This window comes from Fusibacter fontis (assembly GCF_055378735.1).
Genome location: NZ_AP042445.1, coordinates 1,787,817 through 2,018,502, shown reverse-complemented (window position 1 = coordinate 2,018,502; position 230,686 = coordinate 1,787,817). Strand labels below are relative to the sequence as shown.

General features: G+C 37.9%; 211 protein-coding genes, 17 tRNA genes, 7 rRNA genes and 2 other annotated features (2 of these 237 only partly in view). Of the genes, 210 read left to right on the top strand and 25 right to left on the bottom strand.

Annotated features, from left to right (window positions below):
• From aroC to ACZ41W_RS09180, 4 genes are all read left to right on the top strand, one after another.
• Positions 1–845, top strand: partial view of a chorismate synthase gene (gene aroC / locus ACZ41W_RS09195; RefSeq protein ID WP_464311680.1) — the 3' portion only. The gene continues 256 nt to the left of window position 1, outside the view; only the last 845 of its 1,101 coding nucleotides appear in the window; its start codon lies beyond the left edge, outside the window; it ends in the stop codon at positions 843–845.
• Complete coding sequence (locus tag ACZ41W_RS09190) at positions 838–1,686, top strand: shikimate dehydrogenase family protein (RefSeq protein WP_464311679.1); 849 nt, start codon at positions 838–840, stop codon at positions 1,684–1,686. The genes aroC and ACZ41W_RS09190 overlap by 8 nt, the downstream gene beginning before the upstream one ends.
• 54 nt (positions 1,687–1,740) lie before the next feature.
• Positions 1,741–2,805 (top strand): endonuclease/exonuclease/phosphatase family protein, encoded by a 1,065-nt coding sequence (locus tag ACZ41W_RS09185; protein ID WP_464311678.1) that lies wholly within the window; start codon positions 1,741–1,743, stop codon positions 2,803–2,805.
• Positions 2,806–2,987: 182 nt separating this feature from the next.
• Positions 2,988–4,520: an oligosaccharide flippase family protein gene (locus tag ACZ41W_RS09180; RefSeq protein WP_464311677.1), complete on the top strand. Its 1,533-nt coding sequence runs from the start codon at positions 2,988–2,990 to the stop codon at positions 4,518–4,520.
• A gap of 150 nt (positions 4,521–4,670) precedes the next feature.
• Here ACZ41W_RS09180 and ACZ41W_RS09175 read toward each other — a convergent pair whose 3' ends face one another.
• From ACZ41W_RS09175 to ACZ41W_RS09145, 7 genes are all read right to left on the bottom strand, one after another.
• Positions 4,671–5,087 (bottom strand): hypothetical protein, encoded by a 417-nt coding sequence (locus tag ACZ41W_RS09175; RefSeq protein ID WP_464311676.1) that lies wholly within the window; start codon positions 5,085–5,087, stop codon positions 4,671–4,673.
• A gap of 154 nt (positions 5,088–5,241) precedes the next feature.
• Positions 5,242–6,090, bottom strand: a complete 849-nt coding sequence (gene speB / locus ACZ41W_RS09170; RefSeq protein WP_464311675.1) for an agmatinase — start codon at positions 6,088–6,090, stop codon at positions 5,242–5,244.
• A 3-nt stretch (positions 6,091–6,093) separates the two neighbouring features.
• Entirely contained in the window at positions 6,094–6,939 is an 846-nt protein-coding gene (gene speE, locus ACZ41W_RS09165; protein WP_464311674.1) for a polyamine aminopropyltransferase, read from the bottom strand.
• Positions 6,940–7,090: 151 nt separating this feature from the next.
• The gene (locus ACZ41W_RS09160) at positions 7,091–8,503 is read right to left on the bottom strand and encodes an aminotransferase class I/II-fold pyridoxal phosphate-dependent enzyme (RefSeq protein WP_464314284.1); all 1,413 of its coding nucleotides are present in this window, start codon (positions 8,501–8,503) and stop codon (positions 7,091–7,093) included.
• A gap of 86 nt (positions 8,504–8,589) precedes the next feature.
• Positions 8,590–9,402, bottom strand: coding sequence for an adenosylmethionine decarboxylase (speD, locus tag ACZ41W_RS09155; protein WP_464311673.1), 813 nt, complete (start codon positions 9,400–9,402; stop codon positions 8,590–8,592).
• Positions 9,403–9,864: 462 nt separating this feature from the next.
• Complete coding sequence (locus ACZ41W_RS09150) at positions 9,865–12,000, bottom strand: heavy metal translocating P-type ATPase (protein WP_464311672.1); 2,136 nt, start codon at positions 11,998–12,000, stop codon at positions 9,865–9,867.
• A gap of 145 nt (positions 12,001–12,145) precedes the next feature.
• On the bottom strand, positions 12,146–12,619 hold the full coding sequence (locus ACZ41W_RS09145) for a MarR family winged helix-turn-helix transcriptional regulator (RefSeq protein ID WP_464311671.1): 474 nt from the start codon (positions 12,617–12,619) through the stop codon (positions 12,146–12,148).
• Positions 12,620–12,995: 376 nt separating this feature from the next.
• On the opposite strand from ACZ41W_RS09145, the gene ACZ41W_RS09140 reads away from it, so the two are divergent.
• From ACZ41W_RS09140 to ACZ41W_RS09090, 11 genes are all read left to right on the top strand, one after another.
• Complete coding sequence (locus ACZ41W_RS09140) at positions 12,996–14,195, top strand: sensor histidine kinase (protein WP_464311670.1); 1,200 nt, start codon at positions 12,996–12,998, stop codon at positions 14,193–14,195.
• Positions 14,192–14,851 carry a response regulator gene (locus tag ACZ41W_RS09135; RefSeq protein ID WP_464311669.1) on the top strand — a complete coding sequence of 220 codons (660 nt, stop codon included), beginning with the start codon at positions 14,192–14,194 and terminating at the stop codon, positions 14,849–14,851. Before ACZ41W_RS09140 ends, ACZ41W_RS09135 begins: the two co-directional genes overlap by 4 nt.
• 253 nt (positions 14,852–15,104) lie before the next feature.
• Positions 15,105–16,169 (top strand): hypothetical protein, encoded by a 1,065-nt coding sequence (locus ACZ41W_RS09130; RefSeq protein ID WP_464311668.1) that lies wholly within the window; start codon positions 15,105–15,107, stop codon positions 16,167–16,169.
• Positions 16,166–17,101, top strand: a complete 936-nt coding sequence (locus ACZ41W_RS09125) for an ABC transporter ATP-binding protein (RefSeq protein ID WP_464311667.1) — start codon at positions 16,166–16,168, stop codon at positions 17,099–17,101. The genes ACZ41W_RS09130 and ACZ41W_RS09125 overlap by 4 nt, the downstream gene beginning before the upstream one ends.
• Positions 17,102–17,112: 11 nt before the next feature.
• The gene (locus ACZ41W_RS09120; protein ID WP_464311666.1) at positions 17,113–18,465 is read left to right on the top strand and encodes an ABC transporter permease; all 1,353 of its coding nucleotides are present in this window, start codon (positions 17,113–17,115) and stop codon (positions 18,463–18,465) included.
• The gene (locus ACZ41W_RS09115) at positions 18,443–19,618 is read left to right on the top strand and encodes an ABC transporter permease (protein ID WP_464311665.1); all 1,176 of its coding nucleotides are present in this window, start codon (positions 18,443–18,445) and stop codon (positions 19,616–19,618) included. Before ACZ41W_RS09120 ends, ACZ41W_RS09115 begins: the two co-directional genes overlap by 23 nt.
• Before the next feature lie 64 nt (positions 19,619–19,682).
• Positions 19,683–20,084, top strand: a complete 402-nt coding sequence (locus ACZ41W_RS09110; protein ID WP_464311664.1) for a secondary thiamine-phosphate synthase enzyme YjbQ — start codon at positions 19,683–19,685, stop codon at positions 20,082–20,084.
• Between the two features lie 1,198 nt (positions 20,085–21,282).
• Positions 21,283–22,434 (top strand): MFS transporter, encoded by a 1,152-nt coding sequence (locus tag ACZ41W_RS09105; RefSeq protein ID WP_464311663.1) that lies wholly within the window; start codon positions 21,283–21,285, stop codon positions 22,432–22,434.
• Positions 22,435–22,554: 120 nt separating this feature from the next.
• Positions 22,555–22,793 (top strand) — a binding site (T-box leader).
• A 54-nt stretch (positions 22,794–22,847) separates the two neighbouring features.
• On the top strand, positions 22,848–23,756 hold the full coding sequence (gene cysK / locus ACZ41W_RS09100) for a cysteine synthase A (protein ID WP_464311662.1): 909 nt from the start codon (positions 22,848–22,850) through the stop codon (positions 23,754–23,756).
• 64 nt (positions 23,757–23,820) lie between these two features.
• Positions 23,821–24,402 carry a serine O-acetyltransferase EpsC gene (gene epsC, locus ACZ41W_RS09095; RefSeq protein ID WP_464311661.1) on the top strand — a complete coding sequence of 194 codons (582 nt, stop codon included), beginning with the start codon at positions 23,821–23,823 and terminating at the stop codon, positions 24,400–24,402.
• An 89-nt stretch (positions 24,403–24,491) separates the two neighbouring features.
• Complete coding sequence (locus ACZ41W_RS09090; protein ID WP_464311660.1) at positions 24,492–25,295, top strand: 4Fe-4S binding protein; 804 nt, start codon at positions 24,492–24,494, stop codon at positions 25,293–25,295.
• On the opposite strand, the gene ACZ41W_RS09085 is transcribed toward ACZ41W_RS09090, so the two are convergent.
• Complete coding sequence (locus ACZ41W_RS09085; RefSeq protein WP_464311659.1) at positions 25,269–26,183, bottom strand: PhzF family phenazine biosynthesis protein; 915 nt, start codon at positions 26,181–26,183, stop codon at positions 25,269–25,271. The two genes, ACZ41W_RS09090 and ACZ41W_RS09085, sit on opposite strands and share 27 nt — an antisense overlap.
• Positions 26,176–26,736 (bottom strand): Holliday junction resolvase RecU, encoded by a 561-nt coding sequence (locus ACZ41W_RS09080; protein ID WP_464311658.1) that lies wholly within the window; start codon positions 26,734–26,736, stop codon positions 26,176–26,178. The genes ACZ41W_RS09085 and ACZ41W_RS09080 overlap by 8 nt, the downstream gene beginning before the upstream one ends.
• A 542-nt stretch (positions 26,737–27,278) precedes the next feature.
• Between ACZ41W_RS09080 and ACZ41W_RS09075 the strand changes: the two genes are divergently transcribed.
• From ACZ41W_RS09075 to ACZ41W_RS09060, 4 genes are all read left to right on the top strand, one after another.
• Positions 27,279–27,512: a glutaredoxin family protein gene (locus ACZ41W_RS09075; protein WP_464311657.1), complete on the top strand. Its 234-nt coding sequence runs from the start codon at positions 27,279–27,281 to the stop codon at positions 27,510–27,512.
• 52 nt (positions 27,513–27,564) lie between these two features.
• A complete protein-coding gene (locus tag ACZ41W_RS09070; RefSeq protein ID WP_464311656.1) occupies positions 27,565–30,051 on the top strand; it encodes a DsrE/DsrF/DrsH-like family protein in 2,487 nt (828 codons plus the stop codon).
• 16 nt (positions 30,052–30,067) lie between these two features.
• Positions 30,068–30,343, top strand: a complete 276-nt coding sequence (locus ACZ41W_RS09065) for a metal-sensitive transcriptional regulator (protein ID WP_464311655.1) — start codon at positions 30,068–30,070, stop codon at positions 30,341–30,343.
• A 165-nt stretch (positions 30,344–30,508) separates the two neighbouring features.
• Positions 30,509–31,927, top strand: a complete 1,419-nt coding sequence (locus ACZ41W_RS09060; RefSeq protein ID WP_464311654.1) for an alpha/beta fold hydrolase — start codon at positions 30,509–30,511, stop codon at positions 31,925–31,927.
• 126 nt (positions 31,928–32,053) lie between these two features.
• Here ACZ41W_RS09060 and ACZ41W_RS09055 read toward each other — a convergent pair whose 3' ends face one another.
• Positions 32,054–33,235 (bottom strand): NAD(P)/FAD-dependent oxidoreductase, encoded by a 1,182-nt coding sequence (locus ACZ41W_RS09055; protein WP_464311653.1) that lies wholly within the window; start codon positions 33,233–33,235, stop codon positions 32,054–32,056.
• Positions 33,236–33,565: 330 nt separating this feature from the next.
• Here ACZ41W_RS09055 and rd point away from each other — a divergent pair, with 330 nt between their 5' ends.
• The 7 genes from rd to pcp all read left to right on the top strand — a co-directional run bounded on the left by rd (position 33,566) and on the right by pcp (position 37,195).
• Positions 33,566–33,724 (top strand): rubredoxin, encoded by a 159-nt coding sequence (gene rd / locus ACZ41W_RS09050; RefSeq protein WP_464311652.1) that lies wholly within the window; start codon positions 33,566–33,568, stop codon positions 33,722–33,724.
• 36 nt (positions 33,725–33,760) lie between these two features.
• Complete coding sequence (locus ACZ41W_RS09045) at positions 33,761–34,171, top strand: Fur family transcriptional regulator (protein ID WP_464311651.1); 411 nt, start codon at positions 33,761–33,763, stop codon at positions 34,169–34,171.
• Positions 34,172–34,183: 12 nt separating this feature from the next.
• On the top strand, positions 34,184–34,561 hold the full coding sequence (locus tag ACZ41W_RS09040) for a desulfoferrodoxin (RefSeq protein WP_464311650.1): 378 nt from the start codon (positions 34,184–34,186) through the stop codon (positions 34,559–34,561).
• A gap of 66 nt (positions 34,562–34,627) precedes the next feature.
• Entirely contained in the window at positions 34,628–35,137 is a 510-nt protein-coding gene (locus tag ACZ41W_RS09035; protein ID WP_464311649.1) for a ferritin, read from the top strand.
• A gap of 38 nt (positions 35,138–35,175) precedes the next feature.
• On the top strand, positions 35,176–35,751 hold the full coding sequence (gene rbr, locus ACZ41W_RS09030) for a rubrerythrin (protein WP_464311648.1): 576 nt from the start codon (positions 35,176–35,178) through the stop codon (positions 35,749–35,751).
• A 245-nt stretch (positions 35,752–35,996) separates the two neighbouring features.
• Positions 35,997–36,557, top strand: a complete 561-nt coding sequence (locus ACZ41W_RS09025) for an HD domain-containing protein (protein WP_464311647.1) — start codon at positions 35,997–35,999, stop codon at positions 36,555–36,557.
• Positions 36,554–37,195: a pyroglutamyl-peptidase I gene (pcp, locus tag ACZ41W_RS09020; RefSeq protein ID WP_464311646.1), complete on the top strand. Its 642-nt coding sequence runs from the start codon at positions 36,554–36,556 to the stop codon at positions 37,193–37,195. Before ACZ41W_RS09025 ends, pcp begins: the two co-directional genes overlap by 4 nt.
• 32 nt (positions 37,196–37,227) lie before the next feature.
• Here pcp and ACZ41W_RS09015 read toward each other — a convergent pair whose 3' ends face one another.
• Positions 37,228–37,773, bottom strand: coding sequence for a ribonuclease H family protein (locus tag ACZ41W_RS09015; protein ID WP_464311645.1), 546 nt, complete (start codon positions 37,771–37,773; stop codon positions 37,228–37,230).
• Positions 37,774–37,955: 182 nt separating this feature from the next.
• Between ACZ41W_RS09015 and glnA the strand changes: the two genes are divergently transcribed.
• Positions 37,956–39,383 (top strand): type I glutamate--ammonia ligase, encoded by a 1,428-nt coding sequence (gene glnA / locus ACZ41W_RS09010; protein ID WP_464311644.1) that lies wholly within the window; start codon positions 37,956–37,958, stop codon positions 39,381–39,383.
• Positions 39,384–39,525: 142 nt separating this feature from the next.
• Entirely contained in the window at positions 39,526–41,133 is a 1,608-nt protein-coding gene (locus ACZ41W_RS09005) for a M20/M25/M40 family metallo-hydrolase (protein WP_464311643.1), read from the top strand.
• Between the two features lie 211 nt (positions 41,134–41,344).
• Here the strand turns inward: ACZ41W_RS09005 and ACZ41W_RS09000 are convergent, their stop codons facing one another.
• The 3 genes from ACZ41W_RS09000 to ACZ41W_RS08990 all read right to left on the bottom strand — a co-directional run bounded on the left by ACZ41W_RS09000 (position 41,345) and on the right by ACZ41W_RS08990 (position 46,278).
• Positions 41,345–43,120 carry a M3 family oligoendopeptidase gene (locus ACZ41W_RS09000; RefSeq protein ID WP_464311642.1) on the bottom strand — a complete coding sequence of 592 codons (1,776 nt, stop codon included), beginning with the start codon at positions 43,118–43,120 and terminating at the stop codon, positions 41,345–41,347.
• Positions 43,117–44,883 (bottom strand): M3 family oligoendopeptidase, encoded by a 1,767-nt coding sequence (locus ACZ41W_RS08995; protein ID WP_464311641.1) that lies wholly within the window; start codon positions 44,881–44,883, stop codon positions 43,117–43,119. The genes ACZ41W_RS09000 and ACZ41W_RS08995 overlap by 4 nt, the downstream gene beginning before the upstream one ends.
• A gap of 108 nt (positions 44,884–44,991) precedes the next feature.
• The gene (locus tag ACZ41W_RS08990; RefSeq protein ID WP_464311640.1) at positions 44,992–46,278 is read right to left on the bottom strand and encodes a sensor domain-containing diguanylate cyclase; all 1,287 of its coding nucleotides are present in this window, start codon (positions 46,276–46,278) and stop codon (positions 44,992–44,994) included.
• A 229-nt stretch (positions 46,279–46,507) separates the two neighbouring features.
• Here ACZ41W_RS08990 and ACZ41W_RS08985 point away from each other — a divergent pair, with 229 nt between their 5' ends.
• From ACZ41W_RS08985 to ACZ41W_RS08945, 9 genes are all read left to right on the top strand, one after another.
• Complete coding sequence (locus ACZ41W_RS08985; protein WP_464311639.1) at positions 46,508–46,948, top strand: NfeD family protein; 441 nt, start codon at positions 46,508–46,510, stop codon at positions 46,946–46,948.
• Positions 46,949–47,071: 123 nt separating this feature from the next.
• Entirely contained in the window at positions 47,072–48,004 is a 933-nt protein-coding gene (locus ACZ41W_RS08980) for an SPFH domain-containing protein (protein WP_464311638.1), read from the top strand.
• Between the two features lie 315 nt (positions 48,005–48,319).
• Complete coding sequence (locus ACZ41W_RS08975; protein ID WP_464311637.1) at positions 48,320–48,688, top strand: DUF2089 family protein; 369 nt, start codon at positions 48,320–48,322, stop codon at positions 48,686–48,688.
• A 78-nt stretch (positions 48,689–48,766) separates the two neighbouring features.
• A complete protein-coding gene (locus ACZ41W_RS08970) occupies positions 48,767–49,141 on the top strand; it encodes an SHOCT-like domain-containing protein (RefSeq protein WP_464311636.1) in 375 nt (124 codons plus the stop codon).
• A 9-nt stretch (positions 49,142–49,150) separates the two neighbouring features.
• The gene (locus tag ACZ41W_RS08965; RefSeq protein WP_464311635.1) at positions 49,151–50,167 is read left to right on the top strand and encodes a DUF4097 family beta strand repeat-containing protein; all 1,017 of its coding nucleotides are present in this window, start codon (positions 49,151–49,153) and stop codon (positions 50,165–50,167) included.
• A 32-nt stretch (positions 50,168–50,199) separates the two neighbouring features.
• On the top strand, positions 50,200–51,165 hold the full coding sequence (locus tag ACZ41W_RS08960; RefSeq protein WP_464311634.1) for a hypothetical protein: 966 nt from the start codon (positions 50,200–50,202) through the stop codon (positions 51,163–51,165).
• A 64-nt stretch (positions 51,166–51,229) separates the two neighbouring features.
• Entirely contained in the window at positions 51,230–52,876 is a 1,647-nt protein-coding gene (locus tag ACZ41W_RS08955; RefSeq protein ID WP_464311633.1) for an ABC transporter ATP-binding protein, read from the top strand.
• Positions 52,873–54,489, top strand: coding sequence for an ABC transporter ATP-binding protein (locus ACZ41W_RS08950; RefSeq protein ID WP_464311632.1), 1,617 nt, complete (start codon positions 52,873–52,875; stop codon positions 54,487–54,489). Before ACZ41W_RS08955 ends, ACZ41W_RS08950 begins: the two co-directional genes overlap by 4 nt.
• Before the next feature lie 23 nt (positions 54,490–54,512).
• Positions 54,513–55,664 carry an FAD:protein FMN transferase gene (locus ACZ41W_RS08945; RefSeq protein ID WP_464311631.1) on the top strand — a complete coding sequence of 384 codons (1,152 nt, stop codon included), beginning with the start codon at positions 54,513–54,515 and terminating at the stop codon, positions 55,662–55,664.
• A gap of 117 nt (positions 55,665–55,781) precedes the next feature.
• On the opposite strand, the gene ACZ41W_RS08940 is transcribed toward ACZ41W_RS08945, so the two are convergent.
• Entirely contained in the window at positions 55,782–56,099 is a 318-nt protein-coding gene (locus ACZ41W_RS08940; protein WP_464311630.1) for a YbjQ family protein, read from the bottom strand.
• 16 nt (positions 56,100–56,115) lie between these two features.
• Positions 56,116–56,334 carry a hypothetical protein gene (locus ACZ41W_RS08935; protein WP_464311629.1) on the bottom strand — a complete coding sequence of 73 codons (219 nt, stop codon included), beginning with the start codon at positions 56,332–56,334 and terminating at the stop codon, positions 56,116–56,118.
• A gap of 446 nt (positions 56,335–56,780) precedes the next feature.
• On the opposite strand from ACZ41W_RS08935, the gene arcA reads away from it, so the two are divergent.
• The 3 genes from arcA to arcC all read left to right on the top strand — a co-directional run bounded on the left by arcA (position 56,781) and on the right by arcC (position 60,052).
• Positions 56,781–58,019 carry an arginine deiminase gene (gene arcA, locus ACZ41W_RS08930; protein WP_464311628.1) on the top strand — a complete coding sequence of 413 codons (1,239 nt, stop codon included), beginning with the start codon at positions 56,781–56,783 and terminating at the stop codon, positions 58,017–58,019.
• A gap of 63 nt (positions 58,020–58,082) precedes the next feature.
• Positions 58,083–59,075, top strand: coding sequence for an ornithine carbamoyltransferase (gene argF, locus ACZ41W_RS08925; RefSeq protein WP_464311627.1), 993 nt, complete (start codon positions 58,083–58,085; stop codon positions 59,073–59,075).
• A 38-nt stretch (positions 59,076–59,113) separates the two neighbouring features.
• On the top strand, positions 59,114–60,052 hold the full coding sequence (gene arcC, locus ACZ41W_RS08920; RefSeq protein WP_464314283.1) for a carbamate kinase: 939 nt from the start codon (positions 59,114–59,116) through the stop codon (positions 60,050–60,052).
• Positions 60,053–60,183: 131 nt separating this feature from the next.
• Here the strand turns inward: arcC and ACZ41W_RS08915 are convergent, their stop codons facing one another.
• The gene (locus ACZ41W_RS08915; RefSeq protein WP_464311626.1) at positions 60,184–61,386 is read right to left on the bottom strand and encodes an FprA family A-type flavoprotein; all 1,203 of its coding nucleotides are present in this window, start codon (positions 61,384–61,386) and stop codon (positions 60,184–60,186) included.
• A gap of 365 nt (positions 61,387–61,751) precedes the next feature.
• Between ACZ41W_RS08915 and nifJ the strand changes: the two genes are divergently transcribed.
• The 4 genes from nifJ to ACZ41W_RS08895 all read left to right on the top strand — a co-directional run bounded on the left by nifJ (position 61,752) and on the right by ACZ41W_RS08895 (position 67,872).
• Positions 61,752–65,291, top strand: a complete 3,540-nt coding sequence (gene nifJ / locus ACZ41W_RS08910; protein WP_464311625.1) for a pyruvate:ferredoxin (flavodoxin) oxidoreductase — start codon at positions 61,752–61,754, stop codon at positions 65,289–65,291.
• A gap of 181 nt (positions 65,292–65,472) precedes the next feature.
• Positions 65,473–65,877, top strand: a complete 405-nt coding sequence (locus ACZ41W_RS08905) for a hypothetical protein (protein ID WP_464311624.1) — start codon at positions 65,473–65,475, stop codon at positions 65,875–65,877.
• A 62-nt stretch (positions 65,878–65,939) separates the two neighbouring features.
• Positions 65,940–67,061, top strand: a complete 1,122-nt coding sequence (locus ACZ41W_RS08900) for an aldo/keto reductase (protein WP_464311623.1) — start codon at positions 65,940–65,942, stop codon at positions 67,059–67,061.
• Between the two features lie 157 nt (positions 67,062–67,218).
• A complete protein-coding gene (locus ACZ41W_RS08895) occupies positions 67,219–67,872 on the top strand; it encodes a hypothetical protein (RefSeq protein WP_464311622.1) in 654 nt (217 codons plus the stop codon).
• A 160-nt stretch (positions 67,873–68,032) separates the two neighbouring features.
• On the opposite strand, the gene ACZ41W_RS08890 is transcribed toward ACZ41W_RS08895, so the two are convergent.
• On the bottom strand, positions 68,033–69,433 hold the full coding sequence (locus ACZ41W_RS08890; RefSeq protein WP_464311621.1) for an MBL fold metallo-hydrolase RNA specificity domain-containing protein: 1,401 nt from the start codon (positions 69,431–69,433) through the stop codon (positions 68,033–68,035).
• Positions 69,434–69,570: 137 nt separating this feature from the next.
• Here ACZ41W_RS08890 and ACZ41W_RS08885 point away from each other — a divergent pair, with 137 nt between their 5' ends.
• From ACZ41W_RS08885 to ACZ41W_RS08860, 6 genes are all read left to right on the top strand, one after another.
• Positions 69,571–71,148, top strand: coding sequence for a putative glycoside hydrolase (locus ACZ41W_RS08885; protein ID WP_464311620.1), 1,578 nt, complete (start codon positions 69,571–69,573; stop codon positions 71,146–71,148).
• Positions 71,149–71,160: 12 nt separating this feature from the next.
• Positions 71,161–71,790 carry an orotate phosphoribosyltransferase gene (pyrE, locus tag ACZ41W_RS08880; protein ID WP_464311619.1) on the top strand — a complete coding sequence of 210 codons (630 nt, stop codon included), beginning with the start codon at positions 71,161–71,163 and terminating at the stop codon, positions 71,788–71,790.
• Between the two features lie 134 nt (positions 71,791–71,924).
• The gene (trmB, locus tag ACZ41W_RS08875) at positions 71,925–72,566 is read left to right on the top strand and encodes a tRNA (guanosine(46)-N7)-methyltransferase TrmB (RefSeq protein WP_464311618.1); all 642 of its coding nucleotides are present in this window, start codon (positions 71,925–71,927) and stop codon (positions 72,564–72,566) included.
• 56 nt (positions 72,567–72,622) lie between these two features.
• The gene (gene cls, locus ACZ41W_RS08870) at positions 72,623–74,167 is read left to right on the top strand and encodes a cardiolipin synthase (protein ID WP_464311617.1); all 1,545 of its coding nucleotides are present in this window, start codon (positions 72,623–72,625) and stop codon (positions 74,165–74,167) included.
• Between the two features lie 12 nt (positions 74,168–74,179).
• Positions 74,180–74,632 (top strand): signal peptidase II, encoded by a 453-nt coding sequence (gene lspA / locus ACZ41W_RS08865; protein WP_464311616.1) that lies wholly within the window; start codon positions 74,180–74,182, stop codon positions 74,630–74,632.
• Between the two features lie 164 nt (positions 74,633–74,796).
• Positions 74,797–75,840 (top strand): LCP family protein, encoded by a 1,044-nt coding sequence (locus ACZ41W_RS08860; protein ID WP_464311615.1) that lies wholly within the window; start codon positions 74,797–74,799, stop codon positions 75,838–75,840.
• A 101-nt stretch (positions 75,841–75,941) separates the two neighbouring features.
• Here ACZ41W_RS08860 and murC read toward each other — a convergent pair whose 3' ends face one another.
• Positions 75,942–77,318 carry a UDP-N-acetylmuramate--L-alanine ligase gene (gene murC, locus ACZ41W_RS08855; protein ID WP_464311614.1) on the bottom strand — a complete coding sequence of 459 codons (1,377 nt, stop codon included), beginning with the start codon at positions 77,316–77,318 and terminating at the stop codon, positions 75,942–75,944.
• A 197-nt stretch (positions 77,319–77,515) separates the two neighbouring features.
• On the opposite strand from murC, the gene purR reads away from it, so the two are divergent.
• From purR to rrf (ACZ41W_RS08665), 38 genes are all read left to right on the top strand, one after another.
• Positions 77,516–78,337 (top strand): pur operon repressor, encoded by an 822-nt coding sequence (gene purR, locus ACZ41W_RS08850; protein ID WP_464311613.1) that lies wholly within the window; start codon positions 77,516–77,518, stop codon positions 78,335–78,337.
• Between the two features lie 124 nt (positions 78,338–78,461).
• Entirely contained in the window at positions 78,462–78,746 is a 285-nt protein-coding gene (gene spoVG, locus ACZ41W_RS08845) for a septation regulator SpoVG (protein ID WP_464311612.1), read from the top strand.
• Between the two features lie 196 nt (positions 78,747–78,942).
• Positions 78,943–80,313: a bifunctional UDP-N-acetylglucosamine diphosphorylase/glucosamine-1-phosphate N-acetyltransferase GlmU gene (glmU, locus tag ACZ41W_RS08840; protein ID WP_464311611.1), complete on the top strand. Its 1,371-nt coding sequence runs from the start codon at positions 78,943–78,945 to the stop codon at positions 80,311–80,313.
• Positions 80,314–80,322: 9 nt separating this feature from the next.
• Positions 80,323–81,279: a ribose-phosphate diphosphokinase gene (locus ACZ41W_RS08835; protein WP_464311610.1), complete on the top strand. Its 957-nt coding sequence runs from the start codon at positions 80,323–80,325 to the stop codon at positions 81,277–81,279.
• A gap of 276 nt (positions 81,280–81,555) precedes the next feature.
• Positions 81,556–82,113 (top strand): aminoacyl-tRNA hydrolase, encoded by a 558-nt coding sequence (pth, locus tag ACZ41W_RS08830; RefSeq protein WP_464311609.1) that lies wholly within the window; start codon positions 81,556–81,558, stop codon positions 82,111–82,113.
• Positions 82,114–82,125: 12 nt separating this feature from the next.
• A complete protein-coding gene (gene mfd, locus ACZ41W_RS08825) occupies positions 82,126–85,596 on the top strand; it encodes a transcription-repair coupling factor (RefSeq protein ID WP_464311608.1) in 3,471 nt (1,156 codons plus the stop codon).
• A 70-nt stretch (positions 85,597–85,666) separates the two neighbouring features.
• Positions 85,667–86,647: a peptidylprolyl isomerase gene (locus tag ACZ41W_RS08820; protein WP_464311607.1), complete on the top strand. Its 981-nt coding sequence runs from the start codon at positions 85,667–85,669 to the stop codon at positions 86,645–86,647.
• 74 nt (positions 86,648–86,721) lie between these two features.
• Positions 86,722–88,338, top strand: a complete 1,617-nt coding sequence (locus ACZ41W_RS08815) for a putative polysaccharide biosynthesis protein (RefSeq protein ID WP_464311606.1) — start codon at positions 86,722–86,724, stop codon at positions 88,336–88,338.
• 15 nt (positions 88,339–88,353) lie between these two features.
• On the top strand, positions 88,354–89,817 hold the full coding sequence (yabN, locus tag ACZ41W_RS08810; protein ID WP_464311605.1) for a bifunctional methyltransferase/pyrophosphohydrolase YabN: 1,464 nt from the start codon (positions 88,354–88,356) through the stop codon (positions 89,815–89,817).
• Between the two features lie 95 nt (positions 89,818–89,912).
• Positions 89,913–90,191: an HU family DNA-binding protein gene (locus tag ACZ41W_RS08805; RefSeq protein WP_464311604.1), complete on the top strand. Its 279-nt coding sequence runs from the start codon at positions 89,913–89,915 to the stop codon at positions 90,189–90,191.
• A gap of 53 nt (positions 90,192–90,244) precedes the next feature.
• A complete protein-coding gene (locus ACZ41W_RS08800; RefSeq protein ID WP_464311603.1) occupies positions 90,245–90,496 on the top strand; it encodes an RNA-binding S4 domain-containing protein in 252 nt (83 codons plus the stop codon).
• A gap of 17 nt (positions 90,497–90,513) precedes the next feature.
• On the top strand, positions 90,514–90,825 hold the full coding sequence (locus ACZ41W_RS08795) for an FtsB family cell division protein (protein ID WP_464311602.1): 312 nt from the start codon (positions 90,514–90,516) through the stop codon (positions 90,823–90,825).
• A 10-nt stretch (positions 90,826–90,835) separates the two neighbouring features.
• Positions 90,836–91,750 carry a Ppx/GppA phosphatase family protein gene (locus ACZ41W_RS08790; protein ID WP_464311601.1) on the top strand — a complete coding sequence of 305 codons (915 nt, stop codon included), beginning with the start codon at positions 90,836–90,838 and terminating at the stop codon, positions 91,748–91,750.
• A 55-nt stretch (positions 91,751–91,805) separates the two neighbouring features.
• Positions 91,806–91,882, top strand: a tRNA-Asp gene (locus ACZ41W_RS08785).
• 126 nt (positions 91,883–92,008) lie between these two features.
• Positions 92,009–92,084: transfer RNA gene (locus ACZ41W_RS08780), tRNA-Thr, on the top strand.
• Positions 92,085–92,309: 225 nt separating this feature from the next.
• Entirely contained in the window at positions 92,310–93,698 is a 1,389-nt protein-coding gene (locus ACZ41W_RS08775; RefSeq protein WP_464311600.1) for a TldD/PmbA family protein, read from the top strand.
• Positions 93,698–95,047 carry a TldD/PmbA family protein gene (locus ACZ41W_RS08770; protein ID WP_464311599.1) on the top strand — a complete coding sequence of 450 codons (1,350 nt, stop codon included), beginning with the start codon at positions 93,698–93,700 and terminating at the stop codon, positions 95,045–95,047. The genes ACZ41W_RS08775 and ACZ41W_RS08770 overlap by 1 nt, the downstream gene beginning before the upstream one ends.
• Positions 95,048–95,049: 2 nt before the next feature.
• Positions 95,050–96,429 carry a tRNA lysidine(34) synthetase TilS gene (tilS, locus tag ACZ41W_RS08765; protein WP_464311598.1) on the top strand — a complete coding sequence of 460 codons (1,380 nt, stop codon included), beginning with the start codon at positions 95,050–95,052 and terminating at the stop codon, positions 96,427–96,429.
• 44 nt (positions 96,430–96,473) lie between these two features.
• Positions 96,474–98,459 carry an ATP-dependent zinc metalloprotease FtsH gene (gene ftsH / locus ACZ41W_RS08760; RefSeq protein ID WP_464311597.1) on the top strand — a complete coding sequence of 662 codons (1,986 nt, stop codon included), beginning with the start codon at positions 96,474–96,476 and terminating at the stop codon, positions 98,457–98,459.
• 182 nt (positions 98,460–98,641) lie between these two features.
• On the top strand, positions 98,642–99,037 hold the full coding sequence (locus tag ACZ41W_RS08755; protein WP_464311596.1) for a thioesterase family protein: 396 nt from the start codon (positions 98,642–98,644) through the stop codon (positions 99,035–99,037).
• A gap of 27 nt (positions 99,038–99,064) precedes the next feature.
• The gene (locus tag ACZ41W_RS08750) at positions 99,065–99,907 is read left to right on the top strand and encodes a fumarate hydratase (RefSeq protein WP_464311595.1); all 843 of its coding nucleotides are present in this window, start codon (positions 99,065–99,067) and stop codon (positions 99,905–99,907) included.
• Between the two features lie 8 nt (positions 99,908–99,915).
• On the top strand, positions 99,916–100,464 hold the full coding sequence (locus tag ACZ41W_RS08745; protein WP_464311594.1) for a Fe-S-containing hydro-lyase: 549 nt from the start codon (positions 99,916–99,918) through the stop codon (positions 100,462–100,464).
• A gap of 78 nt (positions 100,465–100,542) precedes the next feature.
• Positions 100,543–101,121 (top strand): class I SAM-dependent methyltransferase, encoded by a 579-nt coding sequence (locus ACZ41W_RS08740; protein ID WP_464311593.1) that lies wholly within the window; start codon positions 100,543–100,545, stop codon positions 101,119–101,121.
• Positions 101,122–101,395: 274 nt separating this feature from the next.
• A complete protein-coding gene (locus ACZ41W_RS08735) occupies positions 101,396–103,072 on the top strand; it encodes an acyl-CoA mutase large subunit family protein (RefSeq protein WP_464314282.1) in 1,677 nt (558 codons plus the stop codon).
• Positions 103,073–103,096: 24 nt separating this feature from the next.
• The gene (locus ACZ41W_RS08730) at positions 103,097–103,492 is read left to right on the top strand and encodes a cobalamin B12-binding domain-containing protein (protein WP_464311592.1); all 396 of its coding nucleotides are present in this window, start codon (positions 103,097–103,099) and stop codon (positions 103,490–103,492) included.
• Positions 103,493–103,574: 82 nt separating this feature from the next.
• Entirely contained in the window at positions 103,575–104,519 is a 945-nt protein-coding gene (meaB, locus tag ACZ41W_RS08725; RefSeq protein ID WP_464311591.1) for a methylmalonyl Co-A mutase-associated GTPase MeaB, read from the top strand.
• 178 nt (positions 104,520–104,697) lie between these two features.
• Positions 104,698–105,099: a methylmalonyl-CoA epimerase gene (gene mce, locus ACZ41W_RS08720; RefSeq protein WP_464311590.1), complete on the top strand. Its 402-nt coding sequence runs from the start codon at positions 104,698–104,700 to the stop codon at positions 105,097–105,099.
• Positions 105,100–105,120: 21 nt separating this feature from the next.
• Positions 105,121–106,668, top strand: a complete 1,548-nt coding sequence (gene mmdA / locus ACZ41W_RS08715; RefSeq protein ID WP_464311589.1) for a methylmalonyl-CoA decarboxylase subunit alpha — start codon at positions 105,121–105,123, stop codon at positions 106,666–106,668.
• Between the two features lie 15 nt (positions 106,669–106,683).
• Positions 106,684–107,100 (top strand): OadG family protein, encoded by a 417-nt coding sequence (locus ACZ41W_RS08710; RefSeq protein ID WP_464311588.1) that lies wholly within the window; start codon positions 106,684–106,686, stop codon positions 107,098–107,100.
• A gap of 29 nt (positions 107,101–107,129) precedes the next feature.
• Entirely contained in the window at positions 107,130–107,546 is a 417-nt protein-coding gene (locus ACZ41W_RS08705; protein WP_464311587.1) for a biotin/lipoyl-containing protein, read from the top strand.
• 33 nt (positions 107,547–107,579) lie between these two features.
• Positions 107,580–108,737, top strand: a complete 1,158-nt coding sequence (locus ACZ41W_RS08700) for a sodium ion-translocating decarboxylase subunit beta (RefSeq protein ID WP_464311586.1) — start codon at positions 107,580–107,582, stop codon at positions 108,735–108,737.
• 347 nt (positions 108,738–109,084) lie between these two features.
• A complete protein-coding gene (locus tag ACZ41W_RS08695) occupies positions 109,085–110,062 on the top strand; it encodes a biotin--[acetyl-CoA-carboxylase] ligase (protein WP_464311585.1) in 978 nt (325 codons plus the stop codon).
• A gap of 8 nt (positions 110,063–110,070) precedes the next feature.
• The gene (locus tag ACZ41W_RS08690) at positions 110,071–110,865 is read left to right on the top strand and encodes a type III pantothenate kinase (RefSeq protein ID WP_464311584.1); all 795 of its coding nucleotides are present in this window, start codon (positions 110,071–110,073) and stop codon (positions 110,863–110,865) included.
• Between the two features lie 6 nt (positions 110,866–110,871).
• On the top strand, positions 110,872–111,828 hold the full coding sequence (dusB, locus tag ACZ41W_RS08685; protein WP_464311583.1) for a tRNA dihydrouridine synthase DusB: 957 nt from the start codon (positions 110,872–110,874) through the stop codon (positions 111,826–111,828).
• A gap of 555 nt (positions 111,829–112,383) precedes the next feature.
• Positions 112,384–113,917 (top strand): 16S ribosomal RNA (locus ACZ41W_RS08680).
• A 346-nt stretch (positions 113,918–114,263) separates the two neighbouring features.
• A 23S ribosomal RNA gene (locus tag ACZ41W_RS08675) occupies positions 114,264–117,179 on the top strand.
• Positions 117,180–117,362: 183 nt separating this feature from the next.
• Positions 117,363–117,479: ribosomal RNA gene (gene rrf, locus ACZ41W_RS08670) — 5S ribosomal RNA — on the top strand.
• A gap of 26 nt (positions 117,480–117,505) precedes the next feature.
• A 5S ribosomal RNA gene (gene rrf / locus ACZ41W_RS08665) occupies positions 117,506–117,622 on the top strand.
• The 16S, 23S and 5S rRNA genes sit together here, the layout of an rRNA operon.
• 273 nt (positions 117,623–117,895) lie before the next feature.
• On the opposite strand, the gene ACZ41W_RS08660 is transcribed toward rrf (ACZ41W_RS08665), so the two are convergent.
• Positions 117,896–118,978, bottom strand: coding sequence for a DNA polymerase IV (locus ACZ41W_RS08660; protein WP_464311582.1), 1,083 nt, complete (start codon positions 118,976–118,978; stop codon positions 117,896–117,898).
• 189 nt (positions 118,979–119,167) lie between these two features.
• On the opposite strand from ACZ41W_RS08660, the gene ACZ41W_RS08655 reads away from it, so the two are divergent.
• The 9 genes from ACZ41W_RS08655 (at position 119,168) to radA (ending at position 136,281) form a co-directional block, all read left to right on the top strand.
• Positions 119,168–120,190: a LacI family DNA-binding transcriptional regulator gene (locus ACZ41W_RS08655; protein WP_464311581.1), complete on the top strand. Its 1,023-nt coding sequence runs from the start codon at positions 119,168–119,170 to the stop codon at positions 120,188–120,190.
• 136 nt (positions 120,191–120,326) lie between these two features.
• The gene (locus ACZ41W_RS08650; RefSeq protein ID WP_464311580.1) at positions 120,327–122,603 is read left to right on the top strand and encodes a TIM-barrel domain-containing protein; all 2,277 of its coding nucleotides are present in this window, start codon (positions 120,327–120,329) and stop codon (positions 122,601–122,603) included.
• A 154-nt stretch (positions 122,604–122,757) separates the two neighbouring features.
• On the top strand, positions 122,758–125,124 hold the full coding sequence (locus tag ACZ41W_RS08645) for a glycogen/starch/alpha-glucan phosphorylase (protein ID WP_464311579.1): 2,367 nt from the start codon (positions 122,758–122,760) through the stop codon (positions 125,122–125,124).
• 30 nt (positions 125,125–125,154) lie between these two features.
• Complete coding sequence (locus ACZ41W_RS08640) at positions 125,155–126,111, top strand: ROK family protein (protein ID WP_464311578.1); 957 nt, start codon at positions 125,155–125,157, stop codon at positions 126,109–126,111.
• Between the two features lie 3 nt (positions 126,112–126,114).
• Positions 126,115–127,422, top strand: a complete 1,308-nt coding sequence (locus ACZ41W_RS08635; RefSeq protein WP_464311577.1) for a glucose-6-phosphate isomerase — start codon at positions 126,115–126,117, stop codon at positions 127,420–127,422.
• A 220-nt stretch (positions 127,423–127,642) separates the two neighbouring features.
• Entirely contained in the window at positions 127,643–129,994 is a 2,352-nt protein-coding gene (gene nrdJ / locus ACZ41W_RS08630; RefSeq protein WP_464311576.1) for a ribonucleoside-triphosphate reductase, adenosylcobalamin-dependent, read from the top strand.
• 250 nt (positions 129,995–130,244) lie between these two features.
• Positions 130,245–132,329: an elongation factor G gene (gene fusA, locus ACZ41W_RS08625; protein WP_464311575.1), complete on the top strand. Its 2,085-nt coding sequence runs from the start codon at positions 130,245–130,247 to the stop codon at positions 132,327–132,329.
• Between the two features lie 150 nt (positions 132,330–132,479).
• Complete coding sequence (locus ACZ41W_RS08620) at positions 132,480–134,933, top strand: ATP-dependent Clp protease ATP-binding subunit (RefSeq protein WP_464311574.1); 2,454 nt, start codon at positions 132,480–132,482, stop codon at positions 134,931–134,933.
• Positions 134,920–136,281: a DNA repair protein RadA gene (gene radA, locus ACZ41W_RS08615; RefSeq protein ID WP_464311573.1), complete on the top strand. Its 1,362-nt coding sequence runs from the start codon at positions 134,920–134,922 to the stop codon at positions 136,279–136,281. The genes ACZ41W_RS08620 and radA overlap by 14 nt, the downstream gene beginning before the upstream one ends.
• A 124-nt stretch (positions 136,282–136,405) precedes the next feature.
• Here the strand turns inward: radA and ACZ41W_RS08610 are convergent, their stop codons facing one another.
• Positions 136,406–136,801 (bottom strand): nucleoside triphosphate pyrophosphohydrolase family protein, encoded by a 396-nt coding sequence (locus ACZ41W_RS08610; protein WP_464311572.1) that lies wholly within the window; start codon positions 136,799–136,801, stop codon positions 136,406–136,408.
• Positions 136,802–137,006: 205 nt separating this feature from the next.
• On the opposite strand from ACZ41W_RS08610, the gene ACZ41W_RS08605 reads away from it, so the two are divergent.
• From ACZ41W_RS08605 to ACZ41W_RS08260, 70 genes are all read left to right on the top strand, one after another.
• Positions 137,007–137,489, top strand: a complete 483-nt coding sequence (locus ACZ41W_RS08605; RefSeq protein ID WP_464311571.1) for a CarD family transcriptional regulator — start codon at positions 137,007–137,009, stop codon at positions 137,487–137,489.
• Positions 137,490–137,609: 120 nt separating this feature from the next.
• Complete coding sequence (locus ACZ41W_RS08600; protein WP_464311570.1) at positions 137,610–138,713, top strand: PIN/TRAM domain-containing protein; 1,104 nt, start codon at positions 137,610–137,612, stop codon at positions 138,711–138,713.
• 135 nt (positions 138,714–138,848) lie between these two features.
• A complete protein-coding gene (gene ispD, locus ACZ41W_RS08595; protein ID WP_464311569.1) occupies positions 138,849–139,580 on the top strand; it encodes a 2-C-methyl-D-erythritol 4-phosphate cytidylyltransferase in 732 nt (243 codons plus the stop codon).
• 10 nt (positions 139,581–139,590) lie between these two features.
• Positions 139,591–140,067 (top strand): 2-C-methyl-D-erythritol 2,4-cyclodiphosphate synthase, encoded by a 477-nt coding sequence (gene ispF / locus ACZ41W_RS08590; protein WP_464311568.1) that lies wholly within the window; start codon positions 139,591–139,593, stop codon positions 140,065–140,067.
• A 13-nt stretch (positions 140,068–140,080) separates the two neighbouring features.
• Complete coding sequence (locus ACZ41W_RS08585; RefSeq protein ID WP_464311567.1) at positions 140,081–140,338, top strand: cysteine-rich small domain-containing protein; 258 nt, start codon at positions 140,081–140,083, stop codon at positions 140,336–140,338.
• A 28-nt stretch (positions 140,339–140,366) separates the two neighbouring features.
• Complete coding sequence (gene gltX / locus ACZ41W_RS08580; protein ID WP_464311566.1) at positions 140,367–141,854, top strand: glutamate--tRNA ligase; 1,488 nt, start codon at positions 140,367–140,369, stop codon at positions 141,852–141,854.
• 132 nt (positions 141,855–141,986) lie between these two features.
• Positions 141,987–142,421: a Mini-ribonuclease 3 gene (locus tag ACZ41W_RS08575; protein WP_464311565.1), complete on the top strand. Its 435-nt coding sequence runs from the start codon at positions 141,987–141,989 to the stop codon at positions 142,419–142,421.
• A gap of 37 nt (positions 142,422–142,458) precedes the next feature.
• Complete coding sequence (locus ACZ41W_RS08570; protein ID WP_464311564.1) at positions 142,459–142,827, top strand: hypothetical protein; 369 nt, start codon at positions 142,459–142,461, stop codon at positions 142,825–142,827.
• A gap of 69 nt (positions 142,828–142,896) precedes the next feature.
• Positions 142,897–143,658 carry an FAD-dependent thymidylate synthase gene (gene thyX, locus ACZ41W_RS08565; RefSeq protein WP_464311563.1) on the top strand — a complete coding sequence of 254 codons (762 nt, stop codon included), beginning with the start codon at positions 142,897–142,899 and terminating at the stop codon, positions 143,656–143,658.
• A gap of 15 nt (positions 143,659–143,673) precedes the next feature.
• Entirely contained in the window at positions 143,674–144,414 is a 741-nt protein-coding gene (gene rlmB / locus ACZ41W_RS08560) for a 23S rRNA (guanosine(2251)-2'-O)-methyltransferase RlmB (RefSeq protein ID WP_464311562.1), read from the top strand.
• Positions 144,398–144,937: an NYN domain-containing protein gene (locus ACZ41W_RS08555; RefSeq protein WP_464311561.1), complete on the top strand. Its 540-nt coding sequence runs from the start codon at positions 144,398–144,400 to the stop codon at positions 144,935–144,937. The genes rlmB and ACZ41W_RS08555 overlap by 17 nt, the downstream gene beginning before the upstream one ends.
• Positions 144,938–145,140: 203 nt before the next feature.
• Positions 145,141–145,776 (top strand): RNA polymerase sporulation sigma factor SigH, encoded by a 636-nt coding sequence (gene sigH, locus ACZ41W_RS08550; protein WP_464311560.1) that lies wholly within the window; start codon positions 145,141–145,143, stop codon positions 145,774–145,776.
• 69 nt (positions 145,777–145,845) lie between these two features.
• On the top strand, positions 145,846–147,036 hold the full coding sequence (gene tuf, locus ACZ41W_RS08545; protein ID WP_464311559.1) for an elongation factor Tu: 1,191 nt from the start codon (positions 145,846–145,848) through the stop codon (positions 147,034–147,036).
• 311 nt (positions 147,037–147,347) lie between these two features.
• Positions 147,348–147,497, top strand: a complete 150-nt coding sequence (gene rpmG, locus ACZ41W_RS08540; RefSeq protein WP_464311558.1) for a 50S ribosomal protein L33 — start codon at positions 147,348–147,350, stop codon at positions 147,495–147,497.
• Positions 147,498–147,529: 32 nt separating this feature from the next.
• The gene (secE, locus tag ACZ41W_RS08535; RefSeq protein WP_464311557.1) at positions 147,530–147,736 is read left to right on the top strand and encodes a preprotein translocase subunit SecE; all 207 of its coding nucleotides are present in this window, start codon (positions 147,530–147,532) and stop codon (positions 147,734–147,736) included.
• 40 nt (positions 147,737–147,776) lie between these two features.
• Positions 147,777–148,304: a transcription termination/antitermination protein NusG gene (gene nusG, locus ACZ41W_RS08530; protein ID WP_464311556.1), complete on the top strand. Its 528-nt coding sequence runs from the start codon at positions 147,777–147,779 to the stop codon at positions 148,302–148,304.
• A gap of 14 nt (positions 148,305–148,318) precedes the next feature.
• Positions 148,319–148,744, top strand: coding sequence for a 50S ribosomal protein L11 (rplK, locus tag ACZ41W_RS08525; RefSeq protein WP_464311555.1), 426 nt, complete (start codon positions 148,319–148,321; stop codon positions 148,742–148,744).
• A gap of 63 nt (positions 148,745–148,807) precedes the next feature.
• A complete protein-coding gene (rplA, locus tag ACZ41W_RS08520) occupies positions 148,808–149,500 on the top strand; it encodes a 50S ribosomal protein L1 (protein ID WP_464311554.1) in 693 nt (230 codons plus the stop codon).
• Between the two features lie 37 nt (positions 149,501–149,537).
• Positions 149,538–149,668, top strand: a sequence feature (ribosomal protein L10 leader region).
• Positions 149,669–149,678: 10 nt separating this feature from the next.
• Positions 149,679–150,182: a 50S ribosomal protein L10 gene (gene rplJ / locus ACZ41W_RS08515; RefSeq protein WP_464311553.1), complete on the top strand. Its 504-nt coding sequence runs from the start codon at positions 149,679–149,681 to the stop codon at positions 150,180–150,182.
• A gap of 40 nt (positions 150,183–150,222) precedes the next feature.
• Positions 150,223–150,591 (top strand): 50S ribosomal protein L7/L12, encoded by a 369-nt coding sequence (gene rplL / locus ACZ41W_RS08510; RefSeq protein ID WP_464311552.1) that lies wholly within the window; start codon positions 150,223–150,225, stop codon positions 150,589–150,591.
• 252 nt (positions 150,592–150,843) lie between these two features.
• Positions 150,844–154,539, top strand: a complete 3,696-nt coding sequence (rpoB, locus tag ACZ41W_RS08505; RefSeq protein WP_464311551.1) for a DNA-directed RNA polymerase subunit beta — start codon at positions 150,844–150,846, stop codon at positions 154,537–154,539.
• Between the two features lie 33 nt (positions 154,540–154,572).
• Positions 154,573–158,097: a DNA-directed RNA polymerase subunit beta' gene (gene rpoC / locus ACZ41W_RS08500; protein WP_464311550.1), complete on the top strand. Its 3,525-nt coding sequence runs from the start codon at positions 154,573–154,575 to the stop codon at positions 158,095–158,097.
• A 79-nt stretch (positions 158,098–158,176) separates the two neighbouring features.
• Positions 158,177–158,428 carry a ribosomal L7Ae/L30e/S12e/Gadd45 family protein gene (locus ACZ41W_RS08495; RefSeq protein WP_464311549.1) on the top strand — a complete coding sequence of 84 codons (252 nt, stop codon included), beginning with the start codon at positions 158,177–158,179 and terminating at the stop codon, positions 158,426–158,428.
• A gap of 27 nt (positions 158,429–158,455) precedes the next feature.
• Positions 158,456–158,872, top strand: coding sequence for a 30S ribosomal protein S12 (gene rpsL / locus ACZ41W_RS08490; protein ID WP_464311548.1), 417 nt, complete (start codon positions 158,456–158,458; stop codon positions 158,870–158,872).
• Positions 158,873–159,002: 130 nt separating this feature from the next.
• Positions 159,003–159,473: a 30S ribosomal protein S7 gene (gene rpsG / locus ACZ41W_RS08485; RefSeq protein WP_464311547.1), complete on the top strand. Its 471-nt coding sequence runs from the start codon at positions 159,003–159,005 to the stop codon at positions 159,471–159,473.
• 63 nt (positions 159,474–159,536) lie between these two features.
• A complete protein-coding gene (fusA, locus tag ACZ41W_RS08480) occupies positions 159,537–161,603 on the top strand; it encodes an elongation factor G (protein ID WP_464311546.1) in 2,067 nt (688 codons plus the stop codon).
• 20 nt (positions 161,604–161,623) lie between these two features.
• Positions 161,624–162,814, top strand: coding sequence for an elongation factor Tu (tuf, locus tag ACZ41W_RS08475; protein WP_464311545.1), 1,191 nt, complete (start codon positions 161,624–161,626; stop codon positions 162,812–162,814).
• Positions 162,815–163,085: 271 nt separating this feature from the next.
• Positions 163,086–163,397: a 30S ribosomal protein S10 gene (gene rpsJ, locus ACZ41W_RS08470; protein ID WP_464311544.1), complete on the top strand. Its 312-nt coding sequence runs from the start codon at positions 163,086–163,088 to the stop codon at positions 163,395–163,397.
• Between the two features lie 104 nt (positions 163,398–163,501).
• Entirely contained in the window at positions 163,502–164,134 is a 633-nt protein-coding gene (gene rplC, locus ACZ41W_RS08465; protein WP_464311543.1) for a 50S ribosomal protein L3, read from the top strand.
• 24 nt (positions 164,135–164,158) lie between these two features.
• Positions 164,159–164,785: a 50S ribosomal protein L4 gene (gene rplD / locus ACZ41W_RS08460; RefSeq protein WP_464311542.1), complete on the top strand. Its 627-nt coding sequence runs from the start codon at positions 164,159–164,161 to the stop codon at positions 164,783–164,785.
• Positions 164,785–165,075 carry a 50S ribosomal protein L23 gene (gene rplW, locus ACZ41W_RS08455; protein WP_464311541.1) on the top strand — a complete coding sequence of 97 codons (291 nt, stop codon included), beginning with the start codon at positions 164,785–164,787 and terminating at the stop codon, positions 165,073–165,075. The genes rplD and rplW overlap by 1 nt, the downstream gene beginning before the upstream one ends.
• A 29-nt stretch (positions 165,076–165,104) precedes the next feature.
• The gene (gene rplB / locus ACZ41W_RS08450; RefSeq protein WP_464311540.1) at positions 165,105–165,935 is read left to right on the top strand and encodes a 50S ribosomal protein L2; all 831 of its coding nucleotides are present in this window, start codon (positions 165,105–165,107) and stop codon (positions 165,933–165,935) included.
• A 28-nt stretch (positions 165,936–165,963) separates the two neighbouring features.
• Entirely contained in the window at positions 165,964–166,236 is a 273-nt protein-coding gene (gene rpsS, locus ACZ41W_RS08445; RefSeq protein ID WP_464311539.1) for a 30S ribosomal protein S19, read from the top strand.
• 29 nt (positions 166,237–166,265) lie between these two features.
• The gene (gene rplV, locus ACZ41W_RS08440; RefSeq protein WP_464311538.1) at positions 166,266–166,601 is read left to right on the top strand and encodes a 50S ribosomal protein L22; all 336 of its coding nucleotides are present in this window, start codon (positions 166,266–166,268) and stop codon (positions 166,599–166,601) included.
• Positions 166,602–166,617: 16 nt separating this feature from the next.
• The gene (gene rpsC, locus ACZ41W_RS08435) at positions 166,618–167,379 is read left to right on the top strand and encodes a 30S ribosomal protein S3 (RefSeq protein ID WP_464311537.1); all 762 of its coding nucleotides are present in this window, start codon (positions 166,618–166,620) and stop codon (positions 167,377–167,379) included.
• 30 nt (positions 167,380–167,409) lie between these two features.
• Positions 167,410–167,841, top strand: a complete 432-nt coding sequence (rplP, locus tag ACZ41W_RS08430) for a 50S ribosomal protein L16 (RefSeq protein ID WP_464311536.1) — start codon at positions 167,410–167,412, stop codon at positions 167,839–167,841.
• A gap of 2 nt (positions 167,842–167,843) precedes the next feature.
• Positions 167,844–168,038 carry a 50S ribosomal protein L29 gene (gene rpmC / locus ACZ41W_RS08425; protein WP_464311535.1) on the top strand — a complete coding sequence of 65 codons (195 nt, stop codon included), beginning with the start codon at positions 167,844–167,846 and terminating at the stop codon, positions 168,036–168,038.
• A 17-nt stretch (positions 168,039–168,055) separates the two neighbouring features.
• Positions 168,056–168,310, top strand: a complete 255-nt coding sequence (gene rpsQ / locus ACZ41W_RS08420) for a 30S ribosomal protein S17 (RefSeq protein WP_464311534.1) — start codon at positions 168,056–168,058, stop codon at positions 168,308–168,310.
• Between the two features lie 23 nt (positions 168,311–168,333).
• Positions 168,334–168,702, top strand: coding sequence for a 50S ribosomal protein L14 (gene rplN, locus ACZ41W_RS08415; RefSeq protein ID WP_464311533.1), 369 nt, complete (start codon positions 168,334–168,336; stop codon positions 168,700–168,702).
• 18 nt (positions 168,703–168,720) lie between these two features.
• Complete coding sequence (rplX, locus tag ACZ41W_RS08410) at positions 168,721–169,032, top strand: 50S ribosomal protein L24 (protein ID WP_464311532.1); 312 nt, start codon at positions 168,721–168,723, stop codon at positions 169,030–169,032.
• Between the two features lie 26 nt (positions 169,033–169,058).
• Positions 169,059–169,598: a 50S ribosomal protein L5 gene (gene rplE / locus ACZ41W_RS08405; RefSeq protein WP_464311531.1), complete on the top strand. Its 540-nt coding sequence runs from the start codon at positions 169,059–169,061 to the stop codon at positions 169,596–169,598.
• Between the two features lie 13 nt (positions 169,599–169,611).
• On the top strand, positions 169,612–169,797 hold the full coding sequence (locus ACZ41W_RS08400) for a type Z 30S ribosomal protein S14 (protein ID WP_464311530.1): 186 nt from the start codon (positions 169,612–169,614) through the stop codon (positions 169,795–169,797).
• A gap of 24 nt (positions 169,798–169,821) precedes the next feature.
• Positions 169,822–170,220, top strand: coding sequence for a 30S ribosomal protein S8 (gene rpsH, locus ACZ41W_RS08395; RefSeq protein WP_464311529.1), 399 nt, complete (start codon positions 169,822–169,824; stop codon positions 170,218–170,220).
• A 25-nt stretch (positions 170,221–170,245) separates the two neighbouring features.
• The gene (rplF, locus tag ACZ41W_RS08390; RefSeq protein WP_464311528.1) at positions 170,246–170,791 is read left to right on the top strand and encodes a 50S ribosomal protein L6; all 546 of its coding nucleotides are present in this window, start codon (positions 170,246–170,248) and stop codon (positions 170,789–170,791) included.
• Positions 170,792–170,808: 17 nt separating this feature from the next.
• On the top strand, positions 170,809–171,177 hold the full coding sequence (gene rplR, locus ACZ41W_RS08385; RefSeq protein WP_464311527.1) for a 50S ribosomal protein L18: 369 nt from the start codon (positions 170,809–170,811) through the stop codon (positions 171,175–171,177).
• A 17-nt stretch (positions 171,178–171,194) separates the two neighbouring features.
• Positions 171,195–171,701 carry a 30S ribosomal protein S5 gene (rpsE, locus tag ACZ41W_RS08380; RefSeq protein WP_464311526.1) on the top strand — a complete coding sequence of 169 codons (507 nt, stop codon included), beginning with the start codon at positions 171,195–171,197 and terminating at the stop codon, positions 171,699–171,701.
• Between the two features lie 12 nt (positions 171,702–171,713).
• The gene (rpmD, locus tag ACZ41W_RS08375) at positions 171,714–171,890 is read left to right on the top strand and encodes a 50S ribosomal protein L30 (RefSeq protein ID WP_464311525.1); all 177 of its coding nucleotides are present in this window, start codon (positions 171,714–171,716) and stop codon (positions 171,888–171,890) included.
• Between the two features lie 22 nt (positions 171,891–171,912).
• Entirely contained in the window at positions 171,913–172,353 is a 441-nt protein-coding gene (rplO, locus tag ACZ41W_RS08370) for a 50S ribosomal protein L15 (RefSeq protein ID WP_464311524.1), read from the top strand.
• Positions 172,354–173,619 carry a preprotein translocase subunit SecY gene (secY, locus tag ACZ41W_RS08365; protein ID WP_464311523.1) on the top strand — a complete coding sequence of 422 codons (1,266 nt, stop codon included), beginning with the start codon at positions 172,354–172,356 and terminating at the stop codon, positions 173,617–173,619. It begins immediately after the preceding gene.
• Between the two features lie 9 nt (positions 173,620–173,628).
• Positions 173,629–174,273, top strand: coding sequence for an adenylate kinase (locus ACZ41W_RS08360; protein WP_464311522.1), 645 nt, complete (start codon positions 173,629–173,631; stop codon positions 174,271–174,273).
• Between the two features lie 3 nt (positions 174,274–174,276).
• Complete coding sequence (map, locus tag ACZ41W_RS08355) at positions 174,277–175,038, top strand: type I methionyl aminopeptidase (RefSeq protein ID WP_464311521.1); 762 nt, start codon at positions 174,277–174,279, stop codon at positions 175,036–175,038.
• A complete protein-coding gene (locus tag ACZ41W_RS08350) occupies positions 175,038–175,352 on the top strand; it encodes an RNA-binding protein (protein ID WP_464311520.1) in 315 nt (104 codons plus the stop codon). The genes map and ACZ41W_RS08350 overlap by 1 nt, the downstream gene beginning before the upstream one ends.
• Positions 175,339–175,560: a translation initiation factor IF-1 gene (infA, locus tag ACZ41W_RS08345; RefSeq protein ID WP_464311519.1), complete on the top strand. Its 222-nt coding sequence runs from the start codon at positions 175,339–175,341 to the stop codon at positions 175,558–175,560. Before ACZ41W_RS08350 ends, infA begins: the two co-directional genes overlap by 14 nt.
• Positions 175,561–175,572: 12 nt before the next feature.
• The gene (rpmJ, locus tag ACZ41W_RS08340) at positions 175,573–175,686 is read left to right on the top strand and encodes a 50S ribosomal protein L36 (RefSeq protein ID WP_373471683.1); all 114 of its coding nucleotides are present in this window, start codon (positions 175,573–175,575) and stop codon (positions 175,684–175,686) included.
• Between the two features lie 112 nt (positions 175,687–175,798).
• The gene (rpsM, locus tag ACZ41W_RS08335) at positions 175,799–176,170 is read left to right on the top strand and encodes a 30S ribosomal protein S13 (RefSeq protein ID WP_464311518.1); all 372 of its coding nucleotides are present in this window, start codon (positions 175,799–175,801) and stop codon (positions 176,168–176,170) included.
• Between the two features lie 21 nt (positions 176,171–176,191).
• A complete protein-coding gene (gene rpsK, locus ACZ41W_RS08330) occupies positions 176,192–176,590 on the top strand; it encodes a 30S ribosomal protein S11 (protein WP_464311517.1) in 399 nt (132 codons plus the stop codon).
• A gap of 27 nt (positions 176,591–176,617) precedes the next feature.
• On the top strand, positions 176,618–177,238 hold the full coding sequence (rpsD, locus tag ACZ41W_RS08325) for a 30S ribosomal protein S4 (RefSeq protein WP_464311516.1): 621 nt from the start codon (positions 176,618–176,620) through the stop codon (positions 177,236–177,238).
• A 64-nt stretch (positions 177,239–177,302) separates the two neighbouring features.
• On the top strand, positions 177,303–178,253 hold the full coding sequence (locus ACZ41W_RS08320) for a DNA-directed RNA polymerase subunit alpha (protein ID WP_464311515.1): 951 nt from the start codon (positions 177,303–177,305) through the stop codon (positions 178,251–178,253).
• Positions 178,254–178,266: 13 nt separating this feature from the next.
• The gene (gene rplQ, locus ACZ41W_RS08315; RefSeq protein WP_464311514.1) at positions 178,267–178,608 is read left to right on the top strand and encodes a 50S ribosomal protein L17; all 342 of its coding nucleotides are present in this window, start codon (positions 178,267–178,269) and stop codon (positions 178,606–178,608) included.
• Between the two features lie 160 nt (positions 178,609–178,768).
• Positions 178,769–179,611 (top strand): energy-coupling factor transporter ATPase, encoded by an 843-nt coding sequence (locus ACZ41W_RS08310; protein ID WP_464311513.1) that lies wholly within the window; start codon positions 178,769–178,771, stop codon positions 179,609–179,611.
• The gene (locus tag ACZ41W_RS08305; protein ID WP_464311512.1) at positions 179,596–180,510 is read left to right on the top strand and encodes an energy-coupling factor transporter ATPase; all 915 of its coding nucleotides are present in this window, start codon (positions 179,596–179,598) and stop codon (positions 180,508–180,510) included. The genes ACZ41W_RS08310 and ACZ41W_RS08305 overlap by 16 nt, the downstream gene beginning before the upstream one ends.
• Positions 180,511–180,548: 38 nt before the next feature.
• Positions 180,549–181,343 (top strand): energy-coupling factor transporter transmembrane component T family protein, encoded by a 795-nt coding sequence (locus ACZ41W_RS08300; RefSeq protein ID WP_464311511.1) that lies wholly within the window; start codon positions 180,549–180,551, stop codon positions 181,341–181,343.
• Positions 181,344–181,365: 22 nt separating this feature from the next.
• The gene (truA, locus tag ACZ41W_RS08295) at positions 181,366–182,187 is read left to right on the top strand and encodes a tRNA pseudouridine(38-40) synthase TruA (protein ID WP_464311510.1); all 822 of its coding nucleotides are present in this window, start codon (positions 181,366–181,368) and stop codon (positions 182,185–182,187) included.
• 155 nt (positions 182,188–182,342) lie between these two features.
• Complete coding sequence (gene rplM / locus ACZ41W_RS08290) at positions 182,343–182,777, top strand: 50S ribosomal protein L13 (RefSeq protein WP_464311509.1); 435 nt, start codon at positions 182,343–182,345, stop codon at positions 182,775–182,777.
• A 14-nt stretch (positions 182,778–182,791) separates the two neighbouring features.
• Complete coding sequence (rpsI, locus tag ACZ41W_RS08285; RefSeq protein WP_464311508.1) at positions 182,792–183,187, top strand: 30S ribosomal protein S9; 396 nt, start codon at positions 182,792–182,794, stop codon at positions 183,185–183,187.
• A 340-nt stretch (positions 183,188–183,527) separates the two neighbouring features.
• Positions 183,528–185,228, top strand: coding sequence for an ABC transporter ATP-binding protein (locus ACZ41W_RS08280; protein WP_464311507.1), 1,701 nt, complete (start codon positions 183,528–183,530; stop codon positions 185,226–185,228).
• A 172-nt stretch (positions 185,229–185,400) separates the two neighbouring features.
• Complete coding sequence (gene amrA / locus ACZ41W_RS08275; RefSeq protein WP_464311506.1) at positions 185,401–186,861, top strand: AmmeMemoRadiSam system protein A; 1,461 nt, start codon at positions 185,401–185,403, stop codon at positions 186,859–186,861.
• Between the two features lie 108 nt (positions 186,862–186,969).
• Positions 186,970–188,772 (top strand): glycosyl hydrolase family 18 protein, encoded by a 1,803-nt coding sequence (locus ACZ41W_RS08270; RefSeq protein ID WP_464311505.1) that lies wholly within the window; start codon positions 186,970–186,972, stop codon positions 188,770–188,772.
• Between the two features lie 12 nt (positions 188,773–188,784).
• A complete protein-coding gene (locus ACZ41W_RS08265) occupies positions 188,785–189,024 on the top strand; it encodes a hypothetical protein (RefSeq protein WP_464311504.1) in 240 nt (79 codons plus the stop codon).
• Between the two features lie 47 nt (positions 189,025–189,071).
• On the top strand, positions 189,072–190,748 hold the full coding sequence (locus ACZ41W_RS08260; protein WP_464311503.1) for an NAD(P)/FAD-dependent oxidoreductase: 1,677 nt from the start codon (positions 189,072–189,074) through the stop codon (positions 190,746–190,748).
• Positions 190,749–190,789: 41 nt separating this feature from the next.
• Here the strand turns inward: ACZ41W_RS08260 and ACZ41W_RS08255 are convergent, their stop codons facing one another.
• The gene (locus ACZ41W_RS08255) at positions 190,790–191,218 is read right to left on the bottom strand and encodes an aspartate carbamoyltransferase regulatory subunit (protein WP_464311502.1); all 429 of its coding nucleotides are present in this window, start codon (positions 191,216–191,218) and stop codon (positions 190,790–190,792) included.
• Entirely contained in the window at positions 191,205–192,134 is a 930-nt protein-coding gene (gene pyrB / locus ACZ41W_RS08250; RefSeq protein WP_464311501.1) for an aspartate carbamoyltransferase, read from the bottom strand. The genes ACZ41W_RS08255 and pyrB overlap by 14 nt, the downstream gene beginning before the upstream one ends.
• A 388-nt stretch (positions 192,135–192,522) precedes the next feature.
• Between pyrB and ACZ41W_RS08245 the strand changes: the two genes are divergently transcribed.
• The 4 genes from ACZ41W_RS08245 (at position 192,523) to ACZ41W_RS08230 (ending at position 196,607) form a co-directional block, all read left to right on the top strand.
• Positions 192,523–193,788: a dihydroorotase gene (locus ACZ41W_RS08245; protein WP_464311500.1), complete on the top strand. Its 1,266-nt coding sequence runs from the start codon at positions 192,523–192,525 to the stop codon at positions 193,786–193,788.
• A 73-nt stretch (positions 193,789–193,861) separates the two neighbouring features.
• Positions 193,862–194,809, top strand: coding sequence for an orotidine-5'-phosphate decarboxylase (gene pyrF / locus ACZ41W_RS08240; RefSeq protein ID WP_464311499.1), 948 nt, complete (start codon positions 193,862–193,864; stop codon positions 194,807–194,809).
• A gap of 18 nt (positions 194,810–194,827) precedes the next feature.
• Complete coding sequence (locus ACZ41W_RS08235) at positions 194,828–195,607, top strand: dihydroorotate dehydrogenase electron transfer subunit (protein ID WP_464311498.1); 780 nt, start codon at positions 194,828–194,830, stop codon at positions 195,605–195,607.
• Positions 195,600–196,607 (top strand): dihydroorotate dehydrogenase, encoded by a 1,008-nt coding sequence (locus ACZ41W_RS08230; RefSeq protein WP_464311497.1) that lies wholly within the window; start codon positions 195,600–195,602, stop codon positions 196,605–196,607. The genes ACZ41W_RS08235 and ACZ41W_RS08230 overlap by 8 nt, the downstream gene beginning before the upstream one ends.
• A gap of 190 nt (positions 196,608–196,797) precedes the next feature.
• Here the strand turns inward: ACZ41W_RS08230 and ACZ41W_RS08225 are convergent, their stop codons facing one another.
• The gene (locus ACZ41W_RS08225) at positions 196,798–197,457 is read right to left on the bottom strand and encodes a YczE/YyaS/YitT family protein (RefSeq protein ID WP_464311496.1); all 660 of its coding nucleotides are present in this window, start codon (positions 197,455–197,457) and stop codon (positions 196,798–196,800) included.
• 1,004 nt (positions 197,458–198,461) lie between these two features.
• On the opposite strand from ACZ41W_RS08225, the gene ACZ41W_RS08220 reads away from it, so the two are divergent.
• The 32 genes from ACZ41W_RS08220 (at position 198,462) to glmM (ending at position 220,341) form a co-directional block, all read left to right on the top strand.
• Positions 198,462–199,995: ribosomal RNA gene (locus ACZ41W_RS08220) — 16S ribosomal RNA — on the top strand.
• A 210-nt stretch (positions 199,996–200,205) separates the two neighbouring features.
• Positions 200,206–200,281: transfer RNA gene (locus ACZ41W_RS08215), tRNA-Ala, on the top strand.
• Between the two features lie 172 nt (positions 200,282–200,453).
• A 23S ribosomal RNA gene (locus tag ACZ41W_RS08210) occupies positions 200,454–203,369 on the top strand.
• Between the two features lie 183 nt (positions 203,370–203,552).
• Positions 203,553–203,669, top strand: a 5S ribosomal RNA gene (gene rrf, locus ACZ41W_RS08205).
• Positions 203,670–203,785: 116 nt separating this feature from the next.
• A tRNA-Asn gene (locus tag ACZ41W_RS08200) sits at positions 203,786–203,860 on the top strand.
• Between the two features lie 10 nt (positions 203,861–203,870).
• Positions 203,871–203,957 (top strand) — tRNA-Leu (locus ACZ41W_RS08195).
• Between the two features lie 16 nt (positions 203,958–203,973).
• Positions 203,974–204,048 (top strand) — tRNA-Met (locus ACZ41W_RS08190).
• A gap of 10 nt (positions 204,049–204,058) precedes the next feature.
• Positions 204,059–204,135, top strand: a tRNA-Met gene (locus tag ACZ41W_RS08185).
• A gap of 10 nt (positions 204,136–204,145) precedes the next feature.
• Positions 204,146–204,220: transfer RNA gene (locus tag ACZ41W_RS08180), tRNA-Glu, on the top strand.
• Positions 204,221–204,338: 118 nt separating this feature from the next.
• Positions 204,339–204,414: transfer RNA gene (locus ACZ41W_RS08175), tRNA-Val, on the top strand.
• A gap of 94 nt (positions 204,415–204,508) precedes the next feature.
• Positions 204,509–204,585 (top strand) — tRNA-Asp (locus tag ACZ41W_RS08170).
• A gap of 5 nt (positions 204,586–204,590) precedes the next feature.
• Positions 204,591–204,666: transfer RNA gene (locus tag ACZ41W_RS08165), tRNA-Thr, on the top strand.
• A 10-nt stretch (positions 204,667–204,676) separates the two neighbouring features.
• A tRNA-Tyr gene (locus ACZ41W_RS08160) sits at positions 204,677–204,761 on the top strand.
• Positions 204,762–204,777: 16 nt separating this feature from the next.
• Positions 204,778–204,852, top strand: a tRNA-Gly gene (locus tag ACZ41W_RS08155).
• A gap of 9 nt (positions 204,853–204,861) precedes the next feature.
• Positions 204,862–204,938 (top strand) — tRNA-Arg (locus ACZ41W_RS08150).
• A 3-nt stretch (positions 204,939–204,941) separates the two neighbouring features.
• Positions 204,942–205,030 (top strand) — tRNA-Ser (locus ACZ41W_RS08145).
• Between the two features lie 10 nt (positions 205,031–205,040).
• A tRNA-Ile gene (locus ACZ41W_RS08140) sits at positions 205,041–205,117 on the top strand.
• A gap of 29 nt (positions 205,118–205,146) precedes the next feature.
• Positions 205,147–205,222, top strand: a tRNA-Phe gene (locus ACZ41W_RS08135).
• A 192-nt stretch (positions 205,223–205,414) separates the two neighbouring features.
• On the top strand, positions 205,415–206,029 hold the full coding sequence (locus ACZ41W_RS08130; protein WP_464311495.1) for a chorismate mutase: 615 nt from the start codon (positions 205,415–205,417) through the stop codon (positions 206,027–206,029).
• A gap of 396 nt (positions 206,030–206,425) precedes the next feature.
• A complete protein-coding gene (gene cdaA / locus ACZ41W_RS08125) occupies positions 206,426–207,721 on the top strand; it encodes a diadenylate cyclase CdaA (protein ID WP_464311494.1) in 1,296 nt (431 codons plus the stop codon).
• Positions 207,708–209,027: a CdaR family protein gene (locus tag ACZ41W_RS08120; protein ID WP_464311493.1), complete on the top strand. Its 1,320-nt coding sequence runs from the start codon at positions 207,708–207,710 to the stop codon at positions 209,025–209,027. Before cdaA ends, ACZ41W_RS08120 begins: the two co-directional genes overlap by 14 nt.
• A gap of 25 nt (positions 209,028–209,052) precedes the next feature.
• Entirely contained in the window at positions 209,053–210,762 is a 1,710-nt protein-coding gene (locus ACZ41W_RS08115) for a sigma-54 interaction domain-containing protein (protein ID WP_464311492.1), read from the top strand.
• A gap of 299 nt (positions 210,763–211,061) precedes the next feature.
• Positions 211,062–212,153: a butyrate kinase gene (buk, locus tag ACZ41W_RS08110; protein ID WP_464311491.1), complete on the top strand. Its 1,092-nt coding sequence runs from the start codon at positions 211,062–211,064 to the stop codon at positions 212,151–212,153.
• Complete coding sequence (locus ACZ41W_RS08105; RefSeq protein WP_464311490.1) at positions 212,146–213,051, top strand: phosphate butyryltransferase; 906 nt, start codon at positions 212,146–212,148, stop codon at positions 213,049–213,051. The genes buk (ACZ41W_RS08110) and ACZ41W_RS08105 overlap by 8 nt, the downstream gene beginning before the upstream one ends.
• 40 nt (positions 213,052–213,091) lie before the next feature.
• Positions 213,092–214,165, top strand: a complete 1,074-nt coding sequence (buk, locus tag ACZ41W_RS08100; protein ID WP_464311489.1) for a butyrate kinase — start codon at positions 213,092–213,094, stop codon at positions 214,163–214,165.
• Between the two features lie 213 nt (positions 214,166–214,378).
• Positions 214,379–215,065 (top strand): ATP-binding protein, encoded by a 687-nt coding sequence (locus tag ACZ41W_RS08095; protein ID WP_464311488.1) that lies wholly within the window; start codon positions 214,379–214,381, stop codon positions 215,063–215,065.
• A gap of 51 nt (positions 215,066–215,116) precedes the next feature.
• Positions 215,117–215,332 carry a 4Fe-4S dicluster domain-containing protein gene (locus ACZ41W_RS08090; RefSeq protein ID WP_464311487.1) on the top strand — a complete coding sequence of 72 codons (216 nt, stop codon included), beginning with the start codon at positions 215,117–215,119 and terminating at the stop codon, positions 215,330–215,332.
• A gap of 11 nt (positions 215,333–215,343) precedes the next feature.
• Complete coding sequence (locus ACZ41W_RS08085) at positions 215,344–216,408, top strand: 3-methyl-2-oxobutanoate dehydrogenase subunit VorB (RefSeq protein WP_464311486.1); 1,065 nt, start codon at positions 215,344–215,346, stop codon at positions 216,406–216,408.
• The gene (locus ACZ41W_RS08080) at positions 216,408–217,154 is read left to right on the top strand and encodes a thiamine pyrophosphate-dependent enzyme (RefSeq protein WP_464311485.1); all 747 of its coding nucleotides are present in this window, start codon (positions 216,408–216,410) and stop codon (positions 217,152–217,154) included. Before ACZ41W_RS08085 ends, ACZ41W_RS08080 begins: the two co-directional genes overlap by 1 nt.
• Before the next feature lies 1 nt (position 217,155).
• Positions 217,156–217,698: a 2-oxoacid:acceptor oxidoreductase family protein gene (locus ACZ41W_RS08075; RefSeq protein WP_464311484.1), complete on the top strand. Its 543-nt coding sequence runs from the start codon at positions 217,156–217,158 to the stop codon at positions 217,696–217,698.
• Positions 217,699–217,845: 147 nt separating this feature from the next.
• On the top strand, positions 217,846–218,841 hold the full coding sequence (locus ACZ41W_RS08070; protein ID WP_464311483.1) for a TMEM165/GDT1 family protein: 996 nt from the start codon (positions 217,846–217,848) through the stop codon (positions 218,839–218,841).
• Between the two features lie 153 nt (positions 218,842–218,994).
• Positions 218,995–220,341 (top strand): phosphoglucosamine mutase, encoded by a 1,347-nt coding sequence (gene glmM / locus ACZ41W_RS08065; protein WP_464311482.1) that lies wholly within the window; start codon positions 218,995–218,997, stop codon positions 220,339–220,341.
• Here the strand turns inward: glmM and mnmH are convergent.
• A complete protein-coding gene (mnmH, locus tag ACZ41W_RS08060) occupies positions 220,319–221,359 on the bottom strand; it encodes a tRNA 2-selenouridine(34) synthase MnmH (RefSeq protein ID WP_464311481.1) in 1,041 nt (346 codons plus the stop codon). The genes glmM and mnmH overlap by 23 nt on opposite strands.
• A 192-nt stretch (positions 221,360–221,551) precedes the next feature.
• Between mnmH and glpK the strand changes: the two genes are divergently transcribed.
• The 7 genes from glpK to ACZ41W_RS08025 form a co-directional block, all read left to right on the top strand.
• Positions 221,552–223,072: a glycerol kinase GlpK gene (gene glpK, locus ACZ41W_RS08055; RefSeq protein WP_464311480.1), complete on the top strand. Its 1,521-nt coding sequence runs from the start codon at positions 221,552–221,554 to the stop codon at positions 223,070–223,072.
• A gap of 431 nt (positions 223,073–223,503) precedes the next feature.
• A complete protein-coding gene (glmS, locus tag ACZ41W_RS08050) occupies positions 223,504–225,330 on the top strand; it encodes a glutamine--fructose-6-phosphate transaminase (isomerizing) (protein ID WP_464311479.1) in 1,827 nt (608 codons plus the stop codon).
• 36 nt (positions 225,331–225,366) lie between these two features.
• Positions 225,367–225,552 (top strand): DUF6199 family natural product biosynthesis protein, encoded by a 186-nt coding sequence (locus ACZ41W_RS08045; RefSeq protein WP_464311478.1) that lies wholly within the window; start codon positions 225,367–225,369, stop codon positions 225,550–225,552.
• A gap of 665 nt (positions 225,553–226,217) precedes the next feature.
• Positions 226,218–227,951 (top strand): ABC transporter substrate-binding protein, encoded by a 1,734-nt coding sequence (locus tag ACZ41W_RS08040; protein WP_464311477.1) that lies wholly within the window; start codon positions 226,218–226,220, stop codon positions 227,949–227,951.
• Positions 227,952–228,054: 103 nt separating this feature from the next.
• Positions 228,055–229,035 carry an ABC transporter permease gene (locus tag ACZ41W_RS08035; RefSeq protein ID WP_464311476.1) on the top strand — a complete coding sequence of 327 codons (981 nt, stop codon included), beginning with the start codon at positions 228,055–228,057 and terminating at the stop codon, positions 229,033–229,035.
• Between the two features lie 38 nt (positions 229,036–229,073).
• Entirely contained in the window at positions 229,074–229,994 is a 921-nt protein-coding gene (gene opp4C / locus ACZ41W_RS08030) for an oligopeptide ABC transporter permease (protein WP_464311475.1), read from the top strand.
• Between the two features lie 8 nt (positions 229,995–230,002).
• A protein-coding gene (locus ACZ41W_RS08025; protein ID WP_464311474.1) for an ABC transporter ATP-binding protein crosses the window boundary here: on the top strand, positions 230,003–230,686 show its 5' portion. 294 nt of this gene lie beyond the right edge of the window; only the first 684 of its 978 coding nucleotides appear in the window; it begins with the start codon at positions 230,003–230,005; its stop codon lies beyond the right edge, outside the window.

Below are 230,686 nucleotides of genomic sequence, written 5' to 3'. Positions count from 1 at the left end.
ATCGCGATGAAAAATCAAGTGATTATGAACAACACAAGCACATTTGGAGGCCAGGCCATGCAGACTATACAGGGTATGTTAAGTCGCATGGAGCAAACGATCCAAGAGGTGGAGGACATTTTTCTGCGCGTTTAACTGCGCCTTTGGTATTTGCAGGCGCTATTGCAGAATTTCTCTTATATAAACGCAATATTCATCTAGTGGGGCATATTAAAAAAGTGGGTGATGTCCATGCGCCTTCGCTCCATCATTTTGCATTATATGATGAAACTTTAGAGGTTTTGAATCAAATGCACATTCCGATGTTTGATTCTGTGAAAGAGCAGATGCTTCAAATTGTCTCAGAGGCACGAGATGCGAGCGATTCTGTGGGAGCTCAGATAGAAATGGGCGTTTATAATATCCCCGTTGGATTGGGAGCTCCATTTTTTGACACGGTTGAAAGTCGATTGTCCTATGGCCTTTTTGCCATTCCAGCTCTTAAAGGGGTCAGTTTTGGCGATGGCTTTGACTTTGCTTCTAAAAAGGGCAGTGAAGTCGTGGATGCATTTATATTGGATCATCAAGGAAGCGTCAAGACCAATGCCAATCACAATGGCGGCATCAATGGCGGTATTACCAATGGTATGCCCATACTCTTTGACTGTGTGTTTAAACCTACAGCATCTATTGGCATTGAACAAGAGACCTTAGATGCGGAAACGGATGAGATGACTTGTCTTAAAATTACAGGTCGACATGATCCATGTGTAGCGCTTCGTGCGGTGCCCATTGTCAAAGCAGTAACGGCACTTGTGTTATTAGATTTATTGATAGAAGAAGAGGGATTGAAAGCGTATGAATAAGAAATTTGCGTTGATTGGTGAACATATTGCGTATTCAAAATCGCCTCTCATCCATCAAGCCGTTTATCAGCAGTTACGTGAGCGATGCACATCCAATGTGGACTCTCCAGAGGGGATTTCAGCGACTTATGAACTGATTGAAATCCCACGAGAGGATTTCGAAACGCAATTTAAGGGTATTACTAAAGCGTTAGATGGCATGAACGTAACCATTCCTTATAAAGAACGCGTGATACAACTTCTAGACAGTGTGGATGAGAAAGCCCTTCGAATTGGAGCAGTGAATACGGTTAAAAAGGAAGGCGAACGTTGGATTGGCTATAATACGGATTACGATGGCTTTGTATCCTGTTTGAACTACCATCGATTACACGATTTAAAGCGTGTCGTTGTACTGGGGACGGGTGGAGCAGCCAAGATGGTGACGGTAGCTCTGAAAGATTTAAAAGCCGAAGAAATTGTCGTCGTTTCAAGAACGCCTGAAAAGGCTGCGCATCAGTTTGACGGCTGTCAATGTCTCTCTTATGAAGATTTTATAAATGAAAAGGCATCCTATAGTTTAATGGTTAACTGCACGCCTATGGGACAATCTGTCGATGTGAATGATACTTGGATCAATGCGTCACTCATAAAGCAAATGGCGTTTGTTTTGGATTTGAATTATACGCCCTCCATCACGCCGATGATGACCATGGCATTAGAAGCAAATATCAAATGTGCAAATGGCTTGATGATGCTGGTTATGCAAGCGATTAAAGCGGATCGTATCTGGCTTTCAGAGGCCCTATTCGAAGGTTCGGACGACAACAAAATGACCGAAGAAATTCTCACTTATTTATGATATAATATTTTTGAAATGAACACGGCGTTGATCGTGAGTGAGAAGGAGGATATTGTGTTGAAAAAGCTACTCAAGATTATAGTAGCCATTATTCTAATAGCAGCATTGCTATTTGGGGGATATTTGGGGGTACTAACAATTACAGATGTGAATCACGACCCGATTGAAGCGCTTGAGCTTGAAAACAATCAAGATGAGAAGATGAGCGTTGCGGGAACTTACCAAGTGACGACGTTTAACATCGGTTATGCGGGAAATGATGCAAAGCAAGATTTCTTTATGGATGGCGGCAAAATGGGGAGAGCGTCAAGTAAAGAACAAACAGAAACCAACATGGAAGCGATTACATCGTTTTTAGTGTCGAATCAAGCAGATTTTATGTTTTTACAAGAAGTGGATTTAAAAGCACTTAGAACATACAAAGTGGATGAATATCAATTGTTAAAAGATAGCTTGCCTGAATATGGCTCGGTATTTGCTAACAACTATCATGCACAGTGGGTACCGGTTCCGGTGTTTGAGCCAATTGGCTACGTGGATGCAGGTATGGTGTCTATGTCGAAATACAAAATGGAGATGGCGAACCGTCACCAGTTAGAGGGTCAAGAATCGTGGCCAATGAAGTTGATGGAGCTTGATAGATGTTTTGTAGAGACAGAAGTAAAACTGGATAATGGAAAGTCACTCTTCTTGGTGAACTTACATCTTTCAGCATATGATGAAGGTGGCGTGTTGAGAAATAAGCAAGTGAAACACCTCATTCGTTATATGGAAGGCAAGTATAATGAAGGCAAATATGTCGTTCTCGGTGGAGACTGGAACCAACTCTTGTCGGATGTTCAAACAAAAGATCCTGAGTTTATTAAGAACTGGCCAGAGTGGTTAGTTGAAGTTTCAGATGAAATGACAGCAACAGGCTTTAAGTTCGCAGCGGACTCTACGAAGATGTCAGTTCGTGACTTGGCAAAACCTTACGTTGAAGGTGAAACGTTTGTGACGATTATCGATGGATTTTTAGTATCTCCAAATGTTGAAATTGTCGAAGTCAACACAACGGATTTAAACTTTGCAAACAGCGACCATAATCCTGTAACGTTAACGTTTAAGTTGACTGAATAAAACAAACATAACCCGTGTAAAATGAGCGCATGAAATTATTTGAGCTCAATTTGCACGGGTATTGTATTTTTTGCCCGGAATCGTTTATAATAGATAATGTCGTAACTAAAAAGTATCAGATTGGCGTGTATGGATTACATCGGTAAGACGGACACGAAATCTTCACTAAAAAAAGAGGGATTATGAAAAATAAATTTGCTAAGAATTTAGGCATACTCGGATTAACCGGGATTATCATCAAGATTATCGGAGCCATTTACCGCGTACCACTGGCGATTTTTATGTCGGAAGATGCAGTAGCATATTATGCGCTTGCATATCCGTGGTACAATATTTTGATTGTGTTTTCGTGCACGGCGATACCAGCTGTTATCGCTAAAATGGTGGCAGAAGCCAGTGCCAATGACAATCAGACCTTACAAAGTGACATATTAAATGTTTCTAGGCAATTGCTTCACATCTTTGGCGTTGGAACGTTGATACTTCTCGTTGGTTTTTCAGGTGTCATATCCAGTGCGCTTGGCTATCCAGATAGCCAGTATTCATTTATCGTTTTGGGATTTGCCTCATATTTTGTAGCCATCAATGCGGCTTATCGAGGATTTTTCCAAGGAACCCAGCACATGGAAGTCTATGGCATCTCGCAACTTCTTGAACAACTCGGCAGAGTGATCTTAGGTTTGGGCGTTGTTGCAGCACTCTCAGGATTTGGCATGAACGATGGCTATATCGCTGCTGCGGGAACGTCGGGTGCAGCATTTGGTGCGATTATCAGCTGGCTCTATTCCATTAATCGATATAAAAAGTATTACAAAAATCATCAAAAGACTAAGGGTCAGTTTAAACAGATCACGAGTCAAATTCTTAAACTGGTGGTACCAATTGCACTTGGCGCATCGATTATGCCACTTTTATCCATGATTGATGGAACGCTTGTCGTTTGGAGACTTCGTGATATCGGATTAGGCAGTACCGCCGCGGTTCTTTATTCATATGTTTCGTTTTATTCAGCTCCAATCATCAACATTTCTCAGGTAATCTTTGGCGCTTTACAGGTAACGTTATTGCCGATGATTACGAAGAGCTTTACACAAAAAAATCCAAATATGAAATACCAAATTAACTTTGGCGTATTGTTATCCCTTGTATTGGGATTGCCTTTGGGATTGGGAATTGCGATTTTCTCTAAACAAATCCTTTTATTCTTATATCCGTCAAAAGCTGCAATTGCAGGAGATGCAGCATCGGTACTTGCCATCTTAGGTATTTCAATCGTATTCTTGTCGATTTATTTAGCGACGACTAGTATCTTACAGGGCATCAATCAATATAGAAAACCGGTGATTCACTTGGCAATTGGTGCAATCATTAAAGTTGTTTCTGCGTATGCGTTAATCGGTATTGAAAGTATCAACGTAGATGGCGCAGCGTATTCAACGCTCTTAGCGTATGCTGTGGCAGCTATTCTCAATGCGATTGAAGTGTACAAACACTGTAAACCGACAAAGGCTATCATCGTAAAAGGTATACAGACTCTTTTTGCAAATGCCCTTATGGTTGCATCAGCTCTTGGAACGTATCGTTTATTCGAGAAAAAATTATCATTGACGGTGGACTTGCTTCTATCGGTATTCGTCGCAGTCGTGGTATACGGTGTGGTATTCTTAGCACTTAAAATTGTGACAAAAGAAGATTTTGAGCAAATTGAAAAGTAATTTAACAAGTAACTTAACAAGTAACTCAATCTGTCATTCAATCAGTCATTCAGTATCATGAGAAATAAAAGACTCTATCCACTTCCAATTTCAGTTTGAAATTTGGAAAGTGATAGAGTCTTTTTTATTGGCATTTAGCTGTTCGTATATCTAATGCGATGTTTTTTCGACAAGGGTGTCATATATAGCTTTTGCAGCATCTGACGATTTGAAACTCACAAAGATGAACTTGTTTTGATACTTAAAACTAACAAATGCAGGATGATTTTGATTGATTTGCAAGAGTGAATCGCCATACTCTTTGACTTGAAAGTGACCTCTTAATACAGGTCCTAAATCCATACCGTTTGTTCGTGTGCCGATTACAGGCATTTGAGATAATAACGATACCTCACTTATATCCGCCCACTGATACAAATCGCCGTATAGTCCGCTGATTTTGAGACCTGTTTCTTCGGTTGAAATTCGAGGCGGCATAAGTCCAATGATGATGAGAATCACCACTCCAATGAGTATGATAGCCTTGAAAATTGTTAACTTGTTGAATTTTTTTTGATTGTCTTCCATAATCCCTCCTTGTACTTCGTCAATATAACACGAAATGCTTTAGAAGGACTTTAAAAAGAGTTAAAGAAAGATTAAATTGCCAAAAAGATTCAATTGCAAAAAAAGACTACGAACATCACCTTATGTGGATGTGCACGCAGTCTTTAAATTTGTACTATAAAATTGCCAATAAGAGTTCGCGGATTACTTTACAAGCAGTAGCAGTACTCACGCCAGTTGTATCGTAGTGTGGCGAAAGTTCAACGACATCCGCTCCAATCACATTGAGGCCTGTAAATGATCGAATGATCTCAATCATGTCTCTAAATGTGATGCCACCTGGTTCTGGAGTTCCGGTACCAGGAAATATCGATGGATCTAAGATGTCTAAATCGATTGTGATGTAGACTGGCGTTTCAGGACCAATCTTATTAACCACATCTTCTAAGGTGCTATAGTCGAACTTTTCAAGGTGTGTATGTGATTTCGCCCATTCAAACTCCTGTTTTTCGCCTGAGCGTATGCCAAATTGAAAAATCGTCCCATCTCCCATGAAATCCCACGCACGTCTGATAACAGCAGCATGAGAAAGGGGTTCTCCCATATAATGCTCTCTGAGATCGGTGTGTGCGTCGAAATGAAGCAGTTTCATATCTGGATATTTTTCGTAAGCGGCCTTGATAGAACCAAGTGATACGAGGTGCTCGCCACCAATTAAAAATGGTATTTTCCCAGCATTTAAAATGGTGCGAGTGGTTTCTTCGATTGACTCAAGAGCGCGAGTAGCGCTGCCAAATGGAAGATCCAAATTGCCAATATCCGTCAACGCATAATCTGCTAAATCTTTATCAAGGTAGGGGCTATATGTTTCGAGTCCAAATGAGTCTAAGCGAATATAGTCAGCCGCAAATCGAGTACCAGGTCTAAAAGAGGTTGTCGAATCAAAAGGTGCACCAAAAATCACCACTTGTGCGTCGTCAAATTCTGAATCACAGCCAATAAATGTATGAATGTTTGATTGCATGACTTACTCCTCAAGTAATTTCTTCACAAATGTTGGAAGCGCAAAACATCCTTTGTGAAGTTCTGTATTGTAGTATTTTGTTTCTAATCCAAATGCTTCCCATGCTTCTGGTTTGAAGTCTGCAATTGGATCAAAGTGTTTAGAAGCAAATCCAAATAACCAGTGTCCTGATGGGTAGGTAGGCATATGGAATTGATATACTCTGCTCACTGGGAAGATTTTTTTGATTTTTGAATGTGAACGTTTCATTTCACGTGCATAGTTTGGATAATAAGGGCTTTCGTGTTGGTTGATCAAGATGCCTTTATCAGAAAGTGCTTTGAAACAATCGTTGTAAAACGCTTCTGAGAATAAACCTTCACCAGGTCCAATTGGATCGGTGCTGTCTACTAAAATGAGGTCGTATTCATCCACTTTTCCGTGAATGAACGCAAGACCATCTTCAAAATATAGCGTAACTCTTGGGTCGTTGAGTTTTCCTGCCGTGATAGGAAGGAATTTTTCACAAGCACGAACCACCATTTCGTCGATCTCTACCATGTCGATTTTTTCGATGTGTTCATAACGAGTGAGTTCTCTTACCGTACCGCCATCGCCACCGCCGATAACGAGAACGCGTTTGATCTCTGGGTTTGTTGCCATAGCAACGTGTGTGATCATATCGTGATAGACAAATTCGTCTTTTTCGTTGACCATCATAAGACCATCAAGTGTAAAAAATGTTCCGAACTCGTCTGATTCAAAGAAATCAATCGCTTGAAATGGGCTTGTTTCAGAATAGATGTGTTTATTGACTTTAATGGAAAAATCCACTGTATCTGTATGTTTTTCGGTGTACCAAAGTTCCATATAAAACCTCCTGAATAATGAATAGTGATTATTAAATACTGATTATTAAATACTGAATATTAAATACTGATTATTAAATACTGATTATTAAATACTGATTATTAAATACTGATTACTGATTATTAAATACTGAATATTGAATATTGAATGCTTACTCTTTAATGACCTTGATGAAATCCGCCTCTGGATCTTCCATGCCTGTGATAATTCCGTGAGAGGACTTGAACAATTTGAGCTGCGCGAGAACGGATTCATTGATGCGCTCGCCATAGCTAACGACCGGTATACCCGGTGGGTAACTCATAATGGATTCGCCACTGATGCGTCCAAGTGTTTCATCGAGAGGGACCATTTCCTTTTCAGCATAAAATGCATCTCTTGGTGTAATGACCACTTCTGGATAATGGAGGTCAATTTTCTTATAGTCGATACGCTCGCTCATAAAACGCTTGCTAATGTCTTTCAGTGCATCGATGAGTTTGTTCACATTGTCATAATCATCGCCAACACTTAAAATTGCAAGTGAGTTGTACACGTCGCCAGTTTCCATTTGAATATTGTACTCATCTCTTAAAATGTCATAGAGCTCCATGCCGTTAAGTCCCATGTCACGAGTTGTGACGCTGAGTTTTGTGGGGTCGAAACCATAAATACCAGGTCTTCCAATGGATTCAGAACCGATAGAGTAGCAACCAGGGATTTGATTGATCTGCTTGCGTGCGTACTCTGCAACCTCGATGACGTGATTTAGGATTTTTTCACCTTCTGTAGCGAGCATTTTTCGAGCGACATCTAGCGAGCCCATAAGTAAATATGAAGGACTTGTCGTTTGCATCATGTTGATGACTTTTCGCACGTATTGACCGTCGATGCGATCAGTTTTTATTAAAAGTGCTGAACTTTGAGTGAGGGAACCGCCCGTTTTGTGGAGACTCACAGAAGACATATCCGCACCAGCTTGCATACCGCTTAATGGGAATTTGTCGTTAAAATGAAAGTGTGTCCCATGTGCTTCATCTATCAGCACTAAAAGGCCTTTACTATGACAGTAATCGACAATGGTCTTCAAGTCACAAGTTGCACCATAGTAAGTTGGGTTGATGATGAAGATCGCCTTTGCATCAGGGTGGTCTTCGCATGCTTTTTGAACAGAATCAAGGGTGACGTTGTGTGAAACGCCCATCTCACTATCGATTTCAGGACTCATATAAACAGGTGCTGCGCCACATAAAATCAAGGAGTTAATGGCAGATTTATGAACATTTCTCGGTAAAATAATCTTATCGCCTTCGCTAAGTGCAGTCATAATCATGACCTGTACGGCAAATGAAGTTCCATTGACGATAAAGTAGGCGCGATCTGCTCCAAATGCTTCTGCCATAAGATCTTCGGATTCTTTAATCACGCTGATTGGATTTCCTAAAAAATCCAGTGGTTTCATTGAATTGACGTCGAGTTCTAGCATGGTATCGCCAAAATACGCAGCATATTCTCTTAGTCCACGTCCGTGTTTATGCCCTGGAACGTCGAAGGGAGTGACATTTTTTGCGTGATATGCTTTCATCGCAGTAAAAACAGGTGTTTTATGCTGATCCAATATCGTCGCCTCCTATCTTCTAACAATTTGATTCGTAGTACGAATGAGTAAATTTATGCTTTGCCGATATTTCGACCATAGTAGATCTCAGTCATTTCTCGTTTGAGTTTTAGCATGATGTCGCGTTGTTCTTTTGGTGTTAAATCGTCCTTGCTCACTTCGAATAAGTAGTTATTGAGCTCGAAATCTTTTAAGAGCATTTTAGTGTGAAAAATGTTTTCTTGATACACGTTGACATCAATGAGTTGATATTTGTTCAACGTTCTTTTTGCTACGTAATTTTGAATGGAGTTGATGTTGTGGTCGATAAATAATTTTTGACCTGAAGCATCTCTTGTAAATCCGCGCACGCGGTAATCGATTGTGATGATATCCGAATCAAAGCTATCAATGAGGTAGTTCAAGGCTTTTAGTGGAGAGATCTGGCCACAAGTTGATACGTCGATGTCCACTCTAAATGTACTTAGACCATTATCCGGATGATATTCTGGATACGTATGAACCGTCAAGTGACTTTTGTCGAGATGCCCTACAACGTGTTGTGGGACATTGACAAGCACGCCTTTATTGCAGGATTGATCGAGGCAACCATCTGGTACTTCTTCCTCAGAGATGAGAATCGTTACGCTAGCTCCTTGAGGATCATAATCTTGCTTAGCGACATTTAAAACGTGAGCGCCGATCATTTTAGTGACATCTTGTAAAATGTTGGTAAGACGTTCTGAGTTATATTGCTCGTCAATATACTCGATATATTTTTGTCTGTCTTCAGCAGTACGGGTATAACAAATATCATAGATGTTAAAACTCAATGTCTTTGTTAGGTTATTAAACCCGTGTAGTTTAATTTTCTTATAACCTTTCAAGGCAGGCCCTCCTCATAAAATGGATATTGGGAATCGTCTGTCGTCTCCCTTATTGTTGAATGAACGAATTTTTAGAATGATTGAAAATGCTAGTTTTTCATCTTATAATACTTAAAATATTAACTAATAAGTATACTAATACTGTTTTAAACACAAGTACAATTATAGCAGAAAATCATAGAAATACTAGTGTCTAATTGATTTTTTTTACAAAGTTTTTTGACGCGATTTTTAAGCTGTTTTGTGTTTAATATATTAAACTATTTTCCTTATAAATGAAACAAAAAAATAAAAAAGCCAAGGGCCAAGAAATCTCGACCGTGGCTTTTTTCAAATAATTGAGAACCCTACAAAAAAATGAGTAGTTGATAAAAAAGGTTAAAAATGATTGAACTGTAAAAAGCTTCAAATTTTCATCATTTTAGAAATGCATCAACATTTTAATAAATGAAGGGATTGTTTCTAACTATGAATGTTCAATGAGTTGTTTAAATGGGGCGGATGATAAGCAAGGATGCGTGTTGAATTTAATACGGCGATTAAGGCAACTCCGACGTCTGCAAAAATGGCCATCCACATGGTGCTTAATCCAAATGCGCCGAGTAACATGATCAATAATTTTGTACCAAGTGCAAAGTAGATATTTTGTGTGACGATGCGTTTGGTTTTTTTTGAAATCTCAATGGCAGCTGGGATGTTTGATGGTTCATCTGTCATTAAAACCACATCGGATGCTTCTATTGCCACATCGCTACCGATTGCACCCATGGAGATGCCAACTGTTGATAGAGCTAGAACTGGCGCATCGTTGATGCCATCGCCTACAAAGGCCACTTTATTGCCTTTTGAAAGTTCAGTTTGTACCAAATTGTACTTATCTTGTGGAAGGAGTTCGCTATAAACTTCATCCATTCCGAGCTGTACTGCAACTTCTGATGCAACTTGTTCTTTATCGCCTGTGAGCATAAGAAGTCGATACCCAAGTTGTTTCAAATGTGCGATGGTCTGTGGTGCATCCGCCTTAATCTTATCTCTGACTTCTAATGATCCAAGATATTGATGATCAAGTGCGATGTGAATTTGTGTGTGAATCGAAGGGTGTTCGGTATAATGAATCTTTTGACGGTTCATGAGTTTGTTATTTCCAGCGCTGATGGTTCCGTAAGGCGTTTCGACGATTAATCCGTGACCGCTGACCTCTTCCACTTTTAAGATGTCTTTTGGATCAATGCTTGCATGTGCATAAGCCAAAATGGATTTCGCAATTGGGTGATTTGAGTTGTATTCAGCAAGAGCAGCGTATTTTATGAGATTCGATTTTGAAGTTTCAGTATCTTCTACGACGTGAATTTTAAAGACTTCAAATTTTCCTTCAGTTAAAGTTCCTGTTTTATCAAATACAATGGTATCCACTTCAGTTAACGCTTCGAGGTAATTGCCCCCCTTTACTAAGATGCCACGCTTGGAGGCGTTTCCGATGCCGCTAAAAAATCCAAGAGGTACAGATACCACAAGAGCACAAGGACAAGAAATGACAAGGAAAATCAAACTTCTGTAGAGCCATTCATTAAATACTTCGGTGCCCAACAGGAGTGTCGGAACTGCAACTAAAGCTGCTGCGATACCTACTACTGCTGGCGTGTAGTATTTTGCAAATTTCGTGATAAAATTTTCAGTAGGTGATTTATGTGCTGTGGCATTTTCCACGAGTGATAGAATTCTTGAAACGGTAGATTCAGAGAAAATGGAAGTTGTTTTAACTTGTAAAGAGCCGTTTAATACAACGCTTCCACTCAAAACTTCGCCTCCAAATGAAACATAATCAGGAACGGATTCACCAGTTAAGGCTGAAACATCTATACTAGAAGAACCATCAGTGACGATACCATCTAGTGGCATGCGTTCACCTGGTTTAACGAGAATCACTTCTCCAACTTGCACATCTTCTGGGGAAACAGTCATCCAAAAACCATTTCGATTAACAGTCGCTGAATCAGGACGAATATCCATTAAAGCGGTAATCGCATGTTTGGATTTGTTGACTGCTAAATCTTGGAAATACTCTCCAATTTCATAGAACACCATAACTGCAACCGCTTCTGGGTATTCTCCAATTGCAAGTGCTCCAAAAGTTGCAAGAGACATGAGGAAGTTTTCATCAAAAATGTCTCCGCGCGTGATATTCTTAAATGAAGTCCATAGAACATGATATCCTGACAATAGGTAAGCTGAAAGCAAAAGTCCGATCTGTACAGATGGAAATTGAGCTGTAAGAAGACCTGAGAAAAAGAGCATAAGACTCACTGCAAGTCGAATCAGCTCGGGAATATTGTGAGCAGACTGTTTTTGACTATTTTTTTGAGCTTTTAACTGTTCTTCTGAGAGAACGGTCACATCGGGTTCAAGTGTTTTAACAATTTTTTCTATTTCTTTTATTAAAACGTCCTTGTGTTGGCGCTCATGTTCAAAGGAGAGCTTAGACCGAGAAAAATCCAATGTGAGATTGTTCACACCTGATAATTTCTTAGAGCGGTCCTCAATTTTAGCTGCGCAACTGGCACAGCCGAGTCCGTTGAGTATCAAAACTGTTTTTTCCATTAGTGTCACCTCATTTAATTTCATATGAACGATTGCTCATATGTTCAATTATATAATACGACTTTACTCGGATTTTGTCAATAAAAAAACTACCATTTAAAGAAGTCTCTTTAAGGTAGTTTTTGTAGTTTAAATGATTCTCATTTTAGTGATTCTTATTCGGTGCTGTAAATAGCGTTTCAGAGAGCAAATTGTTGAGATTTGAGAACGTTTGATCAAGTTTATCTAACGTTTTATGATCCAAATCAACAAGCTGATGCGTCATCTCGTCGCTAAAATTTCCAAGCGTAGATTCTACGATGTTTTTACCTTTTTCAGTTAATGAAATGTAGTAAATTCTTTTATCGTCTAAGTCGATTTGCTTATTGATATATCCGTCCTCAATAGCAGTTTTAACATAACGGCTGCAATTTGGTAAGGAGATATTTAAAATTTCTGATACCTCAGAGATCATGAGCCTTTCGTGACGATATACGGTGTGAAGTAGTCTAAATTCTAATTTGCTTACAGCATTATCTTGATTTTTAACGAGGCTAGATTGAATCACTTCTTCGTAGAAGTTGTTAAAAATCATAACTTGTTTCAAAATGCTTTTAATCTTATGATTGTTATCTTTCATTTCAAAATCACGCTCCTTAAGAGTATTATAAATTGACCTCTCAATAATTGCAATGTATTTATATCGGGAAAATAGTACTAGGCTATGTATGATGAGAATGGGTCATTCCTATTATATAATTGCAATTGATATCGTCGTCGCATTGTATACCCAGAACAATCTGTTAATAAATAATTATTTTATAAAATTGTTTAAATACAATGCTTAGATACCCAATAGCAATCGGGTTCAATCATACAATAATTGTTGGAATTTCAACACGTACGGAACCATAAAGTAGTCACAAAAAAGTTTTCTTGCAATTTTGTAAGAAAAATATCACGGACTAATGGTACAATAAAGACAGAAATCCGTTTGATGAATAGGGGGTGGTGCCATGCGATACAATTTGGTGCGTTTAATCGTTTCATTATTAATGTTGATGATTGCTTTTTTATTTGAGTCTGCGACGGGGGTACGCGCACAAATGATCATGGCTTTATCCGTTGCATATGCAGTGGTACCTTTTTTACGTGGTATAACGCATCAAAAACGCCAATGGACACTGGCGCTGGATTGCATCATCCTTATTTTGCTCAATTACTATTCGCGGTATAATATCAATCACTTATACATTTTACTATATTTCTTTAATATTTGCGAAACAATCTTGTGGCTTGATCGTGAAAAATCAGTTGTTTGGACGATTTTTAATGCAGTGAGTATTACCATTTGTTTTAAGTTTCTCTTTGATTATGGCGTGAATTACCAGATTGCATCTCAAACGGTGTTTTTAGGGATCATATTTTCACTTTATGTCGGCATTTTATTTGTTTACAAAAGTTACTTAAAAAGCAAGCAAGAAGCTGAAAAGCTTAATAATCGCTTAAAAGAACAAAACGAACATCTCACCCAGAGTAATCAAGCGCTTGAAACTACAAATGATATGCTGGAATCTGCAAACTTTGAAATTGCAAGGTTAACAAGACTTAAAGAACGATCTGAACTGGCGAAATCATTGCATGATTCTGTCGGTCATGAAGTAACCGGTCACATCATGGCTTTAGAGATGCTGAAAATGAAGTATCAAAATCAAATGGATGGTGCAATTGTCTCAGAACTACAAGAGGCAATTGATCGTTCGCGAGAGATATTAAGGGCGTTAAGGACGTTGGTATCAGAGCATCGTGAGATTATTTCACATGAGACTTTTTATGATCAATTATCTAAAAAAACAACACAATTTCAGTTAGATACGGGGATTGCTATTTATTTTGAATATCAGCTTTATGATGAAAAAATATCGGATGAATTAAGCGTTGATTTGTATCATATAGTACTTGAATCTATTGCAAATAGTGCAAAACATGGACGTGCAAAGAAAATCTGGATTTCATTTCAAATGTTGGACACACAAGATCTTTTATTGAAAATCATGGATAATGGAAAGGTGGAACATTTGATAAAAGAAGGCAATGGCATGTCCTTTATCAAGGCACGCATGGCAAAATATAATGGAATAGTGACATTTGAAGGAGATGAGTTCGGGTTTCGAACGACGATTCGGGTACCGTTATCTCAGCAGGAGGGTGTATGATTAAAGTGGCAATTGTCGACGATCAACCATTGATGGTTCAAGGTCTTAGCATGATTGTAAGTCAACAAGAGGATATGGAAGTGATTTGGTGTGCAAACGAGGGAGAAGAAGCGGTTTACAAATGTGAGCAACAGTCCCCTCATGCGATTTTAATGGATATACGCATGCCAAATATGAATGGCGTAGAGGCAACTAAAAGAATAAAACAAGAGCATCCAGAAGTTCAAGTGTTGATTTTGACGACTTTTATGGAAGATGAGGACATCTTAGAATCTTTAAGATACGGCGCAAGTGGATACTTGCTCAAAGATGCAACGCCTGAGCGAATTGTTGAAGCAATTCGCACTGCCATCGTCGGTGGAACCATCATCGAACCCCTTGTGGCTTCAAAGCTGTTGAAACATTTAAAACCACTCACAAAAGAGGCATCAAAAGATGAATCCGCAGTGGCATCTTTGGAGCATTTGTTGACAGAACGAGAAAAACTCATCTCTTTAGCAGTTGCTGAAGGGTTTAGTAATAAGGAAATTGCACAAAAACTCTTTGTATCAGAAGGCACCATTAAAAATCATCTCACGAGTATTTTAGACAAGTTAGAACTACGAGATCGGACGCAATTGGCCATCTATATGCTCAAACATTCACCCACCGAATAAAGATAGTCAACTGCTCAAGGAGACCAAACTAATCCGCAACGTCTACTACTATTATAAATAAAAATCGAAAACATAGCATTAAACTACGTGTTCATTATTCAAGGAGACCAAACACTCATGACAAAAGTCATGGGTGTTTTTTATTTATTGTGAAAAAAGTCAGATGTGAAAGTGGCATGAAGCTGATAAAGTATACACTATAAGATGATAACGTATACATTATAATAAAAAAACTCGTATTGGAGGTGTTCATTTGATAAAACGAATGAAGTGGTGGGGGAAATTAAGTGCTCTTATCGTGCTTGGTGTGGCACTTACAGGATGTATGGCAGGTGAAGGATTCGATGACTACATGAAAGCCGTCAATCAAACGGAGGAAATGACTCACGGCGCAAGTAAAATTGAAGTGGAGATCAATAGTGAGTTTAATCAAGCGTTTTTAAGTGAGTTAAATCAAGAGGAACAATATGAAATTCAACAAATGAACCATTTTGAATTTGAGATTGAGAAGCATTTCAATCGTTCGAAACATCAATCCATTATAGATGCATATATTTATATGGGACGCTTGGGAATGGACTTTAAGGCTTACCAGACTTCCGCAGAACAGTGGTATGTAAAAGCCCCTTTTTCAGCTTCTTTATATCAGCTAGATGTGAATGATTTTTTAAAAGACAATGCATCAAAAATATCTGAGAATACATCTAAAGTAACAGAGAATACATCTAAAGTAACAGAGAATACATCTAAAGTAACGGAGAATGCATCTGAAGAAGTGGATTATCAATCATTTTTTACATCTTTAGGTGATGACTGGAATGACTTGCTTGTAGCGGATAACATCTTTGTAGGCGAGAAAACTTTGATTCAAAATAAAGACGGAGACGTCAAAGCAACTCGATTCTCAGTTAAACCGACAAAAGAGCAGCTATCGATTTTTTTAAAGCAGATTCGCGAAGCGCTTTTAAAAAACCCCGAGGTTTTTCAATCGTTTGTTAAAGGATTTAATCAAGAAAGTGAGTTGTCAGAATCTGATTACAAAGAGTTGATCAATACGCTGCTGAATGCAATGACCATTGAAAAATATAAAGAAGTCGCTTATGTAGATGTGGATGGGTACTTAATAGAAGAAACAGTGAACATCACTTTGAATTTTAGCGAAATTGAATCCGGTGTCATTGCACTCGACCGTCAAATCATTACATTTAAAACAACGCATTGGGATATTGAGAAAGAGCAAGATTTGAGTTTTGATGTGATTTCAAAGAGTACAATTGAACCAATAGAAAATTTAGAAGACTGGAGTGTGAACAAATGATACTGGTAGCTGAGAACTTAAAAAAGGAATTTGGTCAAATTAAAGCGGTTGATGGTGTAAATTTAGAGTTTAGAAAAGGTGAAATCGTGGGATTGCTCGGTCCAAATGGAGCGGGAAAATCGACGACGATTTCCATGATTTCTACGCTCTACAAGCCAACTTCAGGCAAATTATTTTACAATGGCGTAGATATTATCAAAAATCCTAAGGCAATTCAACCTGATCTGGGGTATGTGCCACAGGAAATTGCCCTTTATGAGGCGTTGTCGGGTTATGAAAACCTCAAGTATTTTGGGGGACTTTATGGACTGCATGGCGCAGAACTTAAAAAGCGAATTGAAGCAGTTTCTGAGATCATTGGTATTGACGATCGTTTAAAAGATCGCGTGCAAAATTATTCAGGAGGAATGAAACGCCGTATAAATATCGGGGTAGCACTCCTACACAATCCAAAACTTATCATCATGGATGAACCAACTGTTGGGATTGATCCTCAATCGAGAAATCATATTTTAGAAACCGTGAAACTACTCAACCAACAGGGAATGACCGTGATTTATACCAGTCACTATATGGAAGAAGTTGAGGCAATTTGTCAAAATGTCTACATCATGGATCACGGAAAAGTGATTGCATCTGGGACACAAGAAGAACTTATCGATCAGTCGGAAAGTCATACGTCGATTCGCATTAAGTTTGAAGATTTGGCAAAACCACATTTAGATACGTTTAAGCAAATGAATCACGTCATCGCCACACAATTAGTAGATGAGAATGAGATTTCATTACTTGTCAGTGGCAATGGCAGCAATCAAAAAGAAATCTTTAAAAACTTGATGAATTTGGATTTGGGGATCATGTCGTACGATGTTACAAAACCGAACTTAGAGCAAGTATTCTTAAAATTAACAGGGAGAGGTCTAAGAGATTAGGGGGCAGAGTTATGTTGTTAAAGCTTTATATAAAAGATATTAAAGTGCTCTTATCAGATAAAAAGGCACTTCTCATCTTTATATTGATGCCGATTGTGCTCACGACGATTTTAAGTTTTGCACTGAAGGGGTCGTTTGGAGAATCGGGTACAATGGATCCCATCAAAGTGGGAATTGTAAAAGAGTATGATGCACAGCTGGAACAAAAGGCATTTTACGAAATGGCAAAAGAATTCATGGGTGATCAAGCAGAGAATTTAGAGTCGATGGGTGAATTTCCAGATTTTGAAGCAGTGTTCTTTAATGAGTTTCTTGGAAATGAACAGGTAAAGTCCATTATGTCGACAACGGTCATGACACTAGACGATGCGAAAGCGGCGTTAAAGGATGAAAAAATCAGTGCAATTGTGATTTTACCGAAAGACTTTATTTATAATCAGTATGTAAATTTTATTTTACCAAATCGCAATGTGATCGACGTTCAGTTTATTGAACATCCTGATAAAAAGTATTCAGCTCAAATAGTTGAGAGTGTTTTCAATAGTTATTTTGATGAAATCAATAAGAAAATTGTCAGTAAAAATGTCTTCTTAGAAGTTGGTTCAGAGTATGTGCCAATGGAGACTCTTTATGAAAATATGAATTCTGTCTATGAAGTGGATGGAGATGCCATGGCACTAAGTGATTCAGGCATTTCGCATGTGTTATCTAAATCGTTACCTGGAAAACGAATGATCAGCAGTTTTACGTATTATGCGATTGCTATGATGGCGATGTTTATTCTCTATTCGTCCAGTTACATGGGGAGAGAATTATTAAAAGAAAAACAGATGCTCACTTTAGACCGCGGAACGGTATCCGGATTAAGCTATGGGAAAATTCTGACGGCGAAGTTTTTAATGACGATGACACTGTGCTTTATTCAGATGTGTGCACTTGTACTATTTTCAAAATTGGCACTTGGAGTAGAATGGGAAACGCCAATCAAAGTAATCGTTGGAATAGTATTTTCTTCTATGGCAGTGAGCGGAGTCGGTGTCTTTATCGGTGCCATCACGTTATCTGCGGAAAATTATAAGGTAGCGAACTTGTTTGAAAGTTTATTGGTACATGTATTTGCACTTATTGGTGGGAGTTACGTTCCACTTGAAGTGTTCCCGGACATTTTTCAAAAGATTAAATACCTCGCTTTAAATGGAGTGGTTTTAGATTTGTTTATCAAAACATATCAAAATTCTGTATGGCGTGATCTTGTATTTTATTATGGCATTCTCGTCGGGATAACGGCTGTATTCACAGTAATTGCAGCGATTATCATCAAAAGAAAGGAGGTTGCTTCATATGAAGGCACTCATACAGCTTAAGTTGAGGTTAATGAAAGAAAGCAAATGGCTTTACATCATCATGATTGCCATGAGTTTTGTGCTCGCAGGTGTATTTGGTGGGTCAATGAATGGCAATTACACGGCGACAATCGCCGTCGTAGACCAAGATATGAGCATGGAAGCATCCAATATCATTAGTAAACTCACATCGGATTATCACTATAAAGTGGAGTTGGTGTCAGAGTCTGAAGCAACAGATCTAGTGGTCAATCGAGGTGTTGTTGCTGCAGTGATCCTCAATGAAAATTTTTATCAAATAGAAAACGGCATTGAGATCCTACAGATAAAAGAATCCGTTGAAAGCTCACAGTTATCTCGTGTTTTAGAAGCGGAAATAGCCCTCGTTGAGCAAACACAATTATTAAGTGAAAAGGTATTGGCACAAGTTTCTGAAAGCAATCCTTCTGTTGATAAAACAGAGCTTTATCAAAAAGTACAGACAACTTTTATCGAGCAGTGGGCAGATAAAAAACCCATTCAGAATTCAGCTCAAATTCTCGATGAAGTCGATGCGCTTTCCAAAGGCATGAATATTCACTATGTTGTGGGAATGACGATTTTCTTTGTGACGTATTCTTTGATGTTTACGGTAGGGGATATTTTAGACGACAAACGCCTCCATACACTGGATCGTATCCTCGTTTCTCCAGCCACTAGACGCGATTTACTTGCAGCGCATCTTATCGGTGCAATGCTCATCGGAGTGATTCAGATTATCGTCATGATTTTGGCGGGTAAGTTTGTGTTTAATATCGAATGGGGGAATAATTTGCTCCTCGTTATTGGAATCGGCGCGCTTTACATTTTTACCATGACTGCGCTTAGTTTGTTTGTAGTAAGCTTAATGAAAACAACTGCACAGCTGAGTTCATTTTCACCAATTGTGTTAACCGGCATGGGTATGATTGGTGGTTGCATGTGGCCACTCGAGATCATCACCTCAAAGCCACTATTGTTTTTAGCGAATTTGACCCCTCATAAATGGGCATTTGGTGCCATAAAAGGGGCTGTAGTCTATGGAAGAGTGGATCAAACGACGATAACGGCAGTTTGTGTACTACTTGGTATGGGGATTCTCTATCTCGTTCTAGGTGAACGCGTGATGTATCTTAAGGCAAAACGCGAAAATTAATGTTTATATGACACTAAAAATCGTATAAATACAGTAGAGTATAAATGCGATTGGAGGGGAGATTATGTTTCAAACGCTGGAAATTAAAACAAGTGAAAAGTTTCAAATGTTTGAAATACTAGATTTGTTGAAAGAATTAGTTGCGAAGGAAGATATGCGTCATGGAATTGTGGTGATTCACGTACCACATACGACAGCAGCACTCACTCTAAACAAAAATTACGACCCAGAAGTTCAAAGTGATATTATCGAAAGCATGCGCACGATTGTACCGAAAGATGGGAATTACAAACACATTGAAGGGAATAGCGATGCGCACATTAAAGCTTCCTTGTTTGGCAATACGGAGACGCTCATTGTGGACAATGGACGTATTGAACTTGGTATGTTTCAGTCCGTTTTCCTCTGTGAGTTTGATGGTCCAAGAAAGAGAAAGATTAATGTGAAATTGATTAAAGATGTGTAGTTTTAGATGTAAATTGGCCCCTATGTAGGTGGCATCTATAAAAAATGGCAAGAGTCCTCGCCCGTTGGTCTGCGGATTGCCATTTTTCATAGATGCCACCTACGTAGGGGCCTTGTTTATATGGGGGTAAAACTGATGGTGGTGGAGAAAAATGGCAAGAGTCCTCGCCCTACGGTCTGCGGATTGCCATTTTTCACAGATGCCACCTACATAGGGGCCTTGTTTATATGGGAGTAAAACTGGTGGAGGTGAAGAAAAATGGCAAGAGTCCTCGCCCGTTGGTCTGCGGATTGCCATTTTTCATAGATGCCACCTACATAGGGGCCTTGTTTATATGAGGGTAAAACTGATGGAGGTGAAGAAAAATGGCAAGAGTCCTCGCCCTACGGTCTGCGGATTGCCATTTTTCACAGATGCCACCTACATAGGGGCCTTGTTTATATGGGGGTAAAACAGGTGGAGGTGAAGAAAAATGGCAAGAGTCCTCGCCCTACGGTCTGCGGATTGCCATTTTTCATAGATGCCACCCACATAGGGGCCTTGTTTATATGGGGGTAAAACAGGTGGAGGTGAAGAAAAATGGCAAGAGTCCTCGCCCTACGGTCTGCGGATTGCCATTTTTCACAGATGCCACCCACATAGGGGCCTTGTTTATATGGGGGTAAAACTGATGGAGGTGAAGAAAAATGGCAAGAGTCCTCGCCCGTTGGTCTGCGGATTGCCATTTTTCACAGATGCCACCTACATAGGGGCCTTGTTTATATGGGGGTAAAACAGGTGGAGGTGAAGAAAAATGGCAAGAGTCCTCGCCCGTTGGTCTGCGGATTGCCATTTTTCACAGATGCCACCCACATAGGGGCCTTGTTTATATGGGAGTAAAACTGGTGGGAGTGGAGAAAAATGGCAAGAGTCCTCGCCCGTTTCATCATCATAATGCTCTTCCTCCTTCCCACACAAAATTTCAGAAGTAAGCGCATTCAGTCAAATAACCCCAGAGCAGGTGATTATAGCACAAAATGACAATCCGCAGACCGCAGGGCGAGGACTCTTGTCATTTTGTGCTATAATCACCTGCTCTGGGGCATTGCACTAATCACTAACGATGAAATTTCTGTAATCTCACACTTATAACATGGTATTTGTGCTATACTGAAAACGACATGATGCAATTATTACTGAGATCAACGTGTGAGGTTTTATGAAAAAATTCAATATATTCTATTTTGTTCTGTATTTAGCCTGGGCATCTGTAACAACGCTTATAACGGTTTATATGAATGAAGAGGTGGGGTTATCCCTTCCAACTGTTGGCGTGATTATGTCTATTTTGCCACTGATCGCCCTTTTTATTCAACCTGTTTGGGGCGCACTTTCGGATTATACAGGTAGAAGGAAAATCGTCCTTCAGATATCCATTGTTATGAGTGCTGTCGTGGTTATTTTCATTACAGTATTTACCAAAAGTCTTGCAGTGGTTTCGTTTTACTTGATGTATCAATTTTTTATGTGTGCGCAAGGTCCACTCATGGACTCCATGGCAATCGAATATGTCAATCAAAATTCCAATAAATCATTTGGATTTATCCGCGTTTGGGGATCTGTTGGATATGCAGTCGGAGCCTTTTTAGCGGGTCGAGTGGCGAACTCATTTGGTCTAGGTTCTGTTTTCTATGTTTCTGCTGCGGCTTTTACTTTCGGATGGGTGATTTTGATGACGATGCAAGATCGACCGGTTCAGGTTAAGAGAAGTCACTTCAAAAAGGATTTAAAAAAATTACTTAAACAAAAGAATTATATCTTTGTTTTAATCTATAGCTTTTTACTTGTGGGATCGTTCTTTGGTGCAGATCAATATCTTGGACTTTATATTAGAAGCAGAGGCATTGATATGTCCATGATCGGAATTTTGATGTTCATCTCGGTGTGTGTAGAAATTCCGTTTGTCTTTAACTCAAAGAAACTACTGAATCACTTTGGAGCATTTAAATTGTTAATCGTGATGAATCTTATAGCAGTACTGCGTATGGTGATATTGGGAACAAGTGACGTTGTGAGTCTTTTCCTCATGGCAGGTGTTCTAAGAGGCATTGTTGCTGGAATTTTCATTCCGTTATTTGTTGAAGTCATCTGTGATATTACACCGAGCAGTGTGGTAACTTCTGCAGTTGCCATTTATTCTGCGGTATCATCTGGAATTGCGACATTTGTATTTACGTTTGCAGGTGGCATCATTGCAGATCAAATCAACTACGAAGTTTTATTTTTCGCTTATGGCGCAGTGATGGTATTGCCGCTTATATTGTTATTTACCCCTATGGCAGCTGATATTAGACGAAAAACAACGGAATAGACGAGGCGTTTTATTCACAAATTGTTCAAATATTATTTTGATGAAAAAGGATTGACAGGTTTATAAATCGGTTGTATTATACATCTAAGATATCTTAGTAAAACACTTGGAATTAAAAATGAGAAAGCGACGAAAAAGGAAAGTAAGTTAAACAGGATCTTCTAGAGAGAAAACGGTTGGTGGAAGTTTTCAGATGCGTTTTACTGAAGTGCCCTTTGGAGCAGTGTACCGAAATGAAGTAGGCTACACCGGGTTCTCCCGATACAGAGAAAGTCCATGTTAAGTGTGACTGTAAGGTGGATTTTCAGTTGTAGTGAAAATCAAAAGGGTGGAACCGCGGAGTATACTTCGTCTCTTATGATAGAGGCGGAGTTTTTTTATACCAAAATTTGAGAAAATGAGAGGCAAATGACATGAAAAATGAGAAAACTATTTGGAATTTAATAGGAAATACCCCAGTTGTTAAGTTAAATCGAATCGTAACGGATGAGATGGCAGACATATATGTCAAGTTAGAGGGCATGAATTTAACTGGAAGTGTAAAAGTAAGGGCTGCACTAGGCATGATTGAAGCTGCTGAAGCATCAGGGGCATTAAAATCGGGAATGACGATCGTCGAGCCGACAAGTGGCAATACTGGAATTGCCCTAGCTTATATCGGAAAATTAAAAGGGTATCGCGTGATCATCGTGATGCCGGATACGATGAGTGTGGAAAGACGAAATATCATTAAGGCATATGGCGCAGAGCTTTTATTAACGGATGGAAGTAAGGGCATGTCGGGAGCTATAAGTGAAGCGCATCAATTGGTTAAGGAAAATCAGTACTTTATGCCAAATCAATTTAACAATGTTGCTAATCGTGAGATGCATTATCAAACAACAGGCGCTGAAATTATCGATGAGTTTGAATCTTTAGATGCATTTGTGTCAAGTGTTGGAACGGGTGGAACGATCTCTGGTGCAGGAAGACGTCTAAAAGAACACTTTGAAGGCATTGACATTGTAGCCGTTGAACCAAAAGAATCATCTGTTTTATCTGGTAGTTTACCTGGACCTCATAAAATTCAGGGAATTGGCGCTGGTTTTATACCGGATATTTACGATGCTTCTGTGGTGGATGAAATTATCACAGTATCCAGCCAAGAGGCATATGAAATGACTCAAAGAATTTTGCACGAAGAAGGTCTTTTCTTAGGAATTTCAAGTGGTGCGGCTATCGTAGGCGCTATTGAAAAAGCGAAACAACTGGGAAAAGGAAAAAAACTATTGGTGATTTCCCCAGATGGTGGCGATAAGTACATTTCTAATCAAGTATTTTAAATCAAGTATGTTAAACGGAGCGTTTTAATCGAAAGATAAAGATGGATAGAGAAAGTAGGTTTATATGTTTAAACGAATTCGAGATTATTTGAAGTTTATCAAGGAAACAGATCCGGCGGCAAAATCCTATTTGGAAATTCTCCTATTATACCCTTCTGTGCATGCCATGGGGCTATTTAGAATGTCACATGTTTTCTACAAACATCGATTCTTTTTCCTAGCGAGATTATTGTCTCAATTGAGTCGATTCTTTACTGGAATTGAGATTCATCCAGGTGCAACAATTGGAAAGTCATTGTTCATCGACCACGGAACAGGTGTGGTCATTGGTGAAACGACGATTATCGGTGATTTTGTGACGATTTATCAAGGCGTGACCCTTGGAGGAACTGGAAAAGATACAGGCAAACGCCATCCAACTATTGGAGATCGCGTCACTATTGGCGCAGGCGCAAAAATTCTAGGCCCGATTCACATCGCTGCGGGGACAAAAATCGGTGCGGGATCGGTTGTGTTAAAAGATACGATAACTGAATCAACGGCTGTAGGCGTTCCTGCGAGAATTGTGGGTGGAATTGATCGGTCTGTGATTTCCATTGAATCATATAAAGGCAAACATGCGATTTACAACGATATGGTCATTTGATAAAAGTAACAATTGTTACGGACACCACCGTTCGTGGTCACTATAATAAGGGTATAAGATGAAACGTGAGTCGACCAGGGAGGTAAATGATGAAAAGAAATGTGATTGAGATAAATGAAGAGAAGTGTGTTGGATGTGGTCTTTGTGCAAGTGCTTGTATGCAAGGTGCCATTGAGATTATTGATGGAAAAGCGAAACTTGTGAGTGAATCGTACTGTGATGGACTGGGGATGTGTTTACCAAAATGTCCGGTGGATGCGATTCATATCGTCGAGAAAGAAGTAGATGCATTCAATCCAGAACGCAAGAATATTAAAGCGAAGAGTCAAGAAAGTACTCAGACAGCTTCTGCATGTGGCTGTTCTGGGACTGCTGCGAAAACCTTTGAAAGAAAAGCAGTTTCATTTGCGGTGGATATGGGATCAGTGTCGAGCACGCCAGTGTCGAGTGCACCAGCATCTAGCACGCCAGTGTCGAGTGCACCAGCATCTAGCACGCCAGTGTCGAGTGCACCAGCGTTTATTGCTTCTGAATTACAACAATGGCCAGTGCAGTTAAAATTGGTAAACGCTCAAGCGCCTTATTTTGAAAATGCACATCTGTTAATCGCAGCGGATTGTACGGCGTTTGCCTATGGGGATTTTCATAGGGATTTTATCAAGGGAAAAATTACGGTGATTGGATGTCCAAAGCTGGATGACAATCAATACAATACGGATAAAATCGCAGAAATTCTCAGCAAAAACACCATCAAAAGTATTACAGTTGTTCGCATGGAAGTGCCTTGCTGTGGTGGAATGATTCAAGCAGTTAAAGGTGCTATGTTAAAAGCACAATGCATCGTTCCGTATACTGAAGTGACCATTTCAACTGACGGAAGAATCATTGGATAATGGATTTAAAACACACAGACCGCCTACCCAGACGGTCTGTTTTTCATTTGACCATATGGATTCTGTTATAATCTGACTGGTTTCTCCCATCGTTTCTCCCTGCAAAATCGATAGGGAGATTTTTTCGTTTTTTGACCATAAATAATGATGCAAATACGCAGTCAATGCGCCATTAGAGGTACCTGTTGCAGCTTCTTCATCAATTCCGTAGAGGGGAGCAAAATTACGCGTATGCAACTGGCCTAATGTGTCAAATGCAAAAGCATGAGCACCAATGATGTCGAGAGATTTTGAAAGTTGTGCCAATGCCTCCATGTTGATGGAGAGGTTCTTGAGTGTATCGTATGACGCAAGCGGCAACAATAAATCTTCAAGTCCGGTACTCCAAATTTCTGGAAGCAATGTATCATGTAGTTGAATTTGAGGAAAACAGTTTAAAATGGACGCGTTTGAAACTGCTTTATGTGCGATCTGAAGGGGCTTTGATTGCTCCATGGTGACGAGTGTTCTTGGTCTTTCACCGATAACCTCAGTTCGGACGCGTACTTTTAAAATGCCAGCACCGGTTTTTTGAAGAAATTCACCATCATTAATGAAGTTGTGCATCTTTAATAGCCAAAAACTTGCAATTGTTGCATGTCCACATAACGGCACTTCATCTGTTGGGGTAAAAAATCGAATGTGAAAATCAGCTTCTCCAGAAGTCGATTGAATAAATGCGGTTTCAGATACCCCTACCTCCCGGGCTATACGTTGCATATCCGCATCACTTAAAGTGCAATCCAAATCAAAACAAACACCAGCGGGATTACCGCCCCTATCTTGATAAGTGAAACTATTGACGAGATAAACCGAATTTTGACGAGGGGATAACGATGGATTATTCATGCTTTCCTCCATAGTTTTTTTTAAGTTCTTCCTTATAATGAACGTATTCGTTCAATGTTGCTAAATAATTGATAATGCTTCCAGAACGCTCTTTCTTGATTAAAAAACGATCCTCCATTGCTTTAAAAGGAATGGATTTTCGATTTGACGTTTCGTTCGCTTGATAATAATACTTAAGAACTTCAAGTGGCACTAAGTAAAAGGCATCGTTAAATTTAAAATGAAGAATGATAAATGCTAGTCCACCTTGCCGATCGATATCCTCCATATAAGTGATTTGATGGGGGTGAATATTTTGAAGTGGGAGACTTTTTAAATTCGTCTCTTTCGCATCAAATGCAATGCACACGCCTTGAGCGACGCCGATGAAATCCACTGTAGATTTCTTTTCAAAAAATCCCTTTGTAATCATGCCGCTCGAATCGATATCAATTACTTTGATCGGTGTACTTACTTTATCGATTCGGCATAATCCGAGTTGATGATAGTATTGATTGGTATACGTAATGAGTTCTTCCAATGCATCTCCGCGATGCCCACGTTTGCTCCACATAATTGCCTCCGTAACCTTAGTGTAGCAGAAAATGGTTGACCTGTGAATAATGGAGATAAGAGTGTGGATAAAACTGTGGATAATGTGCATAACCGAACAATAATTTTGTTATTTTTCTGATTTTTTGATGTTTATACACATGCACTCATGGTAATCGTGAATAAAACGACGTCTTTGTTACTGAATGTTCGATATTTAATTAAAGATATTTAACAATTGCAGAAAAATACAGAAAATTAAGAAGTGTTTTTGTTTACATAATAATTCCAAAGTTGTGGAAAACATGTGCATGGTTTTGGGATAATTTGTTTACAATTCATTTTTGATTTTTTATTTAAAAACAATTGACATTCAAAAAACATTGCAGTATCATGAAGTTGACCCCCCACCTTAGGGGGTGAACTGAAGAATAACTGGTTTTGATTAATTCATATCAATATGGGTAATTAGATATCAAAGATTTATAAAGATTTATAAAGATTTATAAAGATTTACAAAGATATACAATGATGTACAAAAATACAAAGTGGAGGTAATTTAATATGTCTAAAAATGTAGTGGTTTATTCAAGCAATACATGTGGTTATTGTGCAATGGTAAAAGAATATTTAGATGACAATCACGTACAATACACAGAGAAAAATGTATCGACAGATATTGAAGCGAGAAAAGAACTCATGTCAAAAGGTTTTATGGGCGTTCCTGTGATTTATATCGAAGATGAAATTATTCAAGGCTTTGATAAAGATCGAATGGATGCTTTATTAGGATTATAGGTCATAAGCCCCAAGGGGCTTTTTTTTTAACAACAATACGTTGGAGGCTATTATGGGTAAGAAAGTAATTATTGTCGGAGGAGTTGCAGGAGGCGCAAGTACAGCTGCAAGACTCAGAAGAATGGACGAGCAAGCAGAAATCATCATGATGGAAAGAGGTCCCTACATTTCTTTTGCAAACTGTGGTTTGCCGTACTATATAGGCGGTACTATAGCAGAGAGAAGTGCGCTACTTGTTCAAACACCTGAAGGGATGAATAAGCGTTTTAACATCGATGTTCGAGTTGAAAATGAAGTGTTATCCATTGATAAAGAAAATAAAACAATTGAAGTAAAAGACATAAAAAACAATCGCGTTTACCAAGAAAATTATGACGTGTTGGTGCTTTCGCCAGGATCAACACCTTTGAAACCACATATTTCAGGGATTGACGCACCAAATATTTTTTCGCTTTGGAATATTCCGGATGTAGACAGAATTAAAAGTCACGTAGATCATGTGAAACCTAAAACTGCAGCTGTAATCGGCGGTGGATTTATCGGTCTTGAGATGGCAGAAAATTTACATGATCTCGGTATGGAAGTTTCCGTTGTTGAAATGGCGGATCAAGTCATGGCACCTGTGGATTTTGAAATGGCGCAGATTGTCCATAAACATATGAATATGAAAAAAGTGAATTTATATCTTAGTGATGGCGTGAAGTCATTTGAATATCATAATGGTGTCACAAAAATCACCCTTCAAAGCGGCAAACAAGTTGAAGCGGATATGGTGATCCTATCCATTGGAATTCGTCCGCAAAGTGAACTTGCAAAACTCGCAGGTTTGACTATTAATGAGAGAAATGGCATTGTCGTAGATGAATTTATGAAGACATCGGACCCGAACATCTATGCCATCGGTGATGCAGTAGAGGTGACCGAGTTCATTCGCAAGACAAAAACCATGATTCCTCTTGCGGGTCCAGCAAATAAGCAAGGGCGAATTTGTGCAGATAATATCGCCGGAAGACACACGCCGTTTAAAGGTTCAATGGGAACTTCTGTAGCAAAAGTATTTGACATGACAGTTGCTGCAACTGGACTAAATGAAAAGGCTTTAAAGCGTGAAGGGAAAGTCTATGGAAAGGATTACTATACTGTAATCGTGCATCCAAATTCACATGCAGGATATTATCCAGGGGCATTACCAATGTCGCTGAAAATGATCTTCGATAAAGATGGTAAAGTTTTAGGTGCACAAAATGTTGGTTATGAAGGCGTTGAAAAGAGAATTGATGTCATTGCAACGGCTATTCGTTTTAACGCGACAGTTTATGATCTCAATGAACTTGAGTTGGCATATGCACCTCCATATTCATCGGCGAAAGATCCTGTAAATATGGCTGGATTCGTTGGAGAAAACATTTTAAAAGGCATCACTAAGCCATTCCAGTGGCATGAATTTGCTCAGCTTGATGCAAATGCAGTCGTATTAGATGTCAGAGAGCCAATGGAAAGGGAAATGGGATACATTACAAATTCCATCAATATTCCGGTAGATCAGTTGAGAGATAGACTTTCTGAACTCGATCGTTCAAAGACTTATATTGTATATTGTGCAGTGGGAATTCGAGGTCATGCAGCTTCTAGAATTCTCATGCAAAATGGATTTGAAAATGTTTATAACTTAATTGGTGGATACTCAACTTACGCAACCGTATTATGTCAAAATGAGGGCAATGACAATTGTTCAGGCAACGCGCCTATGGCTGATGCGCACGTTTCTGAAACAGGTGATGTTGAAGATGAAACGTTTGTTGAAGATGCCAATGCAGAAGTGATTAAAGTAAATGCTTGTGGCCTCCAGTGTCCAGGTCCTATTATGCAAGTGCATAAGGCTATTGAACTGATGAAAGTAGGCGACATACTGGAAATTAAAGCAACTGATCCTGGGTTTATGAACGACATCGGCGTTTGGTGTGACAAGACGGGAAATACACTTTTGGATTCAGGTAAGGAAGATAAAGCGTTCTATGCGAGAATTCGCAAAGGTAAGAAAAAATCAACACCGACACCTGCAGTGGTAAAGGACGACAAAACCATGGTGGTATTTAGCGGAGATATGGATAAAGCCATTGCTTCATTGATAATCGCAAATGGTGCCGCTTCTATGGGCAAAAAAGTGACGTTATTCTTTACTTTCTGGGGACTTAATATTTTAAGAAAACCAGAAAAAGTCTCTGTAAAAAAAGATTTCATTAGCAGAATGTTCAGTGGGATGATGCCTAGGGGAACGAAGAAACTCAAACTTTCTAATATGAACATGTTTGGCATGGGTCCTAAGATGATTCGCATGGTGATGAAAAAACATAATGTAGATTCTTTAGAAGATATGCTAAAAATGGCAATTGATAATGGGGTTCGCATGGTGGCATGTAATATGTCCATGGATTTAATGGGAATCACTCAAGAAGAGCTCATTGATGGTGTGGAACTTGGCGGTGTGGCTTCTATGCTCGGCGCGGCTGAAGATTCAAACATGAGTCTATTTATATAGAAGCGCGGTGAATCTTATGGCAGAAAATGAGGAAAAAAAGAAAATCATCAATCGCTTGAGAACGATTAAGGGTCATATTCAAGGGGTTGAAGATATGATTGATTCAGGTAGGGGTTGCGACGAAGTGCTTGTCCAAATCGCTGCAATCAAGCAATCCGTTCATAAAGTTGGATTGGCAATTATGGAATCTCATGCATCAACATGCATGATGGATTATGAAGAACTGGATCAAGAAAAAATGCAAGAAAAAATGCACGAACTCATCAAGATGATGTTTAACTATTCGAAATAGCAGTCGTTCATAAGAATAGACGGTAAAAGCAACTGAACCGTAAGAGAGTCCGGAAAAATTCCCAAGGAGTTTACAATTCCGGACTTTTTTTATTTTCAGAATTAATGTATCATATAGGTATTGTTTAAATGCAAAATGACAGTAAAAAAAGAGGAGACGTGCATTATGAAATTTAGAAACGCTGTATTGGCTATGTTTCTCGCTGCCACTTTAGTGATAGTGCCTGGATGTAGTGCGAAGGACAAAAAAGATGCAAATTCCAATAATACAAGTACTTCAAGTACGAACTCAAGTGTTCAAAAAGAAACACTTAAAGAAATTGATTTCGATGCTGAAGGCATGGCGCAAACGTTCGTCGATATGTTTACAACTGAGAAATACGATGATCTATTGACGGAATTCACTTATATTCCCGATATGAAAGATGTATTTACAAAAGAAGCAATGACAGAGATTACGAATCAACTCGTTAAGTCTTATGGCGCATTTGAAAGCACTTCTGGTGTGATGAGTCAACAAACAGAAGAGTTTCATATCGTGAGCATTGGTGTCGTGCACTTGGAAAAAGACCTCGTATATAATGTCGTATTTAACTATGAAGGTGAAATTGCCGGATTTAACTATAAAGAAATTTCTTCGGTAGAGGATTATTTTAATGCGGGCATTGCCAATGCAAAAGAATATGAAGTGACATTTGGCTCAGGTGAGTTTATCATGAATGGTACACTCAGTGTTCCAGATACGGGAAAAGAAAAATATCCTGTGGTAGTCTTGGTACACGGTTCTGGTCCGAATGATCGAGATGAAACGATTTATGGTAATAAACCATTTAAAGATATTGCAGCTGGATTGTTAAAACAAGATATTGCAGTATTAAGATATGATAAACGAACTTTTACGTATAAAGAGGCATTTGCTGCTGCAGAAGCTGCTAAAGAATTTACGATATATGATGAAGTGGTAGAAGATGCACAATACGCGGTGGATTTTTTATCCGAGCGTGATGATATTGATGCAGATAAAATCTATGTTTTAGGTCATTCTCTTGGTGGAAATCAAGCACCTAGAATTGCAAAAGACAATGATTCAGTTGCAGGGTTAATCGTGATGGCAGGGAATGTTACGACGCTTCAAAACTTAATTGTTGAACAATATAAGTACATTATGAACTTAGATGGTTCAATTAGCGAAGAAGATCAACAAAAAATTGATTATGTACAAAAAGCAGCGGATCTTATATCGTCTGATAAGTTAAAAGAAGATACCAATATCAATGATTTGATGGGTATCGGAGCGAAATATTGGATGGATATTCGCGATTACAATCCAGCAAAAGAAGCAGCAAAATTAGATATTCCGATGTTGATTTTACAAGGCGAAAGAGATTACCAAGTGCCAGCAGCTGAACTTGAGTTATGGAAAGAAGCACTGGGTGATCAAGCGACATATAAACTCTACAGCGATTTAAATCATTTATTTATGAAGGGTGAAGGCATGTCGACACCAGATGAGTACATTAAAGGAAACAATGTGTCAGAACAGGTGATTGAAGATATTGCAAATTGGATTCTTGATCAAAAATAGAAGTCTTGATTGAAATGATGAGGCTTGAATAAAAATAAGTGACTTGAATAAAAATAATTGACTTGAATTAAAATAAGGGTCGATTCGCATAGCATGATATGTGAATCAACCCTTTTCTATTTTGAATTAAAGCATGGCCTCGAATGCTTGTTTGGAAAGTTGAGCAGCCACTGCTTTTTTCAATTTCCCCGATTTAGAAATATTGCCCATGAGGATGCCGCCTACAATCTTATCGTCAACATAATAGTATTTTTCAAAATTTTCTTGATCGCCGCGGTGCGTGATTTCGTATTGATTCTCTGGATTACTGCCAACATCCCCAATTGAAAAAAGACGCATATTCATACCGTGATAAATGTTAAATGGAACGATGGGTTCATATACAGAAACGATTCCTGCAGCATTTAATCCTGCAATTTTACCTTGCTCGACAGCTTCTGGCCAAATTGCATAGTTGATGCCGTTGTATTCTGCACAATCGCCTGCAGCATAGATGAATGGGTCGCTTGTTTGCATAAAATCATTGACGATGACGCCTCTGTTAGTTGCAAGGCCGGCTTCTTTTGCCAAAGCAATATTGGCACGGATTCCGATTGAAATAATCACTAAGTCAGCTTCGATTACAGTACCATTCGACAATAGAACGCCTGTGGCAACTTCGCCGCCGACGATTTCCTGAGTCTGAACGGCTTTAATGACCTGAATTCCAGCATCTAGAACTTTCTTTTCAAAAATGATTGAAGATTCCACATCAAGTTGTCTTGGCAGGAGTCGATCCATCATTTCCAGTACGGTGATATCTATCGTTGCCCGACTGCGTTTAAGTTGCCAACCGAGTTCAAGTCCAAGTAATCCGCCTCCAATGATGACCACTTTTTTTAGTGTTGGAATCAAAGTTTTGATTTGATCTGCATCTGCTTTTGTTCTTAAATTTAAGACATTTGGGAAATGTATGCCAGGTAGTGGTGGGATGAAGTTGTTGCTACCAGTAGTTAGAATCAGCCTGTCGTAATTCAATTTTTCACCAGAAGCTAATTGAATGTATTTTTCGTTTGTGAATATCTCTGTGACCTTAGAGTTGTATCGAACAGAGATAGAACGTTCTTTGTACCATGCGTCATCATGTAAAAAAAAGCGATTCGGTAAGGATGGTTCACTTATGTACTCGGATAGCATGGGGCGATAATAGGTTGGGATAGATTCCTCTGTAATGATTGTGAATTGAGCGTCTGGAATACGTTCAAGCATTTCCTCAAGTGCTGCATAACTTGCGCCACCATTTCCTATGAGGATGATTTTACTTTTCATATGATTACCACCTTTCTTGATTTCATCAACAGATGCTAGTATGTATATACCTTTTTGGGCCAAGATTAAGCAAGTTATCGTTATAAATAATGAAATAGTTTTCTGTAAATTAGCGCTCTTTTTTGGTCGGATTGAATTAAAAATTGTTTTAGATAAGTCCTAAATGGGGTATAGATACCATGGATATGCGTACTTGTAATGAATTCATTATTTTTTCAAATTGTCGTTGACAGATTGAATAAAGGGTGGTATTATAAATTTGTAATCATTACAAATTAAAAATCGTTACACCTACGCAACAAAAAATCAAACTATAAGGAGAGTAAAAGTATGAAATACGAATGTGTAGCATGTGGTTATGTGTATGATCCAGAATTAGGCGATCCAGATAGTGGAATTGAGCCAGGTACAGCTTTTGAAGACATCCCAGAAGATTGGGTATGCCCACTTTGCGGAGTTGGCAAAGACATGTTTGAGCCGTTAAAGTAAACTTAAGTAAATCTGTAAGGAAAGAAAGGGATTTGTATGGTAAATAATGTAGGTGAATTTTTAAAAGAGAATGGCATAAAGCCTTCTTTTCAGAGAATTAAAATTTATGAGTTTTTAATGAACAGTAAGGAACATCCCACTGTTGAAAACATCTATAATGCCCTTTTTGATCAAATCCCTACTCTTTCAAAAACAACTGTGTATAATACGTTGAAAATTTTCATGGAGAAGGGCATTGCAATGGCAATTACCATTGATGAAAGTGAAGTGCATTATGACGCGTTTACCAGTCTTCATGGACATTTTAAATGTCAAAGATGTAACAAAATATATGATTTTGACGTATCGATTGATGATATCGTCAGTGAGACGTTAGAGGATTTTGAAGTATTAGAGCAACAAATGTTCTTATATGGCATTTGTAGTGCTTGTAAAAATAAGTCATAGGAGGAACTAAAGGTGAAAAGAAGCGATGTCTATAAATGTAGTTTATGTGGAAATATTGTGGAAGTCAATCACGTAGGTGGTGGAACTTTAGTATGTTGTGGACAAGAGATGGGTTTGTTGGAAGAAAAAACAGCTGATTCTGCAACTGAGAAACACGTGCCTGTGATTGAACCAATTGAAGGCGGATACAAAGTAACTGTTGGTTCAACTTTACACCCGATGAAAGACGAACATTTTATTGAGTGGATTGAACTCGTTACTGAATCTGAAACACTTATTACGTATTTAAATCCTGGTGACGAACCGGTTGCAATTTTTAAAACAGATGAAAAGGCCATTAAAGCGAGAGAGTATTGCAACCTTCATGGTCTTTGGAAAAACGAATTATAAATCACATATTGAAATGATGGATAGAGTTTAGAGAAATCTAAGCTCTATTCTTAAAAGGAGCGTATTATGATTAATCAGAGATTAGAAGATGTTATTAACAAACAAATCAATGCTGAACTCTATTCAGCGTATCTCTATTTAGCGATGGCAGCATACTATGAGAGTATTAATTTACCGGGATTTGCTAATTGGATGCGCGTTCAATTCCAAGAAGAACAATTCCATGGACTTAAATTTTATGATTACTTAGTAAGTCGTGGTGGTAGAGTGAAACTTGAAGCGATTGAAATGCCTAAATTCGAATGGAATTCACCACTTGAAGTTTATGAGCATACACTTGAGCATGAAAAACACGTAACTGCACTTCTCAATAATATTGCAGAAATTGCAGAGGAAGAAAAGGATCGTCCGACACGTAATTTGATGATTTGGTTCATTGATGAGCAAGTAGAAGAAGAAGGTTCGGCTGAAAAAATTATCAGTGATTTAAAATTCATTGGTGAAAATGGTCAAGGTCTCTTAATGTTAGATCGAGAATTGGCAACAAGGGTATTTATACCACCAACAACAGCATAATTTATAGGATCAAATGTTTAGGATAAAAGGAGAAGAACATGGCGAGCATTAAAGGGACTAAAACGGAGCAAAACTTATTAAAATCATTTGCAGGAGAGTCGCAAGCGAGATCGAGATACAATCTTTTTGCAGAGCAAGCTGAAAAAGAAGGCTTTAGACAAATCGCGGCTATTTTTAGAGAAACAGCAGATAACGAGCGCATTCATGGCGCGAGATTTTTTAGCTTTTTAGAAGGCGGCGAACTTGAAATTACAGCGACTTATCCAGCTGGAAAAGTGGGATCGACATTAGAAAACTTAAAGGCTTCAGCAATGGGCGAAAATGAAGAGTGGTCTCTTTTGTATCCTGAGTTTGCTAAAGTTGCAAGAGAAGAAGGTTTCCCGAAAGTAGCGGCGGCATTTGAATTTGTGGCAAAAGCTGAAGTAGAACACGAAATGAGATTTAACAAACTCGCTGAAAATGTTGAGAACGGAAAAGTATTCAAACGCGATGAAGTGGTTAGATGGAAATGCAGCGTATGTGGTTATGTATATGAAGGAACAGAAGCACCTGCAGTTTGTCCAACGTGTCAATATCCTCAAGAATACTATGAAATTAAGGAAACAAATTACTAAAAACAATTAAAAACAATTTATTAAGAAACAAATTATTAACAAGGGTTAGAATAGAATGAATCAATTGTTCGATTTGGAGAGATGATGAAAGATCATCTCTTTTTATTTCGCGCAATTGTTGTATCATCATGCGCTCTTACTAAATCGTGCACTCTTACTTGTAAGAAAAATATGCTGTGTTTTAATTTGTGAATGGTAAGAATATTGTGTATGATAGAGATATAGACTAAGTTGAGAGGTGGAGCATGAATCGACAAGAAGCGTATAATCTGTTAAGAACGTATGTGAGTAGTGAAAGTTTGTTGAAACATTCCTTTGCAGTTGAAGCATCTATGTGTGGATATGCTAAAATTTTTGGCGAAGACGTAGAAAGATGGGGCATGTGTGGTCTTTTACATGATATTGATTTTGAACAGTTTCCCGATGAACATCCATTAAAAGGGGTGATGTGGTTAACTGAACTTGGGTTTGACGATGAATTTGTTCAGGCGATTAAAGGTCATTCTAATGCAACTCAAACGCCTAGAACAACTCGACTTGCAAAAACGCTCTATGCAGTAGATGAGTTATCTGGATTTGTTGTGGCTGTTGCACTTGTTCGTCCAGAACGCTTAGAAAATCTTGGTGCAAAATCTGTCAGGAAAAAAATGAAGGATAAGGCATTTGCACGTGCAGTGGATCGTGAGGAAATCATCTCAGGTGCTGAAGATCTTGAAATAGCGCTAGATGAGCATATTGAAAATGTTATAACAGCATTACAAGTAAGGGATGCAGAATTAAAAGATCTGGGGGTAACGTTATTATGAAGATACTGATAACAGGGTTTAGACCCTTTGGGGGCGATACAATGAATCCATCGCTTGCTTCTGTAGAGCGTTTGAAAAGTCATTATGGTCAAATTGAAGTGATTGCCACCTCTCTTCTAGTGGTATTTCATCAATCGATAGCCGAATTAGATCTTTTAATGGAGCAACATCAACCAGATATTGTCATCTGCACAGGCCAAGCGACGGGACGCGCACAAATCACCGTTGAACGCGTGGGAATTAACATAGATGATGCGAGAATTGAAGATAATGCAGGTAATGCGCCCATTGATGCGCCTATTGTCAAGGGCGGTCCTGCTGCCTATTTTTCAAATCTACCGATTAAGGCCATGGTACATGCGATGCGTGAATCCGGCGTTCCGGCAGCAGTATCCAATACAGCTGGTACTTATGTATGCAATCATATCTTGTACGGTGTCATGCATCTTATCCATACGAAATATCCTCATGTAAGAGGTGGTTTTATTCATGTCCCAAGTGCACCTGAACAAGTGGTGGATAAGGCCAATATCCCTTCAATGAGTATTGAAATGATGGTATATGGACTTGAAGCAGCTTTGATTGCAGCTGCAAATTATACAGAAGATTTACAAAAAAGCGAAGGTGTGACTTGTTAGTCGCACCTTTTTTTATGGTGTATTTTTGATGATTAGACTCGGACGGAGTTAATCCCATCGTTAGCAAGTTGATCTGCTAAGTGATTGAGTTTAATAAGGTCCAAAAATGTCGCTTCATCAAGCTGTTGGTTATTGTCTTGATTAAATTTTGCAAGCCATTTCTGTACGTCGGCTTTTTTATTGGCATCGAGATGGCCTTTGATTTTATAAAATGTAACGCGTTCAAATGATTCGACTAATTCGAGTAATATTTCCCAAAGATCACGATTTTCAACGGGTTCCTTCTTTGAGTTGCGCCATCCATTGAGTCTCCATTTGTGATACCATCCGTTGGTAAAACAATTGACCACATAGGCACTATCTGAGTACACTTCTACGTGAACATTTTTAGAGGTAATCGCTTTTAATCCTTCGATTGCCGCAGTTAATTCCATCACGTTATTGGTCGTCATCAAAGCGCCACCGAATAGTTCTTTTGTTTGATCTTTATATTTTAATACTGCGCCCCAGCCGCCAACATTGCCCTCTTGTCCGTTTCCTGAGCATGCGCCATCGCAAAAAATGATGATTGTTTTCATAAGTCACCTCTGTAAACATTATAACAAGAGAACGAGAAGTTGACAAATAGCTCCTTTTAACGACTTAAAATAAAATTGTAAGAATTCAAAAAAATTGACAGAACATTGATGCAATTCTGAAAAAATCTGCTATGATGAAAATGGAGCGTTTAATAAAGACAAAATCATTAGGAGGCAGGACCATGTTTAGAGACCATCTGGAAGTACTTGAGTTTTGTAAAAGAAATGACATTGAATTTATTGATTTTAAAATGTTAGATTTAGCCGGGAGATGGCATCATTTAACCATTACGCCAAGACGTTTTAATGCAGAAACGATTGAAAATGGAATTGGTTTTGATGGATCAAGTTATGGTTTTCTAAGTGTTGAAAAATCAGATATGGTATTTAAACCGGATCTTAATGCTTACTTTATTGATCCGTTCAATGAAGCAAAAACCCTCGTATTTATGACGAGAATTTATAGAGTAGGCGAGCAACATACGCGTTTTGAAAGTGATCCAAGATTCATTTGTGAGAAAGTAGAAGATTACATGACGAAGCTTGGCATTGCCAATAAGGCATTGCTTGGACCAGAATTTGAGTACTATACATTTGATAGTTGTCATTATATGGCCGAAGGAAGACAATCGGGATTTGAAATCGACACTGAGCAAGCTGGTTGGAATGGCAATAAACCACAAAATAATTTTGGATACTTAGTTCACCACAAAGGTGGCTATCACGTCGATCGTCCAAAAGATGTAAATTTTGACATGAGAAATGACATGGTGCGCATCTTAGAATCCATCAATGTTCCTGTAAAATACCATCATCCAGAAGTAGGCGGACCAGGCCAACAAGAGATTGAGCTGGATTTTGAAAGACCCGTCGTAATGGGAGACCGATCCATGATGGTCAAATACGTGGTGAAAAATACGGCGATGCTCTACAATCGAACAGCAACCTTTATGCCAAAACCCATCTTCGGCGAAGCGGGAAGTGGTATGCACGTGCACATGCAGTTGTTCATGGATGATGAACCGTTATTCTATGAAAAGGGCGGATATTCTGACCTCAGTCAAATGGGACTTTACGCAATTGGGGGGATATTAAAACACGCTGCGTCGGTTATGGCATTTACAAACCCTAGTACAAACTCATTTAAACGATTGGTTCCTGGTTACGAAGCGCCTGTCAGTGTGTGTTTCGGAACTGCCAATAGAAGTTCAGTTATCCGAATTCCAGGGTATGCGACACAACCGACTAAAAAGCGTTTCGAGTTTAGACCAGCTGACGCAACTGCGAACCCTTATCTTGCATTTTCAGCTTTGATGATGGCGATGTTTGATGGAATCAAAAATAAAATTGATCCAATGGCACATAAATTTGGACCGTATGATATCAATATATTCAATTTATCAGAAGCAGAACGCAAAGACATTGGTGCATTGCCTAAAAATTTAAATGAAGTAATAGAAGCGCTTGAAAATGACTGTGACTATTTACTTGAAGGAGATGTCTTTACAAAATCAATCCTAAAAGATCAAATTGATTACCTTAGAAAAGAAGCGCATGCTGAGACGCTCATGCCAACACCGAGAGAATATAAAATGTATTATGATTTATAAAATCAAAAGCGACACTTCCTACAGATTTATGTGGGGTGTCGCTTTCTTACTATTTTAAAACTTAGGCAACATTAATCATTGTCAACACCTAAATATAATGAGATAATACAATATAAGAAAGTTTGACAAAGGACGAAAATGTATGGTTGCAAACGATAAACGAGACGTTTTATTATTATTAGATAAATTAATTAAACATAGAAGTGATAGTTTTACTGTCCATGAAAAAGCATTTGAAGCAGTCTTGCTCGATGAGATTAAAAATTTGGACTATTTTGTGGCGCATCCAGATCATTTTGGTGCATCTTCCATTGCTGGAGATGACCTCGGACGCTCTGTCATTTGGGCGCTTCATCATGAAAAGGCTGAGAAAACAGTGATTCTATTTGGTCACCATGATACAGTGGATGCAAGTGCATATGGAACGCTTGAACCATATGATTCCAATAGCCTCAAACTCCAACTTTCACAGTGTTCGGATCTTCCTGAGGATTTACAGTTGGATTTGGACTCAGATGAGTGGATTTGGGGAAGAGGCGCTTGTGATATGAAAGCCGGATTGGCGATTCACTTACAGCAATTGAAAGAGGCAACTCAACATCCAAAAGGTGTCAATCTATTGTGGATTTCAGTACCGGATGAAGAGTACCAATCACTTGGCATGCGCCATGCAACACACGTGCTACTAGAACTCAAAAAACAGTTTTCATTGAATTATGAACTTGCGCTACTTTCAGAACCACATCAGCGAGAAATGGATTGTTCATTGACGGTTTCAACAGGCTCTGTCGGAAAGATGATGCCGATGATCGTTTCTAAAGGCATTGCAGGTCATTCTGGAATCGCATATAGTGGCTTGAGCTCTGTAAGTATTGCAATGGAAGTGATTAAGGCAATCGAACTCAATACGGAGATGGGGGACACATTATATAAAAAAATGACGCCACCTCCTGCATTTTTGGGATTTAAGACCATAAAGACGACATACGATGTAACGACGCCTGAATTCACAGTGGGTTATTTTAATTGGTTATTTTTGAAAGAAAATTTGAAAGGTAAGTTTGAACAGTTAAAAGAACTCTGTAAATGGTCTATGGAAGACGCCATTAATCAGTTTAATTATTCTTATAATGAGTACTTACGCAAACAAGGTCTACCATCTTATGAAGATTGTATGTGCTTTGATTTTGAAATTTTGCTCTATGACGAACTCGTTGAAAAGGTTGTGGAGTTAAAAGGTTTAGACGTGAAAATCGAGTTTAAACAGTTTAAAGAACAGCACTTTGGTCTTGACGAAGCGGATTTGACGGCTGCCTGGATTATGTATTTGATGAATCTTTTAAATCGTAACCATCCGATGATTGTGATTGGATTATTGCCACCTTTTTATCCAGTGGTGGATAGCGGTGCTTATTTTGAAACACATTTGAGAGAACCTTTAGAAAAAAGTCTTCAAGAACGAGGAAATTCACTTATCACGGATCGCTATTTTATGGGAATTTCCGATATGAGTTATATGAAAAAGATGAAGCATGACCCAAGTGACATGATGAAACAAATGCCATTGTATCAAAATCCATATCATATTGATTTTGAAGCAATTGAAAGGTTAGATGTGGAAGTTCTTCATCTAGGACCATGGGGAAAGGATTTGCATAAAAAGACAGAACGCGTGTATCGTGAGGATGTTGTGGAGACTATTCCTCGGTTGATGAATGTCGTTTTTAATCAGATTAAAAACCGGACTTAAGTGAATATATAAATTAACCATAAGGAAAAGCTCAAAAAAAGATCACAGGAAAGTTCTCGAAATATCGGAGATACTTTCCTGTTTTTTATTGAGGGGGATTGACTTTTTGTTTTCCACTGACAACTCACATGCTTTCAACAGGTTTTTAGTAAAATTGTGGATAAGTCTGTGGATAGTGTGGGCAAACGCATGTTTGAGTGCCTAAACGCAGTTAGATTTCAAGCATTTTTTCAAAAAGATCGATATCCGCTTGAATCATTTTAAGAGATTCTCGCCAAAATTCTACTGAAGATGGATCAACAGACATGAGTTTGCATAGATCTTGTATGGAGCGTTTACCTGTTTCACTTAACATCTGCACATAGCGTGTTGGAAAATGATCTGGATCTTTGAGATACTGAGCATATAAGCCTCGTGAAAATAACAAGCCGAAGGCATAAGGAAAATTATAAAAATTTTGCTGAGCATAGTAATAGTGCGGTTTATTGAGCCACATAAACGGATGTAAGGTAGAAGCATCAAGTGCATCTCCGTACGATTTTTTCTGAGCATCGGACATCATAGTCTTGAGTTCGCCAACGGATAGGGGATGATCTTGTCTTCTAGAAAAAACTTCTGATTCAAAATAAAAACGAGAGAGAATATCCACAGTGACTTGAGTTGCACTTTGTAAGCTATTTTCTAAAATAGTGATCGCTAAATCGCGATCAGCCTCTTTGAGTACCGCATTTCTTACAATTGTTTCGCAAAATATAGATGCGGTTTCTGCTATTGGCATAGGGTAAGTCGTGTTGAGAATACTTTCTGTTTTAAGGCAATGACCGTGAAATCCATGACCGAGCTCGTGTGCAAGCGTCAAAACATTCTTAAGTTTACCGTTAAAATTCACGAGAATCCGACTCTCTCCAATACTCGGTAAATTGGAACAAAATGCACCACCGCGTTTTCCTTCTCGAGGTTCAAAATCCACCCACTCTTGTTCAAAAGCACGCTCGGCATACCTAGAAAGTTCTGGACTAAAATCCCCGTAGTACTTGACAATAAAAGCTTTTGCTTCTTCGATGGAGTAGGTTTGATCTGCTTGCGTCAGTGGCGCAAATAGATCGTAGAATGGCAGTCCGTTCTTATGTCCCAGTGCTTTTGCTTTTATTTGAAGATACCGTCTAAACTGCGGTAAAAACTCTTCGATTGCCGATAGCATGGCAGATAAAACTTCAGGCGTCATGCGAGCGTTAAACAAAGCTTCAGAAAGTGGGGATTCAAACCCGCGAAGTTTAGCGAGGGTAATGACCTCACCTTTGATGCTATTAAGTGCTGCAGCTGAGATTTCTGCATGTTTTTCATAGGCGCGCATCTCTGCTTCATATCCTGCTCTGCGAACAGATGGATCGGTGTGAAATGCTAAATTTCGGATGGCCATTATGGGAAGCGCTTGATCGATGCCATCTATGCTGACGATTTCTGTGACTTGTGATGTTGTTTTACTTTGTAACATTTCCCAAGCGGATGAACCGGTGGTAGATAATTGAGCAATCAATAATTCTTCTTCTTGAGATAATAAATGTTGTGCCGAACGCTTTAACTGAGATAGATAGAACAAGTGCGACGCAATAAAAGGTGACTGACTCGCAAGTGCATCTAAGTCAGAGACGTCTTTTAACCAGTATTTAAAGGCGACCATTGAAGGTGTCAGTTGATTCCAAAAAGTGTGTACTTTGCTTTTTAATACGATGGCTTCTTGGCATTTAGTATCCGCTGCAAATTTTAAATGCCCAAACGCTTGAAGCTTTTGAAGGCGTTTTGTATCGGCTATACGATGGTTCAGAAAATGTTCTATCGCCTGAATTTCCTCATTATGATGAGAAAGGTACTCGCAAGCGAGTACCTCATATTTATTGGCAAGTGTTGAGGCGATTTGAAGATCTGAAAGGTAAGCCGCATCTGTAAAACTTAAGTAGAGTGCGTCTAATGACCATTCATTTTTCATTTTTGACCTCTTGCTAGTTCTATGAATTTATGGATATCAGATTGGATCATACCGAGAGAAGCATCCCAGAAAGCTTCGTTTTCAACATCGATGTCCATGATTTTACATACGTCAACGACGCTTAAACGTCCTGAAGCTGCTAAAAGATCATCGTACTTGCTTTTAAAGAATTCAGGATTTTCAAGGTATTTTGCATACAATCCTTTTGCAAATAACAATCCAAATGCATAAGGGAAGTTATAGAAGTTTAATCCTGCTGAATAATAATGTGGTTTAATGAGCCACATATACGGATGGAGTTTCGTTGCATCTAATCCTTTTCCGTAGGCTTGTTTTTGAGCATTTAGCATCAGCGTATTGAGTTCTTCTACTGAAAGCGGATGATCTGCACGTGTTTCAAAAACCGCTGTTTCAAATAAGTAACGAGAGTAGATATCACAAATAACTTGTGTTGCGTCTTGTAGTGAATTTTCTAAAATCGTCATTGATTCTTCAGGCGTTGCAATTTTAATCGCTGCATTGTTGACGATGGTTTCGCAGAAAGTTGAAGCAGTTTCAGCTAATGGCATTGGATAGTCAATGTTCAAAGCGCTTTCATCATTGGTACAGATTGCATGATAGCCATGACCGAGCTCATGTGCCATCGTGATAACATCTCCTAAATTACCAGTGTAGTTAAGCAATACTCTAAATTCGCCAATGGTGTGAAGGGATGCACAGAATGCCCCACTTACTTTACCTTCTCTTGGCTCAACATCGATCCACTCTTTTGAAATCGCATTTTCAGCGATATCAGCGAGTTTATCTGAAAATGCTCTGAAGTTGTCCACTACAAATTTTGAACCTTCTTCATAAGTAAACTTCTTAGTTGAAGATCCTACTGGTGCAAAGAGATCATAAAATGGCAAGCCATCTTTATTGCCTAACAGCTCCGCTTTTGTTAACAAATATTGTTCAAAAGTAGGGATGGTTCTTTTGATGCTGTTCATCATGGCATCGAGAGTTTTTTTCGTCATTCTTGAATTTTCAAGCGTCATATGAAGAGGGGACTCATAGCCTCTGATGGCTGCCATGGTAATCACTTCGCCTTTGATGCTATTCAGTGACATGGCAACAGCTTCTGCTACTTTGCTATAAGCATCAAGTTCGGATTCGTAAGCAGTTTTGCGAATCTCAGCGGAAGCATCGTGCGCTAGATTTCGAACCACTGTAATTGGAAGTGATTGTGCTTTACCATCAAGGGTAATATCACATTTTAATGTCGAAACGAGCTTGCTCTGCAATGTGCTCCAAGCAGTAGATCCAGTAATCGCGAGTTTAGAAGCGAGAATTTCTTCTTTTTCTGAAAGCATATGTGATGCCGATTGTTTGAACTCATTTAAAATAAAGATAAACGACTTCAAATACTCATTTGAATCAATGAAGTGTTCTATATTGTCAACGGTGTTTAAAAATTTTGCTAATTTAGATTGCGCCAACGAAATGCCCGTATATAAAGTACTGAACTTATTCATGGATGCAAGTGCTTCTTCGCTAGATGTATTAGTTGTAAATGTCAAATTCGCATAATTACCTAGTTTTGAAGCGGTTTTGTAAAGCGATTCACTAAGTCTTAAAAAGGATTCAAGTGATGCGACATCACTCAGTTCATTGGCAACGCTATTGAGTTTATCGATTTCTTGTTCAAATTGAAAAAAATCATTTTTGAATTCTGCAGAATCAAATCCAGAATACAATTCATTAAGTGACCATTTTAATGTCATAGATGCCTCCCATATATTTAGATAAACTAAGTATTCAAAATTATTATAACATACGTCCCAAAAATTACATTAAAATCAGATAAAAAAAAGGACGCATTGCGTCCCGTTTTAATTTGAAGAGTGATCAGGTGATTTTTCTAAAATAATGGAATCGTGTGTGAGTTTATAGTGATTTTTAAACTCGTACATGCGAATGTCAGCAATTTTCATAAGAATATCATAAATCATTGAATCATCAGGAGAAACGGCAATTCCGTAACTAAAACTTACGGGTAAATCGTGTCCGTTATATCGAATAGCAGATGATTCACACTTTTGGTAAATTTGCTCCATTTTTTCTAGCGCACGGTCCATGGAGATGCTTCTTAACAGAATAACGAACTCGTCCCCACCGATTCTTGAAACTATATCGGTCTCACGGATAGAATCATATATGATATCGGTAAATTTTTTTAAGATAATGTCACCAGCACCGTGCCCAAAGGAGTCGTTAATTTTTTTCAAGTGATTTAAGTCGCATAACACCAGTGCGTAATTTTCTGCCTCTTCAAGTTGATGATCTTCTCTGAGCGAAGTGATTTTTTCAAAATAATTACGATTTAATGCACCCGTGAGTTTGTCAAATTTGGAGAGATTGATGGTTTCTTCAACAAGGTATTTGCTCTTTAAAGCAATGGCAATTTGCGTAGAAAAGTAATGCAAGAGCTGTTTGTCCACTTCATCAAAAGCATTGCGTTTGACGCTATCAATATTGATGATAGCCACGATTTGACCATCGATGATAATAGGTGAACAAAGTGCTTCTTCAATGGCAAGTCCCCCTGCCTTTTCTAAGTGTGCATTTTCCTCTTTATTGAGATATTTTTCATCATATTCACGGATATTTTTCACAATAATGGGTTCTTCGTAGTTGCCGTGAGAGTTCATAAAAAGAAAGGTATCTTCAAGTGCCATGGTCACGTTCTTTAATTCGTTTAAATCGTAGCCAATACAAGTTTGGAACTCATATTTGCCCGATTTAGAATTGTAGAGCAGAATGCTTCCCTTTGAAGCATTTTCAATGACGTCAATGGCAGAGTTTAGAATCACAGAATAATAATCTTTTGAATCGTTTAGGTCCATAAACAGATGATTCACTTTTAAAAGAGTGTCTAGAGTACGACTTTTAAAGTGATTAATCCTCTCTAAAACGGGCATCTTAATCTCATACTCACGTAGCAAACGCTTATAATTCTGATAAGCGACATAAGCAAAAATACTGATGATTATTACGAGTAAAGACCATTTTAAGTAAAAGGGAATACGTTCAAGTACCCATGCAATTGGAAAGGAAATTAGGATGTTCATGAGCAAGTAAATTGGAAGTTTAAATGTCGTTCTCGTTTTACGTTTCATAGCGCGCCCCTTTGACTCTATTCACCGATTTGTCGGATTTTTAAGTTGCATTTAATAGTTTTTTAAGACTTTTGGGTTATAACTAAATATAACAGATGAATGATTCTACAGAAAATAGAAGAATGATTCAATATGAGCTAAATAAAATGATATTTAAAATATAAGGTCAATGTCCTATTATTATATAGGAAAAATGAACGCAAATAAATAGATTAATATGGAGGTCAATATGAGTGGAGAGACATTATCAATTATTTGGGCAGGTTTGATTGTATTTTTTGTTTTGGTCGAGGCTTTTACGATGGGATTGACATCCATTTGGTTTGCGGTTGGCGCTTTAGCGGCTCTCATTGCTTCGGCACTTGGTCTAAATATTATTGTACAAGTGATTTCGTTTATTGTACTAGCAACGATCATGATCGTATATACAAGACCACTTGCGAGAAAAGTGTTTAAAGTAGGACAAACGAAAACAAATGTAGATGCTTTAATTGGAAAGCGTGGAATTGTTATTAAAACGATTAGTAGTTTTGAACTTGGTCAGGTCAAGTTAAACGGTCAAATTTGGACTTCAAAAGCAATGGATGAGATGTCACACGAAGTGGGTGAAGAGGTGGAAGTAATTGCAATTGAAGGTGTCAAATTGATTGTAAAAAGAGCAGAAGAATAATCTATAAAAATCTATTGAATCGGTTATATTTGAAAATATAATAAAGATAGAGGCATTTGCAATTATTTATGAAAATTTATATAAATAATGTGGGTTTAAAACAATTTAATTAGGAGGCTGTATATGGGTTACATTATTTTCTTTTCATTATTAATCTTGTTGCTACTTTTGATTGCATCCAATATCAGAGTAGTACCACAATCAAATGGATATGTCATTGAAAGACTCGGCGCTTATTTGACAACTTGGGAAACAGGATTACACTTCAAAATTCCGTTAATCGACAGAATTTCTAAAAAGGTATCTTTAAAAGAGATGGTAGCGGATTTTCCACCACAACCAGTTATTACAAGAGATAACGTTACGATGAAAATTGACACCGTTGTTTATTACCAAATCACTGATCCAAAACTCTATACGTATGGGGTTGCAATGCCGATTTTAGCAATTGAAAATTTAACGGCAACGACATTACGTAATATTATCGGTAATTTAGAATTAGATGAAACTTTGTCATCTAGAGATTTAATCAATACTCAAATGAGAGCAATCTTAGATGAAGCAACAGATCCATGGGGCATTAAAGTGAATCGTGTAGAACTTAAAAACATTTTACCACCTAAAGATATTCAAGAAGCAATGGAAAAACAAATGCGTGCAGAACGTGAAAGAAGAGAATCGATCTTAAGAGCAGAAGGTGAAAAACGCTCGGCAATTTTAGTTGCAGAGGGTCAAAAAGAAGCTGTTATTTTAAGCGCAGAAGCTGAAAAGACAAGCGCAATTTTAAGAGCTGAAGCGAAGAAAGAAGCACAAGTTAGAGAAGCAGAAGGGGAAGCAGAAGCAATCCTCAAAATTCAAAAAGCGACTGCTCAAGGTTTAGAGATGATCAAATCAGCTGGTGCAGACCAAGCTGTATTAACACTCAAAAGTTTTGAAGCCCTTACTAAAGTAGCGGATGGCAAAGCGACAAAACTCATTATTCCATCAGAATTAACAAGTGTTGCAAACTTAGTTGCAACAATTGGAGAAGTGGCTGGAATTAAAAAAGAGGTATAATGGATCCCGTAAATTAACACACGTTATTCGCGATTCATACAGAGAGACACGAGTCAAATCAGACTCGTGTTTTTTTATTCTAAAAAAGATCTCCTTAAAGTGCAAATGAAACACTTTTGAGGGTGGATTAAACACTACCATCGGAAATGCATATCGGCAAATGAAAGTATAGCAAATTAATAAATTTAATTTCACAATTAAATAAATTAACTTTAAAGTTAGAATTTGGTTAAAATATTGATTTTCGATTGACTGATGATTGAGATAGGCGTATTTTAGAATTAGAAGAACAAGTACGAAAGAAAGAGGTGTGAAATGAAGCGAATTGTTTTAGGGAAATGCCCGGTGTGTGACGCGAATTTAAAGGTCGTCAAACTTCACTGTAATCAGTGTAAAACCAGCATTGAAGGGGATTTTGTATTAGATAAGTTTAACTATTTAACCAGTGAACAAAAGCTATTCATTGAGATATTTATTAAAAATCGAGGCAATATCAAAGAAATTGAGAAAGATTTAGGCATTTCCTATCCAACGGTTAGACGTAACTTGGATCAGGTCATTGAAGCGTTGGGATATACCGTAAAACCATCTGAGGAAGAAATCAGTCGGAAAGATGTTCTAGAAAAACTCAGCAAAGGAGAACTAACGGCTGAAGAAGCATTAAAGAAAATCAAAGGAGAATAACGCATAAAAAAAGAATAGCTCATAAAAAGTAGAATAGCTCATAAAAAGTAGAATAACACATTTAAAGGAGGGTAACACATGAATGAAGATGTCATGAAAATTTTGAAAATGATTGAAAGTGGAACTATATCTGCAGAAGATGGTATGCGTCTCATCGATGCAGTAAGTAGTGGAACAACGACTAAAAAGCAAAGCGACTCTTTAAAATCACCAAAGACGATTCGCGTGTATATTGAAGATATGAATAAAAAAGAAAATTTGGACATTAAATTGCCATTTGCCATTTTCAAAGCAGGACTTAAAATTGGCGGAAAGTTTTCTCCAGAAGTGGCAAAATTGTTAGATGAATTAGATCAGGGTGAAATTTTAAAATCAGTAGAAGACGGCAATCGTGGTGAAATCACACGCGTTACAACGAGTGATGGACATGTCATTAAAATTTATGCGGAGTAGGTGAAAAATATGAGTGATAAATTAGAAATTTTAAAAATGATTGAAAATGGTGAAATTACCGTTGAACAAGGACTTGAGATGATTGAAGCGGTTGAAATGACAGAGAAAACAGAAGATCAACAGCGCGCTGAGATTTATCGCAAACCAAACAATGAAATGGATAAAATGCCAAAGACAACTGAAAAGGAAATGGAGCAAATTGAGGGCGAAATCTATCCGACAAAGGGCGAAAAAATGTTGAACTTCGATGTATCGCTTGTTTCTTGTAAGATCAATATCGAAAAATCCATGGTAGATGATGTTACAGTAGAGTTGATGGATTCGAAAACACGTGAATTCATCAACCAGCCAGATTGGCTCGAGATTACCGAAAAAGGGGATACCATCACCATCAAAGAAAATAGAATGACGGATATAACGAGCATTTTTAATATTTTTAGAAATGGTTTTTCTGCAACAACCCCTATCATGATCAATGTAAAACTTCCAAAATCTGCATCGATTGATCGTGCGAGCTTTAGAAATGTGTCGGGGTCGACGTCACTTATTGGACTCAAAGCAATTGACATTGAAGTAAAATCTGTAAGTGGAAAAGTGCACATTGCAGATGTTGTGGCTAAGAACTTTCAGGTAAAAGAAACGTCTGGTTCTATTATTGCTGATAATGTAAGGACGGCCAATGGTGTGCTTAAATCCACATCGGGTAAAATTAAATTCATCGGAAATGCCATTCGTTTAGAAGGTAAAAATGTCTCAGGTTCAATTGAAATTGAATGTGGAGATTCAAACGAAAATTTAAATTTATCCACAGTTTCGGGAAAAATCATCGTGAATGTATCGCAACCTGAATCTTATAATTTAAGTTTGACAACGGTATCTGGATCAATAGAGACCAATGGATTTGCCATCGTGGATAAATCACAGCCAGCTAAACGAAAAGTGTTTGTCGATAATCGTTCGGAGTATAGACAAATTCAAGGTTCATCTGTATCAGGAGGCATTATACTCGATAAAATTGAACGGTAAGAGAGTGGAGTGAGGGTTTTGGGGAGGTAAACATGAATCAATCATTATTAGAAAATTATTATGATAAAAGAGGATTTGAAAACTGGCAAAAAGAAGAAGCTGTGCGCACAATCGTCCATTTAGAGGCGGCCCTAATGCGCGATGGATTGTCATTTGAGTCAGTGGATGTCCATTGGATCAAAAACTATGTGAGAGTTTTAGTGGATACTCAGGTAAGTGAGCTTGAGATGATACTCGCTCAGGCTCGATACTTCTATTTAATAGGCCGCAACGAAATATACATTTACTATACGTCATTACTTGGTGGCGTGGGCGTGATGGAATCTATCGAGAAACATGTGGAAGAGTTGGTGGGGGCAGACAGAGCAAAAGATATTTTTAATGTGGTGTCTAAACCGAGAATTGGCTCTTCTCCAGAAGTATTTCCACAGTATACAGCTGAAATAATGAAGTCGGCGGAAGCTAAAATGACGCCGAGAGAAATTCAGTTGTCCTTTGCTCATAATAATCATGGGATTTCTGCAGAACCTTTTATTAAAGAACGTGAAAGATTACATGAACTCGGTGACTTAGATGCGTATTTAGCAGATTATCAGAAAAGAAAAATAGAGGAATTACAGCAGTATTGTGACGAAAATCGCGTGTGGTTTGAACAGAAAATCACTCAAGCCGTTGTGGATTATGCAGCGTCTAATCAAGAAATCATGTCTGCAGTAAGAGTTGGCAATGTCCTTTACGCCACGAAGATTCCTTATGATCCAGATAACTATTTAAAAGCGACCGATGATAAAATGAAACGCTATTATGCATGCCACTGCCCTTTTGTAAGAGAGGCTATCTTAAATGATCAAGAAATCTCGGAAAATTGGTGCTATTGTAGTGGGGGATTTTCTAAATTTCCGTATGAAGTTATATTAGAGCGACCTCTTGAAGTTGAACTCTTAGCGTGCGCATTGAGAGGCGATCATGTGTGTCGATTTGCAATAAAATTAGATTAAGCGTCGAGGTTCTTACGAGATCTTCTACGACAGATTGAGAGAAGCAATTTATAAGGGGGTCAACATGAAAGAACTGTTGATGAAGAGAAAAAAGGCATTTACAACCTATATCATTGCCTGTTTTTTTCCAGTAGTGAATCAACTGCTTGGAAGTTTGGGTATTGCATTGTTCTTTGGCGTAATAACAAAGAACAGCATGACGGCACTATATCAGACAATTGGCATTATGTTGGGATTGATTGTGTTTGTCTCTGGATTTCAATTCTTGTCACGTATGCTAAGAATTCGATTTATGAGAGATACCATTTTAGATATACGATTGGCGGCATTTGATAAAATCATCCATATGGATTACGAAAGATTTGGAAAACAAACCAAAGAGGTGTATTTATCTAATTTGATTAATGATATCAATATCTTTGAACAAAACTTCTTTGTTAAACTGCTAAACGTGATCTTTAGAGGTGGCGTTTATGTGATTTCATTGATAATATTAGCTGTCATGGATTGGAAGTTTGCTCTCATTCTTGGGATATTGTCGGTGATTGTTCTAAAAATTTCTCAAAAGTTTGAAGCAAAGACGGTTTCTCTTCAAGAACAGGTTTCGACTTTGAATGAAGAGTTTTCAGTGAAAGCATCGAATACATTTAACGGGCTTGAAATCTTAAAGCTCAACGGAATTGAAGACAAGTTTTTAGATCAAACGGTACACTCCATACAAAAAGTGGAACGCAAACGGTTTCATTTTACTTTGTTTACTGAGAGTCAGAAAAGTCTAATCGGAATTATGACGTATATTATTTTCATTGGTATTTTGGTCTATTTGATGGAAATGGCCTTCAATGGAGCTTCAATTATGAAAATCACATTTATGCTTCAGATCGCCAATGGATGCATTTGGCCGATTAGTCAAGTATTACCACTCTGGAATGATGTGAAAGCATCTGCAAATATTTATGAAAAAATCACAAAAGATCAGAATGAGGATGTTCAAGTGGTTCAAGGACGTCTGCCGTTCTCGTTCTCCGAGAAGATTCAAGTGTCTCAATTGAATTTTTCCTATGAGAATCAAAATGTGATTAAAAATGCAAATTTTACAATCGAAAAAGGCAAAAAATACTTAATCAAAGGTGCTAGTGGAAGCGGTAAGACGACGCTTATGAAAATTCTTTCTAAAATATATGAAGGGTATTCAGGTAAAATTCAGGTAGACGATGTAGACTTAAAAGACATTTCCACGAAGTATTTTAATGATAATATTTCCTATGTCTTTCAAGAGGTATTTTTATTTGAAGATACATTGAGAAATAATATCACTTTGTTTAAAGACTATTCAGAAGACGCGATCCTTCATGCCGTTAAACTTTCAGGGTTGTCGGATTTTATAGACGATTCTCGGGGTGGTTTGGATATGAAGATTGAAGAAAATGGCAAAAATTTGTCAGGTGGTCAGCGTCAAAGAATTTCCATTGCAAGGGCGATTCTCAAACAATCCGATTTGCTATTTGCGGATGAAGCGACTTCTAGTTTAAATGAAGCGTTGGGCAGCGAGATTGAAGCAACTATTCTTGGACTGGATCAAACGGTTTTAGCGATTTCTCACAGATTCTACCCAGGAATTACCAATCGATACGACTATGTTCTCGAGATTAAAAATGGTTCAATTATACAATATGAGAGTGAATTGTATTTCGAGGAGGTAGTCGCATGAAAAAAGCATTATTGAAAGTTCTACCAGCGCTGTTATTTGCATTAATCATTGCAACCGCCAACCAAGTGTTAGATGGACTCGTGTCCATTCGTATTATGAAAGTGGTGGACTGTGTTACAACTCAGAATCACACGATTTTTCGTCAAGAGATTGGGAAACTTCTTATATATGCGGCAATTTTAGTGCCTCTTGGATTCCTCATGGCATATGGGAAAGGACTTTATAAAAAACAAGCGATTGTGACGCTAAAAAAACATTACATTCAAAAGATATTTAATAAGGATATCAATCAATTTCAGTCTGAAAATACAGCGGTTTACTATAGTACATTAACGAATGATCTTTCGAATATTGAGATGAATTATATCGATGGCATTTATGAAGTGCTTATGAATATTTCAAGTTTTATTGTCGGAATTGCGATCATCACATATGTCAGTCCATGGGCTTTGTTGGCAGGTGTCATCGTAGGATTGGTAGGGGCTTTGGCGACAATTGTCGTGAATAAACCTTTACAGAAGCATCAAATGAAACGAAGTGAACTTTACAAAGATTACACAGCCTATATCAAAGAATTTCTCAGTGCTTTCCACATCATCAAATCCAATAACATTGAGAGCAAGGTAAAGGAAGAATTTGAGCGAAAATCGGAATCCATTCAAGACAAAGGGTATCATATTGATAAAATTGTTAGCTACATCGGTATCATTCAGAATTTTGTGATGTATACGACGATGTATGGCATGGTAGCAATGTCTGTATTCTTAGTTCTTAGAGGTGAGCTGACACTCGGTGGGGTCGTCCTGATGTTAACAGCTCTTGAAAAAATCATGAATCCAATCATGATGATCGGCGAATGGCTTCCAAAAATTTTGTCTACTAAAGGTTTGTTTGCTAAGATTGATACATTGTTGCTCAATGTAGAAAACAGTACTGAAACCACTCAGATTCAGTCGTTTGAAGAACAAATAGAATTTGAAAAAGTAGGATTTTCTTATGGTGAGAATTCAGTTCTTAATAACGTCTCTCTAAACATTAAAAAAGGTGAAAAATATTTGATTATCGGACCAAGTGGGGGAGGAAAATCGACTCTTCTTAAGTTAATCCGCAAGTATTTTGAACCGTCCAGTGGTATAATAAAGATGGACCATCAAGATTTAAATGAGATTACTAAACAATCGTATTTTAAGCAGTTGGCCAATATTGAACAACAGGTGTTCGTTTTTGAGGATACCATTCGAAACAATCTGTGTTTATATAAGCCTTATTCTGAGAAAGAAATCAATGAAGCCATTGAAAGGGCTGGATTGAAAGATTTCATAAAATCTCATCCTGATGGATTAGATCGGATGATTTACGACAATGGTAAAAATATTTCAGGTGGAGAACGGAGTCGTCTAGCAATTGCGAGAGGCTTGCTTCAACAATCGAGTATCATCATCTTAGATGAAGCATTTTCAAGCCTGGATCATACGGTTGCAAAGGCTATTGAAAAAACACTTCTTTCATTAAAAGATGTAACTGTGATTAACGTCAGTCACGTTGTATTTGATGAAACAAAACATCACTATGACGGCGTCTTTGTTGTTAGAAATCAGACGGTGTATGAATAGAAAAATTAGCTATGGAGGTTTCGTTGACACAAAAGTTATTCAAGAAGTTTCAAAAAAATATAAGCCTTGTGCTGGTTATAAGCACTGTTTTATGGATCAGCGGATGTCAAAACATGAAAACTGAAGCTGAATCTGAGTCTGGTTCTCAGACAGGTTCTGAGTCAGAATCTGCAACGCTGTATCAGTCAAATGTGAGAGTGGATGAAGCCACTGGCGCTACGGTCACATCGCAACAAAGATTGCTCATGAGCACTGTGGTTTCGGTTGCTATTTACGATGAAAAAAAAGTGCCAGATGAAGATTTCGAGACGATTTTTAATGTGATCAGTCAATGGGAATCCATGCTATCAAAAAATATTGAAACCTCAGAAATTAGTCAAATCAATCAGCAAGCGGGTCTCAAAAGCGTTCAAGTTGACGAGTCAGTTGTCGAATTGATACAAATTGCCAATCGGTATTCAGAGTCCTCGGAGGGCCTTTTTGATATCACCATTGGACCACTTGTTGATTTATGGGGAATTGGGACAGATGAGGCGCATGTACCAACCGAAGATCAGATTGAAAGTGTTCGTGCTTTAATGGATTATCGTGCCATTGAGTTAGATGAGCAAAATCAAACTGTTTATTTACCGACTGCAGGCATGTCAATTGATTTGGGAGGCATTGCCAAAGGGTATATTGCAGATCGCGTGAAAGAGACAATCCTCGAACTCGGATACGAAAGTGCCCTAATTAACTTAGGTGGAAACGTCTTAACGGTGGGCAGTAAGACCGACGGTTCATCTTGGAAAATTGGCATACGAAACCCTCAAGCAGAAGATGGCTCGGAGCTCGGTTACGTGGAGGTGAATAATCAATCGGTGGTATCTTCGGGTACCTATGAACGTTTTTTTACTGAGAACGGACAAGTGTATCATCATATTCTAAACCCATTTTCAGGTTATCCTGAAGACAATTCACTAGAGGCAGTAGTGATTGTCTCTGATCAATCTGTCGATGGGGATGCGCTTTCAACGACAGTATTTTTATTGGGTCTTGAAAAAGGAGAGACATTTATTGACTCGTTGGACGGTGTCGAGGCAATCTTTATCACATCAGATCAAACAATCACCGTAACAGGTGGGTTGAAAAATCAATTTAAACTCACTGAGGAATCTTATCAACTCATGCCATAAATAATCGTAAAGAAAATAAATAATCACAAAGAAAAATAACTAACTACAAAGAAAAGAACAGCTAATGCTCACTTATATGAGAATTAGCTGTTCTTTTTGAGTAGGAATGTTAAATATTTATTCTTCATAGATGACCGCTGTTCCGCATACGAGAATTTCAGCAGCACCTTGAATGACACTGGATGAGGAGTAGCGAATGTTGATGACGGCATTTGCCCCTAAGGCAACGGCTTCATCCACCATCAATTTTGTAGCGATCTGCCTTGCTTCATTGAGCATTTCGCTGTATTCTTTCATTTCACCTCCCACTAAATGTCTAAAAGCAGAAGCGATGTCTTTTCCGACATGTTTTGCACGAATGGTACTACCTGAAACCATTCGAATGGTTCGAACAATTTTTTTGCCTGGAATATCAGGCGTATTGACTAATAACATGTTCATGCCTCCTGAATTAGTATTTTTTATAGTCGTCACCCTCATTTTTTATGTCTTGAAATCGGTCTATTATGAGGGAAATAATCAGCCAAATGCCACTTAAAAGAAGTGCAATTGCAATCGCAGAAACAACAGTTTCAATCATTGTTGAAGTAGGTATAAATGATAACGCAATTCCCATGATCAATAAAAGTGTTAAGCAAACTGTAAAGCATATGCTGGATATTTTAACCATACCATCATCTCCTATTTTGAAATGCTTTCTTAGCTACATCATACAAGTGAAGTCTTGAAAAAAGGTTAAGCAAATATTAAATTTCAAGAAAATATCCGAAAGGAATAAAATGGGTATAATAAGGCGATAAAGCTTGTAAAAATGCAACATCCTGGATTTTTTTTTATAAAATTAAATCGATTTTTATACATGGGACAAATATCGTCGGCAGGACACAATTTGACCATGTGACTTAAACACTTCTAAAATCTACAAATGGTAAAAACTGGAATAGTATACAATGCATGAATATGCACATTTTTTTGACAATTAACACAATAGGCGTGAAGTGTTGAAAAAACTGCACTTGATAAAGGTAAGAGCACAGTGATATACTATACTTGTTTGAAAGAGATTGTGAATAAATTTCCAATTTATTACAACCCAAAACTGAAAGAGGTGCAAGAATGAATCTTAACGGATTACAAGTCTATTCAGAAATAGGGAAATTAAAAAAGGTCTTGCTGCATCGTCCAGGAGAAGAAATTGAGAATTTGACACCTGATTTAATGGGACGATTGTTGTTTGATGATATTCCTTATTTGAAGGTTGCTCGTGAAGAGCATGATGCGTTTGCAAAAGTTTTTACAGATAATGGCGTAGAAGTGCTTTATTTAGAAAATCTTGTGGCAGAAACACTTGAAGATAAAACACTCAAGCAAATTTTTATCAATGAATTTGTATCAGAAGCAGGAATTAAAAACAAATACCAAGCGGATCTAGTGAAGGAATTTTATTTGTCCTATTCAAGCAATAAAGACATGGTGGATAAAATGATGGCGGGTATTCGTAGAGAAGAGATTCGCTCTGTAGCGACTAAATCTCTGGCGGAAATGGTAGAAAGTGATTATCCTTTTATCGTTGACCCACTTCCAAACCTGTATTTTACAAGAGATCCATTTTCTTCTATGGGGAATGGAATTGCACTTAATAAAATGAGAACAGTAACAAGATGTCGTGAGACAATTTTCTCAAAATATATTTTCAAATATCATAAAAATTATAAAGATTTAGACATCCCGTTTTGGTATGATAGGGATGAAACCTTTTCAATAGAAGGCGGCGATTGTCTTGTTTTAAGCGACAAAGTGATTGCCATCGGAATTTCAGAAAGAACAGATGCAGATGCCATTGAAACATTGGCGAAAAACATCTTTTCAGATGGTCAGCCTTTTCAAACTATTTTGGCGTTTGACATTCCAAAGACACGTGCGTTTATGCATTTAGATACGGTGTTTACAATGGTGGACCACAATGTGTTCACGATTCATCCAGAAATTGAAGGTCCACTTACGGTATATTCTCTCATGAGAGGAGAAAAACCAGGATCATTTAAAATTGAAAAAGAATGTGAAACACTAGAACATATTTTAAGTAAGTACTTAGAAGTGGATTCAGTTAAGCTCATACGTTGTGGTGGAAAAAAAGGCATCGACGCAGGAAGAGAACAATGGAACGACGGTTCTAACACGCTTGCAATCGCACCGGGTGAAGTGGTGGTATACTCAAGAAACCACGTGACCAACCGATTGTTACGCGAAGAAGGCATTACACTACATGAAATTCCATCATCTGAACTCTCTAGAGGTAGAGGCGGTCCAAGATGTATGTCTATGCCAATCTACAGAGAACTTATTAAGAAATAACAGACGGTTATAAAGCGAAAGCTCAAAAATAACGATATTCAATCTTTAAGGAGGATTATTAAAATGCCAGTTAATTTAAGAGGAAGACATTTATTAACATTAAAGGATTTTACACCTGAAGAAATTAGATATTTATTAGACTTATCAAGAGATTTAAAAGCTAAAAAACGTGCAGGAATCAAAGGAAACTTGCTTGAAAGAAAAAACATTTGCTTGATTTTCGAAAAAGCATCTACAAGAACTCGTTGTGCTTTTGAAGTTGCAGCGTTTGATGAAGGCGCATGTGTAACGTTTTTAACAAATAGCCAAATGGGCAAAAAAGAAAGTATCGAAGATACTGCTAAAGTATTAGGCCGTTTCTATGATGGTATTGAATTTAGAGGATTTGAGCAAAAAACAGTTGCAGAACTTGCGAAATATGCTGGCGTTCCAGTTTGGAATGGTTTAACAGATATGTACCACCCAACACAAATTTTAGCAGACTTCTTAACGATAATGGAACATGTTGACAAACCACTTCACAAAGTTAAATTTGTGTATGCAGGTGATGCGAGAAACAACATGGGTAACTCACTCATGATCGGCGCTGCAAAAATGGGTATGCACTTCGTAGCTCTTGCGCCAAAATCATTATGGCCATCAGAAGATTTAGTGAATGAAATGAAAGAAGTTGCGAAAGAAACTGGCGCAATCTTAGAATTCTCTGAAGATGTTGCTGCAGTTGAAGGCGCTGATGTCATCTATACAGACGTATGGGTATCAATGGGCGAAGAGCACATGTTTGCAGAAAGAATTAAAATGTTAAAACCATACCAAGTAAACATGGATATGTTAAAGAGAACAAACAATAAAAACGTGATCTTTATGCACTGTTTACCTGCTTTCCACGATCAAATGACAGAAGTAGGCGTTCAAGTATGTAAAGAGCACGGCATTGAAGAAATGGAAGTTACTGACGAAGTATTTAGAAGCAAACACTCAGTTGTATTTGATGAAGCTGAAAACAGAATGCATACAATCAAAGCAATTATGGTTGCGACTATCGGTAACATCTAGACTGAATAAACGCTCGTTGGAGGCTATTGAATATGAAAATGAAAGACAAAATCGTTGTTGCACTTGGTGGAAATGCACTTGGCAACTCTCCAGAAGAACAACTTGAACTGGTTAAAAATACTGCTAAACCAATCGTGGACTTGATTGAAGCTGGACATGAAGTGATTCTTGCTCATGGAAATGGACCTCAAGTGGGCATGATTAACTTAGCAATGTCAACATCTGCATTATCTGCTGCAAAAACACCAGAAATGCCATTTCCTGAGTGTGGTGCAATGAGCCAAGGTTATATTGGTTTTCATTTACAAAATGCCATCAGAGAAGAATTGTTAAATAGAAAAATGGAAGTACCTGTTGCAACTGTTGTAACTCAAGTGATTGTTGATAAGAACGATCCTGCATTTAGCAAACCGACAAAACCAATTGGCGCATTTTATTCTAAAGAAGAAGCTGATAAACTCATCGAAGAAAAAGGCTATTCAATGGTAGAAGACGCTGGTAGAGGTTGGAGACGCGTTGTGGCTTCTCCGCTTCCTGTTGATGTTGCTGAAAAAGAAACTGTAAAAGCTTTAGTTGATCACGGGCACGTTGTCATCACTGTTGGCGGCGGTGGAATCCCAGTATATCAAGAAGGCAACCGTTTAATCGGTATTCCTGCTGTTATTGATAAAGATTTTGCTTCTGCTAAAATTGCTGAGATCTTAGACGCCGATTATTTGATCATTTTAACAGCGGTAGAAAAAGTTGCTATCAACTTTGGAAAACCAGATATTAAATGGTTAGATGAAATCACATTATCAGAAGTGGATCAATATATTTCTGAAGGTCATTTTGCACCGGGTAGTATGTTGCCAAAAGTGCAGGCAGCTGTTAAGTTTGCGAAATCAAAACCTGGCCGTAAGGCACTGATTACTTCGCTTGAAAAAGCTAAAGAAGGTATCGAAGGTAGAACAGGTACTGTGATCGTAGATAAATAGTCATTAAAAATAGTCTAGATAAAAAAATGGGAGTGTCGGTTATCTTGAAGAATTTCAAGACAGCCATCACTCCCTTTTAATTGCAATTTTCTAATTAAATAATGTTTACATGATTTTCAAAAGTCATGTCGTTATACGTTATAATCGCTGTTCAAGCGATCGGCTATTTCTTTTCCTAATTTTTGTAGGGCTTCAAATTCAGCATCTTTAGGCGAGTATGTTGCTTCGATGGAGTCGCCGATTTTTTCCCAGCCGATTTCTTTGACAAAAGCATCGATGCCTGAAACACCACCACCAGACCAAGCTTTATTGCCAAAAACAGATACATATCGGTCTTTAAGGCCTGAATTGCTGAGTTTGCTTAAGAGTGTCTCAACAGAACTAAACACTTTTGTGTTGTAAGCACATGAACCAATTACCACGGCCTTGTATTTCCAAATTTCACTTAAGATGTAAGAATTGTGAGTTTTAGATGCATCAAACACTTTTACGTGTTTCACGCCATTGATGGCAATATAACGCGCGAGATAATCTGCCATTTTAGCAGTGTTTCCATACATGGAACCATAGACGATAACCACGCCGTGCTCTGCTTCAAATCGGCTCCATTTGTCATATAATTCCACGATTTTGCCTGGGTTTGTTCTCCAAACTGGACCATGAGTTGGAGCGATCATCTTAATATCAAGTCCACCTAATTTTTTTAAGCTTCTTTGTACCATTGGGCTATATTTTGCAACGATATTACTGTAATAGCGACGCGTTTCATCTTCGTAAAAATCATAATTGAGTTCATCGTCAAAAATACCGCCATCAAGTGCGCCAAATCCACCAAATGCATCCATTGAAAATAGGACGCCAGTTGTCTCGTCAAATGTCATCATCGTTTCTGGCCAATGCACCATTGGTGTTAAATAAAAACGCAATTTGTGTTTTCCAAGATTGATTAAATCATTGTCATCTACTTCGAAATAATTCTCAGTGATGCCATAAAATCCCTCTATAAAAGGAAAGGTTTTTTTATTGCCGACGATTTTCATCTCTGGATAAGCCGCTAATAATGCAAGCATAGAACCAGAATGATCGGGCTCCATATGATTGACAATTAAGTAGTCGACTTTTTTATCGCCGATGATGTCTTTGATTTTTTCTAGATACTCAGTTGTTTTATTAAATTTAACAGTATCTAAAATTGCAACTTTCTCATCGTTAATGAGATATGAGTTATATGCCACGCCTTTATCAATTGGCCAATAGTTTTCAAACAGCGCCGTTTCGCGGTCATTTACGCCAATCCAGTGGATGTCTTCTTTAATATCTAACTTGCAGTTCATTATGTCACCTCGTATTTATTATATTTCTTAACTTGAATGATTTATACGACCATTATATAGGAAAAATCTCGTGTTTTATAGAGAAATTTTGGTAAAAATATTTAAGAAATTGCACCACTTTCTGGATTGTATACAAAATACAACTATGCTATAATACTATCTGTACTGGTAAATTGCTATTACGGTTTACATTAAAGACATTCTTCTATATAATGGATGTGAACCGATTCACCCTGTCGCTAATTCGCAGTGACAAATAATTAACAAATTGTAGGAAATACTTGATTTTACGTTAATTGACAGGATTGTATTTTGTATACTATACTGTTTTTGTAATCAACGATGATTAAAGGAGGCTATTTTTAATGGGTAAAAAAGTTATGAAAACCATGGATGGTAACACAGCTGCTGCGTATGTTGCATATGCATTTACAGATGTTGCTGCTATCTTCCCAATCACACCATCTTCAAACATGGCAGAAGCGGTTGATGAATGGGCTGCTCAAGGCAAAAAGAACATTTTTGGTCAACCTGTATTAGTTTCTGAACTTCAATCAGAAGCTGGTGCTGCTGGTGCGGTTCACGGATCTTTACAAGCGGGTGCATTAACTACGACATTTACTGCATCACAAGGTTTACTTTTAATGATTCCTAACATGTACAAAATTGCTGGTGAGTTGTTACCAGGTGTATTCCACGTAAGTGCGAGAGCAATTGCTGGACATGCGCTTTCAATTTTCGGTGATCATTCAGACGTTATGTCTGCAAAACAAACGGGTTTTGCGTTATTAGCATCTGGTTCTGTACAAGAAGTTATGGATTTAGCAGGTGTTGCGCATTTATCTGCAATCAAAGGTAGAGTGCCATTCCTTCATTTCTTTGATGGTTTCAGAACATCACACGAAGTTCAAAAAATCGAAGTAATTGATTATGCTGAGTTTGACAGATTAGTGGATCATGAAGCAATCAATACATTTAGAAATAATTCATTAAGTCCTGAGCGTCCTGTTACAAGAGGTACTGCTCAAAACCCAGATATTTTCTTCCAAGCTAAAGAAGCATCTAATAACTTCTACAAAGCTGTTCCAGAAATCGTAGTTAATTACATGAACGAAATCAACAAAATTACAGGAAGAGATTACAAACCGTTTAACTACTATGGTGCTCCAGATGCGGATAGAATCATCGTTTCTATGGGTTCAGTAGTTGAAGCGATCGAAGAGACAATTGACTACTTAACAGCTAAAGGCGAAAAAGTAGGTTTATTAAAAGTTAGATTATACAGACCTTGGGTATCTGAGTACTTCTTTGATGTAATGCCAAAAACAGTTAAAAAAATCGCTGTTCTTGACAGAAGCAAAGAGCCAGGCGCTGAAGGCGAACCAATGTACAAAGACGTTAAAACTGCTTTCTACGGAAAAGCGGAAGCACCAATCATCGTTGGTGGACGTTTTGGTCTTGGATCTAAAGATACTACACCATCACACATCAAACGCGTATTTGATGAACTTAAAAAAGACGCACCTGCAAATGATTTTACAATCGGTATCGTTGATGACGTGACAAACTTATCATTAAATATTGAAGAAAATATCGTTGCTGAAACAGAAGGCACAATTCGTTGCAAATTCTGGGGTTTAGGTTCAGATGGTACTGTAGGCGCTAACAAAAATGCCATCAAAATCATCGGCGATAAAACAGATATGTATGCTCAAGGCTACTTCTCATATGACTCTAAAAAATCAGGTGGTATCACTGTATCTCACTTAAGATTTGGTCACAATCCAATTCGTTCAACTTATTTAATTGACGAAGCGGATTATGTAGCTTGTCACAATCAATCTTATGTATACCAATATGACTTATTAAAAGGTCTTAGAAAAGGTGGTACTTTTGTACTTAACTGTAAATGGAATGCAGAAGAAGTTGAAGCATTATTACCTGGTTCAATGAAACGTTATATTGCTAAAAACAACATCGAATTCTACACAATCGACGCAACAGGTATTGCTGAAGAAATCGGGTTAGGAAATAGAATTAACATGATTATGCAATCTGCATTCTTTAAACTTGCTAAAGTTATTGACCTCAATGACGCTGTGAAGTACTTAAAAGAAGCAATTGTAAAATCATATGGTAACAAAGGCGAGAAAATCGTTGACTTAAACAACAAAGCAGTAGATTTAGGAATCGAAAAAGTTCAAAAATTTGTTGTTCCAGCTGAGTGGGCAACTGCTGCTGATTCACATGTTGTTGAAGCTAAAGGTGAACCTACATTTATTACAGATATCGTGAAACCAATCAATGCTCAAAAAGGTGATGATTTACCGGTTAGTACATTTGTTGGATACGAAGATGGTACGTTTGAAGCAGGTACTTCTGCATACGAAAAACGTGGTATCGCTGTAAATGTTCCAGAATGGCAAATTGAAAACTGTATTCAATGTAACCAATGTGCTTATGTTTGTCCACATGCTGCTATCAGACCATTCTTAATGACTGAAGCTGAAATGGCAAACGCTCCAGCTGCATTTGAAGCGAAAGATGCAATGGGTAAAGGCCTTGAGGGATTAAAATACAGAATCCAAGTGTCTCCATACGATTGTACGGGTTGTGGAAACTGTGCAGATATCTGCCCAGCTAAAACAAAAGCACTTGTGATGAAACCAATTGAAACACAAACAGAAGTTCATTCTCCAAACTGGGAATATGCAGCATCATTACCAGTTAAATCAGATAAAATGCCTTTAAATACAATCAAAGGTTCACAATTTGCTCAACCATTATTTGAGTTCTCAGGTGCTTGTGCAGGTTGTGGTGAAACACCATATATCAAAGCAGTTACACAATTATTTGGTGATAGAATGATGATTGCAAATGCAACTGGATGTTCTTCAATCTGGGGTGCATCTGCTCCAGCTACACCTTATACTAAAAATGCTAAAGGACAAGGTCCAGCATGGGCGAACTCATTATTCGAAGACAATGCTGAATTTGGATACGGTATGGGTCTTGGTGTTAAAGCTATCAGAGCAAATATGGTGGATAAATTCCAAGCACTTGTAAACATGAATGTTGCTCCAGAAGTAACTGAAGCATTCCAATTATGGTTAGATTCTAGAGACGATGCAGAAGCTTCAAAAGTTGCTGCTGCAAAAGTATTAGAAGTTGTTGCAAACGCAAAAGTGACAGATCCAGCTGCTAAAGAAATCTTAACTTATGCTGAAAACAACAAAGATTACCTTGTAAAACGTTCAATCTGGATCCTTGGTGGAGACGGTTGGGCATACGATATCGGATTCGGCGGTCTTGACCATGTACTTGCAAGCGGCGAAAACGTAAACGTATTGGTATTTGATACAGAAGTTTACTCTAACACAGGTGGACAAGCTTCTAAAGCGACTCCAGTTGCTGCTATTGCTAAATTCGCTGCTTCAGGTATGAAAGTGAAGAAAAAAGACCTTGGTATGATTGCTGCAACTTACGGCTATGTATACGTGGCTCAAATTGCTATGGGTGCTAACCAAAATCAAACTCTTAAAGCAATTCAAGAAGCTGAATCTTATGATGGTCCATCATTAATTATCTGTTATGCACCATGTATCAACCACGGTATCAAAACAGGTATGGGAACAACTCAAAGAAGAGAAAAAGAAGCAGTAGATGCTGGTTACTGGCATTTATGGAGATTTGACCCAAGACTCAAAGAAGCGGGCAAAAATCCATTTATCCTTGACTCTAAAGAGCCAACTACAAGCTTCAGAGAGTTTATCTTAGGAGAAACTCGTTATACAACACTTCAAAAACAATTCCCAGAAGAAGCAAGCGTATTATTTGACTTAGCTGAAGAGCAAGCAAAAGATCGTTATGCAGGTTATGTAAGAATGGCAAATATGCAATTCTAGAAACCATTTTGATTAAAGTGTCTATTAAACTAACAGCCTTAGAACTTGATTCTAAGGCTGTTTTTACATATGTATGATTGGACATTCAAACAATTCGAAACAAGCGCCGAAAGGGTTGTAATCTAGAGAAAACTGGTCTAAAATATATTTAGAGTCACGAATTATCAAATGAGGTGAGAGGATGTTATATTTAAGAAATACCACGCGATTGAGTTGTGACGTGTATGGTGCCTACCGACAACTGATTCATCCAGATAAAATTGCAAACTGGTTAAATGGTGTTGAGCTTTCAATTAATAAGATTGAAGGAACCATGTATTCAGAAGTTAAATGGTCTGTCGTTTTAGCCTCAGGTGAATCTTGTGATTTAGCCTTTCATATGATGAAATGTACACAAAAATCTGAGTATTGTACGGAAGTCCATTTAGTGACAACGACTCAAGAAACTCGACAGTGTGAACTCACGGTAGATTCGATTTATAATGAGTGCTCTTTGGCAATTCTAGATGCTCTGAGGGTTCATTTTAACAAGGATTGGGTAATTGAAGATAAAGACATACACTCAAGTCTTTTTTCGAATCGTTAAGCGTTATAGTATCGTTAAACATGATATGAATCATTAAACGTTATATTATAGGAGGTAGTGTTTTGAAGTACAGAGAAATTGGCAAGACAAACTTATCTGCATCAATATTAGGACTCGGGTGCATGAGATTTCCGATGATAGAATCTCAAATCGACATTCCACAGTCTGTTGAAATGATTCGATATGCAATTGATCATGGCGTCAATTACATCGATACAGCGTATCCATATCACGACGGTCAAAGCGAAACCATTGTTGGTGAGGCGTTAAAAGATGGGTATCGAGAAAAGGCGATTCTCGTGACCAAATCTCCAAGCTGGTTGATTCAGACTGAAGATGATTTTGAAAAATATTTGGATGAACAATTAAAAAAACTACAAACGTCGTATGTAGATATCTATTTGCTACATGCTCTTGATCAAAGTAGATGGGATAATTACAAGAGAACAAATGTCTTTAGAGCCATTGAAAAAGCAAAATCGGATGGAAAAATTAAGCATATTGGATTTTCGTTTCATGATGAGTATCCTGTGTTCGAAAGCATTGTCAATGAGTATTCTTGGGATGTTTGCATGCTCCAACTCAATTATATGGATATGGAAGAACAAGCGGGATATAAAGGGCTTAAGTATGCAGAATCAAAGGGTATACCAGTTATCGTCATGGAACCGCTTAAGGGTGGCATGCTTTCGTCGCCTTCTGAAGATATAAAGGCGATTTGGGATACGTATACAGATTTGCGTTCGCCAGTGGAATGGGCCTTTAGATATCTTGCAAATGAAGAAAATGTAAAAGTCATCTTAAGCGGTATGTCGTCGATGGAACAGCTGATGATGAATATAGAAATGACGGATTGCTTGACTGTTAAGAATATGGATGATGAGGCACTTGCAATAGTGGACAAAGTGAAAGCTGCTTATCAAGAAAAGATTCAGGTGCCATGTACTCAATGTAAATACTGTATTCCATGCCCACAAGGTGTGGAAATCCCTAGAGTGTTTACGATGTACAACAGAGCACATGTATTTAATACACATGAACTGATTAAAAATCAATATCAAAGTATGTTGACAAAGGAAGCGAAGGCTTCGAACTGCATTGCTTGTGGTATTTGTGAGACGAAGTGTCCTCAAAAAATTCAAATTATTAAACACTTAAGTGAAATTGTACGTGTATTTGAGTAGAACGTACAACAGGATTTATAAAAAGATTCACATCAAAACTTACAACAAAATTCACAACAAATTTACAACAAAATTTTAAACCTTCAATAAAATGTTGAATCCCTTTTCCAAATCTACTATAATAAATGAGACTGTTAAATGAGAAAGAGGTGGCAATTTGAAAAAAGGTGATTTTATTTGGGGTGCAATTCTACTTGCATTCATTGGATTTGTCGTTTATCCGACAACACATGAGATTTTTGTGAACTTCACAACCGCACATCCTTATGTAAGTGGTTTTATTAAGTTTGGATTATTGGCAACAATGGGAGAAATGCTCGTTGTTCGTCTTTCAACGAAACAATGGAAAAAAGCTCCTGGATTTATATGGCGAGTTGTTGTTTGGGGATTCTTAGGAATGGTGATTACACTTATTTTCTCGATTTTCAGCGGGGGAGTAATGAGTGCGCTGGATAAAGGATTGTTAATTGGCAAGGGAAATACATTTGCCTTTGCGTTTTTTACCAGTTTGTTGATGAACATGACATTTGCACCAACGATGATGGCTTTCCATCGCTATACAGACACTTATTTGGATTTGAAATTCGGCGATCGCATCGCTTCACCTAGTGCAAAACAGGTGATTCAAAAAATTGATTGGCATGGATTTATCTCGTTTGCAATTTTTAAAACGATTCCTTTATTTTGGGTGCCTGCACATACGATTACGTTCTTATTACCACCTGAATACAGAGTGTTGGTTGCAGCGTTCTTAAGTATGGCACTCGGGTTGCTATTGACGGTGTCAAAACGCCAAAAAAGCAAAGCATAGTGAGATGTGATTAATAAGATGAAATGATGAAATGATTAAAGGAGTTATCGCAAATCTAACATGAGATTGCAATAACTCCTTTTTTAGGTGCGCAAAGCATAGGTGTACGTTGATTGCGCAGCGCTATATTTATAAAATTCACTCCAGAATTACTCTAGATTCACTCTAGAACCACTATTTCGTTTAACTCAGGTATTTCAACAGGAATATCCAAACGCTCTTTAATCAGTTGAGCAAAACTGAGCCTTGACTCATATTCGCCATGGTTGACAATCACTTTCTTCATACCAGAAATCGCCTGCAGCCATGCCAATAAATGCGTTTGATCCGCGTGACCGGAAAATCCTTGAAGGGTATGCAGTTTTGCATTTACAACAACATCAGAATCCATGATGGTGACTTTTTTTTCGCCATCGAGTAAACGTCGACCCAGTGTTCCATCTGCCTGATAACCAACAAAGATGATGTGTGTGTCGTGTTTCCAAAGGTTGTGTTTGAGGTGGTGCGTAATTCTTCCAGCTTCGCACATACCACTTGCTGAAATAATCACTTTAGGCATTTGATTATGATTGAGGGCAATGGAGCCTTCGATGGACGATACGAGGTGCAAATTGCTGAGCTTAAAAGCGTTGACATCGTATGATTGAACCAATGGACTCATATCAAGGAGATGATTCTCATATACTTTTAGCGCATCAAGAGCCATTGGAGAATCTACATAAATGGGAATGTCTTTCAAAATGAGTTCTCTTCCGTCGTGGCATTGATGAGTAAAGTGATTGAGTTCAAAGATGAGTTCTTGTGTTCGACCGACAGCAAATGAAGGAATAATCACCGTGCCCTTTTTCTGAGTAGCATCAATGAGGATATTCACAAGTTCATCGGTTCGTGTTTGAATATGTTCGTGTTGACGATTACCGTAAGTGGATTCAATGACGACATAATCTGCATTTGATACATACTCAGGTGGATTTTCAAGCAGACTGGTGCTGTTTCCCAAATCTCCCGAAAACACGAGTGTTTTCTCTAAATTGTTTTCAAAATAGGAGAGAATCAATGTGGATGATCCCAGTAAATGGCCAGCGCGGATCAATTTGAAAGAGAGAGAGTCATCAATTGCCACAGAGGTGTTATATTCTACGGGATACAGATATTGTAAGGATTCGATTGCATCTTCTTCTGTGAAAAGAGGCTGAATGATATCGAGTCCAGCGCGTTTACGCTTTTTATTTTCCCAAGCAGTTTCAGTTTCGTGAATTTTACCGGAGTCTCTAAGTAAAATTTCACTTAAATGACTAGTGGGTTTTGAACAGAAGATTTTTCCGTTAAAGCCGTTTTTGACCAGCAATGGAATTCTCCCAGTGTGATCGATATGTGCATGCGTTAAAATCACAAAGTCAACTTCATGAATATCAAATGAAAAAGGCTGTAAATTTAAGGCTTCTTCTTTAGGCGTGCCTTGAAATTGCCCGCAGTCGACGAGAAATTTATAAGGTGGTATTTCCACGAGTGTCATAGAGCCGGTTACTTGACCAGCAGCACCTAGAAATTGTAGTTTCATTTCGTCCTCCTTGTTTGGGTGAGTTTTTCAATGTCTGACTTAAATAGTATATACCCATTAGAATATAATATAAAATTAATATGTTTTCATAGCGATGTTTGTTAAAATATAAAGGGTAACATTTTAGGAGGCATCACGTGAAAAAAATAAGTGTGAAAAAAATAAGTGTGAAAACAGTTTTTATTATAATGATGTCTATTTTGGCAGTATATAGTCTCGTAACCATTGGATTTTCTCGAATGAAGATTACGGATGATGAAAATAAACGCGCTCAAGAGCTCATTGATCGCGAACTGGAAGCGGTGAAAGTTGAAAAAGAGCAAAATAAACAGCTCATTGAAGCGAGAAGAAGAGAAGCGGAAGAGAAAAAACGCCTTGAGGCTGAACAGGCTGAAATGAAAGAAAAGCAGCAAAAAAAAGAATTGGCAACATATTATGTACAACCTGGTGGTGCCACAATTTATGATTTGAACAAAGTGGCTATCGGTCAAATAAATGGAAAAGAAAAGATCTTTATCAAAGATATGAAAAAAGACGCGTCCGGTCAGTTGAGTTCAGTTGGATTTGTCAGACAATATGAGACTGAGACGATTGAGGGGTATTTAAATAGCGGTGACGTCACGCAGAACAAACTGGACTGGATAGAAAATCCGGTAATGGATGCGCTGTACACAGCTTACGAACCCAAACAAATGATTTTGGATGATAAACATACAAAAGAGACAGATCAAGAACGCGAACCTGTACGCGGAGTATTTGTCACTGGAAATACAGCGAGTGGGTCGAGAATGGATGAAATCATCGCCCTTATAGATGAAACTGAATTAAACGCAGTTGTCATCGATGTAAAGGACGATAATGGATATTTATTATTTCATTCAAAATCTGCTGAAACATATAATCCCACCGCAAATGAGCACGTATACATGGAAGATGTAAAGCCTCTCATTGAAAAATTGAAAGCTCATAACGTCTATATTATTGCTCGAATTGTTACGTTTAAATCCCCTTTATATGCAAAAGCGCATCCAGAACGTGCGATTGTCTATAAAGATTCTCAAGCGTTGTATAGCGACGCAGACGGCTTGATATGGGCATCGCCTTTTGATTTATCCCTTTGGGAATATAACATCGGAGTTGCCAAAGAAGCAGCTAAACTTGGATTTGATGAGATTCAGTTTGACTACGTAAGATTTCCTGCCATTGCCAATAAAAATGCGATGGATTATCGAAATAAATCGGGATTGTCCCATACAGCTGCGATTCAAAAATTTCTGATGAAGGCATATGAGACTTTACATTCAGAGGGGGTTGTCGTTTCGGCAGACGTGTTTGGATGGGTTGCAACGGCAAAAGATGACGTAGGCATTGGTCAACATTGGGAAGCCCTTTCAAATGTTGTAGACACTATGTGTCCGATGATGTATCCTAGTCATTATGGAGCTAATAATTTTGGACTTTCTGTTCCGGATGCGTATCCATATGAAACGATTGACCGGTCCATTAAAGATGCGATTGATCGCGATAAAAACTTATACACTCCAGCCACATTAAGGCCGTGGATTCAAGATTTTACAGCGAGTTGGGTGAAAGGTCATATACGATATGGCGCAAAAGAAGTTAAAGCACAAATTGATGCATTAAGAGCAAATGGTGTAAATGAATATCTTGTTTGGAACGCGGGTAATTATTACTCAAAAGAAGCGTTTAAATAAATAGGAGGTAGTATGTTAGCGAGAGAGATTGCAGAATCTTTATTGAAGATTAAAGCTGTAACAATCGTGGATGAAAACAATTTATTTACATGGGTATCAGGAATTAAGTCACCTGTTTATTGTGACAACAGAATGACCATTAGTTACCCAGAGGTGCGAAACAAAATCGCCAATGGATTTGCGGCATTGATTAAACATCAATTTCCAGATACTGAGATTATTGCAGGTACTGCAACAGCAGGTATTCCTCATGCAGCGTGGGTTGCGCAAATTCTGGATTTGCCGATGGTTTATGTGAGAAGTAGTGCCAAAGAACACGGAAAAGGTCGCCAAACAGAAGGTGTATTGCCAGAAGGGGCAAAAGTGGTATTAATTGAAGATTTGCTGTCAACTGGCGGTAGTTCAATGAAGGCTTGTGAAGCACTTATCGAAGAAGGCGCAAATGTTCTGGGAGCACTGGCTATTTTCAGTTACAACTTCCCGGTTGTATCGGAACTCTTTCAGGATAAAGGCATCCCGTTTTCGACATTGACAGATTATGAAACACTCCTACCGATTGCAGTTGAGATGGGCTATGTAGAAGCTTCGTCGCTGGAGACGCTTTTAAAGTGGAGTAAGAATCCGAAAATATTCACTGAATAGTTTGACCAATCCATGGAAAAAAGATAAGATTTGCATAATATGAACAGTGAGTTGTACGAAATATACAGGCGATGTAAGAAATGCGTCATCGCCTGCTTTATTTAATTATAATGGAAGTATTTGAGGTGTAAAGTTTGAGAGTTAGAAAAAAACCAGGCGCAGATGAAGCGCTTCTAGCAAAAAAAAGATATTTTGTATCGCATCCCGAATCAATGAAGGGAAAATGGAACCAACTATTCGGAAATGACCATCCCGTTCATGCTGAATTTGGAGGTGGTAAGGGCAAGTTTATCATCGAGATGGCAGAAAAATACCCAGAAATCAACTTTATTATGGTGGATGCCGTGACTGAAGTGATGCTTAAGGCTGTTGAACGTGCTGAGCAACATGATATTCCAAATTTGAGGATGATTAAAATTGATTTGCGTTTTGCGCTCAATTATTTTGAAAAGGGCGAGCTTGATCGCATTTATTTGAATTTTAGTGATCCATGGCCTAAAAAAAGACATTATAAACGCAGATTAACCTACAGAGATTTTCTTTCGATGTATCAACAGATCTTGTCACACGATGGTTGGATTCATTTTAAAACAGATAATAGAAGTTTATTTGAATTTTCGTTAAATGAATTTGCTGAAACGGATATGATCATGCGCAATATTTCACTTGATCTACATGCCAACAAAGAGATTGACAACGTCAGAACGGAGTATGAAGAAAAATTTTCTTCTTTAGGATTTCCGATATTTAGAGTAGAAACGACCTTTAGAGGGTAAAACTCCTTAGAAATACTGTAATGGATCTATTATGTCGTGGTCGCTTGGAGGCAAAGATGCTAAGAAAAACCGCATATCTATTCATCGCATTTATGGTGCTGATTTTAACGATTGTCTACATGTTCGGTGGCTATGATCAATTGCATTTTGATACGCCTGTGCTCCAATCAGTCTATGAGGTGTTACGCGTACTTTTCAGAGTCAATATTGTGTGGATTGGATTGGTGATATTTTTAGAAAATAAAAATCCTTCTAGAACGGTCGCGTGGCTACTTGTTTTGGTGCTACTCCCTGTGTTGGGATTTTTCTTATATATCCTTTTTGGTCGAAGTTATCGAAAACAGAGAAAAGCGGAAGCTAAAATTCTCAGTGATTCCGATCGAATGGAAAAAGCGGCAGATATCCAATCGAATCTATTGGAATTAATTGAACTGCCTGCCAATCAGACGGATGCCAATCGTAGACTGGTGCAATTATTATTAAAGAATGCGAAAGCGCCTTTTTCAATGAAAAATAAAGTAACAGTGCTCACCAATGGATTTAGTAAGTTTAATCGATTGTTTACAGCAATTGAACGTGCCACAGACCACGTTCACTTAGAATATTTCATCATTAAAAACGATCGCGTTGGAAATGAATTGAGAGAATTGCTCATAAAAAAAGCGCGCGAAGGCGTAAAAGTTCGTGTCATTATTGACGATGTAGGCTCTATGAGTCTTGGAAATAAATACATCAAGAGCCTGACGAGCGCAGGGATTGAGGTGTACTCATTCTTCAAAGTCGCTTTACCGATTTTTTCAAGAGATCTCAACTACCGCAATCATCGAAAAATTGTGGTGATAGATGGCGTCATCGGATTTGTTGGCGGTTTAAATGTAGGTGATGAGTACATTGGTTATTCAAGTAAATTTGAATTTTGGCGAGATACACATTTGGAAATAAAGGGTGAAGCAGTCTATGCGCTGCAAACGATATTCCTAAATGACTGGAATTATGTGTCAAAACAAGTGGTGCAAGGCGAAAGGTATTATCCTCATGTGGAGGTTAAAGAAACCTCTATGGTTCAAATTGCTGCCTCTGGACCGGATTCGGAATGGAAGTGTATTTTGCAAGCCTTTTATAAAATGATTGCCAGCGCCACGGACAAAGTATGGATCACAACGCCCTATTTGGTTCCTGAAGAAAGTATCCTTATGGGTCTTAAAACTGCAGCATTAAGCGGCGTAGACGTTCGGATCATCATTCCTTCACAACCCGATCACTTTTTCGTGTACTGGGCTTCTCAAGCGAATATACAGCAGTTGTTAGAAGCAGGTGTTAAAATTTACCGATATAAAACGGGTTTTATCCATTCGAAAATCATGATCATCGATGAATCTGTGGCAACTGTAGGTACAGCAAATTTAGATATTCGTTCGATGGAAATCAATTTTGAAGTCAATGCATTTATTTATGATGAAAATGTCATTGCGCGGTTAGATGATGATTTTATTAAAGATTTAGAAGATAGTATTGCATATGATATAGAAACATACAGAAAAAGAGGGGTAGTGCGAAAAATTTTAGAAGCCGCTGGAAGGTTGGTTTCCCCTTTACAATAATCAGGAGGCAACATGTTATATTTTATTGGCATTATCATTATGATTGGACTCGATCAATTGAGTAAATATTGGGCGATATCGACATTGATAGGTAAAGGTGCACTGGGTTTTATTCCAGGTCTTCTAGGGTTTAGATACGTTGAAAATACGGGAGCTGCATTTAGTATTTTGAGAGACAAACAACTTTTATTAATCTTATTGACGACTGTGATGATTGCAGGACTCATTGGATTTTTAATTAAATCCATCCGAACTGAGACGACCATTGTCGTAAAAATGGCTTATACGCTTCTGATAGCAGGTGCAATTGGCAATTTAATTGATCGTATACGACTGGATTATGTAGTGGATTTTTTAGAGTTTCGATTCATACAGTTTCCAATTTTTAATATGGCAGATGTGTTTGTAACCGTGGGGGTTTCGCTATTGATTTTTGCAACTTTATTTTTAAAATATGATTTTTAAACGCAGTTTAAATGCGTTGTGTGGGAAAACGGTATTCGTAGACAAATATTAGAGTTTTTTAATAAAAAAAGCAATGAAAGAAAAAATGGTTTGTGTTAAAATATAGTGTAAATTGTCTAATGTTTGAAAAACACATAGGTTGGATATATGAGGATGGTTAAAAGATGAAATTTTATTTAAAGGTATTTGCAATTGCATTTATAGGATTTGTATTGGTGTTTACAGGCGTGCTGTTTGCGTTTGATAGCATTTCAAAAACAGATGAACAGGAAACGACAGAAAAAACAGAAAAGACATCGGAAGTTGTTACCACTGATGAGACAGAGTATCCGTTTGACGATGATCGAACTGAGCTTCAGAAGATCGCCGACGGATCAGATCGAATCAATATAATTGCATTTGGTTTAAATGATAATCTTGCAGATACCATGATGCTGTTTAGCTATGATCCAGAAGAAAACCTCATAGATGTTCTTTCGATACCTAGAGATACGTATCACTATATGCCAGGTTTTGAAGGCGCAGCACAGAAAAAAATGAATGCGACATATGGATTCCCAGAAGTGGGTGGTGTCAATGGAATGAAGAAAGTTCTATCAGAATTCTTAGGCATTCCCATTCACTATTATTTAAAAGTGGATTTCGAAGCAGTTGAAGCAGTTGTCGACACGCTGGGTGGATATGAAGTAGAAGTGCCGTTTGATATGGATTATGATGACTTTTACGCAGATCCTCAGCTTCACATCCATTTTAAAGCAGGATATCAAGAACTCAATGGTGCCGATACGGTTAAATATCTTCGTTTTAGAAAAAACAACTCTGGAACTATAAGCGAAGGCGATGTACAAAGAATACCAAGACAACAACATTTTGTTAATTCGATGATTAATAAAGCATTGAGCAGTAAGTTGCCGTCTGTAATCAACACCGTTATCGGTGGAAACTATGTCAAAACGGATATGACACTCGAAGAAGCGATGGACTTTGCAATTAAAGGTGCTACGATGGATCCGAATAATATCAAGTTCTATATGCTGGAAGGTGAAGCTCAAATGATTAATGGCGCTTCGTATTGGATACACGATCCGGCGGCTCTTGAGACATTACTTTATGGTTTTTACGGTTTTGATATTGGTGGAGAATCTGAAGTCCCTAATGAAGAAGGTGCAACAGATGAAAATACCACAGAAGAAGATGCAAATAATTAGAGTCTATCTCGCTTAATATCCTCAATAAATAATAAAAAGGGTCAATCAAAAGATTGACCCTTTATTTTTGTTGTAGTTTTGATGAACGACTTGATAACGTCCTATAATGCGTCTCTAATAATTCGGCTCAGTTTAGTGACGTCGCCAGCCCCCATGGTGATGATTAAATCCTTAGGGAGTGCATTAGCCAAAATATAGTTCTTGATGGATTCAAAATCACCAAAATGCTGAACTTTCACGCCTTCTGCCATCATCAGTCGCATTAAGTCTGCTGAGCTGATTTCGCCTGTGTCTACTTCGCGCGCGGCGTAAATATCGCATAAAATAACTTCTGAAGCATTCTTAAACGCATGCGCAAATTCATTCATCAACTCTTTGGTTCTTGAAAATGTATGCGGTTGAAATATTACGAGAATGCGGTTGATATCAGCCATGCGAAGTGCTGCATCCAATGTTGCCTTAATTTCATTTGGATGATGGGCATAATCGTCAACAATGGTGATATCTTGAACTTTTCCAATCGTTTCAAAGCGTCTGTCAGCATTTTTAAATGTACTGAGGCGTGATTTTAACTGTTCAATATCTTTATTGTAAATTGTTCCTACTACAAAGGCTGCAAGAGCATTGTAAATATTGTGTTGTCCAGGAATATTTAACGATAAATTGCAAAGTTTCTGATCTTTATGATAAATATCAAAATTTGGACACCCAGATTCGTTATAAACAACATTTTTTGCAATATAGTCACAATGATCTGCAAGACCAAAAGTGAGAAGTTTTCCTTTATAATATGGAATGATCTTACGAGAATTGTAGTCGTCTCCATTGAGAACAAGCATGCCACCTGTTTGGATATTCGCGGTGAACTTAACAAATGCGCTGACAATATGATCAAGGTTGTCATAATAATCGAGATGATCTTCATCTATATTGAGAATTACAGCCACTTTCGGTTTAAATGCAAGAAAGTTTTCTTTGTATTCACAAGCTTCTGTGATAAATAGGTCGCTTTTCCCAATTCGGACATTGCTCTTGATATCGGCAAAATACCCACCTACAAGTGCTGTAGGATCAAAATGCGCATCGTTGAATAAACGCGTCACCATAGAAGTGGTCGTTGTTTTTCCGTGTGTGCCTGCAATTGCAATACTTTTGTCATAGCTAGACATGATGTAACCAAGCATTTCTGCTCGACTGATACAAGGAATATGATGCGTTTGAGTATATTGAATTTCTGCATTGTCCTCTGCAACAGCAGACGTGTATACAACGAGGTCGGCTTGATGGACATTTTGAGCATCGTGGTGATAGAAAATAGTTGCCCCTTTCTGTACCAATGCTTCGGTAATGTCAGATTTATGTAGATCAGATCCGCTTATTGTATGACCTTGTAACATGAGAATTTCAGCGATTGCACTATTGCTAACGCCGCCGATGCCGACAATGTGAATACGCTTAGATGATGATAAATCAATCATATAGACTCCTAAAAATAAATTGATCTAACTGCACGAGCGTGCATGTTGAAATCATTAATGATTATACCCTATTTTCGGATGACTTAAAAGACCAACATTTTTAAAAACCTGAAAGAATTCATTTAAAAAGTATTGAAGTCCTATCAGAAAACGAATAAAATTAAGATATTATAAAACGAATATTCGGAGTGTGACTTGTGAGTAAACTAAAAAGAAATGAAAGAATTGGCGCAATTGTAAAGATTTTATGTGATTCACCGAATAAAGTATTTACTCTAAACTATTTTACAAGTATTTTCGATTCGGCAAAATCGACAATTAGTGAAGATTTGGTTATTGTAAAAAAAATGATGGAAGATTTATCATTAGGAAAAGTTGTGACGATTGCTGGAGCGGCAGGTGGTGCTAAATATGTACCCATGTTAGGACATCAAGAAAAACATGCTTTAATCGAAAAAATCTGTGAAGATATAAAAAAACCAGAACGCGTGATGCCTGGGAAATATCTATATATGGCGGACATTTTGTATAATCCAACCTATACGAAGGGAATTGGCGATATTTTTGCAGAAAAATTCTCAGACGATCACGCTAAAATTGATTATGTACTGACCATTGAAACAAAAGGCATCCCAATTGCCATGATGACAGCACGAGGATTAAATGTACCACTCGTCATTGCACGTCATGAAAATAAGGTGACAGAAGGTTCAAAGATAAGCATTAACTATATTTCGGGAAGTACAGGTCACCTTCAAACGATGTATATTGCTAAAAATGCCATTAAAAAAGATTCTAATGTGCTGATCGTCGACGATTTCATGAAGGCAGGAGGTTCTGCAAAGGGAATGACACAATTGGTACGTGAACTCGATTGTAATGTCGCAGGAATCTGTGTGTTGTTTGATACGACGCTCCCATCGCAAAAATTGGTAGATGAGTATATTGCTTTAATTAAATATGAAGGCATAGATTCGAACGATCAAATTATGGTACACCCAAACTATGAAAATTTGTAAAAATGACAGTTCAAACGAGAAAAATGTTATTTTTCAAAAAAATTAAAAAAATTTAACAAAAAAAGAAGGAATAATTTCATCTTTATAGAATAATAATATAACAGCATATGTTAGGGGGATAAAGATGAATATTACAGACGTTAGAATTAGAAAGTTACGTGAAGATGGTAAGATGAAAGCAGTTGTTTCTTTGACATTTGACGATGCTTTTGTAGTACACGATATCAAAGTAATTGAAGGTCAAAATGGTTTATTCGTAGCAATGCCAAGCAGAAAAGTTGGAGAAGCAGATTATAGAGATATCGCTCATCCAATTAACCAAGAAACACGCGATATGATTCAAAATATTATTTTTGAAGAATATGAAAAAGCGAAGAATTCTACTGGGGAAGAATATTTTGAGGAATAATGATAAAAAATGGATTCGCATGTGCGAATTCTTTTTTTTTGCGCACTTAGAGTGATTTGTCACAATGAGACGTGTTCTAAAAAGAGGGTAATTGGTAAAATCACGAACTTTTATCAATTTTTCTTAATACTTGTTTCGTTTTAAATTGAAAAGTGGTATAATTTGCGTGGTGAAAGTCATAGTGATGAGGTAAAACATGAGAAATTTATGTACGATAATCTTGGCTGCCGGATACGGCAAGCGAATGAAGTCAAAATTACCAAAAGTCCTTCACAAAGTCAGTGGAACGCCGATGATTCAACATGTTGTGGATCTTTCTAAACAAGTAGGAAGTCACGAAGTGGTATGTGTCGTTGGGCATGGACGCGATTTGGTAGAAAAAGCACTTGAAAATCAACATCTAAAATTTGTAGTGCAAGAAGTACAACTTGGAACTGGACATGCTGTAAAAGTTGCAGAAGACTATATAAATGAAGGCGATGTTTTGGTATTGTTCGGTGATGCACCACTCCTGAGTGAAGCAACACTTGAAGCATTTATCAAACATCATCGTGACGGTGGCTATGATGCGAGTTTAATCTCGACAATTTTCGACGATCCAACTGGATATGGACGCATTGTAAGAGATGCTTCAGGTGCATTTGATAAAATTGTTGAACACAAAGACGCCGATAGCGAAATTCGATCCATTCGAGAGATAAATTCTGGAATTGGACTATTTGAAGCAAACCGCCTAAAATGGGCGCTTTCAGAACTTAGAAATAACAATCAACAAGGTGAATATTACCTGACAGACGTGTTTGAAGTCATCAAACTTGCTGGTGGTAAAATAAGTGCATTTATTACTGATGACCCAACAGAAGTGATGGGCGTCAATGATCGTTTAGCACTTGCTGAAGCAGAAAAATATCACCAAGATCACATTAAAAAGAAATTAATGTTAGCAGGTGTTACACTCGTATCTCCTGAAACCATATACGTAGAAAAAAATGTCGTAGTTGGACAAGATACAATTATCAAACCAGGTACTCAGTTAATTGGAAAAACTGTTATTGGTGAAGATTGTATCATCGGTCCCTATGCTGAGATTGTCGATTCGACCATCAGTCGTGGTGTCAAAGTCAAGCACTCAACTGTGTTAGAATCGTCAATTGATGAAAATTCAAATATTGGACCTTATGCCTACTTAAGACCAAAATCAATTGTTGGAAAACATGTTAAAATTGGGGATTTCGTTGAAGTGAAAAACAGTACAATTGGCGATGAAACAAAAATATCGCATTTAACATATGTTGGAGACGGAAAAATCGGTAAAAATGTCAATTTAGGTTGTGGTGTTGTCTTTGTGAATTATAATGGCAAAGATAAGAACCTCACTGAAGTTGGTGATGATGTATTTGTTGGATGTAATAGCAATCTAATTGCGCCAGTGAAAATTGGCGACAAAGCTTATATTGCAGCAGGTTCAACAATTACCGAGGATGTACCTGAAAACGCTTTGGCCATTGCCAGAGAACGACAAGTCAACAAGACCGATTGGTCGAACAAATATCAAAAAAATAAGTAGGAGGAACAAATGCAATCGAGTGATAGGAAAATAAAAGTTTTTACTGGAAATGCCAATCAAGATTTAGCGAGATCAATTTGTAAAGAACTTGGTTTACCGCTAGGAGACAGTATTGTAAAGACTTTTAGTGACGGAGAGATTTCAGTCAATATCAACGAAACAGTAAGAGGAATTGATGTGTATGTTGTTCAGTCATTTTCATTACCTAAGGTAAATGACTATTTGATGGAATTGTTAATCATGATTGATGCGCTTAAACGTGCTTCAGCCGGTAGAATCACAGCGGTGATTCCGTATTATGGTTATGCAAGACAAGACAGAAAAGCTAAAGCTAGAGATCCGATTTCAGCGAAATTAGTTGCCAATTTAATTGTAGCAGCAGGCGCAGATCGCGTTTTGACAATGGACTTACATGCAGCACAAATCCAAGGATATTTCGATATTCCACTCGATCATTTAAAAGGAGTTCCAATTCTTGCACAGTATTTTAAAGACAAGAATATCAAAGATTTAGTTGTCGTTTCACCAGATTTAGGAAGTGTGACGAGAACGCGAGACCTATCTAATAAACTCGATGCACCAATCGCAATTGTCGATAAAAGAAGACCTGAACCGAATGTATCAGAGATCATGAACATCATCGGTGATGTAAAAGGTAAAAACGTGATCTTGATTGACGATATGATTGATACGGCTGGAACTATTGTCAATGCAGCGAAAGCTTTAAAAGACATGGGCGCTAAAGACGTTTATGCATGTTGTACACATGGCGTGTTCTCCGGACCGGCCGTTTCTCGTATTAAGGACTCAGCGATTACAGAACTCGTCGTGCTAGATACGATCAATGTTTCTCCAGAAATGAGAGCGCTTGATAATGTCACAATGTTATCAGTAGCACCTGCATTTTCGGAGGCGATTCGCAGAATCTTTAATAATGATTCAGTGAGTACAATGTTTGAAGAGTAAGGAATGATAAAAATAAATCACAAGACGTTAGAGTTTGTAAATAGAAAGATATACGCTTGACACATTGTTGTTAAGCGTTTTTTTTGATATAATCGTAAAGATAATTCATGATGGAATTTGAAGAATTCTCTTTTGAAATTGGAGAATACTCTATTGATAATGCAGAATTCCTATTGAAGTTGAAGATTTTTCTTTTGAATGTAAAATGAGAATCATGTTATTACAAAATAAGAATCGTGAATTTTGCGATAGAATAGACTGAAGGTGGAAAGACACATGTACGTAATAGTAGGATTAGGAAATCCAGGAAAAAAATATGATTTAACACGTCATAATGTTGGTTTTGAAACAATTGATCGATTGAGCGAAAAATATAACATTAACGTCAACAAAATCAAATATAAGGCACTTATTGGAGAAGGAACCATTGGCGGTGAAAAAGTCGTTTTGGTAAAACCACAAACTTATATGAATTTAAGTGGCGAAACGGTACAGAGTATTTGTCATTTTTATCAGCTACCGATGGAAAATTTAATCGTCATTTACGACGATGTCGATACGGATTTTGCAAAATTGAGAATCCGAAAAAAAGGAAGCGCAGGCACACATAATGGCATGCGCCACATCATTTACCTACTTCAAAAAGATGACTTTCCAAGGGTAAGAATTGGGATTGGAAAATCGAATACATTGGCACTTAAGGATTATGTCTTGCAGAAGTTTAGCAAAGATGAAATGATTCAAATGAATGAAACTTTCGATAAAGCAGCTCAATCTGTTGTGGAAATCATCACGTCAGGCATTGAAATTGCAATGAATCGATTTAACGGATAAAGTGAGGCGCATATGCTGAATTTGTTACTGAACGTATTTGAGCATTCAGTTGAAGTGAAGACGCTGAAAAAGAGTATTGAAGAAGCCATCAGTCCCATTTTACTACATGGTTCTGAAGCGCACGTAACGAAATGGATTGCCAAGTGCGTATCCGTTGATTTGTCACGTCCAACCATTCTATTTTTTGAAGATGATCATAAAGCGCGGATTGCGTCTGAAGATGTGGATGGCGCGATCTATTTGCCGAGCCGAGAACTCGTATGGTTTGATTCGTTTGCGCACTCAAATCAAGTGGGAATTGAGCGTATGGAAGCGTTGCTTTCTGCCAAACAAGAAAAGGCACCTGTGATCTTCACTTCTGTCAATAATCTGATGTACAAATACCCAAAAGTAACGGATCGACATCTTGTGCTGGATTTGCAAACTGAAATTACGTTACAGACATTACTTGAAACGCTATTTACATTTGGATATGAACGCGTGGATATCGTTGAATCTAAAGGACAATATAGTATTCGAGGTGGTATTCTCGACGTGTTTTCGACGATGCACGACGCACCGTTTCGAATTGAATTTTTTGGTGATGAAGTAGACTCAATTCGTTCATTTGACTTAGAAACGCAAAAGTCGCTACTCAAATACGAGCGAATAGAAATCTATCCATGTCAAGAAATTACAATTGAACCCGATCAAATAGAGCGAGCGGTTGAACGACTTGAAGCGCTTAAAACACATTATAAGGCTGAAAAAAGAGAAAAACTCATTGAAATAATTTCAAGCTTAAGAGAACGTTTATTTATTGATTGTATAGATAAGTATTTTTCGTTAATCATCGATGAAACGTCTACCTTGTTAGACTTTTTTCATCAACCCATTGTGTTTTTCATGGGAAGCAATCAATGTGTCAATCGCATGAGCCAGTATTACGAAGAATACAAGCGTCAATTTACGGATTATTTAGAGAGAGAAGAAGTCATCGCAGAACAGTTTGACCGCATTTATAGCCGTGAAGCGATTCTAGCTGAACTTAAAAATCATCAAATGGTGCTTTCAGAACTATTAATGAAGCAAACGGAGGGATTTTCTCCGAGTCAAGTGATCAAACTCTCTTCTAGAGAGATGGATAAATACTATGGCAAGTTGGATCAAATTGCACTGGATCTTCAAAAGTTAAAACTAAAAGGATACCATATCTTGGTTGCTTTTAGTAATGAAGAACGCATGAAACGTTTTCTCGATACCATGGTCGAACTCGATGTGGTCATCAATACAGCGGAAGGATTTAATCGCGTGATGAGCAGTCAAGCGATCGCGGTTTACTTGCCTTTACAACAAGGGTTTTATTTTGATACCTTTAAAACGGTCGTTTTGACTGAAAATGAACTCTATGGTGAAGGGAAAAAAATCTCAAGAAAAAAACCTGCTCAAGGAAAAGTCATTAAAGCATTTTCGGAGCTCGCTGTAGGCGATTATGTCGTTCATGAAAGTCATGGCGTTGGCCAATACATGGGCATTGAACAGATGCGAATTGATCAGACGCGAAAAGATTTTTTGAAACTGCGTTATGCTCAAGATGATTATTTATATATTCCCGTGGAAAGTGCTGGAGCGGTTCAAAAGTACATTGGAACAGATAAAGAAAAGCTAAAGTTAAATCGACTTGGCGGCAATGAATGGAAGAAGACGACCTCGCGCGCTAAAAAAGCCATTGACGATATGACAGATGAGTTAATCGAACTCTATGCCATTCGTAAAGAAAAAAGAGGGTATGCATTTTCTGGAGATAATGAGTGGCAAAGGGAGTTTGAGGCATTATTTCCCTATCAAGAGACGAGAGATCAACTCAGATGTATCGATGAAATCAAATCAGATATGGAAAGTCCTATGCCGATGGAACGACTGCTCTGTGGAGATGTTGGATATGGAAAGACAGAAGTGGCCATTCGTGCAGCTTTTAAAGCGGTTTTGGATTCCAAGCAAGTTGCCATTTTGGTGCCGACGACCATTTTAGCACAGCAACACTATAACAATATGGTAGAAAGATTCTCTAAGTACCCTGCAAATATTCAGATGATTTCAAGATTTCGGACGAAGAAAGAGCAGGCGAAGATCATTGAGGATTGTAAAAAGGGCATTGTAGATGTTGTTGTAGGGACACATCGAATTTTATCTGAAGATGTACAATTTAAGGATTTAGGCCTTTTAATTATCGATGAAGAACAGCGGTTTGGTGTAAGGCATAAAGAACGCATCAAGCAATTAAAAGAAAACATCGATGTTCTTACCTTGACGGCGACTCCTATCCCTAGAACGCTTCATATGTCGATGATTGGAATTCGGGACATGAGTGTGATCGAAGATCCACCTGAAGATCGTTATCCGATTCAAACTTATGTCGTAGAATATGATGAAAATCTCATGAGAGAAGCAATCGCAAGAGAAATCGAACGTGGTGGTCAAGTGTATTTTGTTCATAATCGAATTGTCGATATTGATCGTGTAGCTGCAAAAATTCAAGAACTTGTGCCAGATGCAATCGTACATTATGCTCATGGTCAGATGAATGAGCATCAACTAGAAAAGTTGATGATGGATTTTATGAATAATGCGTTCAATGTTTTGGTATCAACGACGATTATTGAAACTGGACTCGATATCTCAAATGTCAATACAATTATAATAAATGATGGTGATAAATTCGGGCTTTCGCAGCTCTATCAATTGCGCGGGCGCGTTGGAAGAAGCAATCGTCTGGCGTATTGTTATATTTTTTATCAAGAAAATAAAGTTCTAAATGAAGTTGCCGAGAAACGATTGAAGGCCATTAAAGAATTTACAGAACTAGGAGCAGGCTTTAAAATTGCCATGCGAGATTTGGAAATTCGCGGTGCAGGCAACGTTCTTGGAACTGAACAACATGGCTATATGGAAGCGATTGGCTATGATATGTATTGTAAATTACTCGAAGAAAGTATGCGTACGAAAAAAGGAGAAGTTGTCAGAGAAAAATTACAAGCAAAAATCGACTTTGCAATTAATGCCTTTATTCCTGAAACGTATATTAGCAATCATCAAATGAAAATTGAGATTTACAAAAAAATTGCTGCAATTGATTCAAGATCTGAATTTGATCGCGTATATGAAGAAATTGAAGATCGATTTGGGACGGTTCCCACATCTGTTAGCAATTTAATGTCCGTTGCGTATGTAAAATCTCTTTGTGAATGGATGAATATCATCGAAATCAACGAAGATGGCAAAGATTTCACTCTCAAGTTTAGTCCAGATCACCCGATTAGCCCGATCTTTGTAAGTCGAATTATGGCGGAAGATTCTAAAAATGTGACATTTGTAGCATCGTCTCCTCCACTATTAAAACTTAAAATTACAAACAGATTAAGAAAAAAAGAAGAACAATTAACAATGCTTGAAAATTTTGTTGAAAAAATATATAGTTTTCATAGTGAATATTTAAATGTATAATGAGAGATGGTTATGAAATAGGATACATGCCATCTGATATCAATATAACGAGGAGAAGAGGATGTCTAATATGAAAAAGATAATTGCCGGATTATTAGTGATAATGATGGTGGCATTAACAGGGTGTTCAGGAAAAGGAAGCTCAAATGAGACAAGCACAGGAGTGGATACTAAAAACGCAGTGGCAGTAGTTAACGACGCAGTCATTGACTTAGATACATTCAATACAATGTACGGCCTTTACTTAGCTCAGTACGGAGAAGAATATATGGAAACTGAAGTAGATGGTGTGAAAAATTCTGAAAGTGTAAAAGAATACATCGTCAACAGCACAGTGATTAACAAAGTGATTGAACAGTACGTGGTATCAACTGGATATAAAATCGATGAAGTTGCGCTTCAAGAAAACATTGATAAGTTTAACACATCCCTTGAAGAAGACAGTGTTAAAAAAGGATATTTTGAAACAGCTGGTGCAACAGAGGCATTTATTAAAGATCAAATTCAAATTAATATGTACATCAAAGCATTTCAAGATATCGTATATAAAGAAGCTTCAGAAAATAAGACAAAGTTAGATGAGCTTTATGCTTCAGAAAGAGTGTTAGTAAAAGCGCGTCATATTTTATTAGAAGATCAAGCAACTGCACAAGCAATTAAAGCTAAACTAGATGCAGGTGAAGATTTTAATACGTTGGCAATTGAAAATTCAAAAGATCCTGGTTCGTCCTCTGAAGGTGGAGACTTAGGTTATTTTGGCCGAAATGCAATGGTTTCTGAGTTTAGCAAAGTTGCATTTTCGTTAGAGATTGGAGCTGTAAGCGATCCAGTTCAGACTGAGCATGGATTTCATATCATTAAAGTTGAAGATGCTTTAACAGTGAATCAAATGATAGAAGCTGGAAAGACAGAATCAGAAATTAATGAGCAAAAAGAACAGATTATCGTTGCTTTAGCACAACAACTATACGTTGAAAAAATTGATGCTTTAAAAGCTGAAGCAAAAATAGAAACATTTATGGAAAAAGTTAAAGAAGAAAAAGAAAAATAAATCAAAGAATAATGGTTCAAAAGTAAAGCAAAGGTCAGTCCAGTACTGACCTTTTTATAATAGGAGATTTAATTATGTCAGAAAATAAAGCAAAGCACCAAGCAGATTCATTTGTCAAAGGTGCGTTTATCTTGGGTATTGCAGGCGTTTTTGTAAAAATTATTGGTGCCTTTTTTAAAATCCCTTTAGCAAATCTATTAGGGCCAGAAGGGATAAGTTACTACACAAGTGCGTATCCAATTTACAATTTTTTTATAGTCCTTGCAACGGCAGGGTTGCCAACCGCACTTGCAAAAATTATCTCTGAGCAACGTGCGATGGGAGACTATGCCAATTTAGATCGTACATTTAGATCAGGGATGGTCTTGATGACCAGCGTGGGGATTTTGGGATCCTTGTTTATGTTTTTTGGCGCTGAAGCGATCTCAGATAAAATTAATAATCCGAAAGCAATACTTTCGTTTCAAGCACTAGCGCCTGCCGTGTTCTTAGTGTCGCTCATGGCAGTATTTAGAGGGTTCTTCCAAGGGTTTCAACAAATGAAACCCTTTGCGGCTTCACAGATTTATGAACAGTTCGCCCGTGTTATTATTGGATATGGACTCGCAGTGATCTTGATTAAAAAAAGTTTAGAGTATGCTGCTGCAGGTGCCACGTTTGGTGCAACAGCAGGTGCTCTTGCGGGGTTAGTGGTTATTTACATGATGTATAAGCGGTTCCGAAAGAAAAATCAGGAAGAGTTTACACAACAAGTAGCGAGTGAAAAAGCAAGTATTCCAGACATGATGAAGCGAATTGTCCTCATTGCAGTGCCGATTACACTTGGAGCAGCTGTGATGCCACTTATGAATTCAATCGATGTCCTGGTTGTAATGAATCGACTTGCGGATATCGGCATGGGAGATCAAGCCAATGACCTTTATGGTATGCTGAGTGGATATGCTGCAACACTTGTAAATTTACCTCAAGTAATTACTTCTGCAATCCAAATAAGCATCGTGCCTGCAATTGCGGTTTTGTTTGTTCAAAAAGGCACAAAGCAGCTAGAACGAACAATCCAAAATGGGATTCGCATGACGTTGATTATTAGCCTTCCAGCAACAGCGGGGTTGGTATTATTAGCACAACCTATTATGGAACTTCTATATCCGAATCAAGTACAACATGCAGTAACCACGGGAAATATTTTAGCGATTCTAGGCTTTAGCGTGATTTTCTTGGGAATGTTTCAAGTAACGACGGGAATTTTACAAGGACTCAGTTTACAAAATAGACCGGCAATTAACCTGTTGATTGGAGCCGCAATCAAGATACTTTTAACATATATATTAGTAGGAATTCCTCAAATCAATATTTATGGAGCGGCGATTTCAACTCTTGCAGCTTATGGAACGGCGACTGTGCTCAATCTCATTACGATGAAAAAACGTGCAGATATTTCCTTTGGATTTAAAGAAGTGTTGCTAAAACCGCTGACATCAGTTTTGGTGATGAGTGTGGCCGTTGTGGGATCATATCAACTCAGTTTGTTCGTAATCTCTCCAAAACTTGCAACTGTTTTTGCGATTGGAGTTGGGATGTTGGTTTATTTAGTGATGCTCTTTAAAACAAAGACGTTGACAGAGGATGACTATATTATGATGCCAGGTGGTTCAAAACTCAAAAAAATAAATGATAGATTTTTCAAATAGATAGGAGGTCATGAGGTGATTACAATTGTAGGTATGGGACCTGGTAGTGAATCTTTTTTGACGATGGATGCCTTTAAAACTTTAACAAGTGGACAAACTGTTTATTTAAGAACAGATCGACACCCCGTTGTTCCATATTTAGTTGAACAAGGTATGTGCTATCAGTCTTTTGATGACTACTATCATCAATTTGAGTCGTTTGATGAGGTGTATGAAGCTATTGCCAATGAGATTATTGCACTAGCAGAACATGATGATATTTTGTATGCGGTTCCAGGTAATCCGTTTGTTGCAGAAAAAACGGTGTCAATCATCTTAGAACGTTATAAAATAGAAGAAAATTTAAGCGAATCCGATAAATTTCGCATCGTACATGGAACGAGTTTTATTGATGCCATTGTAACGGCGCTTAAATATGATCCCGTAAATGGTTTTGTGATATTAGATGCTCTTAATGTAGAACATGAGTGGATGAATGCAACCAAGGATCATTTGTTTATTCAAGTTTATGATCAAATGTCAGCATCTCATCTTAAATTAGCGCTTATGGATGTTTGGGAGGATGAACATTTGGTGACCATTATCAGAGGGGCTGGTATTCCTTGTCAAGAAATGATTAAAACAGTGCCGCTTTGCGAACTCGATCACACACCAGATGATTTTAATCATTTGACAAGTTTGTTTGTGCCAGGTGGCAAATCTATTCGCCATGAGCTCAGAGAACTCGAAGATGTTATTGCCATTTTACGAGGTGAAAATGGATGTCCGTGGGATAGAGAGCAAACACATGAGTCGTTAGCAAGTAATTTGATTGAAGAAGCCTATGAAGTTAAAGATGCCATTGTGAAAGGTCATGAGGAAAATTTAATTGAGGAACTTGGAGATGTACTTTTACAAGTGGTTTTTCATGCTTCGATTGCATCGGATGACGGCTACTTTGACATGAATGATGTCATTCGTGGAATTTGTGAAAAAATGATTCGTAGACATCCTCATGTATTTGGTTCTGTAGATGTGAAAGATTCAGAGGAAGTTTTGGCAAATTGGCAAATGATTAAGGATGAAGAAAAAGCCTTAACTTCAATAGCAGAAAGTATGAAGTCGGTGACTTATAGCTTGCCAAGTTTGATGCGTGCTCAAAAAGTACAAAAGAAGGCGGCTGCTGTGGGCTTTGATTGGGATTCGCCTCTTGATGCAGTTGAGAAAATTCACGAAGAACTGAAAGAGTGGGAAATTGCGATTCAAGAAAACCGTGAGGATGAAATAAAAGAAGAACTGGGAGATTTGCTGCTCATTATCAGCAATGTCGCACGTCTTTTGAAAATTGATGCCGAACAAGCGCTTGTGGATGCAATTGAAAAATTTGTGAACAGATTTTCATATATTGAAGAAAACTTGAAAAAAATGAATAAGACCCCCAACATATTGATACGTGAGGAAATGAACGTTTTGTGGAGTGAATCTAAAAAGTCAAAATAATTATGAAAAAATTTATAAAAACTCTTGTAAAAGTTGAAATTTCAACGTATACTTATAATAGTTAAAACAACTTAATAATTTGAGGAGGTTATATTGTGAATAAAGCTGAATTAGTAGCTAGTATGGCTGAAAAATCTGGTTTAACTAAAAAAGATGCTGAGTTAGCATTAAATGCTTTCATGAAAAGCGTAGAGGAAGAACTTGCTAAAAGTGGTAAAGTTCAATTAGTAGGTTTCGGTACTTTTGATGTTAGAGAAAGAAAACAAAGAACTGGAAGAAACCCTAGAAATCCTAAAGAAACAATTAATATTCCAGCTTCAAAAGCTCCTGTTTTCAAAGCAGGTAAAGCTTTAAAAGAAACAGTAAATGCATAATGATATCAGAAAAAGCAGCCTAGCTGCTTTTTCTTGATTTATGGAGGTACAAAATGAGAATTGATAAATATTTAAAAAATGCTAGACTAATAAAAAGAAGAACTATTGCGAAAGAAGCTTGTGATCAAGGCAGAATTCTTGTTAATGGCAAAGTAGCAAAACCAGGTACAGAAGTTGCAATTGGAGATGAGCTCAGTATTCGCCTAGGGAGCAAACAAATGCAAGTGAAGATTTGTGCGCTTGATGAACACGTCACAAAAGAGAGTTCAAAGTTATTATATGAGGTCATTTCTGAAAGTGAATAGGAGATGGTGTTGTTCCAATGAAAACCAAAAGGAAATTTTTTAAGCGAAATAAAGTAACCTTTCTCATCGTGTTGATGCTTCTGGGATATTACGGATTTTTGATGTACCAAACTGAGACAAAGCTTGATGAGTTAAAAGGGGTACAGAAGGAATTGAAAACGGAAATTGCGATGATTGATCGCGATATTGATAAACTTGAAGATGAGTACATTTATTCTCTGTCGACAGAAGCGGTCGAGCAAATTGCTAGAAAGCGATTAAAAATGGTAAAACCCAATGAAATCATTTTCTTGATAAAAGGATTGCAAGATGAAGGCGATGGTGAATAAGGAGGTTCTTTTGAAAGTAGCGTGTATAGATGTAGGGACGAATTCAATCCGTCTTTTGTTGGCAAATTACCACGAAGGGCGATTTGATGATGCGTGTAAAAAATTGAGGATGACTCGATTGGGAAAAGGTGTCAATGAAACTAAAATGCTGGATATCGAACGAATGAAAGACTCGGTAGATGCGATTGATAGCTTTAAGCGGGAAGCAATCTCGTTTGGCGCAGAACATATTTTTATCATGGCGACAAGTGCCGTTCGAGATTCTAAGAATTCAGACATCTTTAAACAAATGATTTTTAATCAAACGGGAATGCAACTTGAAGTTATCAGTGGTAAGAAGGAAGCGGAGATTGGTTTCAAAGGCGTTTTGATGGGCGCACATCTAACAGATGAAAATCTACTTATTATAGATATTGGCGGTGGTTCAACGGAATTAATCGTGGGTAACCAGCAGGGAATCATCTTCTCGCATAGCTTGGACATCGGTGCAGTTAGATTGACGGGTGCGTTTATATCGCACGATCCAGCGACTTCAGATGAGAAAAGTACAATAGATGCTTATATCAAAGACGCACTTGAGACAGTGATCCATGAAATTTCTCGTTATAAAATATCAGAAGCAATTGGAATTGGAGGAACAGCAACGACTTTTGCTACAATGGTACATCAAGTTTCTGTTTACTCGCGTCAAGCCGTCCATGGACTTTGCGTAACAAAAGAACAAATAAGCAATTACAATCAAAAACTCTTGCATCTATCTGTAGAAGAAAGAAAAGGAATTGTTGGACTTGAGGAGAAAAGAGCGGATATTATTTATGCCGGGGGATTGATATTACAACAAGTTTTAGATCAATTGGCGATAGAAAAGTATTTTGCTAGCGACTATGATAATTTAGAAGGATTTATCGTCGAAAAATTGGGCTAAAAGTGTTGACAAAACTGCCTCAATCGTGTAATATAAATCTTGTTCGTAACAACGCGGTCCAGTAGTTCAGTTGGTTAGAACGCTAGCCTGTCACGCTAGAGGTCGAGGGTTCGAGTCCCTTCTGGATCGCCATTTATAATTTTGCGCAGCAAAATTACCCGACATGAGAAACGAAGTTTCTAGGAGGGGCGCAGCAAAATTACCCGACATGAGAAACGAAGTTTCTAGGAGGGTGCGCAGCAAAATTATATATATTATGCCGGTGTAGCTCAATTGGTAGAGCAACTGACTTGTAATCAGTAGGTCGCGGGTTCGAGTCCCATCACCGGCTCCATTTTAACCTTCAGAGAAATCTGAAGGTTTTTTTGCGTGTGGGGATAGAGATTTCATTAAAATAAGTTGTTGGAAAATATGTAATGGGTTAAAATAAATAGGTGTAGGGTCGGTTTGCGTTATTAACAGTTTTCAATTCTTAATAAAATGTTAACACACTCACCATACATCGTTTATTATTTAGTGTTACGATATGTTTTATTAATATTCATTTGGAGGTAGCGGCATGTTAAATAAGCAAGTTGTAAGCGACGTATTACAAGCGGCTTTATCAACTGGTGGTGACTTTGCTGAGATTTTTGTCGAAGATCGTTTTAACAATTCGATGGAATTGGTAAAAGGCAAAATTGAAAAATCATTATCAGGTAGAGATTATGGCATTGGCATTAGAATTTTTCAAGGGTTAAACAGTGTTTATACATACACTTGTGAAAATAGCCGAGATCACTTAGTGGAAGTGGCTAAAAAAGCGGCAGCAGCGATAAAAGGGATTCCTCAAAATGCTAAAATAGATTTTGTCATGACATCCCCTGTTCAAGCACATCCGGTTAAGGTTATGCCTTCAAGTGTTTCGAAACAATCAAAGGTAGATTTGATGAAACGCGGATTTGAAGCAGCATCAAAATATGACGCTTCAATCAACCAAGTTATTGTCACATATTTAGATTATAAGCAGAATGTTTTAATTGCCAATTCTGAAGGAAAATTCGTTGAAGATGAACGTGTTCGTACACGCTATTTAATAGACACGGTCGCACAAAAAGATGGAAAAATGCAAAGAGGGTTTATTGGAAAAGGTTCAGGCAAAGGGTTTGAACTGTATGATGAAATTGACGTCGAGTGGATTGGAAGAGAATCTGCACGTATTGCGAAGACGATGCTAGATGCACAATCGTCACCTAGTGGAAAATTCCCGGTTATTCTCGACAATAAATTTGGTGGGGTTATTTTTCACGAGGCATGTGGTCATGGATTGGAAGCAACATCTGTTGCTAAAGGCAATAGTGTCTACGCGGATAAAATGGGACAAAAAATCGCTTCAGACATTGTTAATGCAGTAGATGACGGAACCATAGCGAATGAATGGGGCTCATCAAATTATGATGATGAAGGAACGCCAACTCAAAGAAATGTTTTAATTAAAGACGGCGTTTTGACTGGATATATGATTGATAAACTCAATGCAAGAAGAATGAATGCGGATATCACAGGTTCTTCTAGACGACAATCTTATAAATTTGCGCCAACCTCACGTATGACCAATACGTATATCTTAAATGGACAATCCAAGTTTGAGGACATGATTGGGTCTATTGAGTATGGACTCTATGCGAAGTACTTAGGTGGAGGTTCTGTCAACACAGCGACAGGCGAATTCAATTTTTCTGTACAAGAAGGCTATTTAATTGAAAATGGAAAAATTACAGCACCGGTAAAAGGCGCAACTCTAATTGGAACTGGACTTGAAGTGCTTCAAAAAATCGAGATGATTAGTGATAATTTTGGTTCTGGAGAAGGGATGTGTGGTTCTGTAAGTGGCTCGATTCCTGCGGGACTTGGACAACCTGCGCTAAAAGTATCTGAAATAACAGTAGGCGGAAGGGAGGAAGCGTAATGGATTCGAGATTATTAGAACTTTTATTTGAAAAGGGAAAACAAAAGGGATTTCAAGAGCAAGAAATCTATTATGTTCGAAATAAATCAACTGATATCTCAGTATATGATGGTGCGATTGATAAGTACAATTTAAGTGAAAATAGTGGTTTATCCTACCGCGCGATGTTAGATGGTAAACTCGGATATGCGTATTCAGAAATTATTGATGAAAAAGCCATCGAAATGCTCGTTTTAGAAGCATATGACAATGCAAGAGTCATTGAATCGGACGATGAAGTGTTCTTATTTAAAGGCTCAGAGTCTTATCCGGAAATCAATCATTATAATGAGCAGTTAAGTCAATCTCCAATCAGTGAAAAAATAGAATTTATGTTGTCGTTAGAACGCGAACTAAAAGCATATGATCCTCGAATCAAAAGTATTTCATATAATCAATACAATGAATCTGAGTCGTTTAGACGTATTAAAAACACCAAAGGTCTTGATGTCACTGAACTATCCAATATTTGTTATGCATATGCGATGATTGTGGTTTCTGACGGAGTAGATACAAGGACGGGTCTTGGATACGACATATCCAATGATTTTTATCAGCTATCACAAGCTAAAATTATCAAACAAGCTGCTGAAGAAGCGCTCAGTATGTTGGGTGCAAAGACCGTTAAGTCAAAAACATGTCCAGTTGTCATTAAAAATGGGACGTTTGCAGAATTCTTTAGTGCATTTATCGACGTTTACAATGCAGAGCACGTTCAGAAAGACCTTTCTCAAATGGCGGGTCGATTAGGTGATCAAGTGTCGACTTCGGTTTTAACAGTTGTTGATGATCCGCATTTAGAGATGGGATTAGCTTCTTCAAGTTTTGATGCAGAAGGCGTTGCGACACAGAAGAACACACTTATTGAAGAAGGTGTACTAAAAACATTTTTCCATAATCTTAAAACAGCCAATAAAGACGGGGTTGAATCTACTGGAAATGCCAGTAAGGCGTCTTATAAAGGAACGGTTGGCATCTCACCATCTAATTTGATCGTTAAACCGGGTACCATCTCGTTTGATGAGATGATTTCAGATATTGGTGAGGGCGTTTATGTGACGAGTTTACAAGGAATGCATGCCGGACTTGACCCAATTTCAGGTGATTTTTCACTTCAGTGCCATGGTTATGAGATTTCAGGTGGAAAACTTGGAAAGCCGGTATCGCAAATTACAGTTGCTGGAAACTATTTCGAACTTTTAAATGATATCGAAGCGTTTTCTTCAGACTTTGAATTTTCAATTATGGCGGAACCTTACACAGGTTCTGCATCTGTAAAAATTAAAAAACTTGCCATTTCAGGAGAATAAAAATGCTATGTGATGTGATGTGTCAAATTCGAAAAACAATCAAAGAGAATCAATTGTTGACGACCGGTGATAAGGTAGTCGTTGGATTTTCAGGTGGACCTGATTCTTTGACGTTATTACATGCCTTGAATGCCATAAAAGACGAATGGCCAATATCTTTAGTGGCAGTACACATCAATCACATGTTGCGTGGAGAGTTTGCAGACGCGGACGAACAGTTCTGTCAATCATTTTGTGCGCAGAATCACATTCCGTGTTATACCTTTAAAGTAGATGTGTCATCGCTTTCTCAGATAAATAATATTTCATTTGAGGAAGCGGGGCGCATTGTGCGATATGAGAAATTTGAAGAAGTTAGACATATTGAACAGGCAACAAAAATTGCAGTTGCTCAGAATAAAAATGACGTAACGGAAACGTTCTTAATGAATTTATTGAGAGGTTCAGGTATTGATGGTCTCGCATCGATTGAATATATGCGAGATCAACAAATTATTCGACCACTTTTGGATGTTGATCGTCAATCAATTGAAAGTTATTGTTTGGAAAATGGTTTAGAACCACGACGGGATCATACCAATGATGAAAATGACTACTTGAGAAATAGAATTCGCAATGAATTAATACCGCATCTGTCAACCCATTACAATCCATCATTTCAAGACGCGATACAGCGTACGGTACAGATTATGAAAGAAGAAAAAGCATTTTGGAGCGATTACCAGAAGGAACTTTTTCAGACGTATTGCCGTCAAACACAGGTTGGAATACAGCTTGATTATGATAAAATGAAGACCAAGTCAAAAGCTGAACAGCGTCAACTCATTCGACATTGCATAGAGATACTTCGAGGGGACTTGAAAAATATATCGTTTGACATCATCGAGCAAATTATGTTGTTAAATCGGTCGGGAGCGTATTGTCAGTTAGACAGTCGTCATCGAGTTATCCGTACGTATGGTGCGTTAATTTTCCAAGAATATCCATCTACAGATTCATCGAATGCTTGTACGATGATGGGAGATCCATGCGATGAGAGAATTTATACAAAAGTCATTCCTATAGAAGAAAGAAATCGATATCAATATAGTGCAACTTGTGTTGCAATAGATGCAGACTGCATTTTAGGAAATCTTGAAGTGAGATATCGGCGACAAGGAGATGCCTTTGTTCCGCTTGGAATGAAGGGAAATAAGAAAATTAAAGCATTTTTTATCGATGAAAAAATACCCAATGTTGAAAGAGATAAAATCCCTTTAGTTTGTGATGAAGAAAAGATAATTTGGGTAAAAGATATGAGAATCAGTGAACAATGCAAAATTACAGAAAAAACGAAAAACATCATGATTATTAGTTTTCGAGAACTTGTTGAAAGTAGATAATTGTGCTAAAATAATATGATGTACACTCACCAAAGGAGGAAGCTATGAAGAAAGGTCAGAAGCAAGCCTTGATGTATTTGCTAATATTTATTGGCATCGTAATTTTTGTGAAAATGGCTGGTGTTGACGGCACAAAAACACAAGAATTGAGTTATGATCAATTTATTAGTAAAATGGCTAATGATCAAATAAAAGAAGTTAAGATAGAAGGGAATAAAGTCTCGGGGACATTAGTAAATGAAGATGCATTTACGAGTTATGTTCCGACGATGCTTGCCACTCAAACAGGTGATATGATCCTGGCGTATCAACAATCTCAAAAGGATTTTTCACTCAATGGTGTTCAACCGAGTAGTACGCCGTTTTTACTAGAAATATTACCTACGCTGATCATGTTTATTCTGCTAGGTGTGTTTTGGTTTATTTTTATGCAGAACTCACAAGGTGGCGGTTCGAAAGTCATGTCGTTTGGTAAAAGTAGAGCAAAAATCGTAAAAGATACTGCGAGAAAAATTACGTTTGCAGATGTGGCTGGCTTAAAAGAAGAAAAAGAGGAAATGCAAGAAATCGTTGATTTCTTAAAATTCCCAAGAAAATATTTATCATTAGGCGCGAGAATACCAAAGGGGATTCTAATGGTTGGCCCTCCAGGTACCGGTAAAACTTATTTATCTAGAGCTTGTGCAGGAGAAGCTGGTGTTCCGTTTTATACAATATCAGGATCTGACTTCGTTGAAATGTTTGTAGGGGTCGGAGCTTCAAGGGTAAGAGATTTATTTGAAGAAGCTAAGAAAAATTCACCTTGTATTGTATTTATTGATGAAATCGATGCAGTTGGTAGAAGACGTGGAGCAGGTTTAGGTGGCGGTCACGACGAACGTGAACAAACACTGAATCAATTACTTGTTGAAATGGACGGCTTTGCAGATAATCAAGGTGTCATCGTCATCGCTGCAACCAACAGACCGGATATTTTAGATCCAGCGCTATTGAGACCAGGACGTTTTGATAGAGAAGTAACTGTGGGTGTTCCGGATATTCGTGAGCGTGAACAAATTATTAAAATTCACGCTAAAAATAAACCGATATCAACCGATGTGGATTATGCGAAATTAGCGCAAAGTACTCCTGGTTTTACACCGGCGGATTTAGAAAATGTCATGAATGAAGCTGCATTACTATCTGCTAGAAAAGATGATAAAGTGATTCGTATGGAATCTATCAAAGAAGCGATTACAAAAGTAATTGCAGGCGTTGAGAAGAAAAGTCGAATTGTCAGTGAAAAAGAACGTAGATTAACGGCTTACCATGAAGCTGGGCATGCAGTGCTAGCAAATGTATTGCCGGATTCAGATCCAGTTCATCAAGTGACGATTATTCCAAGAGGTCGTGCAGGTGGTTTCACAATGCAATTACCTGAAGAGGATAGAAGTTACGCAACTAAAAAGGGAATGGAACGTGAACTCATTATCTTATTAGGTGGACGAGTAGCGGAAAGTCTCGTATTAGGAGATATCAGCACAGGTGCTCAAAATGACTTAAGTCGAGTAACGAAAATTGCCAAAGCAATGGTGATGAAATATGCCATGAGTGATAATTTAGGCGCAATGAGTTATGAAACAGAAGATGAAGTCTTTTTAGGTAGAGATTTTACTTCGATGAAAAACTACTCAGAGCATGTTGCTGCAGAAATTGATCGCGAAGTTAGAAATATTGTCGATAGTGCATACGATAAGGCTAAAACTTTATTAGAAGATCATTTAGACAAACTTCACACAATTGCAGAAGCGCTTCTTAAATTTGAAACCATTAGTGGTGATGAATTTAAAATGGCATTTGAAAATGGTTTAGAAGCATTGGCATCTCATATAGAAGAAAATCGTGAAAAAATTGAAAGCGAGCGAAAAGCGGTTCGAGAGAAAGAAGAAAAAGAACGACTTGAAGCAGAAGTGGTGAATGCTCAAAACATTCAAAACAATCAATCGCAAGAAAAAGAACAACCGAATCATCCGTTTGGAAAAAGTGTTTAAAGCGAAGACCGCTAATCACTGAAGCAAAGAATAATCAATCGCCGACTGTCCTAAGATCTACTAGGACAGTCGGTTTTTCTTTTATATTTTTGTGGAAAATGGTATTATAGAAATATATGTTTAGAAAATAATACATTTGTCGTTAACGACTTAAATTTAATTTGACTAGATAGGAGACAACTATGATGAAATTAACGGTTGGAGATCAATTTCGCTCAGAACTCATCGTCGAGGAAAAACATACCGCAGCAGCATTTGGAAGTGGCAATATTTTGGTTTTTTCAACACCTATGATGATTGGATTAATGGAAAATGCAGCATTAAACTGTGCGCAACAAAATTTAGATGAAGGGTTGAGTACAGTAGGTACTTATGTGAACATTAAGCATATTGCAGCTACGCCAGTTGGTCAAAAAGTATATGCGATTGCAACGTTGACTTCAATTGAAGGCAAAAAATTAGAATTCGATGTTGAAGCCTTTGATGAAAACGAAAAAATTGGTGAAGGATCACACGGAAGATATATTATTGAAGCACAAAAATTTCTAAATCGAGTTAATCAAAAATCTCAAAAGTAAGAGAAATATATTCATTCGAGGGATGCTATGCGAAAGGTTTCAGCGCATGAAATAACAAAGTTGGTCAAAGAAGCTTGTATTGAGATGAATTATAAAATAGACTCAAACATTAAAAATGCATTTATTCATTCATCTTTAAAGGAATCTTCTGAAGTTGGAAGACAGATTCTCATGGATCTTGTTGAAAATGCGCGCTTGGCTGAGACATTAGTTGCACCAATATGCCAAGATACTGGAATGGTGGTTGCTTTTGTCAAAATTGGTCAAGAGGTTCAAGTCGTAGATGGCGGATTAGCATCTGCAATTCAACTTGGTATTCAACAGGGCTATGAAGAGGGTTATTTAAGAAAATCAGTTGTGAGAGATCCTTTGATAAGGGAGAATACAGGTGACAATACCCCGGGAATTGTATATTACGACATCGTAGAAGGCGATGCATTTGAAATAGAAATTGCTTCTAAGGGATTTGGAAGTGAGAATATGTCTGCAGTGAAAATGTTAAAGCCTTCTGATGGAGTGGAAGGGGTTGTGAAATTTGTTGTAGAGACGGTTAGAGCAGCCGGCTCCAATCCGTGTCCGCCAATCATCCTCGGTATTGGAATTGGTGGTACCATTGACAAAGCGGCTCAAATCGCCAAGCACGCACTTTTAAGAGAATTAGGATGTCCAAATGAAATGCCACATTTAGCTTTATTGGAGCAGCGAATACTGGATGAAATCAATCGAACAGGAATCGGACCGCAAGGATTAGGTGGTGAAACTACTGCTTTAGCTGTTCATATTGAAACGTTCCCCACTCATATCGCTGGTCTTCCGGTCGTGGTGAATATCAACTGTCACGCTTCGCGGCATCTTAAAATTGTTTTGTAGAGGGTATTATGAAGAGAATCATTAACTTACCACTGACAGACGAAGTCATTCAAACGTTACATTCTGGAGATAAGGTTTATCTTACTGGGAAAATATACACCGCGCGAGACGCAGCCCATTTAAAACTGATTCAACTGATCAAAAATGGTGAAGCCCTTCCGTTAGAAATTCAAGGGCAGGTGATATACTATGCAGGCCCGTCACCAGCTCGACCTGGGCAAGTTATCGGCGCTTGTGGTCCCACAACGAGTTATAGAATGGACGATTTAACCTTGCCACTCTTGGAACTTGGATTAAAAGGAATGATTGGTAAAGGTGATCGATCTCCTCAAATAAAAGAGGGTATCGTGAAACATCAAGCAGTTTATTTCGCGGCAATTGGAGGGGCAGGCGCACTCATTGCGAGTTCTATTCAAAGGTGTGAGATTTTAGCATTTGAAGAACTTGGGCCTGAAGCGCTTAGATGTTTGGAAGTTGTTGAGATGCCAGTATACGTAGTAATGGATTCAAATGGCAATAATTTGTATGAAACGGAACCAGCACGCTTTAGTCGGTAAAACTGAATGATCATTTGAGTAGTGTAAAGTACTTTATGAAAAAGTAAAATAAGCAAGTAGTTGAAATGAGGTGAAATCATGATAAAAGAATATTACAATAAAAATGCATCAGATATGATAGAAAATACACTTAAACTAGATTTGCAACCTATTTACGAGCACTTTGAAAAATCGTTAAAGCCAGGAGCGAAAATATTAGACGTGGGTTTTGGCTCGGGGAGAGATAGTTTGCATTTTGAAGCAAAGGGATATGATGTCGTATCCATCGATTTTGCAGAAGAAGTCTATAATAGAGGAAAAAATTTGCTCAATACAGAAGTTCTTATGGTGGACGTGAGAGAAATGAGATATCACGATGAATTTGATGCAATCTGGGCAAGTGCAGTGTTGTTTCACTATACGACCCCTGAAATTATTCAAATACTCAATCGATTTAGTGCAGCGCTTAAAGAAAAAGGCGTTGTATACGTGTCGTTCAAATATGGAGTAAGCGAGCAATTACGACATGGCCGCCATTTCAATGATTTCAATGAAGAAAAATTTCAGCAGCTCATGGAAACAGTAGGTGATCTTAAAATTATAGAAATGTGGAAAACACAAGATGCAAGAATCACACATTCCGATCACTATTGGTTGAATGTCATGTTGGCAAAATAAAATTAAACCCCGATCGATCGCTAAAGCGATGAATCAGTTTATAGGACGACACAAAGGGAAATCTTTTTTGAGATTTCTCTTTTTTAATATTTCGTAAAAGATAATATGCAAGTTTTCTTGCAATCGCACAATAACTTAAGTGCGTAAAAACATTAACAAAAATACATAAAGTATACAATTATACTTTGTTAAAATCACTGTAATTTATATGGAATTGTGGTATTCTAATTAGAGTAAACCGGATGCGGTCAAAAAAGGTGAAGGAGGATTTATGATGTTTGATAAAAATCAAATTTCAATTCTTAAAGAAGCTGTAGATAAAGAGAATGCTAAAACGCAAGAAAAATTGCAAAAACGTCCTGAAAGAAAAGTTAATTTCACTACAGGGTCAGGTGCGCCTGTTAACAGATATTATTCGCCTGTTGATATTGCAGATTTAGACTATATGAATGATTTAGGCTTGCCTGGACAATTTCCATACACACGTGGTGTACAACCGACGATGTATCGTGGACAGTTTTGGACAATGAGAATGTATGCGGGTTTTGCAACAGCTGAAGAATCAAACAAACGTTATAAATACTTAGTTGAGCAAGGTTCAAGTGGACTTTCTGTCGCATTTGACTTACCAACACAAATTGGATATGATTCAGATCACCCATTGTCAGAAGGTGAAGTAGGTAAAGTAGGCGTTGCCATCGACTCTCTTGCTGATATGGAAATCTTATTTGATGGAATTCCCCTCGATAAAGTAAGTACTTCAATGACCATCAATGCACCGGCATCAGTATTGCTTGCAATGTACATTGCGGTAGCAGAAAAACAAGGCGTATCATCTGAAAAACTCAGAGGTACGATTCAAAATGATATTTTAAAAGAATACATCGCTAGAGGAACGTATATTTTTCCAACAGAACCTTCTATGCGTTTAATTACAGATATATTTGAGTATTGTTCACAAGAAGTTCCGCAATGGAATACAATTTCCATATCGGGTTATCACATTCGTGAAGCAGGTTCAACCGCAGCTCAAGAAGTTGGTTTTACATTAGCGGATGGTATCGCTTACGTTGAAGCAGCGATTAAAGCAGGAATGGATGTTGACGCATTTGCACCAAGATTGTCTTTCTTCTTTAATGCACACAATGACCTTTTAGAAGAAGTTTCAAAATATAGAGCAGCACGTCGTCTTTGGGCGAGAATTATGAAAGATCGTTTCGGAGCAAAAGATCCAAAATCCATGCAACTTAAATTCCATACTCAGACAGGTGGTTCAACTTTAACTGCGCAACAACCTGAGAATAACATCGTAAGAGTTGCAATTCAGACATTAGCTGCTGTTTTAGGCGGTACGCAAAGTTTACACACGAACTCTAAAGATGAAGCACTTGCGCTTCCAACTGAAGATTCTGTAAGAGTTGCGCTTAGAACACAACAGATTGTAGCTCATGAAAGTGGCGTAACCGAAGTGGTGGATCCACTCGCAGGCTCGTACTATGTTGAAGCAAAAACGAAAGAAATTGAAGATGCGGCATATGAGTATATCAAACGCATTGATGAAATCGGCGGCGCGACAAAAGCAATTGATAAAGGATACATTCAACAAGAAATTATGGACGCTTCATATGACTATCAGAAAAAAGTGGAATCTGGTGAAATTGTCGTAGTTGGTATGAACAAATATCAAATTGAAGAAGAGTCTCCAAAAGGCTTACTACGCGTAGATCCAGTAGTTGGTGAAATGCAAAAAGCACGTTTGGCAGAACTTCGTTCAAAACGAGACAATCAAGCGGTACAGACAACACTAGAAGCTTTGAAAAAAGCTTGTGAAGGAACAGAAAACGTCATGCCATTTATCCTTGACGCAGTTAAAACATATGCGACACTTGGAGAAGTGTGTGGTGTTATGAGAGAAGTGTTTGGAGAATACCAACAATCTGTAAACTTATAGAGGATAGGATATAGGAGGACTATAATGGAAAGACCAATTCGTGTATTAGTGGCTAAACCGGGTTTAGATGGACATGATAGAGGTGCAAAAGTTATCGCAAGAGCATTGAGAGATGCTGGTATGGAAGTAATTTACACAGGTCTTAGACAAACTGCTGAGCAAATTGTAAATGCAGCCATTCAAGAAGATGTGGACTGTGTTGCAATGAGCATTTTATCAGGGGCACACAACACACTTTTGCCAAAAGTAGTAGAGTTATTAAAAGCTGAAAACGCTGAAGATATTTTGGTTATTGGTGGAGGCGTTATTCCAGATGAAGATATTCCTTATTTAAAAGAAAGAGGAATCAAAGAAATTTTTACACCAGGAACACCAACTCAAGTGACAATTGAGTATATTCGCTCAAACGTTAAAGCGTAATAAAGTGAACCGTCAAAAGCGTTATGTGCGATTGGCACGAAGTATTTGACGATATTGAAAATCTAGGGTTAAAGAGGCTGCCATGGATATCGAGAAAAAAATATTGGAGAAAGATAAACGTGCTGCTGCACGTTTAATTTCGCTAGTAGAAAATAAAGATGAAGAAGGGTTGAGAATCCTAAAAAAGTTATATTCTCATACCGGAAATGCATATGTCATTGGTATAACAGGACCTCCGGGAGCTGGAAAAAGTACATTGACGGACAAATTGACCAAACTTCTAAGAAAACAAAATAAAAAGGTGGCCATCATTGCAGTTGATCCAACGTCTCCATTTACAGGCGGTGCCATCTTAGGCGATCGCGTCCGAATGAACGATCTCAGTACGGATAAGGATGTTTTTATTAGAAGTATGGGAGCACGAGGCCATTTGGGTGGTATTTCTGAGGCTACATCTGCTGCAATTAAAATTCTTGATATCTATGGTGTTGACGTCATTTTTGTTGAAACTGTTGGAGTCGGTCAATCTGAAATCGACATCGTTAAAAACTGTGACACAACCTTAATGGTGATGGTTCCGGGGTTGGGAGATGATATACAGGCCATTAAGGCGGGTGTCATGGAAATTGGAGATGTGTTTGCTGTAAATAAATCGGATCGAGATGGTGCAACACGTACAGCTCGTGAAATTGATATGATGTTAGATTTTAATAAAAATCTAGATTGGCGTCCTCCTGTTAAAATGGTAATCGCTTCAGAGAATCAGGGCGTGGATGAACTCTTGAAATCACTTGAGGCACATCGAGCACATCTTGAAACAACCGGTCAGTTACAAATCAGAAGGAAACGCAATATTAAAAGTGAATTGGTGGAAATGATTAAAGAAAAAATCGAACATTCCATTTTGGATAACTCTCATAATGAAGAAATGCTCGAAAAGTTTTCAAACGAAGTTTTAGAAAGGCAATCAGATCCTTTCTCGGCAGTAGATTATCTCTTCGAACAATATAAATTAAGTCGAGGATAACTAGCTGAGTACTCAAATTATTTAAAGAGCACTCAAATTATTTCAAGAGCACTCAAATTATTTTAAGGCACAAATCAATATCCTTAATTAATGAAAGCAAAAGATAATTTATAGTTTATAAGTTGTGTTTACAGTGATTTTTCAGACTGTTAAAATCTATTTAGGATGGGAGAGACTCATGAAAGCTTTAAAAGTAGACCACATAGGAATCGCAGTGAAGAATTTAGAAGAGACACTAGGATTTTATCGAGATGTTTTAGGACTTGAACTGCAAGGAACAGAAGTTGTTGAAGATCAAAAAGTAAAAGTTGCATTTTTACCAGTTGGAGATACTGAAATTGAACTTCTAGAATCAACCTCTGAAGACGGTCCTATCGCGAAATTCATCGAGAAAAATGGCGAAGGGATTCAACACATTGCTTTTCGAGTAGACAATATTCAAGAAGCAATTGAATACATGCAATCAAAAGGTATGAAAATGATTGATGAGACAGCAAGATATGGTGCTGGCGGCGCAAAAATTGCCTTTGTTCATCCAAAAAGCTCAAACCGCGTTTTAGTTGAGCTCAGCGAAAGATAAAATGGGATTTGGAGGTTAAAAATGTCTGTAAACAAGCTTGAAGATTTAAGACAGAGAAAAGCAAAAATCCTTGCTGGTGGTGGTACTAGCCGAATTGAAAAACAACACAAAAGCGGCAAACTTACAGCTAGAGAGAGATTAGATTTATTGTTCGATGAAGGAACCTTCGTGGAAATGGATGCATTTGTTAAACACAGATGTACTAATTTTGGAATGGAATCTGTAGATGCACCTGCTGAAGGTGTTGTAATTGGCTATGGTAAAGTAGATGGCAGATTGGTATATGCATATTCACAGGATTTTACAGTAGTTGGTGGATCGCTTGGAGAAATGCATGCTGCAAAAATTTGCAAGGCAATGGATAACGCAATGAAGATGGGTGCGCCAATTGTTGGCTTAAACGATTCAGGTGGTGCGAGAATTCAAGAAGCGGTTGATGCATTATCAGGCTATGGAAAAATCTTTTATAAAAATACCATTGCATCGGGCGTGATTCCACAAATTACAGCTATAATGGGACCTTGCGCAGGCGGAGCAGTATATTCACCAGCTTTAACAGATTTTATCTTTATGGTGGATCAAACATCACAAATGTTTATCACTGGACCACAAGTTATCAAAACTGTAACGGGTGAAGAAGTAACAGCTGAAGCATTAGGTGGAGCGATGACTCACAACTCAGTTAGTGGTGTTGCGCAGTTTATTGCAAATAATGATGAAGCATGTATCGAAGAAATCAGAAGATTATTGAGCTTTTTACCATCCAATAATCTCGAAACTGCACCTGAATATTTATGTGATGAAGACTTAAATGCTGTTGATGAAACGTTAAATAGCATTATTCCAGATAGTTCAAATAAACCATATGATATGTTTGATATCATCCGTGCAATTGTTGATGAAGGCGATTATATGGAATATCAACCATACTTTGCAAAAAATATCATCACATGTCTTGCAAGATTAAATGGAAAAACCGTGGGAATTATTGCAAATCAACCAAAAGTGCAAGCTGGTTGTTTAGATGTGAATGCTTCTGATAAATCGGCTAGATTTATTAGAACATGTGATTCGTTTAATATTCCTTTATTGAATATTGTGGATGTACCAGGATTTTTGCCAGGAACACAACAAGAACTTGGTGGAATCATTCGCCATGGAGCTAAAATGCTTTATGCGTATAGTGAAGCAACTGTTCCTAAATTGACATTAATCGTTCGTAAAGCATATGGTGGAGCTTACTTGGCAATGTGTTCAAAAGATTTGGGCGCAGACGTTGTATATGCATGGCCATCAGCTGAAATTGCAGTTATGGGACCACAAGGTGCTGCTAATATTATCTTTAAAAATGAAATTAGCGAATCTTCAGACCCAGTAGCGACTCGTGAACGCGTTATTGCAGAATATACAGATGAGTTTGCAACACCATATAAAGCAGCAGAGCGTGGATTTGTTGATGATGTTATTGAACCAGCAGTGACTCGCCCTAGATTAATTGATGCGTTTGATATGTTGTCGTCAAAACGAGAAGTGAGACCTTCTAAAAAACATGGAAACATCCCATTATAGAAACGAGGTGAAATAATGAATGTATTAGAGAATTTTAAACATGCAGATACATTTGCACAAATGGGCATGGCAGATAAATTGCTCGCTACAGGATATGTTATTTTGCTCGGTATGGGGATAACGTTTGTGGCACTTATTTTAATCTGGTTTATTACTGCGATGATGTCTAAGATTATTCAATCAATTGAAAAGTCAAAGAATCCATCAAAAACGATGCCAGAACCAGCCAAGATGATCAATACTGCTCCAGTACAACCTGTATATGAAACAGAAGATGATGGAGAACTCATTGCAGTCATTACTGCGGCAATTGCTGCTTCCATGAATACGTCGATGCATCAAATTCGAGTATCAAACATCAGACGTATTCAAGATACAACGCCTGTATGGGGAAAAACGGGACGTAATGATGTTATGGGATCTAGAATGTAATTATATGAATAACACTTGTGGAGGATATCATGAAGAAGTTTAATATAACTGTTAATGGAAAATCATATGAAGTAGATGTAGAAGAAATTGGCGGCGTTGCACAAGCACCTGCAAGAAGAGCAGAAGCGCCAAAAGCTGCACCAACTGCGACTCCAGCACCTGCTGCAGCTCCAGCACCTGCTGCAGCACCGACGCCAGCTCCAGCTGCTGCACCAGCTCCATCTGTATCTGGTGGAGAAAGCATTAATTCGCCAATGCCTGGAACAATTTTAGATATTAAAGTGAATGTTGGTGACTCGGTGAATAGCGGAGATGTATTGGTAATTTTAGAAGCGATGAAAATGGAAAATGAAATTATGGCACCAAAAGCTGGTAAAGTACTTTCAGTCAATGTAAGCAAAGGTGCATCAGTAAATTCAGGGGATGTATTAGTAGTTATCGGTTAATCTGAAACTACAAAATACGAAAGGAGATGCAAAATGCTTCAAACGATTAAGGATTTTTATTTATCCACTGGATTTGCAGCAATCACACCTGAACAAGTGCTTATGATTGGTATTTCGTTTTTACTCCTTTTCTTAGCGATCAAAAAAGGATTTGAACCGTTACTTTTAATACCAATTGCATTTGGTATGTTTTTAGCGAATTTGCCTGTTGCAGGTCTAATGGCACATCCGGAATATGCAGCAGACGGATCTTTAAAAAACATGGGTGGATTATTGTATTATATCTATCAAGGAAATAAATTAGGGATTTTTCCGCCGTTAATATTTTTAGGTGTTGGTGCTATGACAGATTTCGGACCGTTGATTGCGAATCCAAAATCACTTTTACTTGGTGCAGCGGCACAATTAGGTATCTTTATAACATTCTTCGGAGCGATTGCGTCGGGACTGTTTGATCCAACTGAAGCTGCTTCAATTGGTATTATTGGTGGTGCTGATGGTCCGACTGCGATTTTCTTATCTTCAAGATTAGCACCTCATTTATTGGGATCAATAGCAGTCGCTGCATATTCATACATGGCACTTGTACCTGTAATTCAACCGCCAATAATGAAACTTCTGACGACAAAAGAAGAACGAAAAATTGTGATGAAACAATTGCGTCCCGTTTCTAAACTTGAAAAAATTATATTTCCGATTTTGACAACTTTAATTGTATCATTAATCGTACCGCCAGCTGCGGCATTGATTGGTATGTTAATGCTTGGTAACTTATTTAGAGAATCAGGTATGGTAAGTAGATTAACGGATACTGCTCAGAATAATATGATGAACATGATTACGATTTTCTTAGGAACAACAGTTGGTGCGACAGCATCCGCTGAAGCATTTTTAAATGTTAAAACACTAGCTATTCTAGGTCTAGGTGTTGTTGCCTTTGGATTTGGAACAGCAGGTGGTGTATTGCTCGCAAAAGTTATGAACAAATTCTCAAAAGATCCAATCAATCCACTGATTGGTTCAGCTGGTGTTTCTGCAGTTCCAATGGCAGCAAGGGTTTCTCAAGTTGTTGGACAAAAGGAAAACCCAGGTAACTTTTTGCTGATGCATGCAATGGGACCAAATGTCGCAGGCGTTATCGGATCGGCAGTAGCAGCAGGTGTTCTGCTCTCGTTGTTTAGTGGTTTCTAAAAACAAGGTAATTTTCACAGAAATTGTTGATATGTATATAAGTGATAATAAAAAACGCCGAGAGGCGTTTTTTATTATTCAATCCACGGACTCAATCCCGGACTCAATCAACAGACTCAATCAGCAGACTCAATCAACAGACTCAATCCACGGACTCAATCCACGGACTCAATCCACGGACTCAATCCACGGACTCAATCATGCCATTTAAAAAACGGAGAGTCTCGCAAATTAGAAATATGCAATTTTTTTAACTTTTGGATAGAACACTTTATTTTATGTCAAAACTTATGGTATGCTATAAAGGAGGCCACAATTCAATTTTTCAGGAAAGGACTGATAATTTGATGAAAAATAAAATACTCAATATGCTTTTGGATCACCAAGATCAGTACTTATCTGGAGAAGAGATTAGCGCACGATTAGGAGTATCCAGAACGGCTATTTGGAAACATATAAAATCGTTGAAAACAGAAGGTTATGAGATTCATTCAGTTACCAACAAAGGGTACAGACTCATATCCTCGACTAAAGAAATCAATTCAACATCTCTAAAATCAATGGTAGAACCTTTTAAAAAACTTCAGTTTTCTGAGTATTACCAAGAAATTGATTCAACTAATCAAGAAGCGAAGCGAATCGCTTTAACGAATAGTATAATAGAGGGTATTGTCGTTTCGGCTGAACAAACGGCTGGCAAAGGAAGACTTGGACGCAATTGGACATCTGAAAAAAATGCAGGCTTGTGGATGAGTTTGCTTTTAAGACCCGCTATTTTACCAGAACAAGCTTCGGGAATAACATTGGTAGCTGCTGCAGCGATGTGTCAAGCGATTGAAAAAACAACCGGATTATTAGTCGGTATAAAATGGCCAAATGACTTAATCATAAACCAAAAGAAGATTTGTGGTATTTTGACTGAGATGAGTGCAGAAATCAACCATTTGCACTATGTCATTCTTGGAATTGGCGTCAATTTAAGGCAACGTGAGTTTAATGAAGAATTGGCGGACAAAGCAACATCACTCTTGTTGGAAGGTGTAAATATTGATATCAATCAGTTATTGCCTGCTTTTTTAGATAGTTTTTTTGACTATTACGAGTCATTTGAGCAAGGTGTCATGGATCCGGTGATTGAATACCATAAAACACATTCATTGACATTGAATAGAGAAGTCGTCATTCTTCAAAAGAACGATATTCGTCACGTGTATGCGGTTGATTTAAATCAAAATGGCAGTTTGGTCATTGTTAATGAGAATAATATGAAAGAATCCATTATTTCAGGAGAAGTATCTGTTCGTGGAATAAATGGTTATATATAGGAGGCAATATGCTATTAACAGTAGATGTTGGGAATTCAAATATTGTAATGGGAGTCTATAAAGAAGACCAATTAATCACAAATTGGAGAATGGCAACGGATTATTCGAAGTCTGCAGATGAAATTGGTATATTTATTTTGCAACTTTTCAAGCATGAGCAGTTAGATTATACCGAAGTGAAAGACATCATCATATCGTCAGTAGTACCGCACGTCATGTTTTCGCTTCAACATATGACTCAAAAATACTTCAATCGAGAAGCAATTATCATTGGTCCTGGAATTAAAACAGGAATGAATATAAAATATGATAATCCTAGACAAGTCGGAGCAGATAGAATTGTTAATGCAGTAGCTGGATTGAAAAAATATGGTGGTCCTCTGATCATTGTTGATTTTGGAACTGCTACTACATTTTGTGCGATTACTGATAAGGCTGAATATCTCGGAGGGGCTATTTTACCGGGCATCAAAATTTCTTCAGATGCATTGTACGAACGTGCTGCTAAATTAACGCGAGTAGAGCTCGTGAAACCAGACCATGTTATTTGTAAAAATACATCTTCGAGTATTCAAGCGGGGATTATCTACGGATATGTGGGCAGTGTAGATTATATCGTCAAAAAAATGAAGGCTGAACTCAACTCTGAAAATGTAAAAGTCATTGCAACAGGAGGGTTTTCAAGCTTAATTTCTTCTGAATCTGAAGAAATTGACACAGTTGATAAATTCTTAACTTTAGATGGTCTTAATATTATTTATCAAATGAATCGACCTAAGAAAGCTATAAATGAAGGTGAATAGTTTAAAATGAATATTGGAAGTTTACAAATAAAAAGCCCTGTAGTTGTTGCACCTATGGCAGGTGTAACGGATTTACCATTTCGACTCATCTGTCGTCAATTTCATAAAGGATTAATTGTGAGCGAAATGGTAAGTGTTAGCGCTCTTTACTATAATGATAAAAAAACAATGCAATTGATGCACATTGAAGAAGTTGAAAAACCTATGGCGCTTCAAGTTTTTACAGCTGATCCTAATAAATTAGAAGCAGTTTTTGATCGCCTGAACGCGCATAATAACGATATACTCGATTTTAATATGGGATGTCCAGCGCCTAAAATAGTCAATAACGGAGAAGGATCTGCATTGATGAAAAACATTAAGTTGGCTGAAAAGATTTTAACGCTTGCAGTAAAAAAGTCAACAAAGCCCGTAACAGTTAAGTTCCGAAAGGGTTGGGATGATCAATCTGTTAACGCAGTTGAGTTTGCTAAAATGGCCGAAAGCGCAGGCGTTTCAGCTATCGCAGTTCACGGAAGAACCAGAGAGCAAATGTATATGGGACATGCGGATTGGGATATTATCAGACAAGTCAAGCAAGCTGTATCGATTCCAGTGATTGGAAATGGAGATGTCTTTTCGCTTGAAGATGCGATTCGAATGAAAACCATGACTGATTGTGACGGCATCATGATTGGAAGGGGATTACAAGGAAATCCGTGGTTATTAGCTGAAATAGAGTCGTACTTAGAAGGCAATGAACTGTATCAATCGCCTACACCTCAAGAAAAGCTTAAGGTGGCATTAGAACATTTTCAGAATCTCATTGAATATAAAAGCATGCATATCGCAGTACTAGAAATGAGAAAACATGCTGCATGGTATTTTAAGGGAATTCAACATGCTGCTGAGTATAAAAACAAAATTAACAAGGCAACAACACCTCAAGAAGTCATGATGTTATTGACCGAAGCATTTTGTTAATGGGTCTCTCACTGCTTTTAAGGGACTGAAAATTATTTATCAAGAAATTGACTAAGTGAGTGATTAAGAATTTATCATACGGGTATATAAACGATTGTCACTAAAAAATAGCAAAAAAATCATGTGTAAGTGTTTGTGAAATGTTGCTATAATGTAACAATCAAAACGCAATAATATGTTGACTTGCCACTATTATATAGTGTATTATGAACAAGTCGTCTTTTGACGAGTTAAGTGCTAAGTAAATATTAAAAAGTATTTTAAAAAAGTAGTTGACTTAGATGATGCGACATGATAGACTATAAAAGTTGTCGGCGGTAATGACGAAACAAATAGAACCAATGACATCAACCAGGACCTTGAAAATTGAATAGCGCAAATGAAAAAAACCAAAAACGCAATTCTTTTGAAGAGTCGAGTTAAAGCAATTTAATGAGACACTCCAAAGAAAAGTATAAAAACAACTAAACAGTTGTTTCCGGATAAACTTTGCAAAAAGTTTATACAAAAAAGCAAGTTAGCTCATTTATGAGATAACAGGCAAACTTTAAAATTAATTTTAAGAGTTTGATCCTGGCTCAGGATGAACGCTGGCGGCGTGCCTAACACATGCAAGTCGAGCGAGATTAAGTGGAGTGAGGACTTCGGTCTAAGTGAAGCTTATGAAAGCGGCGGACGGGTGAGTAACGCGTGGGCAACCTGCCCCATACAAAGGGATAGCCACTGGAAACGGTGATTAATACCTTATAAGTCGGTAGCATCGCATGATGTAGTCGACAAAGATTTATCGGTATGGGATGGGCCCGCGTCTGATTAGCTAGTTGGTGAGGTAACGGCTCACCAAGGCGACGATCAGTAGCCGACCTGAGAGGGTGATCGGCCACACTGGAACTGAGACACGGTCCAGACTCCTACGGGAGGCAGCAGTGGGGAATATTGCACAATGGGCGCAAGCCTGATGCAGCAACGCCGCGTGAGTGAAGAAGGCCTTCGGGTTGTAAAACTCTGTCCTATGGGAAGAAACAAATGACGGTACCATAGGAGGAAGCCCCGGCTAACTACGTGCCAGCAGCCGCGGTAATACGTAGGGGGCAAGCGTTATCCGGAATCACTGGGCGTAAAGGGTGCGTAGGTGGCTTATCAAGCCAGAGGTGAAAGGCATTGGCTCAACCAATGTAAGCCTTTGGAACTGATTAGCTTGAGTGCAGGAGAGGTAAGTGGAATTCCTAGTGTAGAGGTGAAATTCGTAGATATTAGGAGGAACACCAGTGGCGAAGGCGACTTACTGGACTGTAACTGACACTGAGGCACGAAAGCGTGGGTAGCGAACAGGATTAGATACCCTGGTAGTCCACGCCGTAAACGATGAATACTAGGTGTCGGGTGTCAAAGCTCGGTGCCGCAGCAAACGCATTAAGTATTCCGCCTGGGGAGTACGCACGCAAGTGTGAAACTCAAAGGAATTGACGGGGACCCGCACAAGCAGCGGAGCATGTGGTTTAATTCGAAGCAACGCGAAGAACCTTACCAGATCTTGACATCTCTCTGACCGATCCTTAGCCGGATCTTTCCTTCGGGACAGAGAAGACAGGTGGTGCATGGTTGTCGTCAGCTCGTGTCGTGAGATGTTGGGTTAAGTCCCGCAACGAGCGCAACCCTTGTGTTTAGTTGCAAACAGGTTAAGCTGTGCACTCTAAACAGACTGCCGTGGATAACACGGAGGAAGGTGGGGATGACGTCAAATCATCATGCCCCTTATGATCTGGGCTACACACGTGCTACAATGGTCGGTACAACGGGCAGCGAAAGAGCAATCTGGAGCGAATCCTAAAAAGCCGATCCCAGTTCGGATTGTGGGCTGAAACTCGCCCACATGAAGTTGGAGTTGCTAGTAATCGCGAATCAGAATGTCGCGGTGAATGCGTTCCCGGGTCTTGTACACACCGCCCGTCACACCATGGAAGTTGGGGGCGCCCGAAGCCAGTGGTCCAACCCGTAAGGGAGGAAGCTGTCGAAGGTGAAATCAATGACTGGGGTGAAGTCGTAACAAGGTAGCCGTATCGGAAGGTGCGGCTGGATCACCTCCTTTCTAAGGAGAAATAGACATTTGCGCTGTTCAATTTTGAGGGTCTTGTAGAGATACAGGAACTTCAAAAGAAGAAAGCAAAGTAAGTAACTGCTAGATGGAAACATCAAGCAAGTAACCACCCAAATTTTCCTTGAAAATTCGTTCGTTACAAGTTACGGCGATTTCATCGCTAAAAGCTTCGCTTTTTAAAACTTAACTTCGTTAAGTTTAATCGTACCTTGAAAATTGCATATAGAGAAGACATGAAAAAAGTGTAAAAAAAGATCGAATGATGACACAGTAAGTCACAACGCTCTAGAAACTAACGTTTCTCACGAGCGCATGATGACACTACGTGCCACATGTAGGTCAAGTTAATAAGAGCATAGGGCGAATGCCTTGGCACTAGGAGCCGAAGAAGGACGTGGTAAGCTGCGAAAAGCTACGGGGAGCTGCAAGCAAGTGTAGATCCGTAGATGTCCGAATGGGGAAACCCGGCTGGAGTAATGTCCAGTCATCCATAGCTGAATACATAGGCTATAGGAAGGGAACTCGGGGAACTGAAACATCTAAGTACCCGAAGGAAGAGAAAACAAAAGTGATTTCCAGAGTAGTGGCGAGCGAAATGGAAAGAGCCCAAACCTGAGTCTTCGGACGAAGGGGTGTGGACAGTCAATAAAGCAAAGCTGTATCTTAGCAGAACTACTTGGGAAAGTAGGCCGAAGAGTGTGAGAGCCACGTAAGCGAAAAGAGAAGGTATGCGAGACTGATCCGGAGTACCACGAAACACGAGAAATTTTGTGGGAAGCAGGCAGGACCATCTGCCAAGGCTAAATACTACCTAGTGACCGATAGAGAATAGTACCGTGAGGGAAAGGTGAAAAGAACCCCGAGAGGGGAGTGAAAAGAACCTGAAACCCTATGTTTACAAGCAATGGAAGTTCGTTAAAGAACGACCATGTACTTTTTGTAGAACGGGCCAACGAGTTACGTTATGCAGCAAGGTTAAGTTCTTCAGGAACGGAGCCGCAGCGAAAGCGAGTCTGAAAAGGGCGAAATAGTTGTATGGCGTAGACCCGAAACCGGGTGACCTATCCATGTGCAGGGTGAAGCGAGGGTAAAACCTCTTGGAGGCCCGAACCCATATCTGTTGAAAAAGGTTGGGATGACATGTGGATAGCGGAGAAATTCCAATCGAACCCGGAGATAGCTGGTTCTCCTCGAAATAGCTTTAGGGCTAGCCTTGAGGTAAAGAGATACGGGGGTAGAGCACTGAATGACCTAGGGGCTTTCACCGGCTACCGAAGTCTATCAAACTCCGAATACCGATATCTTATACTCAGGAGTCAGACTGTGTGTGATAAGATTCATAGTCAAAAGGGAAACAGCCCAGACCATCAGCTAAGGTCCCAAAATGTAAGTTAAGTGGAAAAGGATGTGGAATTGCACAGACAACTAGGATGTTGGCTTAGAAGCAGCCATACATTTAAAGAGTGCGTAATAGCTCACTAGTCGAGTGATTCTGCGCCGAAGATTACCGGGGCTAAAACTTACTACCGAAGCTATGGAATTGCTTAGGCAATTGGTAGAGGAGCATTGTATATGGGGCGAAGCAAGATCGTAAGGACTTGTGGACTGTATAGAAGAGAGAATGTTGGCATGAGTAACGAGAGACGGGTGAGAATCCCGTCCGCCGAAAACCCAAGGTTTCCTGAGGAAGGTTCGTCCGCTCAGGGTAAGTCAGGGCCTAAGCCGAGGACGAAAGTCGTAGGCGATGGACAACAGGTAAAGATTCCTGTACCACCGAGAACCGTTTGAGAGAGGGAATGACACAGGAGGTTATGCTAAGCGCACGATTGGTTGAGTGCGTCCAAGCAACGAGTCTGAGAGGTAGGCAAATCCGCCTCTTGTAAGGGTGAGTTGTGATGGGGAGTGAAAATAGTAGCGAAGTAGCAGATATCACACTGTCAAGAAAAGTTTCTATCGAGGGAGCAGGTGCCTGTACCGTAAACCGACACAGGTGGGAGAGTAGAAAATACTAAGGCGAGCGAGAAAACTATTGTTAAGGAACTCGGCAAAATGACCCCGTAACTTCGGGAGAAGGGGTGCCGACTCAGGTTCAGAGCTAGAGTCGGCCGCAGAGGATAGGTCCAAGCGACTGTTTACCAAAAACACAGGTCTCTGCTAAATCGAAAGATGATGTATAGGGGCTGACGCCTGCCCGGTGCTGGAAGGTTAAGGGGAAGTGTTAGAGCAATCGAAGCACAGAACTGAAGCCCCAGTAAACGGCGGCCGTAACTATAACGGTCCTAAGGTAGCGAAATTCCTTGTCGGGTAAGTTCCGACCCGCACGAAAGGCGTAACGATTTGGACGCTGTCTCAACAATAGACTCGGTGAAATTGTAGTACCGGTAAAGATGCCGGTTACCCGCAGCTAGACGGAAAGACCCCGTGGAGCTTTACTGCAGCTTGGCACTGGATAATGGTATATCATGTACAGGATAGGTGGGAGACTGAGAAGTTAGGACGCTAGTCTTAGCGGAGTCGCCGTTGGGATACCACTCTTGATATAACGTTATTCTAACTATGACCAGTTACCCTGGTTTAGGACAATGTCAGGTGGGCAGTTTGACTGGGGCGGTCGCCTCCTAAAGAGTAACGGAGGCGCCTAAAGGTTCCCTCAGCGCGGTTGGAAATCGCGCGAAGAGTGTAAAGGCAAAAGGGAGCTTGACTGCGAGAGAGACATTTCGAGCAGGTACGAAAGTAGAGCTTAGTGATCCGGTGGCACCGCATGGAAGGGCCATCGCTCAACGGATAAAAGCTACCCCGGGGATAACAGGCTTATCTCCCCCAAGAGTCCACATCGACGGGGAGGTTTGGCACCTCGATGTCGGCTCGTCTCATCCTGGGGCTGAAGTAGGTCCCAAGGGTTGGGCTGTTCGCCCATTAAAGAGGCACGCGAGCTGGGTTCAGAACGTCGTGAGACAGTTCGGTCCCTATCTGCTGTGGGCGTAGGAAATTTGAGAGGAGCTGTCCTTAGTACGAGAGGACCGGGATGGACGAACCGCTGGTGGATCAGTTGTCATGCCAATGGCACAGCTGAGTAGCTAAGTTCGGACGGGATAAGCGCTGAAGGCATCTAAGCGCGAAGCCCCCCTCAAGATGAGATTTCCCATCCAGAAATGGAGTAAGATCCCATGAAGATAATGTGGTAATAGGCCTGAGGTGTAAGTGCAGTAATGCATTCAGCTGACAGGTACTAATAGATCGAGGACTTGACCTAACGATCCAAACACTTTTGAATGAACCTCTATATGTGATTTTCAGGGTCTGATGACCTAGGGTATAATAACCTTGTGCCTAGTCAGTTTTTCTACGAAAAACCGACCTACGGCAAATTTTACTACGTGCCTAGTCAATTTGCTTCGCAAACCGACCTACGGCTGAAATTGTAAACAATTTCATATCTAGTGATGATGGCGGAGGGGAAACACCTGTTCCCATACCGAACACAGAAGTAAAGTCCTCCAGCGTCGATGGTACTTGGTGGGTAGCTGCCTGGGAGAGTAGAACGTCGCTAGTTTGCTCAAGTTTACTTGAGCTTGATTATTTGGTAATGATGGCGAAGGGGTAACACCTGTTCCCATACCGAACACAGAAGTAAAGTCCTTCAGCGTCGATGGTACTTGGTGGGTAGCTGCCTGGGAGAGTAGAACGTTGCCAATTAATCAAAAAAAGTTCCTTATTATAAGGAACTTTTTTTATGTTTAAAAATAGACTTTTATTTTAGAAAATCAATTAATTCTAATTTGTGAGAATCTAAATTTTGATATGGCGTGATTGAGCCATTCTAAATTTATTACACAATTCCAATCTTAAATTCATATCGACTATACAATATCAACGACACGCTAATAGTTACACTATTTCAAAGACTCTATACAAAACACTAACAATATCACGATTAGTCGGTTTCAAAACATAAGATTTCAAAATACCTTACTCAAAATAATGGGTTTCAAGCAATGTGAACTGTTTATATTTGCTATCTTCTAAATTTGAAAAGGTGAGTCCAATCAATCGGACTGGTTTTTGAAATTGGATGGAATTAAATAACGCGTCAAAGGCATTCATGAGAATTTTTAAATCATTTGTATGAAATTCAAGGCTGTAACTCTTCGTAAATTGTTCAAAATCAAAATATTTAACCTTGATAGTTAGAGTTTTGGTCATTAATTCTTTTTTGCAAATACTTGCATGAATTTTATATAAATACTGTAGCAGTTGTTGATAAAGAACATCGCGATGATCGGTATCTGCTTCTAACGTGATTTCTCGACCATAAGATTTTCTTTCTGATGCATCTCCAACGGGACGATGATCTATTCCGTGAATCCTTTCGATAATTTCATTTGCCCAAGATTCACCAATAATTGGGTATAACAACTCACTTGGATATTGAAAAAGATCTTCCACGGTAAAAATCCCAATTTGATTTAATTTGACACATGTTTTTTTACCAAGACCATGGATTTTAATAATAGGAAGTGGAAATAGAATATGGGGAATATCAGCATGAGTGATTTGAAAAATACCATTGGGTTTATTCCAATCAGATGCTAATTTTGCAAGAAATTTATTATAGGATATTCCAATTGAAACAGTCAATCCGGTATCGTCATAAATAGACTGTTTGAGCGATTTGGCAATTTTCCAAACATGCTCAACATTCGTTACATCAATATAGGCTTCATCAATGGACACTTGTTCTGTAATTTGGAACTGTTGGCTGATTTTATCAAATATTGAGTGAGATATTTCAACATAACGCTTCATATTGCCATCGACATAAATGCCATGAGGACACAGTTTCTTAGCAACAACGATACTCATTGCGCTTTTGACACCATATTGCCTTGCTTCATATGAGCAGGTTGACACCACGCTTCTATCAGAATCACCACCTACAATGACTGGGAGATGACGATACTCTGGATGATCTAGTTGTTCAACCGATGCAAAAAAAGCGTCTATATCAAGATGAATAATTTGACGATGATTCATTTCGTGTTCCTTTAGCATTTTAGGGTTTATACTCCTCTTTTATATCTGAATGATGGGGTGAATATGTTTTTGCGCACATATGTTCGATTGTAATTATATCGAATTTGCTTGTCTTTGTCAAAATAAGAAGAAGTCTTTCTATTTTTTTTATCGTGTGCTATAATATTCTGGTAACGTTACCGAAAACGTTACCGGTTGGAGGTGACTGTGAAGAATCTGAACATAAGAGACATAGCAAAATTAGCTGGAGTGGGTGTTAGTACGGTTTCGCGTGTACTTAACCAACATTCTGATGTGAAAGATGAAACGCGACAACGCGTCATGGAAATTATTGAATCCACAAATTATATTCCAAATAATTCTGCACGAAATTTAAAAAAGACGGATTCAATGGATGTGGGGATTTTAATCAAGGGAATGTATAATCCATTTTTTGCACAGATGATTGAGGTCATTGAGAAAAAACTCTCGTACGGCGGATATTCAGCAATTATTCATTATAATAATGAATCCATCAAAGACATCGATGCAGCGAATGAATTTATTTTAGAAAAAAGACTAAAGGGTATTATTTGTTTAGGGGGCGACTTTGACCTGTTAACAGATAATGAAATTAAACGATTAGGTGTTCCATTTATATTGGCTTCAACTGAAATCCCAACACAGATAGATCGTACGTTATTTTCAAGTGTTATGATTGACAACGAGAAAGCTGCTTTTGACGCTGTCGATTATTTATTTAAGCAGGGACATTTAAACATTGGAATCATATCCACTGGCGAAAATGATAAATCTGTTGGGACGATACGTACAGAAGGATATATAAAAGCATTGGAGTATCACCACAGAGACAAAAATGAACTCTATTTTGAAATGGGAGCATATACTTTTGAGACAGGGTATCAGGCGATGAATCGACTCATTGATAAAGCGCCTGATTTAACTGCGGTATTTGCAATTTCAGACTTGATGGCAATAGGTGCAGCAAAAGCTATACGTGAAAGAGGTCTAAAAATTCCAGAGGATATTTCAATTTTAGGATTTGATGATATTGACTATGCAGCTTATTATAATCCGCCACTCACGACGGTTCATCAACCAGTCGATCGAATTGCGCAAGCTGCAGCCGAAATTATGATCGGTATTTTAGATGAGCATGAAGCACATCAGCATGTGGTGTTTGAGACAAATTTGGTCATTCGTGAATCCGTAAAACGGTTAAATGATTAGTTTCATCAATTATATAGGGTGATGATGTGAGCGAATCACTTTAATCAATTGAGTCTATCAATATCGTATAGTGATCGCATCAAGCAATAACGCCAAGCAGTAACGCCAAGCAATATCGCCTATGAGGAGGTTAATAATGGATGAGTTGATTCAACTTAAGGGAACTGAAAAAGTCCTTGTTAAAAAATTTCTTTCAGACAAAGGTGTCATTAAATTTAAGTTTGGAGAAGTTTTTCCAACAGAAACCATCATCGAACAACAGCATCATGACTGGCAAGAGATACACAGTAATTATCAACTCAGTTTAGACCTTTATACGAGCAAAGAGTCAATCGTTTCATTTGAACTAGATGATAGTGATGTTGTTTATGGTTTAGGGCAATCGGTACGTGGCATGAACAAGCGAGGGTATTTATACGAGTCGTTTTGTTCAGATGATCCCAATCATACTCCAGATAAAAAATCGTTATATGGAGCGCATAATTTTTTTGTGGTCCATGGTCGTCAAACGTGGGGATTGTACATTGATTTTCCTGGAAAAGTGACTTATGATGTCGCATTTTCTTCAGATCATCAATTGATTATAACCGTCGAAGGAAAGGATTTCGACGTGTATTTTTTCAAAGGCAGTTTTCAGGAAATTGTAACTCAGTTTCGCGAATTGATTGGAATGAGTTATGTTCCGCCTAAGTGGGCATTTGGTTATCAGCAAAGTCGCTGGAGTTATGAAAATGCACATGCAGTTCAAGCGGTAGCGGATCAATTCGAGCAGTACGATATTCCGGTTGATGCCATTTATTTAGATATAGATTATATGGACAATTTCAAAGATTTTACCGTTAGTGAAGAACGGTTTCCTCACTTTGAAACATTTGTGAGTCAGTTTAGACAAAAGGGGATTCATTTAGTTCCAATTATTGATGCAGGCGTGAAGATTGAGTCTGGTTATGCCGTGTATGAAGAAGGCGTTAAACACAATTATTTTTGTACAAATCAAGATGGAAAGCCTTTTGTGGCAGCCGTATGGCCAGGCAAAGTTCACTTTCCTGATTTTGTAAATCCGGATGCGAGAAAGTGGTTTGGTAGTTATTATCATCAGCTGATCCGTATGGGGATTGATGGTTTTTGGAATGATATGAATGAACCCGCTATTTTTTATTCTGAAGATGGATTAAAAGAGGCGATTGCATTTGTAAAGGAACAAGAAGGTAAAAATCTAGATATTCATACTTTTTTTAGCTTAAAAGATAAAATCAATCAATTGTCAAATAGTATAAAAGATTATCAATCGATGTATCACCAATATCAGGGAGAAAAAGTGGTGCATTACGATCTTCATAATTTATACGGGTATTTTATGACTCGAGCAGCGGATGAAAGTTTTAAACGGTATGACCCGAATAGACGATTTTTGTTGTTAACAAGAGCTTCGCATATTGGAATGGCAAAACATTCCGGTATTTGGACAGGGGATAATCAATCTTGGTGGGAACATTTAAAACTCAATATTCAGATGATGCCAGCGCTCAATATGTCAGGATTTCTTTATGCGGGAGCAGATACAGGCGGTTTTGGGAGTCATGTTTCAAGTGAACTCATGATTCGTTGGCTTCAATTCAGTTTGTTTACACCACTTTTGAGAAATCATAGTGCAATGGGAACCCGTGTACAAGAGCCATGGCAATTTGGAGAAAAAAATAAACAAACGATACGAGATTTAATTCGTTTAAGATATGCCTTTGTGTCTTACTTATACTCTGAGTATATGAAGGCGAATATGCATTATCAGTTGCTATTTTCACCACTATCATATAGTTATGTGGATTTTCAAACCTTGGAGATTGAAGATCAGCTCAATTTTGGAGATTCTCTAATGCTTGCACCAATCTATGAGCAAAATGCAAAAGGTAGATCTGTGTACTTTCCAGAAAAAATGTTGCGTTTACAGCTGAGTCGTTTTGAATCGCTAATTGATGACTTAGAAAATCAAGTAAAGATTACGGATAGAAGTGTTCCGCCATTTGAAATCATGACGGAAGGATTTCGTTATGTGAAAGATGCCAAAGAACAGTTTTCAATCTATCTTAAACCAGATCGATTATTGGTACTGAATGCCCCTGAAAATCGTGTTGATCGAATTTCATATAAGACGCTCTATATAGTGGGGTATGTTGAAACGATTGCAGAGTACTTTTTGTACAACGATGATGGAAATAGCTATGATTTTAAAGAAGGTAAGTATAGTACCACCAGATTTGCTGTACAAAATGACGGAATGAATGCATTTCGAGTTTCAATTGATACAGATGAAGCTGCGCTCGGTGAAGTAATTTTCTACTTATTTGATGCTACAGGAAAATGTCACAAAATAGTTCAGCCAGATGTTCGCTCAAATATTGAGTTGAGAATATAGAAATAAGAATACAGCATTAACAATACAGAAATGAGAATACAAAATTAAGAATGTATGCGAACGAAAATATGTAGAGCGATGAAATGCTCTACGGAGTTGGAAACGTTTCCATATGAAATGTTTTCCGAATGAAACTAATTATTGGAGGTTACTTATGAAAAAGTACACAAAAAACATTCAGTTTTTCTTGAAATCAGAGTTTGGAAAATCGCTCGAATCAGCGACAAAACAAGAGATTTACTTTGCACTCTCAAAGGCAATTATGTCTGAAGTTGCAGAGCCATGGGAAAAGAGCATGGAAGTATATAGCCATGACAAGCAAGCGTTCTATTTTTCTGCGGAATTCTTGATGGGGCGTGCACTTGGCAATAATTTAATGAACCTCAATTTATACCACGACATTCAAGAGGAGTTAGAAGCTCTAGGTATCAATCTTAACGAACTCGAGGAGATTGAGGAAGATGCAGGACTTGGAAATGGTGGATTAGGTCGACTTGCAGCATGTTTTCTAGATTCAGCTGCAACGATGAACGTGCCACTTCACGGTTATGGCATCCGTTATGATTTCGGAATTTTTAAACAGTATTTTGAAGAAGGATTCCAAAAAGAAGCTGCAGACCATTGGTTAAAAAATGGTGATCCATGGTCAATTAGACGTCCGGATGAAGCTGTTGTGGTTCATTTTGCCGATGGCGACGTATTGGCTGTTCCATACGATACACCAATTATTGGTTACGGTACAAATAACATCAATACCCTTAGACTTTGGAAAGCAGAGCCTGTTGTACCATTTGATTTTGAGAAGTTTAACGATCAAGAGTACGATCAAGCAGTGAGCCTTAAAAATAGAGCTGAAGATATTTCTAGAGTGCTTTATCCGAATGATTCAACTAACGAAGGAAAAATCCTAAGACTAAAACAACAATACTTCTTTGTATCTGCTTCTTTACAAGATATCGTAAAGAAATATAAAAAGAAACACGGCAACAATTTTGAAGAGTTTCCAGAGTTTGTAGCGATTCAGTTAAATGATACACATCCAGTTGTAGGGATTCCAGAGTTACTACGTATTTTAATTGATGAAGAAGGTGTTTCTCAACGTCATGCAGGTGAAATCGTTCAAAAAACATTTGCTTATACAAACCATACAATTCTCAATGAAGCCCTTGAAAAATGGTGGGTTGACTTTTATAAAGAGTTGTTGCCAAGAGTATATGACATTATCGTGAAACTCGATCGCCATTTCACGTATGAACTGAATAAAATGAATTTCCCAAAAGAAAAAATCAAACACATGCATATCATTCAAAATCATATGATTCATATGGCTTATCTTGCAATTTTTGGTACAAAAGCGACGAACGGAGTTGCAGCGCTTCATACGGAAATTCTTAAAAATCAAGAATTGAAAGATTGGTATGAACTGTATCCAGATAGATTCCAGAATAAGACAAATGGTATTACTCAAAGAAGATGGCTTTTACTTGCAAACAAAGAGTTGACTGAGATGATTACAGACGTACTCGGCAACAAAAAATGGGTACGCGATCTTGATCAGTTAAAAGAACTCAGAAAATATGCGGATGACACAGCTGTATTAGATCGTTTTATGGCTGTAAAAAAAATGAAGAAAGAGCAACTTGCAAGTTATATCAAAGAAGTTGAAGGCATTGAAATTGATCCAAATTCTATTTACGATATTCAAATTAAACGTCTTCATGAATATAAGAGACAATTGTTAAATGCATTCCAAATTATGAATTTGTACTTTGATATTAAAGAAAATCCAAGTCTCGACATCGTTCCAAGAACATTTATCTTTGGCGCTAAAGCTGCACCTGGATACTTTAGAGCAAAAGGAATTATTAAGTACATCCATGAAATCGCGAAACTCGTGAACAACGATGCGGATGTTGCTGGTCGAATTAAAGTCGTATTTGTATCGAACTATCGCGTGTCATATGCAGAAAAATTGTTCCCAGCTGCGGATTTGTCAGAGCAAATCTCAACGGCGGGTAAAGAAGCGTCTGGAACGGGTAATATGAAGTTTATGCTTAATGGAACGCCTACAATTGGTACATTGGATGGTGCAAACGTAGAAATCGTTGAAGAAGCTGGTAGTGAAAACAATTATATCTTTGGCGCTGAAGTAGATGAACTTGAAGCGATCAAAGATTCGTATGATCCGAAAGTGATCTACAAAGAAAATAAACGATTGAAAAAAATCGTGGATACACTCATCGACGGTACATTTGACGATGGTGGCACAGGCATGTTTAAAGAACTGTATGATGCCCTGTTAAAAGGTGCTTCATGGCATCAAGCGGATAACTATTTTATATTGAAGGATTTTGATAGCTATGTAGAAGCTCAAAAACGAGTAGATCAAGACTTTAGAGACACTTATGGCTGGGCGAAAAAATGCTGGATGAACATGGCAGGTGCTGGAAAGTTTAGTAGCGATAGAACGATCTTAGAATACGCAAAAGATATTTGGAATATCAAAAGGATTGATGTATAATAGACTCAAACTTAGAGTTTGGAGGATTTCATGTATATCGGAATAGATTTAGGTGGGACAAATATTGCTGCAGGCATAGTTAAAGAAAATGGTGAGATTGTTCAAAAACTTTCAGTACCGACGCGAGTAGAATCTGGCTTTAACGGTATTGTAGATGATATGACAAAATTAGTAAAGGATTTGCTCAATCGTTGTGATTGTAGAGATGAAGTGAAGGCAATTGGCATAGGAATTCCAGGTATCGCAGACCCTGTCAGTGGAAATGTCATCGCATGTGTCAATTTAAATTGGTATGATGTACCCCTTAAGCAGTTATTATCTGAAAAAACAGGTTTACCTGTTTTCTTAGATAATGACGCAACGGTTGCTGGCGTTGCAGAATTGCAGGTTGCTCAGCACGGTAAATACAAAAATGCCATTTTATTAACACTAGGAACAGGTGTGGGTGGATTTGTCATGATAGATGGAAAAGTAATTTCTGGAAGTCATGGTATTGCCTCTGAGCTGGGTCACATGATTATTGGCGAAGGTCTTTATGATTGTAATTGTGGTAGAAATGGTTGTCTTGAAACATTTGCATCGTCAACAGCAATTATTCATTATGCAAACTATCTATTAGATCAAGGTAGGGAATCCTCAATTCTCACTGCTATCGAAGGGGATCGCAAACGCGTTTGTGGAGAAATCATTTTTGCAGAAGCGAAAAAAGGGGATGCATTAGCACTTGAAGTAGTGAATCGAATGGTCAAATATCTTGCGATTGGTATTATGAATACGGTTTGTATGTTTGATCCAGAAGTGATTTTACTCGGTGGTGGGATATCCAATGCGGGTGCGATTTTAACTGATTCACTCAATCGTGAGCTCGAGTCTTTGAAATATTTTAAAGCGGTTCCTTTTGGTAAAATTGAGATTGCTCAACTAAAAAATGATGCAGGTATTATTGGTTCCGGTATGTATGCGATGTTAAGTCTATTGAATTCTTAAGAAATGGAGCGTAAAATGATCAAATTTAATTATGAAAATGCGTTAATCAGAACTCATGAATATGAACTGTTAAAACCGTTTATTCAAACAGCGAGTCAATTACTTGAAAGTGAAAAAGGACCAGGAAACGACTACGTGGGTTGGCTCAATTATCCAAATCATTATGATCAAGCAGAGTTTGAACGTTTAAAAAAGACGGCAGCACGGATCAATGAAATGGCAGATACTTTGATTGTCATTGGAATTGGCGGATCCTATCTAGGCGCAAAAACAGTTATTGATGCATTGTCGCACAGTTTTTATAACGAACTGCCTAAAGAAAAAAGAAAAACAGCTAAAATTTATTTTGCTGGCCATCATATTAGTGGAGAATATTTAAGTGATTTACTTGAAATGGTAGAAAACGAATCGGTTTGTTTAAATGTCATTTCAAAATCAGGCACAACGACAGAGCCAGCAATTGCTTTTAGAGTGTTGAAAAAAGCTCTTGAAAGCAAATATGGTAAAGAAGAAGCTGCAAGACGCATTATTGCAACAACGGATGCGACTGGTGGCGCGCTTAGAAAACTAGCTGATGCAAATGGATATGAATCATTTGTCATTCCAGGTAATGTCGGTGGACGTTACTCAGTGATAACGCCTGTTGGGTTATTGCCTATAGCGGTTGCTGGAATCAATGTCGATGAGTTTATGACGGGTGTTGCAGATGGTCATAAAGAGTTTGCAAACGAAAATATCGATGAGAATCCATGTTATCAATACGCACTTTTACGAAATGTTCTCTACAATAAAGGAAAAGAAATTGAGGTTCTTGTTAATTATGAACCTTCAATGGCATTTTTAGCGGAATGGTGGATGCAACTCTACGGAGAAAGTGAAGGAAAAGAAGGCAAGGGAATTTTCCCAACGAAGATGAACAACACAACAGATTTACATTCCATGGGACAAATGATTCAAGATGGCCCAAGACATGTGTTCGAAACCGTTGTAAGAGTCGAAAAAGTTCAAAAAGATATTGTTATCGAACTTGAGGATACGGATTTAGATGGTCTAAATTACCTAGCTGGAAAAACCATGAGCTATGTCAATGAAAATGCATTTAAAGGCACTTTAGAGGCACATGTTGATGGAAATGTTCCGAATCTCATTATTTCTATCGAGAAAAAAGACCCATACCACTTGGGAAAATTGATGTATTTCTTTATGAAAGCATGTGGAGTAAGCGGTTATTTATTGGGTGTAAATCCATTTGACCAACCAGGTGTAGAAGCTTATAAAAAGAATATGTTCAGGTTGTTAGGTAAAAAATAGTGAATGTATATATATAGTAAAACGTATAGGTCTTAATATCTATATGTAGTATGAAACGGAGAAAAGCAAGATGTTTTTCTTCGTTTTTTTGTGTTTTTTTGGGGTAAATTCATAGACAGTTTTTTGATGCGGTGCTACAATATCTAGGTAAATGATGACACAAAAATACTAAATATAGTATGAAATATTAGAAAATTATGTGATCAAAGGGGTGTGCCACATGAAAGTAGTTAAGAGAGATGGAAGCGTTGTAGAATTTGAGGTTGGAAAGATTGTAAGAGCGATTGAGAAGGCTATGAAAGAAACCACATTAGGGATTGATAAGCCCCTTTGTGAGACGATTGGTGAGCAAATTGTTGCAGCTTCGCAAAAAAGAGATTTACCTATTTCAGTCGATCAGATTCAAGATCTTGTAGAAGAACTTTTGATGGAGAGTCCGCGAAAAGACGCTGCCAAAAAATACATCATATATAGAAATGAAAAAGATAGCACGCGTGTCACTCGAAAAAAAGAAGATAATCGACTTTTGACAGATGAGTTTATTAGCAAGTATAAGCATATGGATTCACCAATGCAACAATTGGGTGATTTTGTTTACTATAGAACGTATTCAAGATGGTTGCCAGAAGAGAAAAGAAGAGAGTATTGGTGGGAAACCGTTCGACGTGCAGTGGAGTATAACTGCTCAATTACTCAGACCAATCGCTCTGAAGCGGAGGAGTTGTTTGATAATATCTTCCATTTAAGACAATTTTTATCTGGAAGAACTTTCTGGGTAGGTGGAACATCCGTTGCAAAACACTATCCAATGGCAAATTACAATTGTAGCTTCCAAATCGTCAATAACTTCAGTGCATTTAAAGACATTTTCTATTTGCTCATGATTGGTTCAGGCGTAGGCGTTAGAATATTAAAAGAAGACGTTGCACAACTTCCAAAAGTAAGAACTGACTTTGAAGTGGTTCACAAAGACTATGCGCCGCTTCCAAGAAGTGAACGTGAAGACAACACAAGCTTAGAATTTTTCTATAATAACACCGTTAAAATTACCATCGGAGATTCAAAAGAAGGTTGGGTACAATCTTTAGACTTCTTTATGCAACTCATTCACAGCAATGAGTATAGAAACATCAAAACCATTATCATCGATTACGATCATGTACGACCAAAAGGCGAAAAACTTAGAACATTTGGCGGAACGGCGAGCGGACATACGAGCTTGAAAAACATGTTCCATAAAATTGACCGCGTCGTGAAAAAAGCTGGAATTTTAGCTGAAGCTAAAATGGTAAAACTTCGACCAATTGATTGTTTGGATATTGCCAATGTCATCGGAGAAAATGTGGTTGTTGGAGGCGTTAGACGGACTGCTGAAATCGTCCTTGTCGATGCAGATGATCAAGAATGTATCGAAGCTAAATCTAAGCTGTATACATTAGAAGAAGGCAAATGGGTGGTAAATGAAGAAATTTTACACCGCCAAATGAGCAATAACTCCATTTACTATAAAGAAAAACCATCAAGAGAACGATTGAAGTGGCAACTTGAAAGAATGCGTTATTCTGGAGAACCGGGCTGGGTGAATGAAGTGGCTGGATCGAAAAGAAGACCAAACTTCAATGGAGTGAATCCATGTGGCGAAATTCTGCTAGATAATAAAGGCCTCTGTAATTTAACGACGATCAATGTATTTGCATTTGTGGATAAAAACAATAAATTAGATGTTCAAGGTTTACTCAAAGCTCAAAGATTATCTGCGAGAAGTAGTTATCGTATGACTTGTGTGGAACTCGAACTTCCAATGTGGAACAATGTCCAACAAAGAGATAAACTCTTGGGATGTTCGTTAACGGGTTGGATGGATATGGTCAATGCGACTAAAATTACCAAAGAAGAACAAGCGAATTTGTTGAGATTATTGAGAGATGCAGCTCGCAAAGAAGCTGAGATGTATTCTGCAGAGTTAGGTGGACATGTACCAGTTCTTGTAACAACCGTTAAGCCTGAAGGGACGCTTTCTCAATTGCCAGTGGTTTCCAGTGGGGTTCATCATTCGCATTCTCCTTACTATATTCGACGTGTGAGAATCAATTCACATGATCCACTTGTTAAAGTTTGTGAAGAGTTAGGATATCCAGTCCTTCCAGAAGTTGGACAAGAGTGGGAAACATGCACGACAAAAGTGGTTGAGTTCCCGGTTAAAGCGCCAATTGGAACGACTAAATACGACGTAAGTGCGATAGAACAACTTGAAACTTACAAGATGTTCATGGAACATTATGTGGATCATAACTGCTCAATCACGGTATCGGTAAGACCGGATGAATGGGAACTCGTTGAAGAGTGGGTTTACAACAATTGGGATGATACAGTGGCACTTTCTTTCTTACCACTTGACGATAGCTTCTATCAATTATTGCCATATGAAGCGATTACTGAAGAAGAGTATACTCGACGCGCAGCTGAAATGAAGCCATTTAGACCTTCTTTGATTACGAAATATGAAAAAGAAGAAGCGGAGTTTGACATCGGATCTGATGGCTGTGACACAGGTGCTTGTCCGGTGCGTTAGTAGAGAACGACCAACAACTAGAGATATGATCTATTTGAGTGAATTATTGTTTAAACTTTAAGAATACATTTAAGACCACATTTAAGACCACATCGTAAGAGCAGGATTGAACACGCGTCCATTTCACTTATGATGTGGTTTTGTTTTTTATTGTTTTTTTAAATCTCAAGAAGGAAAAAAGAATAAAATATAGAATATTATAACTAGTGCAAATATTCAAACAAATCCAACTTGAGAGGAGAATTTTCGAATGAAAAACTACGCAGTTGACAAAATTAGAAACGTTGCATTTTTAGGTCATGGAGGAAGTGGAAAAACAACATTAACTGAAGCTTTGCTATTTACCACAAAAGTGACTAGCAGAATGGGTAGAGTCGATGATGGAAATACAGTTTCAGATTATGATAAAGAGGAAATTAACCGTAAATTTAGTATAGGTGCATCACTTATTCCAATTGAATGGCATGAACATAAATATAACTTTATAGATACTCCTGGATATTTTGATTTTGTGGGTGAAACCATGAGTGCATTAAGAGTTGCAGGCGGCGCAGTAATTATGGTAGATGCGGCATCTGGTATTGAAGTAGGAACAGAAAAAGCATGGAATTTCACTGAAAAAAGAGACATGCCAAAGATTATTTTTATCAATAAAATGGATAAAGAAAATGTGAATTACGTGAAATTGATTAAAGATTTGAAAGATACTTTCGGGAAGAAAATAGCGCCATTTTGTATTCCGATAGGTGAAGGCGCTGATTTTAAAGGCTTTGTAAATGTAGTGGACCAAGTTGGCCGTATTTTTAATGGATCACAGTGTGAAGATGCTGTAATCCCAGAAGAGATGGAACAACGCGTTCGACCAATTAGAGACATGCTCATTGAAGCGGTAGCTGAGAGTGATGAATCTCTTATGAACAAGTATTTTGAAGGGGAAGTATTTACCAATGAAGAGATCCATGAAGGGCTAAGAAAAGGCGTTATTTCAGGAGACATCGTTCCAGTTATCGTGGGGGCAGTTGAAAAACGAATTGGCATTCATACGATGATGGATATGATTTACGATTATTTCCCAACACCTAAAGAGTTAAATGGTGGCGTGTACAAGGGAATGCATCCAGATACAGAAGAAGAAATCGAGCGCGTGTTGGACGAAAAAGAACCATTTTCAGCATTCGTATTCAAAACCATCGTCGATCCTTTTGTTGGAAAAATTTCACTATTTAAAGTCTATTCAGGTGTTGCTAAAAAGGACATGGAGGTACTCAATAGCAATCGAGATGAAAAAGAACGCATCGCATCTCTCTTTTTACTCAGGGGAAAAGAGCAGCTCGAAGTAGATCGCGTCATAGCTGGAGATATTGGCGCTACTGCAAAACTTCAGTATACATCAACTGGCGATACACTTTGTGATAAAGATCATCCGATTAAATACATTGGTATCAATATGCCTAAACCAGCTTTATTTATGGCAATCGAACCTAAGTCAAAAGGTGATGAAGAAAAGATCTTCTCTTCACTTCATAGATTAACAGATGAAGATCCATCGTTTATGCTCGAAAGAAATGTAGAGACACATCAAACGTTATTGGGTGGCCAAGGAACCATGCAGGTTCAGGTCATTACAAGTAAACTAAAAAATATCTTTGGCGTAGAGGTGACTCTTGCAAATCCTAAGGTTGCTTATCGAGAAACCATCAAAGGTGTATCCACTGTTCAAGGTAAGCATAAAAAGCAATCTGGTGGTGCTGGTCAATATGGTGATATTCACGTGAAGTTTGAACCATGTAATGAATCGTTTATTTTTGAAGAAAAAATATTTGGTGGATCTGTACCTCGTCAGTACATTCCAGCAGTTGAAAAAGGTCTTCAAGAATCCCTAGAGCATGGTGTTTTAGCGGGATGTCCGGTAGTGAATTTAAAAGCAACTTTGTTGGATGGATCTTACCATCCGGTAGATTCATCGGAAATGGCCTTTAAATTAGCAGCACATTTAGCATTTAAAAAAGGTGTTGAACAAGCACAACCGGTTTTACTTGAACCAATCGCTCACGTTGAAATCTATATTCCTGATGAGTTCATGGGCGATATTATGGGCGATATGAACCGTCGTAGAGGGAGAATTCTCGGTATGGAACCAAATGAAACAGGCTATCAAAAGGTTATTGCAGAAGCGCCACAAGCAGAAATGTTTGCCTATGCAACCGATTTGAGATCGATGACTCAAGCAAGAGGTTGGTTTAGCATGAGAGTGGAACGTTATGACGAAGTACCAATGCAAATTGCCCTTAAAATCATTGATCAGGTGAAAAAAGACAATGAAGATCTTAAATAATTTAGAGAATTCTATAAATACAAAGAAAAGCCTAATAGAGAAATAGGGGGAAGTGTCTGTTTTGGAAAACAAAACAGACACTTTTATTTTATACTCACTCTTTTCATTCAGGATAAATATTGATAAACTAGAAAGAAAAAGGAGACAGTGATGCTAGATTATAATTTTGATGAAAAGGCAAATGATGTGATTAATTTTGCGTTCTCAGAAGCAAGAGATTTAGGCCATAGTTATGTGGGTACGGAGCATATCTTGCTAGGACTGTCTCTGATTAAGGGAACGAAAGTAGCAGAAACGTTTTTATACTATCGAATCACAGCAAAAGATATTAAAACAGAATTGATTAAGTTAATTGGACGCATCTCAGATTTTGACGGCATTGTGGACTATACCTTGCGTGCGAAAGAATGTTTGGCTCGTAGCTACCAATATGCTGTGAAATCCAATAATTCGGAGATTTTACCAGAACATTTATTTATGGGAATTCTTGCAGATAAGCAGTCCATTGGATATAAAGTGTTGTCGAAACTCAGTTTAGATATGTCAAAACTCGTTCACGAGTATGATGTACACAAAAAAGAAGCTTCAAATCTTTTAAAAGCAGATTATTTAAGAGGTCATGAAGTGAAAACATTAGATTTTGATGAAAATTATGAAGAAGCGACTCAAAATATACTCAATCAAATTGGTTTTGATCTAACTGAAGCAGTTAAAGATTCGCCAGATGCAGTTACAATTGGCAGAGAGCTCGAAATTGAAAGATTGATCCAAATTCTCACGAGAAAGACCAAAAACAATCCGTGCCTAGTGGGTGAACCTGGAGTGGGTAAAACGGAGATTATAAGAGGCCTTGCAAGAAGAATTGTCTTAAATCAAGTTCCAGATTCGTTAAAAAACAAGAAAATATATGAGATAAATATGGGATCCCTCGTGTCTGGTACCATGTACCGAGGTCAATTTGAAGAACGCATGAAAGAGCTCATCAAAGCGTTGACTGAAAATGAACATACGATTGTGTTTTTTGATGAAATTCATAATTTGGTTGGCATTGGTGCAACGGGTGAAAAATCAATGGATGCCTTTGGAATGTTGAAACCGTATTTAACAAATGGTTCAATTCAGTTAATTGGTGCGACAACTTATCACGATTATCACAAGTATATAGAACCCGATCAAGCCATTACTCGAAGACTTATTATTTTAAAGGTTGAAGAACCTTCAAAAGAAGAAACTTTAAAAATACTGATGAAGATCAAATCAAATTATGAGAAACATCACAATGTCATCATTACAGAAAAGGCGGTGCAAACGGCAATAGAATTATCGAATCGTTATATCTTAGATCGAAAACTTCCAGATAAAGCGATTGATATTATGGACGAATCTTGTTCTAGAAAAAGAAGTGAAAGTCTAAAAACAATTGAAATCGTCGAAGAAATAAAATATCGTTTAGGTAAATTAAAAGAGGAAAAAGAAGCGCTGATCTTGGAAATGAAATTCTCGGAGGCATCAAAAATTCAACAAGAAGAAAAACGCATTTTAGATCATATAGAGAAAAATGAAAAGGCGAAGGCAATTATGTCTTCGCAGATGCTCGTCGTGGATGAATCTGATATTGAAAGCATCGTTTCGGAATGGACCAAAATACCGGTGACGAAACTCTCGACACATGATAAGGAACGCCTGTCGCAGATTGAAAAGAGATTAAATGAACGTGTCTTTGGGCAAGAAGCGGCAATTGAATATGTTTCAAAGGCTCTTAAGCGATTTAGGACTGGGATTAAAGATGCAGATAAGCCTGTGGGGAATTTCTTGTTTGTAGGACCTACTGGAGTGGGAAAAACGGAGCTTGCTAGAGCGATTGCAGACATTTATTTTGGTAGTGAGAAAAGTATGATCAAAATTGATATGACTGAATATACTGAGAAACACGCCATTTCAAAATTGATTGGATCTCCACCCGGATATGAAGGTGCGCGGGAAGGTGGATTTTTAACCAATGCGATTGCACAAAATCCTTTTTCAGTGGTTGTATTTGATGAAATTGAAAAAGCACACTCAGAAGTCGTGAATATCCTACTTCAAATTATGGATGAGGGAATATTGACAGATGGACGCGGAAGAACTTACGATTTCAAAAATGCATTAATTATCATGACTTCAAATTTGGGAATTGGAGAAAAAGCACCAAAGCAAGTAGGATTTGTGAAATTAAGTGAAGAAACCGAACGTGATATAGAATTGAGAGAAGCATGTATCAAACATTTTAAACCAGAATTTATTAATCGAATTGATGAAATCATCGTGTTTAAAGGATTAGAACATTCTGCTTTGGTGGAGATTGTCAGAATTAAACTTGAAGAATTAAAACAGCTCATGCGACAAAAAGAAATTGAACTGACGTTTACAGAAGCTGTATTTGAACATGTGGCAACTCGTAGCTATAATGAACAGTACGGTGCAAGGCCGATAAAACGAACTTTAGATAAACTTGTTAAAGATCCAATAGCAGATTTAATCTTATCAAAAGAGATTCATAAAATAACGATTGATTGTATTGACGGAGAAATGATCATAGAAGGGGAGTTGTATGTCCAAAGTTAAGTCAAAATTTGTCTGCCAAGAATGCGGTGCAATTGCACCTAAATGGCTTGGAAAATGTGTAGAATGTGGTGCATGGAACTCAATTGTTGAAGAATTGGAAGAGAAAGTCGAAAAAAAGCAGACTTTAAATATTGGTGGTGAATCTAAACCTGTAAAGATTAAAGATGTGGTATTTGATTTAGAAGAGCGCTATTCCACAAAATTAAGCGAACTGGACATCGTGTTAGGTGGCGGTATAGTCAAGGGGTCACTGATTTTAGTTGGAGGTGATCCAGGAATTGGAAAATCAACACTCTTGTTGCAAGTGGCGAGCAATCTCTCCACGCAAGAAAAGATCGTTTTATATGTGTCGGGAGAAGAGTCTGTCAAACAGACAAAGCTGAGAGCACAAAGGCTTTCTGTCGACAATGAATCCCTCTATATCATTTCTGAGAATAATATTGAACGCATTAAATTTCACGTTGAACAGTTAAAACCTGATATATTAATTGTCGATTCAATTCAGACTGTTTTTAATCCTGAGATTGCTTCTGCACCTGGAAGTGTCAGTCAAGTCAGAGAAGCGACCAATCAATTTATGAATATCGCAAAGAAGTTTGGTGTGAGTACGTTCTTAGTGGGACACGTGACCAAATCAGGGGCGATTGCAGGCCCTAAAATTCTTGAACATATGGTAGATACGGTTCTTTATTTTGAGGGAGAAGGACACAATTTATTTAGAATTTTACGCGCAGTGAAAAATCGTTTTGGATCAACAAATGAAATTGGCGTTTTCGAAATGACCAGCAGTGGACTTAAAGAAGTGGATAATCCGTCTAAAATTTTCTTGTCCGAGACGAGTAAAAAGTCGCCTGGTTCAATAATCGTACCTGCATTAGAAGGCACTAGAACGGTTCTGGTGGAAATGCAGTGTCTGGTTTCTCAGACCAATTATAATTTGCCAAGGCGAATGGCGATGGGAATTGACTTTAATAAAGTGGTTTTGTTAATCGCGGTACTTGAAAAAATTGTTGGACTGTCATTATACCAACAAGACATCTATATCAATGTCGTAGGGGGTGTTTCTATTGAAGAACCGTCGGCAGACTTGGCGATTGTAATGGCCATTGCATCAAGCTATAAAGACGTTCTTGTACCAAGCGATATGATTATTTTCGGCGAGGTCGGTTTAACAGGCGAGATCCGAGCAGTCAATCAAGTACAACAGAGAATTAATGAAGCGGCGAAGATGGGCTTTAAAAAAGCCATCATCCCACATGGGAATTTAGAGGGATTATCGAGACCAGATGGATTTACTGTTGTTGGATTAAAACATGTGGATGAGATGCTCTCGTATTTCTTGGAATAGTTTTTGATGAGAAAAGTGTAGATTAAATATGAATAAGGGGCTGTTGCAAATCTAAGAATTAGATAAGCAACAGCCCCTTATTAGTTTGAGTGGATGTAGTTAGGTGTATCTAGTAAAGACTGTTCTAGTAAAGACTGTATCGGCCAAGCGTGCTAATTTTTTTGTATTCTTTTAAAAGAACATCATACAAGTTCACATCAAGTGAATTGCAGAGCGCAGCGATATAAAATTCTAAACGTCCTAGCTCTTCTTCGATTTTTTCGCGACACACAGGGCAAAGTTCACCTTGTAAATGTTCCGCCTTAAATTTCTTTAAATCTTCGTAAGATAAGTCTTCTGGAATGTTTGACTTAGAAACATCAAGCGTCACACAACCGCAGTTTGTAATGGACTTAACGACAGCTCTATTGGTTTTTGAAGCAGAATCAGAAAGTTTGCTGAGTATATCTAATAGGTTTGCGTGTCTAATTAGGACTTCATCAACCTTGTTTTGAAATTCATCATAAATGACATCTTTCATAATGCCTCCTTAAAATTGTATGAGTATTCTAAAAATTGTATAAATTTATTTTAACACAAAAGCATCTAAACGAAAAGGTTAAAAGAATTGTGAATTTGCAACAGAATTTTATTGACAAGCATATTACCAAATAGTAAAATTAAAGTTTGTTGAATAAAGGTCAAATTTGGGGTATAATAATAACAGAGACTCATGGAGGTAGAATATGTTTAAAATTGGAGATAAGGTCGTTTATCCGATGCATGGTGCTGGGATTATAGAAGCGATTGAACACAAAGAACTCATGGGAACCGACAAAGAATTTTACATCCTAAAATTGCCTACGAAGAATATGAAAGTCATGATTCCAACCGAGAACGCTGAAAATCTTGGTGTAAGAAGTGTCATAGACAAAGGTCGTTTTGACGATATTCTGGATTTGTTGTCGAAAAACAAAGAGAAAATGCCGGATAATTGGAATCACAGGTATCGTGCAAATTTAGAAAAGGTAAAAACTGGGGATATTTTTGAAGTGGCTGCAGTTGTGAGAAATCTTGAAATCTTGGACAGAGAAAAAGGATTATCAACAGGAGAAAGAAAAATGCTCATCAGTTCTAAACAAATTCTAGTGAGCGAATTAACCCTTGCAAAAGGAATTCGTGAAGAAGAAATCATCGTTTTAGTAAATGAAACAATTGGAAGACAATAATCTATTTGTTTACATTTTATCGAGCTATGTTACAATTAAATAGAATTTGAGTAATCAAATGAAAATATCAGAGCATCGTAAGATGCTCGATTTTTTATGAGGGGAGAACAATCAGCCAAAATGATGGAAAAGTTTATCAAATACGTTCTTACATTTGTTGGATTGAGTATTGGTGTCACAACTGGGACACAAGTGGCCGATTATTTATATAAATATCATTTTTTGAACTTAAATAAAATCGTATATGAAGTAGCTGTACCGCTTATTATTGGGTTATTTTTTGGGTTGATTGCATACGCTACGTCAAAGTTGATCATTCAAGGTGGACAGAAGTTAGCGCATTACACACAAGCAGAGCTGGAAAAAATTCCACAACAAGATTTTATTTTTGGCTTAGTAGGGGTTATTTTTGGACTCATGATCGCATATCTCATCAGTGGATTGTTTGAAATTATCCCGATTGTCATGGTGGCAAACGCTGTAAAAGTGTTGAGTTTTTTGTTTTTTGCTTATTTAGGGGCATCGTTATCTCTCAAAATATTTAAAGAGCAATCAAAATTGACAGAATGGGCCAAAAAGCTGACATCTTCTAAACCAATAAAAGCATCTTCCGTCGCTCATGGTGGAAAACCCAAAATTCTCGATACAAGCGTCATCATTGATGGGCGAATCGCGGATATTTGTAAATCTGGATTTATTGAGGGCGAAGTGATCATTCCTGAATTTGTCCTTGGCGAATTGCGTCATATCGCAGACTCATCTGATGCGCTGAAGCGTAACAGGGGTAGAAGAGGGTTGGATATATTAAAAATCATTCAAAGGGATTTACCGGTCCCGGTTAAAATTGTGGATATTGATTTTGAAGATATCAGTGAAGTGGATGTAAAACTGATTCGACTCGCACAAAAGATGAATGGTTCTATTGTAACCAATGACTATAATTTAAATAAGGTTGCGACGCTACAAGACATTGCAATTCTCAATATCAATGAGCTTGCTAATGCTGTAAAGCCTGTGGTTTTGCCTGGCGAGGAGATGTCCATTCACATCGTTAAAGAAGGCAAAGAATTTCATCAGGGCGTTTCGTATTTAGACGATGGAACGATGATTGTTGTAGAAGATGGTCGTAAATTCATGAATGAGCATATACAAGTGGTTGTGACAAGTGTTTTACAGACAGCCGCTGGAAGAATGATCTTTGCAAAATCTAAAAAGGAAGCCTAACTAACTGTAAAAATAGATCATTTAAATATAAATTCGATAAGAATTAAATTAGGAAACCATTTTTTGTCGCAGATAGATGCGATAGAGGATGGTTTTTGTTATAATACAAGAGAATGTATAAATTGAGGTGTCCGCATGTATAAAAATAAACGTATTGTCGCCTTAGTTCCAGCTGCTGGTTCAGGCACTCGAATGGGAATGAATCAAAAAAAACAGTTTCTTGAACTTGAGGGAAAGGAAATCCTCAACTGGACGTTAAAGCATCTTTTGCTTTGTGCATTGATTGATGAAGTCGTAGTCATTGCGCCAGCTGAAGATTGTGCAGAATTAGCAGTAAAAATCAGTGAATGGAAAGTATCAGATGGGTTTTTAATACCGATTCATGTAGTTGAAGGTGGTCAAACACGCCAGTTATCTGTAAAAAATGGCTTAAATTTTTTGGATCATTATCAAAAAAACTTTGACTATGTTCTGATACATGATGGTGTTCGCCCATTTCTACCATATGATCAAATCCAAGTGTTTTTAGATGAATTAAGTAATAGAGCGGTAAAGGGTGTAATTGCCGCAACACCCGTTACGGATACGCTTAAGCAGGTAAATGACTCGCTTGAGATCGTTGAAACAATTGATCGAAGTAAAGCATGGGCCGTGCAAACGCCACAGGTGTTCGATTACAAGACGCTTCATACCTGCCACTTTTCTGTCGAAGCAGAGAATGCCACTGCAACAGATGACGCAGCACTGCTAGAAAAGTTCGGCTTTACTTGTGGCGTTCTAAAGAGCAACGACCATAATATAAAAATTACAAAACCTTTTGATTTGCTTGTTGCAGAGGCAATTTTGCGAGTCTATTATAAACAGTGAGGAGTGTGCGATGCGAGTAGGAATTGGCTATGATGTACATCAATTAGTGGAAAATAGAGATTTAATCATTGGTGGCGTAAAAATTCCACATCATTTTGGACTTTTGGGTCATTCAGATGCAGATGTTTTGTTACACGCAGTGATGGATGCAATTCTAGGTGCCTTGGCACTGGGCGATATTGGGAAACATTTTCCGGACACTTCTGACGCTTATAAAGGTATTTCGAGTTTGATTTTGCTCGAAAAAGTATCTGAACGCATGGTTGAAGAAGGCTATGCGATTGGGAATTTAGATGCGACCATTGTAGCTCAAAAGCCTAAAATGGCACCATTTATTGAAGAAATGAGACACAACATCAGTTCAGCGTTAAAATGTTCACTTGATAATGTCAATGTTAAAGCAACTACTACAGAAAAATTGGGATTTGAAGGGCAAGAACAGGGAATTTCGAGTCAAGCAATTGTGTTACTAATAAAAAATCACTAGGAGGATATCGAACGTGAGTGAAAAATACAAGTTTCATCAACACCGCGAATGTGAATTTTTTCCGTGCCATAAAGGAATCGATGTAGAAGAATTTAATTGTTTGTTTTGCTATTGTCCACTTTACATGTTAAAAGATGAATGTGGCGGAACATTTCAAATGAATCATGGAATTAAAGACTGCACCAATTGCACAAAACCTCACGATCAAGATAGTTACAATCACGTGATGTCAAAGATTAAGCTAGTGATTGAAAGAGGATCGGATTTTTAGTATAATAGGACGAATAATAGGAGGAATGATGATGAAACCAAGATTGAGATTTGCACCGAGTCCTACTGGATATGTACATATAGGCGGATTGAGAACGGCTTTATATAATTATTTGTATGCAAAACAAAACGAAGGGACTTATTTGATTCGTATTGAAGATACCGATCAAACCCGTCTTGTTGAAGGCGCAATAGAAGGCATGATTGAGGCGATGACTTGGGCAGGCGTTCAACATGATGAAGGACCATTTTTTAATTCAGATAAAACGCAGATTGTTGAACAGGGAGATTTTGGCCCTTATATTCAGTCTAAGAGGTTGGATATCTACCAAAAACATGCTGAACAATTAATTGAAAGTGGACATGCTTACTATTGTTTCTGCACGAAAGAACGTCTTGAGTCGGTGCGAGAAAAGCAAAAAGAAGAGGGGTTAACACCTAAATATGACGGGCATTGTAAATCGTTGTCCCAAGAAGAAATCAATCAAAAGCTAGCTGCAGGAGAAGATCATGTCATCCGTTTAAAATTACCTGCAAATAGAGTGATTGAATTTGATGATGCCATCAAAGGAAAAGTGACTGTAAATACCAATGATTTAGACGATCAAGTATTGATGAAGACGGATGGATTCCCTACTTACCATATGGCAGTGGTTGTGGATGATCATTATATGGGCATAACACACGTTGTGCGAGGTGATGAGTGGCTCATTTCTACTCCTAAACACGTCTATACGTATGAAGCGTTTGGATGGGAAGCACCTCAATTTGTTCATTTGCCAGTTATTTTAAGTCACACTAAGAAAAAACTCAGCAAACGTGAGGGCGATGTAGCGGTTGAAGATTTCAGAAGAAAAGGATATTTACCGGAAGCGCTTATTAACTATATTGCATTAGTAGGGTGGTCGCCTGAAGATGGACAAGAAATTATGTCTATTGAAGAAATGATTCAAAAGTTTTCGTTTGATCGCGTATCCAAATCAAGCGGCGTTTTTGATGTAGATAAACTCAATTGGATGAACAATCACTATATAAAAGGATATGACTTAGATCAATTGACGCATCTTTGTCGACCACATCTTGTTGCTGCAGGATTTACAACTGATGAGGCATTTGAAGAGAAATTTGAATGGCTTAAAAGAGTTGTAGAGGTTTTGAGAGAGCGATTAAACAAACTGGAAGATTTAAAACAATTCGATACATTTTTTAGCCGACGTGATGTTGAGATTGAAGATAATGAAGCTGATGAAATTATTAAAATGGAACACGTTCCGTCATTGTTAAATCTTTTTGTTGAAAAAATGTTTGCTTGTGAAACCATTACCGCTGAGCAAGTGAAAGTTATTTTAAAAGAAATTCAAAAAGAAACTGGACATAAGGGAAAAAATTTATTTATGCCAGTTCGTGTAGGAATTACAGGTCAGGTTCATGGACCAGATATTGCACTTGTTATTGAAATATTGGGTAAAGAACTTGTAAAAGAGAGAATACAATTTTGTTTGAATCACCATTGTTAGAAATATAAACTCGGGAAACTTTCTTTCCCGAGTTTTAAGTGTATTTATGAGATTTCGGAAAAGAAAAGACTATGACACGCGATACGAATGTTAATTTTCGTATAAATTGTGTACAACAAGGAAGTTATTTAGATGGATAAATTTATTACTGCGATGCATTTAAAGGCGTTAGATGAACAAACGGTTCGGATGATGAATCCATTAAAGCTCGCCTACGTTGGAGATGCGATCTTCGAATCCTATATTCGGACGTATCTTGTGAATAGTACGATTTTAACGCCTCATGAAATGTCTAAGAAGGCCGTATTATATGTGAAGGCATCGGCTCAAGCTCGACTGATCAATGGCATTAGAGAACACTTATCTGAAGAAGAATGGACTCTCGTTAAGCGTGGTAGAAATCAACACACTTCTTCAGTGCCTAAAAATGCACTGTTGAGTGATTATCGATATGCAACGGGATTTGAGTCTTTGCTAGGCTATCTTCATCTAATTGGTAATGAAGATCGAGTGATAGAAATCATCAAATTGGGAATTGAGTATTTAGAAAGCGTCCCGAAAGAGTAATTTGAAAAAAATATACATGTAGCACGTAGGAGAACTTATGAAAAATGCATCAGCTACACAGAAATCAGGAAAAAATAAACGGGCTAAAGAGGAAAAAACAGCCCAGGTAGAAAAACACAAGTGGTCAATTAAAGAAAAAGTACTAGTTGTCATGACGGTATTGCTATTGTTGGTACTCATCGTTAAATCGTGTGCCTTTGATGCGTATGATGGAAAACCAGTAATTGAGATTGATCGCTATATGAGTGAAACATACGATGGAACATTATATGAATTTGGAATTTTAAAAGTTCGTTTGATTGAATATAAAGAAACAGATGGAAATTTCGCAGTACATATGAGGCGCTATCTATTGGGCATACTGCCGCTTGGAGATTCATATGCCGATGTAAAGGCGGATTTATAATATAGTAGATATGCAAAGAAAATTCAACAAGTAAGGTCATTATTTTAAAGTAGAAAGCAGGTACGCAAAATGAAGGTACAATTAATTGCCTATACGCCAGATCCTGAAAAAGTAATAGCAGCATCGGCAAAGTTGTGTTATTCGGCGACAGATGCAGTTCATCTTATGGATCAATTGGATGCAGAAAAGACAGAGTTTTTTCTAGATAAGTTAATGGAACTTGGTCATCACTCTCCGGTAGAGCATGTGAGTTTTACTTTCGCGGTAGAAGGCGTTAGCCGGGTTTTAACACACCAACTCGTACGTCACAGAATCGCTTCCTACTCACAACAATCACAAAGATATGTTAAACTTGATCAATTTGAATACATTATTCCGCCTGCAATTGCAGCGTCGAGTGAATCTAAGGCGATTTTCATACAGTCTATGGAAATGGCACAGAAATCCTATAATACGCTTGTTGATTTACTTGAAACCAGCATCAAAGAAACGCTCATTCAAGAGGGCGTACCTGAAAAGAAAGCAGCTGCACAGGCTGAGAAACAGGCAATTGAAGATGCGCGTTTTGTATTTCCAAATGCTTGCGAAACGAAAATTGTTATTACAATGAATGCACGTAGTCTAATTAATTTCTTTCAACATCGATGCTGCAATCGCGCACAGTGGGAAATTAGACTTTTAGCGGATGAAATGCTGAAATTAGTAAAAGAAGTTGCGCCAACTTTGTTTAAAGAAGCAGGTCCTAAATGTTTGCAAGGACCGTGTCCAGAAGGCAAGATGACTTGTGGTCAAATTCAGACAGTCAGAATAAAATATGCACAATTAAAATAAGACAGGAGGTGCAGAGTGGAAGATATTATTTATGGTAAAAATCCCGTATTAGAAGCTTTAGAAGCGGGTCATGAAATGAATAAAATGTTGATTTTAGAAGGTTCAAAAGATAAAAATTTACAAGTGATTATCGAGAAAGCGCGTGCAAAGAAAATTTTAATTCAATTCACTGAAAGAAAATTTCTCGATAAAATTGCTGAAGGAGAGAATCATCAAGGCGTTATCGCGTATGTTTCTCCGTATAAATATTACGAGATTGAAGAAGTTTTAGATCATGCAAAACAAAAGGGCGAAGCGCCATTTCTGATAATATGCGACGAAATTACGGATCCTCATAACCTTGGCAGCATAATACGTACGGCAAATGCAGTAGGGGCACATGGTGTTATAGTCCCTAAAAGACGAAGTGCGGCGATCAACCAGACTGTTGTTAAAACATCATGTGGTGCGGTCGAATATGTTCCTGTTGTTAGAGTAGTCAATATTGCACAAACCATTAGCAAATTAAAGGATTTAGGCGTTTGGGTTGTTGGCACAGACATGGATGCACCTGTTTACTATGAAACCAATTTAACGGGCAGTATTGCTGTTGTTATTGGAAATGAAGGGGACGGCATAGGTCGACTTGTTAAAGAATCCTGTGATCTCATGGTTTCTCTTCCAATGCATGGAAAAGTGAGTTCTTTAAATGCAGCGGTAGCTGGAAGTATTGTGATGTACGAAGTTGTAAGGCAAAGACATGTCGGAAAAAAATGAAGTAAAACGCGGTAAGCTCCATGAAATTAAATATTTATTCATTGATGGATATAATGTCATTAATCAAAGCAAAAGATATACAAATGAAGGCAATCTTGAAGAGTCAAGGAGATTGCTGATTCATCAATTGATTGAATATAAGGCTTTTACCAATCAATTGGTTACAGTTGTCTTTGATGCGCATCAAGTTAAGGGCATGCAACCTAAAATTGAAAAAATTGAAGGCGTAACGGTGGTGTTTACGCGTGAACGTCAAACGGCAGACTCTTATATAGAAGTTGAGGTTGCAAAGTTGTCCAAGAATCCGAGAAACTTAATTCGAGTGGTAACTGGAGATTGGGCGGAACAGCAAGCGGTTCTTGGAAGTGGCGCTTTAAGAGTGACGGTTCTAGAATTTATTGCGGAAATGAACCAAACAAATCGTCGAATTGAAAAGGTGACGGATCCTGTGAATATACCACAGACCTTCGCTGGATTAATGGACGACCAGAGCCTCGAAAAACTGAAAAAAATGCTAAAATGATGGATACTTGACGTTCCGAATATGAATACTATATAATGATTTTATGAATTGTCATTGAGGAAACTGATATTCTCAATTGTCATACGGAAACTGATATTCTCAATTGTCATTAAGGAAACTGATATTCTCAATTGTCATAAGGGAACATATTTTCCCAATTGTTACAGCGGAACTGACGTTCCTAATGGGGGAGGACAACTTGGATGGAGTTAGCAAATACAATAGATGACGAATTTCTCGATGAAGAGTTGATTGTTGAAAAGGCAAGAAAAGGCGATTTGAAAGCACAAGAAATTATCATTAGACGTTATAAGAATTTTGTCAGATCAAAAGCGCGTTCATATTTTTTAATAGGGGCTGATAGAGAGGACATCGTCCAAGAAGGCATGATTGGCTTGTTTAAGGCGATGAGAGATTATCAACCCGACAAAATGTCTTCATTTAGATCGTTTGCTGAACTGTGTATAAAGCGTCAAATCATCACGGCAATAAAGACGGCTACCCGCCAAAAACATATTCCTTTAAATTCATACGTTTCGCTTAATAAACCTATATATGATGAAGATACGGGAGATCGAACTTTGTATGAGGTAATGAATACCAATAGCAAAGAACTTAATCCGGAAAGTCTCATCATAAAAAGAGAAGAACTCAGCCAAATGGAAGAGAAAATGGGTGAAGTTTTGAGTGATTTAGAATGGAAAGTGTTAAATGCGTATCTCGAAGGTAAATCTTATCATGAGATTTCAGTTGAGATGAACAAACACGTTAAGTCGGTAGATAATGCGCTTCAAAGAGTTAAAAAGAAGATGGAAAAACACATTGTCAATTGGATTTGAAACTAACAGTGCCAATAGCAACTGTTAATAATAAGAAATTATTTACATTTATAAGGGAGGAACTTAACAATGGCAAAGCAAAAATTTGAAAGAAACAAACCGCATTGTAATATTGGAACAATCGGTCACGTTGACCACGGTAAAACAACATTAACAGCTGCAATCACAAAAGTATTATTCGAAAAATACGGCTTAGGCGAAAAAGTAGATTTCGAAAATATCGATAAAGCACCAGAAGAAAGAGAAAGAGGAATCACAATCTCTACAGCTCACGTTGAGTATGAAACACCAGCAAGACACTACGCACACGTTGACTGTCCAGGCCATGCTGACTACGTAAAAAACATGATCACAGGAGCAGCACAAATGGACGGATCGATCTTAGTTGTATCTGCAGCTGACGGTCCAATGCCACAAACAAGAGAGCACATCCTTTTATCAAGACAAGTAGGCGTACCATATATCGTAGTATTCTTAAACAAATGTGATATGGTAGATGACGATGAGTTATTAGAACTTGTTGAAATGGAAGTAAGAGATTTATTATCACAATACGAATTCCCAGGCGATGATACACCAATCATCAGAGGATCTGCATTAAAAGCACTTGAAGGCGATGCAGCATGGGCAGAAAAAATCATCGAAATGTTCGATATTATCGACACATATATCCCACAACCAGAAAGAGCAACAGACAAACCTTTCTTAATGCCAGTTGAAGACGTATTCTCGATCACAGGTCGTGGTACAGTAGCAACAGGAAGAATTGAAAGAGGCGTTGTAAAAGTACAAGAAGAAGTAGAAATCGTTGGTCTTGCAGAAGCACCAAGAAAAGTAGTTGTAACAGGCGTAGAGATGTTCAAAAAACTTCTTGATGAAGGTCAAGCAGGCGATAACGTAGGTTTATTACTTCGTGGCGTACAAAGAACGGAAATCGAAAGAGGACAAGTTCTTGCAAAACCAGGAACAATCAAACCACACACAAAATTCGAAGCACAAGTATACGTACTTACAAAAGAAGAGGGCGGAAGACATACTCCATTCTTCAAAGGATACAGACCACAATTCTTCTTCAGAACAACAGACGTTACAGGTTCAATCGAATTTGCTCCAGGTGTTGAAATGTGTATGCCTGGCGATAACGTAGAGATGAAAATTGAATTAATCTCACCAATCGCAGTAGAAGAAGGTTTAAGATTCTCAATCCGTGAAGGCGGAAGAACAGTAGGCGCTGGTAACGTAAATAGAATTCTTGAATAGATTGTTTGAGAAAAAAAGCATTTAAAAAACACTTGAAATTATCAAAAATATATTGTAGAATACTATAGGTATTTAATTTAAAATCTATTATGTATTTTCTAATATTACTTTAGAGAATAAGGACTAGTGGCAACTAGTCCTTATTTAACTTGCTAAAGTTGATGAATAAATGTTAATATTATTTCGCATGCAAGAAAGCGTGCTTTTATTGACATGCGGTTTATTTTATGGTAGGTTAGACTAGTAATGTTATAACCGAGTATATTGTGCATTGCCAGGCACGTACAATAGTTGGTTTAGGAGGTGTCGAAATGAGAGTTAACATCGCGTTAGCATGTACTGAGTGCAAAAACAGAAATTACAACACGACAAAAAACAAAAAGAACAACCCAGACAGAATCGAAATGAACAAATATTGTAAATTCTGTAAAAAGCACACGGTTCACAAAGAAACTAAATAGTTTCTAATAATTATATTAAGGGGTTGAGATAAATGGCTTCTAGTAATGTAAAAGAAAATAAGTTCAGTGTGAGTAAATTCTTCAAAGGTATTAAGAGTGAAATTAAAAAGGTAACTTGGCCAACTCGCAAAGATGTATGGAATTACACAGTGGTAGTACTTATCATGAGTGCCTTCTCAGCAGTGACTATTGGTTTGCTAGATGCTATTTTTAAGTTTCTCTTCAATTTACTTGCTTAAAACTGATCCGGTAACAATGGGAGGAGGTTTATTTTAAAACATGGCAGAGACGAATGATGCGAAATGGTACGTTGTTCACACGTATTCAGGTCATGAAAATAAAGTGAAGGCCAATATTGAAAAAATCGTCGAAAATAGAGGCATGGAAGATGTGATTTTACAAGTTGTTGTGCCGACAGAGACGATTGTAGAAATTAAGGCTGGCAAACGAAAAGACAAGTCTAAGAAAATCTTCCCAGGTTATGCGTTAGTAAAAATGTTTATGACAGACGAATCTTGGTATGTCGTACGTAACACAAGAGGAGTAACAGGTTTTGTTGGCCCAGGTTCAAAACCGATTCCATTAACTGACGAAGAAGTGGAAAATATGGGTCTTGAAAAAAGAACAATTCACATCGAATTCGCTGTGGGTGATTCTATTACTGTTATATCCGGTCCATTTGAGAACTTTATTGGAACTGTAGAGGAAATCCATATGGAAAGACAATCGATAAAAGCAATGATATCGATGTTCGGTCGCGAGACTCCAGTGGAACTCGAGTTTGATCAAGTTAAAAAGAATTTCTAAGGAGGTGAAAAGACATGGCTAAAAAAGTAGTTGGTTTAGTAAAATTACAAATACCAGCAGGTAAAGCAACACCAGCTCCACCAGTTGGTCCAGCTCTTGGTCAACAAGGCGTTAACATTATGCAATTCGTTAAAGAATTCAATGCTAAAACTGCAGATCAAGAAGGTATGATTATTCCAGTAGTAATCAGCGTATATCAAGATAGATCTTATTCTTTTATCACTAAAACGCCACCAGCAGCGAACTTATTAATTAAGGCAGCAGGTATCAAAGGCGGTTCAGGTGAACCAAACAAAAAGAAAGTTGCTACTGTAAAAAGAGCAAAAATTAGAGAAATCGCTGAATTAAAAATGCCAGATTTAAATGCTGCAAGCGTAGAAGCTGCAATGAGCATGATTGAAGGTACTGCTAGAAGTATGGGTATCGTAGTAGAAGACTAATCAAACTTGTGATTGGTTTAATGTAGTGGGAGGGTTTCCCGTTTGACCACGAAGGAGGAAAAAATGCCAAAAAGAGGTAAAGCTTATCAAGAGTCAGCTAAGCTTGTTGAAAGAAACAAGTTTTACGAACTCGACGAAGCAATTAAATTAGTAAGACAAACTGCTAAAGCTAAATTTGATGAAACTGTAGAGTTACACATCAAACTTGGCGTTGATGGTAGACATGCTGATCAACAAGTAAGAGGTGCGATTGTATTACCACATGGTACTGGTAAAACAAAAAGAGTACTCGTTGTTGCAAAAGGCGACAAAGCGATCGAAGCTGAAAAAGCAGGCGCTGACTTTGTTGGTGCAGAAGAAATCATCAATAAGATCCAAAATGAAAACTGGTTTGACTTTGATGTTATCGTATCTACACCAGATATGATGGGTCAACTTGGACGTTTAGGTAGAGTTTTAGGTCCTAAAGGCTTAATGCCAAATCCTAAATCAGGTACTGTAACATTCGATCTTGAAAAAGCTGTTAATGAAATTAAAGCTGGTAAAGTTGAATACAGACTTGACAAAACAAACATTGTACACGTTTCAATCGGTAAAGCTTCATTTGATGAAGTTAAATTGACTGAAAACTTAAATGCATTAGTAGAAGCAGTTGTAAAAGCAAAACCTGCTGCTGCTAAAGGTACTTATTTAAGAAGCGTAACGCTTTCAACTACAATGGGTCCTGGTATTAAAGTTAACGCAGCTAAATTATAATTGACAACAAGAAAATTCTCTGGTAGAATTTCATTGTTCTAAAAAAGTAAATTAACCGTAGACAGTAGGTGCGAAAGCTTAATTTCCTACCGAGGTAAGGATAAATAGTTTATGTATGTAAATTATGGCCTCTCTTGTCTACGGAAGAGAGGTTTTATTTATACAAGGAGGTGGACAAATGTCAAATAATCTTGATGCTAAAAAAGTAGCAGTTGAGGAAATCAAAGAAAGATTTGCAAGTGCTAAGTCTGCTGTTCTCGTAGATTACAGAGGTTTAACTGTTGAAGAGGTTACTGATCTTAGAAACAGATTCAGAAAAGAGGGTGTAGAATACAAAGTTTACAAGAATAACTTAGTAAAAATTGCTATTAAAGATACACCATTTGAAGCGTTATCAAATGATTTAACTGGTCCGAATGCAATCGCTTTCGGTATCGAAGATGCTGTTATTCCAGCAAAAATCGTTAAAGATTTCGCTAAAACTCATAAAAATCTTGAGCTAAAAGCTGGCGTAGTTGAAGGCTCATATTGTAATCTTGAACAAATTATCGAAATTGCAGATTTACCATCGAAAGAAGTGTTAATTGGAAGATTCCTTGGAAGTATCAAGGCTCCAGTTTCAAACTTTGCATATTTCTTATCAAATCTTATCAAAGAAAAAGAAGGAAATGCGCAAGCGTAACATTTATTTGAATTAGAGAATAATACGGAGGTATTTAAAAATGACTAAAGAACAAATTATTGAAGCTATCAAAGGCATGAGCATTTTAGAAGTTAAAGAATTAGTTGAAGCATGTGAAGCTGAGTTTGGTGTTTCTGCATCTGCTCCAGTTGTTGCTATGGCTGGTGGCGCTGTTGCTGCTGAAGCTGCTGAAGAAAAAACTGAGTTTGATGTAATCTTAGCAAACGCAGGCGCTAAAAAAATCGGCGTAATCAAAGTGGTTAGAGAGCTTACTGGTTTAGGCTTAAAAGAAGCTAAAGACTTAGTAGATGGCGCTCCACAAACATTAAAAACTGGTATCTCTAAAGACGAAGCTGATAAAATCAAAGCTGCTTTAGAAGAAGCTGGCGCAGTAATCGAATTGAAGTAATTCAAATAAATAGCCACCAGAATGATCTGGTGGCTATTTTAAATTATAACGAAAACGAAAAGAAAAAACTTCATTTTAAACATTCTTATAAAAAAGAGTTGACACCTATAGATAAGTGTGATACTATTTTATAATGCTATAAGTATGTTTAGAATGGAGTTTTTTGCCTTGTTCTAGTTTATAGCAAATGCGGTAAAAAGGGAATATTCCTTTTATATACACGACTTTTATTACACAAGGGGTGAAAATTTAATGCCACAACCTGTAATGCTCGGAAAAACGAAAAGAATGAGTTTTGCTAGAATTAACGAATTATTAGAGAAACCAAATCTAATTGAGATTCAGAAGAAATCTTATGATTGGTTTCTTGAAGAAGGCTTAAAAGAGGCTTTCAAGGACATTTCTCCTATTGAAGATTACACAGGCAATTTAAGCTTAGAATTCATCGACTATGAGTTTGATGATGAACCTAAGTACGATGTCGAAGAGTGTAAAGAGAGAGATGTGAATTACGCTGTACCACTTAGAGTACAAGTGAGATTTATCAACAAAGAAACTAGCGAAATCAAAGAACAAAAAGTTTTCATGGGTGATTTCCCGCTGATGACAGACAAAGGGACCTTTATTATTAATGGTGCTGAGCGTGTTATTGTAAGTCAGCTTGTTAGATCACCTGGAGCTTATTACGACATGAAACGTGATAAGGTAGGTACAGAATTATTTTCAAGCACAATTATACCAAACAGAGGCGCATGGCTTGAGTACGAAACGGATTCTAACGACATCGTTTCAGTAAGAATTGACAGAACGAGAAAACTCCCAGCAACGACATTAATAAGAGCTTTAGGATATCAGACAAATCATGAGATATTATCTCTATTTGGTGAGGACGAAAAGCTTATTAAGACGCTGGATAAAGACAGTACCGTAAACCAGGAAGAAGGCTTAATTGAGATTTACAAAAAATTAAGACCAGGCGAGCCGCCAACTGTTGAAAGTGCAAAAAACCTAATCAATTCACTATTTTTTGATGAGAAACGTTATGATTTAGCGAAAGTTGGTCGTTATAAGTTCAACAAAAAATTAGGGATATCTAACAGAATTGAAGAGCGCATTGCAGCTGAAAATATTATTAATCCAATGACTGGAGAGATAATAGTAGAAAAAGGCAATAAAATATCTATTGAGATGGCATCTATTATTGAAAATTTAGGTGTAAAACAAGTAGATGTTTATGGAAATGATGACAAGATTGCAAAGGTAATTGGCAATCAGTTTGTCGACATCAATGAGTTTATTCAATCTGATCAACTTAAAATTAAAGAAAAAGTTTATTATCCGGTGCTCAAAGAAATCTTGGATACTTGTGATACTCTTGAAGAACAACTTGAAGCGATTGAAAACAAAATGTCGTCGCTTGTTCCAAGACATATTATCCCAGCGGATATTATCGCGTCATTTAGTTATATTCTTAACTTAAATATTGGCGTGGGTAACGTGGATGATATCGACCACTTAGGAAACAGAAGAATTCGTTCTGTTGGAGAACTTTTACAAAATCAATTTAGAATTGGTTTGTCACGTATGGAAAGAGTTGTACGTGAAAGAATGACGATACAAGACATGGAAGCGATTACGCCACAAGCGCTGATCAATATCAAGCCTGTCGTATCTGCAATCAAAGAATTTTTCACAGGTTCTCAGTTATCACAGTTTATGGATCAGACGAATCCACTTGCAGAACTCACGCATAAACGAAGACTATCTGCATTAGGACCTGGTGGTTTATCAAGAGAGCGTGCGGGATTCGAGGTTCGTGACGTACACCATTCTCACTACGGTAGAATGTGTCCAATTGAGACACCAGAAGGTCCGAATATCGGTCTTATTGGTTCTTTAAGTACATTCGCGAGAATTAATGAGTATGGTTTTATTGAATCTCCTTATCGAAAAGTGAACAAAGCAGCAGGCATTGTTAGTGAAAATATCGTTTACATGACAGCGGATGTCGAAGATAAATATATCGTAGCTCCAGCGAATGAGCCGCTTACTGACGATGGACACTTTGTAAATGACCGAATAGTTGCAAGAAGACGTGCGGACATTAAAGAGTTTTCAGCAACAGATATTGATTTAGTTGAAGTATCAGCTCTTCAAATGATTTCAATTGCGACAGCAATGATTCCGTTCTTGGAAAACGACGATGCGAACCGTGCTCTCATGGGAGCGAACATGCAGCGTCAAGCTGTTCCGCTTGTAAGAGCGGAAGCACCAATTATCGGAACGGGTATTGAGCATATTGCTGCAAAAGATTCAGGCGCAGTCATCAAATCGCCAGTAGATGGGGTTATTGATTATGTCTCTGCAGATGAAATCGTTGTAAAAGGCGATGAAGACAAGAAAAAATATCGTTATAAATTATTGAAATTCAAACGTTCAAATCAAGGAACCTGTATCAATCAGAAACCACTTGTTAAAAAAGGCCAACGTGTTATTGCAGATGAAATTATTGCTGATGGTCCTTCTACTGACGAAGGTGAAATTGCACTTGGAACAAACCTTTTAATTGGTTTTATGACATGGGAAGGTTACAATTACGAGGATGCTATCATGTTAAGTGAAGAACTCGTAATGGAAGATAAATTGTCTTCTATTCATATTGAAAAATATGAGTCAGATGCACGTGATACAAAACTCGGTCAAGAAGAAATTACAAGAGATATTCCAAATGTTGGAGAAGATGCTCTTAAAAATCTTGATGCGGAGGGTATCGTACGCATTGGTGCTGAAGTAAATTCAGGAGATATTCTAGTTGGTAAAGTAACACCAAAAGGAGAAACTGAATTAACTGCTGAAGAAAGATTGCTTAGAGCAATTTTCGGAGAGAAAGCCCGTGAAGTAAGAGACACCTCTTTACGTGTTCCACATGGAGAATCTGGAATTATCGTAGATGTTAAAAAGTTTGAACGCGAAAACGGAGATGAACTTGCGCCGGGAGTGAACAAATTAATCCGTGTGTACATTGCAAAAAAACGTAAAATTAACGTAGGCGATAAAATGGCCGGACGTCATGGTAATAAAGGGGTTATTTCAAAAATTTCACCTATTGAAGATATGCCATTCCTTGACGATGGAACTTCTTTACAAGTTGTTCTTAATCCACTAGGGGTACCTTCTCGTATGAACATCGGTCAGGTCTTAGAAGTTCACTTAGGTTTAGCAGCTAAGAAAATGGGCTGGAAAATTGCAACTCCTGTATTTGATGGTGCAAAAGAAACCCAAATTCAAGGTATTTTAGAAAAAGCGAACTATCCAAGAAATGGTCGACTCATTGTAAGAGACGGAAGAACAGGAGAACCATTTGATAATCCTGTTACTGTTGGTTACATGTATATGTTAAAACTTCACCACCTTGTTGACGACAAAATCCACGCGAGAAGTACGGGTCCTTATTCGTTGGTAACACAACAACCATTAGGCGGTAAAGCCCAATTCGGTGGACAGCGTTTCGGTGAGATGGAGGTTTGGGCACTTGAAGCTTACGGTGCTGCACATACTTTACAAGAAATTTTAACAGTTAAGTCAGATGACGTCGTAGGTAGGGTAAAAGCTTACGAAGCAATTGTAAAAGGTGAAAACATTTCTGAACCGGGCATTCCAGAGTCATTTAAAGTACTTATTAAAGAACTACAAGCTTTAGCGCTTGATGTTAAAGTATTAAGAGATGATGATGGTGAAATTGAAATCGAGCTTGATGCTGATGACGATGATGGTTTAGATTACAACACTGCACTTCGTGAAAATAAAATTACTAACGATGTCGAACTCGACAAAGATAATTTCATCGATGACAATACGGAAGATGAATTTGCTCAAGAAGCAGATGAAGAAGAGCTTGAAGAGCTTGAAGATTTTCCATTTGAAGAAGATGAAGACTATGATGCGTAACTAACTTAAAATTAGAGAAGGGAGAGGTAGCCCTTGATCGAATTCAATAATTTTGATTCCATTAGAATAGGTTTGGCGTCACCCGACAAGATTAGATCTTGGTCTAAAGGTGAAGTTAAAAAACCTGAAACAATTAACTATAGAACGTTGAAACCTGAAAAAGAAGGGTTGTTCTGCGAGAAAATTTTCGGACCAACAAAAGACTGGGAATGTCATTGTGGTAAATATAAGAAAGTAAGATACAAAGGCGTTGTCTGTGATCGCTGTGGTGTTGAAGTGACTAAGTCAAAAGTACGTCGTGAAAGAATGGGGCATATTGAATTAGCAGCTCCAGTATCGCACATTTGGTACTTTAAAGGGATCCCATCAAAAATGGGTATTCTGTTAGATCTTTCACCGAGATCACTTGAGAAAGTATTGTATTTTGCATCTTATATTGTAATAGAGCCAGGTGAAACAAGTCTCGAATACAAACAATTATTAACTGAAACTGAGTATGCACAATATCGCGAAAAATATGGTAATACATTTAAAGCGATGATGGGTGCAGAGGCAGTCAAAATCATTTTACAAAATGTTGACTTAGATGCATTAGCAACTGAGTTGAAATCTCAATTAAAAGATAGTACAGGTCAAAGAAAAATTAGAGTTGTTCGTCGACTTGAAGTTGTAGAAGCATTTAGACAATCAGGTAACAATCCTGATTGGATGATTCTAGACGTTGTTCCAGTTATTCCACCTGATTTGAGACCAATGGTTCAATTAGATGGTGGTAGATTTGCTACAGCTGATTTAAATGACCTCTACAGAAGAGTGATCAATAGAAATAATCGTCTTAAAAGACTTCTTGAATTAGGCGCTCCTGATATCATTGTTAGAAATGAAAAACGTATGTTGCAAGAAGCTGTAGATGCTTTGATCGACAACGGTAGACGCGGTAGACCTGTTACAGGCCCTGGTAATAGACCACTTAAGTCGTTATCTGACTTGTTGAAAGGTAAGCAAGGACGTTTCCGTCAAAATTTACTGGGTAAACGTGTTGACTATTCAGGTCGTTCGGTTATCGTAGTAGGACCGGAACTTAAATTCTATCAATGCGGTCTTCCTAAGAAAATGGCTCTTGAGTTATTTAAACCATTTGTTATGAAACGACTCGTTAATGATGGATATGTGCATAATATTAAGAGTGCAAAGCGTATGGTTGAGCGAGTGAAGCCTGAAGTTTGGAGTATTGTAGAAGAAGTCATCTCTGAACATCCAGTGCTACTAAATCGTGCACCGACACTACACAGATTAGGTATTCAAGCATTTGAACCGGTTCTTGTTGAAGGTAAAGCGATTCGCTTACATCCATTAGTATGTACGGCTTACAACGCTGACTTCGATGGTGACCAAATGGCGGTCCATGTACCGTTATCAGTTGAAGCTCAAGCAGAAGCGAGATTTTTAATGCTTTCTGTAAACAATATATTAGCGCCAAAAGATGGTCGTCCTATTACAACTCCAACTCAGGATATGGTATTAGGTGCGTACTATTTGACTTATGAAAGTGAAATTCAGCCAGAGACAAAGAAAGTATTTAAAGATTTAGATGAATTAAATCTTGCTTATTTTAATGGTGCAGTGACACTTCATACGCGTGTAATTGTTAGAACGTATATTAAAGAAGAAGATAGATTTATCAACATCGAAAGTACAGTCGGTAGATTTATTTTCAATGAAAAAATTCCACAAAATTTAGGATTTGTTGATAGAAGCGTTAATCCATATGGTCTTGAAGTTGACTTCTTATGTAAGAAGAAAGACTTGGAAGAGATCATTGCAAAATGTTTCAGTGAATATGGCAATACAATTACAGCTGAGCTTTTAGATCACATGAAAAATATGGGCTTTAAATACTCAACACGTGGCGCTGTTACTGTTTCGGTTTCTGATATGGTAATTCCGGATGAAAAAGAAGGATTAATTGCAGAAGCGAGAAATACAGTGGATCAGTACCAAAAAGCATTCAGAAGAGGTTTGATTTCTGAAGAGGAACGTTATGAGAAGATTATTCAAACTTGGACAAAAACCACAGAAGATGTTACAGATGCCTTGATGAAAAACCTATCGACACTTAACAACATCAAAATCATGGCGGATTCTGGAGCCCGTGGATCTAAAAACCAAATTAGACAGCTGGCTGGTATGCGTGGTCTGATGGCCAATGCATTAGGTAAAACAGTTGAGATTCCAATCATTTCAAACTTTAGAGAGGGTTTATCTGTTCTAGAATACTTTATTTCTACAACAGGTGCTCGTAAAGGTCTTGCCGATACAGCTTTAAGAACTGCCGATTCAGGTTACTTAACGAGAAGACTTGTTGACGTCAGCCAAGAAGTGATTGTTCGTGAAGTAGATTGTCAAACAACATCTGGCATTGAAGTAGTTGAATTCCGCGAGGGCAATGAGCTTATCGAGCCGTTGTTCGAACGTATTTTAGGTAGATATCCTGTTGAAGATGTTAAGCATTTAGAAACTGGAGAAGTCATTTGTACAACGCACCAAATTATCACAGAAAAAATTGCAGATAAAATTATTAAAGCAGGGTATAAGTCGCTTAGAATTCGATCTGTATTAACATGTGATACACAATATGGTGTTTGTGCTAAATGTTACGGATTAAACTTAGCAACTGGTAAACCAGTTCACGTTGGAGAAGCTGTTGGTATTATTGCAGCTCAATCAATCGGTGAGCCTGGTACACAGCTCACAATGAGAACATTCCATAGTGGTGGGGTTGCTGGGGGCGATATCACACAAGGTCTTCCCCGTGTTGAAGAACTTTTTGAAGCTAGAAAACCAAAAGGTTTGGCAGTTATTGCTGAAACAGATGGTGTAGTTTCTTTTAAAGAAACTAAGAAGAAGAAAGAAGTTGTCATCACGAATGAAGAAACCGGTGAACAACATACTGCGTTAATCGTGTTTGGTGCACGTCTTAAAGTAAAAGAAGGCGAGCGCGTTGTAAGAGGACAGTCAATTACTGAAGGTTCGATTAATCCACACGACTTACTTCGCGTTGTTGGCGTAAACGGTGTACGTGAGTACATTATTAAAGAAGTTCAAAAAGTATATCGACTTCAAGGTGTTGATATCAATGATAAACATATCGAAATCATCGTTAAACAGATGCTTTCTAAAATTAAGATTGACGAATCTGGTGATTCATTGTTATTGCCTGGAAGTGTCGTAAGCTTAAAAGAATTCAATAGATTAAATGAATCTATATCAGCTGAAGGTGGAGAACTTGCTGTTGGTACCAGATCACTATTGGGGATTACGAAGGCTTCTCTTGCAACTGAATCGTTCTTATCAGCGGCTTCTTTCCAAGAAACAACACGTGTTCTTACAGAAGCTGCAATCAATGGTAAAGAAGACAGATTGCTCGGTCTAAAAGAAAATGTCATCATTGGTAAACTGATACCAGCTGGTACAGGAATGAGATATTACAAGGAGATGACCGTTAAGAGTAACGACGAGTTAGACCTTGGAGACGTTGAAACCTTTACTAGTATTTAACACAAATCTTATTGACAGTAAAATTCGATGATGTTAAAATGATGAAGTGCATATTGGCGACTTCAAGGAGGGACACAGTATGCAGATTTTAGAACTCGCTAAACATTCAAAAATCAGCGTTGGAATCAAACAGTCCATGAAGGCCATTGAAGCTGGTCATGCAACTGTTGTGTATATAGCCAATGATGCTGATGAATGTATCGTAAACCAGGTCGTTCAGTTGGCTCTTGAAAAATCTGTAAAGATTGTAAGAGTAGAGACGATGAAAGAACTTGGGCGAGCTTGTAAGATTGACGTTGGTGCTGCGACAGCGGTTATTGAAAATAGATAAATATAAGGAAGGAGGTGCTGAAAAGGAATGCCTACTATTAACCAATTAGTGAGAAAAGGAAGACTTGAAATCGAAGATAAGTCAACTTCTCCTGCTTTACAAAGAAGTTTAAACACTTTGAAAAGAAAGCAAGTGAAAATGAGCTCACCACAAAAAAGAGGTGTGTGTACAAGCGTAAAAACTGTTACGCCTAAAAAACCAAACTCTGCGTTAAGAAAAGTTGCCAGAGTTAGATTAACAAATGGTTTTGAGGTGACTGCATATATTCCAGGTGTAGGCCACAACTTACAAGAGCACAGTGTTGTTCTGATAAGAGGTGGTAGAGTTAAAGACTTACCAGGTTGTAGATATCATATCGTAAGAGGAGTCCTTGATTCATCTGGAGTTAACAACAGAATGCAATCAAGATCTAAATACGGTGCTAAGAGACCAAAGAAAAAATAGTAATACAGCCGGCCTCTTCCGAAAGGAAGGGGCTTTGTATAGTAACACAATTCAATAGCAATTCGCACAACGACAGTAAAATGTCGAGTACCGATGAATGACCAAAAAGTATTATAAGGAGGGAAGCAAAGTGCCTAGAAAAGGAAACGTGCCAAAAAGAGATGTATTACCTGATCCAATGTACGGAAGCAAGGTAGTTACAAAATTAATCAACGCTGTTATGTACGATGGTAAAAGAGGCGTTGCTCAAAGTATCGTATACGGTGCATTTGAGACAGTAAGAGAAAAAACTGGTAAAGATCCTGCTGAAGTATTTGAAGCAGCGATGAACAACATTATGCCAGTTCTCGAAGTAAAAGCGAGAAGAGTTGGTGGATCAAACTACCAAGTACCAATCGAAGTAAGAGCTGAAAGAAGACAAACTTTAGGTCTTAGATGGTTAATTACGTATTCTCGTAAAAGAGGCGAGAGAACAATGCAAGAAAAACTCGCTAAAGAAATTATGGATGCAGCAAACAACACTGGTGCAGCTGTTAAGAAAAGAGAAGACACACACAAAATGGCTGAAGCTAATAAAGCGTTTGCACATTATAGATTCTAATTGCCAAAATCTTGTTTGGATTTAGTTTGCTAAATCCAAGCAATTTCGAAAGGAGGATAAACGATGAGTAGGGGTTATTCATTAGAGAATACCAGAAATATAGGCATCATGGCGCACATTGACGCTGGAAAAACGACTACTACCGAAAGAATCCTCTATTATACAGGTATCAACTACAAAATCGGTGAAGTTCACGATGGTGGTGCTACTATGGACTGGATGGAGCAAGAGCAAGAGAGAGGTATTACAATCACTTCTGCTGCTACAACATGTGCATGGAAAGGCAAACGTATCAATATTATTGATACACCAGGTCACGTTGACTTTACTGTTGAAGTTGAAAGATCACTTCGTGTATTAGATGGATCAGTTGCTGTTTTCTGTGCTAAAGGTGGAGTTGAACCTCAATCTGAAGCAGTTTGGAGACAAGCAAATAAATATGGCGTACCAAGAATGGCATTTGTTAACAAAATGGATATCACAGGCGCAGATTTCTTCAGAGTTGTTAAAATGATGAAAGATCGTTTAAAAGCGAATGCGGTTCCAATTCAATTGCCAATTGGCGCTGAAGATAAATACCAAGGCTTAATCGACTTAATGGAGATGAAAGCATACTTTTTCAGAGATGATCTTGGGGAAAATGTTGAAGTACTTGACGTTCCAGAAGATATGAAAGAACTTGCAGAAGAATACAGACATAATATGATGGAATCTATTGCAGAGTCTGATGAAGAGTTAATGGAAAAATATCTTGAAGGCGAAGAACTTAACATGGATCAATTAAAAGCTGCTTTAAGAAAAGCAACAATTAATAATGTCATTGTTCCAGTTCTTTGTGGATCTGCTTATAAGAATAAAGGCGTTCAAAAAATGCTTGATGCAGTTATTGATTTCATGCCAGCTCCAACAGACATCGAAGCAATTAAAGGTGTTGATGAAGATGGTAATGAAATTGCAAGACCAGCAAGCGATGAACTTCCATTCTCTTCTTTAGCATTCAAGATCATGACAGACCCATTTGTTGGTAAGTTAACATTCTTTAGAGTTTATTCAGGTACACTTGAAGCAGGTTCATATGTACACAACTCTACTAAAGATAAAAAAGAAAGAATCGGCCGTATTTTACAAATGCATGCTAACAAACGTGAGGAAATTGATAAAGTTTACTCAGGTGACATTGCAGCAGCTGTAGGTCTTAAATTTACAACAACAGGTGATACTTTATGTGATCCTGATAATATCATCATTCTTGAATCTATGGAGTTCCCAGAACCAGTTATCCGTGTTGCAATCGAACCGAAAACTAGAGCTGGACAAGAAAAAATGGGTATTGCATTAGCTAAATTAGCTGAAGAAGATCCAACTTTCAGAACATACACAGATGAAGAAACTGGTCAAGTTATCATTGCAGGTATGGGTGAACTTCACCTTGAAATCATCGTTGACCGTCTCTTAAGAGAGTTCAAAGTTGAAGCGAACATTGGTGCACCTCAAGTTGCTTATAAAGAAACAATCACAAAAGCGACAGATATTGATTATAAATACTCGAAACAATCGGGTGGTAAAGGTCAATATGGTCACGTTAAAATTAAATTTGCTCCAAATGAATCAGGTAAAGGATATGCATTCGAATCATCAGTTACTGGTGGTAGCGTTCCTAGAGAATACTGGAAAGCAATTGACGATGGTATTCAAGGATCTCTTAAAGCAGGTATCATTGGTGGATTTGAGGTTGTCGATGTGACAGCGAATCTTTACGATGGTTCATACCATGAGGTTGACTCGAACGAGATGGCGTTTAAACTTGCTGCTTCTATGGCTTTCAAAGAAGCGATGAGAAAAGGTGATGCAATCTTACTTGAGCCATTCATGAAAGTAGAAGTAACTGTACCTGAAGAGTATTTCGGTGACGTAATGGGCGATATCAACTCAAGACGTGGTAAACTTGAAGGTATGGAAATGGTACACGGCGCACAAATTATTAAAGCACATGTACCTTTATCAGAAATGTTTGGATATGCAACGGATTTAAGATCTGCTTCACAAGGAAGAGGAACTTATACAATGCTGTTCAGCCATTATGAGCAAGTACCAAAAAGTATTGCTGAAGAAATTATTGGTAAAAAATAACCTACGGGAGGAACCTAACAATGGCAAAGCAAAAATTTGAAAGAAACAAACCACATTGTAATATTGGAACAATCGGTCACGTTGACCACGGTAAAACAACATTAACAGCTGCAATCACAAAAGTATTATTCGAAAAATACGGCTTAGGCGAAAAAGTAGATTTCGAAAATATCGATAAAGCACCAGAAGAAAGAGAAAGAGGAATCACAATCTCTACAGCTCACGTTGAGTATGAAACACCAGCAAGACACTACGCACACGTTGACTGTCCAGGCCATGCTGACTACGTAAAAAACATGATCACAGGAGCAGCACAAATGGACGGATCGATCTTAGTTGTATCTGCAGCTGACGGTCCAATGCCACAAACAAGAGAGCACATCCTTTTATCAAGACAAGTAGGCGTACCATATATCGTAGTATTCTTAAACAAATGTGATATGGTAGACGACGATGAGTTATTAGAACTTGTTGAAATGGAAGTAAGAGATTTATTATCACAATACGAATTCCCAGGCGATGATACACCAATCATCAGAGGATCTGCATTAAAAGCACTTGAAGGCGATGCAGCATGGGCAGAAAAAATCATCGAAATGTTCGATATTATCGACACATATATCCCACAACCAGAAAGAGCAACAGACAAACCTTTCTTAATGCCAGTTGAAGACGTATTCTCGATCACAGGTCGTGGTACAGTAGCAACAGGAAGAATTGAAAGAGGTATCGTAAAAGTACAAGAAGAAGTAGAAATCGTTGGTCTTGCAGAAGCACCAAGAAAAGTAGTTGTAACAGGCGTAGAGATGTTCAAAAAACTTCTTGATGAAGGTCAAGCAGGCGATAACGTAGGTTTATTACTTCGTGGTGTACAAAGAACAGAAATCGAAAGAGGACAAGTTCTTGCAAAACCAGGAACAATCAAACCACACACAAAATTCGAAGCACAAGTATACGTACTTACAAAAGAAGAGGGTGGAAGACATACTCCATTCTTCAAAGGATACAGACCACAATTCTTCTTCAGAACAACAGACGTTACAGGTTCAATCGAATTTGCTCCAGGTGTTGAAATGTGTATGCCTGGCGATAACGTAGAGATGAAAATCGAATTAATCTCTCCAATCGCAGTAGAAGAAGGCTTAAGATTCTCAATCCGTGAAGGCGGAAGAACAGTAGGCGCTGGTAACGTAAATAGAATTCTTGAATAGGATTTGATCACCAAGCGAAATTGTTAAAGAAAATAAATATATTTAACCCCTTGATTATATCAAGGGGTTATTATATAATGTTTTAGTGCACTAATTGCGATGATGCGAAAAGTTACTTAGCTGTGAGAGAATTTTCGTTGAGAATTGTTCATACCAGATATGGGCGACGAGTTTTTTTGTGCTCAACTGTTCAGGAAACACCCGGCACGGTGGACATTAAACTCGGTTGCATGATCATGGCAAAACATGCGATAAAAAAGGAGGTTTAGCAATGGCTAACAAGCAAAAAATCAGAATCAGATTAAAATCATTTGATCACAAAATCCTTGACAACACTGCAATTAAAATTGTAGAAGTTGCAAAGACAACAGGAGCGGATGTTTCAGGACCAATTCCGTTACCAACAAAAAAAGAGATAGTAACTATCTTAAGAGCAGTACACAAATACAAAGACTCTAGAGAGCAATTTGAAATCAGAACTCACAAGAGATTGATTGACATTTTGAATCCAGGTCAAAAAACTGTAGATGCTCTCATGAAGCTTGAATTACCAGCTGGTGTTGATGTTGAAATCAAGCTTTAATGATTAGTTTGGACTAAGATTTCGGTTTAAATAGATAAACCTGATTTTTTAGGATGATTGTTTTAGAACAATCCGCTGTAAGAATATTAGGAGGTGCGAAAAGCATGGTAGGAATTATCGGTAAAAAAATCGGTATGACCCAAGTATTCAATGAAAACGGCATCGTTACTGCTGTAACAGTTGTTGAAGTGACACCTATGGTAGTTACTCAAATTAAAACTGTTGAAACAGATGGTTACAACGCTATTCAAGTTGCTTCGGGTGACGTGAAAGAAAAACACGTAAACAAACCAATGAAAGGCCACTTTAACAAAGCAGGTGTTTCTTTCAAAAAATTATTAAAAGAATTCAGAGTTGATAACCCAGCTGAATTCACAGTTGGTCAAACAATTTCTGTTGACATCTTCACAGATGGTCAAAAAATTGACGTGATTGGTACTTCTAAAGGTAAAGGAACAACTGGTCCAATTAGAAGATACAATCAATCAAGAGGACCTGAAACTCACGGTTCTAAATACCACAGAGGCGGCGGTTCAATCGGTGCTAACTCAACTCCAGCTCGCGTACTTAAAGGTATGCCAATGGCAGGAAGAATGGGTAATGAAAAGGTAACTGTACAAAATCTAGAAGTAGTAAAAGTTGATGCTGAAAGAAATCTTTTATTAGTAAAAGGTGCAGTGCCAGGACCTAAAAAAGGTCGTATCACAATTAGAAAAGCTATTAAAGCAAGCAAGTAATAGCTGATGAAAGGAGGAAGCACAGTGCCTAAGTTAGAAGTATTAAACATTTCGGGACAAAAAGTCAGTGAAATAGAATTAAATGAAAACGTATTTGGCATCGAGCCAAACATCCCTGTAATGCATGAAATCGTTAAGAACTACTTAGCAAATCAAAGACAGGGTACACAGTCTGCTAAAACAAGAGCAGAAGTATCTGGTGGTGGTAGAAAACCATTTAGACAAAAAGGAACTGGTAATGCGCGTCAAGGATCTATAACAGCTCCGCATTACATCGGTGGTGGTGTGGCATTCGCGCCAAAACCAAGAAGCTACAGATATACTTTACCTAAAAAAATGAGAAGACTTGGTCTTAAATCTGCATTTAGTGCTAAAGTAAGAGACAATGAAATGATCGTTCTTGACGAATTAAAATTAGCTTCTCCAAAAACAAAAGAGATGATTCAAATTTTAGAGAACATCAAAGTTTCAAACAAAAAAGTTCTTATCGTTACAGGTGATGTTGAGAAAAACGTTGTAATTGCTGCAAACAATATTGCAAACGTTAAAACAACTTTTGCTGGACAAATCAATGTATACGATATCTTAAATCACGACTACTTCGTAGTTACAAAAAGCGCAGTAGAGAAATTTGAGGAGGTGTATGCGTAATGAGAACCTCTTATGATGTCATTATTAGACCTATCGTAACTGAAAACTCAATGCTTCAAACTTCTGATCGTAAATATACTTTCGAAGTCTTGAAAGACGTAAATAAAACCCAAATCAAAAAAGCTGTTGAAGAAGTGTTTGGCGTAAAAGTAGAAAGCGTAAACACAATGAACGTTAGAGGCAAGCTTAAAAGACAGGGTAGAACTGAAGGATATACAAGAAGCTGGAAGAAAGCGATTGTAAAATTAACTGCAGACAGCAAAACAATCGAGTTCTTTGAAGGCATGTAATCATTAAAGACTCGAAGGAGGTATAAACAATGGGTATCAAAAAATTTAAACCGACTTCACCTGCTATCAGACAGATGACTATGTCTACATTTGAAGAAATTACTAAGAAACAACCAGAGAAAGCGCTTGTTGTTGCTTTGAAAAAAAATTCAGGTAGAAACAATCAAGGTAAAATCACTGTTCGTCATAGAGGTGGCGGTACTACTGTAAAATACAGATTAATCGACTTTAAAAGAAATAAAGACAATGTTCCAGCAAAAGTATCAGCTGTTGAATACGATCCAAACAGAAGCGCAAATATCGCACTTTTAGTATATGCTGATGGTGAAAAAAGATACATTCTTCATCCAAACGGCTTAAAAGTAGGCGATGTAGTGTACTCTGGTGAGCAACAAGATATTAAAGTAGGTAACGCAATGCCGCTTATGAATATGCCTGTTGGTACAATCGTACACAATATTGAAATGAAACCAGGTAAAGGCGGACAATTAGTACGTTCAGCTGGTAACTCAGCTCAATTAATGGCTAAAGAAGGCAAATACGCACTTTTAAGATTACCATCTGGCGAAACTAGATACGTAAGAAAAGAATGTAGAGCTACAATTGGTCAAGTAGGCAATATCGATCACGAAAACATTTCAATCGGTAAAGCTGGTAGAACTAGACACATGGGTATTAGACCGACTGTCAGAGGTTCTGTAATGAACCCTAACGATCACCCACACGGCGGTGGTGAAGGTAGAACTTCAATCGGTAGACCGTCTCCAGTTACTCCATGGGGTAAACCAGCACTTGGCTACAAAACTAGAAAGAAAAGCAATCCAAACGATAAATATATTGTTTCTAGAAGAAAGAAATAAATTCGTAATCTGAAAGGAGGACACAACAATGAGTAGATCTCTTAAAAAAGGTCCTTTTGTCCATAAAGGTCTGTTGAGAAAAGTTGAAGAAATGAACGCGGCAAGTGAAAAGAAAGTTCTTAAAACTTGGTCAAGATCATCAACAATTTTTCCACAAATGGTTGGTCATACAATCGCAGTTCATGATGGCAAAAAACACGTTCCTGTATATGTAACTGAAGACATGGTTGGTCACAAGCTCGGTGAGTTTGCTCCAACAAGAACATTCAGAGGACACGCAGGCGATAAGAAGAGCAAATAAGTTCATTAATCCGAAAGGAGGTACTACAAATGCAAGCAAGAGCAGAAGCTAAAAACATGAGAATTTCTCCTAGAAAAATGAAGCCTATCGCTGATTTAGTAAGAGGAAAAAATGTTAAAGATGCACAAGCAATTTTAAAGTTTACACCTAGAAAAGGTGCTGAAATATTTTTAAAAGTTTTAAATTCAGCAGTTGCAAACGCTGAAAATAATTTCCACATGGATGTAGATTCTTTAATCGTTAAAGAAATTTACGCAAATCAAGGTCCTACATTAAAAAGATGGAACGCTGGATCAATGGGTAGAGCAAATCCTGTGTTGAGAAGAAGTAGTCATGTTGGCGTTGTTGTCGCTGAAAAAGAGTAGAAGGAGGGTATACTGAATGGGTCAAAAAGTTAGCCCACACGGACTCCGAGTTGGAGTCATCAAAGATTGGGACTCAAAATGGTATGCAAATAAAAAGAACTTCGCTGATTTATTAATCGAAGATCACGAAATTCGTAAGTATGTTAAGAAAAGACTTTTTACAGCTGGTGTTTCTAGAGTGTATATCGATAGAACAGCTAATGATAAAGTTCACGTAAATATCTTTACTGCAAAACCTGGTATGGTTGTTGGTAAAGGTGGCGAAAACATTAAAGTTCTTAGAGAAGAACTTGAAAGAATCACTAAAAAGTCTATTCAATTAGATATTTCTGAAGTTGATAACGTTGAAATCGATGCACAATTAGTTGCTGAGAACGTTGCATTTTCTCTTGAGAAAAGGGTTTCTTTTAGAAGAGCGATGAAACAAGTAATCGGAAGAGCACTTAAATCAGGCGCTGAAGGTATCAAAGTTCAAACATCTGGTCGTTTAGGCGGCGCTGAGATGGCAAGAACTGAAGGCTATTCTGAAGGTAATGTACCTTTATCAACATTAAGAGCAGATATTGATTACGGCTTTGCAGAAGCTGATACAACATACGGAAAAATTGGTGTTAAAGTTTGGATCAACAAAGGTGAAGTATTACCAAGCGTGAGCGAAGAAACTAGATTGAGAAGAAAAGAAGCTAGAAAAGTTACTGAAAAACGTCCTCAAAGACCTAGAAATGCTAACGCAGCTCCAAACAAAGGACCAAGAAAGCCTAGAGAGAATAATAATTAATTCAAGTTTTGTGAAAGGAGGCAATTGACTATGTTGATGCCGAAAAGAGTAAAACGCCGTAGAGTTCACAGAGGTAGAATGTCTGGTACTGCTCAAAAGGGAAATACAGTATCATATGGTGAGTACGGTTTAGTAGCTATGGAGCCAGTATGGCTTACAGCGAATCAAATAGAAGCAGCCAGAATTGCAATCAATAGAAGAATTAAAAGAGGCGGAAAAGTTTGGATTAAAGTTTTCCCTCATAAACCAGTTACACAAAAACCTGCTGAAACACGTATGGGTGCTGGTAAAGGTTCTCCTGAATACTGGGTTGCTGTTGTTAAACCAGGTAGAGTTTTATTCGAACTTGCTGGTGTAGATGAAGAATTGGCAAGAGAAGCAATGAGACTTGCTGCTAACAAATTGCCAATCAAATGTAAATTCGTTAAAAAGGACGACGCTATCGAAAAGGGTGGTGAATAAAGTTGAAAGCAAATAAAATTAAAGAGATGACATCTCAAGAATTAACTGAAAAAATGGTAGAGTTGAAAAATGAGCTTTTCAACTTAAGATTCCAATTAGCAACAGGGCAGTTAGACAACCCTATGAAAATCAAAGCCATTAAAAAAGATATTGCTCGTGTTAATACGATCTTGAGACAAAAAGAGATCCAAGCATAAGCAAAGGAGGTTACGCTGTGGAAAGAGGCAGTAGAAAAGTTAGAGTTGGATACGTAACTAGTGATAAAATGGATAAAACGATCGTTGTTACTGTAGAAGAATTTGTACGTCACCCACTCTACGGAAAAAGAGTAAAAAGAACTAAAAAATTCAAAGCACATGATGAAGAAAACACATGTGGCATTGGTGATAAAGTAAGAATTATGGAAACTAGACCGCTTAGCAGAGACAAAAGATGGAGACTAGTTGAAATCGTGGAAAAAGCTAAGTAGTTTAGCGAGAGGAGGAAAAAAGCATGATCCAAAACGAAACTCGTTTAAGAGTTGCTGATAACTCTGGTGCAAAAGAAATACTCTGTATCCGCGTGTTAGGTGGTTCTAAGAGAAAATTTGGTAACATCGGAGATGTTATCGTTGCTAGTGTTAAAAATGCAACACCTGGTGGAGTTGTCAAGAAAGGTGATGTCGTTAAGGCAGTTATAGTAAGAAGTGTCTACGGTTTAAGAAGACCTGATGGCAGCTACGTAAAATTTGATGAAAACGCTGCTGTAATTATAAAAGACGATTTATCTCCAATAGGAACTCGTATCTTCGGACCAGTTGCTAGAGAGTTAAGAGATAAGAAATTTATGAAAATCGTTTCTCTAGCTCCAGAAGTTCTTTAAACTTAGGAGGTGTAGTAAATGCATATTAAAAAAGGTGATACTGTTATCGTGATTGCCGGAAAAGATAAAGGCAAAAAAGGTAAAGTATTAAACGTAAACCCAAAAACGGATAGAGTAATTGTAGAAAATGTAAACATGGTGACTAAACATCAAAAACCATCTATGAAAGTTCAACAAGGTGGTAGAATTCATAAAGAATCAGCAATCCATGTATCAAATGTTCTTTTGTTTGACGCAAAAGCAAAAACAGGAACGAGAGTAAAATACAAAGAATTAGAAAACGGAAAAAAAGTCAGAGTATCAGTTAAAACTGGTGAAGTACTAGACTAATCCCAGTAAGAAAGGAGGTTTGACTCATGGCAAGATTTAAAGATAAGTATCAAAATGATGTTGCAAAAGCATTAATGGAGAAATTCGGATATAAAAACGTTATGGAGATCCCAAAAATTGAAAAAATTGTTATCAATATGGGTCTTGGTGATGGTAAAGACAATCCTAAGGTAGTTAAAGCAGCTGTAGATGAGTTAGCAACTATTGCTGGTCAAGCACCAGTAGTAACAAAAGCTAAAAAATCAGTAGCAAACTTTAAAGTGAGACAAGGCATGAACGTTGGTGCTAAAGTAACACTTAGAGGCGAAAGAATGTATGAGTTTATCGACAGATTCATTACGATTGCATTGCCTAGGGTAAGAGACTTTAGAGGTGTAAGTGCGAATTCGTTTGATGGTAGAGGTAACTATACTTTAGGTATTAAAGAACAGTTAATTTTCCCAGAAATCAATATTGACAAAGTCGAAACAGTAAGAGGTATGGACATTACTTTCGTAACTACTGCTAAAACTGATGAAGAGGCAAGAGAATTATTGAAATTAATGGGAATGCCATTCATGAAGTAAGGAGGGATTTACATTGGCTAAAACCAGTCTTAAAGTAAAACAAGCAAGACCGCAAAAATACTCAACTAGAGAATATAATAGATGTAAAATCTGTGGAAGACCACATGCTTATTTAAGAAAATATGGAATTTGCCGTATCTGTTTTAGAGAATTGGCTTACAAAGGACAGATTCCAGGTGTTAGAAAAGCAAGCTGGTAAGAAATCGGAAGGAGGTAATTACGCATGGCAATGACAGATCCAATTGCTGATTTACTGACGCGTGTACGTAATGCGAATATGGTAAAACATACATCAGTAGATGTACCAGCATCAAATGTTAAAAACAAAATCGTAGAGATCCTGTTAGAGGAAGGCTACATTAAAGGTTATGATATCATTGAAGATGGTAAACAAGGCCTTATTAGAATAGAACTTAAATACGGTGAAAACAAAGAAAGAGTTATCACTGGCCTTAAGCGTATCTCTAAACCAGGTTTAAGAGTATACGCAAAGAAAACTGATATCCCTAAAGTATTAGGTGGTTTAGGTTTAGCAATTATTTCTACTTCAAACGGTATCATTACTGATAGAGAAGCTAGAAAACTTGGCGTTGGTGGCGAAGTAATTTGCTACGTATGGTAATAAAGATAAACTAGGAGGTGTGACAATGTCAAGAGTAGGTAAATTGCCTATTACAATACCTCAAGGGGTTCAAGTAATCATTTCTGATGCTAATTTAGTAACAGTTAAGGGACCACTAGGAGAATTGTCAGAGCAAATCGACAAAGACATTTGCATTCAAATCGATGGAGAAACGTTAACTGTAACGCGTCCATCTGAAAACAAAAGACACAGAGCTCTTCATGGATTAACAAGAGCACTTATTAACAATATGGTAATCGGCGTAACTCAAGGATTTGAAAGAAAATTATTGATCGTGGGTGTTGGTTACAAAGCTGCTAAAAACGGCAATAAATTAGACTTATCTTTAGGTCATTCTCATCCAGTTTCGATGGAAGATCCAGAAGGCATTACAACTATTTGTAATACTCCTACAGAAATCGTAGTAAAAGGTATTAACAAACAATTAGTTGGAAACTATGCTTCTAAGATCAGAGAATGGAGAAAACCAGAGCCTTACAAAGGTAAAGGAATCCGTTTCGCTGATGAGTTTGTCATCAGAAAAGAAGGTAAGACAGGTAAGAAAAAATAAGAAAGGAGTAGCGTAAAATGGCTTCTAATAAAAACAGAAACGAAAATAGAAAAGCTCGTCATGCTAGAGTTCGTAAGAGTATTTCTGGTACAGCTGAAAAACCAAGATTAAACGTTTTCAGATCAAACCTAAATATCTATGCTCAAATTATTGACGATGTAACTGGAAACACTTTAATTGCTGCTTCTAGCCTCGAAACTTCTATCAAAGAAAAGGTTTCAAACACAGGTAATAAAGAAGCTGCTAAATTAGTTGGAGAACTCGTTGCTAAAAAAGCTCTTGAAAAAGGCATTGAGAACGTAGTATTCGACAGAGGTGGCTATCTTTACCACGGTAGAGTGAAAGAACTCGCTGAAGGCGCTAGAGAAGCAGGATTAAAATTCTAGATTAGGGAGGTATATTGATGAACCGTCAATTGATTGATGCGAGCAAGTTAGACCTCAAAGAACAGGTTATTAATATAAATCGTGTTACTAAGGTTGTTAAAGGTGGTAGAAATTTCAGATTCAGCGCACTTGTTGTTGTTGGAGATGAAAATGGCCATGTTGGCATCGGAACTGGTAAAGCGAAAGAGGTTCCTGAAGCAATCTCAAAAGCTGTAGAAGATGCAAAAAAACGATTGATTTATGTTCCAAGAGTAGGAACAACTGTACCACATAACATCGAAGGACACTTCGGTTCAGGCAGCGTAAGAATTATGACTGCTAAAGAAGGTACAGGAGTTATCGCTGGTGGTCCTGTTCGTGCGGTATTAGAGTTAGCAGGCATTAAGGATGTAAGAGCAAAATCTTTAGGTAGCAATAACCCTAGAAATATGGTTAATGCAACTTTAGATGGTCTTACAAATCTTAAAACAGCAGAAAGTGTTGCTAAATTAAGAGGCAAGACTGTAGAACAAATCTTAGGTTAGGGGGTATGAACCTTGGCTACAATTAAAGTAAAATTAGTCAAAAGTACAATTGGTGCGCTTCCAAAGCACAAAGCAACAGTTGAAGCTTTAGGCTTAAAAAAGATAGGTCAAGTGGTAGAGAAACAAGACAATGCTCAAATGAGAGGCATGGTTGCTCAGGTAAATCACTTAGTTAAAATCGTAGAGTAATAATCAAGAAGGAGGTGCGACCATGAGACTTCATGATTTAAGACCAGCAGAAGGATCAACTAAATCAAGAAAACGCGTAGGTAGAGGTACTGGTTCAGGACTTGGTACTACTGCAGGACGCGGTATGAATGGTCAAAATTCACGTTCAGGCGGTGGTGTAAGACCAGGCTTTGAAGGTGGTCAGATGCCATTATTCAGAAGAATTCCAAAACGCGGATTCAATAATAAATTCAAAAAATTATGGACTGTTGTCAATGTTGAAGTATTAAACGACTTTGAAGACGGTACAGAAATCACACCAGAAGTTTTATTACAAACAGGCGTTGTAAGTAAACTCGGACATGGACTTAAGATCTTAGGCGATGGAGAATTGAATAAAAAGCTCACAGTTAAGGCGAATAAATTCACTCAGTCAGCAATAAGTAAGATTGAAGCTGCTGGAGGAAAGGCAGAGGTGATTTAATTGTTGTCTACACTTAGAAACGCTTGGAAAATTCCCGACTTAAGAAAAAGAATATTATACACTTTGTTGATGATAGTTATTTTTAGGTTAGGGTCTGCAGTACCAGTACCAGGAATAGATAGCGGAGCATTAGCTCGCGCATTTGCGAACTCAGAAGATGGATTGTTAGGATTATTTAACTTAATGAGCGGTGGTAACTTTAAAACGTTCACTATCTTTGCTCTTGGTATAAGCCCGTATATTACCGCTTCGATCGTATTAAACTTATTACAAATTGCATTCCCTTCGCTTGAAGCCCTTGCAAAAGAAGGCGAAGTTGGTAGAAAGAAAATTGCTCAATACACTAGATATTTAACAGTTGTTTTAGCTTTAATCCAAGGTTTCGGCTTTAGCTTAGGTTATTTCCAACAGTTCTTTATCACAAAAGGTGCATGGTCAATCTTTATTGCTGTATTAACACTTACAGCGGGAACAGCGTTTTTAATGTACTTAGGTGAAAAAATCACGGATAAAGGTATCGGAAACGGTATTTCAATGTTTATCTTTGCAGGTATCATCGCAGGTTTTCCATCAGCAGTACTTAACATGTATTCAAATATTAAACTTGGACAGTTAAATATTATTCAAGTGATTATATTTGCATTGTTAGCAGTTTTCATTATCATGGGAATTATCTTTATCCAACAAGGACAAAGAAAAATTCCAGTTCAATATGCTAAGCGTGTTGTTGGAAGAAAAATGTACGGTGGTCAAACAACGCATATTCCATTAAAAGTTAATCAAGCAGGCGTAATTCCTGTAATCTTTGCAATTTCAATTTTAATGTTCCCAGCTACAATCGCTGCATTCTTCCCTGGAACTGGTTTTGCGAGTTTTGTAGGAAAATGGTTAAATTCAACAGGCGTTATCTATAACCTTTTGTATGCATTATTAATCATCTTCTTCACATATTTCTACACAAATATCACGTTCAATCCAGTAGATGTAGCAGATCGTTTGAAAACAAATGGTGGTTTTATTCCAGGTATCAGACCAGGTAGACCAACTGCTGAACATTTAAGCAAGTCACTTAACAAAATCACGATCGTTGGTGCTTTATTCTTAGCTGTAATTGCGATTTTACCTAACTTCTTAGGCGCAATCACAAATACGCAATTTAGCTTCGGCGGTACTTCAATATTAATCGTAGTATCTGTTGCTCTTGAAACAATGAAACAAATTGAGGCACAAATGCTTATGAGACATTATGAAGGTTTCTTAAATTAGGAGGTAGCTTTGAGATTAGTATTACTAGGGCCTCCTGGTGCTGGAAAAGGAACACAAGCTGAATTTATCGTTGATCAATATAAGATTCCACACATATCAACTGGAGACATCTTCCGTAAGAATATTAAGGAAGGAACTGAGTTAGGTCTCAGAGCGAAAGCCTTCATTGATAAAGGTGCACTTGTACCAGATTCTCTTGTAGTAGAAATAGTAGAAGCGCGTCTTAAAGAAGCTGATTGTCAAAACGGATTCCTATTGGATGGATTTCCGAGAACGGAAGTTCAAGCAGAAGAATTGGACAAAGTGCTTGAAAACATGGGAGTAGGATTAACTGCGGTACTTAATATCAAAGTTGATCCTGCACTACTGGTTTCAAGAGCTGTTGGAAGAAGAATTTGCAGAAGTTGTGGCGCAACTTACCATGTTACAAATAATCCATCACTTGTATCAGGTGTATGTGATAAATGTGGCGGTGAGCTATATCAGCGAAGCGACGATGTCGAAGAGACCGTTGCAAATCGTATCAATGTCTACACAAATGAAACATCACCTTTAATTCATTACTATCAAACTAGAGGCAAGCTTGTTGACATAGACGGTGAACAAGATATCAAAATCGTCTCATCGGATATTGTTAATGCACTAAGGGGCTAAGACATGATCGAACTTAAAACACAACATGAAATTGAGCTCATGCAAGAATCAGGACGTATTGTTGCATTAGCTCATGAAGAAATTAGAAAAGCAATAAAACCTGGTATAACAACAGGTGAGCTTGACGCAATCGCTGAAGCATTAATACTTGCTAACGGTGCAACGCCTTCATTTAAGGGGTATCACGGTTATCCAGCATCAATCTGTGCTTCAGTGAACCATCAAGTGATTCATGGCATTCCTGGAAGTTACAAACTAAAGGAAGGCGATATTATCAGTATAGATATAGGCGCTTTTAAAAATGGTTATCATGGAGATGCTGCAAGAACACATCCTGTTGGCAAAGTAAGCGAGAAGGCTTTAGAACTCATTAAAGTCACTGAAGAGAGCTTTTTCGAAGGCTTAAAGTTTTGTAAAACTGGTTATCGTTTGTCTGACGTATCACACGCCATTCAAGCATATGCAGAAGAAAAAGGCTTTAGTGTCGTAAGAGATTTCGTTGGACATGGCATCGGAAGGCAAATGCACGAAGATCCACCAATCCCAAATTACGGTGCACCTGGTCGTGGACCAAGACTTGTTAAGGGAATGGTTTTAGCCATTGAACCGATGATTAATTCAGGAGATTTTAAAGTTAAAGTATTGGATGATGATTGGACGGTTGTAACAAAAGATTGTTCTCTTTCTGCTCATTATGAAAACACTGTAGTCATTACAGATGATGAACCAATGCTTTTAACATGGTTACAAAGCGAGGTGGAGTGATGTTAGTTTCATCACAAGAACTAGAACTCGGTCAATTTGTCAAGTCAAGAGCAGGACGAGATAAAGGCAAAATTTTAATTGTTACGGGCGTTGTAGATGATAAACATGTTCTTGTTTCTGACGGTGATTTGAGAAAGCTCGATAAACCGAAAAAAAAGAAAGTGATGCATCTTATCAAACTCAATCAGATGGATCAGTCGATTAGAGAAGCGATTCAAAATCACACAAATCTGAATAATGCAATGTTACGTAAAAAGATTAAAGAAAACAATATCAAGTCCAATGAGGAGGGATGCATTCATGGCAAAAAGTGATTCTATAGAAGTTGAAGGCGTTGTTGTTGAAGCATTGCCAAACGCAATGTTTAAAGTTAAATTAGAAAATGGACATGTAGTGTTAGCTCATATTTCGGGTAAACTAAGAATGAACTTCATTCGCATCTTACCAGGAGATAAAGTTACATTAGATTTATCGCCATATGACCTTACAAGAGGCAGAATTGTATGGCGTGGAAAGTCATAAGGAGGGATAACAATGAAAGTTAGACCATCAGTGAAACCAATGTGCGAGAAGTGTAAAATCATCAAACGTAAAGGCAAAGTCATGGTGATCTGTGCTAATCCAAAACACAAACAAACTCAAGGTTAATAAGTAGTAAGTTTGTGTTAACAAATATAAAGCGCGGCTGAAATTCTTTATATTTGAAATATATATAATTGACAATTGAACTCAGTTAATACACATTAGGAGGTGTAATTCAATGGCAAGAATTGCAGGTGTTGACTTGCCTAGAGAGAAGAGAGCTGTTATCGGCTTAACTTACATCTATGGTATTGGAAAACCTACTTCTCAAGACTTGTTAGCAAAAGCTGGCATTAGTGAAGATACTAGAATTAAAGATCTCACTGAAGATGAAGTAAGTAAATTAAGACAACTCATAGAAGATGAAATCATTGTTGAGGGTGACCTTAGACGTGAAATCGCTATGAATATTAAAAGATTAAAAGAAATTGGTTGTTACCGAGGCATCAGACATAGAAAAGGACTCCCTTGTCGTGGTCAAAAAACAAAGACTAACGCAAGAACTAGAAAAGGTCCTAAGAAAACTGTTAGTCGTAAGAAGAAAAAATAGGTGACAAAGGAGGCGTAAAAAATGGCTGCTGCTAAAAAAGCACGTAAAGTGAGAAAAAAACGCGAACGTAAAAACGTTGAACGTGGCCAAGCTCATATTCAAGCAACATTCAATAATACAATCGTAACTTTAACAGATAACGATGGCAATGCTATTGCATGGTCAAGTGCGGGTAGCTTAGGTTTTAAAGGATCTAGAAAAAACACTCCTTATGCCGCTCAAATGGCTGCTGAAGCTGCTTCTAAATCTGCGATGGAACACGGTTTAAAATCTGTTTCTGTTTTCGTAAAAGGCCCTGGTGCTGGTAGAGAAGCTGCAATAAGAGCACTTCAAGCTGCAGGACTTGAGATAACTTCAATCGCAGACGTTAGCCCGATTCCACATAATGGTTGTAGACCACCAAAAAGAAGAAGAGTGTAGTTTATTCAGTAATAGGAGGTGTTTTAATTGGCAAGATATACAGGACCATCTTGTAAGCTTTGTCGTAGAGAAGGCCAAAAGCTTTATCTTAAAGGTGATAGATGTTACAGCGACAAATGCGCATTAAATAGAAGACAAACTGCTCCTGGTCAGCATGGTGCTAAAAAAGGCAAATTATCTGGCTATGGTACTCAGTTAAGAGAAAAACAAAAAGTAAAAAGATTTTACGGTGTACTTGAAAGTCAATTCAGAGCGACTTATGATCGTGCTGAAAAGATGAAAGGTATCACAGGTGAAAATTTACTTCAATTATTAGAATTAAGATTTGACAATATCGTTTACAGATTAGGTTTTGCAAACTCTAGAAAAGAAGCTAGACAATTTGTAACACATGGTCATTTCACTGTAAACGGTCATAAAGCTGATATTCCATCAATGACTCTTTCAGTTGGTGATGTAATCCAATTAAAAGATACAAGCAAATCATCAGATAAATTCAAAGCTTTAGCTGAAGCTGCTAGAACAGCTCCAGGTTGGTTAGAAGTTAATACTGAGAAGATGGAAGGGAAAATTACAGCATTGCCTGTAAGAGATAATATCGACTTACCAATCGAAGAACACTTAATCGTTGAGTTGTACTCTAGATAAGGTATTTATATTATTACCCTCAAGGTACGTTTTATGATTTTTTAGAGAAGGAGGGTCTTAAATAGTGATTGAAATTGAAAAACCAACAATTGAGTGTGTGGAATTGTCTAACGAAGGAAGATACGGCAAATTTGTTGTTGAACCACTTGAGAGAGGCTATGCCACAACACTAGGTAACAGTTTAAGACGTATTTTACTTTCTTCTTTGCCGGGAACTGCGGTTCGTTGGATTAAGATTGAAAATGTTCTACATGAGTTTTCAACTATTCCAGGTGTAAAAGAGGATGTCATTGAAATCATCTTAAACCTGAAAGAATTATTTGCGAAAATTCATTCAGATGAAGATGTTAAGATTTTAAGAATCGAGGCATCAGAAGCGGGAGAGATAACAGCAGGTGACATCATAGCTGATGCTGACGTAGAAATACTGAATACTGATCTCCATATCTGTACACTAGAAGAAAATTCAAGAATCTATATGGAAATAGCTCTCGGGCAAGGTCGTGGATACGTCACAGCAGAAAACAATAAAGAAGCAGGTCTGCCAATAGGAATCATTCCAGTTGACTCTATTTATACTCCAGTAAGAAAAGTAAATTTCACAGTGGATAAAACTAGAGTTGGTAAAATAGCAGATTATGATAAATTAACCCTTGAAGTTTGGACAGATGGAACCATTAAACCAGATGAAGCAACTTCTTTAGGCGCAAAGATTATGTCAGAACATTTAAATCTTTTTATCGATATGACAGATAGCATCACAGGTGTTGAAATCATGGTCGAAAAAGAAGAAGATATTAAAGAGAAAGTTCTTGAGATGACAATTGAAGAATTAGACCTTTCGGTTCGTTCGTACAATTGTCTCAAAAGAGCAGGAATTAATACAGTTGAAGAACTGACTAATAAGAGCGAAGATGATATGATGAAAGTTCGTAACCTTGGTAAAAAATCTATGGAAGAAGTTAAATACAAACTTGCAGAATTAGATCTAGGGTTAAGAGCAGAAGACGAGTAAAGGAGGGAAACCGATGGCAGATTACCGTAAACTAGGACGTCCTTCATCACATAGACAGTTGATGCTTAGAAACTTAACAACATCACTTCTTAGAAATGGACGTATCGAAACTACAGTAACAAGAGCAAAAGAAACTAAAAAATTTGCTGACAAAATGATTACACTTGCTAAAAGAGGCGATCTTCACGCAAGAAGACAAGTCTTAGCATTTGTAACTGATGAAGCTGTAGTTAAGAAGTTATTTGATGAAATCGCTCCTAATTACAAAGAACGCAGCGGTGGCTATACAAGACTTATTCAAACAGGTCCTCGTAGAGGCGACGCAGCGCCTATGTGCAAATTAGAGTTAGTATAATAATTGAGGGACTAAGTTTAAACTTATGTCCCTTTTTTACTTTTATCATGTGATGATATTTGAACATGATATTTACATATTGTCGAATTATTAATTATTCTCCATATTATGGCGTTTCAATTGAAAACAATTTATAATACAATTAAGACTTGGTTTAAGGGTGGATAAGAACATGATTAAAGTTGAAGAGTTGTCGTTTCGATATGAAGATGAACAAGATCCTGAGAAGTTTGCATTAAAAAATGTCAATCTTCATATTCGTGAGGGCGAGTTTGTTGTGATCATAGGTCATAATGGCTCTGGAAAATCAACATTATCAAAACTATTAAATGGAATATACCTTCCAACAAATGGGAAGATTACAATAGATGGATTAGATACATCAGATGAAAATATGCTTTGGGAAATCCGGAAAAGAGCTGGGATGGTATTCCAAAATCCCGACAATCAATTAGTTGCGACGATTGTAGAAGAAGATGTTGCTTTCGGACCGGAAAATTTGGGCTTACCATCAGAAGAAATTCGAAAGCGTGTAGACGAAGCATTGGAAACCGTCAAAATGAGTGCTTATAAACGCAAACCGCCTCATCATTTGTCAGGTGGACAAAAACAACGTGTAGCAATAGCAGGAATATTGGCTATGAAACCAAGGTGCATTATTTTTGATGAGCCGACAGCGATGCTAGATCCGTCTGGTCGACGAGAAGTGATTCAAACAATACACCATTTAAATAAAATGGAAAAGATGACAATTGTCCATGTAACACATTATATGGATGAAGCAGCTGAAGCAGATCGAGTTATTGTGATGGACGACGGACAAATTGTTCTTGAAGGAACGCCTAAGGAAGTTTTTTCTCAAGTGAGACAGTTAAAACAAATTGGACTGGATGTCCCTCAAGTTACGTTATTGTCCCATGAATTGAATCAAATGGGATACCCTATTTCAGTATCAAATTTAACAGTAAGTGAGTTGGTGAACAATTTATGTCAATTAAAATAGAGGATTTAACCCACATTTATGATAAGAACACACCTAATGAAACCGTCGCTATAGATCGTATTCAACTTTCGATTGAATCTGGAGAATTTATAGGATTGATTGGGCATACTGGTTCTGGAAAGTCCACGCTGATTCAACAACTTAACGGACTTTTAAAACCTTCATCGGGTGAAATTATCGTCAGTGGATATAACATTACCGAAGGTTTAGACCTGGAGCAAACAAAGAAAAAACGCATTCGCAAAGCAGAAGCAATTGAAAGAAAAAAACGCCTATTAGAAGTTAGAAGACGAGTTGGATTAGTTTTTCAATATCCCGAATATCAATTGTTTGAAGAAACAGTTGAAAAAGATATTGCCTTTGGCCCACATAATTTAGGTCTGGATGAAGAAACGGTTGTCGAACGCGTTAAAGACGCCATGGAAATAGTTGGACTTGATTATGAAAAATATAAAGATCGCTCGCCATTTGAACTAAGTGGAGGGCAAAAAAGACGCGTGGCAATTGCAGGGGTATTGGCAATGAAACCTCAGGTTCTCATTTTAGATGAGCCTACAGCCGGTCTTGACCCAAGAGGCAGAGATGAAATTTTAATGCAAATTAAGGCGTTGCATGAGCGAGATCATTTGACGGTAATCATTGTATCGCATAGTATGGAAGATATGGCTAAAATTGCAGATCGATTAATTGTTATGAATAAGGGATCTGTTGTACTGGATGACTCACCTGAAATTGTGTTTCAAGAAATTGAGTTGCTTGAAAATATTGGTTTAGCAGTTCCACAGATATCCTATCTCGTACGTGCGTTAAATGAAAATGGATTTCATATGGATCCTTCAATTATTACAGTAGAAGATGCGTTAAAAGCGCTTCATGAATATTTAGAGAATAAGAATTAAGGTTATTGAATTATCAACAGATTGTTAGGAGAAACAACATGCTTAGAGATATAACCATTGGACAATATTATAGTGTTCCATCTGTTGTTCATCGACTTGACCCAAGATTTAAAATAGTGGCATCATTATTATATTTGGTTTCATTATTCTTGATTAATCAAATGGTTGCGTATGTTGCAATTATAGCTTTTATAGCGATAGTGATTAAACTTTCGAAGGTTCCACTGAACTTTATTCTTAAGGGACTTAAACCAGTATTTATGTTGATTCTATTTGCATTTTTGATCAATGTTCTTTTAACTACTGGTTCTGGTGATCCGCTATTTCAACTTGGATTTGTAAAAGTGTATTGGGAAGGTTTAGAAAGAGCCGTTTTTATGGCATTTAGACTCATATTGCTTATTATCGGAACGTCCATTTTGACGTTAACGACTTCTCCAATTGAATTAACCGACGGAATTGAGTATTTACTGAATCCGTTTAAAAAAATTGGTTTACCAGCACATGAATTAGCAATGATGATGACCATTGCATTGAGATTCATACCTACGCTTTTAGAAGAAACAGATAAAATCATGAAAGCACAGATGGCACGTGGCGCTGATTTTGAAAGTGGTAACGTGATGAATCGCGCAAAGGCATTGATACCGCTGTTAGTTCCGTTATTTATCAGCGCATTTCGGCGAGCGGATGAACTTGCAATGGCGATGGAAGCGCGCTGCTATAGAGGCGGCGAAGGACGAACGCGTCTTAAAGTTTTAAAGTATGGTATGAGAGACTTATACGGAAGTTTGGTATTGGTGATATATTTAGTGATTTGTTGGATTTTATAGGTGTCATATGTGTACAGTTAAAATGATAGTCAAATATGACGGTAGTAAGTATCATGGTTGGCAACGTCAAAAAAACCAATCCAGTGTTCAAGGCACTATTGAAAAGGAATTGCGAAATATTTTAAATAGAGATATTAACATTGACGGATCTGGGAGAACGGATGCGGGTGTACATGCATTTGGACAGTGTTTCAGTTTTGAAGAAGAGCTGCCAATGACAGTAGAACAACTTCGATATGTTTTAAATCGATCTCTTCCAGATGATATTTTCATTATAAGCGTGCAAGAAGAATCGGATGCCTTTCATGCAAGGTATTCCGCAATCGCTAAAACGTATGAATATCATATTTTACTGGGGAAATCACGGGATCCTTTCAGAGCGCCTTATTGTTATTATTATCCCTATCCGATAGATCTGGACGCCATGAAACAGGCAATGACTGCTTTTATTGGAACGCATGATTTTAGGACTTTCATGGCAACAGGAAGCAACAAAGAAGATACTATAAGAACCATTTATCAGATGACATTGTCGCAAAGGGATGAGCTCTTGATCATCACCATGACGGGAGATGGATTCTTGTATAATATGGTGAGAATTATCATTGGAACATTATTACATGTAGGTAACGGAAAAATTGACTCACAGTTACTTTCTGAGATCATCATGAGCAAAAACCGTAATAGAGCAAGATTTACCGCTCCAGCGAATGGACTTTACTTACAACGCGTCTTTTATGATAAAACTGAGCTGAAAAACCATCTAGAGAATCATCAAGAGAATCATCTTGGGAGTTCGAAACAACCTGTTTTTTATGTGAACTCATACGACAATATACTTTAAAGATTGTTGTTGACACAGGGAGTGTTTTACTATAAAATAGATTGTGGTTTGTAGTGTAAATATTAACCTATAACACTACTAAGAAATGATAATCTAAAGATCCTGCCCCGGGTTTTTGAGATAAAACGGTGAAATATTTTTGAAGGAGGATTCAAATGAAGTCTTATGTTGCAAAACCACTTGAGATTGAAAGAAAGTGGTATGTAGTTGATGCAGATGGAAAGACATTAGGTCGTTTAGCTTCAGAAGTAGCTGCGATTTTAAGAGGAAAACATAAAACAATTTATACACCACACGTAGATTGCGGTGATTTCGTTATCGTTGTAAATGCAGAAAAAATCAGAGTAACAGGTAACAAAATGGATGCTAAGAAATACAGATGGCATACAGGTTACATCGGAAATTTAAAAGAGAGATCTTTTAGAGAAATGAACCAAAGACAACCTGAAAAAGTAATCGAACTTGCTGTTAAAGGCATGCTTCCACACAACTCTTTAGGTAGCCAAATGTACACTAAATTAAAAGTATACGCTGGTCCAGAGCACAAACACGAAGCTCAAAAACCAGAAGTTTTAGAAATCAAAGGATAAGGGAGGGATAACTCATGGCTAAGACGATTCAATATCAAGGTACTGGAAGAAGAAAAACTTCAATCGCTAGAGTTAGAGTACTTCCTGGTACAGGTAAATTCATCGTTAACGGTAGATCTGTTGATGAATATTTTAACTTCGAAACTTTAAGAAGAGAAGTTCAAAGACCTTTAGGTTTAACTAACACTGCTGGAAAATACGATGTTATCGTAAAAGTTGAAGGCGGCGGTTACACTGGTCAAGCTGGTGCAGTTAGACACGGTCTTTCAAGAGCTTTATTACAAGTAGATGCTTCTTACAGAGCGGTATTAAAAGCAGCTGGATTCTTAACAAGAGATTCTAGAATGAAAGAAAGAAAAAAATACGGTCTCAAAGCAGCAAGAAGAGCACCACAATTCTCAAAACGTTAATCCAAGTTTATTTATCAAACCTTATTCGATATGCATATCGGATAAGGTTTTTTTTATTGAACAAATTAAAGTTAAAATTATATTAAAATAGGTAAAGATGCCTTTTAATTGTGGCATATATAAGATATACTTTTTATGAAAGGTCTATATATGGTTTTAAAGTATAGTAGACGAATCTGAAAATAACCGAAGTAGGAGACAAAATGAAAATCAAAAACGGTAACTGCTCAGTACAGTTGATGTAACTGTTAGCAAATTGTGCTGAGCGAATTGAGTATCTGCTAGCAGATCAACTGTACAATCATATTGAATCAATTCAGAAAAATATGAGGAGTGCAGTATGCGTTATATAAAAGCAATCATAAAAGAAAATTTAGTCAGTGTTATCAGTTATTTGGGAATTGGGATACTAATTGCCTTTTTATCAAATGTTAAAATTCGAATGTTTCAGTTTGTCATTGATGGTTTATCCACTCAGACGTTAAAAATGACAACACTGATTGTATATGGTGTCATATTATTCTCAGTATACATTCTAAATTATTTAGATGAGTATCCTTCGAAAAAGTTGAAACATAACTTCTACTTAGGATTTAAACTATTATCATTAAAGAAAATTAGCCAGATGCAGTATGGTGATTATAAGCAACTAGGAACAGGAAAGCTCACACAAAAGATTGAAAATGGAGCATCTGCTGCAAGAGACATTATTTATGGATTTTGGTTAAATGTCCTACGAGATTTAGTTCCGATGATTGCATTTAGTGTCTATTTCATTTGGAAAATCAATCATACAATCACAGCATGGATTTTAATTGGATATATGATTGTATTCATCATTACCAATTTATTGCTCAAATTACTCTATCGATATAAAGAAAAAATTCTCAAGAATGAAGAAGCGATGAACCATTATCTTGTAAGAGGATTTATGGAAATGATTGTCTTTCGCCTTCATCGACAGTTTGATCAAGAAATTTTGAAAGCTTCAAAAGCAAAAGATCAAATTGTACATTCAAAAGTTAAAATGAACTTAATTCACGAAGCATTTTTCACCATTTTTGCACTGATTGTTGCAGCATTAAACATCACGATATTAGTATTCGCATGGTATGAATCAACGATTACAGTGGGAGAAGTGGTTGCGTTACTAGCTTTAATTGAGAATGCCTATACTCCTATCGCAATATTTAATGTGCAGTATGTACAGTACAAATTAGATCAAACTGCATTTAAACAGTTTACAGGTTTTTTAGATCTTCAAGAAGATCAACAACTTTTTCGCGGAACAAGTGTCACCTCGTTGGAAGGTGAGATTACCGTTGAAAACATGAGTTATTCATATGAGAATCAACCTGTACTTGAGTCGATTTCATTGGAGATAAAAGCAGGTGAACACGTGGCGTTAGTTGGTGAAAGTGGATCAGGAAAGACGACTTTCGTACAGTTGCTGATGGGTCTTTTAAAATACTCATCTGGAAGCATTCAGTTAGATGCGAAAGAGTTAAAGGATCTTTGTTTAAATGACTGTTATCAGTTTATTCATTACGTTCCTCAGAATTCCCCAGTTTTTGACGGTACCCTTCGAGAAAATATGTCATTTGGTCACTTAATTGAGGATGATCTGTTAAAACGTGCATTAGAAAAAGTTCAATTAGACGCAACCTGTATAAATCAGTTGGATCGTGAGCTTGGCGAACGGGGAATTTCTCTATCAGGTGGAGAAAGACAACGAGTGGCGCTCTCTAGATTGTGGTTATCGAAGCAACCAATCGTCATTCTAGATGAAGCAACTTCAGCGCTCGACAATGTAACGGAATTAAAAGTAATGGATGAAGTGCTGGAAGTAACAAAGAACCAGACTGTAATTGCAATTGCGCATCGGTTGAACAGCATCAAAAATTTTGATAAAATAGTTGTCTTTAAAAAAGGAAAGATAATCGACATTGGAACTTATTCAGAGTTGATGGATAATAGTCCTTACTTTAGACAACTTCATAAGGCTGGACTTCAGCACAATCAAAATACAGTGAACGAATAGATCCATATAGATTGAAAGTCCTTAAATTTATCATTTAAGGACTTTTATTGTTTGCGTTTAAGCGCTTATGTTGTTAATAGAGCACAATCCATTTTTTAATGGAAACGATGAATGCCACATTCGAATAAGGGTAAAAATCATAGATATAAGCATGTGACCAAAGGAGGATACAATGCCAATCTTAGCTGGTTATTTATTACCACACGCTCCAGTATTTATTGAGGAGATAGGCACTTGGCAATGCAACCAAGTGAAAAATACCATTCAAGCTTATCAAAAAATTAAAGACGAAATAATGACTTTGAAACCAGATACAATTGTGGTGATTTCACCGCATGGACCGATATTTACAGATGCAATTTCGCTTTACGACTTTACCCCATACAAAGGCAATCTAAGCGCATTCGGTTCTACTCAACCAGATGTATTCTATAAAAAAAATCAAATATTTCTAGAGCGACTAGCACAATTTTCTGACGAAAATGGCGGTTACTATTATAAAGTGGATCAAAAGCTTTTTCAAAAGTTTCAGTTTTCACCTACGCTGGATCATGGTGTGTTGGTACCGTTACATTTTTTACTGGAAAATGAATCTCCTATAAAAGTCGTTGCAATGAGTTATGGAAGTTTACCATATCTTGAACTATTGAAAAATGGTGCAATGATTCAATCTGTATCGGACAGCATGAATGAGAGGATTGTCGTGATTGCTAGTGGAGACATGTCACACGCGCTAAAGACAGATGGTCCATATGATTACAATGAAAATGGACCTTGGTTTGATCAACTGATGAAACAGAATATTGAAAATCAGAATCCTTATGATATATTTTTAGAATCAGCGAATAAAATCAATCGAGCATCTGAATGTGGATTAAGATCATATGCACTTATGCTGGGAAGTTTAAGCCGCTATGAGCTTGAGTCTGAAGTTTTAAGCTATGAAGGTCCATTCGGCGTTGGATATCTTGTCGCAAAACTGACGCCTAAAAGTCAAAACGTCTCAAATCATATAGAAGCAGATTCTATCAAACGTATTTATGATCGATTAAACGCTCAACTTGCAGAAACAAAAAAAAATGAACACCTATTTGTCCAAATTGCTCGAGAAGTCATTGAGTATTATATAAAAAATAGAAAACCACCTACTTGGGAATTAAAAGAAGATCACATTCTACTCAATGGAAAAACTTATAAAGGAAATAAAGAAATTAAGCAATTACATCAACCAAGAGGGACTTTTGTATCGATAAAAAAATATGGACTTCTTAGGGGCTGTATTGGAACCATTATGCCTACACGTTCAAACGCGCTCGAGGAAATCATCACCAATGCCATTTCAGCATGCTCAAGGGATTATAGGTTTGATTCGCTTGAAGTCAATGAATTAGCAGAAATCACCATTCAAGTGGATGTTCTATCTCCGCTTGAAGAGATTCAAGATATCTCAAAACTGGATCCACATAAGTATGGCGTCGTTGTATATAGTAAGGACAAAAAAGGGGTGCTATTACCAGATTTAGAGGGCATAGAAACTGTTGATGAGCAATTAAAGATATCCACAAATAAAGGTGGATTTACTGTGGATGAGATTGATATTATTGAACGATTTAGTGTGGAAAGATTTTCGTGAATCTGTGGACAAGCTGTGGATAATGTTGATAACTTTGAATATTATTGAAAAACAAAGCGCTTTGCATAAAAATTATCCACAAATTCATGTGAATAATAGGGAGGCAACATGAAAAAGACAGTACTGAGCTTATTGAGTGTCATATTGATTATCACAATCATGATTTCTGCTATCTTGGCAATTGATATTGAGTTAAATATTAAAATCAGACGAAAAGTAAATGCGCTATTAAGTCCATACACAATTATAGAACCCAATAATCGAGTGATTTATCTTTCAAATTATGAATCAGAAGATGATCCTAACGCAGATGAAGTTATTGAGCTTTACCGTGAAACTGGTCATCTTTTCATCCGATTTGATGCGCTCAATGACAGTGATACATCCTATCATTTTGATTCGAAAAACAAGCTCCTGAGTATTGTAAATGCCAACCAACATGTGTGTATTTCCGGTGATGGTACAACGACATTAAACAATCAACCACTACCTGACAAAATAACAATTCAACAAATAAACAACGAATGGTATCTTGATTTGATTGAGTTAAACCAAACGGAAGTAGGCAAAAAAATAGGCTTATACTGCTTAAATGAATCTAAAATTTCAACGAGTGCGATTATATTGAATCATTATGAAGCCTCTCAAAATCTGACACTCACAACAAAAACCTGGCTTTTTAATTCGGAGGCTGATTTAGAGTCCTATAGTCGCAATAAAGCCTCAGATACGTTTATATACAAGATCAAAAATGTGTTTTATAAAACGCCCATACTAGGTGAATTAAAGCCTTCTACTGTCTATGTGGGGACGATTAGCAATCAGTCGATACAAGTGGTAACTGAGACTGGGCAAGTCGGTTATATCGCCATCAAAGACGACCATAGCATCGAACAAATTGAAGGCGAACGTTCTGTAAAGCTTTCTTCACCCGCTGAAGAATATCCAGATTCAATCGTAATGACATGGGAAGCTGTTTACAGTACCAATCCAGATACGACTAATATTTCGAATATGCCTCATCTCGATGTCATTTCACCTACCTGGTATGAGTTAAGCGACAAAGATGGGAATATCAATAGCAAGGTGTCAGAAAACTATATTAAGTGGGCTCGAGAAAATCACTATAAGATTTGGGCGCTCGCTTCAAATGCATTTGATATTGAGCGTACTCATGAATTTTTAAATGACGCGAATGCTCGACAAAGATTTATTCAGGCACTTATAACGGAGATAAAAACATATGGGTATGATGGCATCAACATAGACTTTGAAAATGTCTATTTAGAGGATAAAGATGCGTTGTCACATTTTGTTCACGAACTATCAGTTTATTGTCATCTAGAAAATGTGATTGTATCAATGGACGTCACAGTAATGGGTGGAAGTGATAATTGGTCAAAATGTTATGATCATGAAAAACTGGGCAAAATTGTAGACTTTTTAATCGTAATGACATATGATGAATACTGGGCATCGAGTCCTAAAAGTGGTCCAGTTGCAAGCTATGACTGGGTGAAAGATCACATGGAAGCACTCGCAGACATTGTAGATCCTCAAAAATTGATTATGGGTTTACCGATGTACACAAGAGTCTGGAGAGAATATCCATCGTCAGAAAAGACAAATACGTATCAAACAAAGTCGACTGCTATTGGAATGGAAGCCCAAGCAAATCTCATTGAAAAGTATGAATTAACCCCTATTTGGGATGATCAAGACAAACTATATTATGCGACATTTTTTGAAGAAGATGCGCAAGTAAAAATTTGGATTGAAGATGCACAGACAATTGATGCAAAACTGGATATCATCAAAGAACTTGATTTGAGAGGTGCAGCAGCGTGGAGACGTGGCTTTGAAACACCTGATATTTGGTTGCTATATAATAAAATTAAGCAAAATAAATAACATGAGGCGAACATGAAACAAATGGGTTTAGTATTTAATACAAAAAAAATGATCCGATATTTTATCTTGTTATTAATTGGCTTTTCATTGGTTTTTTACGGTGTGATAAGTTTCTATGAAGATCAAAAGAAATTTGAACGCTCATTGACGGATGAACAAGTCATTCAGCGCGCTAAAGAACTAGGCATGGTTGAATTAAAAGAAAAAGTGGAGCCGACTGAAATAACCTCGGAAGAATCGGACGAGCATTAACCGAATCATTTGATAAAAATGAAAATGCATATAAAAAGGACTATGAAATGAAAATTAGAGTAACAGAAGTCAAATTCACATTAGATGAACCCGTTTTAAAAGAGACTTTTCTTAAAAAAGTGGCGAAAAAAACAGCGTTAAAAGAAACGGAAATACAGCATCTTGAAATCATACGAGAATCCATAGATGCACGTAAAGAAATCGTATTTTCTTATATTGTCGATATCGAAACAGATCGAGGAGATTGGTTACTAAAAAAGGGATTTTCAAAAGCACCCGAACCCTATTTTCCAGTTTCAATAAAGTATCAATCCCAGATAAATGCGACTTCATTGAAAAACGATGATCGCCCGGTCATTATCGGTTACGGACCAGGCGGGATTTTTGCAGCTTATGAACTTGCAACAGCAGGATTAAATCCCATAGTGATTGAGATGGGTGAACCTGTTGAAGATCGCCAGAAAACAGTTGAACATTTTTGGAATACAGGAACGTTGAATCCACAGTCGAATGTGCAATTTGGAGAAGGTGGCGCAGGGACTTTCTCAGATGGTAAATTGACAACGCGTATTAAGGATGAGAGAATTGAACGTGTTTTAGAGGTTTTAGTCGATTCAGGAGCGCCTGAAGACATTCGGTATCGCAATAAACCTCATATTGGAACCGATGTGCTAAGTCAAGTTGTAAAAAACATTCGAGTTAAAACTCAAGAACTTGGAGCAGAGATACACTTTAACACGCAAGCTATTGCATTTGAATCATTAGGGGACAATCATACAAAAGTAATTTGTCATGATGGAAAAACATTTTGTACGAAATCCTTAATTTTAGCAATTGGACATAGTTCTCGAAGTACCTTGATGCAATTAAAAATGATGAACATGGCACTTGAGAAAAAACCATTTGCAATGGGCGTTAGAATTGAACACCCACAACCATTAATTAATCTAAGTCAATTTGGTCCCAATTTTCAGCACCCAAGACTTGGTGCAGCCGAGTATAAAGTTACACATAGCACTAAAAACAACCGAAGTGTTTATTCCTTTTGCATGTGTCCAGGTGGAAAAGTCGTCGCTTCAGCCTCAGAAGAAAATCGATTGGTCGTCAATGGAATGAGTTATCATAGCAGAAGTTTGTCTAATGCGAATAGTGCCTTGTTGGTCAATATTCAACCGACGGATTTTGAAACCGAAGACGTTTTAGCGGGAATTGAGCTTCAACGAAAACTTGAAGAACGCGCTTATGCATTGGGAGGCGGGAACTATTCTGCACCTATTCAAAGTGTTGGAGACTTTAGGCAGTCCGTTGAAGCAAAAATGGGATATACTGCAGCACACCCCAATAGTCGTGATATAAAATCAAAAATTGCGAATTATGAAGAAATGTTTGAAGCCTATCAACCTACGTATGAACCTTCAGTGAAACACGCTGACTTAACAGAACTTTTTCCAAATTTTATGACGGAAGCCCTTTATGAAGCACTTGGAGCTTTTGGGAAAAAAATACCTGGATTTGATGATGAAAGGATTATTTTAACGGCAATCGAATCCAGAAGTTCATCGCCAGTTAGAATTATCCGAGATGCTGAAACGCTCGAATCTATTACGCATCCCGGTATTTATCCTTGTGGAGAAGGCGCAGGTTATGCAGGCGGAATCACATCTTCTGCAGTAGATGGAATTAAAATAGCAGAAAAAATCATTCTTAAATGCATAGCGTTATGATAAAAGAGAAAAAGACCTCCGCTAAATGGAGGTCTTTCTTATTAAAGTTTATAGACAGTAATTTCTTCGCAATAAGAGCATTCATACTCTAAGATGCCATTTGCTTTAACCAGTTTAAACTCAGGAATCGCATAATCATCTGAATGCGTAATACATCTTGGGTTATGACATTTAATACCACCTTTAATCGTCGTCGGTATAGTGGCTTTGACTTTGTCAAACAACTTGCCATCTTTTATGATGTTCACTGTAATTCTAGGATCAACAAGTCCCAATAAATCTAAATCGACATCAAACACATTTTCAATTTTAATAATGTCTTTGGTTCCTAAAAGTTCACTCTTCACATTCATCAACAGTACAGTGGGTTGCTCCAAATCGGCAAACAAGAGATTGAATATTTTTAAACCATTCCCTGCACTAATATGATCGATGACAACGCCGTTTTCTATTCCCTTAACCTCTAGCATATGGCCCCACCTCCAAAAGTTTTGTAATCAATGCCATTCGAACATAGACACCCATTTCAGATTGTTCAAAATAGACAGCTCTAGGATCTTCATCCACATCATAGGCAATTTCGTTGACACGTGGAAGTGGATGCATAATGATCATATCAGACTTTGCAGACTTCAGTTTATCTCGTGTCAGTTTAAAAGAATTCTTGAGTTTCAAGTAATCTGCTTCATTAAAAAAGCGTTCTTTCTGGATACGAGTCATATAGAAAATATCCACGGTATCAATGACGTCTTCCATATATCTCACTTCTACTAACTCTGCACCGTATTTCTCGATTAATTGTCTTTTAAGAGTATCCGGTAATTTCAATTCTTCAGGTGAAATAAGGGTGAATTTTTTCGTACCAAAGCGCGCGAGTGTTCGGATTAAAGAGTGAACAGTACGTCCGTATTTTAAGTCGCCGCAGAAGGCAACATTGTGACCACTTATGGATCCTTTGTATTTTTTTATTGTAATTAAATCGGTGAGTGTTTGCGTTGGATGTTGATGTCCACCATCTCCTCCGTTGATAACAGGAATGGAAGAGTATTGTGAAGCGAGTTTTGGCGCACCTTCTTTTGGGTGACGCATTACCAAAATATCTGCATAATATCCCATAACACGGATGGTATCCGCAAGACTTTCGCCCTTTTTAGTAGAGCTCGTTTCAGCATCTGCAAATCCAATCACGTTTCCGCCTAGACGCATCATCGCGCTATCAAAACTGAACTTTGTTCTCGTGCTCGGTTCGAAAAATAATGATGCGAGAATTTTTCCATCACAGAGTTTTGAGTAAGCTTTTGGATTGGCGTACATTTCTAATCCCGTATCTACAAGTGCTTCAATTTCTTCAAGTGTCAAATCTTCCGGTTCAATTAAATGTCTCATAAATCCTCCTTTTGATTTCTCTGAATCGTTTTAAAGTCTGGACATAAAAAATACCTCTACGGAGTCGTAAAGGCATACAGAATCAAACCACACAAGTGGAGTTGAACATCGTTTATTCAGCCTTCTCGACCTCTCGGATCAAGTTAAAGGTATTCTTTTATCTCGTCAATAATACCATACTCATTTTAGACAGTCAATAATAAATAAATCATATAATACCTTGACAGTGAAACAAAAGATGTGATAAATTGGAGAAAATAAAGAACCTTTAATCAGGTACGAGAGACCTGCAAGGTGAATGATGCGAACATGAGGTTATTCTACGTCTTAGCAGGAGCTAAGGCGTTTTTTTGTATCCGGAAACCTAAATTAGACTGGAGGCATATCAATGTTACTCATTAAAAATGGTTGCTTAGTAAATCCTAAAACGCATGTTCATGAGATAACCGACATACTCATCGAAAATGATAAAGTTGTAAAAATACAACCAAATCAGTCGTGTGAAGCAAATGATCAAGTCATCGATGCAAGTCATCTAATCGTCGCTCCAGGTTTTATCGACTTACATGTTCATTTAAGAGAACCCGGATTTGAGTATAAAGAAACCATTTATACAGGAACAAAAGCGTGTGCAAAAGGCGGTTATACAACTGTGATGTGCATGCCCAACACCAACCCCGTCATTGATTCAGTAGCGCATTACAGAAAACTTAAAAAAACCATTCAAGACGATGGAATTATTACGGTGCTTCCAGTCGCAGCAATAACTGTGGGAATTCGAGGGGAACACTTAACTGATCATGAAGCCTTGTTTCAAGAGGGTGCCATTGCACTGTCAGATGATGGAAGAACGACGATGAATGATACTTTTATAGAACGCGCATTTATAGCATCAAAAAAATGGAATCGCCCAATCATGACACATTCTGAGGATCATGAACTGACGAGTCAATTTCAGGATACGCCATATCCAGAAGTCGCAGAATCAAGTATTGTCAAACGTGATCTTGCACTATGCGAAAAAACTCAGGGAATTTTACATGTCTCACATTTAAGTACAAAAGAAGCAATCGACGCAATAAGAGAATACAAGGCAAGAGGTCTTGAAGTTACATGTGAAGCAGCACCTCATCACTTTGCACTTAGCACGGATATGGTGGATATTCAATCACCATATGCCAAAGTCAATCCTCCAATTCGAAGTGAAGCAGATAGAACGTATTTACTCAAAGCTTTCCAAGAAGGACTCATTGATGCCATTGCAACAGATCATGCACCACATGACAAAGAAAGCAAAGAAACATCATACAAAAATGCAAGCTTTGGCATCAGTGGAATTGAAAGTGCATTTAGCGTAAGCTATCAATCCCTTGTGGAATCTGGAGTGATATCGCTTGATCAATTGATTCAGCTACTAACAGAAAATCCAGCAAAAATTGCACGCTTAACAAAAGTTGGATCAATTGAAGAAGGATATGATGCGGATTTGACACTTATAGATATCAACAAGCAAGTTATTATACAATCAGAAACATTTGTTTCAAAAGGAAAAAATACGCCATTTGACGGATATCAAGGGAAGGGCGAAGTCATCATGACCATTCATAAAGGTCAAATCGTTTATAAAAAAGAGTCTAGCAAAGCGGATAAATAACAGTCTGCAGATAACTATACATCTGCAGATAAATATACATCTTCAGATAACTATAAATCTAATGAGGTGAAAGATGATTTGTGATCGCTTAATAAAGGAAATTATCAAGAAAAAGAGTCCAATTGTAGTGGGATTAGATCCGCGTTTAGAGGGAATACCAAGTGACATTTTGAAGGTGAATTTTGATTTGTACGGTGAAACTTTAAAAGGTGCAGCAGAAAGTATTTATGCGTTTAATGTAGGCATTATTGATGCGATTTGCGACTTGGTTCCTGCGGTAAAACCTCAAGTTGCGTTTTATGAGCAATATGGTGTCGAGGGCATGCAGGCGTATAAAAAAACTTGTGAGTACGCAAAAGCAAAAGGATTGATCGTCATCGCTGATGTTAAAAGAGGCGATATAGGTTCTACTTCAAAGGCTTACTCCATTGCACATCTTGGAAAAGTGAAAATAGGCGATAGTTTACACAGCGCATTTGAAGCGGACTATGCAACAGTCAATCCTTATCTCGGTGATGATTGCATGAAAGAATTTATGGAAGAAATTGTTCAATATGAAAAGGGAATTTTCGTTCTTGTAAAAACAAGCAATAAATCCTCAGGGCAACTTCAAGATCTCATTTGTGACTCGGAAAAATCTCAAGGCAAGCAGACGGTTTACGAAAAAGTTGCTGAAATAGTAAACCAATGGAATCAACAATACAAAGGAGAGACAGGCTATTCGCCAATCGGTGCAGTAGTGGGCGCAACTTATCCAGATGAACTTATAGCGTTGAGAAAACAAATGCCGCACACAATCCTCCTTGTACCTGGATACGGAGCACAAGGTGGTGGTGCTAAAGACGTCGTTCATGCGTTCAATTCAGATGGATTAGGGGCAATAATTAATTCGTCTAGAGGTATATTGTTTGCATATGAGGGCACGACAAAGCACTATCAAGAAGCTGCTAGAGAGGCAACAATTGAGATGCGAGATGCAATTAATCAGGAGCTCGAAAAGAATCAGAAAAGATATTGGTAAAGCCACAAGGAGAATGACATGAAATTTAATGGGAAAGTTACGATCCTCAGTAAACAATGGTTACAGACAGATGTATTTCAAATAACAGTGAGTAGACCTGAACAAATGGAAGCAATTCAACCGGGACAATTTTTCAATTTCATAACCTCTAATTCCGGATTGCCACTACTAAGAAGACCAATATCCGTTAGTTACTTTGATCAAAATTCAATTGAGTTTACCATCAAAGTAATCGGAGAAGGAACGCGTCTTTTATCGCAATTTGAAGTTGGTCAAGAGGTAGAAATGATGGGACCACTTGGAAATGGATTTGAGATACTACCAGCAAAATCTATTCTCATTGTTGGCGGCGGCATTGGAGTTGCACCCGTTAAAGGTCTATACCAAAAATGGCCGGAAGAAAATACTCAAATAGATGTCATCCTAGGGTACCGTGAAACTCCTTATTTAGAAGAATCGTTTAATCGTCCGAATCAAACTATTACCGTTGTTTCAGAAAAAGATTCACGTTATAGAAATGGTTATGTTACAGAACCATTTGTAGAAAAAATAAAGGAAACTCAATACGACATGATTTATGCATGTGGACCAGAAATTATGCTTAAATCACTGGCTAAAATATGCGCAGACCACAATATTCCGATTCAACTTTTGATGGAAGAAAAAATGGCTTGTGGGATTGGGGCTTGCCTCGTCTGTACTTGTAAAGTTAAGAAGAATGATTTTGAGTATAAACATGTACGCACGTGTAAGGAAGGTCCCATGTTCTATGGGAGCGAGGTGATTTTTAATGAATAATCCGATCAAACAGCAATTTTTTACTGGCGACAAAGGGAATGAGAGTTTCGATCAAACAGTGGAAACAAAATCTGTGTCATCTGAGAAAAAAATAGATTTATCAGTGGATCTCAACGGATTAATTCTAAAAAATCCAGTGACAGTGGCATCGGGTACTTATGGATTTGGACGAGAATATGCGGAATACATTGATCTTAATACTTTGAGTGCAATATCAGTAAAAGGACTGACATTAGAACCCCGTGAAGGAAATGAAGGAACGCGAATGTCAGAAACACCGATGGGTATGATTAACAGTGTAGGTCTTCAAAATCCAGGAGTCCACGCTTTTATAAAAGAAGAAATCCCTTTTTTAAGGCGTTTTGATCTTAAAATCATAGCCAATATCAACGGAAACACGATTGATGAGTACTGCGAAATGGCGAGAATTCTGTCTAAAGCAGATGTGGATTCATTAGAGCTGAATATTTCATGCCCAAATGTAAAAAACGGCGGACTTGCATTTGGAACAAACCCAACTGTTGTCAGAGAAATTGTGAAAAAAGTGCGACAAGTGACGGATAAACATTTAATTGTAAAGCTCTCTCCCAATGTAACTGATATCAAAGAGATTGCAAAAATTGTTGAAAGTGAAGGTGCAAATTGTATCTCAATGATTAACACGGTGGCTGGAATGGTGATAGATATTGAAAAGCGTAAGCCCGTTCTGATGCGAGGAAGTGGAGGACTGTCTGGACCAGCTATAAAGCCAATTGCAGTTAAACTTATACACGATGTTTATAATGCCGTAAACATTCCAATCCTAGGAATGGGGGGAATCATGAATGAACGCGATGCAATTGAATTCATTTTAGCGGGAGCATCTGCCATTGCCATTGGAACAGGAAACTTTGTGAATCCGAATGCACCAATAGAGGTTTTAGAGGGTATTCAGGATTATCTAGATCGAAAAGGGTACAATTGCTTGAGCGACCTAACAGGAAATTTAAACACATTTTAGATTGCAAATAAAAAAACGAACGATTTCAATAAAATGCAGCTTATTGAAATGCAGTTCGTTTTATTTTTTATATAGATTTACATTCCAACTCGAAATTAATGAACAATCACTAGTAATGAAAACTCAAATACGATGAAAACTCAGTTACTAATGATGCAAATATAGATTTTGTATTCTTAAATCGATACAACTAAGAGTTAGAGTTTGAGGCCAATAAATCCGTTAAAACCATTTGTTTAGTCATTTTTGGATTGAAAGAATGGAATGTGAAAATAGCATTTAATATAACACCACCTCCAAAAGCGTTTAACAATGTTCCAATGCCAAATGCGCCACCGAGGAGAATTCCAGTCGTAACAATAGTCACTTCAATGATTGGGCGAATAATAGACACATTAACACCTGTAATTTTGACTAGACCTACTAACAAGCCATCACGAGGACCTGCACCTAATTCACAGCTTAAATACAAATAAATACCATAATTGAAGAGAAAAGTTCCTAATAATAGATAGATGATTTGAAGTGCGAGGGATTGAGTTGCAGGAATGATGTTTAAGTCTGTCATAACATCAACGAAGAAGCCAATGAAAAACATGTTCAAGAGGGTTCCGATTCCTGGATAGATTTTTAAAAAAAGTGAAAAAATTATAATCACAATACCCGTAACTTGAGAAACGACCCCGAAAGTTACTCCGGTATTAAGGGAAACACCCTGATGAAAGGTACCCCACGGGTTCATTCCGAGATTTGATTGTATGGTCAATACAGTTCCAAAAGCAATTACTAAGAAACCTAGAAATAATTTGGGAAGTCTAAAAAAACTCTTTTTAATGAGAGCTGTATTCATGGATGAACTCCTTTTAATAGTAATAAAATAATTTAGCGTATACAGCATACAGAAAAAATGCTAGTACAGTTTCTGTTAAGCAAAGTGATGCAAATTAATTCGACACGCGAATTAATTTAATATAAACATATCACAAATTAAGGTTTGAAGAAAGCAATAATTGAAGAAATTGCATAATAACCTTGTGCAGTGCGAGAATCATGTATTAGTAAATTAAAATGGCTCAATCACGCTATTTCAAAAATTGGGATTCTCACAAATTAGATTTATACAATCTTCTAAATTATAATCAGTATGGATGAATTGAATCATTTTATATGGAATTATTTCAAATGTGCCCAAATTTCTGAAAGTACAATTTTGTTCAGTATATCTTAAGTAGCTATTAGATATATCATAGAATAGCTACTAAATATATCCTTAAGTAGCTACTTAATAGATCCTTAAGTAACTACTTAAAAAGATCACAAATATAAGGTTAGAAAATTGTTTATAAATTGATGCATCGAATTATTATAGATTCTTAGCGATAAGTTATCAATTTTAAGAACTATATAATGAAGATTTTTGAACGTTGTTTTCTAGGAAAAAGACTGAATAATCTTTTTTTATTTTTACTGTTGACATCATTTTTAGGATTTGGTATTATAAACAAGCGCCTAAGAGCGGTACTCAAAATCAGTTCTTATTCGCTGAAATTAAATGAAAAAATCTCAAATAAAGATATTGACATCTGGATGAAACGATGTTAATATAAAACAGTCGTCTCAAGCAATTGAGAACGATTACAAGAGATCAACCAGGACCTTGAAAATTGAATAGCGCAAATGAAAAAAACCAAAAAACGCAATTCTTTTGAAGAGTCGAGTTAGAGCAATTTAATGAGACACTCCAAAGAAAAGTATAAAAACAACTAAACAGTTGTTTCCGGATAAACTTTGCAAGAAGTTTATACAAAAAAGCAAGTTAGCTCATTTATGAGATAACAGGCAAACTTTAAAATTAATTTTAAGAGTTTGATCCTGGCTCAGGATGAACGCTGGCGGCGTGCCTAACACATGCAAGTCGAGCGAGATTAAGTGGAGTGAGGACTTCGGTCTAAGTGAAGCTTATGAAAGCGGCGGACGGGTGAGTAACGCGTGGGCAACCTGCCCCATACAAAGGGATAGCCACTGGAAACGGTGATTAATACCTTATAAGTCGGTAGCATCGCATGATGTAGTCGACAAAGATTTATCGGTATGGGATGGGCCCGCGTCTGATTAGCTAGTTGGTGAGGTAACGGCTCACCAAGGCGACGATCAGTAGCCGACCTGAGAGGGTGATCGGCCACACTGGAACTGAGACACGGTCCAGACTCCTACGGGAGGCAGCAGTGGGGAATATTGCACAATGGGCGCAAGCCTGATGCAGCAACGCCGCGTGAGTGAAGAAGGCCTTCGGGTTGTAAAACTCTGTCCTATGGGAAGAAACAAATGACGGTACCATAGGAGGAAGCCCCGGCTAACTACGTGCCAGCAGCCGCGGTAATACGTAGGGGGCAAGCGTTATCCGGAATCACTGGGCGTAAAGGGTGCGTAGGTGGCTTATCAAGCCAGAGGTGAAAGGCATTGGCTCAACCAATGTAAGCCTTTGGAACTGATTAGCTTGAGTGCAGGAGAGGTAAGTGGAATTCCTAGTGTAGAGGTGAAATTCGTAGATATTAGGAGGAACACCAGTGGCGAAGGCGACTTACTGGACTGTAACTGACACTGAGGCACGAAAGCGTGGGTAGCGAACAGGATTAGATACCCTGGTAGTCCACGCCGTAAACGATGAATACTAGGTGTCGGGTGTCAAAGCTCGGTGCCGCAGCAAACGCATTAAGTATTCCGCCTGGGGAGTACGCACGCAAGTGTGAAACTCAAAGGAATTGACGGGGACCCGCACAAGCAGCGGAGCATGTGGTTTAATTCGAAGCAACGCGAAGAACCTTACCAGATCTTGACATCTCTCTGACCGATCCTTAGCCGGATCTTTCCTTCGGGACAGAGAAGACAGGTGGTGCATGGTTGTCGTCAGCTCGTGTCGTGAGATGTTGGGTTAAGTCCCGCAACGAGCGCAACCCTTGTGTTTAGTTGCAAACAGGTTAAGCTGTGCACTCTAAACAGACTGCCGTGGATAACACGGAGGAAGGTGGGGATGACGTCAAATCATCATGCCCCTTATGATCTGGGCTACACACGTGCTACAATGGTCGGTACAACGGGCAGCGAAAGAGCAATCTGGAGCGAATCCTAAAAAGCCGATCCCAGTTCGGATTGTGGGCTGAAACTCGCCCACATGAAGTTGGAGTTGCTAGTAATCGCGAATCAGAATGTCGCGGTGAATGCGTTCCCGGGTCTTGTACACACCGCCCGTCACACCATGGAAGTTGGGGGCGCCCGAAGCCAGTGGTCCAACCCGTAAGGGAGGAAGCTGTCGAAGATGAAATCAATGACTGGGGTGAAGTCGTAACAAGGTAGCCGTATCGGAAGGTGCGGCTGGATCACCTCCTTTCTAAGGAGAAATAGACATTTGCGCTGTTCAATTTTGAGGGTCTTGTGACTGCTTAAAGATAAGAGATTATCAAAGAGTGGAAATAAGAACTTCATAAATGAATAGAAAACGATGGTTCACATAAAGAGCCGAAAGTGTGTGAGGATAAGCCCTCCTGGAAACTACGTTTCCCACGTCGGGTTCGATAAAATGTGAAACATTTTATCTCATGGGGGTTTAGCTCAGCTGGGAGAGCACCTGCCTTGCACGCAGGGGGTCAAGAGTTCGAATCTCTTAATCTCCACCATGAATCACATGTCTTTAAAGGATATGTGATTAAAAAATCGTACCTTGAAAATTGCATATAGAGAAGACATGAAAAAAGTGTAAAAAAAGATCGAATGATGACACAGTAAGTCACAACGCTCTAGAAACTAACGTTTCTCACGAGCGCATGATGACATTACGTGCCACATGTAGGTCAAGTTAATAAGAGCATAGGGCGAATGCCTTGGCACTAGGAGCCGAAGAAGGACGTGGTAAGCTGCGAAAAGCTACGGGGAGCTGCAAGCAAGTGTAGATCCGTAGATGTCCGAATGGGGAAACCCGGCTGGAGTAATGTCCAGTCATCCATAGCTGAATACATAGGCTATAGGAAGGGAACTCGGGGAACTGAAACATCTAAGTACCCGAAGGAAGAGAAAACAAAAGTGATTTCCAGAGTAGTGGCGAGCGAAATGGAAAGAGCCCAAACCTGAGTCTTCGGACGAAGGGGTGTGGACAGTCAACAAAGCAAAGCTGTATCTTAGCAGAACTACTTGGGAAAGTAGGCCGAAGAGTGTGAGAGCCACGTAAGCGAAAAGAGAAGGTATGCGAGACTGATCCGGAGTACCACGAAACACGAGAAATTTTGTGGGAAGCAGGCAGGACCATCTGCCAAGGCTAAATACTACCTAGTGACCGATAGAGAATAGTACCGTGAGGGAAAGGTGAAAAGAACCCCGAGAGGGGAGTGAAAAGAACCTGAAACCCTATGTTTACAAGCAATGGAAGTTCGTTAAAGAACGACCATGTACTTTTTGTAGAACGGGCCAACGAGTTACGTTATGCAGCAAGGTTAAGTTCTTCAGGAACGGAGCCGCAGCGAAAGCGAGTCTGAAAAGGGCGAATAAGTTGTATGGCGTAGACCCGAAACCGGGTGACCTATCCATGTGCAGGGTGAAGCGAGGGTAAAACCTCTTGGAGGCCCGAACCCATATCTGTTGAAAAAGGTTGGGATGACATGTGGATAGCGGAGAAATTCCAATCGAACCCGGAGATAGCTGGTTCTCCTCGAAATAGCTTTAGGGCTAGCCTTGAGGTAAAGAGATACGGGGGTAGAGCACTGAATGACCTAGGGGCTTTCACCGGCTACCGAAGTCTATCAAACTCCGAATACCGATATCTTATACTCAGGAGTCAGACTGTGTGTGATAAGATTCATAGTCAAAAGGGAAACAGCCCAGACCATCAGCTAAGGTCCCAAAATGTAAGTTAAGTGGAAAAGGATGTGGAATTGCACAGACAACTAGGATGTTGGCTTAGAAGCAGCCATACATTTAAAGAGTGCGTAATAGCTCACTAGTCGAGTGATTCTGCGCCGAAGATTACCGGGGCTAAAACTTACTACCGAAGCTATGGAATTGCTTAGGCAATTGGTAGAGGAGCATTGTATACGGGGCGAAGCAAGATCGTAAGGACTTGTGGACTGTATAGAAGAGAGAATGTTGGCATGAGTAACGAGAGACGGGTGAGAATCCCGTCCGCCGAAAACCCAAGGTTTCCTGAGGAAGGTTCGTCCGCTCAGGGTAAGTCAGGGCCTAAGCCGAGGACGAAAGTCGTAGGCGATGGACAACAGGTAAAGATTCCTGTACCACCGAGAACCGTTTGAGAGAGGGAATGACACAGGAGGTTATGCTAAGCGCACGATTGGTTGAGTGCGTCCAAGCAACGAGTCTGAGAGGTAGGCAAATCCGCCTCTTGTAAGGGTGAGTTGTGATGGGGAGTGAAAATAGTAGCGAAGTAGCAGATATCACACTGTCAAGAAAAGTTTCTATCGAGGGAGCAGGTGCCTGTACCGTAAACCGACACAGGTGGGAGAGTAGAAAATACTAAGGCGAGCGAGAAAACTATTGTTAAGGAACTCGGCAAAATGACCCCGTAACTTCGGGAGAAGGGGTGCCGACTCAGGTTCAGAGCTAGAGTCGGCCGCAGAGGATAGGTCCAAGCGACTGTTTACCAAAAACACAGGTCTCTGCTAAATCGAAAGATGATGTATAGGGGCTGACGCCTGCCCGGTGCTGGAAGGTTAAGGGGAAGTGTTAGAGCAATCGAAGCACAGAACTGAAGCCCCAGTAAACGGCGGCCGTAACTATAACGGTCCTAAGGTAGCGAAATTCCTTGTCGGGTAAGTTCCGACCCGCACGAAAGGCGTAACGATTTGGACGCTGTCTCAACAATAGACTCGGTGAAATTGTAGTACCGGTAAAGATGCCGGTTACCCGCAGCTAGACGGAAAGACCCCGTGGAGCTTTACTGCAGCTTGGCACTGGATAATGGTATATCATGTACAGGATAGGTGGGAGACTGAGAAGTTAGGACGCTAGTCTTAGCGGAGTCGCCGTTGGGATACCACTCTTGATATAACGTTATTCTAACTATGACCAGTTACCCTGGTTTAGGACAATGTCAGGTGGGCAGTTTGACTGGGGCGGTCGCCTCCTAAAGAGTAACGGAGGCGCCTAAAGGTTCCCTCAGCGCGGTTGGAAATCGCGCGAAGAGTGTAAAGGCAAAAGGGAGCTTGACTGCGAGAGAGACATTTCGAGCAGGTACGAAAGTAGAGCTTAGTGATCCGGTGGCACCGCATGGAAGGGCCATCGCTCAACGGATAAAAGCTACCCCGGGGATAACAGGCTTATCTCCCCCAAGAGTCCACATCGACGGGGAGGTTTGGCACCTCGATGTCGGCTCGTCTCATCCTGGGGCTGAAGTAGGTCCCAAGGGTTGGGCTGTTCGCCCATTAAAGAGGCACGCGAGCTGGGTTCAGAACGTCGTGAGACAGTTCGGTCCCTATCTGCTGTGGGCGTAGGAAATTTGAGAGGAGCTGTCCTTAGTACGAGAGGACCGGGATGGACGAACCGCTGGTGGATCAGTTGTCATGCCAATGGCACAGCTGAGTAGCTAAGTTCGGACGGGATAAGCGCTGAAGGCATCTAAGCGCGAAGCCCCCCTCAAGATGAGATTTCCCATCCAGAAATGGAGTAAGATCCCATGAAGATAATGTGGTAATAGGCCTGAGGTGTAAGTGCAGTAATGCATTCAGCTGACAGGTACTAATAGATCGAGGACTTGACCTAACGATCCAAACACTTTTGAATGAACCTCTATATGTGATTTTCAGGGTCTGATGACCTAGGGTATAATAACCTTGTGCCTAGTCAGTTTTTCTACGAAAAACCGACCTACGGCAAATTTTACTACGTGCCTAGTCAATTTGCTTCGCAAACCGACCTACGGCTGAAATTGTAAACAATTTCATATCTAGTGATGATGGCGGAGGGGAAACACCTGTTCCCATACCGAACACAGAAGTAAAGTCCTCCAGCGTCGATGGTACTTGGCGGGTAGCTGCCTGGGAGAGTAGAACGTCGCTAGTTTGTTCTTTAAGAACTAAAAAGTATTCCAAGGTAGCTCAACAATCATGGAGCAAAGCGAAATGTGATGTTTATAAGTGATTGTTACACCGAAGAATATGAAATGCTTTTAAAAGTATTCCAAGGTAGCTCAACGGTGGAGCACTCGGCTGTTAACCGATAGGCTGAGGGTTCGAATCCCTCCCTTGGAGCCATTTTAAACGTGCCGTGGTGGCGGAACTGGCAGACGCACAGGACTTAAAATCCTGCGGTGGCGACACCGTACCGGTTCGATTCCGGTCCTCGGCACCAATTTTATATTTATTATCGCGGAGTGGAGCAGTGGCAGCTCGTTGGGCTCATAACCCAAAGGCCGTAGGTTCGAATCCTGCCTCCGCAACCATGTTTATTATGGCGGCGTAGCTTAGTTGGCTAGAGCGTCCGGTTCATACCCGGAAGGTCGGTGGTTCGAATCCGCCCGCCGCTACCATTTTAATCATGGCCCCTTGGTCAAGCGGTCAAGACACCGCCCTTTCACGGCGGTAACAGGGGTTCGATTCCCCTAGGGGTCACCATTTATGTTTTACGAAGTATAACAGTCGACGTTAAATTCGAAGAATTTTAGGAGACTAACGAAGTAAAACAGTCAATGTTCCGTTGACAATTTGAAGAAAACGAGAGTTTTTTTCACATGGAAGTTTAGCTCAGCTGGGAGAGCATCTGCCTTACAAGCAGAGGGTCATAGGTTCGATCCCTATAACTTCCACCATTTTCAGTTTTGTATTTCAAAACTGCCCGACGTATGCAACTTGGTTGCTAGGAGGGAACTTGTACATCAATAATGTACGAGTAATCATTATTGCGGTCCAGTAGTTCAGTTGGTTAGAACGCTAGCCTGTCACGCTAGAGGTCGAGGGTTCGAGTCCCTTCTGGATCGCCATTTATGCCGGTGTAGCTCAATTGGTAGAGCAACTGACTTGTAATCAGTAGGTCGCGGGTTCGAGTCCCATCACCGGCTCCATTTTATGACTGGAGGGGTTCCCGAGTGGCCAAAGGGGGCGGACTGTAAATCCGTTATCGACGATTTCGAAGGTTCGAATCCTTCTCCCTCCACCATTTAATTAATCATTTTGCGGAAGTGGCTCAGTGGTAGAGCATCGCCTTGCCAAGGCGAGGGTCGCGAGTTCGAATCTCGTCTTCCGCTCCAATTTTATAAGCGTTCGTAGCTCAACTGGATAGAGCACCGCCCTTCTAAGGCGGGGGTTTGGGGTTCGAGTCCCTACGGACGCGCCATATGGAGAGGTACCGAAGCGGTCATAACGGGGCGGTCTTGAAAACCGTTAGGGTGCAAGCCCACGTGGGTTCGAATCCCACCCTCTCCGCCAATTCTAATGTGGGCGTATAGCTCAGCTGGTTAGAGCGCACGCCTGATAAGCGTGAGGTCGGTGGTTCGAGTCCACTTATGCCCACCACATTAATTATGAGAGTATAACTCTCACATGCCCAGATAGCTCAGTCGGTAGAGCAGGGGACTGAAAATCCCCGTGTCGGTGGTTCGATTCCGCCTCTGGGCACCATATTAAGATCAATGATTAAGAATTCTTAGTCGTTGGTCTTTTATTTTTTTGATATAATGATAGTAATCAATCTAACAAATTGTAAAAAAGTAAAAAATTAGAGAAAATAAAATTATTAATTGAACAATAACTAAATGGAATAGTTGAAAAAAGAATTAATTGCACATTCATTGGATAAATAGGGAGCAGTTTATGAGTAAAGAAAAGAAAAGCCAATCGAAATTACGAACCAGTCAAGGTAATAACAATCAAGGCACAAACAACCACGATATGAACAAGCACGATATGAACAACCACAATATAAGTAATCAGGTTGAATATCAAGTAGGTATGACAAACCATCATACGGATGCGTTAGATCAAAATGAAGGGGATTCAAATAATAAAAGTGGTCGTTTAAATTTTGAGAATTCTAATCTCAGCCAGGTTCAAAATATGCAGACTTATAGATTTGAAATTGACCGCATCGATCAAATACTTATTGAAAATATTATTAAAAGATTTATAGTAACGGATCAAGTGGGTATGTATAAAAAGATTCATGAAATGACAGTGAGTGATAGTAGTAGAGAGCAAGCAATATATATGAAAAATCGCGAAAGAGTGAATTCTTTTTTTGCAAGTATAAACGAAAATAATTTTATTGATTTAGTAACGAACCTAGATACAATAAATGACTCAGATACTCTGTCTTTGGATGATCAGATAAGTCAATTAAAATTAGAAATTATGGAAATTATAGATAAGTTATATGAAATTATAATAGCGAATAGTGTCATGAGGCAGGATAAAATTTTGAATCAATAAAAACAGTAATCAATAGAGAAGCAATTATCAATAGAAAAGTTATTATCAATTGAAAAACAGTCATTGATAAAAAGAGCTTCATCGAGATAAGTACTATTATCATGAAGATAAAACTCGTAACAAAATGAATATTAAGTAGAGTATGACGTCTGGATACTATTCAATTTTATTGAGCAAGCAACTAATTTATCTATAGTTGATTACAAATTTATTACGATTCAATATTAAACGGAATGCAGCAATTTAAATGTAGTATACTGTACTTTGAGACATCACAATTTCATAACAACAAAAATTTTGAAGGCATTAGAATCAATTTGATCTAAAACTCGTCTGTGTATTTGTGGCAAAATGATCAATTGGAGTTAATTATAGATTGGTGAAAAGGAGAAAAATATGGAAGTAGTCAATTCATTTATTGATGTTATAATGGCAAACATCGCAGAGATTAGAATAAATTATATCATTGATATTGGAATTATTGCGATTGTGTTTTATAAGCTTCTTGGTTTGATTAAAGAGACGAGAGCAGAGCAACTTGTGAAAGGGTTTATTATTATTTTGGTAATATCCAAACTGAGCGGTTGGGCGAAACTCTATGCAATCAATTACATTTTACAGAGTACGTTTACTATCGGCTTAATCGCACTGGTTATTTTGTTTCAACCTGAGTTAAGAAAAGCCCTTGAGCATTTAGGGCGCTCACAGTGGTTAATTTCAGGCAATAAGAAAACAACTGAGTTAGAAATGACTCAATCCATAAATGAAATAGTTGATGCTGTGGGTGTCATGTCTAGAAAAAAAATTGGTGCACTCATTGTAATTGAGAGAACAATCGGGATTAATGATATCGTAGAAACGGGGACAGTTGTAGATGCTCAAATTGGGGCAGATTTATTAATGAATATTTTCTATCCAAAATCTCCATTACATGATGGAGCGGTAGTGATAAAAAATAATCGTTTAATGGCCGCAGGATGTCTTCTTCCATTATCTTCAAACAAGTATATCAGTAAAGAATTAGGAACAAGGCATCGCGCTGCAATGGGAATGACAGAAAGTTCAGACGCAATGATTATCATAGTTTCTGAAGAAACGGGTGCTATTTCCATGGCGATTGAGGGCAAATTACAACGGTTTTTAGATACGGGATCTTTAAGAGAATTAATGAAACAACACATGGATTCGGAAAAAGAACGAGTTGATAAAAGTAAAGCCAATGGAATAAAAGATGATAAAAATAGAAGCGAAATTAGTTTGAGCGATGAGGTGAATGGGAACGATAAGACAACTCAAAAGAAACGAAAACTCTTGTTTGCTAAAAAAGAAGGTCAATCAAACTCTCGAAACCATTTTGGATTTTTAAGACGAAATGATTTTAATAGCAATATAAATGAAATGCAATTTCTAAGCTCAGAAGTAGATGAATGGCCAGATATTATAGTTGGGGGGCATGTTGTTGTTTCAGATAACCTTGAGACTATCCAGACTTTAGATAATAAGACTATCCAGACTTTAGATAATAAGGCTATCCAGAATTCAGATAATAAGGCTATCCAGACTTTAGATAATGAGACCATTCAGAATTCTGAAAATGAGACTATCCAAAATTCAAATAAGATGAATTTAATTTCCAAGAGTTCATTGAATAAAGTAAAAATGGATGGAGGAGATTATAATGAAAACAAATAAAAACACTCCTCGAAAAGGTTTAACAAGACAAAGAATCGCGAATAAAATTCATCGAAATTGGATTGACATTATTTGGAACTTACCGAAACAGCTTTTTGCTCAAAACACCGGAACAAAGTTACTTTCTTTGACTCTTGCGATTTTATTCTGGTTTTTTGTCATGGATCACGTCGACCCTGAAATAACGAGAGTTTTCGAAAATGTACCGATTCAACTCATTAATACACAAGAACTGGATCAAAATAATTTAAAAATTATGAATCAAAGTGATTACTTTGTTGATGTTGAAGTTGTTGGTCGAAGAAATAAGGTATTGAATTTAAATGCTAAATCGATATATTTATGGGCTGATTTAAGATCTGTAAGCAATGGTGTAAACAAAATTTTCGTGAATAGTTCAGTGAATTCAGATTCAATCAGCATCAAATTGCTGTCACCAAAGGAGATCGTATTTACAATTGATCGTGTCATTTCTGTTGCGAAGCCAGTAAAAATTGTGATTTCAGATGATTTTAGAGAGTCATTGTATCAAGAGTCAATGGAGTTAGAACCATTTGAAATAAATGTAGTCGGACCTGAAAGTTTAGTCAATTCTGTTGAAAACTTAGTTGGAACGATTTCTGTCAATGCAATTAGTGAAGATTATTCTAGAGAGGTAACATTATCTCCTTATAATAAGGATGGTGCTCTTGTTAATGGTGTGAATTTAGAACAGAATACAACTCAGTTGAGTTTGAAAATTGGAAAAGTTCAAGAGTATGACATCGTTACTGAGATTCAAGGCAGTCCCAAAGATGGATATGAGGTGGTTTCCGCAACTGTAACACCAGCAAAGATCAAAGTGAGAGGTCAAATTGAGAAGATGGTGGGCATTGAAAATATAAAGGCGAGTACAATTGAGTTACTTGGAGACGAATCAGAGACCATCATTATAGAGAAAGATCTCCTTTTACCTGAGGGTGTTGAAGCTGAATCTGGAAGTCATACAGTGCAAATAGAACTTGTAATTGAACCTGTTGAGATTAAAGAATTTACCTATCAGTGGGAAGAGATTGAGTTGAAACATTTGAACACGGCATTTAAAGCGGAGTGGATGAATAGCGAAAACGGAATACAAATTAAAGTTAAAGATGTTGCATCTAAATTGGTCGACTTAAAAAAAGAAGATATCATCCCGTATATTGATTTTTCAAACGTTTTGTCCGAAGGTGAATATCGTTTAAAAGTGAATCTACCAAATAATTTGCAGTTTAAAGAAATTATAATTGAACCTATTAGCTTGGATCTTCAAATATCAGAAAAATAGTCATTTATTGAGAGTGGGATATCACATGCGAAAAGATTTTGAAAAAATACTAGATGCTACACATGATGCGATGATTGCTGTTGATATGGACGGTGTAATAACGATTTTTAATAAATCAGCTGAACGATTAACTGGTAAAAGGGCTCATGATGTCATTGGTAAAAAAGTGACTGAAGTAATTGAAAATACAAGGCTTCCCATTATTTTAAAGACGGGCAAGTCGGAACTCAATCAACAACAGCCGCTGAATGATATTACTATCATAACGAATAGAATGCCTGTTTTAGATGATGATGGAGTCATAATTGGGGCAATTGCAGTATTTAGAGACATCTCTGAAGTGTCAGAACTCGCAGAAAAAATCACGAATTTGAGTGAAATTCGCGAAACTTTAGAGGCGACAATTAATGCGACACAGGATGCGATATCAGTTGTAAATGAGCATGGAATTGGTACAATCATCAATCCTGCCTATACTCGAATGACTGGATATACTGAAAGTGATGTTATCGGAAAAGATTGCACAGTCGATTTAGCTGAGGGCGAAAGTGTTCATAAGGAAGTTTTAAAAACAGGTCTTCCGGTCAAGGGGAAGAAATTAAAAGTTGGACATATGAAAAAAGAAGTCATCGCAGAAGCTGCGCCTATTATTGTTAAGGGTGTGCTGAAAGGTTCGGTTGCGATTATTCATGATTTAACAGAAATTAATGCGATTTATGAGCGCTTAGACCAAGCAAAGCAAATTATTCGTAATCTGGAAGCGAAATATACATTTGATGATATAGTCGGAACAAGTGATATTTTGCAGAGTGCAATTGAGAAAGCCAAGATAGCTGCTGAAACACCTGCAACAGTGATTATTCGCGGTGAAAGCGGGACAGGTAAAGAATTATTTGCCCATGCGATTCACAACGCTTCAAATCGAAGATATTCGCAATTTGTGAGAGTCAATTGTGCGGCTATAAATGATAACTTACTTGAAAGTGAATTGTTTGGTTATGAGGAAGGTGCATTTACTGGTGCATCAAAAGGTGGCAAAATTGGACTTTTTGAAAAAGCAAATGGTGGCACTATTTTTTTAGATGAAATTGGCGAATTAAGTTTAAATACGCAAGCAAAACTCTTGCGTGTCTTACAAGAAAAAGAAATTTTGAGAGTTGGAAGTAATAAACCTAAGTCGATTGACGTACGAATTATTTCTGCAACAAATGTTGATTTAGAAACAGCAATCGTTGAAAAGCGTTTTCGCCAAGACTTATATTATCGATTAAACGTAGTTCCAATTGATATTCCAGCTTTAAGAGAACATAAATCTGATATTCCAGCACTGGTGAAATACTTAATCAATAAATACAATCAAGAGTATGGTCGAAATGTAGAAGATATAGAAATTCAAGCTCTTCATTATATCATGGAACAGAATTGGTATGGGAATGTCAGAGAGCTTGAAAATTTTATTGGACGCGCAATGATTAATATAAAAATGCATGAGAATATCATTTCAATGGCGCATTTACCAGTGATGTTGGAAAAGAGTACAATACCTCATGCATCCGATGCAAGTGACAATCGAGATGAAAATCTGGTACTTGCAGAAAATATTAAAAAATTTGAGAAATCATTTATACAATCTGTATTAGCAATGAATGGTGGAAATCGCGAAATGACAGCTCAGGTTTTAGGAATCTCATTGAGATCACTTTATTACAAGATGAAAGATTTAGATATTCGGTGACTTGGCAATAAGCATCAAATAGCAGATGCAGAAGATGAAGAAGATGAAGAACTATATTCAATGGTATTCGGTGCAACAATTTGCATTGAATAAAAAGTGTGTGCATAATTTTGCATGCACTTTTTTGCATTTCACTGAAGAAATGTCTATATGAATGCTGTGTTTTTTTTGTACGCATTTGTAACCTTTGAAATGACAGCACTTTGACGCAAGTTGTGATATTGTGTTTTTATGATATATTGCTCATTTTGGCACGGAACTTGCGTATTATTAATTGAGACTTTGTATGGAGGTATTTCATGAAACGTGAATTGGTATTAGTCATCAATCCAGGTTCGACATCGACTAAAATTGCGGTATATCGCGGCACTGAGCAATTGGCTCAAGAAAATTTAAGCCATGATACATGTAAACTTGATGAGTTTGCAAAAATTACAGATCAATACGACTACCGCAAAGAAATGATTGTAGCATGGATGAAAGAAAAACAGTTTGATCCGTGTCAATTACTTGCAGTTGTCGGAAGAGGCGGTCTTCTACGTCCGATGCCAAGTGGTGCCTATAAGGTAACCGATGCAATGGTAAAAGATCTCATCGTTGGAATTCAAGGCGAACACGCATCAAATTTAGGTGGTATGATTGCAGATGCGGTGGCAAAAGAGCAGGGAATTGATGCCTATATTGTTGATCCTGTTGCTGTGGATGAATTTGAACCGCTTGCAAGAGTATCGGGAATTCCGCAAATTAAACGTAAATCATTGGTACATGCACTTAATATAAAAGCAATTGCACATCGCGTTGCAGATGAAAAACAAGTAAAATTGGAGTCACTAAATTTGATTGTCGCACATTTAGGTGGTGGTATTTCCATTGTTCCAATGAAAAATGGCAAAATAATCGATGCAAATAATGCCAATGAGATGGGACCATTTTCACCAGAAAGAGCAGGGGGATTACCGGTTGGCGATGTTGCCAAAATGTGTTTCTCTGGTAAATACTCAGCGGATGAAATGAAAAAGAAAATGCGTGGTAAAGGCGGAATGACGGCTTATTTGGGAACAAATGACGGACGAGAAGCATTAAAACGCATTGAAGCAGGAGATGAATACGCAAAACTGATATACGATGCTATGGCATATCAAATTGCAAAAGAGATCGGTGCAGTTGCAACGGTACTTGAAGGTAAAGTGGATGCAATTGTATTGACAGGCGGCGTGGCATATTCTAAATACTTGACAGATTATGTAGAAAATATGGTTTCATTTATTGCACCCGTGATTGTTAAAGCAGGCGAAGATGAGATGGAAGCGTTAAACTTAGGCGTTTTACGCGTGCTCAATGGTGAAGAAACTGCAAAAATATATGAAAATGAGGTATCTTTCAATGATTAAAAATTTTGATGAATTGTTGCAATTAGCAGTTGAAAAGGGTCCTAAAAGAATTTCGGTTGCATGTGCACAAGATGATGACGTACTTAAAGCCATTAAAGCAGCGTATGATCAAGGCATTGTGAATGGCTATTTAGTAGGAGATGAAGTAGAAATTAGAAAAATTGCTCAAGATATTCAGTTGGATTTGAGTGCTTTTGAAGTGATTGATATTAAAGATATGGCCGAAGCATCTTTAAAAGCGGTTGAATTAGTGTCTTCTGGAAAAGCTGATTTGGTCATGAAGGGACTTGTGGATACTTCCATTGTTTTAAAAGCCGTGTTAAATAAAGAGGTGGGTCTAAGAACAGGAAATGTACTTAGTCACGTGGCAATCTTTGATGTACCAACCTATCATAAAATATTATTGGTGACAGATGCTGCGATGAACATTGCGCCTGACTTAAATACGAAGAAACAAATTATTGAGAATACATTATTCGTGACAAAAGCGCTCAATATTGATATGCCAAATGTGGGTGTGATTGCTGCGAAAGAAAAAGTAACTGAATCAATGCCGGCAACAGTAGATGCAGGTGAACTGGTTAAAATGAATAAAGAAGGACAACTAACTGGCTGTCATGTAGGCGGACCATTTGCACTTGATAATGCAGTGTCAAAGGAAGCAGCAGAAATTAAAGGCATTAAAGACCCTATGGCTGGCGATGTGGATGTACTTTTATGTCCGACAATTGAAGCTGGAAATGTACTCTGTAAAGCACTTAATTTTCTTGGAAATGCAAAATCTGCTGGAATTATTGTCGGAGCTAAAGCACCCATCGTTTTAACTTCAAGAGCAGATTCGGATGATTCAAAACTCAATTCAATTGCACTTGGCGTATTGATGTCATCCATTCAATAATTCGTGATTTTCAATTATAAAAGAACAGAGGAGGCAGTAAATGGAAGTATTTAGAATACTGGCGGTTAACCCAGGTTCAACGTCGACAAAAATCGCAATCTACGATAATGAAAAAGAAGTTTTTGAGATGACGTTGAGACACTCTAATGAAGAAATTGATCGTTATGAAAAAATATCAGATCAATATGATTTTAGAAAAGAGGTTATTCTAACGGCACTAAATGAAAATGGCATTAATTTGACTAAATTGAGTGCAGTTGTCGGAAGAGGCGGATTACTTAAGCCAATTCAAGGTGGTACTTATGCGGTTAATGAGAAGATGTTGGCTGATTTAAAAGAAGCAGCACGTGGCGAACACGCATCAAATCTAGGCGGCATGATTGCACATGAAATTGCAAATCATCTCAATATCCCTTCTTTTATTGTCGATCCAGTTGTTGTGGATGAAATGCAGGCAGTAGCAAGAATTTCCGGTATGCCTGAAATTGAAAGAATTTCAATTTTTCATGCTTTAAATCAGAAAGCTGTTGCGAGAAGATTTGCAGATGAAAAAGGAAAAAAATACACAGATATTAATTTGATTGTTGCGCATCTAGGTGGTGGAATTTCTGTAGGCGCTCACGAGAAAGGCCGCATTATTGATGTTAATAATGCACTTGATGGTGAAGGTCCATTTTCACCAGAGCGTTCTGGCGGATTACCAGTTGGCGATTTAGCAAAGATGTGTTTTTCTGGTAAGTATACACATGCGGATATTAAAAAACTCATCAAAGGAAAAGGTGGCTTAGTTGCTTATCTTGGAACGAATGATGGTCGCGATGTTGTAAAAATGATTGAAAGTGGCGATAAACATGCAGAGCTTATTTTCGAAGCAATGGCATATCAAGTTGCGAAAGAAATCGGAAGTTGTGCAGCTGTTCTAAAAGGCAATGTGGATGGCATTATTTTAACGGGTGGATTAGCATATGGTGCATTGTTGACATCTTGGATCAAACAACGTGTTGAATTCATCTCAGAAGTGACTGTTTATCCAGGTGAAGATGAGATGATTGCACTTGCACAAGGTGGCTTGCGTGTACTCAGAAAAGAAGAGGAAGCATTAATCTACGAGTAATCAAGAATCTAAGAGTAATTATGAATCTGCGAGTAATCAAGAATCTAAGAGTAATTATGAATCTGCGAGTAATTATGAATTTAAGAGTGCTTATGAATCTATGAGTGATTTATAAATCATGAGTCATGAATCTTCAATGATTCACTGTAATGCAAACCAAATAAGATATTAGACGATAGAATTTCAATAGATGAAATCAGAAAGGGTGAAGAAATGACTTTAGATTTAACAAAAGATGCAAGAATCCGAATTATAATAGGACACTATGGAAGCGGCAAAACTGAATTTGCAGTTAATTATGCAATGGAACTCAGTAAGCAGACTCAAAACATAGCGCTTTGCGATTTAGATATTGTCAATCCCTATTTTAGATCTAGAGAAAAAGCGACCCTGCTTGAAGAAAATCAGATTCAGGTTATTTCAGGCGCTCGTGGACACGACGCGAATCTAGATGTGCCGATGCTCTCCCCAAGTATTTTGGCACCACTTCAAGATGAAACTAAACAAGTCATTTTAGACGTCGGCGGAGATGCTGTGGGCGCGAGAGTTTTAGCGAGATTTGCGGCATTTTTCAAGCCTGGTCAATATGACATGTTCTTTGTCCTCAATGCGAACCGAAAAGAGACGCAAGAGGTGATGGATGTCATATCACATATTCGAAATATAGAAGATACTGTTGGAGCAAAAGTAACAGGTATCATAAATAATACGCATTTGTTAAGAGAGACAAGTGCTGAAGATGTAATCAAAGGTCAACAATTAGCGTTGGAAGTTTCGCGTGCAACCCATATTCCCATTAAATACATCAGTACACTGGAAAAGGTTACCCACCATTTACCGTTGAATCTGGAAGGACAGGTCTTCCAGATTAAGATGTATATGAGAGAAGAATGGATGTAGTGAACTTCGAAAGCACCCCATTGGATTAAATACGTAGAGGAGGAATTAAACGTGGCTAAAGGAAAAGTTACTTTTAATGAAGACATTTGTAAAGGCTGTGGACTATGTACAACAGCTTGCCCTGTAAAAATAGTTGTGATGGATACGTCTAAGATCAATAAAAAGGGTTTTCACCCTGCAACTGTGAAAGAAATGGACAAATGTATCGGTTGTGCGAATTGCGCAATGATGTGTCCGGATTCAGTAATAACTGTAGAAAGATTATAGGGAGGTAAAAAATGGCTAAGGTATTAATGAAAGGTAATGAAGCGATTGGAGCTGCTGCTATAAAAGCGGGCTGCAAATACTTCTTTGGATATCCAATTACACCACAAAATGAATTACCAGAGTACATGTCAAAAGAATTACCTAAAGCAGGTGGCGTATTCTTACAAGCTGAATCAGAAGTCGCAGCAATCAATATGGTTTATGGTGCTTCAGGAGCTGGCGCAAGAGTTATGACATCGTCTTCTTCGCCGGGAATTGCTTTAAAACAAGAAGGCATCACATATATCGCTGGCGCTGAACTTCCATGTGTCATCGTCAATATCGTACGTGGAGGTCCTGGCTTAGGTGGAATTCAACCAGCTCAATCAGATTATAACCAAGTGACACGTGGTGGTGGTAATGGTGACTATAAATTATTGGTTTATGCACCTGCTAATCTTCAAGAAATGGTTGATTTAATGCAAGAAGCATTTGATGCAGCAGATTATTACCGAAATCCTGTTATGATGGTAGGCGATGGTATGATTGGTCAAATGATGGAACCAATTGAATTTAAAGAATCAAAATCGAGATTTGAGCTTCCTGGAAAAGAATGGGCAACTGTTGGTACAAAAGGAAATAGAAAACCAAATGTTATCAACTCTTTATTCCTTGCTCCACAACAACTTGAAGATCACAATATCAGATTACAAGCAAAATATGATGCAATGAAAGCAAATGAAGTGCGTTACGAAGCCTATAATTTAGAAAATGCAGATCTTGTTATTGTTGCATATGGTACGACATCTCGTATCGTAAGAAACGCAATTATCGATTTAAAAGCTCAAGGCATCAACGTTGGATTAATTCGACCAATTACATTATGGCCTTTCCCAGAAAAAGCATTTGATTTAGTTCCTGAAAATTGTAAGGGATTATTATCAGTAGAAATGTCTATGGGTCAAATGGTAGATGATATCAAAATTGCTTCTAATGGCAGATGGACAGTTCACTTCTATGGACGTTCAGGTGGAATGATTCCAACTCCAGAAGGTGTAATTGAAAAAGTAAAAGAATTGGTTGGAGGTGCAAAATAATGGCGATTGTATATCAAAAATCTAAAGGTTTAACAGATAAAGAAACGCATTATTGTCCAGGTTGTACACATGGAATTATTCATAAATTAGTGGCAGAAGTATTAGAAGAATTAGATGTTTTAGGTGATACGATAGGCGTTGCGCCTGTAGGATGTTCAGTACTTGCGTATGATTATTTTAACTGTGATATGCAAGAGGCATCACACGGTAGAGCGCCTGCAGTTGCAACAGGAATCAAACGCGTTCTTCCGGATAAAGTCGTTTTTACGTACCAAGGAGATGGCGATTTGGCTTCAATTGGTACAGCTGAGATTGTTCACGTAGCACATAGAGGTGAAAAAATCACCACTATTTTCGTCAATAATGCGATTTATGGAATGACTGGTGGCCAAATGGCACCAACGACATTAATTGGTCAAAAAGCGACGACTGCTCCACTTGGTAGAACGGTTGAGCATTCAGGTATGCCGCTTCGAGTGTCAGAAATGCTTGCAACAATTGATGGTGCAGTATTTGTAGAACGTGTATCAGTAGACACACCTGCGAATATTAGAAAAGCGAAAAAAGCAATTAAAGAAGCTTTCCAATGTCAAATTGAAGGTAAAGGATTCTCAATTGTCGAAGTGTTATCAACTTGCCCGACAAACTGGGGAATGACGCCGATTGACGCGCTCAAATGGTTAAATGATAATTTAATTCCGTACTATCCACTTGGCAACTTCAGAAGACCTGGGGAGGACAAATAATATGTTAAACGAAAGAGTAATTTGTGCAGGATTTGGTGGTCAAGGTGTTATGCTGATCGGCCAATTGATCACATATGCGGGTATGATTGAAAATAAAGAGGTATCTTGGTTGCCTTCTTATGGTCCTGAAATGCGTGGAGGTACTGCAAACTGTAGCGTGATGGTATCAGATCGACCAATCGGTTCTCCTGTTATTACAGATGATGCAACAACTGCGATCATCATGAACTTGCCTTCACTTGAGAAGTTCGAAGCAGATATTATTACTGGTGGAAACATCATTATTAATAGCTCGCTAATCGAGAAAAAAGCAAGTCGTTCTGACTTAAAAGCTTTTTATGTGCCTGCAAATGAAATTGCTGTTGAATTAGGCAATTCAAAAGTAGCAAACATGGTTATGTTAGGCGCATATATTGAATTGACTAAAACGGTTACAGCAGATGCAGTCATGAAGGCTCTAAAAAAAATCTTTGGAGAATCCAAAGCACATCTAATGCCTATTAATGAAGAAGCGATGAAACGCGGCGCAGCTTGTATCAAATAGAAGACTAATGAATAAAGTATCAATTCACTTTCTTTGTATCTAATGAAGAAGGTCAATTGATACTTTTTTTATTGATGACTTATACATTGAAGCAACTAGAAAAATATGAGATAATAAGATTTAGAGTCTGAGTTGAGGGAGAGATATATGGGTGATTTTTTACAAGCGTTTGCGCTTATTTTTATAGCTGAAATGGGTGATAAAACGCAGATTATGGCGATGGCATTTGCAACGCAATATAAAATAAAACACATCTTGATGGGTGTTGCAATAGGAGCGTTTTTAAATCACGGTTTAGCGATTGTACTTGGGTCAATGTTGACAAAATTAATTCCTTTAGAAGCATTACAATTAGTAGCTGGAGTTCTTTTCGTTGCTTTTGGTCTATTGTCCTTATCCATAGCTGACGATGAAGAAGAAGAAGTTAATGGTAAAAAAATGGGCGCAATTGTCACGGTTGCACTTGCATTTTTTCTAGGTGAGTTAGGAGACAAAACGCAACTAACGGCATTAACTTTATCGACTCAAGCAGCGGTCCCATTTTTCACATTAATGGGAACTGTGGCAGGTATGGTAATTGTCAGTTTGTTTGGTATTTTTATTGGTGCAAAATTAGGGGATAAAATACCTGAACATTTTATCAGAATGGGTGCATTTGTGATTTTTATGATCTTTGGACTTGGTAAGATCTTCACATCGAATTATGTCATGAGCATGGGAACGACGTTTGTCATTTTGTTAATGGGCATCATCTTAGCACTAACTGTATTTAGAGCGATTATATTTAAACGCCAATTAACAGAAGTGAAAATATCTGCTTTAAAGCACAATGCAGAAGAACTGAAAAATTATCGCCAAATGCTACATTCTGGTGTAGAGAATATGTGTAAAGGATGCGATAGCTGTAAAAATAATCAGTGTTTAGTTGGATATATGAAACATATATTATCGGATACGGTAACAGAACCAATTGATATTGAAGTGATTCATTCACTTGAAAACGATTCGTTTGATCCTGAGAAAGCGAAGCAATTGCAACATATGTTAGAAGCGTATTATCAAGAACATCCAACAGAAAAAGACACCAATCAAGAATTGATAGCGTTAAATGTCATGTTGAATAAAATCATTCATCGAGCATAATGAGCGGGCAAGAGTTGAATGGAAATAATAGACTTAAAACTAAGAAATATAAAGCATAAAGTATAAAGCATAAAGCATAAAGCATAAAGCATAAAGCATAAAGTATAAATTATAAAGCATTTAGAATAAGTGAGAATAGAATAAGGAGTTAAAATGGCGAGATTATTTGGTACAGACGGTGTAAGAGGAATTGCAAATAGAGAATTGACAATTGAACTTGCGATGTCACTTGGTAAATATGGTGCACACGTTATTACAAAAGGCAAAGAAAAAGCAAAAATACTTGTAGGGAAAGATACGCGAATTTCAGGAAATTTACTCGAGCATGCGCTAATTGCTGGAATTTTATCAACGGGCTGTGATGTTGTGCAAGTTGGCGTGATTCCAACACCCGCAATTGCAAAGCTCGTTAAGACATTAAAAGCAGATGCAGGGGTTATGATATCCGCATCGCACAATCCTGTGGCATTTAACGGAATCAAATTTTTTAATGAAAAAGGCTTAAAATTATCGGATGACATAGAAGATGAAATTGAAGCGTGTATTCGAGATCATAAGCAGCTAGAACTTCCAACTGGATTAAGTCTAGGTCATGTTAGTTTCTACGAACAAGCTGAGAGAGATTATATTGATTATGTGATTGATACTTTAGGAGACGTCAATTTTGCAGGATTAAAAGTAGCCATTGACTGTGCAAATGGAGCAGCATCGACGGTTGCACCAATTGCTTTAAATGAATTAGACGCAAAAGTATATTCGATTCACCACGAGCCAGACGGAACCAATATCAATGAAAATTGTGGTTCAACCCATCTAGGTGATCTCAAGAAATTTGTAAAAACGGTTAATGCGGATATCGGGCTCGCTTTTGATGGTGACGCAGATCGTCTACTTGCAATTGATGAAAATGGTGAACTGGTTGATGGAGATAAGATTATGGCCATTTGTGGACGCTATTTAGCTGAGAAACATCAACTCAAGCAAAATACCATTGTGTCCACTGTGATGAGTAATTTAGGATTTGATATTGCCCTTAGAGAAAACCAAATGAATACCGTAAAAACTCAAGTTGGAGATCGTTATGTACTTGAGGAAATGCTTGCCAATGGATACGAACTCGGCGGCGAGCAATCTGGACATATCATTTTCTTAGCGCACAATACAACAGGAGATGGATTGTTGACAGCTGTACAACTTTTAAGAGTACTCAAAGAATCGGATAAAAAATTATCCGAATTAGCTGCAATGATGACAGTTTATCCACAAGTCCTTAAAAATGCCCATGTATCAAATGAAAAAAAATACCGCTTCACTGAAAATGAAACGGTATCGAATAGAATTGCAGAAATTGAAGCACAATTCCATGGAAATGGAAGAGTCCTCATTCGTCCATCTGGAACGGAACCACTTGTTCGCGTTATGATTGAGGGTCAAAACCAAGAAGAGCTTGAACGTGTTGCAAGCGAACTTGTGACGCTTATTGAAAGTGAACTGAATTAATCCAGTTTTGAATGTCTTTAGAGCATTGATCATAATCACACACTTCAAAAGAGTGTTCATGTGAATGTGACTCAATGCTTTTTTGATAGAGAGGATCATAATGTTCTTTTAAAAGAATCTCAGTAAAGTGTTCATAATTTTGATTTTCATAAGCAGCTTGTAGATCTTTGAATATTGAAGGTTGAATATACGGTTTGATTTTGAGTAATCCAGATTCAATTCCGGCATGAAAATTAGAGGCATCTAAGTAATCGTTTAGTAGACCTTTTATTCTAAAATCCATGGTAGCGGTTATTTTAATGAAAGTACCGCGCTGCATACTATCAAAAATTTCTTTTGGAACAAGTACTTTTCCAATTCTTCTGCTTTCAGATTCTACAAAGCAATAGGGGCGCTGAATGGACATTAATTGATGATAAAGCGAGTTTTCAAAATTTTGTACGCACTGCACTTCATCAGTTCCAATCGCACCAAGATTTGATCCTTTATGGTTTGCAGCACCTTCTAAATCAAGAACGGGTTCTCCAAGTTTGGAAAGGTGATGTAAAAGATGTGTTTTTCCAACGCCTGTAAGGCCATTTAAAACGATGAACTTTGGAAACAATTCAGAAGGTTGATTGAGTTTAGTAAGAACCGCATTTCGATAGCTTTTATATCCTCCTAAAAGCCAATTAACGGGTATATCGATGCTTTGCATGAGAAGTGCAACCGATCGACTTCTATATCCACCACGAGCACAATAGAAAACGATGCGTTTATCCGGAAAATCACTTCTTAATTTGAAAATAGCTTCGTAAAAAATATGCAGTTTTTCTGAACCGTATTTTAAACCGATTTTTTTGGCTTCTTCAACAGAGGCATTTTTATAAATCCAACCCACCTCATGTCGTTCTAGGTCGTATAAAATCGGCAAATTGATTGCGCCATAGATGTGACCTGCTTGATATTCAGATTCACTTCTTACGTCTATATAGATTGAATGATTTGAATCAAATTCATAGGGAATTGCTTGATACATAAAATGTCCTTTCCAGCTACGGTTGTATGAGTTAATAGAGTGAATAAACGGTTATCACACTTATCATAGCATAAAATCAATGCATTGGCATAGAGAGAGTTTCAATCTTAGAGTAGTTGTGATAATATGATAACGGATACTAATAAAAATCAAGAAAAATGGATGAGATTATTCTATAACTAGGGGGATTTCATGGAAATTAATAGTGATAAAGAAAAAAAGTACATACTTGCGTTAGATCAAGGTACAACGAGTTCAAGGGCAATTATCTTTGATCATGATGGTCACATCATTAAAATGGCACAAAAAGAGTTTTCGCAGATTTATCCAAAAGCTGGCTGGGTTGAGCACGATCCTATGGAAATTTGGGGAACTCAGTCAGGTGTAGCGAGGGAAGTTCTAGAAACAGCTGGGATCAAGCCTTTTGAAATTGCTGCTATTGGCATTACGAATCAAAGGGAAACAACGATTGTATGGGATAAACGAACTGGGAAACCGATCTATCATGCAATTGTTTGGCAATGTAGACGGACGTCATCAATTTGTGATGATTTAATTGCAGCCGGTCATGAGACCTATATCCGAAATGCTACAGGATTGGTAGTAGATGCTTATTTTTCTGCAACAAAGCTTAAATGGATATTAGACCATGTACCTGGTGCGAGAGAAGACGCAAAAGCGGGACATTTGTTATTTGGAAATGTGGATACATGGTTGATGTGGAATCTAACTCGCGGAGAAGTGCATGCCACAGATTATAGCAATGCATCGAGAACCATGATGTACAATATTGACACGTTAGAGTGGGATGAGCAGATTCTAAATTGGCTAGATATTCCAAAAGAAATGCTCCCAGAAGTGAAACCATCGTCTCATATTTTTGGGTATACAGATGTGCAGACATTTGGAGGCGCAAGAATTCCAATAGCAAGTGCTGCTGGTGACCAACAAGCGGCATTGTTTGGACAAGTATGTTTTTTTCCGGGTTCAGCTAAGAACACATATGGTACAGGATGCTTTTTATTAATGAATACAGGCGAAAAAAGAGTTCCTTCAAAAAATGGTTTATTGACGACGATTGCTTGGGGCATTGATGGCAAAGTATATTATGCACTTGAAGGGTCTATTTTTATCGCAGGTGCTGCAATTCAGTGGCTTAGAGATGAAATGCACTTAATTACCAGTGCAGAAGATACAGAGTATTTTGCAACAAAAGTTAAAGATACCAATGGAGTTTATTTTGTACCGGCATTTGCAGGTCTTGGAGCGCCGTATTGGGATATGTATGCGCGAGGTGCAATTATTGGTTTGACGCGAGGATCCAATAAAAATCACATCATACGCGCAACGTTAGAGGCACTTGCTTATCAAACTCGAGATGTTTTAGAGGCAATGGAAGAAGATTCAGGTTTAAAGCTGAGACGATTGAAAGTAGACGGAGGCGCTACAGTCAATAATTTCTTAATGCAATTTCAGTCAGATATACTAGGAAGTGATGTCATTCGTCCGCAAATTCCAGAAACGACTGCCCTTGGAGCAGCCTATTTAGCTGGATTAGCAGTTGGTTTTTGGAAAGATACAGAAAGTCTGCGGGATCAGTTTGCGATTAAAAAGATCTTTTCTTCAACAATTGAAAGTGATGAAAGAGAAAGATTGTATAGTGGATGGAAACGCGCGGTGGAAAGAACCAGAAATTGGGAACAGGATATTTAAACGAAAGAGCGTTATAAATAGAAAAATGTTGCTACGGAATGTTTGAATTGTAGCAACATTTTTTTAATCTGTCTGACTCGTTTTACGACAAAATAAACATTTTAAAATTGGAAGGAGTATGGTATAATTGACCTGCATTGAAACGCAAAATGTACTCTATCAAATTAACTGAATACAAGCGCCAGAACTGCATTGCAGTTGACGAGGGTGAGGTTTATCGAAAATTCGGCGGGTGCCTCACGGTGTTATCAACACCGAAAATGTCAGACAAAATCCGAAAGTGATTTCGGCAACAAAGCTGACAGGTTGATTTTAGTCTATAAGTGTGTTCAAAAACACCTCCATAGGGGTGTTTTTTTATTTTTTTGATAGAAAAAAGTATTTGATTATATTGCGAATTCAATGACTTAATCGAATGAGGAGATAAAAATATGTGTGGAATCGTAGGTTATATTGGTACAAACAAAGCAGTCCCATATTTAATTGAAGGTTTATCAAAGCTTGAGTACAGAGGGTATGACTCTGCAGGGATTGCAGTAAATGTGAATGAAGATATTCAAATTTACAAAACTAAAGGACGTCTAAAAAATCTTGAAAGTATTATTGATACAGAAATGAATTCTTTAGTGGGAATTGGTCATACAAGATGGGCAACACATGGTGCGCCATCGGATGCCAATGCACACCCACATGCGAATACAAAGCAAACCATTGCTGTTATCCATAATGGAATTATCGAAAATTACATGGAAATCAAAGAATGGCTCATGAATGACAAGCATATTGAATTTAAGTCAGAAACAGATTCAGAAGTGATTGCACATTTAATTGACTATTATTATGAAGGTGATTTGTTAGATGCCGTTTATAAAGCAGTTGATAGAATGGAAGGGGCGTACGCCATTGGAGCAATCTCAAAATATGAACCAGATCGATTGGTTGCAGTGAGAAAAGATAGTCCACTGATTGTTGGTTTAGGACAAAATGAAAACTTTATTGCATCTGATATTCCAGCTTTATTAAAATATACTCGAAATATGCTGCTGATTGAAAATGATGAGTTTGTGGATTTAACGAAGGATTCAGTTAAAATTTATAATAGCCTCAAACAACCAGTATCGCGTGAAATTTTTGAAGTGACTTGGGATGTAGATTCAGCTGAAAAAGAAGGGTTTGAACACTTTACTTTAAAAGAAATATTTGAGCAACCAAAAGGCGTTAAAGATACTTTGTTGCGACGATTAAACGCACAAGACGAAATTGTACTTGAAGGCGTTAACTTAACACCAGAAATTCTTAAAAATATCAATAAAGTGTATATTGTTGCATGTGGAACTGCTTACCACGCAGGATTAATAGGTCGTCGTGCAATTGAGTCATTTGCGCAGATTCCAGTTGAATGTGATATCGCTTCAGAATTTAGATACAGAGATCCATTTATAGATGATAAAACACTTTTTATAGCAGTTTCTCAATCAGGTGAAACACTAGATACATTACAGTCTTTAAGAGAAGCAAAGAGAAAAGGTGCAAGAGTGCTAAGTATTGTCAATGTCGTTGGGAGTTCTGTAGCGAGAGAATCCGATGATTTGTTGTATACATGGGCAGGTCCTGAAATTGGTGTTGCTTCTACAAAAGCATTTACAACGCAACTCGTGGCATTTTATCTTTTAGCGCTCTATATGGGACGACTTAACGGAAGACTTGAAACGGCTCGCTACCGATTGATTTTAGATGAGTTAAAACGTATGCCAGATAAGATTGCGCAAGTTCTAGACCGTAGTCCTGAAATTCAAAAATTAGCTGCAAGACATTTTAACAATGAAAAAGTATTTTTCATGGGACGTGGCATTGATAGCGACCTCGCTTATGAAGCGTCACTAAAATTAAAAGAAATTTCTTACATCAATAGTTTTGCCATTGCAGCAGGCGAATTGAAACACGGGACAATTGCTTTAATTGAACATGATACTTTTATTGTTGCTCTTGCTTCGCAAGATCGACTTTATGATAAAATGCTTTCTAATATTAAAGAAGTTAAAGCACGTGGCGCACATGTATTTGCCATCGCAAAAGAAGGTAATGATCAAATTGAAAAGACTGCAGATGAAGTTTTCTATATTCCAAGTACCTTAGATGAGTTGACGCCAATTTTAGCTGTGATTCCGACTCAACTTTTAGCGTATTATGTATCAGCAATTCGTGGAAATGATGTTGACAAACCTCGTAATCTTGCAAAATCAGTTACAGTCGAGTAAAATAGAGATAATAAAGCAGAAAGTGAAGGGCTCAATATGATTGTTGCAAAGATAATTTTTACTTTGATTTTGTTAATTGGTGTGATCAATCCTAAGCTATCCATTAAAATTTTTGAGTTTTGGAAGTTTAATAGAGGGAAAATCAATGAAAAAACGTACATGATGACACGAGTTACTTCTATCATCGCGATTCTAATTGTTTGGATTTTCATGCCGAATTAATTCGGAAATAGCTTAATTACCGTACTATAGTACGATAATCATGTATTATTCAATTTAAAATGAGTAACTTGAGTTCAAAATAAACCAATGGGTTTATTTTGAACTTTTTTTTTGCTCCTATGAGAGATTGTAATCATAGAAAAAACATAAATATGACTGATTTCAACTATTTCGAGTACAGAAATATCACGTCAATAATATTAAGAATTCGTAATAAATCGTCGGGTTGAAATTTTATTCTTAATATAGTGACCGATAAATTTTTATTGTACATAAGTGGGACAAATTTCGACACGCGAGTTGCCGAAATATTCTCACAACAAACCGTTCTATTTGCCTTAACTGCTGATAAATAGTTGAAATTCGTTTTGTTTGTTCAATCAATAAGTGGGTGTGGGATCGATCATTCGCACAAATATTACAAGGATGTAACAAATTTTAAATGTTAAACCATATAAATTTTTCTATTCCATTTTGGTCTGTTTTGTTATATATTAATTATGGATGTTACATCTGTGTTACAAGTCTATAAACAAAAATAAATATTTGTTATTGATTTGGTAACAAAATTGATGTAATATGTAAAAATAGTTATAAACCGAAAGGTTTATATAGATTGGCTTTGGTTTATGGCCAATTAAAATTAAGAAGGAGGATTATTTAGAATGAAGAAATCGCTAGTATTATTACTTTGCTTGGTGATGGTAGCATCTGCTTTCATGGTAGGCTGTAGCCCAAAAGAAGATAAAGGGACAGAAACAACAACAGCTGCTGCTGGTGAAGCAACTACTGAAGCTAAAGCAGAACCAAGTGGTACATTAATCGTTGGTATCACAGAAGCATCAGGTAACTTTAACCCTCATTACTATTCATCAGCTTATGATGGATACGTAGTTGATATGGTATTCGATTCATTAGTTACAAGAAACTTTGATGGCGAATATGAACCATCGGTTGCTGAGAGCTGGGAATACTCAGAAGATGGAAAATCAATCACATTTAAAATGAAACAAGATCAAGTGTTCTCTGATGGTACACCAATGACAGCACATGACGTAGTGTTCACATACCAAGTACTTGCTGACCCATCTTACACAGGCCGTTATGGTTCAACTGTAAAAGATATGTTAGGATACGATGAGTACTATGGTGGAACAACTACAGATTTCCAAGGCGTTGTAGCTCTTGATGATTACACAGTACAATTTAACTTCAAAGAAGCACTTCGTGTTAACTTTGCTAACTGTACATCAGCAATCATGCCAAAACACTACTACGGTAAAGATTTCAAAGTTGGCGATACGTCTTCTGTAGAAGCAATCACAACTGAAGTTATGGGTTCTGGTCCATACGTAGTATCACAATTCAAAGAAAAAGAACTTGTTTACCTTGAAAGAAACCCACTTTTCACAGGTGAAGGTTACATGATTAAAGAAATCATTCTTAAATTCGTTGACCAAACAACTGAAATCGTGGAATTAACAAGTGGTGGCGTTGACTTATTAGCTGGTCAAATCGAACCAGAAAAAATCGCAGAAGCTAGAAACAACGGTTTCTCAATCAACCAATACAACAGAAGCGGTTACGGTTATGTTAAATTAAACTGCCAATCAGGCCCAACTGCTGATAAAAAAGTTCGTCAAGCACTTTACTACTCATTTAACGTTAAAGAATTCGTAAACAGCTACTACTATGATAAAGATACAGATCAAGTATTAGCAGTTGTTCAATATCACCCATTCTCACAAATTTCTTGGGCTATCGATGATGCACTTCTTGATTCAATGATCGAATACGATTTTGACCTTGAAAAAGCAAAAGCATTATTAGACGAAGCTGGTTGGAAAGTTGGTCCATCAGGATTTAGAGAAAAAGATGGTCAAGTATTTGAACTTAAAGTTGCAGCTATGCCAGACCACGACATCTTAGCAACTCTTATCCCAATGTGGGAAAGAGACTGGGGTCAAGGTTTAAATGTTAAGTTAACAGTAGCTTACCTTGAGTTCAACACAATTCTTGACTATGTAATCTACAACTCAGATGCAAACGTTGATCAATGGAGCTTATTCTTCTTAGCTACAACAATCACAACTCCAGATCCACACAGCCTTTACTCTGAATTCCACTCTGATTACATCGGAAGCGGACTTGATAACACAAGCAGATACAGTAACCCAGAAGTTGATAAATTATTAGATGATGCTAAAGCGGTTATGGAAATCGAAGATGCTAAACCAATTTATCAACAAGTTGCAAAAATCTTAAATGAAGATGCAGTTATGATTCCTGTATATGCAAACACTTACTTTGACCTTTATGCACCAAAATTAGTAGACTTTAAAACAAGCTCACTTTACAACTGGGTAAAAGCTCTTAAAGATGCTAAAATTGTTGAATAGTCTTTAAAGTAATTCGTTAAATTCTTTATTAAAATCTAAGGCAGTCTATTATAGGCTGCCTTTAATTTGATATTTTAAAGTTAGATTGAGAAGGAGTACGGGGATGTTAAAGTATATTTTAAGGAGATTACTACACTTGATTCCAGTATTACTCATCATTACGATCATTTTGTTCGCATTGCTTGAGATAATGCCAGGGGACCCAGTAAATGCATACTTGGGAATCGGATCAAATGCAACAGTAGAGCAACAACAACAGATTAGAGAAAAACTTGGCTTAGATGAACCTGCGTACATGAGATATTTCAAATGGGTAGGAAGAACACTAAGCGGTGACCTTGGAACATCATACAAATTTAGAAAACCAGTAACAGAAGTTATCGGTACATTTATCTGGAACTCATTTTATTTGAACTTACTAGGAATGATCTTTGCATTCTTAATCGCAATCCCAGTTGGGATCAAATCTGCGGTGAAGAAGTATGGAATCTTTGACAATTTTTGGACGGTCTTCTCGCTCATGGGCGTATCGATGCCGTCATTCTTCTTCGCACTCGTACTGATCTTTTTCGTGGCAATCCCATCAAAGTGGTTACCACTTAACGGTATGAGAACAACTATCTACCTTGCAAAAGGATATGACAGCTTTGGACAAGAAGTACTAGATGTACTTAAACATATGATATTACCACTTACAGTTGTAACGATATCAAGTTTAGCAAGCTTAACAAGATATGTAAGAAATGCTGTAATTGAGGTAGTAAATCAAGATTATATTAGAACAGCAAGATCAAAAGGCTTATCAGAGAAAGTGGTTATATACAAACATGCATTTAGAAATGCACTTTTACCAATCGTAACATTACTTGGTATGTATATTCCAGGATTGTTCGGAGGATCAATCTTACTTGAAACTGTATTTATCTGGCCGGGAATCGGTCAAATTCTCTACACTTCAATCTTAGACAGAGATTACTCAATGCTTATGGCGGGAAATACATTCTACGCAATCTTGATGTTAGCAGGTAACTTGTTATCAGATATCAGTTATGCGTTAGTAGACCCACGTGTACGCGTTAAATAATTAGTAAAAAAATTGAAGGAAGAGAAGGAGGCGCACAAATGGCTGATAATAAAAAAGCGGTAAAAACTGAAAAAGTCGCTATGAAAAAGAAAGCAGTTGGACCTTGGCGAATTGCATGGGAACGATTTAAAAAGAATAGAGTAGCGGTGATTGGAGCGAGTTTGTTCGTGATCATCGTATTAATGGTAATCTTTTTACCGATGGTATCGCCTTATAAGATATCAGAATTTAGACTAGAAGATAAAGAATTACCACCAAGTGCACAGCACTGGTTAGGAACAGATGAACAAGGTCGAGATGTTCTCCTTAGACTGTTTGTTGGAGGAAGAATTTCGATATTAGTAGGTTTAATGGCAGCAGGTGTAGACGTTATCATCGGAGCATTAGTAGGTGGTATCGCAGGTTACTACGGCGGAAGAATAGACAACATTCTCATGCGTATTGCAGAGATTATCTACTCAATTCCATTTACACCAACGATTATTTCGCTTTCAGCAGCACTTATGTGGCGAGTAAGTTCAGAGCAAAAGATGTACTTCGTAATGCTCTTGATCGGTATCTTAAGCTGGCCAGGTCTTGCGCGTTTGGTAAGGGGACAAATCTTATCACTTAGAGAGCAAGAGTTTATGCAAGCAACAGAGATTTTAGGTATCTCAGATAGATCGAAAATTGTAAAACACTTATTACCAAACACACTTGCATATATCATCGTAAGTGCAACACTTGGTATGGCAGGAGCAATCTTAACAGAAGCAGGTTTATCATTCTTAGGTTTAGGTGTAACACCACCGACGCCAACATGGGGTAACATGGTAGAACGTGCGAGAAATACAAACGTATTTAGAACGATGCAGTGGTTATGGATTCCACCAGGGGTTATGATCATGTTAACCGTAGTAAGTATCAACTTATTAGGTGAAGGTTTAAGAGATGCGTTCGATCCGAAAGAGATAAGGTAGGTGTAAAGATGAAAGAGATATTAGTAGTTGAAGACTTAACAACGCACTTTTTTACAGAAAAAGGCGTAGTAAAAGCAGTAGATGGCAACTCGTTCGTCTTAAGAGAAGGCGAAACATTAGGTGTTGTAGGGGAATCAGGATGTGGAAAAAGTATCACAGCGATGAGTATCCTCAACTTAATTGAAAAGCCTGGAAAAATCGTAAGAGGATCGATCAAATTTAACGGAGAAGAGTTAGTTGGAATCGATGAGAAAAAACTCAGAACATATAGAGGAAATGAAATTTCAATGATCTTCCAAGAGCCAATGACATCGCTTAACCCAGTATTTAAAATTGGAGAGCAAATTGGCGAATCGTTAAAACTTCACCAAAACATGAAAAAGCATGAAGCACATGATAAAGCGATTGAACTTTTAAAACTCGTTGGTATTCCAAGAGCAGAAAAAGTAGTTAATGACTATCCACACCAATTATCAGGTGGTATGAGACAAAGAGCGATGATCGCGATGGCGCTTGCATGTAATCCAAAGATTTTAATTGCAGATGAGCCAACAACCGCACTTGACGTAACCATTCAAGCACAGATTTTATCTTTGATGAATGACCTTCAAAAGAAAACAAACACAGCGATTATGCTGATCACACATGACCTTGGTGTTGTTGCACAGATGGCACACCATGTACTCGTTATG

Bases quoted from the DNA above. Each gene is read 5' to 3' on its own strand.
- ACZ41W_RS09190 (WP_464311679.1), top strand. From the start codon at position 838: ATGAATAAGAAATTTGCGTTGATTGGTGAACATATTGCGTATTCAAAA.
- ACZ41W_RS09180 (WP_464311677.1), top strand. From the start codon at position 2,988: ATGAAAAATAAATTTGCTAAGAATTTAGGCATACTCGGATTAACCGGG.
- ACZ41W_RS09175 (WP_464311676.1), bottom strand. From the start codon at position 5,087: ATGGAAGACAATCAAAAAAAATTCAACAAGTTAACAATTTTCAAGGCT.
- speB (WP_464311675.1), bottom strand. From the start codon at position 6,090: ATGCAATCAAACATTCATACATTTATTGGCTGTGATTCAGAATTTGAC.
- speE (WP_464311674.1), bottom strand. From the start codon at position 6,939: ATGGAACTTTGGTACACCGAAAAACATACAGATACAGTGGATTTTTCC.
- ACZ41W_RS09160 (WP_464314284.1), bottom strand. From the start codon at position 8,503: ATGAAAGCATATCACGCAAAAAATGTCACTCCCTTCGACGTTCCAGGG.
- ACZ41W_RS09150 (WP_464311672.1), bottom strand. From the start codon at position 12,000: ATGGAAAAAACAGTTTTGATACTCAACGGACTCGGCTGTGCCAGTTGC.
- ACZ41W_RS09145 (WP_464311671.1), bottom strand. From the start codon at position 12,619: ATGAAAGATAACAATCATAAGATTAAAAGCATTTTGAAACAAGTTATG.
- ACZ41W_RS09140 (WP_464311670.1), top strand. From the start codon at position 12,996: ATGCGATACAATTTGGTGCGTTTAATCGTTTCATTATTAATGTTGATG.
- ACZ41W_RS09135 (WP_464311669.1), top strand. From the start codon at position 14,192: ATGATTAAAGTGGCAATTGTCGACGATCAACCATTGATGGTTCAAGGT.
- ACZ41W_RS09125 (WP_464311667.1), top strand. From the start codon at position 16,166: ATGATACTGGTAGCTGAGAACTTAAAAAAGGAATTTGGTCAAATTAAA.
- ACZ41W_RS09120 (WP_464311666.1), top strand. From the start codon at position 17,113: ATGTTGTTAAAGCTTTATATAAAAGATATTAAAGTGCTCTTATCAGAT.
- ACZ41W_RS09115 (WP_464311665.1), top strand. From the start codon at position 18,443: ATGAAGGCACTCATACAGCTTAAGTTGAGGTTAATGAAAGAAAGCAAA.
- ACZ41W_RS09110 (WP_464311664.1), top strand. From the start codon at position 19,683: ATGTTTCAAACGCTGGAAATTAAAACAAGTGAAAAGTTTCAAATGTTT.
- ACZ41W_RS09105 (WP_464311663.1), top strand. From the start codon at position 21,283: ATGAAAAAATTCAATATATTCTATTTTGTTCTGTATTTAGCCTGGGCA.
- cysK (WP_464311662.1), top strand. From the start codon at position 22,848: ATGAAAAATGAGAAAACTATTTGGAATTTAATAGGAAATACCCCAGTT.
- epsC (WP_464311661.1), top strand. From the start codon at position 23,821: ATGTTTAAACGAATTCGAGATTATTTGAAGTTTATCAAGGAAACAGAT.
- ACZ41W_RS09090 (WP_464311660.1), top strand. From the start codon at position 24,492: ATGAAAAGAAATGTGATTGAGATAAATGAAGAGAAGTGTGTTGGATGT.
- ACZ41W_RS09085 (WP_464311659.1), bottom strand. From the start codon at position 26,183: ATGAATAATCCATCGTTATCCCCTCGTCAAAATTCGGTTTATCTCGTC.
- ACZ41W_RS09080 (WP_464311658.1), bottom strand. From the start codon at position 26,736: ATGTGGAGCAAACGTGGGCATCGCGGAGATGCATTGGAAGAACTCATT.
- ACZ41W_RS09075 (WP_464311657.1), top strand. From the start codon at position 27,279: ATGTCTAAAAATGTAGTGGTTTATTCAAGCAATACATGTGGTTATTGT.
- ACZ41W_RS09070 (WP_464311656.1), top strand. From the start codon at position 27,565: ATGGGTAAGAAAGTAATTATTGTCGGAGGAGTTGCAGGAGGCGCAAGT.
- ACZ41W_RS09065 (WP_464311655.1), top strand. From the start codon at position 30,068: ATGGCAGAAAATGAGGAAAAAAAGAAAATCATCAATCGCTTGAGAACG.
- ACZ41W_RS09060 (WP_464311654.1), top strand. From the start codon at position 30,509: ATGAAATTTAGAAACGCTGTATTGGCTATGTTTCTCGCTGCCACTTTA.
- ACZ41W_RS09055 (WP_464311653.1), bottom strand. From the start codon at position 33,235: ATGAAAAGTAAAATCATCCTCATAGGAAATGGTGGCGCAAGTTATGCA.
- rd (WP_464311652.1), top strand. From the start codon at position 33,566: ATGAAATACGAATGTGTAGCATGTGGTTATGTGTATGATCCAGAATTA.
- ACZ41W_RS09045 (WP_464311651.1), top strand. From the start codon at position 33,761: ATGGTAAATAATGTAGGTGAATTTTTAAAAGAGAATGGCATAAAGCCT.
- ACZ41W_RS09035 (WP_464311649.1), top strand. From the start codon at position 34,628: ATGATTAATCAGAGATTAGAAGATGTTATTAACAAACAAATCAATGCT.
- rbr (WP_464311648.1), top strand. From the start codon at position 35,176: ATGGCGAGCATTAAAGGGACTAAAACGGAGCAAAACTTATTAAAATCA.
- ACZ41W_RS09025 (WP_464311647.1), top strand. From the start codon at position 35,997: ATGAATCGACAAGAAGCGTATAATCTGTTAAGAACGTATGTGAGTAGT.
- pcp (WP_464311646.1), top strand. From the start codon at position 36,554: ATGAAGATACTGATAACAGGGTTTAGACCCTTTGGGGGCGATACAATG.
- ACZ41W_RS09015 (WP_464311645.1), bottom strand. From the start codon at position 37,773: ATGAAAACAATCATCATTTTTTGCGATGGCGCATGCTCAGGAAACGGA.
- glnA (WP_464311644.1), top strand. From the start codon at position 37,956: ATGTTTAGAGACCATCTGGAAGTACTTGAGTTTTGTAAAAGAAATGAC.
- ACZ41W_RS09005 (WP_464311643.1), top strand. From the start codon at position 39,526: ATGGTTGCAAACGATAAACGAGACGTTTTATTATTATTAGATAAATTA.
- ACZ41W_RS09000 (WP_464311642.1), bottom strand. From the start codon at position 43,120: ATGAAAAATGAATGGTCATTAGACGCACTCTACTTAAGTTTTACAGAT.
- ACZ41W_RS08995 (WP_464311641.1), bottom strand. From the start codon at position 44,883: ATGACATTAAAATGGTCACTTAATGAATTGTATTCTGGATTTGATTCT.
- ACZ41W_RS08990 (WP_464311640.1), bottom strand. From the start codon at position 46,278: ATGAAACGTAAAACGAGAACGACATTTAAACTTCCAATTTACTTGCTC.
- ACZ41W_RS08985 (WP_464311639.1), top strand. From the start codon at position 46,508: ATGAGTGGAGAGACATTATCAATTATTTGGGCAGGTTTGATTGTATTT.
- ACZ41W_RS08980 (WP_464311638.1), top strand. From the start codon at position 47,072: ATGGGTTACATTATTTTCTTTTCATTATTAATCTTGTTGCTACTTTTG.
- ACZ41W_RS08975 (WP_464311637.1), top strand. From the start codon at position 48,320: ATGAAGCGAATTGTTTTAGGGAAATGCCCGGTGTGTGACGCGAATTTA.
- ACZ41W_RS08970 (WP_464311636.1), top strand. From the start codon at position 48,767: ATGAATGAAGATGTCATGAAAATTTTGAAAATGATTGAAAGTGGAACT.
- ACZ41W_RS08965 (WP_464311635.1), top strand. From the start codon at position 49,151: ATGAGTGATAAATTAGAAATTTTAAAAATGATTGAAAATGGTGAAATT.
- ACZ41W_RS08960 (WP_464311634.1), top strand. From the start codon at position 50,200: ATGAATCAATCATTATTAGAAAATTATTATGATAAAAGAGGATTTGAA.
- ACZ41W_RS08955 (WP_464311633.1), top strand. From the start codon at position 51,230: ATGAAAGAACTGTTGATGAAGAGAAAAAAGGCATTTACAACCTATATC.
- ACZ41W_RS08950 (WP_464311632.1), top strand. From the start codon at position 52,873: ATGAAAAAAGCATTATTGAAAGTTCTACCAGCGCTGTTATTTGCATTA.
- ACZ41W_RS08940 (WP_464311630.1), bottom strand. From the start codon at position 56,099: ATGTTATTAGTCAATACGCCTGATATTCCAGGCAAAAAAATTGTTCGA.
- ACZ41W_RS08935 (WP_464311629.1), bottom strand. From the start codon at position 56,334: ATGGTTAAAATATCCAGCATATGCTTTACAGTTTGCTTAACACTTTTA.
- arcA (WP_464311628.1), top strand. From the start codon at position 56,781: ATGAATCTTAACGGATTACAAGTCTATTCAGAAATAGGGAAATTAAAA.
- argF (WP_464311627.1), top strand. From the start codon at position 58,083: ATGCCAGTTAATTTAAGAGGAAGACATTTATTAACATTAAAGGATTTT.
- arcC (WP_464314283.1), top strand. From the start codon at position 59,114: ATGAAAGACAAAATCGTTGTTGCACTTGGTGGAAATGCACTTGGCAAC.
- ACZ41W_RS08915 (WP_464311626.1), bottom strand. From the start codon at position 61,386: ATGAACTGCAAGTTAGATATTAAAGAAGACATCCACTGGATTGGCGTA.
- nifJ (WP_464311625.1), top strand. From the start codon at position 61,752: ATGGGTAAAAAAGTTATGAAAACCATGGATGGTAACACAGCTGCTGCG.
- ACZ41W_RS08905 (WP_464311624.1), top strand. From the start codon at position 65,473: ATGTTATATTTAAGAAATACCACGCGATTGAGTTGTGACGTGTATGGT.
- ACZ41W_RS08890 (WP_464311621.1), bottom strand. From the start codon at position 69,433: ATGAAACTACAATTTCTAGGTGCTGCTGGTCAAGTAACCGGCTCTATG.
- pyrE (WP_464311619.1), top strand. From the start codon at position 71,161: ATGTTAGCGAGAGAGATTGCAGAATCTTTATTGAAGATTAAAGCTGTA.
- cls (WP_464311617.1), top strand. From the start codon at position 72,623: ATGCTAAGAAAAACCGCATATCTATTCATCGCATTTATGGTGCTGATT.
- lspA (WP_464311616.1), top strand. From the start codon at position 74,180: ATGTTATATTTTATTGGCATTATCATTATGATTGGACTCGATCAATTG.
- ACZ41W_RS08860 (WP_464311615.1), top strand. From the start codon at position 74,797: ATGAAATTTTATTTAAAGGTATTTGCAATTGCATTTATAGGATTTGTA.
- murC (WP_464311614.1), bottom strand. From the start codon at position 77,318: ATGATTGATTTATCATCATCTAAGCGTATTCACATTGTCGGCATCGGC.
- spoVG (WP_464311612.1), top strand. From the start codon at position 78,462: ATGAATATTACAGACGTTAGAATTAGAAAGTTACGTGAAGATGGTAAG.
- glmU (WP_464311611.1), top strand. From the start codon at position 78,943: ATGAGAAATTTATGTACGATAATCTTGGCTGCCGGATACGGCAAGCGA.
- ACZ41W_RS08835 (WP_464311610.1), top strand. From the start codon at position 80,323: ATGCAATCGAGTGATAGGAAAATAAAAGTTTTTACTGGAAATGCCAAT.
- pth (WP_464311609.1), top strand. From the start codon at position 81,556: ATGTACGTAATAGTAGGATTAGGAAATCCAGGAAAAAAATATGATTTA.
- mfd (WP_464311608.1), top strand. From the start codon at position 82,126: ATGCTGAATTTGTTACTGAACGTATTTGAGCATTCAGTTGAAGTGAAG.
- ACZ41W_RS08820 (WP_464311607.1), top strand. From the start codon at position 85,667: ATGAAAAAGATAATTGCCGGATTATTAGTGATAATGATGGTGGCATTA.
- ACZ41W_RS08815 (WP_464311606.1), top strand. From the start codon at position 86,722: ATGTCAGAAAATAAAGCAAAGCACCAAGCAGATTCATTTGTCAAAGGT.
- ACZ41W_RS08800 (WP_464311603.1), top strand. From the start codon at position 90,245: ATGAGAATTGATAAATATTTAAAAAATGCTAGACTAATAAAAAGAAGA.
- ACZ41W_RS08795 (WP_464311602.1), top strand. From the start codon at position 90,514: ATGAAAACCAAAAGGAAATTTTTTAAGCGAAATAAAGTAACCTTTCTC.
- ACZ41W_RS08775 (WP_464311600.1), top strand. From the start codon at position 92,310: ATGTTAAATAAGCAAGTTGTAAGCGACGTATTACAAGCGGCTTTATCA.
- ACZ41W_RS08770 (WP_464311599.1), top strand. From the start codon at position 93,698: ATGGATTCGAGATTATTAGAACTTTTATTTGAAAAGGGAAAACAAAAG.
- tilS (WP_464311598.1), top strand. From the start codon at position 95,050: ATGCTATGTGATGTGATGTGTCAAATTCGAAAAACAATCAAAGAGAAT.
- ftsH (WP_464311597.1), top strand. From the start codon at position 96,474: ATGAAGAAAGGTCAGAAGCAAGCCTTGATGTATTTGCTAATATTTATT.
- ACZ41W_RS08755 (WP_464311596.1), top strand. From the start codon at position 98,642: ATGATGAAATTAACGGTTGGAGATCAATTTCGCTCAGAACTCATCGTC.
- ACZ41W_RS08750 (WP_464311595.1), top strand. From the start codon at position 99,065: ATGCGAAAGGTTTCAGCGCATGAAATAACAAAGTTGGTCAAAGAAGCT.
- ACZ41W_RS08745 (WP_464311594.1), top strand. From the start codon at position 99,916: ATGAAGAGAATCATTAACTTACCACTGACAGACGAAGTCATTCAAACG.
- ACZ41W_RS08740 (WP_464311593.1), top strand. From the start codon at position 100,543: ATGATAAAAGAATATTACAATAAAAATGCATCAGATATGATAGAAAAT.
- ACZ41W_RS08735 (WP_464314282.1), top strand. From the start codon at position 101,396: ATGTTTGATAAAAATCAAATTTCAATTCTTAAAGAAGCTGTAGATAAA.
- ACZ41W_RS08730 (WP_464311592.1), top strand. From the start codon at position 103,097: ATGGAAAGACCAATTCGTGTATTAGTGGCTAAACCGGGTTTAGATGGA.
- meaB (WP_464311591.1), top strand. From the start codon at position 103,575: ATGGATATCGAGAAAAAAATATTGGAGAAAGATAAACGTGCTGCTGCA.
- mce (WP_464311590.1), top strand. From the start codon at position 104,698: ATGAAAGCTTTAAAAGTAGACCACATAGGAATCGCAGTGAAGAATTTA.
- mmdA (WP_464311589.1), top strand. From the start codon at position 105,121: ATGTCTGTAAACAAGCTTGAAGATTTAAGACAGAGAAAAGCAAAAATC.
- ACZ41W_RS08710 (WP_464311588.1), top strand. From the start codon at position 106,684: ATGAATGTATTAGAGAATTTTAAACATGCAGATACATTTGCACAAATG.
- ACZ41W_RS08705 (WP_464311587.1), top strand. From the start codon at position 107,130: ATGAAGAAGTTTAATATAACTGTTAATGGAAAATCATATGAAGTAGAT.
- ACZ41W_RS08700 (WP_464311586.1), top strand. From the start codon at position 107,580: ATGCTTCAAACGATTAAGGATTTTTATTTATCCACTGGATTTGCAGCA.
- ACZ41W_RS08695 (WP_464311585.1), top strand. From the start codon at position 109,085: ATGAAAAATAAAATACTCAATATGCTTTTGGATCACCAAGATCAGTAC.
- ACZ41W_RS08690 (WP_464311584.1), top strand. From the start codon at position 110,071: ATGCTATTAACAGTAGATGTTGGGAATTCAAATATTGTAATGGGAGTC.
- dusB (WP_464311583.1), top strand. From the start codon at position 110,872: ATGAATATTGGAAGTTTACAAATAAAAAGCCCTGTAGTTGTTGCACCT.
- ACZ41W_RS08660 (WP_464311582.1), bottom strand. From the start codon at position 118,978: ATGCTAAAGGAACACGAAATGAATCATCGTCAAATTATTCATCTTGAT.
- ACZ41W_RS08650 (WP_464311580.1), top strand. From the start codon at position 120,327: ATGGATGAGTTGATTCAACTTAAGGGAACTGAAAAAGTCCTTGTTAAA.
- ACZ41W_RS08645 (WP_464311579.1), top strand. From the start codon at position 122,758: ATGAAAAAGTACACAAAAAACATTCAGTTTTTCTTGAAATCAGAGTTT.
- ACZ41W_RS08640 (WP_464311578.1), top strand. From the start codon at position 125,155: ATGTATATCGGAATAGATTTAGGTGGGACAAATATTGCTGCAGGCATA.
- ACZ41W_RS08635 (WP_464311577.1), top strand. From the start codon at position 126,115: ATGGAGCGTAAAATGATCAAATTTAATTATGAAAATGCGTTAATCAGA.
- nrdJ (WP_464311576.1), top strand. From the start codon at position 127,643: ATGAAAGTAGTTAAGAGAGATGGAAGCGTTGTAGAATTTGAGGTTGGA.
- fusA (WP_464311575.1), top strand. From the start codon at position 130,245: ATGAAAAACTACGCAGTTGACAAAATTAGAAACGTTGCATTTTTAGGT.
- ACZ41W_RS08620 (WP_464311574.1), top strand. From the start codon at position 132,480: ATGCTAGATTATAATTTTGATGAAAAGGCAAATGATGTGATTAATTTT.
- radA (WP_464311573.1), top strand. From the start codon at position 134,920: ATGTCCAAAGTTAAGTCAAAATTTGTCTGCCAAGAATGCGGTGCAATT.
- ACZ41W_RS08610 (WP_464311572.1), bottom strand. From the start codon at position 136,801: ATGAAAGATGTCATTTATGATGAATTTCAAAACAAGGTTGATGAAGTC.
- ACZ41W_RS08605 (WP_464311571.1), top strand. From the start codon at position 137,007: ATGTTTAAAATTGGAGATAAGGTCGTTTATCCGATGCATGGTGCTGGG.
- ACZ41W_RS08600 (WP_464311570.1), top strand. From the start codon at position 137,610: ATGATGGAAAAGTTTATCAAATACGTTCTTACATTTGTTGGATTGAGT.
- ispD (WP_464311569.1), top strand. From the start codon at position 138,849: ATGTATAAAAATAAACGTATTGTCGCCTTAGTTCCAGCTGCTGGTTCA.
- ispF (WP_464311568.1), top strand. From the start codon at position 139,591: ATGCGAGTAGGAATTGGCTATGATGTACATCAATTAGTGGAAAATAGA.
- gltX (WP_464311566.1), top strand. From the start codon at position 140,367: ATGATGAAACCAAGATTGAGATTTGCACCGAGTCCTACTGGATATGTA.
- ACZ41W_RS08575 (WP_464311565.1), top strand. From the start codon at position 141,987: ATGGATAAATTTATTACTGCGATGCATTTAAAGGCGTTAGATGAACAA.
- ACZ41W_RS08570 (WP_464311564.1), top strand. From the start codon at position 142,459: ATGAAAAATGCATCAGCTACACAGAAATCAGGAAAAAATAAACGGGCT.
- thyX (WP_464311563.1), top strand. From the start codon at position 142,897: ATGAAGGTACAATTAATTGCCTATACGCCAGATCCTGAAAAAGTAATA.
- ACZ41W_RS08555 (WP_464311561.1), top strand. From the start codon at position 144,398: ATGTCGGAAAAAAATGAAGTAAAACGCGGTAAGCTCCATGAAATTAAA.
- sigH (WP_464311560.1), top strand. From the start codon at position 145,141: ATGGAGTTAGCAAATACAATAGATGACGAATTTCTCGATGAAGAGTTG.
- tuf (WP_464311559.1), top strand. From the start codon at position 145,846: ATGGCAAAGCAAAAATTTGAAAGAAACAAACCGCATTGTAATATTGGA.
- rpmG (WP_464311558.1), top strand. From the start codon at position 147,348: ATGAGAGTTAACATCGCGTTAGCATGTACTGAGTGCAAAAACAGAAAT.
- secE (WP_464311557.1), top strand. From the start codon at position 147,530: ATGGCTTCTAGTAATGTAAAAGAAAATAAGTTCAGTGTGAGTAAATTC.
- nusG (WP_464311556.1), top strand. From the start codon at position 147,777: ATGGCAGAGACGAATGATGCGAAATGGTACGTTGTTCACACGTATTCA.
- rplK (WP_464311555.1), top strand. From the start codon at position 148,319: ATGGCTAAAAAAGTAGTTGGTTTAGTAAAATTACAAATACCAGCAGGT.
- rplA (WP_464311554.1), top strand. From the start codon at position 148,808: ATGCCAAAAAGAGGTAAAGCTTATCAAGAGTCAGCTAAGCTTGTTGAA.
- rplJ (WP_464311553.1), top strand. From the start codon at position 149,679: ATGTCAAATAATCTTGATGCTAAAAAAGTAGCAGTTGAGGAAATCAAA.
- rplL (WP_464311552.1), top strand. From the start codon at position 150,223: ATGACTAAAGAACAAATTATTGAAGCTATCAAAGGCATGAGCATTTTA.
- rpoB (WP_464311551.1), top strand. From the start codon at position 150,844: ATGCCACAACCTGTAATGCTCGGAAAAACGAAAAGAATGAGTTTTGCT.
- ACZ41W_RS08495 (WP_464311549.1), top strand. From the start codon at position 158,177: ATGCAGATTTTAGAACTCGCTAAACATTCAAAAATCAGCGTTGGAATC.
- rpsL (WP_464311548.1), top strand. From the start codon at position 158,456: ATGCCTACTATTAACCAATTAGTGAGAAAAGGAAGACTTGAAATCGAA.
- fusA (WP_464311546.1), top strand. From the start codon at position 159,537: ATGAGTAGGGGTTATTCATTAGAGAATACCAGAAATATAGGCATCATG.
- tuf (WP_464311545.1), top strand. From the start codon at position 161,624: ATGGCAAAGCAAAAATTTGAAAGAAACAAACCACATTGTAATATTGGA.
- rpsJ (WP_464311544.1), top strand. From the start codon at position 163,086: ATGGCTAACAAGCAAAAAATCAGAATCAGATTAAAATCATTTGATCAC.
- rplC (WP_464311543.1), top strand. From the start codon at position 163,502: ATGGTAGGAATTATCGGTAAAAAAATCGGTATGACCCAAGTATTCAAT.
- rplW (WP_464311541.1), top strand. From the start codon at position 164,785: ATGAGAACCTCTTATGATGTCATTATTAGACCTATCGTAACTGAAAAC.
- rplB (WP_464311540.1), top strand. From the start codon at position 165,105: ATGGGTATCAAAAAATTTAAACCGACTTCACCTGCTATCAGACAGATG.
- rpsS (WP_464311539.1), top strand. From the start codon at position 165,964: ATGAGTAGATCTCTTAAAAAAGGTCCTTTTGTCCATAAAGGTCTGTTG.
- rplV (WP_464311538.1), top strand. From the start codon at position 166,266: ATGCAAGCAAGAGCAGAAGCTAAAAACATGAGAATTTCTCCTAGAAAA.
- rpsC (WP_464311537.1), top strand. From the start codon at position 166,618: ATGGGTCAAAAAGTTAGCCCACACGGACTCCGAGTTGGAGTCATCAAA.
- rplP (WP_464311536.1), top strand. From the start codon at position 167,410: ATGTTGATGCCGAAAAGAGTAAAACGCCGTAGAGTTCACAGAGGTAGA.
- rplN (WP_464311533.1), top strand. From the start codon at position 168,334: ATGATCCAAAACGAAACTCGTTTAAGAGTTGCTGATAACTCTGGTGCA.
- rplX (WP_464311532.1), top strand. From the start codon at position 168,721: ATGCATATTAAAAAAGGTGATACTGTTATCGTGATTGCCGGAAAAGAT.
- rplE (WP_464311531.1), top strand. From the start codon at position 169,059: ATGGCAAGATTTAAAGATAAGTATCAAAATGATGTTGCAAAAGCATTA.
- rpsH (WP_464311529.1), top strand. From the start codon at position 169,822: ATGGCAATGACAGATCCAATTGCTGATTTACTGACGCGTGTACGTAAT.
- rplF (WP_464311528.1), top strand. From the start codon at position 170,246: ATGTCAAGAGTAGGTAAATTGCCTATTACAATACCTCAAGGGGTTCAA.
- rplR (WP_464311527.1), top strand. From the start codon at position 170,809: ATGGCTTCTAATAAAAACAGAAACGAAAATAGAAAAGCTCGTCATGCT.
- rpsE (WP_464311526.1), top strand. From the start codon at position 171,195: ATGAACCGTCAATTGATTGATGCGAGCAAGTTAGACCTCAAAGAACAG.
- rplO (WP_464311524.1), top strand. From the start codon at position 171,913: ATGAGACTTCATGATTTAAGACCAGCAGAAGGATCAACTAAATCAAGA.
- map (WP_464311521.1), top strand. From the start codon at position 174,277: ATGATCGAACTTAAAACACAACATGAAATTGAGCTCATGCAAGAATCA.
- ACZ41W_RS08350 (WP_464311520.1), top strand. From the start codon at position 175,038: ATGTTAGTTTCATCACAAGAACTAGAACTCGGTCAATTTGTCAAGTCA.
- infA (WP_464311519.1), top strand. From the start codon at position 175,339: ATGGCAAAAAGTGATTCTATAGAAGTTGAAGGCGTTGTTGTTGAAGCA.
- rpmJ (WP_373471683.1), top strand. From the start codon at position 175,573: ATGAAAGTTAGACCATCAGTGAAACCAATGTGCGAGAAGTGTAAAATC.
- rpsM (WP_464311518.1), top strand. From the start codon at position 175,799: ATGGCAAGAATTGCAGGTGTTGACTTGCCTAGAGAGAAGAGAGCTGTT.
- rpsK (WP_464311517.1), top strand. From the start codon at position 176,192: ATGGCTGCTGCTAAAAAAGCACGTAAAGTGAGAAAAAAACGCGAACGT.
- rplQ (WP_464311514.1), top strand. From the start codon at position 178,267: ATGGCAGATTACCGTAAACTAGGACGTCCTTCATCACATAGACAGTTG.
- ACZ41W_RS08305 (WP_464311512.1), top strand. From the start codon at position 179,596: ATGTCAATTAAAATAGAGGATTTAACCCACATTTATGATAAGAACACA.
- ACZ41W_RS08300 (WP_464311511.1), top strand. From the start codon at position 180,549: ATGCTTAGAGATATAACCATTGGACAATATTATAGTGTTCCATCTGTT.
- truA (WP_464311510.1), top strand. From the start codon at position 181,366: ATGATAGTCAAATATGACGGTAGTAAGTATCATGGTTGGCAACGTCAA.
- rplM (WP_464311509.1), top strand. From the start codon at position 182,343: ATGAAGTCTTATGTTGCAAAACCACTTGAGATTGAAAGAAAGTGGTAT.
- rpsI (WP_464311508.1), top strand. From the start codon at position 182,792: ATGGCTAAGACGATTCAATATCAAGGTACTGGAAGAAGAAAAACTTCA.
- ACZ41W_RS08280 (WP_464311507.1), top strand. From the start codon at position 183,528: ATGCGTTATATAAAAGCAATCATAAAAGAAAATTTAGTCAGTGTTATC.
- amrA (WP_464311506.1), top strand. From the start codon at position 185,401: ATGCCAATCTTAGCTGGTTATTTATTACCACACGCTCCAGTATTTATT.
- ACZ41W_RS08270 (WP_464311505.1), top strand. From the start codon at position 186,970: ATGAAAAAGACAGTACTGAGCTTATTGAGTGTCATATTGATTATCACA.
- ACZ41W_RS08265 (WP_464311504.1), top strand. From the start codon at position 188,785: ATGAAACAAATGGGTTTAGTATTTAATACAAAAAAAATGATCCGATAT.
- ACZ41W_RS08260 (WP_464311503.1), top strand. From the start codon at position 189,072: ATGAAAATTAGAGTAACAGAAGTCAAATTCACATTAGATGAACCCGTT.
- ACZ41W_RS08255 (WP_464311502.1), bottom strand. From the start codon at position 191,218: ATGCTAGAGGTTAAGGGAATAGAAAACGGCGTTGTCATCGATCATATT.
- pyrB (WP_464311501.1), bottom strand. From the start codon at position 192,134: ATGAGACATTTAATTGAACCGGAAGATTTGACACTTGAAGAAATTGAA.
- ACZ41W_RS08245 (WP_464311500.1), top strand. From the start codon at position 192,523: ATGTTACTCATTAAAAATGGTTGCTTAGTAAATCCTAAAACGCATGTT.
- pyrF (WP_464311499.1), top strand. From the start codon at position 193,862: ATGATTTGTGATCGCTTAATAAAGGAAATTATCAAGAAAAAGAGTCCA.
- ACZ41W_RS08235 (WP_464311498.1), top strand. From the start codon at position 194,828: ATGAAATTTAATGGGAAAGTTACGATCCTCAGTAAACAATGGTTACAG.
- ACZ41W_RS08230 (WP_464311497.1), top strand. From the start codon at position 195,600: ATGAATAATCCGATCAAACAGCAATTTTTTACTGGCGACAAAGGGAAT.
- ACZ41W_RS08225 (WP_464311496.1), bottom strand. From the start codon at position 197,457: ATGAATACAGCTCTCATTAAAAAGAGTTTTTTTAGACTTCCCAAATTA.
- ACZ41W_RS08130 (WP_464311495.1), top strand. From the start codon at position 205,415: ATGAGTAAAGAAAAGAAAAGCCAATCGAAATTACGAACCAGTCAAGGT.
- cdaA (WP_464311494.1), top strand. From the start codon at position 206,426: ATGGAAGTAGTCAATTCATTTATTGATGTTATAATGGCAAACATCGCA.
- ACZ41W_RS08120 (WP_464311493.1), top strand. From the start codon at position 207,708: ATGAAAACAAATAAAAACACTCCTCGAAAAGGTTTAACAAGACAAAGA.
- ACZ41W_RS08115 (WP_464311492.1), top strand. From the start codon at position 209,053: ATGCGAAAAGATTTTGAAAAAATACTAGATGCTACACATGATGCGATG.
- buk (WP_464311491.1), top strand. From the start codon at position 211,062: ATGAAACGTGAATTGGTATTAGTCATCAATCCAGGTTCGACATCGACT.
- ACZ41W_RS08105 (WP_464311490.1), top strand. From the start codon at position 212,146: ATGATTAAAAATTTTGATGAATTGTTGCAATTAGCAGTTGAAAAGGGT.
- buk (WP_464311489.1), top strand. From the start codon at position 213,092: ATGGAAGTATTTAGAATACTGGCGGTTAACCCAGGTTCAACGTCGACA.
- ACZ41W_RS08095 (WP_464311488.1), top strand. From the start codon at position 214,379: ATGACTTTAGATTTAACAAAAGATGCAAGAATCCGAATTATAATAGGA.
- ACZ41W_RS08085 (WP_464311486.1), top strand. From the start codon at position 215,344: ATGGCTAAGGTATTAATGAAAGGTAATGAAGCGATTGGAGCTGCTGCT.
- ACZ41W_RS08080 (WP_464311485.1), top strand. From the start codon at position 216,408: ATGGCGATTGTATATCAAAAATCTAAAGGTTTAACAGATAAAGAAACG.
- ACZ41W_RS08075 (WP_464311484.1), top strand. From the start codon at position 217,156: ATGTTAAACGAAAGAGTAATTTGTGCAGGATTTGGTGGTCAAGGTGTT.
- ACZ41W_RS08070 (WP_464311483.1), top strand. From the start codon at position 217,846: ATGGGTGATTTTTTACAAGCGTTTGCGCTTATTTTTATAGCTGAAATG.
- glmM (WP_464311482.1), top strand. From the start codon at position 218,995: ATGGCGAGATTATTTGGTACAGACGGTGTAAGAGGAATTGCAAATAGA.
- mnmH (WP_464311481.1), bottom strand. From the start codon at position 221,359: ATGTATCAAGCAATTCCCTATGAATTTGATTCAAATCATTCAATCTAT.
- glpK (WP_464311480.1), top strand. From the start codon at position 221,552: ATGGAAATTAATAGTGATAAAGAAAAAAAGTACATACTTGCGTTAGAT.
- glmS (WP_464311479.1), top strand. From the start codon at position 223,504: ATGTGTGGAATCGTAGGTTATATTGGTACAAACAAAGCAGTCCCATAT.
- ACZ41W_RS08045 (WP_464311478.1), top strand. From the start codon at position 225,367: ATGATTGTTGCAAAGATAATTTTTACTTTGATTTTGTTAATTGGTGTG.
- ACZ41W_RS08040 (WP_464311477.1), top strand. From the start codon at position 226,218: ATGAAGAAATCGCTAGTATTATTACTTTGCTTGGTGATGGTAGCATCT.
- ACZ41W_RS08035 (WP_464311476.1), top strand. From the start codon at position 228,055: ATGTTAAAGTATATTTTAAGGAGATTACTACACTTGATTCCAGTATTA.
- opp4C (WP_464311475.1), top strand. From the start codon at position 229,074: ATGGCTGATAATAAAAAAGCGGTAAAAACTGAAAAAGTCGCTATGAAA.